The sequence below is a fragment of the Amycolatopsis sp. 195334CR genome (assembly GCF_017309385.1).
Classification (GTDB): Bacteria; Actinomycetota; Actinomycetes; order Mycobacteriales; family Pseudonocardiaceae; genus Amycolatopsis.
Map to the genome: position 1 here is coordinate 225,444 of NZ_JAFJMJ010000003.1, position 227,505 is coordinate 452,948.

General features: G+C 71.3%; 214 protein-coding genes, 1 pseudogene and 1 riboswitch (2 of these 216 running past the window's edge). Of the genes and pseudogenes, 67 read left to right on the forward strand and 148 right to left on the reverse strand.

The features are described from left to right. The 6 genes in view from JYK18_RS38120 to JYK18_RS38145 are tightly spaced (at most 3 nt apart) and all read left to right on the forward strand, a layout consistent with a single transcriptional unit that may run on beyond the window. Nucleotides 1-2,451, forward strand: the 3' portion of a protein-coding gene (locus JYK18_RS38120) for a P-loop NTPase fold protein (protein WP_206808654.1). The gene continues 600 nt to the left of window position 1, outside the view; the window shows 2,451 of its 3,051 coding nt (coding positions 601-3,051); the start codon falls outside the window, past its left edge; the stop codon is at nt 2,449-2,451. Further along, nucleotides 2,451-4,541 (forward strand): hypothetical protein, encoded by a 2,091-nt coding sequence (locus JYK18_RS38125; RefSeq protein WP_206808655.1) that lies wholly within the window; start codon nt 2,451-2,453, stop codon nt 4,539-4,541. Before JYK18_RS38120 ends, JYK18_RS38125 begins: the two co-directional genes overlap by 1 nt. Further along, entirely contained in the window at nt 4,538-5,716 is a 1,179-nt protein-coding gene (locus JYK18_RS38130) for a zinc ribbon domain-containing protein (RefSeq protein ID WP_307796250.1), read from the forward strand. Before JYK18_RS38125 ends, JYK18_RS38130 begins: the two co-directional genes overlap by 4 nt. Continuing rightward, the gene (locus JYK18_RS38135) at nt 5,713-8,112 is read left to right on the forward strand and encodes a GTPase-associated protein 1-related protein (RefSeq protein ID WP_206808656.1); all 2,400 of its coding nucleotides are present in this window, start codon (nt 5,713-5,715) and stop codon (nt 8,110-8,112) included. The genes JYK18_RS38130 and JYK18_RS38135 overlap by 4 nt, the downstream gene beginning before the upstream one ends. Before the next feature lie 3 nt (nt 8,113-8,115). Beyond that, nucleotides 8,116-9,741: a hypothetical protein gene (locus tag JYK18_RS38140; RefSeq protein WP_206808657.1), complete on the forward strand. Its 1,626-nt coding sequence runs from the start codon at nt 8,116-8,118 to the stop codon at nt 9,739-9,741. Then, on the forward strand, nt 9,738-9,890 hold the full coding sequence (locus JYK18_RS38145; protein ID WP_206808658.1) for a hypothetical protein: 153 nt from the start codon (nt 9,738-9,740) through the stop codon (nt 9,888-9,890). The genes JYK18_RS38140 and JYK18_RS38145 overlap by 4 nt, the downstream gene beginning before the upstream one ends. Here the strand turns inward: JYK18_RS38145 and JYK18_RS38150 are convergent. Together JYK18_RS38150 and JYK18_RS38155 are read right to left on the reverse strand one after the other, a co-directional pair. Continuing rightward, nucleotides 9,887-10,552 (reverse strand): response regulator transcription factor, encoded by a 666-nt coding sequence (locus JYK18_RS38150; RefSeq protein ID WP_307796251.1) that lies wholly within the window; start codon nt 10,550-10,552, stop codon nt 9,887-9,889. The genes JYK18_RS38145 and JYK18_RS38150 overlap by 4 nt on opposite strands. Then, a complete protein-coding gene (locus JYK18_RS38155) occupies nt 10,534-11,763 on the reverse strand; it encodes a sensor histidine kinase (RefSeq protein WP_206808659.1) in 1,230 nt (409 codons plus the stop codon). The genes JYK18_RS38150 and JYK18_RS38155 overlap by 19 nt, the downstream gene beginning before the upstream one ends. A gap of 164 nt (nt 11,764-11,927) precedes the next feature. On the opposite strand from JYK18_RS38155, the gene JYK18_RS38160 reads away from it, so the two are divergent. Next, nucleotides 11,928-13,877 carry an AarF/ABC1/UbiB kinase family protein gene (locus JYK18_RS38160; RefSeq protein WP_206808661.1) on the forward strand — a complete coding sequence of 650 codons (1,950 nt, stop codon included), beginning with the start codon at nt 11,928-11,930 and terminating at the stop codon, nt 13,875-13,877. Here JYK18_RS38160 and JYK18_RS38165 read toward each other — a convergent pair. Next, nucleotides 13,870-14,754, reverse strand: a complete 885-nt coding sequence (locus JYK18_RS38165; protein ID WP_242583935.1) for a LysR family transcriptional regulator — start codon at nt 14,752-14,754, stop codon at nt 13,870-13,872. The genes JYK18_RS38160 and JYK18_RS38165 overlap by 8 nt on opposite strands. Before the next feature lie 76 nt (nt 14,755-14,830). Here JYK18_RS38165 and JYK18_RS38170 point away from each other — a divergent pair, with 76 nt between their 5' ends. After that, on the forward strand, nt 14,831-15,547 hold the full coding sequence (locus JYK18_RS38170; protein ID WP_307796252.1) for a hypothetical protein: 717 nt from the start codon (nt 14,831-14,833) through the stop codon (nt 15,545-15,547). A gap of 92 nt (nt 15,548-15,639) precedes the next feature. Here JYK18_RS38170 and JYK18_RS38175 read toward each other — a convergent pair whose 3' ends face one another. From JYK18_RS38175 to JYK18_RS38205, 7 genes are read right to left on the reverse strand one after another with little or no spacing between them, the layout of a single operon-like run. Further along, nucleotides 15,640-16,047, reverse strand: coding sequence for a metal-sulfur cluster assembly factor (locus JYK18_RS38175; protein WP_206808665.1), 408 nt, complete (start codon nt 16,045-16,047; stop codon nt 15,640-15,642). After that, nucleotides 16,044-16,490, reverse strand: a complete 447-nt coding sequence (sufU, locus tag JYK18_RS38180) for a Fe-S cluster assembly sulfur transfer protein SufU (RefSeq protein WP_206808667.1) — start codon at nt 16,488-16,490, stop codon at nt 16,044-16,046. The genes JYK18_RS38175 and sufU overlap by 4 nt, the downstream gene beginning before the upstream one ends. After that, nucleotides 16,490-17,776, reverse strand: coding sequence for a cysteine desulfurase (locus tag JYK18_RS38185; protein ID WP_206808668.1), 1,287 nt, complete (start codon nt 17,774-17,776; stop codon nt 16,490-16,492). Before JYK18_RS38185 ends, sufU begins: the two co-directional genes overlap by 1 nt. 49 nt (nt 17,777-17,825) lie before the next feature. Continuing rightward, nucleotides 17,826-18,596, reverse strand: coding sequence for a Fe-S cluster assembly ATPase SufC (sufC, locus tag JYK18_RS38190; protein ID WP_206808669.1), 771 nt, complete (start codon nt 18,594-18,596; stop codon nt 17,826-17,828). Between the two features lie 40 nt (nt 18,597-18,636). Continuing rightward, on the reverse strand, nt 18,637-19,809 hold the full coding sequence (sufD, locus tag JYK18_RS38195; RefSeq protein ID WP_206808670.1) for a Fe-S cluster assembly protein SufD: 1,173 nt from the start codon (nt 19,807-19,809) through the stop codon (nt 18,637-18,639). Nucleotide 19,810: 1 nt separating this feature from the next. After that, nucleotides 19,811-21,259, reverse strand: a complete 1,449-nt coding sequence (sufB, locus tag JYK18_RS38200) for a Fe-S cluster assembly protein SufB (RefSeq protein ID WP_206808671.1) — start codon at nt 21,257-21,259, stop codon at nt 19,811-19,813. Further along, complete coding sequence (locus tag JYK18_RS38205) at nt 21,256-22,014, reverse strand: metalloregulator ArsR/SmtB family transcription factor (RefSeq protein WP_206808672.1); 759 nt, start codon at nt 22,012-22,014, stop codon at nt 21,256-21,258. Before JYK18_RS38205 ends, sufB begins: the two co-directional genes overlap by 4 nt. Before the next feature lie 95 nt (nt 22,015-22,109). Here JYK18_RS38205 and mptB point away from each other — a divergent pair, with 95 nt between their 5' ends. The 5 genes from mptB to JYK18_RS38230 all read left to right on the forward strand — a co-directional run bounded on the left by mptB (nt 22,110) and on the right by JYK18_RS38230 (nt 27,538). Further along, complete coding sequence (gene mptB, locus JYK18_RS38210) at nt 22,110-23,750, forward strand: polyprenol phosphomannose-dependent alpha 1,6 mannosyltransferase MptB (RefSeq protein WP_206808673.1); 1,641 nt, start codon at nt 22,110-22,112, stop codon at nt 23,748-23,750. A 24-nt stretch (nt 23,751-23,774) separates the two neighbouring features. Continuing rightward, a complete protein-coding gene (locus tag JYK18_RS38215) occupies nt 23,775-24,710 on the forward strand; it encodes an ABC transporter ATP-binding protein (protein WP_206808674.1) in 936 nt (311 codons plus the stop codon). Continuing rightward, nucleotides 24,707-25,528 carry an ABC transporter permease gene (locus JYK18_RS38220; RefSeq protein ID WP_206808675.1) on the forward strand — a complete coding sequence of 274 codons (822 nt, stop codon included), beginning with the start codon at nt 24,707-24,709 and terminating at the stop codon, nt 25,526-25,528. Before JYK18_RS38215 ends, JYK18_RS38220 begins: the two co-directional genes overlap by 4 nt. A gap of 51 nt (nt 25,529-25,579) precedes the next feature. Then, the gene (locus JYK18_RS38225) at nt 25,580-26,551 is read left to right on the forward strand and encodes a heme A synthase (RefSeq protein WP_206808677.1); all 972 of its coding nucleotides are present in this window, start codon (nt 25,580-25,582) and stop codon (nt 26,549-26,551) included. 63 nt (nt 26,552-26,614) lie between these two features. Continuing rightward, on the forward strand, nt 26,615-27,538 hold the full coding sequence (locus JYK18_RS38230) for an acyl-CoA desaturase (protein WP_206808678.1): 924 nt from the start codon (nt 26,615-26,617) through the stop codon (nt 27,536-27,538). Here JYK18_RS38230 and JYK18_RS38235 read toward each other — a convergent pair. After that, on the reverse strand, nt 27,535-27,846 hold the full coding sequence (locus JYK18_RS38235; protein WP_206808679.1) for a hypothetical protein: 312 nt from the start codon (nt 27,844-27,846) through the stop codon (nt 27,535-27,537). The two genes, JYK18_RS38230 and JYK18_RS38235, sit on opposite strands and share 4 nt — an antisense overlap. 96 nt (nt 27,847-27,942) lie before the next feature. Here JYK18_RS38235 and JYK18_RS38240 point away from each other — a divergent pair, with 96 nt between their 5' ends. Beyond that, nucleotides 27,943-28,917, forward strand: a complete 975-nt coding sequence (locus JYK18_RS38240; protein WP_206808680.1) for a quinone oxidoreductase — start codon at nt 27,943-27,945, stop codon at nt 28,915-28,917. Between the two features lie 66 nt (nt 28,918-28,983). On the opposite strand, the gene JYK18_RS38245 is transcribed toward JYK18_RS38240, so the two are convergent. Genes JYK18_RS38245 through JYK18_RS47240 form a run of 3 tightly spaced genes read right to left on the reverse strand, consistent with a single transcriptional unit; the run spans nt 28,984 to nt 32,211 of the window. Further along, nucleotides 28,984-29,592: an FKBP-type peptidyl-prolyl cis-trans isomerase gene (locus tag JYK18_RS38245; RefSeq protein WP_206808681.1), complete on the reverse strand. Its 609-nt coding sequence runs from the start codon at nt 29,590-29,592 to the stop codon at nt 28,984-28,986. 10 nt (nt 29,593-29,602) lie between these two features. After that, nucleotides 29,603-31,819, reverse strand: a complete 2,217-nt coding sequence (locus JYK18_RS38250) for an ATP-binding domain-containing protein (protein WP_242583936.1) — start codon at nt 31,817-31,819, stop codon at nt 29,603-29,605. Between the two features lie 56 nt (nt 31,820-31,875). Then, nucleotides 31,876-32,211, reverse strand: coding sequence for a helix-turn-helix domain-containing protein (locus tag JYK18_RS47240; RefSeq protein WP_307796253.1), 336 nt, complete (start codon nt 32,209-32,211; stop codon nt 31,876-31,878). An 82-nt stretch (nt 32,212-32,293) separates the two neighbouring features. On the opposite strand from JYK18_RS47240, the gene JYK18_RS38260 reads away from it, so the two are divergent. Continuing rightward, on the forward strand, nt 32,294-32,959 hold the full coding sequence (locus tag JYK18_RS38260; protein WP_206808683.1) for an NADPH-dependent F420 reductase: 666 nt from the start codon (nt 32,294-32,296) through the stop codon (nt 32,957-32,959). Here the strand turns inward: JYK18_RS38260 and JYK18_RS38265 are convergent. Beyond that, nucleotides 32,884-33,855: a heme o synthase gene (locus tag JYK18_RS38265; RefSeq protein WP_206808685.1), complete on the reverse strand. Its 972-nt coding sequence runs from the start codon at nt 33,853-33,855 to the stop codon at nt 32,884-32,886. The genes JYK18_RS38260 and JYK18_RS38265 overlap by 76 nt on opposite strands. 321 nt (nt 33,856-34,176) lie before the next feature. Between JYK18_RS38265 and tkt the strand changes: the two genes are divergently transcribed. The 7 genes from tkt to JYK18_RS38300 all read left to right on the forward strand — a co-directional run bounded on the left by tkt (nt 34,177) and on the right by JYK18_RS38300 (nt 43,909). Continuing rightward, the gene (gene tkt / locus JYK18_RS38270; RefSeq protein WP_206808687.1) at nt 34,177-36,282 is read left to right on the forward strand and encodes a transketolase; all 2,106 of its coding nucleotides are present in this window, start codon (nt 34,177-34,179) and stop codon (nt 36,280-36,282) included. 22 nt (nt 36,283-36,304) lie between these two features. After that, a complete protein-coding gene (tal, locus tag JYK18_RS38275) occupies nt 36,305-37,420 on the forward strand; it encodes a transaldolase (protein WP_206808688.1) in 1,116 nt (371 codons plus the stop codon). An 8-nt stretch (nt 37,421-37,428) separates the two neighbouring features. Beyond that, nucleotides 37,429-39,045 (forward strand): glucose-6-phosphate isomerase, encoded by a 1,617-nt coding sequence (locus JYK18_RS38280; protein ID WP_206808689.1) that lies wholly within the window; start codon nt 37,429-37,431, stop codon nt 39,043-39,045. Beyond that, a complete protein-coding gene (zwf, locus tag JYK18_RS38285; protein ID WP_206808690.1) occupies nt 39,042-40,565 on the forward strand; it encodes a glucose-6-phosphate dehydrogenase in 1,524 nt (507 codons plus the stop codon). Before JYK18_RS38280 ends, zwf begins: the two co-directional genes overlap by 4 nt. Then, nucleotides 40,562-41,716 carry a glucose-6-phosphate dehydrogenase assembly protein OpcA gene (gene opcA / locus JYK18_RS38290; RefSeq protein ID WP_206808691.1) on the forward strand — a complete coding sequence of 385 codons (1,155 nt, stop codon included), beginning with the start codon at nt 40,562-40,564 and terminating at the stop codon, nt 41,714-41,716. The genes zwf and opcA overlap by 4 nt, the downstream gene beginning before the upstream one ends. After that, nucleotides 41,713-42,492, forward strand: a complete 780-nt coding sequence (gene pgl, locus JYK18_RS38295; protein ID WP_206808692.1) for a 6-phosphogluconolactonase — start codon at nt 41,713-41,715, stop codon at nt 42,490-42,492. Before opcA ends, pgl begins: the two co-directional genes overlap by 4 nt. 223 nt (nt 42,493-42,715) lie before the next feature. After that, complete coding sequence (locus JYK18_RS38300) at nt 42,716-43,909, forward strand: sensor histidine kinase (protein ID WP_206808693.1); 1,194 nt, start codon at nt 42,716-42,718, stop codon at nt 43,907-43,909. A 78-nt stretch (nt 43,910-43,987) separates the two neighbouring features. On the opposite strand, the gene JYK18_RS38305 is transcribed toward JYK18_RS38300, so the two are convergent. The 6 genes from JYK18_RS38305 to JYK18_RS38330 form a co-directional block, all read right to left on the reverse strand. Further along, the gene (locus JYK18_RS38305) at nt 43,988-44,332 is read right to left on the reverse strand and encodes an RNA polymerase-binding protein RbpA (protein WP_113691219.1); all 345 of its coding nucleotides are present in this window, start codon (nt 44,330-44,332) and stop codon (nt 43,988-43,990) included. A 103-nt stretch (nt 44,333-44,435) separates the two neighbouring features. Continuing rightward, nucleotides 44,436-44,666: a preprotein translocase subunit SecG gene (gene secG, locus JYK18_RS38310; RefSeq protein WP_206808694.1), complete on the reverse strand. Its 231-nt coding sequence runs from the start codon at nt 44,664-44,666 to the stop codon at nt 44,436-44,438. Nucleotides 44,667-44,749: 83 nt separating this feature from the next. Next, nucleotides 44,750-45,535, reverse strand: a complete 786-nt coding sequence (gene tpiA, locus JYK18_RS38315; RefSeq protein ID WP_206808696.1) for a triose-phosphate isomerase — start codon at nt 45,533-45,535, stop codon at nt 44,750-44,752. A gap of 5 nt (nt 45,536-45,540) precedes the next feature. Next, on the reverse strand, nt 45,541-46,746 hold the full coding sequence (gene pgk, locus JYK18_RS38320; RefSeq protein ID WP_307796342.1) for a phosphoglycerate kinase: 1,206 nt from the start codon (nt 46,744-46,746) through the stop codon (nt 45,541-45,543). Between the two features lie 10 nt (nt 46,747-46,756). Then, a complete protein-coding gene (gap, locus tag JYK18_RS38325) occupies nt 46,757-47,761 on the reverse strand; it encodes a type I glyceraldehyde-3-phosphate dehydrogenase (RefSeq protein WP_206808704.1) in 1,005 nt (334 codons plus the stop codon). Nucleotides 47,762-47,911: 150 nt separating this feature from the next. Then, nucleotides 47,912-49,087 carry a winged helix DNA-binding domain-containing protein gene (locus JYK18_RS38330; RefSeq protein WP_374195095.1) on the reverse strand — a complete coding sequence of 392 codons (1,176 nt, stop codon included), beginning with the start codon at nt 49,085-49,087 and terminating at the stop codon, nt 47,912-47,914. Nucleotides 49,088-49,445: 358 nt separating this feature from the next. Here JYK18_RS38330 and JYK18_RS38335 point away from each other — a divergent pair, with 358 nt between their 5' ends. After that, entirely contained in the window at nt 49,446-50,090 is a 645-nt protein-coding gene (locus JYK18_RS38335; RefSeq protein WP_206808705.1) for a LysE family translocator, read from the forward strand. A 1-nt stretch (nt 50,091) separates the two neighbouring features. Here the strand turns inward: JYK18_RS38335 and JYK18_RS48165 are convergent, their stop codons facing one another. From JYK18_RS48165 to JYK18_RS38365, 6 genes are all read right to left on the reverse strand, one after another. Continuing rightward, the gene (locus JYK18_RS48165) at nt 50,092-50,682 is read right to left on the reverse strand and encodes an N-acetyltransferase (protein ID WP_206808706.1); all 591 of its coding nucleotides are present in this window, start codon (nt 50,680-50,682) and stop codon (nt 50,092-50,094) included. Next, nucleotides 50,679-52,187 (reverse strand): APC family permease, encoded by a 1,509-nt coding sequence (locus JYK18_RS38345; protein ID WP_206808707.1) that lies wholly within the window; start codon nt 52,185-52,187, stop codon nt 50,679-50,681. Before JYK18_RS38345 ends, JYK18_RS48165 begins: the two co-directional genes overlap by 4 nt. A 34-nt stretch (nt 52,188-52,221) precedes the next feature. Next, nucleotides 52,222-52,851 carry a GPP34 family phosphoprotein gene (locus tag JYK18_RS38350; protein WP_206808708.1) on the reverse strand — a complete coding sequence of 210 codons (630 nt, stop codon included), beginning with the start codon at nt 52,849-52,851 and terminating at the stop codon, nt 52,222-52,224. Nucleotides 52,852-53,049: 198 nt separating this feature from the next. Next, entirely contained in the window at nt 53,050-57,495 is a 4,446-nt protein-coding gene (locus JYK18_RS38355) for a hypothetical protein (RefSeq protein ID WP_206808710.1), read from the reverse strand. A gap of 15 nt (nt 57,496-57,510) precedes the next feature. Then, complete coding sequence (locus JYK18_RS38360) at nt 57,511-58,254, reverse strand: hypothetical protein (RefSeq protein ID WP_206809938.1); 744 nt, start codon at nt 58,252-58,254, stop codon at nt 57,511-57,513. 50 nt (nt 58,255-58,304) lie between these two features. Continuing rightward, entirely contained in the window at nt 58,305-59,759 is a 1,455-nt protein-coding gene (locus JYK18_RS38365) for a hypothetical protein (protein WP_206809940.1), read from the reverse strand. Between the two features lie 80 nt (nt 59,760-59,839). Between JYK18_RS38365 and JYK18_RS38370 the strand changes: the two genes are divergently transcribed. Then, nucleotides 59,840-60,277 (forward strand): PPOX class F420-dependent oxidoreductase, encoded by a 438-nt coding sequence (locus JYK18_RS38370; RefSeq protein WP_206808711.1) that lies wholly within the window; start codon nt 59,840-59,842, stop codon nt 60,275-60,277. Nucleotides 60,278-60,871: 594 nt separating this feature from the next. Next, the gene (locus JYK18_RS38375; RefSeq protein WP_242583939.1) at nt 60,872-62,875 is read left to right on the forward strand and encodes a PQQ-dependent sugar dehydrogenase; all 2,004 of its coding nucleotides are present in this window, start codon (nt 60,872-60,874) and stop codon (nt 62,873-62,875) included. Between the two features lie 55 nt (nt 62,876-62,930). On the opposite strand, the gene whiA is transcribed toward JYK18_RS38375, so the two are convergent. The 4 genes from whiA to uvrC are packed head-to-tail and all read right to left on the reverse strand — an operon-like array spanning nt 62,931 to nt 67,792. Further along, nucleotides 62,931-63,917 carry a DNA-binding protein WhiA gene (gene whiA / locus JYK18_RS38380; RefSeq protein ID WP_153031426.1) on the reverse strand — a complete coding sequence of 329 codons (987 nt, stop codon included), beginning with the start codon at nt 63,915-63,917 and terminating at the stop codon, nt 62,931-62,933. After that, nucleotides 63,908-64,894 carry a uridine diphosphate-N-acetylglucosamine-binding protein YvcK gene (gene yvcK, locus JYK18_RS38385; protein WP_206808712.1) on the reverse strand — a complete coding sequence of 329 codons (987 nt, stop codon included), beginning with the start codon at nt 64,892-64,894 and terminating at the stop codon, nt 63,908-63,910. The genes whiA and yvcK overlap by 10 nt, the downstream gene beginning before the upstream one ends. 10 nt (nt 64,895-64,904) lie before the next feature. Further along, nucleotides 64,905-65,762 carry an RNase adapter RapZ gene (gene rapZ, locus JYK18_RS38390; RefSeq protein ID WP_113691204.1) on the reverse strand — a complete coding sequence of 286 codons (858 nt, stop codon included), beginning with the start codon at nt 65,760-65,762 and terminating at the stop codon, nt 64,905-64,907. A gap of 35 nt (nt 65,763-65,797) precedes the next feature. Further along, nucleotides 65,798-67,792 (reverse strand): excinuclease ABC subunit UvrC, encoded by a 1,995-nt coding sequence (gene uvrC, locus JYK18_RS38395; protein WP_206808713.1) that lies wholly within the window; start codon nt 67,790-67,792, stop codon nt 65,798-65,800. Nucleotides 67,793-68,041: 249 nt separating this feature from the next. On the opposite strand from uvrC, the gene JYK18_RS38400 reads away from it, so the two are divergent. Next, nucleotides 68,042-68,746 carry a DUF1986 domain-containing protein gene (locus tag JYK18_RS38400; protein WP_206808714.1) on the forward strand — a complete coding sequence of 235 codons (705 nt, stop codon included), beginning with the start codon at nt 68,042-68,044 and terminating at the stop codon, nt 68,744-68,746. Nucleotides 68,747-68,859: 113 nt separating this feature from the next. Then, nucleotides 68,860-69,639, forward strand: a complete 780-nt coding sequence (locus JYK18_RS38405; protein WP_206808715.1) for an exodeoxyribonuclease III — start codon at nt 68,860-68,862, stop codon at nt 69,637-69,639. A 226-nt stretch (nt 69,640-69,865) separates the two neighbouring features. Here the strand turns inward: JYK18_RS38405 and JYK18_RS38410 are convergent, their stop codons facing one another. From JYK18_RS38410 to JYK18_RS38460, 12 genes are all read right to left on the reverse strand, one after another. Further along, a complete protein-coding gene (locus JYK18_RS38410) occupies nt 69,866-70,321 on the reverse strand; it encodes a PH domain-containing protein (protein WP_206809945.1) in 456 nt (151 codons plus the stop codon). A gap of 11 nt (nt 70,322-70,332) precedes the next feature. Further along, nucleotides 70,333-70,839 carry a 6,7-dimethyl-8-ribityllumazine synthase gene (gene ribH / locus JYK18_RS38415; protein WP_206808716.1) on the reverse strand — a complete coding sequence of 169 codons (507 nt, stop codon included), beginning with the start codon at nt 70,837-70,839 and terminating at the stop codon, nt 70,333-70,335. Next, nucleotides 70,836-72,158 (reverse strand): bifunctional 3,4-dihydroxy-2-butanone-4-phosphate synthase/GTP cyclohydrolase II, encoded by a 1,323-nt coding sequence (locus JYK18_RS38420; RefSeq protein WP_206808717.1) that lies wholly within the window; start codon nt 72,156-72,158, stop codon nt 70,836-70,838. Before JYK18_RS38420 ends, ribH begins: the two co-directional genes overlap by 4 nt. After that, a complete protein-coding gene (locus JYK18_RS38425; RefSeq protein WP_206808719.1) occupies nt 72,155-72,805 on the reverse strand; it encodes a riboflavin synthase in 651 nt (216 codons plus the stop codon). The genes JYK18_RS38420 and JYK18_RS38425 overlap by 4 nt, the downstream gene beginning before the upstream one ends. 24 nt (nt 72,806-72,829) lie before the next feature. Continuing rightward, nucleotides 72,830-73,501, reverse strand: a complete 672-nt coding sequence (rpe, locus tag JYK18_RS38430; protein WP_206809947.1) for a ribulose-phosphate 3-epimerase — start codon at nt 73,499-73,501, stop codon at nt 72,830-72,832. Between the two features lie 94 nt (nt 73,502-73,595). After that, nucleotides 73,596-74,579: a zinc-binding dehydrogenase gene (locus JYK18_RS38435; protein WP_206808720.1), complete on the reverse strand. Its 984-nt coding sequence runs from the start codon at nt 74,577-74,579 to the stop codon at nt 73,596-73,598. Between the two features lie 64 nt (nt 74,580-74,643). Beyond that, nucleotides 74,644-75,147 carry a flavoprotein gene (locus tag JYK18_RS38440; protein ID WP_206808721.1) on the reverse strand — a complete coding sequence of 168 codons (504 nt, stop codon included), beginning with the start codon at nt 75,145-75,147 and terminating at the stop codon, nt 74,644-74,646. Then, nucleotides 75,147-76,463 (reverse strand): RsmB/NOP family class I SAM-dependent RNA methyltransferase, encoded by a 1,317-nt coding sequence (locus JYK18_RS38445; protein ID WP_307796343.1) that lies wholly within the window; start codon nt 76,461-76,463, stop codon nt 75,147-75,149. The genes JYK18_RS38440 and JYK18_RS38445 overlap by 1 nt, the downstream gene beginning before the upstream one ends. Next, nucleotides 76,355-76,924, reverse strand: a complete 570-nt coding sequence (locus tag JYK18_RS47250; protein WP_242583942.1) for a hypothetical protein — start codon at nt 76,922-76,924, stop codon at nt 76,355-76,357. The genes JYK18_RS38445 and JYK18_RS47250 overlap by 109 nt, the downstream gene beginning before the upstream one ends. Before the next feature lie 81 nt (nt 76,925-77,005). Continuing rightward, complete coding sequence (fmt, locus tag JYK18_RS38450; RefSeq protein ID WP_206808723.1) at nt 77,006-77,938, reverse strand: methionyl-tRNA formyltransferase; 933 nt, start codon at nt 77,936-77,938, stop codon at nt 77,006-77,008. A gap of 102 nt (nt 77,939-78,040) precedes the next feature. Next, nucleotides 78,041-79,849 carry a gamma-glutamyltransferase gene (gene ggt / locus JYK18_RS38455; protein ID WP_206808724.1) on the reverse strand — a complete coding sequence of 603 codons (1,809 nt, stop codon included), beginning with the start codon at nt 79,847-79,849 and terminating at the stop codon, nt 78,041-78,043. A 48-nt stretch (nt 79,850-79,897) separates the two neighbouring features. Beyond that, entirely contained in the window at nt 79,898-80,818 is a 921-nt protein-coding gene (locus JYK18_RS38460) for a threonine/serine dehydratase (RefSeq protein WP_206808725.1), read from the reverse strand. A 25-nt stretch (nt 80,819-80,843) separates the two neighbouring features. On the opposite strand from JYK18_RS38460, the gene JYK18_RS38465 reads away from it, so the two are divergent. Further along, nucleotides 80,844-81,506 carry a GntR family transcriptional regulator gene (locus tag JYK18_RS38465; protein ID WP_206808727.1) on the forward strand — a complete coding sequence of 221 codons (663 nt, stop codon included), beginning with the start codon at nt 80,844-80,846 and terminating at the stop codon, nt 81,504-81,506. Here JYK18_RS38465 and JYK18_RS38470 read toward each other — a convergent pair. From JYK18_RS38470 to pyrR, 13 genes are all read right to left on the reverse strand, one after another. Then, nucleotides 81,503-83,629, reverse strand: coding sequence for a primosomal protein N' (locus JYK18_RS38470; RefSeq protein ID WP_206808729.1), 2,127 nt, complete (start codon nt 83,627-83,629; stop codon nt 81,503-81,505). The genes JYK18_RS38465 and JYK18_RS38470 overlap by 4 nt on opposite strands. 70 nt (nt 83,630-83,699) lie before the next feature. Beyond that, on the reverse strand, nt 83,700-84,902 hold the full coding sequence (gene metK / locus JYK18_RS38475; RefSeq protein WP_307796254.1) for a methionine adenosyltransferase: 1,203 nt from the start codon (nt 84,900-84,902) through the stop codon (nt 83,700-83,702). A 63-nt stretch (nt 84,903-84,965) separates the two neighbouring features. Then, nucleotides 84,966-86,210, reverse strand: a complete 1,245-nt coding sequence (gene coaBC / locus JYK18_RS38480; RefSeq protein ID WP_206808732.1) for a bifunctional phosphopantothenoylcysteine decarboxylase/phosphopantothenate--cysteine ligase CoaBC — start codon at nt 86,208-86,210, stop codon at nt 84,966-84,968. Further along, entirely contained in the window at nt 86,207-86,479 is a 273-nt protein-coding gene (rpoZ, locus tag JYK18_RS38485) for a DNA-directed RNA polymerase subunit omega (RefSeq protein WP_113691188.1), read from the reverse strand. Before rpoZ ends, coaBC begins: the two co-directional genes overlap by 4 nt. Nucleotides 86,480-86,512: 33 nt before the next feature. Then, entirely contained in the window at nt 86,513-87,070 is a 558-nt protein-coding gene (gmk, locus tag JYK18_RS38490; protein WP_307796255.1) for a guanylate kinase, read from the reverse strand. 41 nt (nt 87,071-87,111) lie between these two features. Continuing rightward, on the reverse strand, nt 87,112-87,429 hold the full coding sequence (gene mihF, locus JYK18_RS38495) for an integration host factor, actinobacterial type (protein WP_113691187.1): 318 nt from the start codon (nt 87,427-87,429) through the stop codon (nt 87,112-87,114). A gap of 181 nt (nt 87,430-87,610) precedes the next feature. After that, on the reverse strand, nt 87,611-88,438 hold the full coding sequence (gene pyrF, locus JYK18_RS38500; RefSeq protein WP_206808734.1) for an orotidine-5'-phosphate decarboxylase: 828 nt from the start codon (nt 88,436-88,438) through the stop codon (nt 87,611-87,613). Beyond that, nucleotides 88,435-91,749: a carbamoyl-phosphate synthase large subunit gene (gene carB / locus JYK18_RS38505; protein WP_206808735.1), complete on the reverse strand. Its 3,315-nt coding sequence runs from the start codon at nt 91,747-91,749 to the stop codon at nt 88,435-88,437. The genes pyrF and carB overlap by 4 nt, the downstream gene beginning before the upstream one ends. Further along, nucleotides 91,749-92,873, reverse strand: a complete 1,125-nt coding sequence (gene carA / locus JYK18_RS38510; RefSeq protein WP_206808736.1) for a glutamine-hydrolyzing carbamoyl-phosphate synthase small subunit — start codon at nt 92,871-92,873, stop codon at nt 91,749-91,751. Before carA ends, carB begins: the two co-directional genes overlap by 1 nt. Continuing rightward, complete coding sequence (locus JYK18_RS38515) at nt 92,870-93,388, reverse strand: transporter (protein ID WP_206808737.1); 519 nt, start codon at nt 93,386-93,388, stop codon at nt 92,870-92,872. The genes carA and JYK18_RS38515 overlap by 4 nt, the downstream gene beginning before the upstream one ends. Further along, nucleotides 93,388-94,689, reverse strand: coding sequence for a dihydroorotase (locus JYK18_RS38520; protein WP_206808738.1), 1,302 nt, complete (start codon nt 94,687-94,689; stop codon nt 93,388-93,390). Before JYK18_RS38520 ends, JYK18_RS38515 begins: the two co-directional genes overlap by 1 nt. Then, a complete protein-coding gene (locus JYK18_RS38525) occupies nt 94,686-95,639 on the reverse strand; it encodes an aspartate carbamoyltransferase catalytic subunit (RefSeq protein ID WP_206808741.1) in 954 nt (317 codons plus the stop codon). Before JYK18_RS38525 ends, JYK18_RS38520 begins: the two co-directional genes overlap by 4 nt. Continuing rightward, a complete protein-coding gene (gene pyrR / locus JYK18_RS38530) occupies nt 95,636-96,253 on the reverse strand; it encodes a bifunctional pyr operon transcriptional regulator/uracil phosphoribosyltransferase PyrR (RefSeq protein ID WP_206808743.1) in 618 nt (205 codons plus the stop codon). The genes JYK18_RS38525 and pyrR overlap by 4 nt, the downstream gene beginning before the upstream one ends. Before the next feature lie 258 nt (nt 96,254-96,511). Between pyrR and JYK18_RS38535 the strand changes: the two genes are divergently transcribed. Then, nucleotides 96,512-97,000, forward strand: coding sequence for a transcriptional regulator (locus JYK18_RS38535; protein WP_003096372.1), 489 nt, complete (start codon nt 96,512-96,514; stop codon nt 96,998-97,000). Nucleotides 97,001-97,115: 115 nt separating this feature from the next. Here the strand turns inward: JYK18_RS38535 and nusB are convergent, their stop codons facing one another. From nusB to JYK18_RS38550, 3 genes are read right to left on the reverse strand one after another with little or no spacing between them, the layout of a single operon-like run. Then, nucleotides 97,116-97,568: a transcription antitermination factor NusB gene (nusB, locus tag JYK18_RS38540; RefSeq protein ID WP_206808745.1), complete on the reverse strand. Its 453-nt coding sequence runs from the start codon at nt 97,566-97,568 to the stop codon at nt 97,116-97,118. Then, the gene (gene efp, locus JYK18_RS38545; protein WP_206808746.1) at nt 97,565-98,128 is read right to left on the reverse strand and encodes an elongation factor P; all 564 of its coding nucleotides are present in this window, start codon (nt 98,126-98,128) and stop codon (nt 97,565-97,567) included. Before efp ends, nusB begins: the two co-directional genes overlap by 4 nt. Before the next feature lie 41 nt (nt 98,129-98,169). Further along, complete coding sequence (locus tag JYK18_RS38550; protein WP_206808747.1) at nt 98,170-99,267, reverse strand: Xaa-Pro peptidase family protein; 1,098 nt, start codon at nt 99,265-99,267, stop codon at nt 98,170-98,172. Between the two features lie 27 nt (nt 99,268-99,294). Between JYK18_RS38550 and JYK18_RS38555 the strand changes: the two genes are divergently transcribed. Next, entirely contained in the window at nt 99,295-99,735 is a 441-nt protein-coding gene (locus JYK18_RS38555; protein WP_206808748.1) for a B-4DMT family transporter, read from the forward strand. Here JYK18_RS38555 and JYK18_RS38560 read toward each other — a convergent pair. The 10 genes from JYK18_RS38560 to JYK18_RS38605 all read right to left on the reverse strand — a co-directional run bounded on the left by JYK18_RS38560 (nt 99,708) and on the right by JYK18_RS38605 (nt 107,833). After that, complete coding sequence (locus JYK18_RS38560; RefSeq protein WP_206808749.1) at nt 99,708-101,219, reverse strand: beta-xylosidase; 1,512 nt, start codon at nt 101,217-101,219, stop codon at nt 99,708-99,710. The genes JYK18_RS38555 and JYK18_RS38560 overlap by 28 nt on opposite strands. Nucleotides 101,220-101,324: 105 nt before the next feature. Continuing rightward, nucleotides 101,325-102,239, reverse strand: coding sequence for a GNAT family N-acetyltransferase (locus tag JYK18_RS38565; protein WP_206808750.1), 915 nt, complete (start codon nt 102,237-102,239; stop codon nt 101,325-101,327). A gap of 31 nt (nt 102,240-102,270) precedes the next feature. Continuing rightward, nucleotides 102,271-102,702 carry a type II 3-dehydroquinate dehydratase gene (gene aroQ, locus JYK18_RS38570; protein WP_206808751.1) on the reverse strand — a complete coding sequence of 144 codons (432 nt, stop codon included), beginning with the start codon at nt 102,700-102,702 and terminating at the stop codon, nt 102,271-102,273. Beyond that, the gene (aroB, locus tag JYK18_RS38575; protein ID WP_206808752.1) at nt 102,699-103,805 is read right to left on the reverse strand and encodes a 3-dehydroquinate synthase; all 1,107 of its coding nucleotides are present in this window, start codon (nt 103,803-103,805) and stop codon (nt 102,699-102,701) included. Before aroB ends, aroQ begins: the two co-directional genes overlap by 4 nt. Beyond that, nucleotides 103,805-104,350, reverse strand: coding sequence for a shikimate kinase (locus tag JYK18_RS38580; RefSeq protein WP_206808754.1), 546 nt, complete (start codon nt 104,348-104,350; stop codon nt 103,805-103,807). Before JYK18_RS38580 ends, aroB begins: the two co-directional genes overlap by 1 nt. Beyond that, the gene (aroC, locus tag JYK18_RS38585; RefSeq protein WP_206808756.1) at nt 104,347-105,534 is read right to left on the reverse strand and encodes a chorismate synthase; all 1,188 of its coding nucleotides are present in this window, start codon (nt 105,532-105,534) and stop codon (nt 104,347-104,349) included. Before aroC ends, JYK18_RS38580 begins: the two co-directional genes overlap by 4 nt. 66 nt (nt 105,535-105,600) lie before the next feature. Beyond that, the gene (locus JYK18_RS38590) at nt 105,601-106,134 is read right to left on the reverse strand and encodes a prepilin peptidase (RefSeq protein WP_307796256.1); all 534 of its coding nucleotides are present in this window, start codon (nt 106,132-106,134) and stop codon (nt 105,601-105,603) included. Between the two features lie 189 nt (nt 106,135-106,323). Then, nucleotides 106,324-106,950: an anti-sigma factor gene (locus tag JYK18_RS38595; RefSeq protein ID WP_206808758.1), complete on the reverse strand. Its 627-nt coding sequence runs from the start codon at nt 106,948-106,950 to the stop codon at nt 106,324-106,326. Continuing rightward, complete coding sequence (locus tag JYK18_RS38600) at nt 106,947-107,459, reverse strand: sigma-70 family RNA polymerase sigma factor (protein WP_206808759.1); 513 nt, start codon at nt 107,457-107,459, stop codon at nt 106,947-106,949. Before JYK18_RS38600 ends, JYK18_RS38595 begins: the two co-directional genes overlap by 4 nt. Then, entirely contained in the window at nt 107,456-107,833 is a 378-nt protein-coding gene (locus JYK18_RS38605) for a hypothetical protein (protein ID WP_206808760.1), read from the reverse strand. Before JYK18_RS38605 ends, JYK18_RS38600 begins: the two co-directional genes overlap by 4 nt. A 120-nt stretch (nt 107,834-107,953) precedes the next feature. Here JYK18_RS38605 and JYK18_RS38610 point away from each other — a divergent pair, with 120 nt between their 5' ends. Then, nucleotides 107,954-108,370, forward strand: a complete 417-nt coding sequence (locus JYK18_RS38610; RefSeq protein ID WP_206808761.1) for a ubiquinol-cytochrome c reductase iron-sulfur subunit — start codon at nt 107,954-107,956, stop codon at nt 108,368-108,370. 52 nt (nt 108,371-108,422) lie between these two features. On the opposite strand, the gene JYK18_RS38615 is transcribed toward JYK18_RS38610, so the two are convergent. Both JYK18_RS38615 and JYK18_RS38620 read right to left on the reverse strand, forming a co-directional pair. Continuing rightward, on the reverse strand, nt 108,423-108,878 hold the full coding sequence (locus JYK18_RS38615; protein WP_206808762.1) for a PTS glucose transporter subunit IIA: 456 nt from the start codon (nt 108,876-108,878) through the stop codon (nt 108,423-108,425). After that, the gene (locus JYK18_RS38620) at nt 108,875-109,111 is read right to left on the reverse strand and encodes a glucose PTS transporter subunit EIIB (RefSeq protein WP_153031387.1); all 237 of its coding nucleotides are present in this window, start codon (nt 109,109-109,111) and stop codon (nt 108,875-108,877) included. Before JYK18_RS38620 ends, JYK18_RS38615 begins: the two co-directional genes overlap by 4 nt. A gap of 226 nt (nt 109,112-109,337) precedes the next feature. Between JYK18_RS38620 and JYK18_RS38625 the strand changes: the two genes are divergently transcribed. The 9 genes from JYK18_RS38625 to JYK18_RS38665 all read left to right on the forward strand — a co-directional run bounded on the left by JYK18_RS38625 (nt 109,338) and on the right by JYK18_RS38665 (nt 120,666). Further along, the gene (locus JYK18_RS38625) at nt 109,338-110,123 is read left to right on the forward strand and encodes a GntR family transcriptional regulator (protein ID WP_206808763.1); all 786 of its coding nucleotides are present in this window, start codon (nt 109,338-109,340) and stop codon (nt 110,121-110,123) included. Next, nucleotides 110,120-111,349 (forward strand): PTS transporter subunit EIIC, encoded by a 1,230-nt coding sequence (locus JYK18_RS38630; RefSeq protein WP_206808764.1) that lies wholly within the window; start codon nt 110,120-110,122, stop codon nt 111,347-111,349. Before JYK18_RS38625 ends, JYK18_RS38630 begins: the two co-directional genes overlap by 4 nt. Nucleotides 111,350-111,391: 42 nt before the next feature. Next, entirely contained in the window at nt 111,392-111,658 is a 267-nt protein-coding gene (locus JYK18_RS38635) for an HPr family phosphocarrier protein (RefSeq protein WP_206808765.1), read from the forward strand. 359 nt (nt 111,659-112,017) lie between these two features. Then, nucleotides 112,018-113,226 carry a DUF222 domain-containing protein gene (locus JYK18_RS38640; RefSeq protein ID WP_206808766.1) on the forward strand — a complete coding sequence of 403 codons (1,209 nt, stop codon included), beginning with the start codon at nt 112,018-112,020 and terminating at the stop codon, nt 113,224-113,226. A gap of 851 nt (nt 113,227-114,077) precedes the next feature. Continuing rightward, nucleotides 114,078-115,322: a cytochrome P450 gene (locus JYK18_RS38645; RefSeq protein ID WP_206808767.1), complete on the forward strand. Its 1,245-nt coding sequence runs from the start codon at nt 114,078-114,080 to the stop codon at nt 115,320-115,322. Between the two features lie 20 nt (nt 115,323-115,342). After that, nucleotides 115,343-116,821: an FAD/NAD(P)-binding protein gene (locus tag JYK18_RS38650; RefSeq protein ID WP_307796344.1), complete on the forward strand. Its 1,479-nt coding sequence runs from the start codon at nt 115,343-115,345 to the stop codon at nt 116,819-116,821. Continuing rightward, on the forward strand, nt 116,818-118,527 hold the full coding sequence (locus JYK18_RS38655) for a non-ribosomal peptide synthetase (RefSeq protein ID WP_242583954.1): 1,710 nt from the start codon (nt 116,818-116,820) through the stop codon (nt 118,525-118,527). The genes JYK18_RS38650 and JYK18_RS38655 overlap by 4 nt, the downstream gene beginning before the upstream one ends. Beyond that, the gene (locus tag JYK18_RS38660; RefSeq protein WP_206808773.1) at nt 118,527-119,312 is read left to right on the forward strand and encodes a thioesterase II family protein; all 786 of its coding nucleotides are present in this window, start codon (nt 118,527-118,529) and stop codon (nt 119,310-119,312) included. Before JYK18_RS38655 ends, JYK18_RS38660 begins: the two co-directional genes overlap by 1 nt. A 13-nt stretch (nt 119,313-119,325) precedes the next feature. After that, a complete protein-coding gene (locus JYK18_RS38665) occupies nt 119,326-120,666 on the forward strand; it encodes a cytochrome P450 (protein ID WP_206808775.1) in 1,341 nt (446 codons plus the stop codon). A 1-nt stretch (nt 120,667) separates the two neighbouring features. On the opposite strand, the gene JYK18_RS38670 is transcribed toward JYK18_RS38665, so the two are convergent. Further along, the gene (locus JYK18_RS38670) at nt 120,668-121,465 is read right to left on the reverse strand and encodes an SAM-dependent methyltransferase (RefSeq protein ID WP_206808777.1); all 798 of its coding nucleotides are present in this window, start codon (nt 121,463-121,465) and stop codon (nt 120,668-120,670) included. Nucleotides 121,466-121,577: 112 nt separating this feature from the next. Here JYK18_RS38670 and JYK18_RS38675 point away from each other — a divergent pair, with 112 nt between their 5' ends. Next, entirely contained in the window at nt 121,578-122,393 is an 816-nt protein-coding gene (locus JYK18_RS38675) for a serine hydrolase (protein WP_206808778.1), read from the forward strand. Here JYK18_RS38675 and JYK18_RS38680 read toward each other — a convergent pair. From JYK18_RS38680 to JYK18_RS38725, 10 genes are all read right to left on the reverse strand, one after another. Then, nucleotides 122,390-123,334, reverse strand: coding sequence for a D-2-hydroxyacid dehydrogenase family protein (locus JYK18_RS38680; RefSeq protein WP_206808779.1), 945 nt, complete (start codon nt 123,332-123,334; stop codon nt 122,390-122,392). The genes JYK18_RS38675 and JYK18_RS38680 overlap by 4 nt on opposite strands. 21 nt (nt 123,335-123,355) lie before the next feature. Continuing rightward, nucleotides 123,356-124,573, reverse strand: a complete 1,218-nt coding sequence (locus JYK18_RS38685) for an endonuclease/exonuclease/phosphatase family protein (protein ID WP_206808780.1) — start codon at nt 124,571-124,573, stop codon at nt 123,356-123,358. 76 nt (nt 124,574-124,649) lie between these two features. Beyond that, nucleotides 124,650-125,951 carry a GrpB family protein gene (locus JYK18_RS38690; RefSeq protein ID WP_206808781.1) on the reverse strand — a complete coding sequence of 434 codons (1,302 nt, stop codon included), beginning with the start codon at nt 125,949-125,951 and terminating at the stop codon, nt 124,650-124,652. Between the two features lie 41 nt (nt 125,952-125,992). Continuing rightward, nucleotides 125,993-126,853, reverse strand: a complete 861-nt coding sequence (locus JYK18_RS38695; RefSeq protein WP_206808782.1) for a shikimate dehydrogenase — start codon at nt 126,851-126,853, stop codon at nt 125,993-125,995. Then, a complete protein-coding gene (mltG, locus tag JYK18_RS38700; protein ID WP_307796257.1) occupies nt 126,843-128,684 on the reverse strand; it encodes an endolytic transglycosylase MltG in 1,842 nt (613 codons plus the stop codon). The genes JYK18_RS38695 and mltG overlap by 11 nt, the downstream gene beginning before the upstream one ends. Continuing rightward, nucleotides 128,681-129,172, reverse strand: coding sequence for a Holliday junction resolvase RuvX (gene ruvX / locus JYK18_RS38705; RefSeq protein WP_206808783.1), 492 nt, complete (start codon nt 129,170-129,172; stop codon nt 128,681-128,683). Before ruvX ends, mltG begins: the two co-directional genes overlap by 4 nt. Next, nucleotides 129,169-131,826: an alanine--tRNA ligase gene (gene alaS, locus JYK18_RS38710; protein ID WP_206808784.1), complete on the reverse strand. Its 2,658-nt coding sequence runs from the start codon at nt 131,824-131,826 to the stop codon at nt 129,169-129,171. Before alaS ends, ruvX begins: the two co-directional genes overlap by 4 nt. A 115-nt stretch (nt 131,827-131,941) precedes the next feature. Beyond that, on the reverse strand, nt 131,942-132,229 hold the full coding sequence (locus tag JYK18_RS38715; protein ID WP_206808786.1) for a hypothetical protein: 288 nt from the start codon (nt 132,227-132,229) through the stop codon (nt 131,942-131,944). Beyond that, nucleotides 132,226-132,624, reverse strand: coding sequence for a DUF948 domain-containing protein (locus JYK18_RS38720; RefSeq protein ID WP_206808788.1), 399 nt, complete (start codon nt 132,622-132,624; stop codon nt 132,226-132,228). Before JYK18_RS38720 ends, JYK18_RS38715 begins: the two co-directional genes overlap by 4 nt. A 44-nt stretch (nt 132,625-132,668) precedes the next feature. Further along, on the reverse strand, nt 132,669-133,532 hold the full coding sequence (locus tag JYK18_RS38725; protein ID WP_206808790.1) for a helix-turn-helix transcriptional regulator: 864 nt from the start codon (nt 133,530-133,532) through the stop codon (nt 132,669-132,671). Between the two features lie 95 nt (nt 133,533-133,627). On the opposite strand from JYK18_RS38725, the gene JYK18_RS38730 reads away from it, so the two are divergent. Together JYK18_RS38730 and JYK18_RS38735 are read left to right on the forward strand one after the other, a co-directional pair. After that, the gene (locus tag JYK18_RS38730; RefSeq protein ID WP_206808792.1) at nt 133,628-134,464 is read left to right on the forward strand and encodes a phosphoribosylaminoimidazolesuccinocarboxamide synthase; all 837 of its coding nucleotides are present in this window, start codon (nt 133,628-133,630) and stop codon (nt 134,462-134,464) included. Nucleotides 134,465-134,505: 41 nt separating this feature from the next. After that, entirely contained in the window at nt 134,506-136,572 is a 2,067-nt protein-coding gene (locus JYK18_RS38735; RefSeq protein WP_206808793.1) for a phosphocholine-specific phospholipase C, read from the forward strand. A gap of 36 nt (nt 136,573-136,608) precedes the next feature. On the opposite strand, the gene JYK18_RS38740 is transcribed toward JYK18_RS38735, so the two are convergent. Continuing rightward, nucleotides 136,609-137,979, reverse strand: a complete 1,371-nt coding sequence (locus JYK18_RS38740; RefSeq protein ID WP_206808794.1) for a replication-associated recombination protein A — start codon at nt 137,977-137,979, stop codon at nt 136,609-136,611. 91 nt (nt 137,980-138,070) lie between these two features. Between JYK18_RS38740 and JYK18_RS38745 the strand changes: the two genes are divergently transcribed. After that, nucleotides 138,071-138,832: a metallophosphoesterase gene (locus JYK18_RS38745; protein ID WP_206808795.1), complete on the forward strand. Its 762-nt coding sequence runs from the start codon at nt 138,071-138,073 to the stop codon at nt 138,830-138,832. Here the strand turns inward: JYK18_RS38745 and JYK18_RS38750 are convergent. Continuing rightward, on the reverse strand, nt 138,757-139,890 hold the full coding sequence (locus JYK18_RS38750) for an FAD-dependent oxidoreductase (protein ID WP_206808796.1): 1,134 nt from the start codon (nt 139,888-139,890) through the stop codon (nt 138,757-138,759). The genes JYK18_RS38745 and JYK18_RS38750 overlap by 76 nt on opposite strands. A 51-nt stretch (nt 139,891-139,941) precedes the next feature. Here JYK18_RS38750 and JYK18_RS38755 point away from each other — a divergent pair, with 51 nt between their 5' ends. Then, complete coding sequence (locus JYK18_RS38755) at nt 139,942-140,517, forward strand: TetR family transcriptional regulator (RefSeq protein WP_307796258.1); 576 nt, start codon at nt 139,942-139,944, stop codon at nt 140,515-140,517. On the opposite strand, the gene JYK18_RS38760 is transcribed toward JYK18_RS38755, so the two are convergent. The 5 genes from JYK18_RS38760 to JYK18_RS38780 form a co-directional block, all read right to left on the reverse strand. Continuing rightward, nucleotides 140,471-141,313 (reverse strand): SGNH/GDSL hydrolase family protein, encoded by an 843-nt coding sequence (locus JYK18_RS38760; protein WP_374195097.1) that lies wholly within the window; start codon nt 141,311-141,313, stop codon nt 140,471-140,473. The genes JYK18_RS38755 and JYK18_RS38760 overlap by 47 nt on opposite strands. A gap of 86 nt (nt 141,314-141,399) precedes the next feature. Then, entirely contained in the window at nt 141,400-142,641 is a 1,242-nt protein-coding gene (locus tag JYK18_RS38765; protein ID WP_374195098.1) for a phosphotransferase, read from the reverse strand. A 34-nt stretch (nt 142,642-142,675) separates the two neighbouring features. Further along, nucleotides 142,676-143,617, reverse strand: a complete 942-nt coding sequence (locus JYK18_RS38770) for a DUF389 domain-containing protein (RefSeq protein WP_206808797.1) — start codon at nt 143,615-143,617, stop codon at nt 142,676-142,678. Between the two features lie 4 nt (nt 143,618-143,621). Beyond that, entirely contained in the window at nt 143,622-145,391 is a 1,770-nt protein-coding gene (gene aspS / locus JYK18_RS38775; protein ID WP_206808798.1) for an aspartate--tRNA ligase, read from the reverse strand. A gap of 105 nt (nt 145,392-145,496) precedes the next feature. Then, the gene (locus tag JYK18_RS38780; protein ID WP_206808799.1) at nt 145,497-146,987 is read right to left on the reverse strand and encodes an Rv2578c family radical SAM protein; all 1,491 of its coding nucleotides are present in this window, start codon (nt 146,985-146,987) and stop codon (nt 145,497-145,499) included. Between the two features lie 97 nt (nt 146,988-147,084). Here JYK18_RS38780 and JYK18_RS38785 point away from each other — a divergent pair, with 97 nt between their 5' ends. Beyond that, the gene (locus tag JYK18_RS38785; RefSeq protein WP_206808800.1) at nt 147,085-147,813 is read left to right on the forward strand and encodes a bifunctional 2-polyprenyl-6-hydroxyphenol methylase/3-demethylubiquinol 3-O-methyltransferase UbiG; all 729 of its coding nucleotides are present in this window, start codon (nt 147,085-147,087) and stop codon (nt 147,811-147,813) included. Nucleotides 147,814-147,816: 3 nt separating this feature from the next. On the opposite strand, the gene JYK18_RS38790 is transcribed toward JYK18_RS38785, so the two are convergent. From JYK18_RS38790 to JYK18_RS48355, 15 genes are all read right to left on the reverse strand, one after another. Next, complete coding sequence (locus tag JYK18_RS38790; RefSeq protein ID WP_206808801.1) at nt 147,817-148,713, reverse strand: GNAT family N-acetyltransferase; 897 nt, start codon at nt 148,711-148,713, stop codon at nt 147,817-147,819. Nucleotides 148,714-148,745: 32 nt separating this feature from the next. Continuing rightward, a complete protein-coding gene (locus JYK18_RS38795; RefSeq protein ID WP_206808802.1) occupies nt 148,746-149,396 on the reverse strand; it encodes an NIPSNAP family protein in 651 nt (216 codons plus the stop codon). Nucleotides 149,397-149,447: 51 nt separating this feature from the next. Beyond that, a complete protein-coding gene (locus tag JYK18_RS38800; protein WP_242583955.1) occupies nt 149,448-150,404 on the reverse strand; it encodes a dihydrodipicolinate synthase family protein in 957 nt (318 codons plus the stop codon). Between the two features lie 6 nt (nt 150,405-150,410). Next, nucleotides 150,411-151,172 (reverse strand): amidohydrolase family protein, encoded by a 762-nt coding sequence (locus JYK18_RS38805; protein WP_206808803.1) that lies wholly within the window; start codon nt 151,170-151,172, stop codon nt 150,411-150,413. Continuing rightward, the gene (locus JYK18_RS38810) at nt 151,169-152,038 is read right to left on the reverse strand and encodes an amidohydrolase family protein (RefSeq protein ID WP_206808804.1); all 870 of its coding nucleotides are present in this window, start codon (nt 152,036-152,038) and stop codon (nt 151,169-151,171) included. The genes JYK18_RS38805 and JYK18_RS38810 overlap by 4 nt, the downstream gene beginning before the upstream one ends. Beyond that, nucleotides 152,035-153,150 (reverse strand): mandelate racemase/muconate lactonizing enzyme family protein, encoded by a 1,116-nt coding sequence (locus tag JYK18_RS38815; RefSeq protein ID WP_206808807.1) that lies wholly within the window; start codon nt 153,148-153,150, stop codon nt 152,035-152,037. Before JYK18_RS38815 ends, JYK18_RS38810 begins: the two co-directional genes overlap by 4 nt. Beyond that, complete coding sequence (locus tag JYK18_RS38820; RefSeq protein ID WP_206808809.1) at nt 153,147-153,911, reverse strand: amidohydrolase family protein; 765 nt, start codon at nt 153,909-153,911, stop codon at nt 153,147-153,149. Before JYK18_RS38820 ends, JYK18_RS38815 begins: the two co-directional genes overlap by 4 nt. After that, nucleotides 153,908-154,639 carry a creatininase family protein gene (locus JYK18_RS38825; protein ID WP_206808810.1) on the reverse strand — a complete coding sequence of 244 codons (732 nt, stop codon included), beginning with the start codon at nt 154,637-154,639 and terminating at the stop codon, nt 153,908-153,910. The genes JYK18_RS38820 and JYK18_RS38825 overlap by 4 nt, the downstream gene beginning before the upstream one ends. Further along, nucleotides 154,636-155,640, reverse strand: a complete 1,005-nt coding sequence (locus JYK18_RS38830) for a Gfo/Idh/MocA family protein (RefSeq protein ID WP_206808811.1) — start codon at nt 155,638-155,640, stop codon at nt 154,636-154,638. The genes JYK18_RS38825 and JYK18_RS38830 overlap by 4 nt, the downstream gene beginning before the upstream one ends. After that, nucleotides 155,637-157,217 (reverse strand): ABC transporter ATP-binding protein, encoded by a 1,581-nt coding sequence (locus JYK18_RS38835; protein ID WP_206808812.1) that lies wholly within the window; start codon nt 157,215-157,217, stop codon nt 155,637-155,639. The genes JYK18_RS38830 and JYK18_RS38835 overlap by 4 nt, the downstream gene beginning before the upstream one ends. Continuing rightward, nucleotides 157,214-158,056 (reverse strand): ABC transporter permease, encoded by an 843-nt coding sequence (locus JYK18_RS38840; RefSeq protein WP_206808813.1) that lies wholly within the window; start codon nt 158,054-158,056, stop codon nt 157,214-157,216. The genes JYK18_RS38835 and JYK18_RS38840 overlap by 4 nt, the downstream gene beginning before the upstream one ends. After that, the gene (locus JYK18_RS38845; RefSeq protein WP_206808814.1) at nt 158,053-159,015 is read right to left on the reverse strand and encodes an ABC transporter permease; all 963 of its coding nucleotides are present in this window, start codon (nt 159,013-159,015) and stop codon (nt 158,053-158,055) included. Before JYK18_RS38845 ends, JYK18_RS38840 begins: the two co-directional genes overlap by 4 nt. Nucleotides 159,016-159,029: 14 nt before the next feature. Continuing rightward, nucleotides 159,030-160,604 carry an ABC transporter substrate-binding protein gene (locus tag JYK18_RS38850; RefSeq protein WP_206808815.1) on the reverse strand — a complete coding sequence of 525 codons (1,575 nt, stop codon included), beginning with the start codon at nt 160,602-160,604 and terminating at the stop codon, nt 159,030-159,032. 134 nt (nt 160,605-160,738) lie between these two features. Next, nucleotides 160,739-161,527 (reverse strand): IclR family transcriptional regulator, encoded by a 789-nt coding sequence (locus tag JYK18_RS48170; protein WP_206808816.1) that lies wholly within the window; start codon nt 161,525-161,527, stop codon nt 160,739-160,741. A gap of 238 nt (nt 161,528-161,765) precedes the next feature. Further along, nucleotides 161,766-162,083 (reverse strand): hypothetical protein, encoded by a 318-nt coding sequence (locus tag JYK18_RS48355; RefSeq protein ID WP_206810087.1) that lies wholly within the window; start codon nt 162,081-162,083, stop codon nt 161,766-161,768. Between the two features lie 84 nt (nt 162,084-162,167). Between JYK18_RS48355 and JYK18_RS38865 the strand changes: the two genes are divergently transcribed. Continuing rightward, a complete protein-coding gene (locus JYK18_RS38865; RefSeq protein ID WP_206810088.1) occupies nt 162,168-163,259 on the forward strand; it encodes a YibE/F family protein in 1,092 nt (363 codons plus the stop codon). Here the strand turns inward: JYK18_RS38865 and JYK18_RS38870 are convergent. Both JYK18_RS38870 and JYK18_RS38875 read right to left on the reverse strand, forming a co-directional pair. After that, complete coding sequence (locus JYK18_RS38870; RefSeq protein WP_374195117.1) at nt 163,246-163,860, reverse strand: hypothetical protein; 615 nt, start codon at nt 163,858-163,860, stop codon at nt 163,246-163,248. The genes JYK18_RS38865 and JYK18_RS38870 overlap by 14 nt on opposite strands. 52 nt (nt 163,861-163,912) lie before the next feature. After that, nucleotides 163,913-164,560 carry an MBL fold metallo-hydrolase gene (locus JYK18_RS38875; RefSeq protein WP_206808819.1) on the reverse strand — a complete coding sequence of 216 codons (648 nt, stop codon included), beginning with the start codon at nt 164,558-164,560 and terminating at the stop codon, nt 163,913-163,915. Nucleotides 164,561-164,721: 161 nt separating this feature from the next. Here JYK18_RS38875 and JYK18_RS38880 point away from each other — a divergent pair, with 161 nt between their 5' ends. Further along, a complete protein-coding gene (locus JYK18_RS38880; RefSeq protein ID WP_206808821.1) occupies nt 164,722-165,594 on the forward strand; it encodes a peptidylprolyl isomerase in 873 nt (290 codons plus the stop codon). Between the two features lie 544 nt (nt 165,595-166,138). On the opposite strand, the gene JYK18_RS38885 is transcribed toward JYK18_RS38880, so the two are convergent. The 14 genes from JYK18_RS38885 to JYK18_RS38950 form a co-directional block, all read right to left on the reverse strand. Beyond that, nucleotides 166,139-166,918, reverse strand: coding sequence for an enoyl-CoA hydratase-related protein (locus JYK18_RS38885; protein WP_206808824.1), 780 nt, complete (start codon nt 166,916-166,918; stop codon nt 166,139-166,141). Nucleotides 166,919-166,948: 30 nt separating this feature from the next. Next, nucleotides 166,949-169,252: a bifunctional (p)ppGpp synthetase/guanosine-3',5'-bis(diphosphate) 3'-pyrophosphohydrolase gene (locus JYK18_RS38890; protein WP_307796345.1), complete on the reverse strand. Its 2,304-nt coding sequence runs from the start codon at nt 169,250-169,252 to the stop codon at nt 166,949-166,951. 138 nt (nt 169,253-169,390) lie between these two features. Further along, nucleotides 169,391-169,909: an adenine phosphoribosyltransferase gene (locus tag JYK18_RS38895; protein WP_206808827.1), complete on the reverse strand. Its 519-nt coding sequence runs from the start codon at nt 169,907-169,909 to the stop codon at nt 169,391-169,393. 74 nt (nt 169,910-169,983) lie between these two features. Next, nucleotides 169,984-171,231, reverse strand: a complete 1,248-nt coding sequence (gene secF, locus JYK18_RS38900) for a protein translocase subunit SecF (RefSeq protein WP_206808829.1) — start codon at nt 171,229-171,231, stop codon at nt 169,984-169,986. A 1-nt stretch (nt 171,232) separates the two neighbouring features. Further along, nucleotides 171,233-172,954, reverse strand: coding sequence for a protein translocase subunit SecD (secD, locus tag JYK18_RS38905; RefSeq protein WP_206808831.1), 1,722 nt, complete (start codon nt 172,952-172,954; stop codon nt 171,233-171,235). Nucleotides 172,955-173,131: 177 nt separating this feature from the next. Next, entirely contained in the window at nt 173,132-173,560 is a 429-nt protein-coding gene (gene yajC / locus JYK18_RS38910) for a preprotein translocase subunit YajC (protein WP_206808832.1), read from the reverse strand. Nucleotides 173,561-173,693: 133 nt separating this feature from the next. Then, nucleotides 173,694-174,767 (reverse strand): Holliday junction branch migration DNA helicase RuvB, encoded by a 1,074-nt coding sequence (gene ruvB / locus JYK18_RS38915; protein ID WP_206808833.1) that lies wholly within the window; start codon nt 174,765-174,767, stop codon nt 173,694-173,696. Nucleotides 174,768-174,791: 24 nt separating this feature from the next. After that, the gene (gene ruvA / locus JYK18_RS38920) at nt 174,792-175,391 is read right to left on the reverse strand and encodes a Holliday junction branch migration protein RuvA (RefSeq protein WP_206808834.1); all 600 of its coding nucleotides are present in this window, start codon (nt 175,389-175,391) and stop codon (nt 174,792-174,794) included. Beyond that, on the reverse strand, nt 175,388-175,966 hold the full coding sequence (ruvC, locus tag JYK18_RS38925; protein ID WP_206808835.1) for a crossover junction endodeoxyribonuclease RuvC: 579 nt from the start codon (nt 175,964-175,966) through the stop codon (nt 175,388-175,390). The genes ruvA and ruvC overlap by 4 nt, the downstream gene beginning before the upstream one ends. Before the next feature lie 79 nt (nt 175,967-176,045). Further along, nucleotides 176,046-176,567, reverse strand: coding sequence for a DUF4262 domain-containing protein (locus tag JYK18_RS38930; RefSeq protein WP_206808836.1), 522 nt, complete (start codon nt 176,565-176,567; stop codon nt 176,046-176,048). A gap of 47 nt (nt 176,568-176,614) precedes the next feature. Further along, nucleotides 176,615-177,364 carry a YebC/PmpR family DNA-binding transcriptional regulator gene (locus tag JYK18_RS38935; RefSeq protein WP_153031332.1) on the reverse strand — a complete coding sequence of 250 codons (750 nt, stop codon included), beginning with the start codon at nt 177,362-177,364 and terminating at the stop codon, nt 176,615-176,617. A 36-nt stretch (nt 177,365-177,400) separates the two neighbouring features. Continuing rightward, a complete protein-coding gene (gene pdxT, locus JYK18_RS38940; protein ID WP_206808837.1) occupies nt 177,401-178,024 on the reverse strand; it encodes a pyridoxal 5'-phosphate synthase glutaminase subunit PdxT in 624 nt (207 codons plus the stop codon). A gap of 76 nt (nt 178,025-178,100) precedes the next feature. Continuing rightward, nucleotides 178,101-178,421 carry an AzlD domain-containing protein gene (locus tag JYK18_RS38945; RefSeq protein WP_206809956.1) on the reverse strand — a complete coding sequence of 107 codons (321 nt, stop codon included), beginning with the start codon at nt 178,419-178,421 and terminating at the stop codon, nt 178,101-178,103. A 2-nt stretch (nt 178,422-178,423) separates the two neighbouring features. Continuing rightward, nucleotides 178,424-179,125: an AzlC family ABC transporter permease gene (locus JYK18_RS38950; protein ID WP_206808838.1), complete on the reverse strand. Its 702-nt coding sequence runs from the start codon at nt 179,123-179,125 to the stop codon at nt 178,424-178,426. 71 nt (nt 179,126-179,196) lie between these two features. Here JYK18_RS38950 and JYK18_RS38955 point away from each other — a divergent pair, with 71 nt between their 5' ends. After that, complete coding sequence (locus JYK18_RS38955; RefSeq protein WP_206808840.1) at nt 179,197-179,754, forward strand: helix-turn-helix domain-containing protein; 558 nt, start codon at nt 179,197-179,199, stop codon at nt 179,752-179,754. Between the two features lie 3 nt (nt 179,755-179,757). Here JYK18_RS38955 and JYK18_RS38960 read toward each other — a convergent pair whose 3' ends face one another. Then, nucleotides 179,758-180,174 carry a hypothetical protein gene (locus JYK18_RS38960; protein WP_206808842.1) on the reverse strand — a complete coding sequence of 139 codons (417 nt, stop codon included), beginning with the start codon at nt 180,172-180,174 and terminating at the stop codon, nt 179,758-179,760. Between the two features lie 58 nt (nt 180,175-180,232). On the opposite strand from JYK18_RS38960, the gene JYK18_RS38965 reads away from it, so the two are divergent. Continuing rightward, nucleotides 180,233-181,354 (forward strand): sensor histidine kinase, encoded by a 1,122-nt coding sequence (locus JYK18_RS38965; RefSeq protein ID WP_206808843.1) that lies wholly within the window; start codon nt 180,233-180,235, stop codon nt 181,352-181,354. Then, the gene (locus JYK18_RS38970; protein ID WP_206808844.1) at nt 181,351-182,016 is read left to right on the forward strand and encodes a response regulator transcription factor; all 666 of its coding nucleotides are present in this window, start codon (nt 181,351-181,353) and stop codon (nt 182,014-182,016) included. Before JYK18_RS38965 ends, JYK18_RS38970 begins: the two co-directional genes overlap by 4 nt. Here the strand turns inward: JYK18_RS38970 and JYK18_RS47255 are convergent. Both JYK18_RS47255 and pdxS read right to left on the reverse strand, forming a co-directional pair. Next, nucleotides 182,006-182,824 (reverse strand): CPBP family intramembrane glutamic endopeptidase, encoded by an 819-nt coding sequence (locus JYK18_RS47255; RefSeq protein ID WP_242583961.1) that lies wholly within the window; start codon nt 182,822-182,824, stop codon nt 182,006-182,008. The two genes, JYK18_RS38970 and JYK18_RS47255, sit on opposite strands and share 11 nt — an antisense overlap. Nucleotides 182,825-182,990: 166 nt before the next feature. Continuing rightward, nucleotides 182,991-183,902, reverse strand: a complete 912-nt coding sequence (pdxS, locus tag JYK18_RS38985; RefSeq protein ID WP_206808845.1) for a pyridoxal 5'-phosphate synthase lyase subunit PdxS — start codon at nt 183,900-183,902, stop codon at nt 182,991-182,993. 255 nt (nt 183,903-184,157) lie between these two features. On the opposite strand from pdxS, the gene JYK18_RS38990 reads away from it, so the two are divergent. Next, a complete protein-coding gene (locus tag JYK18_RS38990; protein WP_206808846.1) occupies nt 184,158-186,269 on the forward strand; it encodes an elongation factor G-like protein EF-G2 in 2,112 nt (703 codons plus the stop codon). 187 nt (nt 186,270-186,456) lie between these two features. Here JYK18_RS38990 and JYK18_RS38995 read toward each other — a convergent pair whose 3' ends face one another. The 5 genes and pseudogenes from JYK18_RS38995 to JYK18_RS39015 all read right to left on the reverse strand — a co-directional run bounded on the left by JYK18_RS38995 (nt 186,457) and on the right by JYK18_RS39015 (nt 190,584). Then, a complete protein-coding gene (locus JYK18_RS38995; protein WP_206808847.1) occupies nt 186,457-186,960 on the reverse strand; it encodes an NUDIX hydrolase in 504 nt (167 codons plus the stop codon). Then, nucleotides 186,957-188,099: a glycosyltransferase family 4 protein gene (locus JYK18_RS39000; RefSeq protein ID WP_206808848.1), complete on the reverse strand. Its 1,143-nt coding sequence runs from the start codon at nt 188,097-188,099 to the stop codon at nt 186,957-186,959. The genes JYK18_RS38995 and JYK18_RS39000 overlap by 4 nt, the downstream gene beginning before the upstream one ends. Continuing rightward, a complete protein-coding gene (locus JYK18_RS39005) occupies nt 188,096-189,010 on the reverse strand; it encodes a phosphatidylinositol mannoside acyltransferase (protein ID WP_206808849.1) in 915 nt (304 codons plus the stop codon). Before JYK18_RS39005 ends, JYK18_RS39000 begins: the two co-directional genes overlap by 4 nt. 341 nt (nt 189,011-189,351) lie before the next feature. Next, nucleotides 189,352-189,960 (reverse strand): annotated as a pseudogene (gene pgsA / locus JYK18_RS39010) (phosphatidylinositol phosphate synthase); the annotation flags it as partial. A 48-nt stretch (nt 189,961-190,008) separates the two neighbouring features. Next, on the reverse strand, nt 190,009-190,584 hold the full coding sequence (locus JYK18_RS39015) for a MarR family winged helix-turn-helix transcriptional regulator (protein WP_206808850.1): 576 nt from the start codon (nt 190,582-190,584) through the stop codon (nt 190,009-190,011). An 88-nt stretch (nt 190,585-190,672) separates the two neighbouring features. Between JYK18_RS39015 and JYK18_RS39020 the strand changes: the two genes are divergently transcribed. Then, nucleotides 190,673-191,221 (forward strand): YceI family protein, encoded by a 549-nt coding sequence (locus tag JYK18_RS39020; protein WP_206808852.1) that lies wholly within the window; start codon nt 190,673-190,675, stop codon nt 191,219-191,221. A gap of 64 nt (nt 191,222-191,285) precedes the next feature. Here JYK18_RS39020 and JYK18_RS39025 read toward each other — a convergent pair whose 3' ends face one another. Then, a complete protein-coding gene (locus JYK18_RS39025; protein WP_206808853.1) occupies nt 191,286-192,263 on the reverse strand; it encodes a GlxA family transcriptional regulator in 978 nt (325 codons plus the stop codon). Nucleotides 192,264-192,362: 99 nt separating this feature from the next. Here JYK18_RS39025 and JYK18_RS39030 point away from each other — a divergent pair, with 99 nt between their 5' ends. Both JYK18_RS39030 and JYK18_RS39035 read left to right on the forward strand, forming a co-directional pair. After that, a complete protein-coding gene (locus tag JYK18_RS39030) occupies nt 192,363-193,169 on the forward strand; it encodes a dienelactone hydrolase family protein (RefSeq protein ID WP_206808854.1) in 807 nt (268 codons plus the stop codon). Nucleotides 193,170-193,782: 613 nt separating this feature from the next. Next, complete coding sequence (locus JYK18_RS39035; protein WP_277992424.1) at nt 193,783-194,811, forward strand: IS30 family transposase; 1,029 nt, start codon at nt 193,783-193,785, stop codon at nt 194,809-194,811. A gap of 23 nt (nt 194,812-194,834) precedes the next feature. On the opposite strand, the gene JYK18_RS39040 is transcribed toward JYK18_RS39035, so the two are convergent. The 4 genes from JYK18_RS39040 to JYK18_RS39055 form a co-directional block, all read right to left on the reverse strand. Next, nucleotides 194,835-195,380 carry an HIT domain-containing protein gene (locus JYK18_RS39040; RefSeq protein ID WP_206808856.1) on the reverse strand — a complete coding sequence of 182 codons (546 nt, stop codon included), beginning with the start codon at nt 195,378-195,380 and terminating at the stop codon, nt 194,835-194,837. After that, a complete protein-coding gene (gene thrS / locus JYK18_RS39045; protein ID WP_374195119.1) occupies nt 195,377-197,395 on the reverse strand; it encodes a threonine--tRNA ligase in 2,019 nt (672 codons plus the stop codon). Before thrS ends, JYK18_RS39040 begins: the two co-directional genes overlap by 4 nt. A 600-nt stretch (nt 197,396-197,995) precedes the next feature. Further along, complete coding sequence (locus JYK18_RS39050) at nt 197,996-198,610, reverse strand: malonic semialdehyde reductase (RefSeq protein ID WP_206808858.1); 615 nt, start codon at nt 198,608-198,610, stop codon at nt 197,996-197,998. Nucleotides 198,611-198,709: 99 nt separating this feature from the next. Further along, nucleotides 198,710-200,278: a sugar transferase gene (locus tag JYK18_RS39055; RefSeq protein WP_206808860.1), complete on the reverse strand. Its 1,569-nt coding sequence runs from the start codon at nt 200,276-200,278 to the stop codon at nt 198,710-198,712. A 411-nt stretch (nt 200,279-200,689) separates the two neighbouring features. On the opposite strand from JYK18_RS39055, the gene JYK18_RS48175 reads away from it, so the two are divergent. Continuing rightward, nucleotides 200,690-201,856 (forward strand): cytochrome P450, encoded by a 1,167-nt coding sequence (locus JYK18_RS48175; RefSeq protein ID WP_206808862.1) that lies wholly within the window; start codon nt 200,690-200,692, stop codon nt 201,854-201,856. Here JYK18_RS48175 and JYK18_RS39065 read toward each other — a convergent pair. The 3 genes from JYK18_RS39065 to JYK18_RS48180 form a co-directional block, all read right to left on the reverse strand. After that, on the reverse strand, nt 201,853-202,302 hold the full coding sequence (locus JYK18_RS39065; RefSeq protein WP_206808864.1) for a winged helix-turn-helix domain-containing protein: 450 nt from the start codon (nt 202,300-202,302) through the stop codon (nt 201,853-201,855). The genes JYK18_RS48175 and JYK18_RS39065 overlap by 4 nt on opposite strands. 60 nt (nt 202,303-202,362) lie before the next feature. Beyond that, entirely contained in the window at nt 202,363-202,677 is a 315-nt protein-coding gene (locus JYK18_RS39070; RefSeq protein WP_206808865.1) for a multidrug efflux SMR transporter, read from the reverse strand. Nucleotides 202,678-202,687: 10 nt separating this feature from the next. Beyond that, nucleotides 202,688-202,754: riboswitch (guanidine-III (ykkC-III) riboswitch) on the reverse strand. A 1-nt stretch (nt 202,755) separates the two neighbouring features. Then, a complete protein-coding gene (locus tag JYK18_RS48180; RefSeq protein ID WP_206808866.1) occupies nt 202,756-203,652 on the reverse strand; it encodes an AraC family transcriptional regulator in 897 nt (298 codons plus the stop codon). Nucleotides 203,653-203,738: 86 nt separating this feature from the next. On the opposite strand from JYK18_RS48180, the gene JYK18_RS39080 reads away from it, so the two are divergent. Continuing rightward, entirely contained in the window at nt 203,739-204,611 is an 873-nt protein-coding gene (locus JYK18_RS39080; protein WP_206808867.1) for an NADP-dependent oxidoreductase, read from the forward strand. Here JYK18_RS39080 and JYK18_RS39085 read toward each other — a convergent pair. Beyond that, nucleotides 204,604-205,203 carry a TetR/AcrR family transcriptional regulator gene (locus tag JYK18_RS39085; protein ID WP_206808868.1) on the reverse strand — a complete coding sequence of 200 codons (600 nt, stop codon included), beginning with the start codon at nt 205,201-205,203 and terminating at the stop codon, nt 204,604-204,606. The two genes, JYK18_RS39080 and JYK18_RS39085, sit on opposite strands and share 8 nt — an antisense overlap. 87 nt (nt 205,204-205,290) lie before the next feature. Between JYK18_RS39085 and JYK18_RS39090 the strand changes: the two genes are divergently transcribed. From JYK18_RS39090 to JYK18_RS39105, 4 genes are all read left to right on the forward strand, one after another. After that, nucleotides 205,291-206,169, forward strand: coding sequence for an alpha/beta fold hydrolase (locus JYK18_RS39090; protein WP_206808869.1), 879 nt, complete (start codon nt 205,291-205,293; stop codon nt 206,167-206,169). A gap of 9 nt (nt 206,170-206,178) precedes the next feature. Continuing rightward, nucleotides 206,179-207,972 (forward strand): fibronectin type III domain-containing protein, encoded by a 1,794-nt coding sequence (locus tag JYK18_RS48185; protein ID WP_206808870.1) that lies wholly within the window; start codon nt 206,179-206,181, stop codon nt 207,970-207,972. 24 nt (nt 207,973-207,996) lie between these two features. Next, nucleotides 207,997-209,460 (forward strand): amidase, encoded by a 1,464-nt coding sequence (locus tag JYK18_RS39100; protein ID WP_206808871.1) that lies wholly within the window; start codon nt 207,997-207,999, stop codon nt 209,458-209,460. A 113-nt stretch (nt 209,461-209,573) separates the two neighbouring features. Then, nucleotides 209,574-210,500, forward strand: coding sequence for a glutamate ABC transporter substrate-binding protein (locus tag JYK18_RS39105; protein ID WP_206808872.1), 927 nt, complete (start codon nt 209,574-209,576; stop codon nt 210,498-210,500). On the opposite strand, the gene JYK18_RS39110 is transcribed toward JYK18_RS39105, so the two are convergent. The 7 genes from JYK18_RS39110 to JYK18_RS39140 all read right to left on the reverse strand — a co-directional run bounded on the left by JYK18_RS39110 (nt 210,497) and on the right by JYK18_RS39140 (nt 217,265). Then, the gene (locus tag JYK18_RS39110) at nt 210,497-211,321 is read right to left on the reverse strand and encodes a class I SAM-dependent methyltransferase (protein ID WP_307796260.1); all 825 of its coding nucleotides are present in this window, start codon (nt 211,319-211,321) and stop codon (nt 210,497-210,499) included. The genes JYK18_RS39105 and JYK18_RS39110 overlap by 4 nt on opposite strands. A gap of 10 nt (nt 211,322-211,331) precedes the next feature. Further along, entirely contained in the window at nt 211,332-212,084 is a 753-nt protein-coding gene (locus tag JYK18_RS39115; RefSeq protein WP_206808878.1) for an NAD(P)-dependent oxidoreductase, read from the reverse strand. 39 nt (nt 212,085-212,123) lie between these two features. Beyond that, a complete protein-coding gene (locus JYK18_RS39120; RefSeq protein WP_242583965.1) occupies nt 212,124-212,693 on the reverse strand; it encodes a TetR/AcrR family transcriptional regulator in 570 nt (189 codons plus the stop codon). After that, the gene (locus tag JYK18_RS39125; protein WP_206808880.1) at nt 212,690-214,753 is read right to left on the reverse strand and encodes an iron ABC transporter permease; all 2,064 of its coding nucleotides are present in this window, start codon (nt 214,751-214,753) and stop codon (nt 212,690-212,692) included. Before JYK18_RS39125 ends, JYK18_RS39120 begins: the two co-directional genes overlap by 4 nt. Before the next feature lie 12 nt (nt 214,754-214,765). Continuing rightward, complete coding sequence (locus JYK18_RS39130) at nt 214,766-215,746, reverse strand: iron-siderophore ABC transporter substrate-binding protein (RefSeq protein ID WP_206808882.1); 981 nt, start codon at nt 215,744-215,746, stop codon at nt 214,766-214,768. 36 nt (nt 215,747-215,782) lie between these two features. Further along, on the reverse strand, nt 215,783-216,619 hold the full coding sequence (locus JYK18_RS39135; protein ID WP_206808884.1) for an ABC transporter ATP-binding protein: 837 nt from the start codon (nt 216,617-216,619) through the stop codon (nt 215,783-215,785). Nucleotides 216,620-216,698: 79 nt separating this feature from the next. After that, a complete protein-coding gene (locus tag JYK18_RS39140; protein ID WP_206808886.1) occupies nt 216,699-217,265 on the reverse strand; it encodes an NADPH-dependent FMN reductase in 567 nt (188 codons plus the stop codon). A 46-nt stretch (nt 217,266-217,311) separates the two neighbouring features. Here JYK18_RS39140 and JYK18_RS39145 point away from each other — a divergent pair, with 46 nt between their 5' ends. Together JYK18_RS39145 and JYK18_RS39150 are read left to right on the forward strand one after the other, a co-directional pair. After that, nucleotides 217,312-217,917 carry a TetR/AcrR family transcriptional regulator gene (locus JYK18_RS39145; RefSeq protein ID WP_206808888.1) on the forward strand — a complete coding sequence of 202 codons (606 nt, stop codon included), beginning with the start codon at nt 217,312-217,314 and terminating at the stop codon, nt 217,915-217,917. Between the two features lie 43 nt (nt 217,918-217,960). Continuing rightward, nucleotides 217,961-218,752: an aminoglycoside N(3)-acetyltransferase gene (locus JYK18_RS39150; RefSeq protein WP_206808890.1), complete on the forward strand. Its 792-nt coding sequence runs from the start codon at nt 217,961-217,963 to the stop codon at nt 218,750-218,752. Between the two features lie 10 nt (nt 218,753-218,762). On the opposite strand, the gene JYK18_RS39155 is transcribed toward JYK18_RS39150, so the two are convergent. Then, nucleotides 218,763-219,965 carry a cellulose-binding protein gene (locus JYK18_RS39155; RefSeq protein ID WP_206808891.1) on the reverse strand — a complete coding sequence of 401 codons (1,203 nt, stop codon included), beginning with the start codon at nt 219,963-219,965 and terminating at the stop codon, nt 218,763-218,765. A gap of 239 nt (nt 219,966-220,204) precedes the next feature. On the opposite strand from JYK18_RS39155, the gene JYK18_RS39160 reads away from it, so the two are divergent. Both JYK18_RS39160 and JYK18_RS39165 read left to right on the forward strand, forming a co-directional pair. Next, nucleotides 220,205-220,486 carry a hypothetical protein gene (locus tag JYK18_RS39160; RefSeq protein ID WP_206808892.1) on the forward strand — a complete coding sequence of 94 codons (282 nt, stop codon included), beginning with the start codon at nt 220,205-220,207 and terminating at the stop codon, nt 220,484-220,486. A gap of 400 nt (nt 220,487-220,886) precedes the next feature. After that, nucleotides 220,887-221,531, forward strand: a complete 645-nt coding sequence (locus JYK18_RS39165) for a class I SAM-dependent methyltransferase (protein WP_206808893.1) — start codon at nt 220,887-220,889, stop codon at nt 221,529-221,531. 149 nt (nt 221,532-221,680) lie between these two features. Here the strand turns inward: JYK18_RS39165 and JYK18_RS39170 are convergent, their stop codons facing one another. The 3 genes from JYK18_RS39170 to pdxA are packed head-to-tail and all read right to left on the reverse strand — an operon-like array spanning nt 221,681 to nt 225,198. Next, the gene (locus JYK18_RS39170; RefSeq protein ID WP_277992425.1) at nt 221,681-222,352 is read right to left on the reverse strand and encodes an SDR family NAD(P)-dependent oxidoreductase; all 672 of its coding nucleotides are present in this window, start codon (nt 222,350-222,352) and stop codon (nt 221,681-221,683) included. Beyond that, the gene (locus JYK18_RS39175) at nt 222,336-223,103 is read right to left on the reverse strand and encodes a DeoR/GlpR family DNA-binding transcription regulator (protein WP_206808895.1); all 768 of its coding nucleotides are present in this window, start codon (nt 223,101-223,103) and stop codon (nt 222,336-222,338) included. The genes JYK18_RS39170 and JYK18_RS39175 overlap by 17 nt, the downstream gene beginning before the upstream one ends. A 13-nt stretch (nt 223,104-223,116) precedes the next feature. Beyond that, the gene (gene pdxA / locus JYK18_RS39180) at nt 223,117-225,198 is read right to left on the reverse strand and encodes a 4-hydroxythreonine-4-phosphate dehydrogenase PdxA (protein WP_206808896.1); all 2,082 of its coding nucleotides are present in this window, start codon (nt 225,196-225,198) and stop codon (nt 223,117-223,119) included. A gap of 147 nt (nt 225,199-225,345) precedes the next feature. Here pdxA and JYK18_RS39185 point away from each other — a divergent pair, with 147 nt between their 5' ends. Next, on the forward strand, nt 225,346-226,917 hold the full coding sequence (locus JYK18_RS39185) for an ABC transporter substrate-binding protein (protein ID WP_206808897.1): 1,572 nt from the start codon (nt 225,346-225,348) through the stop codon (nt 226,915-226,917). Between the two features lies 1 nt (nt 226,918). After that, nucleotides 226,919-227,505, forward strand: partial view of an ABC transporter permease gene (locus JYK18_RS48190; protein ID WP_206808898.1) — the 5' portion only. The gene runs 349 nt beyond the window's last position; only the first 587 of its 936 coding nucleotides appear in the window; it begins with the start codon at nt 226,919-226,921; its stop codon lies beyond the right edge, outside the window.

Genomic DNA, 227,505 nt, shown 5'->3' on the forward strand with positions numbered 1-227,505 from the left:
CGGGACGACGCCGAACTCGTCCTGCTGACCGGCCGGGCCGGACTGGGCAAAACCGCGCTGGCGGTGCACTGGGCCCGCCACAACGCCGCGCGGTTCACCGGTGGTGTGTGCTACCTCGATCTGGCCGCCTTGCCGGAGGACCCCGAAGCCGCGGTGCACGAGGCACACGGCCGCATCCTGCGGAGCCTCGGCGTTTCACCGGCGGACATCCCCGATGCACCGGAAGCCAGGTCGAAGGCCTACGGCGCCCGGCTCACCGGACCGATCCTGTTGCTGTTGGACAACCCCCGCACGGCGACGGAGGTCCTCCGCCTCCGCACCTACGGAACGGGTTCGTTCACGGTGACCGTCGCGAACGAGTCACCGAAGCGGCTCGCCAAGACCAACGTGCCCCAGATCGCGCTGAACGTGCTGCCGCGCACCGAAGCGGCCGCCCTGGTGAAGTCCATTGTGGACGTTTCGGATGCGGACGCCGACGAACTGGCCTGGGCCGGTGACTACTTCCCCGGCAGCATCCGGTTGCTCGCCGCCGGGGTCGGGGCGATGACCACCGGCACGGTGAGCGAACGGCTCGCCGCGCTGGCCGACGAAAGCCGTCCGCTCGAAGCGGCGGACGACCCGCCGGAGACGGTGGTCGCCCGGTGCGTGCTCCGCTTCCGCAAGCTGTCGGCCGACCAGCGGCGCCGCCTCACCCTCCTGTCGCTGGCCGGGGACCGCACGATCGTGGCCGCCGGATTGGCCGCGCTGGCCGAGATCTCCACCGCCGAGGCCGGGCGGGCGCTGGCCGAACTGCACCAGCGCGGGCTGCTCGAACGGCCGGGCGACGCCGCCGAGTACCGGCTGCCCGCCGCGCTGGCCGACTACGCCGGGGCCAGGCTGCGCGCGGGCGAACCGGCCGCCACCCGGACCGCGGCCGCCCGGCGGCTCGCCGAAAGCAGCGTCCGCCGCGAGGAGTTCGTCAGCTGGCTCAACGACTCCCCCGCCGTGCACGACGACCTCAAGCGCGACGCGCTCGCCGACGTGCTCGCCGTCCGGCTCAAGCGGATGTCGCTCAGCGAACCGAAACCGTCGTTCCTGGTGCACCTGGAAGGCCCGTGGGGCTCCGGGAAGACCACCCTGCTCGGCCTGCTCAGCCCGAAGCTGGCCGACGAGTTCCTGGTGGTCGAGTTCGACGCCTGGCGGCACAACCGGGTCGACCCGCCGTGGTGGGCGCTGCTGACCGCGTTGCGCCAGCGGGTGGCGCGGGACCTGTCCGGCTGGGGCCGGACCCGGCTGCGCCTGGTCGAGACCATTCGCCGGGTCCGCCGGACCGGCGGGGTGCCGTTCCTGGTCTCCGGCCTGCTGGTGGCCGTCGTGGTGGCCGCGGCGATCCTGTGGCTGAGCCCGTTGTGGAAGACGCCGAAGGACGTCGGCGACACCGCGCGGGCGGCCACCGCGATCTTCGCCGCGATCACCGCGATCTGGGTGGCGGGGCTGGTGGCGAGCCGCTTCCTGCTGTGGAACTCGGCCCGGGGCGCGCGGCGGCTGGAGCAGATCCACACGAACCCGATGCAGGAAGTGGCCGAGCAGTTCGCCTGGCTGGTTTCGCGGTCGAAGCGCCGGGTGGTGTTCTTCGTCGACGACCTGGACCGCTGTTCGGAGGACTACGTCGTCGACCTGCTGGACGCGGTGCAGACCCTGGTCCGCGACGCGCCGGGCAAACCGCGCAAGGGCCAGCGCTCGGCCTACTTCCTGGTGGCCGCGCACGGGAACTGGCTGCGCCGGGCCTACGAGGTGCGGTACGAGAAACTGGCGCCGGCGGCCGAGGAACCGACGCGGCCGCTGGGATATCTGTTCCTGGACAAGCTCTTCCAGTTGTCCGTGCCGATGCCCGCGATCGGCACCGACGCGATGAGCGCCTACTTCAACCGGATCCTCAACATCCGCGAACCGGCCCCCGCCGCGGCCGCGGCCGAAGAGGCCGAGCTGGTGGCCAGCCAGGTCGAGCGCAGCTCGCACGTGCTGGACGCGATGCGGGCGTGGGAGGGCGCCAGCCCGCCGGTTCGCGAGTACACCGCGCCCGCCACGGCGAAGAAGCTCGCCGAGTCCGAGTCCGCCGATCTGAGCGAGCACGCGCTGCAGAAGTTCGCCGGGCTGCTGCACCGGAATCCACGCGGGATGAAGCGGTTCGTGAACACCTACAGCGTGCTCCGCGCGACGCGCACGCTCGAAGGGGTCGTGGTGGACAGCGACGCGCTGGCCCTGTGGACCGTGCTGCGCGTGCGCTGGCCGGTACTGGCCGACTACCTGGAGCGGTACCCCGATTCGGTCGGCAAGTCCGACTACGACGAGGAGCTGCTCGCCCTGCTCACCGACCCCGAACTCGGGGAAGTGCTCGAGCACGCCCCGGTCACGCTCACCGCCGAACTCATCCGCACCTGCTGTGGTGCCCAGAGCCGGGAAGGCAGCTGATGGAGCCGCTCGACCCGATCGCCTACGAGGACCACGTGGTCAAACCCCATCGCACCGGTGCCGTCCCGGCCGCGGAGGACGAGCTCTTCGCGCGGTACGCGTTGTCCGGCGAGATGACCGACGACGAACTGGTCGCCCGCACCGAGGAAGTACGCGCGCTGTGGCGCCGGACCTCGGCCGCGGTCACCTGTCCCCGTCCGCTCAAACGGGTCTACGACCACTTCCTGGCCGAGGACGCCGAACTGCGCGCGACCTACGGCGCGATGCTGGAGTCCGCGCAGTGGTGGCGTTCGCGGGAAACCACGGCCGCGCCGGACGAACTGGCCACGTTCCTGAAGGACGCGTACGAGCCGCTGAGCGCGTTGACCCCGCGCCTGCTTTCCTTGCTGCACAGTGCCTTCCCTGGAGTCCCACCCCACGAAGTCGAGCGCGCGGTGCAACTGGCCGGGTTGTCGGTCCGGGAAGCACACGAAGTCCCGGTGCCGTCGTGGGTCACCGCCGCGCTGGCTGCCGGGTTGCCGCTGCGGTGGATCGCCGAGCGCATCGCGTCCGCCGAGGTCCTGCTCGCGGCGCTGGACCAGCGGGCGACGGAGGAAGCGCCGCCGCCGGAAACCGCCGTGGTGGCCCCAAAACGAGCGGGAACCCCGCCGCGCGAACTCGAAGCGGCGACGAAGGGGCTGTGCGCCCTGCTCCGGTGGGAACCGGGCGAAGGGCACACGAGTTCCACCCGGTACCGCGTGGGCCGGCACGAGGACGAACCGCCCGGGCCCACCACGGGCGTGGTGGTCACCGAAACCGCCGGGACCGAGTTCCTCGACGCCGACGCGCCGGTCGGCCCGTGCGTGCACTACGCCGTGTTCGCCCGTTCCTCGGCGGAGGACGAGTGGTCGGCACCGGCACGCACGTCGATCCCGGTGTTCCCGTCGGTCGAGCTTCGAGAAACCCGCCGCGACGGGGACCGCCTCGAACTCGTCTGGCAGGTCCGGCCGGAGACCACCGAGGTGCGGATCCGGCGCACCCCCGGTGACGTGGTGGTGCACCGGGCCGTGCGCCGGGAGGACCACGGCCGGGTGTCCTATCAGGACAATGCCGCCGGGGACGCGGCCTACCAGGTGCAGCCGGTCTACGAACTCGCCGACGGCAGCCGCCACACCGGGGAACCCCTGCACTTCAAGGCCGACGTGTTGTCCACAACGGACGAACCGGTCACCGTCGAGCTGGAGCCCGCGGCACCGGGCTTCGGTCCCAGGGTGACCGCGCGGTGGGACCGGCGGGCGACCGGTGCGGTCCGGGTCCGCTTCGCCCCGGCACCGCCGGACTGGCACCCCGGCGACCGGATCTCCGCCACCGCACTGGAAACCTACGGCGAGGAGCTGCGCGGGCGGCCGGAACCGGACGGCGACCGCGTCCGGTTGACCGGGGAGGTCGCGCCGGGCTGGCAGTGGTACCTGCCGGTGGCCGTGACCGGTGCCGAAGCCACCGTCGGGGTGGCGGCCCGGCTGGGCACCGCGCTACCGGTCAGCGAGCCGGTGGCGCAACGGCGTGGCGCGGAGATCGTGCTCTCCTGGATCTGGCCGCCGGGACTGGCCGGGGCCCGGGTGAGCTGGACGGACCGGGACGGCGAACCGCAGTCGGTGGACATCTCCGCGTACGCCTACGAAGCGAACGGCTGCCGCATCCAGGCCGGGACCGACCCGATCCGCGTCGAGATCCGCGGCACGGCGACCTCGTCCGACGGGGTCGCGCTGTCGGCACCGGAAATCGTCGAGGCACCCGGATACGCCGCCAGGGTGGACTACACCGTGCAGCGGAGCCGCTGGCGCCGCCGGGAGGCGACGATCACCTTCGCCGCGATCGACGCGGTGCGCGACGGCGAGGTCGTGGTGATCGCCGCCGCCGGACCGCTGCCACCCGAACACCCCGCCGAAGGCGTCGAGGTGGCCCGGCACCGGCTCGCGCTGGAAGCGTCCGGGAGCGAGCAGTTCGCCGTCGAACTCCCCGCCGATCACCGCTGGGTGGTGTGCTTCGCGGCCGACCCCGGCGCGGTCGAGTTGGGCACGGCCTCGGCACGGGCGGAGGTGCGCCGGTGAGAAAGCTCGTCTGCCCATACTGCTACGAAGAAGTCTCCCTGTCGGGACTGCACTTCCAGTGCCACGGCCGCGGTTCGGCCGCGGGCAACGGCTGCCGCAAGCGGGTGGACGAGAACCGGCGCCAGCTCACCGGTTACGCGCTGGAGTCCTGGCCCACCTTCCCGGCGAACGGCCGCGCCAAGGCCGGGGTCTGCCCCGAATGCGGTGCGGTGTCCCGGATCCGCGCCTGCCCGAACTGCCACACCACGCTGCCCACCACCTTCGGCGAGGACCCGCGCAGCCCGCTCGTCGGGCTGATCGGCGGCAAGGGCGCGGGCAAGACGGTGTTCCTCACCGTGCTCATGCACGAACTGCAGCACGCGATCCGCCGCCGGTTCGGCGCCGACACCCGGCTCATCGGCGACCAGCACGCCGGCGAGGCGTCCACCAAGCGCTGGTTCGAGACCTACGAACGCGCGCTCTTCGTGGACAAGGTGCTGCCGGAGACGACCAGGTCGGCGATCGACGGCGTGCGCGCGCCGATCGTCTTCGAATGGCGCACCTCCCGCCGCCGCCTCGGCCGCCGGAGCAGGCCGCTGAGCAGCACGCTGTCCTTCTACGACGCCGCCGGCGAGGACATGACCACGCAGGACAGCGTGTACACCCAGCACTACCTGCGGTGGACCAGCGCGCTGATCGTGGTGCTCGACCCGTGGCAGCTGCCCGGCGCGCGCGGGCGGATCACCGTGCCGGACAACGCGATCCGGGAGAACGAACCCCCGCAGGAGGTGCTCAACCGGGTCACCGAGGCGTTGCGGCAGCGGACGAACTCCGGGCTGATCCCGGTGCCGATGGCGGTGGTGTTCGCCAAGATGGACTCCTTCTTCGACTCGCTCGGCCCGGCGCACCCGCTGATGCGCCCGCCCGCGGCGGGCCCGGCCTACGACGAGCGGGCGGGTGCCGCCACCCACGAGCACGTCCTGGAACTGCTCGGCGATCTGGGCGCGGACGCCATCGACGCGCACCTCCGGCTCAACTACAAGACGTACCGGTACTTCGCGGTGTCCGCGCTGGGCGCCACCCCGGACTACGCCAGCAACTCGGTGAACGCGCGCGGCATCCAGCCGCACCGGGTGGACGAGCCGCTGCTGTGGCTGCTCAGCCGGTCCGGGATCGTCGCCAGGACGCGGAAGTGAGCGCCCGCCGGGCCGCCTTCGGCTCGCTGTACTACACCGACTGCCTGCCGGGCCAGGGCCTGCGCGGGGTGGCCGGGTTCCAGTTCCAGGCCACCTCCCCCGAGGTCGGCCACGACGAGATGTCGCTCGTGCAGCGGTCGGCGCTGTACGAGCCGCCGCCGGAGTGGATCCGGCGGCGGCGCCCGGTCGAGCTGTACCCGCCATCGCTGGCGCACGTCTTCGACGACCGGTTCGTCACCGCGCGCGGCATCTACCTCGGCACCGAGGCCAACGGCATGCGCGAGGGCAACCAGTTCACCCACGCGATCACCACCGGCGACCCCGAGGCGTACGGCCAGCTCCGCCCGGCGCAGCTGTGGGGCGCGCCGTGGTGGGCGGAGCACCCGGCCCCGACCACCCGGTGCGACGGGGTCGGGGCCGAACCGCAGCCGGGGCCGTGGACCGCGCACGCCGTGCGGTCCTGGGTGGCCGGCCGGCCGGGCGCCGCGGCCTTCCTGATCGCCGTGGTGTCGGCGTTGTCCGCGCTGAGGTCCGGCAGCCCGCAGCGGATCGTGTTCGTCGCCGACGACCCGGAGCCGGTGTTCTGCTGGCTCATCGCCGGGACCCTGCTGCTGCCGCAACGGGTGGCGCTGCGGGTCAGCTTCCGCGCGTTCGTCAGCAACCTGCAGTACAGCAGGCACGACGTGCTGGCGGTGCACCCGGACTGGGCCGGTTCGGTGCGGGAGTCCGGGTTCTGCGTGTTCGACCTGCGCGACGGCACGCACACCGTGGCCAGGACGGCACCGGTCGCGGAGTTCTGGGTGCCGCGCTTCCTCGACGCCGACCCGCTGGACGTGATCGACGCGGTCGAACTGGCCGACCAGTTCGGCGGGGCGGCAGATCCGGGCGAGGAACTGGCCGCGCAGGACCGGCTGGCCGCGAGCACGCTGCGGCTGCGCGAACCGGTACGGGCCGCCGACGCCGCGGCGCTGGCGAACTGGCTGAAACGGCAGCCGCCGGAGGTGATCGCCGAGGTGGGCCAGCCGCTGGCCACGCAGATCCTCGCCACCTCGCCAGGCCTGGAAGCGCGGTACGACCTGTACGAAGCGCTCTACGAACGCAGCGACGCCCGGCTCCGCGAACAACTCCGGCTCGGCGTGCTGGCCGCCGAACTGCTCGCCGCGAGCACCCACCACACCTGGGAGGACTCGCAGCGCCACCTGCGCGGCCTGCGTGGCCTGCCGTCCGGCGAGCTCACCGGGGACGCCGCCCGGCGGGAGGTGGCCGCGGCTCTGGAACGGGCAGAACCCGCCCAGTGCGACGGCCTGCTCCAGATCGCCACCCGCCACGGCGTGCCGGTCGCGGTGGACCGGCGGCAGCGCGCGTTCTGCCGCTGGTGGGCCGACCACCCGGACCTGGACATCCACCCGGCGCGGTGGAACTGCGCGCCCGCGCTGGTCCTGCTGCTTCGCGAGGAACTGCGGCGGCGGCTCGACGACCCCGGCGAACGCGGCACCACGCTGACCGCGCTCCGGACGCGGTGGTGGCGGGTGCTCTGGACCTCGATCCACGAACCGGCCCAGCCGCTGGACCGCGAACTCGCCGGTGCCGCCGCGGCCACCGAAGACCCCGGGCTCCGGCGCGACGTGCTCACGCACGTGGCCCGCAAGGCGACCGAGCACGACGACCTCGCCGCGTGGACCGCGCTCACCTCGCAGACCCGGCTGGGGCTGACCGAAGCGGCGGTGTTCCTCGGCGGCCTGCCCGCCGGGCACCGGATCTCCGACGGACTCGCCGAGCGGATGCTCGACCTGGCCGCCCGCGGCAACCGGGGCCTGCCGACCGCGGCCAAGCTCGACCTGCTGAACCGGCTCGCCGCGCTCGGCCACGAACCGCGACGGCACCCGTTCGGCGGGTGGCACCACGAAGACCGCCTGCTCAGCGCGTGGCTCGCGCACCTGCGCTCGCCCCGGCGCCCCGGGCCGGAGCCGTACGAACTGGACCAGCTCAGCGAAGCCGTGCTGGTGGCCAGGGAGGACGAGGTGATCCCGGTGCTGATGGGGGCGCGCGGCCCGTACGCCGCCCGCGCGCTGCGCGGCGCCGGGAACGCCGTGCACCGGCTGCTGCTCACCTGGCTGCCGCGCCTGCTCAAGCGCGAGGCGGGCGCCGACTCCCTCGCCGTGCTCGCGCTGGACCTCCAGTGGTCGGGCGTGCTGCCCGACGCCGAGAACGAGGCGCTGCTGTCCATCCTCGCCGACTGGACCCGGCTGCTGGACCGGCCGGGGCGCCAGCGCATCACCACGCTCGTCGGCGAACTCGACGAGGAGAACCTGCACGTGTGGCAGAGCTGGATCAAGCGGTACGGCGTCCGGTCCCGGCGCGCGCGGTCGCGGGCCGCCAAGCACCCGCGGGAGTGAGTCGTGGAACGCGTGGGCATCGTGGTGCTCGCCATCGTGGCGGGCGCGGGTGTGCTGATCGGGTACTACCTGCTCGCCGAACTCGCCGTCGGCTACTTCGTCTGGCCCGCCTTCGTCCTGCTGCTGCCCGCGGCGGGCGCGGCGGGCGCGCTCACCGCCGCGGGCACCGCGGTGCTCACCGTGAGCGGGCCGCGCCGGCACCGGCCCGTGACGGTGACCCCGGCGATGGTGTCCGAAGAGGACTTCCCGCTGCTCGTCCCGCGCCACCGGGCCGGGCGCCGGGACCACGCCTGGCCCGCCTACCTGCCCGGGCAGGCGCAGGTCGACCTGTGGGCGGTGGCGGGCAGGCTGGGCGGGCTCAGCCGGGGCGGCTGGTACCCGGTCCGCCAGTGCGCCCGGCTAGTCCGGGAACTGCACGAACGGGTGCAGTGGACGCTGTTGGTGGTGGGCTGGCCGGTGGCGGCCGTGGTGCTCGGCGTCGCGTTCGCCTGGTCGGCCGGAGTGGTGCTCGGCGGGACCGCGCTGCTGGTGGTCGTCCTGCTCCTGCTCGGCTCGCTGGAGGCACTGCGGCTGGCCGTCGTGGGCGGGGCACGCGGACTCGACGCGCTGGTGCGGTCCCGGCTCGGCGGTCCGTCCGGGTGCCCGGAGTGCTACCGGGCGGTGCCCCTGCCGTGGTTCCGCTGCTCCGGCCGGGACTGCGACCGCACGCACCACGACCTCCGGCCCGGCGCGCTCGGCGCGTGGTGGCGGCGGTGCGGGTGCGGGCGGTTGCTGCCGACCACGGTCTTCCGCGCGGCCCGGCGGCTGACCGCCTACTGCCCGGTCTGCTCGGCGGATCTGCGCGAGCGCGCGGCCACCATCCCGGAGGTGCGCCTGCCGGTGATCGGCGCGGTGTCGGCGGGCAAGACGCGGCTGACCTTCGCGGCCCTGCTCGAACTCGGCGACGTCGAATTCGACGACGAGGCCAGCAGGCGGGTGTTCGACGAGGGCGCGCGGATCATCCGCGAGCGCGAGGAGACCTCGAAGACCGCCGCCGGGCACTTCCCCGCCGCGGTCACCGTCCGCCTGCCGGTGCGCCGTCGGTTCGGGCGGGTCGGCGAGCACGCCTACCTGCACCTGTTCGACGCCGCCGGGGAGTTCTACCAGGACTGGGACGAGAACGCCGCACTGTCCTTCCTGGACAACGCCACCGGGCTGGTGCTCGTGCTCGACCCGTTCACCGTGCCCGCGGTGCTGGCCGAGACGGCCGGGCAGGAGGTGCTGGGCCGCGCGCACCCGGCCACCAGGGACGCCGAGGCCACCTACCAGCTCACCGTGCAGCGGCTCCGCCTGTTCCGGGTGCCGATCGACCGGCTGCCGCTGGCCGTCGCGGTGGTGAAGGCCGATCTGCTCACCGAGGTCGCCGCCGCGGCCGAACTGACCCCCGACGGCCCGGCGATCCGCGCCTGGCTGGCCGGCGCGGGCCTGGACAACCTGGTGCTCGCAGCCGACCGGGATTTCGGGGCGGTGGGCTACTTCCTGGTGTCCTCTTTGGAGGGATGGACGCCGGGGCACCCGCTGTCGGCGGCCGCCCCGCTGCGCTGGCTGATCGGCAGGCGCGGCCTCACCACCGACCTGGAGGCGCGATGACCGACGAAGAACCCGAGCGGCCCGCGTTCTCCGTCCGGGTGAACCGCCTCCTGCTCACCGGCGGCGCGGTCGCCTTCGCCGCCGGGGTGGTGTGGGCCGCCGTGCTCGTCGGCCCCTGGCTCTGGCGCGCGGCATTCGCCTGGTATTAGGCGGGTTTGATGAACCCGGATTCGTAGGCCTTGATCACCGCCTGGGTGCGGTCCCGCGCGCCGAGCTTCGCCAGCAGGTTGCCCACGTGGGTCTTCACCGTCTGCACACCGAGGAAGAGCTCCCCGGCGATTTCCACATTGGACAGTCCTTTGGCGACCAGGCGGAGCACCTCCGACTCGCGTTCGGTCAGGCCCGCGGCGGCCAGGCCGTCCTGGTGGCCACCGGTGTCGCCGTGCGTGGCGGCCAGGCGGCGGATGGCGGCCGGGAAGAGCAGCGAGTCGCCCGCGGAGACCGTGCGCACCGCGGCGACGATCTCCTCCGGCCGGGCACGCTTGAGCAGGAACCCGCTGGCCCCGGCACGCAGCGCGTCGTAGACGTAGTCGTCGTTCTCGAAGGTGGTCACCACCACCACCTTCGGCGGGTTGTCCATGGTGGACATCAGGTGCTCGGTGGCGCGGATCCCGTCCACCGCGGGCATGCGCACGTCCATCAGCACCACGTCGGGCCGCAGCCGGGCGACCAGGCCGGGCACCTCGGCGCCGTCCCCGGCCTCCCCCACCACGCTCAGCTCCGGCTCGGACTCGATGATCGCCCGCAGCCCGGCCCGGATCAGCTGCTCGTCGTCGACCAGCAGCACCCCGATCACTTCCCGGCTCCCCACGGCAACCGCACCACGACCTCCCAGTGTTCTCCGTTGCGCCCCGCGCTGAACTCCCCGCGCAGGACCTCGACCCGCTCCGCCATGCCGCGGACCCCGCGCCCGCCGGTGCGCCGGGACGCCACCGGCGCCCCGGCGGGATTGCGCACCAGCAGCTCCAGCCGGTCCCCGCCGATCGCCACGCGCAGCGCGACCGGGACCTTACCCGCGTGCCGCAGCGCGTTGGTCAGGCATTCCTGCAGGATCCGGTACGCCTCGCGGGAGACCACCGCGGGCACCTCGGTCACCTCGCCGCTGATCTCGGCCTCCACCGGCACCCCGGCCAGCCGGGTCGCCGCCAGCAGGCCGGGCAGTTCGGTCAGGCCCGCCTGCGGTGCCTTGCCGGACTTCTCCTCGCGCAGCAGGCCCAGCACGTGGTCCAGGTCCTCCAGCGCCGACCGCGCGGAATCCTCGATGGCCTCCAGCGCGCGCTCGGTGAAGTCCGGGTCCCGCCGCAGCGTGCGCCGGGCGGCCCCGGCCTGGATGGTCACCACGCTCAGCGCGTGCCCCACCGAATCGTGCAGTTCCCTGGCCAGCCGGTTGCGCTCGGCGAGCTGTTCGGTGCGCTTCTCCAGCTGGGCGATCCGGTCGGCGGCGGAGATGCCGAGCAGGATCGCCGCGGCGCGGGCGAGCAGGCCGCCCACCGCCCAGATCGCGTAGACCAGCCCGATCACCAGCGCCAGGAACAGCACCGGTACCCAGGCGCCGGCCCAGCCGCGCGGCACCGGGATGCCCTCCTCGGTGGCGATCGCGATCCGCCCGGTGAACGGTCCCGAGAGCGACAGGACGAAGAACACCGGCAGCGCCAGGCTCAGGAAGCTCAGGATGCCGCCGGCCAGCACGTGCGCCACGAACATGGCGCTCGACCGCAGGCGCACCGGCCAGTTCTCCGCGCGGCCGAAGGTGACGCCCGGCGCCGGGTCGTCCAGCAGTTCGCGGACGGCCGTGCCCTCCAGCACCCGCACGGCGGGGATGAACGAGCTGGCCACCATGGCCAGGATCGCGGCCAGCCCGCCCACCGCCGAGGCGGTCCCGATGTCAGCGGCGAACGGCGCCACCGACGGGATCGCGATCGAGGCGAAGATCAGGTAGGGCACGATCAGGGCGCCGCCGAGGATCAGGTAGGCCCAGCGGCGGTACGTCGACCGGTTCACCACCGGGTTCAGCAGGCGCACCTGGTGATCGTAGGCGGCCCCGTAGGGGGCCGGGTTCCCTCTTCGGAGGGAGGCGCCACCCGCGCTGGCGGGACACCTCGGTACCACCGGATTGCCTCTCCGGCGGGAGGCCCCACCCGCGCCGGCGGGACCCGCGCAGTGCGGCGGGCCGGTCTACTGCACGAGTGTCCTCTTTGCTCTTCGGTGTGCTCAGCCTGCCGTTCTACGTCGTGTTCCTCTGGCCGTTGGTGGCCGCGTCGCGCCGGGTGCTCGGCGTGCGCATCGGCGCGGTCCGCGCGCTCACCGGCGCCCTGCTCGGCTGGACCGTCGTCACCGGCGTGTTCAGCCTCCTGCCCCCGGTCGACCCGGCCAGCCCGGCCGCCTTCGTCGGCCTGCTCGTGCCGATCGCCGGCGCCGCGTTCGTCACCACGCTGATCTTCCTGTTCGTCGCGGAACTCGCCCTGCCCAGCGGCGGCGGGCTCGGCCTGCTCGGCCGGTGGCGCGCCGCCCGCGCCAAGGGCGCGCGAGGCCGCCGGTACTCGCAGATCACCCGCATCGCGGTGAAGCACGGCCTCGGCCCGTACCTGACCGGGCGCCGCGACCCGGACGGCAGCCGCGAGGCCGCGCTGGCCCGGTCCCTGCGGATGGCGCTGGAGGACGCCGGGGTCACCTTCGTCAAGCTCGGGCAGCTCATGTCCACCCGGCCCGATCTGCTGTCCCAGCCCTTCATCGACGAGCTGAGCCGCCTGCAGGACAGCGTGGCGCACGCTCCGGCCGAGCTGATCGAGCAGGTCCTGCGCGACGAGCTGGGCGCCCCGCCCACCGAGGTGTTCGCCGAGTTCGACCCCGAGCCGATCGCCGCCGCGTCGATCGCGCAGGTCTACCGCGCGAAGCTGCACTCCGGCGAGCGCGTGGTGGTCAAGGTGCAGCGCCCCGACGTCCGCCGCGTGGTCGAGCGCGACCTCGACATCGTGCACCGGGTCGCCGCCTCGCTGGAGCAGCGCACGAAGTGGGCGCGCTCCCTGGGCGTCGCCGAACTCGCCGAAGGGTTCGCCTCGGCACTCGTCGAGGAGCTCGATTTCCGCGTGGAGGCAAGGAATCTGGCCTCGGTGACGGCCGCCCGGCCGGATGACGCCGTCGCGTTGCCGACCGTCCACGAAGGACTGTCCACCGAGCGCGTGCTGGTGATGAGCAGGCTCGACGGCGTCCCGCTCGGCTCGGCCGCGGTGTCCGCCGAGCGACGGCCCGCGCTGGCGCGTTCGCTGCTGGACTGCCTGCTGCACCAGGTGATGCTGCACGGGGTGTTCCACGCGGACCCGCACCCCGGCAACGTGCTGGTGCTCGGTGACGGGCGGCTCGGCCTGCTCGACTTCGGCTCGGTCGGACGACTCGACGCCGGACTGCGCGGCGGCCTGCAGAACCTGCTCGCGGCGGTCGACCGCGGCGACCCGGCCGCGCTGCGCGACGGCCTGCTGGAGATCGTCGACCGCCCGGACGACATCGACGAGCGGCGCCTCGAACGCGCGCTGGGTGCGTTGGTGGCCAAGCACTTCAGCCACCGGCAGGCCGCCGACCTCGACCTGTTCACCGACCTGTTCAAGGTGATCACCGGCTTCCGGCTGTCGGTGCCGCCGCCGATCGCCGCGGTGTTCCGCGCGCTGGCCACCATGGAGGGCACGCTGGGCCTGCTCTCGCCGGGGTTCGACGTGATGACCGAGTCCCGCGCGTTCGCCATGGCCAAGGTGGGCGAGAAGCTGCGCCCCGATTCACTGCGGCAGGCCGCCACCGACGAGCTGATGTCGCTGCTGCCGGTGGTGCGGCGGCTGCCGCGGCGGCTGGACCGGATCGGCACCGCGCTGGAGCAGGGCAGGCTGTCGGTCGGCGTGCGGTTGCTCGCCGACGAGCGCGATCGCGACGTGATCACCGGCTGGCTGCACGAAATCCTGCTCGCCGCGACCGGCGCCGCCACCGGGCTGATGGCGGTGCTGCTCCTCGGCAGTTCGGCCGGGCCGCGAGTGCTGCCCGACGTCACGCTCAACCAGATGTTCGGCTACAACCTGCTGGTGGTGAGCCTGCTGGTCGGCCTGCGGCTGCTGTTCGTGGTGTTCCGCGGGCAGCGGCGGCGGCTCAGGTGAGCGCCTTGAACAACCCGGCGGCCGGGCCGTCCAGGCCACCGGCGTGCACCACCTCCACGCAGTGCACCAGCCGCGGCTCGGCGATCGGCACGCCGATCACGCCGGGCGCGGCTTCGGCGACCGGGCGGGGCAGCACGGCCAGCCCGTGCCCACCGGCGACGAGCGCCGCGAGCGTGGCGACGTCCGTGCCGTCGTAGGCCAGCGCCGGGCGGAAGCCGCCGAACTCGGCGTTCGCGCGCAACTGGGCCAGCGGCAGCCCGGCCTCCGGCGCGTCGATCCACCGCGCGTCGGCGAGGTCGGGCAGGCGCACCGAAGTCCGTCCGGCCAGCGGGTGGTCGGCCGGGACCGCGGCGACCAGCTCGTCGTCACCGGCCGCGCGGACCACGCCGGTCAGCGGGGCGACCTCGGGCAGGCGCAGCGGATCGCTCGGAGCGGCGATGCCGTCGACCAGGCCGAGCGTGAGCGCGCCGGTGGACACCTCGTCGAGCACCGCCTGGCGGCTGAGCACGCGGAGGGTGAGCTCGGTGCGCGGGTGCTGGCGGCGCAGTTCGGCGAGTGCGGCGGGCAGGCGCGGCTTCACCGCCAGCGGGGACGCGCCGACGGCGACCGCCGCGTTCGGGGTCGCGGCCATCCGGGTGATGTCGGCACGAGCGGCGTCGAGGCGGATGAGCAGCGGGCCGGCGTGTTCGAGCAGCCGGGCGCCCGCCTCCGACGGCGCGACCGGGCGGCGGAACAGCAGCACGGTGCCCAGGTCGGCCTCCAGGCTGGCGATGTGCTGGGAGACCGCGGACTGGGTGTAGCCGAGTTCACGGGCCGCGGCGCTGAAGGAGCCGCGGCGCACCACCGTGACGAAGGTACGGAGCAGGTGCGGATCCATAACAATCATTATCGCTAATGCGGCCAGCACGTTTCATCGTTGGACCTGAACTCGCCCGCGGACCACGATGGAGCCCGTGACCACTCCACTCGCCCGCATCGCCCTGGTCGGCGACCGCTCCCCGCACGTCCGCTCGCACACGCGCATTCCCGGCCTGCTGGAAAAGCTCGCCGAACGCGACGGCCTGGTACTCGACGCCTACTGGATCCCGACCGAGGAGGCCGCGGCGGTCGACGGATTCGACGCGGTCTGGCTGCTGCCGGGCAGCCCGTACGCCAGCGAGGCGGGCGCGCTGGCCGCGGTGACGACGGCGCGGACGCGCGGCATCCCGTTCCTCGGCACCTGCGCCGGTTTCCACCACGCCTTGCTGGAGTTCGCGCGCGAGGTGTGCGACCTGGACTCGGCTTCGCACGCGGAGACCGACCCGTCCGGGTCGTCCCCGGTGGTCGTCCCCCTCGCCTGCTCACTGGCCGGGCACGAGGGCGCGATCATCGTCGAACCCGACTCGCTCGCGGGCCGGATCCTGGGGGCGGCGCGCACGGTCGAGCGGTACCACTGCTCGTACGGGTGCAACCCGGAGTACCTGGACCTGCTGAGCTCGCACGGCCTGCGCTTCACCGGCGCCGACGAGGCCGGGGACCCGCGGGTGGTGGAACTGCCGGGGCACCCGTTCTTCCTGGCGACCCTGTTCCAGCCGGAACTGGCGCGGGAGGACCTCTCCCCGCACCCGATCGTCCGGGCACTGGCCTTCGCCGCCGTGCACCACCTGAACGCCCGGAGCGCGGCAGTATAGTTCGTTATACGCGCACCAATGCTATGAGTGGGGCATTACTTGCGTTGAATGCAAGTAATGCCCCACTCATAGCATTGGGCTCGCCCGAGGGGCTACATCGTGAAGCCGAGTGCGCGCAGCTGGTCCCGGCCGTCTTCGGTGATCTTCTCCGGGCCCCACGGCGGCATCCAGACCCAGTTGATCCGGAAGTCCGACACCAGCCCGGCACCGCCGGTGAGCACCGAGGCGGTCTGGTCCTCGATCACGTCGGTCAGCGGGCAGGCCGCCGAGGTCAGCGTCATGTCGATGGTGGCGGTGTTGTCCGGCTCCACGTGGATGCCGTACACCAGCCCGAGGTCGACCACGTTGATGCCCAGTTCGGGGTCGACCACGTCGCGCATGGCCTCCTCCAGGTCCTCGACCTTGGCCAGGTCGGCGGCCGGCGCCTGCTGCTCCGGCAGGTCGGCGGCGGTGCGCCCCTCGCGGTGGGCGGGAACCCCGGAAACCTCGGTCTCGCTCATTTCGCCTCTCCGTTCGCAGTCCGCGCGACGGCGTCCTTGAACGCCATCCAGCCCAGCAGCGCGCACTTCACGCGCGCCGGGTACTTCGCCACCCCGGCGAAGGCGATGCCGTCCTCGAGCACGTCCTCGTCCGGCTCCACCTGGCCACGCCCCTGCATCAGCTCGACGAAGGCGTCCAGCGTGGTCATCGCCTCCTCCACGGTATGCCCGACGACCAGATCGTTCAGCACGGAGGTCGAGGCCTGGCTGATCGAGCAGCCCTGCCCCTCGTAGGAGATGTCCGCGACGGTCGTGCCGTCGAGCTTGACCCGCAGCGTCACCTCGTCACCGCAGGTGGGGTTCACCTGGAACGACTCGGCGTCGAACGGCTCCCGCAGGCCGCGGCCGTGCGGGTTCTTGTAGTGGTCCAGGATGATTTCCTGGTACATGCTCTGCAGTTGCATCAAGCCACCCCGAAGAAGCGCTGCGCCTCGCGCACGCCGCGCACCAGTGCGTCCACTTCGGACGGCTCGTTGTACAGGTAGAACGACGCGCGCACGGTGGCGGGCACGCCCATCCGCCGGTGCAGCGGCCACGCGCAGTGGTGGCCGACGCGCACCGCGACGCCCAGGCTGTCCAGCACCTGACCGGCGTCGTGCGGGTGCACCCCGTCGATCACGAAGGACACCGCCCCGCCGCGGTCGGCCAGGTCCGTCGGCCCGATGATCCGGACCCCGGCGATCTCGCCGAGCCCGGCCAGCGCCGCCTCGGTGAGCCGGTGCTCGTGCGCGGCGATCGCGTCCATCCCGGCCGCGGACAGGTAGTCCACCGCGGCACCGAGGCCGACCGCCTGCGAGGTCATCGGCGAACCGGCCTCGAACCGCTGCGGCGGCGGCGCGAAGGTGGAGCCCTCCATCCGGACCAGCTCGATCATCGAGCCGCCGGTGATGAACGGCGGCATCGCCTCGAGCAGTTCCCGGCGGCCGTAGAGCACGCCGATCCCGGACGGGCCGAGCATCTTGTGCCCGGAGAAGGTGGCGAAGTCCACGCCGAGCGCGGTCAGGTCGACCGGCGCGTGCGGCACCGACTGGCAGGCGTCGAGCAGGGTCAGCGCGCCGACCCGCTTCGCCGCCGCGACCAGTTCCGCCACCGGGTTGACTGTGCCCAGCACGTTCGACTGGTGGGTGAAGGCGACCAGCTTGGTGCGCTCGGTGATCAGCGAGTCCAGTTCGGACAGGTCGAGCCTGCCCTCGTCGGTCACGCCGAACCAGCGCAGCTTCGCCCCGGTCCGCTGGGCCAGCTGCTGCCACGGCACCAGGTTCGCGTGGTGCTCCATCTCGGTGATGACGATCTCGTCGCCCTCGCCGATGGCGAACCGCGCGGCCTCGGGGCCGGAGGTCGCCGCGTTGCTCATCGCGTAGGCGACCAGGTTGAAGCCCTCGGTGGCGTTCTTGGTGAACACCAGCTCACCCGGGGTGGCGCCGACGAACTCCGCGATGCGCGCGCGGGCGTTCTCGTAGGCGTCGGTCGCCTCCTCGGCGAGCTGGTGCGCACCGCGGTGCACCGCGGCGTTGGCCGTCTCGAGGAACCGGCGCTCGGCGTCGAGCACCTGCGCCGGTCGCTGGGCGGTGGCCCCGGAATCCAAGTACACCAAGGGTTTCCCGTCCCGGACGGTGCGGGACAGGATGGGGAAGTCGGCGCGCAGGGCGGCGACGTCCAAGGGCACAGAGTCGGCGGCGGTGGTGGTCAAGCCGGCTCCTCTCGATCGTGTGGTGGATTCCGGGGCGGCGCTGGGCGACCTAGACCTTGGCGGTCTCGGCCTTGCCCGCGTACTTCACGTAGCCGTTGGCCTCGAGTTCATCGGCCAGTTCAACGCCGCCGGACTCGACGATCTTCCCGCCGGCGAACACGTGCACGAAATCCGGCGTGATGTGCTTGAGGATCCGGGTGTAGTGGGTGATCAGCATGACGCCGACCTCGTTGTTCGCCTTGTAGTCGTTGACGCCCTCGGAGACCACGCGCAGTGCGTCCACGTCGAGGCCGGAGTCGGTCTCGTCGAGCACGGCGAACTTCGGCTTGAGCAGCGCCAGCTGCAGGATCTCGTGGCGCTTCTTCTCGCCGCCGGAGAAGCCCTCGTTCACGCTGCGCTCGGCGAACTCGGCGGAGATGTCCAGCTTGCCCATCTCCTCCTTGACCTCCTTGACCCAGTGGCGCAGCTTGGGGGCCTCGCCACGGACCGCGGTGGCCGCGGTGCGCAGGAAGTTCGACATGGAGACGCCGGGCACCTCGACCGGGTACTGCATGGCGAGGAACAGCCCGGCGCGGGCGCGCTCGTCCACGCTCATCTCGAGCACGTCCTCGCCGTCGAGCAGCACCTGGCCCGAGGTGACCTCGTACTTCGGGTGGCCGGCGATGGCGTAGGACAGGGTCGACTTGCCGGAGCCGTTGGGACCCATGATCGCGTGCGTCTCACCCGAGCGGATGGTCAGGTTGACGCCCTTGAGGATCTCCTTGGCGCCCTCGTCGGTGGTGACCGAGGCGTGCAGGTCCTTGATTTCCAGAGTGGCCATGAATCTTTCTTTTCCTAAGTCCGGGAGGGTTCAGGCGCCGTCAGGCGCCGACGGCTTGCAGTTCGGCCTCGATCGCGGCTTCGAGCCGCTCGCGCACCTCGGGCACGGTGATCTTCGCCAGGATCTCGTGGAAGAACCCGCGCACCACCAGCCGGCGCGCCTGCTCCTCGGCGATACCGCGCGACTGCAGGTAGAACAGCTGCTCGTCGTCGAACCGCCCGGTGGCGCTGGCGTGGCCCGCGCCCTCGATCTCGCCGGTCTCGATCTCCAGGTTCGGCACCGAGTCGGCGCGCGCGCCCTCGGTGAGCACCAGGTTCCGGTTGAGCTCGTAGGTGTCGGTGGCCTCGGCGGCCGCGCGGATCAGCACGTCGCCGATCCACACCGCGTGCGCGCCGTCGCCCTGCAGCGCACCCTTGTACATCACGTTCGACTTGCAGTGCGGCACCGCGTGGTCGACGAACAGCCGGTGCTCCTGGTGCTGGCCGGCGTCGGCGAAGTACACGCCGAGCAGTTCGACCTCGCCACCCGGCTCGGCGAACGTCGCGGTCGGCGACACGCGCACCAGGTCGCCGCCGAGGGTGACCACGGTGTGCTTGAGCACCGCGTCCCGGCCCAGCTTGAGGTGCTGCTCGGAGACGTGCACCGCGTCGTCGGCCCAGTCCTGCACGGAGACCACGGTGATCTTCGCCGAGTCGCCGATGACGAACTCGACGTTGTCGGCGTAGGTGCCCGAACCGGCGTGGTCGAGGATGAGCACGGCCTCGGCGAACGCCTCGGCGCGCACCTGCAGGTGGCCGAAGGCGGTCTTGCCCTCGCCGGGGCCGACCAGGCGCACCACGCTCGGCGCCGACGCCTGGGTCTCCTTCGGCACGGTCACCACGGTGGCCGTCTCGAAGGCGGAGTAGGCCTGCGCGGCGATCCGGTCGCTCGGCACGCCCGCGGCGCCGAGGCGCTCGTCGTCCCGGCCGACCGTCTCCAGCTTCAGCTCGGGGGCCAGGTCGGCCTCCACGGTGATCCGGCCGTCGGCGACGGCGCTGCCGTCGTGCAGGCCGCGCAGGCGCTTCATCGGCGTGAAGCGCCAGTTCTCCTCACGGCCACCGGGGACCTCGAAGGCCTCGACGTCGTAGGAGGCGAACCGCTCCGCGCGGGAGGCGGCCGGAATGACCGACTCCCGTGCGGCGGCCGAAACGTTGTTCTCTGTCGTAGCCGTCATATCAGCCGACGGACCCTTCCATCTGCAGCTCGATCAGGCGGTTCAGCTCGAGCGCGTACTCCATCGGGAGCTCGCGCGCGATGGGCTCGACGAACCCGCGGACCACCATCGCCATGGCCTCTTCCTCGGTCAGCCCGCGCGACATCAGGTAGAACAGCTGGTCCGCGCTGACCTTGGAGACGGTGGCCTCGTGGCCCATGGACACCTCGTCGTTGCGGATGTCCACGTACGGGTAGGTGTCCGACCGCGAGATGGTGTCCACCAGCAGCGCGTCGCAGACCACGCTGGAGCGCGAGTGGTGCGCCCGCTTGGCCACCTTGACCAGGCCGCGGTAGGAGGTGCGGCCACCGCCGCGCGCCACCGACTTCGACACCACGGTCGAGGAGGTGTGCGGCGCCAGGTGCTCCATCTTCGCGCCGGCGTCCTGGTGCTGGCCCTCACCGGCGAAGGCGACCGAGAGCACCTCGCCCTTGGCGTGCTCGCCCATCAGGAAGACCGACGGGTACTTCATGGTGACCTTGGAGCCGATGTTGCCGTCGACCCACTCCATGGTCGCGCCCTCTTCGGCCTTGGCCCGCTTGGTGACCAGGTTGTAGACGTTGTTCGACCAGTTCTGGATCGTGGTGTAGCGGCAGCGGCCGCCCTTCTTCACGATGATCTCCACGACCGCCGAGTGCAGCGAGTCGGACTGGTAGATCGGCGCCGTGCAGCCCTCGACGTAGTGCACGTAGGCACCCTCGTCGACGATGATCAGCGTGCGCTCGAACTGGCCCATGTTCTCGGTGTTGATCCGGAAGTAGGCCTGCAGCGGGATGTCCACGTGCACGCCCGGCGGCACGTAGATGAACGAGCCGCCCGACCAGACCGCGGTGTTCAGCGCGGAGAACTTGTTGTCCCCGGCCGGGATGACCGAGCCGAAGTACTCCTGGAACAGCTCCGGGTGCTCGCGCAGGCCGGAGTCGGTGTCCAGGAACAGCACGCCCTGCTTCTCCAGGTCCTCGCGGATGGAGTGGTAGACGACCTCGGACTCGTACTGCGCGGCCACGCCCGCGACCAGCCGCTGCTTCTCCGCCTCGGGGATGCCCAGCTTGTCGTAGGTGTTCTTGATGTCCTCGGGCAGCTCTTCCCAGCTGGTGGCCTGCTTCTCGCTGGAGCGCACGAAGTACTTGATGTTGTCGAAGTCGATGCCCGAGAGGTCGGCGCCCCAGTTCGGCATCGGCTTGAGGTCGAACAGCTTGAGCGCCTTCAGGCGCGCGTCACGCATCCACTCCGGCTCGGACTTCTTCGCCGAGATGTCGAGCACGACATCCTCGCTGAGGCCGCGCCTGGCGCTGGCCCCGGCGGCATCGGAGTCCGCCCAGCCGTACGCGTAGTTGCCCAGGGAGTCGATGGTCTCTTCCTGGGACAGGGGCGCAGTGGTGGGAGTGCGCTGCTCGGCAGCGGCAGTCATACGGGATTCCCTCCGTCCGGAGATGGTGCTTCCATACCGCGCGGATTCTCCGCGGGTACGTGGGTGGTGCAGGCGGTGTCCCCGCGCGCGATGGTCGCGAGGCGCTGCACGTGGGTGCCCAGCAGCTTCGCGAAGGCCTCGGTCTCGGCTTCGCAGAGCTGCGGGAACTCGGCGGCCACGTGGGCCACCGGGCAGTGGTGCTGGCACAGCTGCTCACCCGTGCGGACCTGCCGGGTCGAGGCAGCGTAACCCTCCCTGGTCAGGGCGGTGGCGAGGGCCTCCGCCCGGGAGGACGGCCCGGCGGAGCTGGTCACCGCGTCGCGGTGGGGCTCCACCAGAGCCGCGACGCGGCTCTCGGCGAACGCGCGGACGGCGTCCGGGCCCGCGTGCTCCGCGAGGAACCGGACGGCCGAGACCGCAAGGTCGTCGTAGGCGTGCCCGAAGCGGGCCCGGCCGCTGTCAGTGAGGCGGAACGCCCTGGCCGGGCGCCCCCTCCCCCGCGGCCCGCGCCGGGGCGCGTCGAGCGCCTCGGCTTCCCCGCAGTCGAGCAGGGTGTCGAGGTGACGCCGCACCGCGGTGGGACTGATGCCGACCTTCTCGGCGACCACCGCGGCCGTGATCGGCCCCTCCTCCAGCAGCAGGCGAGCCACCTCGTGCCGGGTCCGGCCGTCGGCGTTGGCCTGGACGGGCACGCCGGCGGAGGCGGGGCGGCTGTCGCCGTCCCGCCGCTGCTGAGCGGCACCCGTCTTTTTCACAACACAAGTGTGTCGTATATGCGGGCAAGGGGCAAAGGAGGGTCAATTCCGGGTGACCGACATCACGGTGACATCGCAGTCGATACCCTGCCGGAGTGGAGACCAGGTCGCCCGTCGAACCCGCCGCACCCCAGCCGCTGGACGTCACCGAGGAGCGCGCGCTCAAGATCATCCGCCGGTTCGGCACCACCGGGTCGCTGTTCCTCGCCATCGGCTCGCTCGGGGCGGGCGCCGCGCCGGTGATCAACCCGGTGCTGGAGATCCCGGTGCTGCGGGTCTTCGCCCGGATCTCCACGGTCTCGCTGGCCATCGCCGCCACCGGCATCCTGATGGTGGTCATCGCCTGGCTGATGCTCGGCCGGTTCGCCCGCCCGGCCAACGCCCGGCTGGCCACGCCGAAGCAGCTGCACCGCGCGCTGATCACCTGGGTGACCCCGCTGCTGTTCATCCCGCCGCTGTTCTCCCGCGACGTCTACAGCTACCTGGCGCAGAGCGAGATCGTGCGCCGCGGGATGGACCCGTACTCGCTCGGGCCGGCCGAGGCGCTGGGCATCGGCGACCCGCTGACCTCGGGCGTGTCCAACATGTGGCGCGAGACGCCCGCCCCGTACGGGCCGCTCTACCTGCGGTTCGGCAGCTGGCTGGCGGAGCTTTCGGGCAACAACATCGTCACCGGGGTGATGCTGCACCGCGGGCTGGCCGTGGTCGGCGTGGTGCTGATCGTCTGGGCGCTGCCGAGGCTGGCCTCGCGGTTCGGCGTGCAGCCCGCCACCGCGCTCTGGCTGGGCGCGCTGAACCCGCTGCTGATCTTCCACCTGGTCGCCGGGGCGCACAACGACGCGCTGGCGCTCGGGCTGATGGCCGCCGGGCTGGAGCTGGGCCTGCGGAAGCTGCCGATGCGGGTCAAGGGCGACACCCCGCCGCCGCTGGCCCCCGGCGAACTGCGCTTCATCGCGCTCGGCGTGGCGGTGATCACCCTCGGCGTGCTGACCAAGGTGAGCGCGATCCTGGCGCTGCCGTTCTTCACCGTGATGGTGGCGCGGCGCTGGCACGGCGGGATCCGGGACCTGTTCCGCGCGGCCGCGCCGATGGCCGCGGTGTTCGCCGTGGTCTTCGTCGGGGTCACCCTGGTCACCGGGCTCGGCTTCGGCTGGATCGGCACGCTGGACACCCCCGGCCTGGTGCGCGCGTGGATCTCGCCGACCGCGGAACTGGGCAACCTCGGCGGGCTGCTCGGCATTTCACTCGATCTGGGGAACCACACCAACGCGCTGGTGCCGATCCTGGGCAACCTCGGCTACGTGGCCGCCGGGGTGGTCACGGTGAAGTTCATCTGGGACAGCCTGAAGTGGCGGTACCGGCCGATCATCGGGCTGGGCGTCTCGCTCGGCGCGGTGATGGTGCTGCACGTGGCGCTGCAGCCGTGGTACCTGCTCTGGGCGGCGATCCCGCTGGCCGCGGCGGCGGGCACCTCGCGGTTCCGGGTGGCCGCCACGTGGTCGAGCGTGGTGCTCTCGCTGGTGGTCTTCCCCACCGGCGGCAGCTTCGGCGGGCGGACCTTCGTGCCGTTCCAGGCCTACACCGCGGCGATCGTGGTGGTGGTGCTGGCGCTGCTGCTGGTGCGCCGGATGTGCCCGCTGATCTTCACCAGGCCGGACGCCGCGGCCATCTCCGGCGCGCTGTCCGAAGCGCACCTCGACGACGAGGTCTACCCCGGCCCGCGGCAGCCCGCGTGAACCGCCGCTCTACCCTCTAACGTTGTGAGTGCACCCGCCGTGGAGATAACCGGGCTGGTGAAGCGCTTCGGATCCACCAAGAAGGTCACCGCCGTCGATGGCCTCGACCTGCGGATGCCGCAGGGCACGCTGCTGGCCCTGCTGGGCCCGAACGGGGCGGGCAAGACGACCACGGTCGAGGTGTGCGAAGGCTTCCAGCGGCCCGATTCCGGGACCGTCCGGGTGCTCGGGCTGGATCCCGCCGGCCAGGGCGCCCGCCTGCGGCCCCGCATCGGCGTGATGCCGCAGGGCGGTGGCGCCTACCCCGGCGTGCGCGCGGACGAGATGCTCGGCCTGGTGGCCTCCTGCGCGGCCCGGCCGCTGGACCCGGCGTGGCTGCTGGAGGTGCTCGGCCTCGATGGCGTGCGGCGGACCCCGTTCAAACGGCTCTCCGGCGGGCAGCAGCAGCGGTTGTCGCTGGCCTGCGCCCTGGTCGGGCGGCCCGAACTGGTGTTCCTCGACGAGCCGACCGCGGGCATGGACCCGCAGGCGCGGCGCCTGGTCTGGGACCTGCTCGCCGCGTTGCGCGCCGACGGCGTCAGCGTGCTGTTGACCACACATCTGATGGAAGAAGCCGAAACGCTCGCCGATCACGTAGTCATCGTCGACGGTGGCAAGGTGATCGCCGAGGGCGCGCCGAGCGAGCTGACCGCCGAGGCCGGGGAAGCCGCGCAACTGCGGTTCCGCGCGCGAGCCGGCCTCGACACGAAGCTGCTCTCGGCGGCGCTGCCCGAGGGGTACCTGGTGCGGGAGTCCGCGCCGGGCAGCTACCGGGTGGAGGGCGTGGTGGACCCGCAGGTGGTCTCCGCGGTCACCGCCTGGTGCGCCCAGCAGGGCGTGCTCGCCGAGGAACTGCACGTGGGCCGCCGCGACCTCGAAGAAGTGTTCCTCGAGCTGACCGGACGGGAGCTGCGCGGATGACCGCCGTCAAGCCAGGCAGGGAAGAGACCGTGAGCCCTCGTTTCGCACCGGGCACCTTCGCGCCCGCGCCGGGCCGCGGCTCGCTGGTCCGCATGCTGCGCACGCACGCGCGCGTGGAGACCGCGCTGACCCTGCGCCACGGCGAGCAGATCCTGCTCACGCTGCTCATCCCGCTGGCGCTGCTGATCGGGTTGAGCCTGCTGGACCTCCTGCCCTCGGGCGAACTGGGCCCGGTCGAAGCGGTGGACTGGGTGACCCCGCGCATCCTGGCGCTGGCGGTGATGTCCTCGGCGTTCACCGGGCAGGCCATCGCGCTCGGCTTCGACCGGCGCTACGGCGTGCTCAAGCGGTTGTCCGCGACCGCGCTGCCGCGCTGGCTGCTGGTGGCCGGGCGGCTGCTGGCCGCGCTGGTGGTGGTCGCCATCCAGGCCGTGGTGCTGGGGGTGGTGGCCGCGCTGCTGGGCTGGTCGCCGTCGCCGGCCGGACTGCTGGCCGGTGTGGTGTTCCTGGTCTTCGGCACCTTCGCCTTCGGCGCGCTGGGCGTGCTGCTGGGCGGTTCGCTGCGGGCCGAGGCGGTGCTGGCGCTGGCGAACGTGGTGTGGTTCGTGCTGCTGCTGGCCGGCGGCATCCTGCTGGTGCCCGCCGCGATGCCGGGTGCGCTCGGCGACGTGGTCGGCCTGCTGCCCTCGGGCGCGCTGGCCGAGGGCCTGCGGGCGGCGCTGCTCGACGGCCGCTTCAGCTGGGGGCCGGTGGCCGTGCTCGCCGCCTGGGCGGCCGCGGCCGGGGCGCTCGCCGCGCGTACCACCCGGCTCAACTGATCCGCAAGACCTCTCAGCAAGCACGCGGAACCGGCCCCCTACCATCGGTTCGTGCCCCTGAAGTCGCTCGTCGCCCGCCTCCCCTATCCCTCTCCCGTGGTGCAGCGCGTGCTCGCCATCGCCGCGGTGATCACCCAGGGCGGGATCGGGGTGACCGGCTCCATCGTGCGCGTCACCGGTTCCGGGCTCGGCTGCCCGACCTGGCCGCAGTGCTTCCCGGGCAGCATGTTCCCGGTCGAGCACCCGGAGCTGAGCGCGCTGACCCAGTGGATCGAGTTCGGCAACCGCCTGCTCACCGGGCTGGTGATCGTGGTGGCCGGGCTGTGCGTGCTGGCGGCGTGGCGGATCCAGATCGACCAGCCGAGCCGGCGCCGCCTGGTCGCGCTGGCGTGGACCATGCCGCTCGGGGTGGTCGCGCAGGCGGTGATCGGCGGCATGACCGTGCTGACCGGGCTGCTGTGGTGGACCGTGGCCATCCACTTCCTCGCCTCCACCCCGCTGGTGTGGCTGGCGTTCATGCTGCTGCGCGCGTTCGGCGAGGGGGACGAGCGGCCGCGCTGGCTGATCCAGCCGGTGGGCCGCAAGCTGATGGTCGCGCTGGTGGTGCTGCTCGGCGCGGTGCTGGTGGCCGGGACCACGGTGACCGGTGCCGGTCCGCACGGCGGCGACCCGGACACCCCGCGCTTCGACGCGCCGATCGAGACCCTCGCCCAGGTCCACGGTGGACTGCTCGTCCTCTTCCTGGTCGTGCTGGCGGTGCTGGGGCTGCACTTCTCCCGCGTCGGCGCGCCGGCCGCGCTGTGGCGGCGCTACGCGGTGCTGGCGGTGGTCTCGCTGGCGCAGGGCGGGCTGGGCAGCCTGCAGTACGCGCTCGGCATCCCGGAGGTGCTGGTCTCGTTCCACGTACTGGGGTCCGCGCTGGTCATCGTGGCCACCGCGTCGCTGTGGTGCGCCACCCGCGACCGCGGTCCGGTACCGGCGAGGACGACCGAACCGGCGCCGGTACTCGCGACCGCCGACTGACCGACACCACCTCGTAACGAGGGCGCGGGCCGCAGGCCAAAATGTCCGAATAGGCTCTTGCCCATGAAGTCACCTTCGGCGGCCAAGCCGATCATCTCCCACCAGCGCTCGACCACCGAGATGATCGTGCTCAAGGCGTTCCTGCTGATTCCGTTCGCCGCGCTGGTGGTGGCCGTGCCGGTCGCCTGGGGCTGGGGGCTCAACTGGGTGGACGTCGGCCTGGCGGTGGCGTTCTACGTGATCGGCACGCTCGGGGTGACCGTGGGCTACCACCGGTACTTCACCCACGGCGCGTTCAAGGCGGCGCGGCCGCTGCGGATCGCGCTGGCGGTCGCGGGCGGGATGGCCGTGCAGGGTTCGGTGATCTTCTGGGTGGCCAGCCACCGGCGGCACCACGCCTTCGCCGACCGCGAGGGCGACCCGCACTCCCCCTGGTTGTTCGGCACCTCGCCGATGGCGCTGGCGAAGGGGTTCTGGCACGCGCACATGGGGTGGATGTTCCAGCGCGAGGTGACCAGCTACGAGCGGTTCGCCCCGGACCTGCTCGCCGACGGCGACCTGCGCGTGGTGAACCGGTACTTCTGGCTGTGGACGACGTTGAGCCTGGCCGCGCCCGCGCTGCTCGGCGGGCTGATCACCTGGTCGTTCTGGGGCGCGGTGACCGCGTTCTTCTGGGCCGGGCTGGTGCGGATCGCGTTCCTGCACCACGTGACCTGGTCGGTGAACTCGATCTGCCACATGGTCGGTGACCGGCCGTTCGCCAGCAGGGACAAGGCGGCGAACTTCTGGCCGCTGGCGATCCTGTCCATGGGTGAGTCGTGGCACAACTCGCACCACGCCGACCCGACCTGCGCCCGGCACGGGGTGCTGCGCGGTCAGGTGGACGTGTCGGCGCGGGTGATCTGGCTGTTCGAAAAGCTCGGCTGGGCCCGCGACGTGCGCTGGCCGAAGCCGGAGCGCATCGCCGCGAAGCTCAAAGCTTCCTAACGGGGACTTGCCATCCGGCGCCGGTACTTGGCGCCGATCTTCGTCGCGCCGACGGTCTCGTTGTCCCAGGTGGACGCTTCGAGGCCGTCGACCGCTTCGACCAGCTTCTCACCGGTTTCCACGCTGGTGACGATCACGTCGCCGATGGCACCGTCCTTGCCGACGAGCATCACCCTGGCGCCGGCGCGTCCGATGTTCTCCACCACGGCCCTGCCCGCTTCACCGTGCTTGGCCACGAACTCACGGGCCGCGGCCAGCTGGCGGCCGGTCGGTTCGGCGGGTTGCGTCTTCTCGTTCTCCTCAGCCACGCGCCGAGCCTATCGGCCCGGTGGCCGGGACGCGGAACATCGTGGCCCCGGCCATAGTTGCGTCTGAGGAAGAGCGCACATCGAGGAGGACGACGCATGCCGACGCCAGCAGTACGGATCCAGCAGACCGGTGGCCCGGAGGTTCTGGAGTTCACCGAGGTCGAGGTCGGCGATCCAGGGCAGGGTGAGCTGCTCGTCGAGGTGGCGGCGGCCGGGATCAACTACATCGACACCTACCAGCGCGGCGGCCTCTACCCGGTCCAGCTGCCGCTGGTGCTCGGGCTCGAGGGTGCCGGGCGGGTCGCGGCGGTGGGCTCCGGCGTGACGGAGTTCGCCGTGGGCGACCGCGTGGCTTGGCAGGGCGTGCCCGGCGGTTACGCGGGCCGGGCGCTGGTGCCCGCTTCGGCCGCGGTGCGGGTGCCGGACAATGTCGACGACGACGTCGCCGCCGCGACACTGCTGCAGGGCATCACCGCGCACTACCTGGTCACCTCTACCTACCCGGTGCAGGAGGGTGACGCGGTGCTGGTGCACGCCGCCGCGGGCGGGGTCGGGCTGCTGCTCACCCAGCTGGCCAAGGCGAAGGGCGCCCGGGTGCTCGCCACCGTGTCGACCGAGGAGAAGGAGCAGCTGGCGCGCGAGGCCGGTGCCGACGAGGTGATCCGGTACGACCAGGTGGACTTCGCCGAGGCGACCAGGAAGCTGACCGACGGCGAGGGCGTGGCCGCGGTGTACGACGGGGTCGGCAAGTCCACTGTGGACGGCAGCATGGCCAGCGTCCGGCGGCGCGGCATGCTGGTGCTGTTCGGCAACGCCAGCGGCGCGGTGCCGCCGGTGGACCCGCTGCGCCTGAACGCCGCGGGCTCGATCTTCATGACGCGGCCCAAGTCGACCGACTACACCGCCACCCGCGAGGAACTGGACTGGCGCGCGGGCGAGCTGTTCGGCGCGGTGGCGGAGGGTTCGCTGAAGGTCCGGATCGGCGGCACCTACCCGCTGGCCGACGCGCGCCGGGCGCACGAGGACCTGGAAGGCCGCCGGACCACCGGCAAGCTCCTGCTCCACCCCTGACCGAAGCCCGCCGATGCCACGAAGGTGGCTTCCGCCCGGAAGCCACCTTCGTGTCGCGAGGGCGGTTCAGCTGGTGGCGGGCGTGACCTTCACCGCGTCCACCACGAAGACCAGGGTCTCCTTCTGCAGCGGGTGGCCCAGCTGCTTGCCGTAGGCCAGGTCCGGCGGCACCACGATGACGCGGCGCCCGCCCTGGAAGATGCCCTCCAGGCCCTGCTCCCAGCCCGGGATGACCTGCTGCGCGCCCAGCGTCAGCGGCAGCGTCTTGCCCTTCTCGTACGAGTTGTCCGCGACCTGCTTGTTGCTCCAGGTCACCAGCAGGTAGTTCGCCTCCAGCTGGCTGCCCTTGGCCGCCTCGGCACCCTGGCCGGGCTCGAGGTCCTTGGTCAGCAGCTTCGTCGGCGCGGCGCAGCCGTCGGGCAGCGTGATCTCCGGCTGCTGGCCCGCCTCGCCCTTGACCTCGATCTGGTCCACCGTGCACTCCGGCCCGGCCGGCTGCTCGGGCAGCGCCGTCACCGAGCCCGGCCCCGGCACGCCGGTGTTCGGCCCGGCGGGCGCGATCGACGGCTGGGCGTTCGAGCCAGGGGGCTGGGTGGAGTCCTTCTCCGATGGCGTGCACGCACCGAGGGCCAGTGCGGCGGCGACCACGACCACGATCTTGGCAGAGTTCCGCATAACGGGCAGCCTAGCTCCCGGCCGGGAACGGCTCCGACCCGGCGTGGAGCACCCCCAGCCGCCGCGTGGCGCGGGTCAGCGCCACGTACAGGTCGTTCCAGCCGCGCGGCGACTCGGCCACGATCTCCTCCGGCGCGAGCAGCACCACCGAGTCGAATTCGAGCCCCTTGGCCAGTTCCACGGTCAGCACCGACAGGCGCTCGTCCTCGGGGACCACCTCGGCCACTTCGGCCAGCCGCGCCACCGGGCACAGCACGGCCACCGTGCCGCCGTCCACTTCGGACAGTTCCGCCGCCGCGACCGCCGCCGGGTCCGCCGAGGCCAGCGAGGCCTGCCACGGCTCGACCCCGGTCGACCGCACCGAGGTGGGCACGGTCAGCTCCGGATCGACGCGCGCCAGCGCCCGCGCGGCCAGGCCCATGATCTCGGCGGGCGTGCGGTAGTTGACCGTCAGCTCCGCCAGCCGCCACCGGTCGTCCACGTACGGGCCGAGCACCTCGCCCCAGGCCGACGCGCCGCCCTCGGCCCCGGTCTGCGCCACGTCACCGACCACCGTCATCGACCGGCTCGGGATCCGCCGCATGATGGTCCGCCAGTCCATCGCGGACAGTTCCTGCGCCTCGTCCACGATCACGTGCCCGAAGGTCCAGGTGCGGTCCTGCGCGGCCCGCTGGGCGGCGGTCAGCTCGCTGCGCGCCTGCTGCCGTTCGGCGAACAGCTCGGCGTCGAGCACGTCGCTCACCCGCAGCAGTTCGGGATCGATGATCTCCTCGTCCTGCTCCAGGATGTCCAGCACGCCCTCGGCGTAGGCGCGCTGCTCGCGCTCCTCGCGGGCGCGGGCGGCGCGTTCCTCGGTGTCGTCCCAGCCGAGGAGTTCGGCGAGTTCGTCGAGCAGGGGCACGTCGGCCGGGGTGAAGTCCGCGCCGCGGTCGCGCCGGAGCGACGCGCGCTCGTCCTCGCCGAGGTGCTTCGACGCCGCCGAGGTCAGGCGCTCCGGCTCGGCGAAGAGGTCGTCGAGCACCTCCTCCGGGGTGAGCACCGGCCACAGCTCGTCCATCGCCCGGCGCACGTCCTTGTCCTCGGCGAGTTCCGCGCGGATGTCGCCGACGTCGCGCGCGTCGAGCAGGTTGTCCCCGAGGCGCCGCGCGGCCTGCCGCGTGAGCGCGTCCAGCAGCTCCGAGACGAAGATCCGCCGCGCCTGGTTGTGCGGACGGCGCGACCGCCGCGCCTTCGCCCGCGCGTCGGTGCAGGTGCGCCGGTCCAGCCGCAGCACCTCGCGCTCGACCTCGACCTCCAGCACCGGCGACGGCACCCGCTGGCGGTCCTTCACCGCGTTCGCCAGCACCTCGGCCATCACCCGGCGCCCCTTGACCTCGGCCGCCGCGCGCTCGTCGGTGCCTTCGGCGGAGATGCCCGGGTACAGCTGCCCGACCGTGGCCAGCAGCACCCCGGTCTCCCCCAGCGACGGCAGCACCTGGCCGATGTAGCGCAGGAAGGTGCTGTTCGGCCCGATCACCAGCACACCGCGCTTGGTCAGCTGCTGGCGGAAGGTGTAGAGCAGGTACGCCGCGCGGTGCAGGGCCACCGCGGTCTTGCCGGTGCCCGGCCCGCCCTGGACCACCAGCACGCCGTTCATCGGGGCCCGGATGATCCGGTCCTGCTCGGCCTGGATGGTGGCGACGATGTCGCTCATCTCACCGGTGCGCCGCTGGGCCAGCGCGGCCAGCAGCGCCGCCTCCCCGGCCAGCCCGAGGTCGTGGTCGCCGCCGCTCGCCTCACCGAGGTCGAGGATCTCGTCGTCCACCCCGGTGACCCGGCGCGACAGGCTGCGGATGTGCCGCCGCCGTCGCACGCCCTCCGGCGAGGCAGCGGTGGCCAGGTAGAACGGCCGCGCCACCGGGGCCCGCCAGTCGATCAGCAGCGGGCGGTAGTCGTCGTCGGTGTCGAACAGGCCGAGCCTGCCGATGTAGGCCGTCTCCTGGTCGTGGAAGTCGAGCCTGCCGAAGCACAGCCCCTGCTCCACCGAACCGAGCTGCGCCAGCCGTTCGGTGTAGGTCGCGGTGGCCACGTCGCGTTCGGTGCGGGCCTGCGGGGTGCCACCGGTGAGGCGGAGGGTTTCGTCGAGCCGTCGCTGGGTGAGGTCGCGTTCGGCGTCGAGCATCTCGTAGAGCTTGGTGACGTAGGCCTGCTCGTGCTCGAGATCGGAGTCCCCAGGGGACACGGACAAGGGTGACTCACTTTCGTACGAGGGGGATTCCGATCGATTCTACGCGGGCGGCCCGGTCAATCCGGCCGCGCCGCCATCACCTCGTCGCCGTGCGCGAAGGCCCACTCCCCCAGCGCCCCGATCGGTTCGAGCAGGGTTTCGCCCAGCGGGGTGAGCGCGTACTCCACGCGCGGTGGCGCCTCGGCGTAGGCGCGCCGCGTGACCAGCCCGTTGGCCTCCAGCCGCCGCAGGGTCTCGGTGAGCACCTTCGGCCGGATTCCGCCGATCCGCTCACGCAGTTCGCCCGGTCGGCGCGGGCCGTGGCGCAGTGCCCACAGCACCACCGAGTTCCACGTGTTGGCGAGCAGGTCGAAGGCGAGGCGGGCACGGCAGTCGGCGAGGAAGTCGGGCACGGAACCTCCTGGGGGCACGGGCACCGGATGGTGCCTATCGGAATCCCTACCGTCGATCTTCCAACACCAGGTGGAGGTACGGATGCGGATCGGGATCCTCGGGGCGGGCAACATGGCGGACGCGCTGGGTACGCAATGGACGCGGGCCGGGCACCGGGTGCGGACCAGCGGGCGCGCCCCGGCGGGCGCCTTCGCCGAAGCGGCGGCCTTCGGCGAGGTGGTGCTGCTGGCCGTGCGGCACGAAGGCGTGGAGGACACGCTGCGCGCGGCGGGCGGCTCGCTGGCGGGCAAGGTGGTGGTCGACTGCACGAACCCGATCGTGGAAGGTGAACTGGTCACCGGGACCACGTCGGCGGCTCAGCGGGTCGCGGAGCTCAGCGGCGGCCGGGTGGTGAAGGCGTTCAACCTGTGCCACGAGGACGTGTGGCGGATGACACCCCCGGTGTTCGGCGGCTCGCCGCTGGTGGTGCCGCTCTGCGGGGACGATCCCGCCGCACTGGCCACAGTGGAGTCACTCGTGCGCGACCTCGGCTGCGTGCCCGCCGCGGGCGGTGGCCTGGCACGGGCCGGTCTCCTGGAGGCGACCGCCGCGCTGGTGATCGGCCTGTGGCGCGGCGGCGCGGACGCCCGTGGCATCCTGCCGCCGCTGGCCTACGCGCAGGGCGATCCGGCTCAGAAGGGCAGGCCCAGCGCGGGCAGCCCGATCGCCGAATCCACCGCCAGCGCGCAGAAGACGATCATCAGGTAGGTGTTCGAGCGGTGGAACAGGGCCATCGGCTTGGTCTCCACCCCGCGGTTCACCGCGGCGCGCAGCCGGTGCGCGTAGAAGAGGAACCACGCACCGGCGAGCGCGGCGAACGAGGCGTAGAGCCAGCTGGTGGCCGGGGCCAGCAGCAGGGTCCAGCCGACCATCACCCACGAGTAGATGACGATCTGCTTGGCCACGTGCTGCGGGGTGGCCACCACCGGCAGCATCGGCACGCCCGCGCGCTCGTAGTCCTCGCGGTACTTCATCGCCAGCGCCCAGGTGTGCGGCGGCGTCCAGAAGAAGATCACGCCGAACATCACGAACGCGGGCCACTCGACCGTGCCGGAGACCGCGGCCCAGCCGATCACCACCGGCATGCAGCCGGCCGCGCCGCCCCAGACCACGTTCTGCGGCGTCCGCCGCTTGAGGCCGAGGGTGTAGACGAAGATGTAGAACAGGATCGTCGCGATGGCGAGGATCGCCGAGAGCAGGTTCACCGTGAAGAACAACACAGCGAACGAGGCGACCCCGAGCACCAGCCCGAAGATCAGCGCGTTGCGCCGCGGCACCGAGTCCTTGACCAGGGGGCGCCGCTTGGTGCGGTTCATCACCTTGTCGATGTCGGCGTCGATCACGCAGTTCAGCGCGTTCGCGCTGCCCGCGGCCATCGTCCCGCCGAGCAGGGTGGCCAGCACCAGCCAGGGGTTCGGGATCTCACGGCCGGCCAGGAACATCGCCGGGATGGTGGTGACCAGCAACAGCTCGATCACACGGGGTTTGGCGAGCGCGGCGTAGGCACCGATGACCCGGCGGGGGCTACGCCGGCCACCTGGCTCCTCGGGTGCGTCCACGGCGCTGGTTTCACCGCGTCCGTGCGCGGCGTGCACCAACGACATTTCGCTCCCTGCTGCTTCACAGTCGGTCCGGGTGGGACGCGGGGCTTCGAACTGGATCTTGCGGTGGGCCCGAAACCTCGCCGGGCCTGCGCCCTGACCGATCGTAATCGGCCTCGTGTCCGGATCAACCGAGGGGGTCTTGACACGGTTGGGGTCCACGGCTCCGGGTACGCCTACGACTAGGCTGGCCCGCGTGGGCGTGGCGCGCCCGTGCGAGGGGTGGCGAACAGGAATATCGTGCACCCCGGATCGATCAAGCGCGCCAGCCGGCAAGCACCGTGCCAAGCAAGCGAATCACCGAAGACGGGGAGTTCGAGTTCAGTGTCCGAAACCGCCCTCAGCAGCGAGAACAACCCTCTCATCCGGCGGAACTACCCCGCCGACTGGACCGAGCTGGACACCCGCGCGGTGGACACCGCCCGGGTGCTCGCGGCCGACGCCGTGGAGAACTGCGGCAGCGGGCACCCCGGCACGGCGATGAGCCTGGCCCCGGCCGCCTACTCGCTGTTCCAGCGGGTCATGCGGCACGACCCGGCCGACCCGGAGTGGCCGGCCCGTGACCGGTTCATCCTCTCCGCCGGGCACTCCAGCCTGACCCTCTACATCCAGCTGTACCTGGCCGGGTTCGGCCTGGAGCTGGAGGACCTCAAGCAGCTGCGCCGCTGGGGTTCGAAGACCCCCGGTCACCCGGAGTACCGCCACACCGCCGGGGTGGAGACCACCACCGGCCCGCTGGGCCAGGGCCTGGCCAACGCGGTCGGCATGGCGATGGCGGCCCGCCGCGAGCGCGGCCTGCTCGACCCCGAGCCCGCCTACGGCGAAAGCATCTTTGACCACCAGATCTACGTGATCGCCTCCGACGGGGACATCGAGGAGGGCGTCACCTCCGAGGCCTCCTCCATCGCCGGGCGCCAGGAGCTGGGCAACCTCACCGTCATCTACGACGACAACAAGATCTCCATCGAGGACGACACGAACATCGCGCTGTCCGAGGACACCGCGAAGCGCTACGAGGCCTACGGCTGGCACGTCCAGGTCGTCGACGGCGGTGAGGACGTGGTCGCGTTCGAGGCCGCGCTCGAGGCCGCCAGGGCCGAGACCACCCGCCCGTCGTTCATCCTGCTGCGCACGGTGATCGGCTTCCCGGCGCCGAACAAGATGAACACCGGCAAGGCGCACGGCGCCGCACTGGGCGCCGACGAGGTCGCCGCGGTGAAGAAGATCCTCGGTTTCGACGAGACCAAGGACTTCGAGGTCGCCGACGAGGTGATCGAGCACACCCGCAAGGCCGCCGTGCGCGGCAAGGCGGCGCGGGCCGAGTGGCAGACCAAGTTCGACGCGTGGGCCGAGGCCAACCCCGAGCGCGCCAAGCTGGCGGCCCGGCTGAGCCGGCGCGAGCTGCCGGCCGGCTGGTCGGAGAAGCTGCCGTCGTGGGAGCCCGACGCCAAGGGCGTGGCCACCCGCAAGGCCTCCGGCGAGGTGCTGAACTCGCTCGCCGAGGCGCTGCCGGAGCTGTGGGGCGGTTCGGCCGACCTGGCCGAGAGCAACAACACCACGATGAAGGGCGCCGACTCGTTCGGTCCCGAGTCCGCCGCCACCGGCATGTGGAAGACCAGCCCGTACGGCCGCACGCTGCACTTCGGCGTCCGCGAGCACGCGATGGGCTCGATCCTCAACGGCATCGCGCTGCACGGCGGCACCCGGCCCTACGGCGCCACCTTCCTGATCTTCTCCGACTACATGCGCCCGCCGGTGCGGCTGGCCGCGCTGATGAAGGCGCCGGTCATCTACGTGTGGACGCACGACTCGATCGGGCTCGGCGAGGACGGCCCGACGCACCAGCCGATCGAGCAGCTGTCCGCGCTGCGCGCCATCCCGGGGCTGAACGTGGTCCGCCCGGCCGACGCCAACGAGACCGCCGCCGCGTGGAAGGCCGTGCTGGAGGACAACGAGCACCCGTCGGGCCTGGCGCTGACCCGCCAGAACGTGCCGGTGCTCGAGGGCACCAGCACCGAGGGCGTGGCCCGCGGTGGCTACGTGCTCGCCGAGGCTTCCGGCGCCACCCCGGACGTTGTGCTCATCGCCACCGGTTCCGAGGTGCAGCTGGCCGTCGAGGCCAGGAAGAAGCTGGAGGCCGACGGCGTTTCCACCCGTGTGGTGTCCATGCCGTGCGTCGAGTGGTTCGAGGCGCAGAACCAGGCCTACCGCGAGTCGGTGATCCCGTCCGGGGTGAAGGCACGCGTGGCCGTGGAGGCCGGGATCGCCCAGCCGTGGCACAAGTTCGTCGGGGACGCCGGCGAGATCGTCTCCATCGAGCACTTCGGCGCCTCCGCGGACTTCGCCACCCTGTTCCGCGAGTTCGGCATCACCGCCGAGGCCGTGGTCGACGCCGCCCGCCGGTCGCTGGACACCGCCAAGAACTCCTGAATCCACCGAAGGGGATGAAGTCATGAGCAGCACCGATCGGCTGGCCCAGCTGTCCGAGGCCGGGGTCTCGATCTGGCTCGACGACCTGTCCAGGGAGCGGCTCGACACCGGCAACCTGGCCGGGCTGATCCGCGACAAGCACGTCGTGGGCGTCACCACCAACCCGACGATTTTCGCCAACGCGCTGTCGAAGGGTGAGGCGTACGACAAGCAGGTCGGCGAGCTGGCCGCCCGCGGCGCCGACCTCGACGCCACCGTGCGCGAGCTGACCACCACCGACGTGCGCAACGCCGCGGACCTGTTCCGCGACGTCTACACCGCCACGAACGGGGTGGACGGCCGGGTGTCCATCGAGGTGGACCCGCGGCTGGCCAAGGACGCCGACGCCACCGTGGCCGAGGCGCAGGACCTGTGGAAGACGGTCGACCGGCCCAACCTGCTGGTCAAGATCCCGGCCACCGAGGAGGGCCTGCCGGCGATCACCCGCACGCTCGCCGAGGGCGTCAGCGTCAACGTCACGCTGATCTTCTCCGAGGAGCGCTACCGCGCGGTGATCGAGGCCTACTTCGCCGGTCTGGAGCAGGCCAAGGCGAACGGCCACGACCTCAAGGGCATCCACTCGGTCGCCTCGTTCTTCGTGTCCCGCGTGGACGCCGAGATCGACAAGCGGCTCGACGCCATCGGCACCGACGAGGCCAAGGCCCTGCGCGGTGAGGCGGCCATCGCCAACGCGCGGATCGCTTACGCCGCCTACGAAGAGCTGTTCGCCTCGGACCGCTGGAAGGCGCTGGCCGCCGACGGCGCGAACGTGCAGCGCCCGCTGTGGGCCTCCACCGGGGTGAAGGACCCGTCCTATTCGGACACCCGCTACGTGGACCAGCTGGTGGTCGCGAACACGGTGAACACCATGCCGGAGAAGACCCTCGAGGCGGCGGCCGACCACGCCGAGATCGACGGCGACAAGGTCTCCGGCACCGAGACCGCCGCCCGCGCGCTGTTCGCCAAGCTGGAGGCCGTCGGCATCGACATCACCGACGTGTTCCTGGTGCTGGAGAACGAAGGCGTGGAGAAGTTCGAGAAGTCCTGGAGCGAGCTGCTCGAAACGGTCACCGGGCAGCTGGCGAAGGCGAAGGGCTGAGCGAAGGCATGGCAGCGGAAGAGACGGGCGCGGGGGTCACGATCGTCGACCCCGCGCTGGAACAACAGGCGAAACCGCTCGCGGACAGCCTGATCGCCGAGAAGGCCGCCTCGCGGCTGGCTTCGCAGGACCCCACGCTGTGGGGTGCCGAGGCCGAGCCCGAGGCGTCCATCCGGTTGTCCTGGACCACCCTGCACAAGTCCTCGCGGCCGCTGATCGGCGAGATCGAGGCGCTGCGCGCGGAACTGCGCTCGGAGGGCGTGGACCGGGTGGTGCTGGCCGGGATGGGCGGTTCCTCGCTGGCGCCGGAGGTGATCACCGGGACCGAGGGCGTCGCGCTCACCGTGCTCGACACCACCGACCCCGGTCAGGTCGCCGACGCGCTGGCCGGGGACCTCGACCGGACCGTGCTGGTGGTCTCGTCGAAGTCCGGCGGCACGGTGGAGACCGACAGCCACCGCCGGATCTTCGCGAAGGCGTTCTCCGCCAACGGGATCGACGCCAAGCGGCGGATCGTCGTGGTCACCGACCCCGGCTCGCCGCTGGCGGAACTGTCCGAACGGGAGGGTTACCGCAAGGTCTTCCTGGCCGATCCGAACGTGGGTGGCCGGTACTCCGCGCTGACCGCGTTCGGGCTCGTCCCGGCCGGGCTGGCCGGTGCCGACGTGGCGCGCCTGCTGGACCAGGCCGCCGGCGTGGCCGACCGGCTGGCCGCCGACGACGAGGCGAACCCGGCCATCCGCCTGGCGGCGGCGCTGGGCGCGCGGCACGGGCAGAACGCGGAGAAGGTGGTCTTCGCCGACACCGGTTCCGGGATCAAGGGGTTCGGTGACTGGGCCGAGCAGCTGATCGCCGAGTCCACCGGCAAGCAGGGCACCGGCCTGCTGCCGGTGGTGGTCGAATCGCCGGAGGCGGCGGGCTTCGCCGACGCCGGTGCCGACGCCACCCCGGTGGCCGTCGGGCATTCGGTCTCGCCCGCCCAGCTCTCGGTGACCGGCCCGCTCGGGGCGCAGTTCCTGCTCTGGGAGTTCGCCACCGCGCTGGCCGGGCGGCTGCTCGGGATCAACCCGTTCGACCAGCCCGACGTGGAGGCGGCGAAGAAGGCGGCGCGCGCGCTGCTGGACCAGCCCGCTTCCGCGACCGGCAGCGCCAAGCCGTCGTTCACCGACGGCGCGATCGAAGGCTACGGCCTGGACGCGGCGAACCTGAGCGAGGCGCTGAAGTCCTTTGTGGACTCGGCCACCGAGGCGCCGTCGGCCTACCTGGCGGTGCAGGCCTACCTGGACCGCCTCGACGACGCGTCGACCGCGGTGCTGCGCCAGCAGCTGGCCAAGCGGACCGGGGTGCAGACCACCTTCGGCTGGGGCCCGCGGTTCCTGCACTCGACCGGGCAGTACCACAAGGGCGGCCACCCGAACGGCTTCTTCCTGCAGCTCACCGGGGCCGCCGAGCAGGACCTCGAGGTGCCGGACCGGCCGTACACGCTGGCCGGGCTGCAACTGGCGCAGGCGCTCGGGGACGGGCAGGTGCTCGCCGAGCACGGCCGCCCGGTGCTGCGCCTGCACTTCACCGACCGGGCCGCCGGGCTGGCACAGCTGGTGGCCGCGCTGGAGGCGCTGGCGTGAGCTGGACCAACCCGCTGCGGGACCCCCGCGACAAGCGGCTGCCGAGGATCGCCGGGCCGTCCAGCCTGGTGATCTTCGGCGTCACCGGGGACCTGTCCCGCAAGAAGCTGATGCCCGCGATCTACGACCTGGCCCACCGCGGCCTGCTGCCCGCCGGGTTCTCGCTGGTCGGGTTCGCCCGGCGGGACTGGGAGCACCAGGACTTCGGTGAGCTGGTGCACGATTCGGTGGCCGAGCACTCCCGCACCCCGTTCCGCGAGTCGGTGTGGAACCGGCTCGCCGAGGGCATCCGGTTCGTGCAGGGCACCTTCGACGACGACGACGCGTTCGACCGGCTCGCGCGGACCGTGCGCGACCTGGACGCCGAGCGCGGCACCGGCGGCAACACCGCGTTCTACCTGTCGATCCCGCCGAGCGCGTTCCCGGTGGTGACCAAGCAGCTGGCCCGGTCCGGGCTGGCCGACACCGACGAGAGCACCTGGCGCCGGGTGGTGATCGAGAAGCCGTTCGGGCACGACCTGCGCAGCGCGCGGGAGCTGAACGCGATCGTCAACGACGTCTTCCCCGAGGAGTCGGTCTTCCGCATCGACCACTACCTCGGCAAGGAGACGGTGCAGAACATCCTGGCGCTGCGCTTCGCGAACCAGCTGTTCGAGCCGATCTGGAACGCCAACTACGTCGACCACGTGCAGATCACCATGGCCGAGGACATCGGCCTCGGCGGGCGCGCGGGCTACTACGACGGGATCGGCGCGGCCCGCGACGTCATCCAGAACCACCTGCTCCAGCTGCTCGCGTTCACCGCGATGGAGGAGCCGGTCTCGTTCGAGCCGAAGGCGCTGCGCGCGGAGAAGGTCAAGGTGCTCGGCGCGACCAAGCCGCTGCTGCCGTTCGAGGCGACCACCGCGCGCGGGCAGTACACCGGCGGCTGGCAGGGCGGCAAGAAGGTGCCCGGCCTGCTGCAGGAGGGCGGGTTCTCGAAGGACTCGACCACCGAGACCTACGCCGCGGTGACGCTGGAGGTGCAGAACCGCCGCTGGGCGGGGGTGCCGTTCTACCTGCGCACCGGCAAGCGGCTGGGCCGCCGGGTGACCGAGATCGCGGTGGTGTTCAAGCGGGCGCCGCACCTGCCGTTCGACTCCACCGCCACCGAGGAGCTGGGGCAGAACGCGCTGGTCATCCGGGTGCAACCGGACGAGGGCGTGACGCTGCGGTTCGGCTCGAAGGTGCCGGGGACCACGATGGAGGTCCGCGACGTCACGATGGACTTCGGCTACGGGCACGCGTTCACCGAGTCCTCGCCGGAGGCCTACGAGCGGCTCATCCTGGACGTGCTGCTCGGCGAGCCGTCGCTGTTCCCGGTGAACGAGGAGGTCGAGCTGTCGTGGGAGATCCTCGACCCGATCCTGGCGCACTGGGCCAAGCACGGCAGGCCGGAGGAGTACCCGCCGGGCTCGTGGGGTCCGTCCTCGGCGGACGAGATGCTGGCCGCTAGTGGTCGCAACTGGAGGCGCCCGTGATCATCGATCTGCCGTCCACCACCACCTCGCAGCTGAACAAGAAGCTGGTCGAACTGCGGGAGCGCGGCGGGGCCGTGGCGCTGGGCCGGGTGCTGACGCTGGTGATCGCCGCGGACGACGACGAGCACCTCGAAGACGCGATCGACGCGGCCAACGAGGCCAGCCGGGAGCACCCGTCGCGGGTGATCGTGGTGGCCAAGGGCGCGAAGACGGCGTCGCCGCGCATCGACGGCCAGATCCGCGTCGGCGGGGACGCCGGGGCGAGCGAGGTCATCGTGCTGCGGTTGTACGGCGCGCTGGCGTCGAACAGCCAGAGCGCGGTCGTGCCGCTGCTGCTGCCCGACGCGCCGATCGTCACCTGGTGGCCGGGGACCGGGCCGCGCAACCCGGCCGCGGACCAGCTCGGTGAGCTGGCGCAGCGCCGGATCACCGATTCGGCGGCGGAGAAGAACCCGATCCGCGCGCTCGGCACGCGCGGCAAGGCCTACACCGACGGTGACACCGACCTGGCCTGGACGCGGCTGACGAACTGGCGGGCCCAGCTGGTCAGCGCGCTGGACCTGCCGCCGTACGAGAAGGTGCTCTCGGCCACGGTCACCGGTGAGGCCGACTCGCCGTCGACCGAGCTGCTCGCGGGGTGGCTGGCGGAGTACCTGAAGGCGCCGGTCAAGCGGGTGAAGTCGAGCAGTGCGCAGGGCATTCTGTCGGTCACGCTGGAGCGGCGCTCCGGGGCGATCGAGCTGTCGCGCCCGGACGGCAGGGTGGGCACGCTGACCCAGCCCGGCCAGCCGGCCCGGCGGATCGCCCTGCAGCGGCGGGACAACAAGGACTGCCTGATCGAGGAGTTGCGCCGGCTCGACCCGGACGAGATCTACGAGGCCGCCCTGCACGGCCTCGGCAAGATCGCGGCGACCGCGCGCAAGTCCCCGGCCAAGGCCGAGACGACCCCGCGCAAGGCCACCACCTCGAAGACGCCCACCACGGCCGACGCGAAGACCTCGGCGAAGGCGCCCACCACGGCCGACGCGAAAGCCCCGGCGAAGGGTTCCACCGCGGCCGAAGCGAAGGCGCCCAGCGCGGCGGGCGAGGCGAAGGCCCCGGCCAAGGGGTCCACCGCGAAGGCGAAAGCACCGGCGAAAGCGAAGTCATGAGCACCTCCGAGGTAGTCGTCTACTCCGATCCGCAGTTGCTCGCGGCGGCCTGCGCGGCCCGGCTGGTCACCCGGCTGGTCGACGTGCAGGCCGCGCGCGGCTCCGCCTCGCTGGTGCTGACCGGCGGCGGCACCGGCATCGCGATCCTGCGGGAGCTGCGCAACTCCCCCGCCAGGGACGCGATCGACTGGTCGAAGCTCGACCTCTACTGGGGCGACGAGCGCTTCCTGCCCGCGGACGACGACGAGCGCAACGAGAAGCAGGCCCGCGAAGCCCTGCTCGACCACGTGCCGCTCGACCCGGCGCGGGTCCACGCGATGGCCCCGTCCGACGGCCGGTTCGGCGACGACCCGGACGCCGCGGCGGCCGACTACGCGCGGATCCTCGCCGGCAACGCGCGGCCGGAGGACCACGGCGACGTGCCGACCTTCGACGTGACCCTGCTCGGCCTCGGCGGCGAGGGCCACACCGCGTCGATCTTCCCCGAGACCCCGGCGGTCTACGAGACCGAGCGCTCGGTGATCGCGGTGCGGAATTCACCGAAACCGCCGCCGACGCGGATCTCGCTGACGCTCCCGGCGATCCGGCGCTCGGCGGAGGTCTGGCTGGTGACCACCGGCGCGGCGAAGGCCGACGCGGTGGCGCTCGCGCTGGCGGGCGCCGGCGAGGTCCAGTTGCCGGTGGCGGGCGCGCGCGGACAGCGGCGCACGCTGTGGCTGCTCGACCGCACGGCGGCGGCGAAAACCACGAACGTGTTCCGGCCGCGGATCGCCTGATCGATCAAGCCCCGCTTTTGTCCGATTATCGGACAGTCCTGGTCATCCCCCGGACGGGTGATCTCCGATCGCCCAACCGGACAGGCATACGGCTGAATGGCCGGAAACTTACCGCCAACCGGCAAAACAACGTTAGCGTCCGCTAATTTGTCCGATGTGCCGCGTCCCGATCGGGTGGTGGACCCCTCTCCTCAGTAAGTCCACAAGACGAGAGGTCCATGCGATGACCACAGAGGGACTCTCCATACCGGGAATGTCGGTCGGCCGCCCGAGGGCGGACACGACCGGGCACATCCGTGACGGCAGCATCGCGGACTGGTTCCGGAAACGGGCCGTGCGCGCACTGTCCATCGACGTCCTGGCGATCGCGCTCGCCGTGCTGGACGTCTGGCTCGTCTTTCCCGAAGAAGCCATGACCTACTCCATCTGGCTCTCGGCGCTCTCGTGCGTCGCGCTGGTGGCGCGGCGGTGGCTGCCGTTCGGCGTGGTGCTGGCGACCTTCCCCGGCTACCTGGCCGGCTGGGCGCAGCTGGCGGCGATGATCGCGCTGGGCATGCTGGCCACCCGCCGCGGGTTGAACTGGCAGACCATGGCCGGCTTCGGCATGGTCTGGGCCAGCCGGTTCATCCTGTGGCCGCTGGACGAGTTCGCCGCGCTGAGCTGGCAGGAGCACGTGCTCGACGGCATCTACGGCGTGGTCGTCGCCGGCATGCCGGTCGCGCTGGGCCTGCTGATCCGGGCCAGGAGCGAACTGTCCGACAAGCTGGCCGAGCTGGCCGCCAGCCGCGACCGCGAGCAGCAGCTGCACGCCCAGGCCGTCCGGGCGCAGGAACGCGCGCGCCTGGCCAGGGAGATGCACGACGTGGTCTCCCACGACATCACGCTGATCGCGATGCAGGCGAACGTGCTGTCCATCTCCGCGCCGGGTACCGAGGCGCACCAGGCCGCGGAGAACATCCGGCAGCTGAGCAAGCGCACCCTGGAGGAACTGCGCACCCTGGTCGGCGTCCTGCGCTCCGGGGTGGACGAGGACGGGCCACAGCCCGGAATCGACGAGTTGCACCAGCTCATCCGGACCTCGGACGTGCCGGTGCAGCTGACCGTGGAGCGCATTCCCGAGACCGTGCCGCGCCAGGTGTCCGCGGCGGCCTACCGGACCGTCCAGGAGTGCCTGACCAACGTGCACAAGCACGCGCCCGGCGCGAAGGCGACGGTGTGCGTGCGCGGCGAAGAGGACGCGCTCGGCGTGGAGGTACTCAACGAGCAGCCCTGCGAACCGGCACGCGGCCTGCCCTCGGGCGGGCACGGCCTGACCGGCCTCGCCGAACGGGCACGGCTGCTCGGCGGCACGTTCGAAACGGCCCCCACCGACGACGGCGGCTTCCGGGTCCGGGCGGTCTACCCGCTCCCGGGTTAGCCCCCGAACGCCATGAATGGGGCGTTGCTCGCGGTGACCACGAGCAACGCCCCATTCAGCGCAATGGAGTTGGGCCGATCAGATGATCTCGCGCCGCTTGCGCAGCCGGTCGAGCGCCTCGGCGAGAATGGCTTCGCCATCCGCGTCGCTGCGGCGCTCCTTCACGTAGGCGAGATGCGTCTTGTACGGCTCCGTCCGCGGTGCGGCGGGCGGGTTCTGCTCGTCCTGCCCACCCGGCAGCCCGCATCGCGGGCAGTCCCACTCCTCGGGAATCTCCGCTTCCAAGGCGAAGGACGGGCGAGCCTCATGCCCGTTGGCGCACCAGTACGAGATCCGGCGCCGCGGCGCCGACTCCCCCCGCTCGGACTCGCCGGACGGGCCCGCCCCGACCCTGGTACCCCGAATCGCGTTTCCGCCAACCATGAACTCTCACACCCCGGTCTTGTTCCCCGGCGCACCCGCACGGTACGCCGTGCCACTCTGCTTGGCCGGGCGCGCACCCGGCCGGGTCCACGGCTCGTGCCGCTCAGATCTTCAGCAGCAGGCCCAGCCCGACGATGCTGATCAGCCAGATCGCACCGAGGCCCAGCGTGATCCGGTCGAGGTTCTTCTCGGCCACGCTCGATCCCGCCAGGCTGGACTGCATGCCGCCACCGAACAGGGAGGAAAGCCCGCCTCCGCGTCCCCTGTGCAGGAGGACGGCGACGACCAGCAGCACGCTGGAAGCGATCAACACCACTTGCAGGAACAGTTTCATCTCATCCTCTGTGTTCGGTGAAAACGCGCGATCAGCGCGGGCCGACGAGCACCGTGACCCACATTACCCGGTGACCGGCCGGATCAGGGCAGCGGCCCGCCCGCGGCCAGTGCGCAGAGCTTGGTGAACTCGTCGGCGTCCAGGCTCGCCCCGCCGACCAGCGCCCCGTCGATGTTGTCGCACTTGACCAGGTCGCCGATGTTGCCCGACTTGACCGAACCGCCGTAGAGCACGCGGACCTCGTCGGCGATCTCGGTGCCGTACTTCTCGGCCAGGGTGGCCCGCAGCGCGGCGCAGACCTCCTCCGCGTCGGCCGGGGTGGCGACGCGGCCGGTACCGATGGCCCAGACCGGCTCGTAGGCGACCACCACGTTCTTCACCTGCTCGGCCTTGAGCCCCTTGAGGCCCGCGACCAGCTGGTTCGTGGTGTGCTCGATCTGCCCGCCTGCTTCGCGGACCTCGAGCTGCTCACCGACGCACAGGATCGGCGAGACCCCGTGCTTGAGCGCGGCACGCACCTTCTTGTTGACGAGTTCGTCGTCCTCGTTGTGGTACTCCCGGCGCTCGGAGTGCCCGATGGTCACGTAGGTGCACCCGAGCTTGGCGAGCATCGGGCCCGAGACGTCCCCGGTGTAGGCACCGGAGTCGTGCGGCGACAGGTCCTGCGCCCCGTAGGTGAGCAGGAGCTTGTCGCCGTCGGTGAGCGTCTGCACGCTGCGGATGTCGGTGAACGGCGGCAGCACCGTCACGTCCACCTTGGCGTAGTACTTCTCCGGCAGCGAGAAGGCGATCTTCTGCACCAGCGCGATGGCCTCGAGGTGGTTGAGGTTCATCTTCCAGTTGCCTGCGATGAGAACTTTGCGAGCCACTGTGCCTACTCCCCCAGGACCGAGACGCCGGGCAGATCCTTGCCCTCGAGGTATTCCAGCGACGCGCCGCCGCCGGTGGAGATGTGCGAGAAACCGTCCTCGGGCAGGCCGAGCTGGCGCACCGCGGCCGCGGAGTCACCGCCGCCGACCACGCTGAACGCGTCGCTCGCGGCGATCGCCTCGGCGACCGCCTTCGTGCCGCCCGCGAACGCCTCGAACTCGAACACGCCCATCGGGCCGTTCCAGAACACCGTCGCCGCGTCGGCCAGCTTGCCGGCGAACAGCTCGCGGGTCTTCGGGCCGATGTCGAGCCCCTGCCGGTCGGCCGGGATCGCGGTGGCGTCGACCACCTCGTACGGCGCGTCGGCGGCGAACTCGGTGGCGGCCAGCACGTCGACCGGTAGCACCAGTTCGACACCGCGCTTCTCGGCCTCGGTGAGGAAGCCGCTGACCTGGTCGAGCTGGTCGGCCTGCAGCAGCGAGCCGCCCACCTCGTAGCCCTGCGCCTTGAGGAAGGTGTAGGCCATGCCGCCGCCGATGAGCAGGCGGTCGACCTTGGTCAGCAGGTTGGCGATCACGCCGAGCTTGTCCGAGACCTTGGCGCCGCCGAGCACCACGGCGTAGGGCCGGGCGGGCTCCTCGGTGAGCTTGCGCAGCACGTCGAGCTCGGCCAGCACGAGGCCGCCGGTGTGGGCCGGGAGCACGCCCGCGATGTCGAACACGGAGGCCTGCTTGCGGTGCACCACGCCGAACCCGTCGGAGACGAACGCGCCGTTCTCGCCGGTCAGTTCGGCCAGCTCGCGCGCCAGGTCGGCACGCTCCTCCTCGACCTTGCTGGTCTCGCGCGGGTCGAACCGCACGTTCTCCAGCAGGGCCACCTGGCCGTCGGCCAGCGCGCCGGCGACCGACTTCGCGCTGTCGCCGACCACGTCACCGGCCAGCGCGACCTCCGCGCCGAGCAGTTCGCCCAGCCGCGCCGCGACCGGCGCGAGGGAGAACTTGGCGTCCGGCTCGCCCTTGGGGCGGCCGAGGTGCGCCGCCACGATCACGCGCGCGCCGGCCCCGGCCAGCCGCTTGATCGTCGGCAGCGCGGCCCGGACCCGCCCGTCGTCGGTGATCCGGTCGCCGTCGAGGGGGACGTTGAGGTCGGCGCGCACCAGCACGCGCCGACCCGCCACACCCTCGCTGATCAGGTCATCGAGAGTCTTCACGGCCATGGTTTCAGGAGAGCTTGCCGCCGACGAGCTTGACCAGGTCCACCAGGCGGCTGGAGTAGCCCCACTCGTTGTCGTACCAGCCGTACACCTTGACCTGGTTGCCGATGACCTTGGTGATCGGCGCGTCGTAGATGCAGGAGGCCGGGTCGTTGACGATGTCGCTGGAGACGATCGGGTCCTCGCTGTAGCGCAGGATGCCGTTCAGCGGGCCGTCCGCGGCGGCCTTGTAGGCGGCGTTGATCTCGTCGAGGGTGGCCGTCTTGGCCAGGTCCACGGTGAGGTCGGTGATCGAGCCGGTGGGCACGGGCACGCGCAGCGAGTAGCCGTCCAGCTTGCCGTTCAGCTCGGGCAGCACCAGGCCGATGGCCTTGGCCGCGCCGGTCGAGGTCGGCACCACGTTCACCGCGGCGGCACGGGCGCGGCGGGCGTCCTTGTGCGGGCCGTCCTGCAGGTTCTGGTCCTGGGTGTAGGCGTGGATGGTGGTCATCAGGCCCTGCTCGATGCCGAAGGCGTCGTGCAGCACCTTGGCCAGCGGCGCCAGGCAGTTGGTGGTGCAGGAGGCGTTGGAGATGATCGTCTGCGAGCCGTCGTAGAGGTGGTCGTTCACGCCGAGCACCACGGTCAGGTCCTCGCCCTTGGCCGGGGCCGAGATGATGACCTTCTTCGCGCCACCGGCGACGTGCGCCTTGGCCGCGTCGGCGTTGGTGAAGAAGCCGGTGGACTCGACGACCACGTCCACGCCGAGGTCGCCCCACGGCAGGTTGGCCGGGTCGCGCTCGGCGAGCGCCTTGATGGTCTTGCCGCCGACGACGATGCCCTCGTCGCTGACGCTGATCTCCTCCGGGTACCGCCCGAGGATGCTGTCGTACTTCAGCAGCTGGGCCATGGTGGCGACATCGCCGAGGTCGTTGAACGCGACCACCTCGATGTCGTGGCCGCCGGCCTGCACGGCCCGGAAGAAGTTGCGGCCGATCCGGCCGAAGCCGTTGACACCTACGCGAACCGTCACTGCTGCCACTCCTCTGAGGTTCGGCCGGGCCCGGCCCGGCCAGACTGGGGACTCGGGGCCACCCTAGCGTGCTGGCCTGGGCGTTCCCGCATGCCCCAGCGAGACTTCCACTACACCCGGCCGGTGGTCAAGAATCGATCAAGACATCGATCAAGATGATCCGCTCAGCGCGCGTTCCAGCGGGGTCCGGAAGCGCGGCACGACGCGCGTGGAGCCGAGCCACTCCCCCAGTCGTGCCGCCGCCTCACCGATCCGGGCGGTGGCTTCGGCGCCGACGTCATCCAGACAGCGGAACGCGACCTCACCATCCGGGCGCTGGCCCCAGCCACCGACGACGCGCCCGTCGCACCAGATCGACGGGCCCGCGTTGCCGTTGCGGTCGAACAGCGCGTCGCGGTGCGGACCGAGGAACCAGTCGCGGGCGGCCCAGCCCATCGGCGTCGGGTCGAGCGCGGGCAGCAGCGCGATCCACGGTTCGGGCTCCGGTTCGGGTTCGAGGTCGCCGGGCAGGACCAGCCCGGTGCCGCCGCCTTCGAGGTCCACCTCGACCGGGTCGAGCGCGGTCAGCGCCTTCTTCGCCTGCGCGGCGGTCCAGCCGGTCCACCAGCGCAGGTCCGCGAGCGGCGCCGGGCCGTAGGCGTGCAGCCAGCGTCGCGCCAGTTCGACACGGGCCCGGTCGGCGTCGATAGCGGGCAGGCCGCCGGGCAGCCAGTCCGCCATCGGGGACCAGCGGTACTGCGTGGACAACCACGTGCCGCGCGGGCGGCCGCGCACGATCCGCCCCTCGGCGGCGAGCAGGAACAGGACGCGGCTGGTGACGTTGCCGATCGCCTCGTACGGCTTGCCCGGCGCCATGCGCAGCTGCTGGCGCAGGCCCGGGACGTCGTCGGCGAGTTCCTGGCCGAGCGCCGTGCCGCGTTTCAGCAGCGCTTCGACGGTCTCCTCCTCGACCGCGGCCAGCCACTCGGCGGCCCGGGGCACGCCCTCGGGGTGGCCGTTCTCGGTGAGGTGTTTAACCAGGAGGACATGCTGCTTCCTGGCGATCTCGTCGGAGCACGCCGCTTGTACAACGGGCGCGACCTCCCTCGGCACGACGAACATCGTGCGGCGCATGCCGAGCAGGCGGACGAGCGTGCGGTCGTCGTAGAGCGCGCGCTCGGTCTCCGGTGCGGTGGCACGGGCGACCACGGAGAGGTGCACGGTGGCCGGATCGGTGGCGTGCAGGGCTACCACCGCCTCGGCCGCCTCCTCGGGAGTGGTGGCCGGGTTGGCGAGCCGATGCCGGTTGGCCAAGCGGGCCCGGCGCTGCGCGGTGGTCATCCCCATGGCGGCTTTCCTACCACCGGTCGTGGCGATCCGGGCGCTCGCAGCGGTCTTCACCCGGGATCGCGTCCGGTCGCACTGGCACGACACCAACAAGGCCCCGGTCACACCGGCACGACCACCGACAAGAGCTCGGTCACACCGGCACGACCACCGCCAAGGACTCGGTCACACCGGCACGACCACCGCCAAGGACTCGGTCACACCGGCACGACCACCGCCAAGGACTCGGTCACACCGGCACGACCACCGCCAAGGACTCGGTCACGCTGGCACGACCACCGGCAAGGGCTCGGTCGCACTGGCACGACCGCCGAACAAATCGGGTGCTCGTGCCGGTCGCCGCCGGTTAACCTCCGGCATGGTTTCCGCCAGCCACTTCGCCGCCTTCGCGGCGCTCACCTTCCTGATGGTCATCGTGCCGGGTCCCAGCGTGCTGTTCACCATCAGCCGCGCGCTCACGGCCGGGCGCCGCGACGCGCTGCTCACCGTCCTCGGCAACGCCACCGGGGTGTACCTGCAGGTCATCGGCGTGGCGTTCGGGCTGGGCGCGCTCGTGGAGAGCTCGGCGGCGGTGTTCACCGCGATCAAGTTCGCCGGTGCCGCCTACCTGGTCTACCTGGGCGTGCAGGCCTTCCGGCACCGCAAGTCGCTGGCCGAGGCCTTCGACGGCGCGGTGCCCGCCACCCGCGCGCCGGTGTGGCGCCTGCTCCGCGACGGCCTGGTGGTCGGCTTCGCGAACCCGAAGTCGATCGTGTTCCTCGCCGCCGTGCTGCCGCAGTTCGTCGACGCCGGCGCGGGCTCGGCGCAGGCCCAGATGCTCGTCCTGGGCATCCTCCTGCCGGTGACCGCGCTGCTGTGCGACTCGGCGTGGGCCTTCGTCGCCGGGACCGCGCGCTCCTGGTTCGCCGGTTCACCGCGGCGCCTCGCCATGATCGGCGGCACCGGCGGGCTGGTGATGATCGGTCTCGGCACCAGCCTCGCCGTCACCGGCCGCAAGGACTGACTCAGGCGGGCTCGCGCCACATCGGGTGGAACGGCGGGCCGTCCGGCAGATAGAACGGGGCCCGGCGCGCGTAACCCTCCCGCTCGTACAACGCGGCCGCCCGCAGGCTGCTCGCCTCCAGGTAGGCCGGGGTCCCCGCGGCGTCCAGCCGCGCGTGGTGGTGCCGCAGCAACGCGGTGCCGAGGCCCCGCCCCTGCGCGTCCGGGTGCACCGCCAGGAACGCCAGGTGGTGGTGCGGCTCGTGCGGGTGGTGGGCCTCGAAGGCGTCGTCCAACGCGCTGAACCGGTCGGTGTACGGCCCGCACGCCGCCAGCAGCCGCGCGTCGTAGTCCGGCGGCGGTGGCAGCTCCACGCCCTCCTCCTGCGGCAGCCACACCGCGGCGGCGCGGTCGCCGATCCGGTCGACGTGGCCGTGCGCGAGCACGTGCTCGACCAGGATGCGGAAGTTCGCGGCCAGCGTCGCCCGGCGCGGGGCCGGGTCGGGGACCAGCCAGCGCGACACGTCCAACGGCTCGAACGCGGTGGCGATCAGGCCCGCGAGCTCACCCGCCTCGGACGCGCGGGCGCGGCGGATTTCGGCGAGGCCGGTCACAGGCGGGTCCCCCGGTACTCCTCGCCGGAAGCCGAGCCGGTCAGCGAGGCCGGGCTCTTCGCACCCAGCCCGATCGCGGCGTACACCAGCGGCCGCCGGATGCGCAGCACCAGCGCCCACAGCACGCCCGCGAGCCCGGCCAGGCCGTAGATCGTCGGCACCAGCCACGGCAGCGGCGACTCCGGCGGCGTGCCCAGCAGCGTGCCGAAGTTGGCCAGCACCAGCACGAGCACCACCAGCACGGCGATCGAGGCCAGCGCGGGCGCGATCAGCCGCCGCCACAGGTTCTCCCCCGACGGCTGCCGCGCGAAGAACAGGCCCACGGCGAACGAGGTGGCCACGATCAGCACCAGGATGCCGAGCCCGCCGGAGGTGCCGCCCCAGTAGAACAGGTGCACCAGCGGATCCCAGTCCGCCAGCGCGAACAGCCCGATCACCACCAGCCCGACCGCGCTCTGGATGACCGAACCGGCCACCGGCGAACCGGTGCGCGGCGAGGTGCGCCCCAGCACCGCGGGCAGCACGCGCTCCCGGCCGAGCGCGAACATGTACCGGGCGATGGTGTTGTGGAAGGAGATCATCGCGGCCAGGATGCTGGTCACGAACAGCACCCGGCCCGCGGTGGCCAGCCCGTTCCCGAGCTGGGAGTTCGCCAGCGTGAACAGCAGTTCCGAGCTCTGCGACCGCGACTCCCCGACGATGTTCTCCGGCCCGGTCGCCACGCTCATCGCCCACGAGGCGAACGCGTAGAGCCCGCCGATCGCGGCCAGCGAGACGTAGGTCGCCACGGCGATCGTGCGCCGCGGGTTGCGGACCTCCTCGCTGAACACCACCGAGGATTCGAACCCGGTGAAACCGAGCACGGCCAGCGCCAGGATCGCCCCCGCGCCGGGGCCGAACAGCTCGGCCGGGGCCAGCGTGTCGAAGGTGACCTCACCGCCGGCCGGGTTCGCCAGGTTGGACACGCTGTAGACCATGATCACCGCCACCTCGGCGAGCAGCAGCACGGCCAGCACCTTGCCGTTGATGTCCACGTGCTGCAGCCCGAGCACGGCCACCACCAGCCAGGACACCAGCGCGAACACCCACCACGCCAGCTCCACGCCGAACCACTCGGAGACCAGCGGCGCCGCCGCCGCGCCCGCCGCGCCGTACAGCCCGACCTGCAGCAGGTTGTAGGACAGCAGCGCGATCCAGGACGCCCCCACGCCGAACGGCTTGCCCAGCCCGCGGCTGACGAACCCGTAGAACGCGCCGGCGATCGCCACGTGCCGCGCCATCGCCACGTAGCCGACCGAGAACAGCGCCAGCACCACCGCGACGAAGACGAACGCCACCGGGATGCCGATCAGGCCGGTGGTGGCGTAGCCGGTGGTGACCACGCCGGCCACCACGGTCAGCGGGGTGGCGGCGCTGATCACGAAGAACACCACGGCCGAAGCGCCGAGCCGGTCCGAGGCCAGTGCCTGGGAAACGGGACTGGGTCTGGCTGGTCGATCGTTCATCGCAGCAACTCCCTGTGGCGGTGGGGACCTTGACCTACATGCGGTGGTGGAGCACGGCGTCGCCGACGGCCGTCTCGGTTTCCAGCACGAGCACCCGCAGCGGCGCGGGCAGCTCGATGATCAGCCGCTCCAGGTACTGCCGGGCCTCCGGCGAAGCGGTGTAGAAGACGTAGCGGTCCAGCCCGGTGGCGATGACCAGCCCGGCCAGCACGATGTCGCCGGGTTCGACCGGGTCGAGCCGCGCGACCGGCCCGGCCAGGCGGGCGGCGGGCCAGGCAGCGGCGTTGATGTCGACCGGCTCGTAGGTGTCCGGCCGCCACGGGAACCGCGACTTGAGCACGCGCAGCTGGCCGCTGCCGAGCAGCCGCCGCGCGACCGATTCGTAGGCGTCGCGGCCGAGGTAGCGCAGCCAGTCCCGGACCACCCGGGTCTCCGGTTCGGCGACCATGTCCCGCAGCGCCGGGCCGAGCACCTCGCAGCGCGGCAGGCGCGGGTCGAGCACGCGCACGCGCCCGTGCTCGACGGTGATCCGCCCGGCCAGCAGCAGTTCCGCCAGCACCGCGCCGGCGAGCCCGAACCCGGCGGCGCGCTCGTTCAGCCGCCGTTTCCCGGTGCGATCGTCGTGCGCGAGGAAAAACAGATCATCGGCGAGCGGAGCGGTCACCGTTTTCGCTCCGTGGCGGCGTCCATTCCCGCTGCGGCCGGAATCACTGCTGGTGTTCTCCCCGTATCAGGCGTTGGCCGCTCTGGCCGCGAAACCGTGCCGGACGGTAGCGCCGCTGCCGGTAAACCGGCAAGGGCACGCCCTGATCTTGACCCGTTTGCCTGAAGACCTGGGGAGGGTCAGCGCAATTCCGGCGGTTCAGCCGCCGCGGACGAACATGCGGGCCGCGGAAAGCCGCGCTGTGCCATCCGGCTCACCGAGTTCGTCCACTTCGCGGCGGATGGTCGCGTCCACCGAAAGGTACTTGCGGCCCGCCCGGAGGTCCGCGTCATTGCGCAACCGCACGATGAGCGGGAATTCGCTGAGCGCGCCGGCGTCGAACAGCCCGGTGGTGTAGATCAACTGCACGCCGAGCGCGTCGGCCACCGCGCGCTGCAGTTCCAGCAGATATCCGGCCGAGGCCCGGCCGATCGGATTGTCCAGGAACAGCACGCCGGAATGGCGGCTGCGCAGCCTGCCGCGGTTGTTCGCCCGCAGCGCGGCCAGCGTGCAGTAGAGGATGATGGCCGCGGTCAGCTGCTGCCCGCCGGAGAACACGTCCCTGATCTCGGAGACCCGCTGGCGTTCGGTCCGCAGCACCGAATCCGGTTTGAGCATGTCCACCCGGAAGCCCTTGGGCACCGCGGCCTGCACCGAGCGCAGCAGCAGGGACATGCCGTCGCGCTTGACGTCGCGGCCGTCGCTGGTCTTGCCGACGGCGGCCTCGTCGACCACCTCGCCGAGGCGTTCGGCGAGCACGTTGTCCTCGAGTTCGGTGAACCGGATGCGCAGAAACTCCTGCCCGGACCAGTCACCGAGGCCGTCGGGCAGCCGCGAAACGCGCTGGGCCGAGCGCAGCGTGCGCAACGCGCCGTCGACCATGCCCTGCAGGCGCGAAACGATGCCGGAGCGGTGGCGGTCGATCTGCGCGAGGTCGTCGGTGAGCGTGCGCAGGCGGGGGCGCAGCGCTTCGGCCCATTCCGCGGCGTGCGCGGGCAGGCTGTCCCGTTTGACGGAAATGACCTGCTGCCGGACCGGCGTGCTGAGCTTCTCGAACCGTTTCTCGGTGGCGTACTGCGCCAGCGCGTCAGCTTGTTCCCGGACGCGTTTCTCGGCGTGCTCGACCGCTTCCTTCGCGCCGGTCCAGGTCGAATTGAGCGAGTTGTACCTGGCGCGCGCCGACTCGAGGTCGCCGTCGTAAATCCGGCCGGGGTCGCCGTCCGGAACGAGGTTCGCCATCGATTCGGCGAGCAGGCCGAAACCGGCCGAGGAATTCTTCGCGGATTCGAAAGTTTCGGCGGCGTCGGCGCGCTGCCGGGTGAGGTCCTCCCATTTGCGCGCGGCGGCGGAAACCTCCACCCCGGCCGCGTCGATCAGTTCCCGGCCGTGGTCGACGTCGCGCGGGCGGTCGTGGGAATCGGCCGACCCGCTCTGGCGCGGCAATTGCTCGAGTTCGGCCTTGCGGGTGGCGACCAGCGCGATCACCTCGGCGCGCTCCTCCTCCAGCGCGGCGACCGCGCGCCCGGCCCTGGCCTGCGCGGCGGACCGGGCCGAAGCGTCGGAACCGTCCGGGGTTTCGAGCAGTTCGGTGGCCCGGGCCCGGACCGGGGCGTCCAGTGCCTCGATCGCCGCGTGGGCATTCGCCTCGGCGCTTTCCGCCTGCTCCAGTTCAGCACGCAGGTCGCTGCCGACCTCGACCTTGGCGTAGGCCTCGGCGGCGGAGGCGAAGGTGCGGCGCAGCGCGTCCACCGGCTCGGCCGGGGTTTCGTCCGCCTCGCTCACCGAACCGGCACCGGGCACCTCGGCGAGTTCGGACCGCGCCCCGGACGCGGTGCGCCGGTGCCCGTCGGCGGTGCGTTGTTCCTCACCGGCCTGCTCGCGCAGTTTCGCCGCTTTGGCGCCGGATTCCTTCGCCTGCGACTCGGCCCGTTCGACGATCTCGCGCGCGTGCTCGGCTTCTTCGGTCCACTGTGGAATCTTGGCCGCGCGGGCGGCCAATGCGTCGAGACGCCGCGCACGGTCCTCGGCGGTGGACAACGCGGCACGCAGGTCGGGCACGCGCTCGCGCAGCGAAACCCGCTTGGCGGTGAGCCGTTCCAGCTCGGTGTTCGCCGCCGTCAGCGCCTTCTCCGCGTTGTCGCGGGCGGTGATCGCGGACTGGGCGCGCTCGGCGAGGTTCGCCAGCGCCCCGGGCGGGTAGTCCTCGCGCCAGGTGGTCAGTTTCCACGACAGGGCGCCGTCGGCGGCCAGCGATTCGTCCAAAGCGGACAGTCGACGGAGGCGCGTCGCGTGCCGTTCGGCGACGGCGCGGCGTTCGGCGTCAGCGGCGTCCTCGTCGTACATCGCCGGGTTGGGCGGTACCAGGAAGTCGACGCCCTCCGGCGGGTCAGCGTTCTTTTCGGCCGCGGTGTTGACGGCGGCCGTGGTGCCGACCGCGATCATCGCGCTCGGCAGCAGCTTGAGGCCGGTGAGCACCTCCCGAGCCCGATCCACCTGCGACGGCTCGTTGAGCAGCACCCCGGAAACCAGTTGCGGCGCACGGGAAAGCACCACCGCGCGCTTCTTCGCATCCAGTTTGGACAGATAACGCCAGCCCGACCACGCGGTGATCCCAGCCGATTCGAGCGCGTCGAGCGCCGCCTGCACCTCTTCCGGCGGCGGCAGCAGCCCGCCCGAGCCCAGTGCGGCGAGAATGCGCTCGTCGGCGGATTCGGCCATGCGCAAGGAAGTCTGCTCGCGTTCCGCGGTCGCACGCGCCTCGCGCAGACGGTCGGTCAGCGACGGGACGTCGGTCTCCAGCTGGACGTCGTCGGTGCCGAGCAGTTCGACGAACCGGGGTTCCGCGGCGAGGCTGTCGGTCCGGCGGTTGGCGCGGTCCAGTTCCTCAGCGGCGCGCTCGTGCCGGTCACGCGCGGAACCGGCGGCCTGGTGCGCCTCGTTCGCGATCGCTTGCGCCGCACCGAGTTCCTCGGAGACGGTCTCCAGTTCGGCCTCGCGGTTGGCCAGTTCCGAAGCCGCGGACTCGGCGGTCGCGCGCGCCAGCCGCGCGCTTTCGGCGATCTCGGCGGCATCGGTCAGCAGCCCCTCGCGGACCGCTTCGGCGCCCTCCGCCCGCACTTCGGCGATGCGCCCGGCGAGGCCGTCGGCTTCGGCGCGTCGCGTCGCCGCGGTCGAGGTGGCTTCGTCGCGATCGGACTGCGCGCGTTCGGCCTCGGCCAGCAACGCCTGCGCCGCCTTGTCGGCCGCGTCCGCCTGCTGCTGCGCGTCCTTGGCCAGCGCGAGCAGACCACGCGCGAACGCCGTCGCGGCGGCGTTCTTCGCCTCCAGCGCGGGCTGCGCCTTCTGCTCGCGGGTACCGACCAGCTCACGGATGTCGCGTGCCTTGCGCGTGGCGTTGAGGTGCGCGAGCACCGTGGTGGTCTCGCGCCAGGCCTCGGCCTCGACCTTCGCCTCGGTGTACGACTCGTCGAGCCGCTTGCGTGCTTCGGTGGCCTCCTCCAGCAGCATTCCGGCGACCACGCGGCGCAGTTCGGTGACCCCGGCGGTCAGCCTGCGGTGATCGCCCTCGGCCAGCTTCTCCGCGGTCTTGAGTTCCTCGACGTGTGCTTCGAGCACCTCGAGGCGGTCGCTTTCCACCTTCTCGCGCGCGGCGATCATCCCGGCCAGTTCGGCCAGCTCGGCGCGGGCCGTCCCGGCGAGCTTGCGCGAGGCGGCGGCCAGCGATTCCTCGTCCGACAGCGGCCCGAGCAGTTCAAGCGCCCCGGCGACGAAATCCCGTTCGGCCATCAGGTCGCCGCGCTGCGACAGGTTCTCCGAGTAGGTGGCCAGCACCTCGGCGAGTTCCTTCGGCTCGTCCTCCGACAGCACCGCGCGCAGCAGGAACTCGGCGAACGCCTCGTCGGTGCCGAAGGCGAACGCGTCGGCCGCCTCGCCTTCACCGGCGTTCATCGCGCGCTGGTAGCGGAACAGTTCGGTGTCCAGGCCGAGCTGGTCGAGCCTGCCGGTCCAGTCCACGTGCCGCCGCGTCCAGTACAGCTCCAGCTCGGGCGTGCCGGCGTGCGCCTTGGCCAGCCGTTCGTGGTACCCGGACAGGGTGAGCAGGCGGCCGTCCTCGGTCAGCGGCAGCGAGTCCAGGCCGAGCGAGGTGGTCGGGCGGAAGCAGTACCAGGAGTCGATCAGGTTCGCCGGATCGGAGGACACCACGTGCCCGCGCCACTCCGAGGCCTTCCCGGTGATCACGCGCTCGCCGGTCTCGGTGTGCTGCCACTCCAGCACCACGTGCGCGACGTCCTTGCCGGCCACGAACTTCTCCAGCACCCGGGTGCTGGTGGTGCCGACCACCTGCCGCCGTCCCGGCAGCATCACCGAGAAGATCAGCTTGATCAGCACCGACTTGCCGCCGCCGTTCTCCAGGAACAGCACGCTCGCCGGCGAGGGCCGGCGCACCGGGCCGGTCTCGCCGGAGTGGATGCCCGCGGCGAACAACGCGTCCTGGCGCGGGGTGGTCACCGGCGCGCCGACGCCGCTGAAGTCCAGCACCACGTCCTGGTAGCGGGCACCGGCCGGGCCGACCGAATGCAGGCGCACGCGTGAAAGCTCATACATAGGTTGCTGTTCCCGTTACTGGAGGGTGTCCGAGATGGTCGCGCGCAGGCTGCCGCCGCCGTCGGCGACCTCGAGCACGCCGAGCGCCAGCAGCTCCTCGAAGGCCAGGTCGGCGGCCAGTTCGCGGACCTGGATCTGGTAGCGCGGGGTGGTCCGGTAGGTGCCGCCCTGCTCGGTGCTGACCTGCACCAGGAAGCCCTGGTCGGCGAGGAAGCGCAGGGCGCGGGCGACCATGCCGCGGGTGGTGTCGGGGGCGAGCCTGCCGTCCTTGGTCGCCGCGGCCGCCGGGCGGCGGGCGTAGGCGCGCCACGCCTGTTCCAGCTCGGGGGCGTCGGCCAGCGGGTCGTTGTTCGCCTCGGCGGCGGCCGCGCGGTCGTCGAGGATGCGGCAGGCCTCGCGGACCATGCCGTCGACCTGCTCGACGCTGACCCGGCCGATGTAGGTGTCGTTGGCCAGGTCGTCCGGGCGGGGGTAGCCGAGCGCGGCGACGGCCAGGTGGATCAGCCCGTGCAGCACCTTCTCGGTGTCGCGGCGCTCGCGGATCTTGCTCTGCCGCGCGTAGCTGTCCATCTTGATCTCGAACACCGACTCGTCGGTGGCCGCGAGCACCGCACCGGCGGCGGTGCTCACCTCCAGCACCATCAGCCCGAGCCCGGCCGCCACCGCGTGGGTCAGCTGCTTGAACGCGCTGTCCTCGCCGTAGCGCCGGACCAGGTCGCCGTAGACCACGTCGCGGGCGGGCAGTTGCTTCGGCCGCATGCCGAACGAGATCAGCCTGGCCGCCGCTTCGGCGTCGTTGGTCAGTGCGCTCACGCGGCCCCCTCCGTGTTGTCTTCCCCCGGCTCGACCTGCGCGGTCATCAGCAGCAGGTCCGATCCGCCGAACTCCGGGTCGTCGAGTTCGGTGCCGTCGTCGACGGCCAGCAGCACCCGCCGCTCCCCCTGGCGGATGGCCGCGCCGACCTCAGGACCATAGGCGTGCACCGCGCGGAGCGCGACCAGGCGGGGCAGGGACGGGTCCAGCCGGCGCGCCTCCTCGATCAGCCCGGACAGCCGCCGCGGCACCTCCGGCAGGGTGAGCAGCTCGTCGGCCTGGCGCCACTGCTCGTCGGAGTAGCGGTCGGTGTCCTCGGCGGGCAGCAGCTCGGGCTCGGGCACCTCGCCGACCAGCTGGTCGCGTTCGGGTGCCGGGCGCAGCAGCAGCGAGACCAGCGCGGACAGCGACGGCACCACCGGCACGGTCACCCCGATCCCGGCGTGGAAGTAGCGTCGCATGGGTTCGACCGCGTCGGCCAGCGGCAGTCCCAGGGTGGGCACCAGGAGCTGGCCGAACAGGTCGATCGCGGCGCGCTGCGGCGGGCCGGAGAACTGCTGGCGGTCCTGTTCGGCCCGGAAGATGGCGCCGGCCGCCTGCAGGCGCGACTGCAGCTGGGTGTGCCGCCGGATGCACTCGCCGACGATGTCGACCAGCTCGGCCGCGCGGCGCTTGTGCACCGGGTCCTCGGCCTCATCGCGGGCGGCGGTGATGTTCTTCAGGATCGCGTTCTCCGCGCGGAACCGGGACTCGATGTGGGTGAGCGCGGAGTCCAGCAGGTCCGGGATCTCCAGTTCCCAGTCGACCGCGCGCACGTCGCGCCGGGTGGCGTCCAGCTTCGCGCGCAGCGTCTCGCCGTACTGGACGGTGCGGTAGCGGGCCTGCTCGGCGGCGAGCTTGGCGTCGGTCAGCCTGCCGCGGCTGATCAGGTTCTCCAGTTTGACCTCGGCCGCGATCTGGGCGGACTCGACGTCGGTGTCGAGCGCGCCGACCAGGACGTTGATCGCCTCGTCGGTGGCGCGCAGGTAAACCTCGCCGTCCGGTGCGGCCAGTTCGACCAGGAGCTTGAAGTCGAAGGCGCGGCGCTGGTAGGCGCCGTCCGAGCCGACCGAGCCGTAGACCCGGCGGAAGCCGCGGTCGGTGGTGCCGACGTTGATCAGGTTGTCCAGCACCCAGCGCGCCACCCTGGTGTGCTCGGCGGCGGGCCGGTGCGGGGCCTGCGAGGCGATGAACGGGAGCAGGCGCTCGACCACCTGGTGGTGGTCCGCGCCGGTGTCGAAGTCCATCGCGATGGTGACCTGGTCGATGGTGTGCAGCGCGATCTCGGCCATCTGGTAGACGGTGGCGTCGGCCCAGTCGAGTTTGGCCTTGCGCGCGTCCAGGTCGTGCAGCGGCGCGGTGCAGGCGAGCGCCTTCAGCCGGCGGGTCAGCCCCTCGTCGCCCGCGGTGATCAGCTCTTCGGTGTGCACAGCGAGCCAGGTTAGCCTTTCGCGATGGGCGCGCCAGCGGGCGCATCGGTAGCGTCTGCCCCATGCGCGAGATGAGTAGGGACGAGTGGTGGGCCTTCGCCGGCGAGGGGACGCGGACGGGCAAGCTGGCGGTGGTGCGGGCGAACGGCGCGCCGCACGTCACGCCGGTGTGGTTCGTGCTGAACGAGGGGCCCGGTTACGACGAGCTGATCTTCAACACCGGGCGGGATTCGCTCAAGGGCAAGGCGTTCCGCCGGGATCCCCGGCTGTCGCTGTGCGTGGACGACCAGCGGCCGCCGTACTCGTACCTGCAGTTCACCGCTGAGGCCACGCTGCACGAGGACCTCGACGAAATGCTGGAGTGGGCCACGCGGATCGGGACGCGGTACATGGGCGCCGAGCAGGGCGCGGCTTTCGGCAAGCGGAACGCGGTACCCGGCGAGTACCTCGTTCGAGCGAAGATCACCAAGGTACTGGCGCACGCGGACGTCGCGGACTGACGGCGGCCACGCACCACTTGGACACGCGGCCCGCGCTCGTCAGGAGCGCGGCCCGCGCTCGTTAGCCGCACGATCCGCGCTCGTCAGAAACGCGGACCGCACTCGTCAGCCACACAGTCCCCGCTCGTCAGGAACGCGGACCGCACCCGCTAGCCGGGCGGCCGCACACCAGCCACCCTTCCTTGGCGCGATCCGCGCTGGTCAATCGCCGTGACCGCACCGCCTCGCGGCCACCGCTCGCCCCTCCCCAACGGCAGTAGCCGAAGCCGACCGATGGCGGAGCATCTCCCGAGCGCCTCCCCGGCCAATTCTCCAGCCGCCACCGCCGACCTGCCGCCCGATCGCACCCGTCCGGCCGCTTGCCTTCACCCGATCGAGCGAGCCTGCTTCGCGCTGTGTAAGCGCTTACAGCAACCGTTGACAGCAAACCGTCTTCCGGTGTGGGATCTCCACGAACCATCGGACAGGAAAGTTTCCTAACCAATTAGCGCCGCCGCAGCTCCGCCCCTCTCCCGACAACGACGTTAGGAGGCTCCAGTGAGATTACGGGCATCTCGGGTTCCCCCGGCCCCGCGCGTGCTCCTGGCCTGCGGCTTGGCCATCACGATCACCCTCACGACCACCACGACCCCGGCGAACGCCGCCCCGGCCGACTACGAGGCCGAGAACGCGCTCGTCTCGAACGGCGTGGTCGAAAGCAACCACGCCGGCTACTCCGGCAGCGGCTTCGTCAACTACGACAACGCGCCCGGCGGTTACGTCGAGTGGACCGTGCCCTCCGGCGCCGCCGGTCCGACCGACCTGACCTTCCGCTTCGCCAACGGCACCGCGGCGAACCGCAAGATGGACATCACCGTCGACGGCACCCTGGTCGTCGACGACCACGCCTTCCCCGGCACCGGCGCGTGGACCACCTGGCAGACCACCACCATCAAGGCCACCCTGAGCGCCGGCTCGAAGGTTCGCGCGACCGCGGTGACCGCCGACGGCGGCCCCAACGTGGACAAGCTGACCGTCGCCGCGACCGACGCCGAAGCGCCCCAGGCCCCGCCGAACCTGCGTTCAACCGGTAAGACACACAACAGCGTCTCGCTCGCCTGGGACGCCGCGACCGACAACATCGGCGTCACCGGTTACGACATCTACCAGCACGGACAGCTCATGAAGAGCGTCGCCGCGGTCGCCACGACGGTCGACGGGCTCACCGCCGACACCACCTACGACTGGACCGTCTTCGCCAAGGACGCCGCGGGCAACATCTCCCCCGCCAGCAACGCCGTCGCAGTGAAGACCGATCCCGCACCCCCGGACGCCCAGGCGCCGACCGTGCCGGGCACGCTGAGTTCACCCGGCAAGACCGCGACCACCGTCGACCTCGCCTGGGGCGCCTCCACCGACAACGTGAAGGTCACCGGGTACGACATCTTCCGCGACGGCACCCAGTCCGGTTCCGCCGACGGCGCGGCCACCACGGCGACGGTCGGCGGGCTGACCACCGGCCAGTCCTACAAGTTCCGCGTCCGCGCCAGGGACGCCGCCGGGAACGTGTCCGGCTTCGGCAACGAGATCACCGTGACCCCGGCCGCCGGCGGTCCGGCCGGCGTGCCCGACCCCGGCACGGTCACCCAGATCGGCGGTGGCACCGACATCGCCTGGGGACTCGGCTTCCTGCCCGACGGCTCCGCGATCATCACCGAACGCGAGACCTTCAACGTCTACCGGCTCACCGAGTCCGGCACCCGCACGCCGCTGGGCAAGGTGCCCGGTGCAATGGGCACGACCGGCGAAGGCGGCGCACTCGGTGTGGAGGTCTCCCCCACCTTCGCCACCGACGGGTTCATCTTCATCTACCACACCGCGAGCGGCGGAAATCAGCTCGTGCGCGCGAAGCTGACCGGCAACCAGCTGTCCGGCTGGACCACGCTGCTCGGCGGCGTGCCGAAGAGCAAGTACCACAACGGCGGACGACTGCGGTTCAGCCCGGACGGCAAGTACCTGTTCATCTCCACCGGTGACGCGCAGAACGGCAGCAACGCGCAGAACCTGAACAACAACGCGGGCAAGATCCTGCGCCTCCACCCCGACGGCACCATCCCGGCGGACAACCCGTTCCCCGGCAAGGCGATTTGGAGCTACGGCCACCGCAACGTCCAGGGCCTCGACTTCGATTCGAAGGGCAGGCTGTGGTCCTCGGAGTTCGGCAACTCCAGTCAGGACGAGGTCAACCTGATCACCAAGGGCGGCAACTACGGCTGGCCCGGCTGCGAAGGCACCTCGGGCAGCTGCTCCGGCACCATCGCGCCGAAGAAGACCTGGTCCACCTCGTCGGCGTCGCCGAGCGGGCTGACCATCATCAACGACCACGTGTTCGTGGCCACCACCGTGGGCCAGCGCGTCTACCGGCTGCGGATCGACGCGAACGCGAACCTCGTCGAGCAGAAGGCGTACTTCCAGGGCACGTACAACCGGTTGCGCACGGTCGAGGTCGATCGCGACGGTGACATCTGGCTGACCACGACCACCGACAAGGACGGCGTGGCGGGCAACGACCGCGTGCTCCACATAGACATCCGGTACGCGAACGGGCGCACCGGATAACCGGTGGCGGCTGGGGTGGTTGAGCGGCGGCGGGCCACCCCAGTCGCTTCCCGGGTCAGGCTTCTTCTTCGAGCATCTCCGCGGTGACCGCCGACTCGGTGTCCGGCACGCCGGTCTCGCGGGCCTTCTTGTCGGCCATCGCGAGCAGGCGCCGGATCCGGCCGGCCACCGCGTCCTTGGTCATCACCGGGTCGGAGAGCTGGCCCAGTTCCTCCAGCGAGGCCTGCCGGTTGGACAGCCGGAGCTTGCCCGCGGCGAGCAGGTGGTCCGGCGCCGAGTCGCCGAGGATGTCCAGCGCGCGCTCCACCCGCGCCGCGGCCGCGACGGCGGCGCGCGCCGAGCGCCGCAGGTTCGCGTCGTCGAAGTTCGCCAGCCGGTTCGCCGTGGCCCGCACCTCGCGGCGCATCCGGCGCTCTTCCCACTGCAGCACGCTCGAATGCGCGCCGAGGCGGGTCAGCAGCGCGCCGATCGCGTCGCCGTCGCGCACCACCACGCGGTCCGCGCCGCGCACCTCGCGCGACTTCGCCTGGATGCCCAGCCGCCGGGCCGCGCCGACCAGTGCCAGCGCCGCCTCCGGTCCGGGGCAGGTGACCTCCAAAGAGGACGAACGACCCGGTTCGGTCAGCGAGCCGTGCGCCAGGAAAGCCCCGCGCCAGGCGGCTTCGGCGTCGGCCACCCCGCCGGACACCACCGCCGCGGGCAGTCCGCGCACCGGCCGCCCGCGCTGGTCGATCAGCCCGGTCTGCCTGGCCAGCCCCTCGCCGTCCTTGACCACGCGCACCACGTACCGGGTGCCCTTGCGCAGGCCGCTGGAGGAGATCACGTGCACATCGGACTGGTGCCCGTACAGGTCGTGGATCTCCCGGCGCAGCCGCCGCGCCACCGACCCGGTGTCCAGCTCGGCCTCGACCACCACCCGGCCGCCGACGATGTGCAGGCCGCCGGCGAACCGCAGCAGGGAAGCCACCTCCGACCGCCGCGGCCCGATCTTGGTGATCTCCAGCCGGCTCAGCTCGTCCTTGACCGATGCGGTCATCGCCATCGCCCCTGCCCCTCCTGCTCTGCCTGTTCGCTCCGGCCCGCCGGGCCGAGAGCCTCTCGCACGCACTTCGCCAGCGCATCCGGATCGTGCCTGCCCGCCACGTCCGGGTCGGCGATGGAGACCAGATGCGCTGTCGCTCCCAGCTCCGCGGCGGCCTGGCGCAACCGGACCGGGGTCGGTACCCAGTCGCGGTCCGCGACCACCACGTCCACCTTCAGCCGGGGAGCGTGCTCGAAGAGTACGTGCAGATGCCGTTCGGGTGAGAAGCCAGCCGTCTCACCCGGTTGCGGGATGAGGTTCAGGATCACCACCTTGGTCGCCTTCGTGCGCACCAGCGCGTCGTGCAGTCCCGGCACCAGCAGGTGCGGCAGCACGCTGGTGAACCACGATCCGGGGCCGAGGAACACCGCGTCCGCGCCGAGCACCGCGTCCACCGCTTCGGCGCACGCCGCCGGTGGTTCACCGGGACGACCGGGGTTGCGCAGGGTGATCCGCTTGACCTGACCGGGTGTGCTCGCCACCGCGACCTGACCGCGGATGCGGCTGACCGCGCCGTTCTCCAGCCCGGTCACCTCCGCCTCGATCTCCAGCGGTTCCGGGCACATCGGCAGCACCCGGCCGGACGCGCCGACCAGCCGGACCGCCTCGTCGAGCGCGGCCACCGGATCCCCGAGCACCTCGAACAACCCGGCCAGCAGCAGGTTGCCCACCGCGTGCCCGTTGAGCGCGCCGTGGCCGCCGAACCGGTGCTGGAACACCTCCGCCCACAGCGTGCCGCCGTCCTCGGTGGCGGTCAGCGCGGCCAGCGCCTGCCGCAGGTCACCGGGCGGCAGCAGGCCCAGTTCGCGGCGCAGCCGTCCCGACGACCCCCCGTCGTCGGCGACGGTCACCACCGCGGTGACGTCCTCGGTGATCCGCCGCAACGCGGTGAGGGTGGCGTGCAGGCCGTGCCCGCCACCGAGCGCGACAGCGCGCAAAATCCGCTCCTTACTCGCGGCCGAGGTCGCGGTGCACGACCTTGACCGCCATACCGTCCTCATTGGACAGACGTCGCGCCAGTTCCTCGGACAGGGCGACGCTGCGGTGCTTGCCACCGGTGCAGCCGACGGCGAGGGTCAGGTACCGCTTGCCCTCGCGCTTGTAGCCGGCGCCGACCAGGCGCAGCAGCTGATGGTAGCGGTCGAGGAACTCCTCGGCGCCCTCCTGGCTGAGCACGTAGTTGCGCACCTCGCCGTCGAGCCCGGTGTGCTCGCGCAGTTCCGGGATCCAGAACGGGTTCGGCAGGAAGCGCACGTCCATCACCAGGTCGGCGTCCATCGGCAGGCCGTACTTGTAGCCGAAGGACAGCACGGTGACCCTGGTCTGCGTGCTGGCCTCGGAGCCGAACGCGTCCTCGATCTTCGCGCGCAGCTCGTGCACCGACAGCGCCGAGGTCTCCAGCACCAGGTCGGCCTCCTCGCGCAACGGCGCCAGCAGCGCGCGCTCGGCGGTGATGCCGTCGGCGAGCCTGCCGTCGCCCTGCATCGGGTGCCCGCGCCGGACCGCCTCGAACCGGCGCACCAGCACCGCGTCGGTGGCCTCCAGGAACAGCACCCTCGGCTTGTAGCCGCGGGCGTCGAGGTCCTTGATCACCGAGGCGAGGTCGTCGGTGAACGCGCGCGAGCGCACGTCCATCACCACCGCGACCTTGGTGATCGCGCCCCTGGCCTGTGCCCCCAGTTCGACCATGGTGGCGATCAGCTCCGGTGGCAGGTTGTCCACCACGAACCAGCCGAGGTCCTCCAGGCACTTGGCCGCGGTGCTGCGGCCGGCCCCGGACAGCCCGCTGACCACCGCCACCTCCATCCCGGAGGTGTGCTCCCTGTTCTCCTGCTCCCCGCTCACGTGCCCGTTTCCCCTTCTGTGGTGGTGGCCGTGGTGGTGGCGCCCTCCCCGGCCAGTGCGGCGTGCACCGCCTGCGCGGTGCGCCTGCCGACACCGGGCACTCCCGAGATCTCGTCCACCGTGGCCTGCTTGAGTTTCTTCACCGAACCGAAGTGCTTGATCAGCGCCGTGCGCCGTGCCTGCCCGAGACCGGGTACACCATCCAAAGCGGACACCTGCAGCCGCTTCGACCGCTTCTCGCGGTGGTACCTGATCGCGAACCGGTGCGCTTCGTCACGCACGCGTTGCAGAAGGTACAGCGCGTCCGAGGTGCGCGGCAGGATGACCGGGTCCGGATCGGCGGGCAGCCACACCTCCTCGAGGCGTTTGGCCAGTCCGACCACCGCGACGTCGGTGATGCCGAGCTCGGCGAGCACGTCCGCGGCGGCGGTGGCCTGCGGTCCCGCCCCGTCGACCACCAGCAGGTTCGGCGGGTAGGCGAACTTCCGCGGCCGGCCGGTCTCGGGGTCGATGCCGGGCGCCGGGCCCTCCGGCCCGGTCGGGGCGTCGGCATCGGCGCTCTCGCTGGTTTCCTTCAGATACCGGGCGAACCGCCGTCGCACCACCTCGGCGATCGAGGCGACGTCACCCTCTTCGGCGGCCTCGCGGAGGGCGAACCGGCGGTACTCGGACTTGCGCGGCACGCCGTCCTCGAAGACCACCAGCGACGCGACCACGTCGGTCCCGGCGATGTGGCTGATGTCCACGCATTCGATGCGCAGCGGCGCCGAGTCCAGCGCGAGGTGCTCCTGCAGTTCGGCGAGCGCGGCCGAGCGTGCGGTCAGGTCGCCCGCGCGGCGCAGCTTGTGCTGGGCGAAGGCCTCCGAAGCGTTGCGGGTGACGGTTTCGGCGAGCGCGCGCTTGTCACCCCGCTGGGGGACCCGCAGCCGCACCTTGGCCCCGCGCAGGCCGGACAGCCACTCCTCCACCGCTTCGGCCTCGGCGGGCAGTTCGGGCACCAGCACCTCGCGCGGCACCGGCGAGCCGGTGCCGTCCTCACCGGGGTCGAGTTCGGCCTGTTCGCCGTAGAACTGGGCGATGAACTGCTCGACCAGCGCGGGGACGTCCATCTCCTCGGCCTTGTCGACCACCCAGCCGCGCTGTCCGCGCACCCGGCCGCCACGCACGTGGAACACCTGGACCGCGGCCTCGAGTTCGTCGTGCGCGAAGGCCACGACGTCGGCGTCGGTGCCGTCGCCGAGCACCACCGCCTGCTTCTCCATCGCGCGCCGCAGGGCGCCGAGGTCGTCGCGCAGGCGAGCCGCCCGTTCGAACTCCAGTTCCTCGGAGGCCTGCGCCATCTCGCGCTCCAGGCGGCGCATCATCAGGTCGGTGCGCCCGGCGAGGAAGTCGCAGAAGTCCTCGACGATGCCGCGGTGCTCGTCGGCGGACACGCGGCCGACGCAAGGCGCCGAGCACTTGCCGATGTAACCGAGCAGGCACGGCCTGCCGATCTGGGTGTGCCGCCGGAACACCCCGGCCGAGCAGGTGCGCGCCGGGAACACCCGGAGCAGCAGGTCGAGCGTCTCGCGGATGGCCCACGCGTGCGCGTACGGGCCGAAGTAGCGGACGCCGCGCTTGCGCGCGCCGCGGTAGACGTGCAGCCGGGGGTACTCCTCGTGCAGGGTCACCGCGAGGACCGGGTAGGTCTTGTCGTCGCGGTAGCGCACGTTGAACCGCGGGTCGAACTCCTTGATCCAGTTGTACTCCAGCTGGAGTGCCTCGACCTCGGTGCCGACCACGGTCCACTCCACGCTCGCCGCGGTGGTGACCATCTGGCGGGTGCGCGGGTGCAGCCCGGACAGGTCGGCGAAGTACGAGTTCAACCGGCTGCGCAGGCTCTTCGCCTTGCCGACGTAGACGACCCGGCGGGTGGAATCGCGGAACTTGTACACGCCGGGGGCGTCGGGAATGCTCCCCGGCGAAGGGCGGTAGGTCGACGGGTCAGCCACGACGACAAGCCTATGGCGCCGCCCCGACAGTCTCGCGCACCCCCGGCTCTCACCCGCCGGGTGGAACTCCGGAAGAACCGGATCCGGTGACGTTATGACGCGCGGTAGGAAAATTACCTCCTTCCGTAGGGAACCCGCCACCATCCGACGATCGTCGGTACCTGCGGTGTGACGCGGTTGATTACTTTCCGCTGCAACGCCGAAATCCTCGGTGGTCCTGAAGCCCGGTTTCCTGAAAGGACCTCGACTGTGAGCCGAGTCCGTACCCTTGGCGCCGCCTGTGCCGCCTCCGCCACGCTCGCCATGACGCTGTTCGCCGGCGGTGTCGCCAGTGCCAACGGCGTGCAGCCGTTCATCGTCGGCGGCGAGGACGCCCCGGCCGTGCCGTGGGGTGCCCAGATCTACGTCGGCGGGAACTTCAACTGCTCGGGCAGCATCATCGCCGCCGAGTGGGTGCTCACCGCGGAACACTGCCTCGGCGACTCGATGAGCGTGAAGGTCGGCAGCAACGACCTCGGTTCCGGCACCGAGTCGGCGGTGGACCAGCAGGAGGTCTCGCCGGAGGGCGACATCGCGCTGCTGCACCTGAGCACGCCGATCGAGGCCGAGTTCATCACCCTCGGCGACGCGGACCCGGCCGTCGGCTCGACCAACGACATCTACGGCTGGGGTCGCACCACCCCGACCGGCCCGGCCTCGCCGGTGCTCAAGACCGCGCAGGTCAAGGTGACCGGTCAGTCCACCGACGCCTACGGCGGCCCGGCCATCCAGAGCGAGGGCGTCAACGGCTCGGCGTGGAAGGGCGACTCGGGCGGCCCCCAGATCGCCGACGGCAAGCAGGTCGGTGTCGCGTCCACCGTGCAGAACCAGGACGGCAGCAACACCACCGGCACCAACAACTACGCGAGCGTGGCCAGCAGCCGCTCCTGGATCAGCCAGACCGCCGGCGTCTGAGTTCGACCGGTTCGACCAGTTCGACCGGCCCTGATCCGCGGCCGCTTCCGCCGGGCACCGACCCGGCGGGGGCGGCCGTTCCCATGTCCGGGGGCGGTCTGGACAATGGGCGCATGCGCATCGCCACCTGGAACGTGAACTCCGTCGGCGCCCGCCTGCCGCGGCTGCTGAGCTGGCTCGAGTCGAACCAGCCCGACGTGCTGTGCCTCCAGGAACTCAAATGCGACAGCGACGCGTTCCCGCACGCGGAGGTCCGTGAGCTCGGGTACGAGACCGCGGCCTACGGCATCGGGCGGTGGAACGGGGTGGCCATCCTTTCGCGCGTCGGGCTGGAGGACGTGCAGCGGGGGCTCGTCGACCAGCCCGGTTACGAGGACGCGGTCGAGCCGCGTGCGATCGGCGCGACCTGCGGCGGGGTGCGGGTGTGGTCGGTGTACGTGCCGAACGGGCGCGTGCCGGGGCACGCGCACTACGACTACAAGTTGAACTGGTTGAACGCGCTGCGCGAAACGATCGAGGCGGAGAAGAAGCTCGACCTGCCGTTCGCGGTGCTCGGTGACTTCAACATCGCCCCCGCCGACGTCGACGTGTGGGACATCACCGCCTACGCCGACTCGACGCACGTGACCGCGCCGGAGCGCGAGGCGCTGGAGAAGGTGCTCGCCGCCGGACTGACCGACGTGCTGCCGCGGCCGCTGAAGTACGACCACCCGTTCACATATTGGGACTACCGGCAGCTGGCCTTCCCGAAGAACCGCGGGATGCGCATCGACCTGGTCCTCGCCGACGCCCGCTTCGCCGACGCGATCACCGACTCGTACGTCGACCGCGAAGAACGCAAGGGCAAGGGCGGCTCGGACCACGCGCCGGTCGTGGTCGACCTGGCGGTCTGAGCCACCGGGTCGAACCAGGTCGACCTGGTTCGACCCGGTTCGGCTCGTTTCGGCTCGGTTCGACCCGCTTCAGCCCGGCCCGCGCGCCGGGGCTCCACCCGGCGCGCGTTGAACTCGCACGCCCCACGCCAGCCTGCTCCAGCCGGGCCGCCCCGCGTTCAGCCAGCGCGACCGGGGCCCAACCAGGGCGAGCCGGTTCAACCAGCTCGACCTGGCCCGGTAAGCCTCAGTCCTGGCGTTCCTCGTGGTACTGGCGGTGCAGCTTCCGCAGCGCCCGTACCGCCGCCACCGCGCGCTCCCGGTCGACGGCCTGCACGGCCAGCACCGAGTGGTACTCGTCCTCCGGCAGTTCGAGCCGCGCGAACGACGCGCCATCGGGGAAGCTCACCGACAGCACCTCCCCCCACGAGAACCGCCGCGTGCCCCACACGTTGCGCACGCTGATGCCCTCGGCATCGGCTGTCGCCTTCGGGACGGCGAACAGCATGGTCAGCCCGGCCAGCAGCACCCCGATGCCGATCATCGCCACCTGGTCGGCGGTCTGGAAGATCACCCCGGTGTCCGACTGGCGCAACAGCACCGCCACGGTGGTGAACACGCCGATCAGCAGCAGCGCCAGCGCCGCGCACATCCACACCGCCCGGCGCGGGCGGACGGACACGGCGGCTTGCTCGGTGGTCATGGTCGTCCCGGTCACACGAATCCTCGTTCGGTCCACGGCTGCCGCAGTCCCCGCAGCACGTGCGCGGTGTCCAGCGCCGCCACGGTCGCCTCGGCGCCCTTGTCCTCGGCCGAACCGGGCAGCCCGGCCCGGTCCAGTGCCTGTTGCTCGGTGTCGCAGGTGAGCACCCCGTTGCCGACCGGCGTGCTCTCGTCCAGCGCCACCCTGGTCAGCCCCGCGGTCACCGCGTCGCACACGTACTCGAAGTGCGGGGTCCCCCCGCGGATCACCACGCCGAGCGCGACCACCGCGTCGTGCGTGCGCGCCAGCGCCTGCGCGACCACCGGCAGTTCCACCGCGCCGGACACCCGGACCACGGTGGGCTCCTCCTCCAGCTTCGCCTCGCGGGCGGTGGCCAGCGCGCGGTCGAGCAGGCTGCCGGTGATCTCCTCGTGCCACCGGGTGGCCACGATCGCCAGCCGCAGGTTCGCGCACTCGCTCAGGTCGAGCCCGCTCGACGGCCGTCCTTCTCCGCTCACCGGCCGCTACCGCCGTTCACCACGTCGTCCGCGTCGACCGCGCCGACCCCGTCGAAGTGCTCCAGCTGCGACAGGTCGTGCCCCATCCGGTCGCGCTTGGTCTTGAGGTACCGCAGGTTCTCCGGGTTGGGCGAGATCGGCAGCGGCATCCGCCCGGTCACGCGCAGCCCGTAGCCCTCCAGGCCGACGCGTTTGGCCGGGTTGTTCGTCAGCAACCGCATCGACTTCACGCCGAGGTCGCACAGGATCTGCGCGCCCGTGCCGTAGTCACGCGCGTCGGCGGGCACGCCGAGCGCGAGGTTCGCGTCGACCGTGTCGGCCCCGGCGTCCTGCAGCTGGTACGCCTGCAGCTTGTGCAGCAGGCCGATCCCCCGGCCCTCGTGTCCGCGCACGTAGAGCACGATGCCGCGCCCCTCCTGCGCGACCGCGGCCAGCGCGGCGTCGAGCTGCGGGCCGCAGTCGCACCGGAGCGACCCGAACACGTCGCCGGTCAGGCACTCGGAGTGCACGCGGACCAGGATGTCCTCGCCGTCGCCGATCTCGCCGTAGACGAACGCGACGTGCTCGATGCCGTCGAGCAGGCTGTCGTAGCCGACCGCGCGGAAGGTGCCCGCGGCCAGCGGGATGCGCGCCTCGGCGACCCGCTCCACCTGCTTCTCCGTGCGACGGCGGTAGGCGATCAGGTCGGCGATGGTGATCAGCTGCAGGTCGTGGTCGGCGGCGAAGATCTCCAGCTCGTCGCGCCGGGCCATGTCGCCCTCGTCCTTCTGCGAGACGATCTCGCAGAGCACACCGGCCGGCGACAGCCCGGCCAGTCGCGCCAGGTCGACCGAGGCCTCGGTGTGCCCGGGCCGCCGCAGCACCCCGCCCTCCTTCGCGCGCAACGGCACCACGTGGCCGGGGCGGCGGAAGTCACCGGGAGTGGTCTTCGGGTCGGCCAGCAGCCGGATGGTCTGGCAGCGGTCGGCGGCCGAGATACCGGTGCTGATGCCCTCGGCGGCGTCCACCGTCACGGTGTACGCGGTGCCCCGCTGGTCCTGGTTGGTGTGGTACATCGGCGGCAGGTCCAGGCGCTGGCAGTCCTGTTCGGTCAGCGCGACGCAGACGTAGCCCGAGGTGTAGCGGACCATGAAGGCCAGCAGCTCCGGGGTGGCCTTCTCGGCGGCGAAGATGAGGTCGCCCTCGTTTTCGCGGTCCTCGTCGTCCACCACGACCACCGGCTTGCCCGCCCGGATGTCGGCGATGGCCCGGTCGATCGCGGCGACCTGGCCGCCGGGGGTGGTCCCGCTCACCGGCGCCCACTCGTCGATGTCACTCATCCGCGCTGCTCCTTGGTGCCGCCGTCAGTACCGCCATTGTCCACCGTGTACCCGCCGGCGGCGGGCAGATGTGGTGCAGCCAGCTTCTCCACGTACTTGGCCAGCACGTCGACCTCGAGATTGACCGATTCGCCCGGTTCCCGCCTGCCGAGAGTGGTCAGCTCCAGCGTGGTCGGGATGAGCGCGATGGAGAACTCCTCGGCGGAGATGGCGGCCACCGTCAGCGACACCCCGTCCACCGCGATGGACCCCTTCTCCACCACGTACCTGGCCAGTTCCGGCGGCAGCGCGAAGTGGGTCAGCCCGTCGGGGTCGCGGGAGAGGAACACGCCGGTCCCGTCCACGTGCCCCTGCATGATGTGCCCGCCGAGGCGGTCGCCCAGCGCGGTCGCGCGCTCCAGGTTGACCCGGTCGCCGGTGGCCACCTTGGCCAGGCTGGAGCGGCGCAGCGTCTCGTGCACCACGTCCACGGTGAAGGTGTCGCCGCTGACCTCGACCACGGTCAGGCACACGCCGTTGACCGCGATCGAATCGCCGTGCTTGGCGTCCGAGGTGACCAGCGGCCCCCGCACCGCGAGGCGGGCGGCGTCGGTGAGTTCCTCAACCGCGGTGATCTCGCCGAGTTCCTCGACGATGCCGGTGAACACTGCAACGGCCTCCTGTGTAGTAGGTCAGCGCCCGGAGGCCTGGACGGCTTGCCGGCGCAACGCGGCGACGGCCTTGCCGGGGTCCTCGGCGCCGTAGACCGCGGAGCCCGCGACGAAGCAGTCGACCCCCGCCTCCGCGGCCTGTTCGATGGTGTCGGCGTTGATCCCGCCGTCGATCTCGACCAGCAGCTTGAGGTGACCGGTGTCGACCAGGCGGCGCGCGGTGCGCACCTTCTCCAGCACGTCGGCGATGAACGACTGGCCGCCGAAGCCCGGTTCCACCGACATCACCAGCAGCGTGTCGTAGTGCTTGAGCGTGTCGAGGTGGTCCTCCAGCGGGGTGCCGGGCTTGATCGACAGGCCCGCCTTGGAGCCGGCCGCCCGGAGGTCCTTCGCCAGCTTCACCGGATCGTGGGCCGCCTCGACGTGCACGGTCACGTTGTGCGCGCCCGCCTCGGCGTACCCGATCGCCCAGCGGTCGGGGTCCTCGATCATCAGGTGGCAGTCCAGCGGCAGGTCGGTGTGCTTGAGCAGCGACTGCACCACCGGCAGGCCCAGCGTCAGGTTCGGCACGAAGTGCGCGTCCATCACGTCGACGTGCACCCAGTCGGCGCGGTTCTCGCCGTCGCCGGCGACGGCTTCGATCTCCGCGCCGAGCCGGGCGAAGTCTGCGGACAGGATGCTGGGTGCGATCAAGGGTCGTGGTGCCACGACCCGCAGTCTAGGAGGTCGGCCCCCGGCGTCCGTCTCGCATGCTGCGATGCTCACGTCACGGCTGGGACACGCCCGGTCACGGGCGGAGCACGACCTTGCCCACGGTGCGGCGGGACACCAGATCGGTGTGCGCCCGCGCGACCTCGGCCAGCGGGATCGGCTCGTTGACCAGCGGCACGATCCGCCCGGCGGCCACCTCGGCCAGTGCCTGGTCCTCCAGCGCGCGCATCGCGCCCGGCACGCGCAGCATCCGCTGGCCGATCGGCACCGAGACGGTCAGGCCGCGGCCGTAGAAGTCCATTGCGGACAATTCCGGCGCCCGGCCGGCCGACCAGCCGAACATGACCATCCGGCCGCCGACGCCGAGCAGCTTGAGGGCGACCTCGCCCTGGCTGCCGCCGACGCCGTCCAGCGCGACGGTCAGTTCGCGGTCGCCGAGGGCCTCCTTGACGCGGTCGGCCCAGTCGTCCTCCGAGTAGTCGAAGACCAGGTCAGCGCCGAGTTCACGGACGATCGCCAGCTTCTCCGGTCCGCGCGCGAGGCCGATCACGAGCGCGCCCGCGTTGTGCGCGTACTGCACGGCGAAGCTGCCGATGCCCCCGGCCGCCGCGGTGACCAGCACGGCGTCGTCCGAGGTGATCTTCGCCTCGTTCAGCACGGCCATCGCGGTCCGGCCGGTGCCGATGGTGGCGACGGCGCCCTCGTCGGTGACGCCGTCCGGGATCTCCTGCAACGCGGTCACCGGCGCGACGGCCAGTTCCGCGTAGCCGCCGCTGGCCGGGCCCAGGTGCGCCACCACGCGCTTGCCCAGCCATCTCGAGTCGGCGTCCTCGCCGAGTTCGTCGACCACACCGGCCACTTCGCGGCCCGGGGTCATCGGGAGTTCGGGCAGCGGCATCGGCCCGCCGCCGATGCCCTGGCGGATCGTGGTGTCGAGCAGGTGCACCCCGGCCGCGCGGACGCGGATCCGCACCTGCCCGTGCCGCGGTTTCGGGTCCTCGACCTCCTCGTACCGGAGGTTCTCGGCCGGGCCGAACTCGTACTGGCGGATGGCGCGCATGGGTGGCTCCAAGATCGTTTCGACGGGTCTCGAGACGACCGTAGAAGCTCAAGTTAACTTGAGGTCAACCGTCCAGTTCGTCGAGCACCGGGGTCCACGCACCGCCGTGGTCCAACCGGTTCAACCGCACCCCGGCACCGCCGAGCGCGGCCAGGTGCCCCGCCCACGCCGGGTGCTGGAACCGCGCGTCGCGCACCTGGTAGCCGACCGCGATGGTCACGCCCGGTTCACCCAGCGCGTCACCGAGCACGGTCAGCGCCTGGTTGTCGGCCAGCCCGAGCGCGAGCTTCGCCACCGAGTTGGCCGACGCGGGCGCGAACAGGAAGTGCGCCGGATCCGGGTGCGGCCGCGGCTCACCGGGTAGTCGCGAGGTCGACCGCACGGCGAGGTCGGTGAGCTCCTGCAGGCGCTCCAGTTCGCCCGCCGCGTTCAACCAGCGCGACGCGGTCGGGGTGAGCGTGATGGCCAGCCGCCAGCCCCTGGCGGCAGCGGGTTCGGCGAGCTCGGTGCGGAAACGGGTGTCGAGCCCGCCACACGAACTGGCGACGAGCCCGAGCACTCGATCCATCAGGTCGTCTCCGGACGACGCAGGACCGCGCAGAACATCGCGTCGGTGCCGTGGCGGTGCGGCCACAGCTGCACGTACGGCCCGTCGCCGAGCTGCGGCACACCGGGGAAGAACTCGCGCGCGTCGAGCGTCTCGGCCTTGGCCCGCCGGGCGGTCTCGCCCACCACGCCCTCGGTCTCGGCGAGGTGCGGCGAGCAGACCACGTAGGTGACGATGCCGCCGGGCCGGACCAGCTCCAGCGCGGCGGTGAGCAGCTCGCCCTGCAGCTTGGTCAGCTCCGCCACGTCCGACGGCTGGCGCCGCCAGCGCGACTCGGGACGGCGGCGCAGCGAGCCGAGACCGCTGCACGGCGCGTCGACCAGCACGCGGTCGTAGCCCGCTTCCAGCTCCAGCTCACGCCCGTCGCCGACGTGCACGGTCACCGGCAGGCCCTCGGTGGACTTGCGGACCAGGTTCGCCCGGTGCGGCGCCTTCTCCACCGCGTCCACGGTGGCGCCGGACAACGACGCGAGCGCGCCGAGCAGCGCGGCCTTGCCGCCAGGGCCGGCGCACAGGTCGAGCCAGCGCTCGTCCCGGCCGTCGACCGGGACCTTGGTCACCGCGACCGCGCACAGCTGGCTGCCCTCGTCCTGGACGGCGGCCAGTTTTTCCTTCACCGGCTCGGCGTCGGCGGGGTCACCGGCACCGGCGGCCAGCCGCACGCCGTAGGGCGAGTAGGGCGCCGGGTCGCCGCCGGTGATCGCGGCGAGTTCGTCCGCGGAGATCTCACCGGGTCGTGCGACGAGGTGGACCTCGGGACGCGCGTCATCCGCGGCGAGCGCCGCCTCCAGCTCGGGCCCCTTGTCCCCCAGCGCTTCGGCGAAGGAGCGGGCGACCCAGCGCGGGTGCGCGGTGCGCAGCGCGAAGTTGCCGATCGGGTCCTCGTCGGGCGACGGCGCGAGCTCGTCGAGCCAGGCCGCTTCGTCCTTGGCCGAGACGGCGCGCAGGACGGCGTTGACGAAACCCGCGGTGTGCGACCCCGCGTCGGCGCGCACGAGGTCCACAGTGGACGTCACGGCGGCGTGCTCGGGGATGCGGGTGCGAAGCAGCTGGTAGGCACCCAGCCGGAGACCGTCCAGCACGGCACCATCCACTTTGGACAGCGGTCGATCGATGCAGGCGGCGATCACGGCGTCGAGCAGGCCCTGCGCGCGGGAGGCGCCGTAGGTTAGCTCGGTGGCCAGGGCGGCGTCGCGGCCCTTGATCCGGCGCTCGCGGAGGAGGTCGGGGAGGACGAGGTTGGCGTAGGCGTCGCGCTCGCGGACCGCGCGCAACACGTCGAGCGCCACCCGGCGAGCCGGATCCTCCGGCGGTGGCCGCCTGGGCCCATCCTTGCGCGGCGCCGGACGGCCTCGCTGGGGCCTGGAGGGGCGCCTTTCTCCACGATCGCCGCGGTCGCCACGCTCTCCGCGACCACCACCCGCACCGTGGCCACCACGCTCTCCGTGGCCACCTCGCTCGCCTTGACCACCACGCTCGTTGCGGCCCCCGTACCCGCCGCGGTCGCCCCCGTCGGTACGGTCACCGCGTCCGCCGCGGTCGCCCGAAGGCCTGCGGTCCCCGTAGCCTTCCCTGCCGCCGCGGCCGCCCCGGTCGCGCTGGCCCCCGCGGTCACGGTCGTCCCGGCCGCCCCGGTCGCTTCGGGCGTCCCGGCCACCTCGATCACCCCGGTCACCTCGATCACCGCGGGCACCCTGGTCGCCTCGATCGTCCCGGCCACCCCGGTCACTGCGGGCACCTCGATCACCCCGGTCACCTCGGTCGCGCCGATCGCCGTGGTCGCGCCTGTCGCCCCGGTCGCCCGGGCCTTCCTGGCTGGTCATGTCAGGCGCTCTCCCTGCTCGATCCTCGTGCCGCGCGCCCAATCGGTGGCAGCCATCCGTTTTTTGCCCTGCGCCTGCACCTGGCCGAGCACCACCGGCTTGGTGGCGGTCCCGGCGAGCACCCGCTTGCGCTCCACCCGCAGTTCCCCCGGCTCGAGCGCGGGCTCGTCGCCGTCCGAAATGGACACCGGGCCCAGCTTGAACCGCTCCCCGCGGAACTCCGCCCACGCCCCGGGATCCGGGGTGACCGCGCGGATCAGCCGGTCCACCGCCAGCGCCGGATCGGTGAACGATACCCGCGCGTCGTCGACCGCGATCTTCGGTGCGTAGCTGACGCCTTCGGCGACCTGCTCCACCGCGGTCAGCTTGCCGTCCTCAATGCCGTCCATTGTGGACAGCAGCAGCCGGGCACCGGACTCGGCGAGCCTGCCGAGCAGTTCCCCGGCGGTGTCGGAGGCGGCGATCTTCTCGGTCACCACGCCGAAAACCGGCCCGGCGTCGAGTTCCTTGACGATGCGGAAGGTCGACGCGCCGGTGATCTCGTCCCCGGCCCGGACGGCCGCCTGCACCGGTGCGGCACCACGCCAGGCGGGCAGCAGCGAGAAGTGCAGGTTCACCCAGCCGTGCACCGGGATGTCGAGCGCGGACTGCGGTAGCAACGCACCGTAGGCGACCACCGGGCAGGCGTCCGGCGCCAGTTCGGTCAGCCGCGCCAGGAAATCCGGGTCGCCCGCGCGCGCCGGGGTGAGCACCTCGATGCCGTGCTCGTCGGCGAGCGCGCCGACCGGCGAGCGCAGCACCTTGCGACCGCGGCCGGCCTGGGCGTCGGGCCGGGTCACCACGGCGACGACCTCGTGGCGGCCGGAGTCGAGCAGGGCGCGCAGCGCGGGCACGGCCGGTTCCGGGGTACCGGCGAAGACCAGCCTCATCGGACCCCCTCGGGGGCTCCGGCGGGTGGCGGGGGAAAGTCAGCGAGAGCGAACATCACCGGCGAGTCTAGCCACCGGCGATGTCCGCCCCGATCTCGCCGGTCAGGGGTGCGGAACGGGCAGCACCACCCTGGCCGAGCCACCACCGCGCCGCACCGTTTCGGCGGCGGCGAGCCAGCGGCCGTCCGGCAGCCGTTCCACCGCGGTCGCCGCGCCGATCTCCGTGGGCGCGGAAGCGAACTCCTGGCCGCGCGCCTTCAGTTCCGCGGTCTCCGGCTGGTTCAGGAACGCCGGCTCCACCTGGGCGTTGTCCGAGTTCCGCTGCGAGGCGCGTGGTTCGGCGATGGCCTCCACGAGCGACAGGTCGCGGTCCAGCCGCCCGGTCAGCACCTGCAGCACGGTGGTGATGATCGACGCGCCACCCGGTGAACCGGCGGCGAGGAACGGCTTGCCGTCCTTGAGCACGATCGTCGGTGCCATCGAGGACCGCGGGCGCTTGCCGGCGCCGGGCAGGTTCGGGTCCGGCACGCCGGGGGTCACCGGGACCATGGAGAAGTCGGTCAGCTCGTTGTTCAGCAGGAAGCCCCGGCCGGGCACGACCATGCCGCTGCCGCCTTCCTGCTCGATGGTCAGCGTGTAGGCGACCATGTTGCCCCATTTGTCCGCCGCGGTGAGGTGCGTGGTGTTCTCGCCCTCGTACGGCGTCGGCGCCGGGACGGGGCCTGCCGCGCACGGCTGCGGGTTCCGCGGGTCACCGGGCGCGACCGGGCTGACCAGCGCCTGCGCCGGGTCGATCAGGCAGGCGCGGCTGTCCGCGAACTCCTGGCCGATCAGCTCGTCGGCGGGCACGTCGACGAAGTCGGGGTCGCCGATCCAGCGGTTGCGGTCGGCGAAGGACAGCCGGGTCGACTCGAGGAACCGGTGCAGGTAGTCGGCCTTGTCCAGGTCCGCGAGGTCGGTGCCTTCGAGGATGTTGAGCGCCTCGCCGACGGTCAGCCCGCCGGACGAAGGCGCCGGCATGCCGTAGACGTCCAGCCCGCGGTACTCGGTGTGCGTCGGCTCGCGGTCGACCGTGCGGTACTTCTCCAGGTCGGACTTGGTCAGCCTGCCCGGGCGCACGTTGAGCCCGGCGGCCGGATCGACCGGCGGTTGCTGGACGGTGCGCACCACGTCCTCGCCGATGCGGCCGCGGTAGAGCGACGCGGTGCCGGTGCGGGCGAGTTCGCCGTAGGTCTTGGCGAGGTCCGGGTTGGCGAACTTGCTGCCGACCACCGGCGGCGCGCCGCCGGGCAGGTAGAGGTCGCGCGTGTCCGGGAACGCCTTGAACCGGGCGGCGTTGTTGGCGATCTGGTCGTGGAAGGTCTTGTCCACCGTGAATCCGCGCCTGGCCAGGTCCTCGGCCGGCTTCATCGCCCTGGCCAGCGGCAGCGTGCCCCATTTGCGCAGCGCGTCGCGCCAGGTGGCCGGGGTGCCGGGCGCGCCGACGGACAGCCCGCTGGTCACCGCCTCGGCGAACGGGATGGCCTTGCCGTTCTCGACGAAGAGGTTCTCGTCCGCGGTGGCGGGGGCGGTCTCGCGGCCGTCGATCGTGTGCACCTTGCCGGTGCGGGCCTCGTAGAAGACGAAGAACCCGCCGCCGCCGATCCCCGCGGAAAACGGGTCGGTGACGCCGAGCGCTGCGGCCGTGGCGACCGCGGCGTCCACCGCGTTGCCGCCGCGGCGGAGCACGTCGATGCCGATCTGGCTGGCGTCGGCGTCGATGCTGGACACCGCGCCGAGGTAGCCGACCTGCTCCGGGACCTTGCCCGGCGGCGCACCGGGCGCGGCCGACGCGGGTGCACCGGCGGTGAGCAGTGCCGTCGCGCACGACACGGCGAGAACTCTGCGGAGGGTTCTGCGCTGAACAGGCATGCGCGTCATCCTGCCCCAGCGCACCGCGAAAATCACCAGTCTCGGACGTCAGGCGGTATCGCCGGGGTAATTGCGGCCGGTGATGATCGTGCCGAGGCGGTCGCCGGGGATGTCGTGCTCGAGCAACGCCGCGATCCCGGCGACGGCGGACGGTTCAACCAGGTGACCCGTGGTTTCGCGGAGCAGGCTCATCGCGCGTTCGATGGACGCCTCCTCGACGGCCAGCATGTCGTCGACGTACTCGACGGTCCATTCGACCGCGGCCGGGACGGGCACGCGGACCGCGATCCCGTCGGCGATGGTCCGCACGCTCTCGGTGGAGACGGGGGTGCGGTCGCGCCAGCTGTACAGCATCGCGGGTGCGCCGGCCGCGCAGACGCCGATGATCCGGGTCCGCGGGGCGTGCGCTTTGAGGTAGCAGCCGATGCCCCCGATCAGCGCGCCGTTGCCGACGGGGACCAGCAGCGTATCGAGTTCGAGTGGCGCCAGTTCGACACCGATCGTGCCCGCCCCTTCCGCGATGGCCGGCGCCTCGCCGTCCTCCACGAAGAGCCGCCCGTCGCCCTCGGCGTACTCGCGGGCCGCGTCCTTGGCCACGTCGAAGTCGGCGCCGACCTGCTTGACCTCCGCGCCGAACGCTCGCATGCGCGCGATCTTGCCCGCGTTGGCGTTCTCCGCGGTGAACACGGTGACCGGGATCCGCCGCGCGGCAGCGGCGTACGCGATGCCCTGCCCGAAGTTGCCTGCCGAAGCGCAGACGATCTCCTTGCCCGCTTCGAGCCCGCGGACGAAGTAGCTCGCGCCGCGTCCCTTGAACGAGCCCAGCGGGTTGAGCGTCTCGGCCTTGAGCACCAACTCGCGGCCGAGCCGCTGGTCGAGCACGGGGTCGTGGAACTGCGGGGTGTTCCGGAAGACCGGTTCAATCAGTTGACCAGCTTCGGCGATGTTCGCCGCGGAGAGCGCCACCATGGTGCCTATCGTATACGATGAACAGGTGCCCGCAACGCCCATCGCCCGCGCCGAGCCCCTGCGCGACGCCGTGTACGCCCGGATCGTCGAGCTGTTCTGGTCGGGCGCCTACCCACCCGGCACCGCCGTGACCGAGGCAGCGCTGTCGCGCGAGTTGGACGTCTCCCGCACCCCGGTCCGCGAGGCCCTGCTCCGGCTCGAGGCCGAGGGCGTCCTGCGGTCGGCGCTGGCCAGGGGCTTCACCGTCCGACCGCTCGACCGGCGCGAGGCCACCGAGCTGTACCCGATCCTGGGCGCGCTGGAGAGCCTCGCCGTGCGGTCCGCGCGCACTCCCCCCGCGTCGCGCGTGCGCGACCTGGAACGCCTCCTCGCCGAGCTCGAGGACTGCACCGACCCGATCCGGCGCTGGCGGCTCGACTCCGATTGGCACGCCGGGCTGGTGGCCGCCGCGGGGAACCTCCAGCTCCAGGAGATGGTCGGCCGCGTGCGCACCAACCTGTCGCGATACGAGCTGACCTACATGCGCGAGATGGCCGACCGCACCGAGCCCGACCGCCAGCACCTCGAGATCCTCGTCGAGTTCGCCTCGGGTGACACCGAGCGTGCGGCGCAACTGCTCACCGCGCACTGGGACGCGGGCATGCACGCCGTGCTCGACTGGCTCGACCGGGACGCCGGCCCTGCCTAGATCAACTCCAGCGGATCGAGCTGCACCCGCAGCGCCTCCGCCTCCTTGCGCGCGCTGCGCACGGCCAGCCCGCTCGCCAGCGCCGCAGCGAGCGCGCGGCCTTCTTCGCGCGGCACCCGGAGCAGCATGCGCTCGCGTTCCGAACGGCCTTCCTCGTCGATCTCGCCGAGCGGTACCGGTCCGAGCAGTTCGACACTCTCCGGCAACCGCATCTCGTCGAGGTAGGCGGCGACGGTCTCCGGACTGCCCTCGACGCTGGCCATCCGCACCACTGGCGGGAAGCCCAGCTCGCGACGTTCACCCAGTTCGACACTCGCGTGCCAAGCCGGGTCCCAGCGCACCAGCGCCTGCACCGGCGTCAGCCCCGCCTCGGCGCCGACGATCACCCGGCCGCCCTCGGGACCCGGTCGCACCAGCGCAGCGGCAGCCATCCAGCGGCGCAGCGTTTCCTCCGCCGCGCGCAGGTCCTGCCTGCCGAGCAGGGCCCAGCCGTCGAGCAGCAGGGCTGCGCCGTAACCGCCCTCGGCGACCGGTTCCGCGCCCGGTGTCGCGATCACGAGCGCGGGCCGCGCGGGTACCTCGGCCAGCACTTCGGTCGCGCCGGAAGTGCGCACGGCAACCCCCGGGAACGCGCGTCCCATCTCCTCGGCGGTCCGCTTGGCCCCGATCACCACCGCTCGCAGTCGCGCCGAGCCGCAGGCCGGGCAGCGGAAGCCCGCCTCCGGCACGCCGCACCACCGGCAGTGCGGCGCGCGCGGGCCGTCCTGGTCGCGTCCACCTGGCAGAACCAACGGCCCCGCGCAGCGGCGGCACCGCGCGGGGGTACGGCACTGCCCGCAAGCCAGTGCCGGCACGTAACCGCGTCGAGGTACCTGGACGAGCACCGGCGCGCCGGCGGCCAGGCCCTGGCGCGCCGCTTCGAAGGCGACGGACGGCAAGCGCGCGGCCTTCGCGGCCTCGTCCCGCGCGACGTCGAAGTCCTCCCCCACGGGCGTGACCCGCGGCGCCCGCGCGCGCAACTCCTCCCGGCTGGCCACGATCGGATGCGCCCAGTTCGTCTCCACGAGCAACTGCGCCTCGGCCGTCCGGTTGAACCCGGCGACCAGGAGCGACGCGTTGCTCGCGTGCGCCCGCACCATCAGCACGTCGCGGACCTGGGGGTAGGGCATGTGCGGGTCGGCATGGAGGTCGTCCCCGTCGTCCCAGACCACGAACAGGCCCGGGTTGTCCACCGGGGCGAACATGGTGGCCCGCGTGCCGACCACCACCCGGACCGCCCCGCGCGACACCGCCAGCCAGCGCCGGTACCGCTCGGCGGGCCCGCTCTCGGCGGTCAGCGCGACCACCGCGTCCTCGCCGACCAGCTCCGCGCACGCCCGGTGCAGGCGCTTCAGGTCGCGTTGATCCGGCACGACCAGCACCGCGCCGCGGCCCGCGGCCGCCACGGTGGCCGCCGCCTCGGCGAGCCGGCGCGGCCAGTCCTCCCCCGGCAACGCCTGCCACACCGCGTGCGCCCGGCGGCCCGCGGCCAGCGCTTCGAGGAACGGCGCCCCCGACGGATAGCGGGTCCAACCGGTTGAACCGGGTGCCTCGGGCACCGGCGCGACCTCGCGCGGCGGCTCGCCTTCGGCTTTCGCGTGGCGTGGCGGGATGGCCAGCCGCAGCACGTCGATCAGCGTGCCGCCGTACCGCTGCGCGACCGCGCGGCCCAGCGCCGCCAGCTCAGGCCCGAGCACCGGTTCACTGGAGGTGACCCGGTCGAGGAAGCTCAACTTGCCCACGTGCTCGGTGGTGTCCGCGCGTTCGACCAGGAAGCCGTCGACCAGCTGCCCGGCGAACCGGACGCGCACGCGGCACCCCGGCACCGCGGTCTCGTGGAACTTCTCCGGCACCTGGTAGTCGAACGTCCGGTCCAGGTGCGCCAGCGGGACGTCCACGATCACCCGCGCGACCGGCTCGCTCGGCGCCGGCTTCTGCGCGCCCCGGCGCTGCGCGGCCGCTGCCTTCGCGGCGGCCGCCTTCGACTTGGGCGTGGCGCGCTTCGGCGCCGCCGCGCCGGGTCCCTCGGGCTTCCGGGCGGCGGGCGGCTCGGGGAGGTCCCACAGCGGGGTCGCGCCGTTCACGTGCTGATCTCTACCAGAAGAAGCCCCCGGCCCCGATGGGGGCCGAGGGCTTCAGCGGAACGGGTGGTGCTCAGGCGCCGGCGATCGAACGCAGGTCGGCGGCGCGCTGCGTGCTCTCCCACGGCAGCCCCAGCTCGGGGCGGCCGAAGTGCCCGTACGCCGCGGTCGGTGCGTAGATCGGGCGCAGCAGGTCCAGGTCGCGGATGATCGCGGCCGGGCGCAGGTCGAACACCTCGCGGATGGCGGCCTGGATCTTCGACGGGTCCACCGTCTCGGTGCCGAAGGTCTCCACGAACAGGCCGACCGGCGACGCCTTGCCGATTGCGTACGCCACCTGCACCTCGACCCGCGAAGCCAGCCCGGCGGCCACCACGTTCTTGGCCACCCACCGCATCGCGTACGCCGCCGAGCGGTCCACCTTCGACGGGTCCTTGCCGGAGAACGCGCCGCCACCGTGACGGGCCATGCCGCCGTAGGTGTCAACGATGATCTTGCGGCCGGTCAGCCCGGCGTCACCCATCGGGCCGCCGATGACGAACCGCCCGGTCGGGTTGACCAGCAGCCGCACGTCGGAGGCGTCGAGCTCCAGCTCGGCCAGCTCCGGCGCGACCACGTGCTCCTTGACGTCGACCCCGAGCATCTTGTCCAGGTCGATGCCGTCGGCGTGCTGGGTCGACACGACCACGGTGTCCAGGCGCACCGGCTGGTCACCGGCGTACTCGATGGTCACCTGGGTCTTGCCGTCCGGGCGCAGGTACGGCAGCACGCCGTTGTTGCGGACCCCGGTCAGCCGCTGCGACAGGCGGTGCGCCAGCGCGATCGGCAACGGCATCAGCTCGGGCGTGTCCGAGCACGCGTAACCGAACATCAGGCCCTGGTCGCCCGCGCCCTGGCGGTCGATCTCGTCGAGCGCGTTCTCCAGGCGCGACTCGTACGCGGTGTCGACGCCCTGGGCGATGTCCGGCGACTGCGCGCCGATCGCGACGTTCACCCCGCACGAGTTGCCGTCGAAGCCCTTGGCCGACGAGTCGTACCCGATCCGCAGGATCACGTCGCGGACGATGGTCGGGATGTCCGCGTAGGCCTCGGTGGTCACCTCGCCCGCCACGTGCACCTGGCCGGTGGTGATCAGGGTCTCCACGGCTACCCGGCTGCGCGGGTCCTTGCTCAGCAGGGCGTCCAGGATCGAGTCGCTGATCGCATCGCAGATCTTGTCCGGATGCCCCTCGGTCACCGACTCGGAAGTGAACAGCCTGCGGTTCGACGCACTCACGATCTCGTCACTTCCCTTTCTTAGGGTCCCCTGGTCACCCATCAGAGTACTGGGCGGCGGCGGTCAAACACCTTGAGTCTTGCGCAAGCTCGCGACGGCGTCCCACACCGCGGCGGCCAGTTGCGCCTTCGCGCCGAACGGGATAGGGACCTCGGTTCCGTCGGCCCCCAGCAACCAGCCCGAATTGTCCTCGACCTCGAAGGCCTTGCCGTCGCCGACGGCGTTGACCACCAGCAGGTCGGCGCCCTTGCGCTTAAGCTTGGCCCGGGCGTGGTGCAGTACGTCACCGCCGGCGTCCCCGGTTTCGGCGGCGAAACCGACCACCACCTGACCGGGATGCCGGTCTTCGACCAATCCGGCCAGAATGTCCGGATTGCGCACCAATTCGACCGTGGGCGCGCCACCGTCGTCGCTTTTCTTGATTTTGTGCTCCGCGCGCGACGCCGGCCGGAAATCGGCCACCGCGGCGGCCATCACCACGACGTCGGCGCTCGTGGCTTCCGCGCGCACGGTCTCGGCGAGCTGCTCGGCGGTGGACACGTGCCGGACCGTCGCGCCCGCGGGATCGGGCAGGTCGACGGTGTGCGCGGCGACCAGGGTGACGTCGGCGCCCCGCTGGGCGGCCACCCGCGCCAGCGCGTAGCCCTGCTTGCCGGATGAGCGGTTGCCCAGGTAGCGGACCGGGTCGAGCGGCTCACGCGTGCCACCGGCGGAGACCACCACGCGCACGCCCTCCAGGTCGCGCGGCAGCGCGTCCGGGGCGGCGAGCAGCAGTTTCGCCAGGTCGACGATCTCGCGGGGGTCGGCCAGCCTGCCCTTGCCGCTGTCCACCCCGGTCAACCGGCCCGAATCCGGCTCGGTGACCACCAAGCCACGCGAGCGCAGCAGCGCCACGTTGTCCTGGGTGGCCGGGTGGTGCCACATCTCGGTGTGCATGGCCGGGAAGAACGCCACCGGGCAGCGCGCCATCAGCAGCGTGCCGGTGAGCAGGTCGTCGGCACGCCCATGGGCGGCCCGGGCCAGCAGGTCGGCGGTGGCGGGTACGACCAGCACCAGATCCGCCTCGTGGCCGATCCGCACGTGCTGCACGCTGGGCACGTCGCTGAACACCCCGGTGTGCACGGGGTGACCGGACAACGCCTCGAACGTGGCCGCACCGACGAAGTTCAGCGCGGCTTCGGTGGGCACCACGCGCACGTCGTGCCCGGACTCGGTCAGCCCGCGCAGCACCTCGCAGGCCTTGTAGGCGGCGATGCCGCCGCCCACCCCGAGCACCACCCTGGGCTTGCGCCCCGGGGACTGGCTCATTCGCCCTCGGTGTGCTCGAGCAGCCCGGCGTGGATCTCGCGCAGCGCGATCGACAGCGGCTTCTCCCGGGGACCCGGCTCGACGAGCGGGCCGACGTACTCCAGCAGGCCCTCGCCGAGCTGCGCGTAGTAGTCGTTGATCTGGCGGGCGCGCTTGGCCGAGTAGATCACCAGCGCGTACTTCGAGCTGACCTTTTCGAGCAGGTCGTCGATGGGCGGGTTGGTGATGCCTTCGAGTTCCTCGTGCTGTGCACCCAGGGTGATGGTCACGCGCAGTACTCCTGAACGGTTGTGGAAAACAAGCTAGCTCGTCATCAAGCTTAACAACTCCGCCGCGGCGGTCTTCACGTCGGCGTTCACCACGGTCGCGTCGAACTCGCCGGACGCGGCCAGTTCACGCTCCGCTTCCGCCAGCCGGGCCTTGACCGCGTCGTCCGCTTCGGTGCCGCGGCCGGTCAGCCTGCCCACCAGCACCCCCCAGGACGGCGGGACCAGCATGACCAGCCTGGCTTCCGGCATCGCCACGCGGACCTGGCGGGCGCCCTGGAGTTCGATCTCCAGTATCGCCTGCTTGCCCTCGGCCAGCGCCTTCTCCACCGGGGCGCGCGGGGTGCCGTAGCAGTTGCCGGTGAACTCGGCGTGCTCCAGCAGTTCGCCCTTGGCCACCATGGCGTCGAAGGCGGGCCGGTCGATGAAGTGGTAGTGCTCGCCGTCCACCTCGCCCGGTCGCGGGCGGCGGGTGGTCACCGAGACGCTGAAGAAGATCTCCGGGTCCAGCCTGCGCAGCTCGGTGACGACACTGGACTTGCCGACCCCGGACGGCCCGGATACGACGGTGAGCCGGTGCCGGTTCCCCGCCACCGGCCCACCCTCAGCTGTGGTGCCGCCGTGTTCCGCGCCGCTCACTCGCCGCTGAACTCGGCGAGCAGCGCCTTGCGCTGCCGGTCGCCGAGTCCACGCAGGCGACGGCTAGGAGCGATTTCGAGCCGCTCCATCGTCTGCTGCGCGCGGACCTTGCCAACGCCGGGTAGGGCCTCCAGCAGAGCGGAAACCTTCATCTTGCCGAGAACCTCGTCCTCGTCCGCCTGCTTGAGCACGTCGACCAGCGTGGTGCCACCCCGCTTGAGCCGCTCCTTGAGCTCGGCGCGAGCGCGACGGGCAGCAGCGGCCTTCTTCAGCGCCTCAGCACGCTGTTCCTCGGTCAGCTGGGGAAGTGCCACGATTTCCTCCGGTATTACTCAATAATTCGGCCGTCCTCGGGACGGTACCCACCTGCCATACCTGCCACAATGCGGGGGTGGGCCTCCACCTGGGAACGCGGGTGGTGGTATCGGCGTGCCGCACGCCTGTTCGGACCACTTCCCCGCACCCGTCGAACAACGTGCGGCAAGCACGGAAGGTTCAGTCCCGCAACGAATCCCGCACCCGGAACACGGCCTCACGCAGGGCCGACGGGGCCGGTCCGTGACGCAGGATGTCGCGTGAGGAAGCCGCCAGCACGGCCGGTGAACCCGCCCCGAAAAGAGCACGTAAATCCGCCGCGGTGGCGCCCTGCGCACCGAAACCCGGCGCCAGGATTGGGCCGTTCAGCCTATTCAGGTCCAGTTCCCCGCGGCCGATGGTGGCGCCGGCGACCACGCCGATGTCGCCCAGTGGCGCGGTCCCCGTGTTGCGCTCGGCCACCGCGTCGACGATTTCCTGGGCCACCGTGCGGCCGGACGGGGTCACCGTGCCCTGCAGCCCGGCGCTCTCCGGGTTGGACGTGCGCGCGAGCACGAAAACCCCGCGCCCGCTGGTTTCGGCGGCCGTCAGCGCGGCTTCCAGCGAGCCGAAACCGAGGTAGGGCGAGACGGTGATGGCGTCGGCCGCCAGCGGCGCCCCGTCGGCCAGGTAGGCCGCGGTGTAGGCGGCCATGGTCGACCCGACGTCCCCGCGCTTGACGTCGAGCAGGACCAGCGCACCGGCCTCGCGGGCCAGTGCGACGACCCGCTCCAGCACCGCGATGCCCTTCGAGCCGTAGGTCTCGAAGAACGCCGACTGCGGCTTGATGATCGCCACGTGCTCGGCGATCGCCTCGGTGGCGCTCAGCGCGAACCGCTCCAGCCCGTTCGCGTCCTCCGGCAGCTCCCACGCCCGCAGCAGGCCGGGGTGGGGGTCCACCCCGGCGCACAGCGAGCCACGGGCGGCGATCGCCTTCGCCAGCCGGGCCCCGAACCGCTCCATGATCATTTCGACGCCCTGAGCGCCGCCTGGAGCTCCTGGAGGGAGCGCACCCCGATATCACCCCGGATGAGCGCCTCGATGCCGTGCACGGCCGCGGCAGCGCCCTGAATCGTGGTGATGCAAGGAATGTCGCGCGAAACCGCGGCGGTCCGGATCTCGTAGCCGTCCACGCGCGGGCCGCTGTTGCCGTACGGGGTGTTGATCACCATGTCCACCCCGCCGCCGAGGATCACCTCGACCACGTTCGGCTCGCCTTCGGTGCTGCCCTCGAAGTGCTTGCGCAGCACCGAGCACTGGATCCCGTTGCGGCGCAGCACTTCCGCGGTCCCGGAGGTGGCCAGGATCTCGAAGCCGAGGTCGGCCAGGCGCTTGACCGGGAAGACCAGCGAGCGCTTGTCGCGGTTGGCCACCGAGACGAACACGCGGCCCGAGGTGGGCAGCGAACCGTAGGCACCGCTCTGCGACTTGGCGAAGGCCTTGCCGAACGAGACGTCCACGCCCATCACCTCGCCGGTGGACTTCATTTCCGGGCCCAGCAAGGAATCCACGCCGTGGCCTTCCGGCGTGCGGAAGCGGTGGAAGGGCAGCACGGCTTCCTTGACCGACACCGGGGAGTCTGCGGGCAGGTCGCCCCCGTCGCCCTCGGCCGGGAGCACCCCGGAGGCGCGCAGTTCCTTGATGGTGGAGCCGGTCATGATCAGCGAAGCCGCCTTCGCCAGCGGCACGGCGGTCGCCTTGGACACGAACGGCACCGTGCGCGAGGCCCGCGGGTTCGCCTCCAGCACGTAGAGCACGTCGTCCTTGAGCGCGTACTGCACGTTCAGCAGGCCGCGCACGCCGACGCCGCGCGCGATCGCCTCGGTGGAGCGCCGGACGGTGTCCAGGTCGGTGCGGCCCAGGGTGATCGGCGGCAGCGCGCACGAGGAGTCGCCGGAGTGGATCCCGGCCTCCTCGATGTGCTCCATCACGCCGCCCAGGTACAGGTCCTCCCCGTCGAACAGGGCGTCCACGTCGATCTCGATGGAGTCGTCGAGGAAGCGGTCCACCAGCACCGGGTGCTCCGGGGTGACCTCGGTGGCGCGCTGGATGTAGCCCGCCAGCGACTGCTCGTCGTAGACGATCTCCATGCCCCGCCCGCCGAGCACGTACGACGGGCGCACCAGCACCGGGTAGCCGATCTCGTCGGCGATCCGCTTGGCGCCCTCGAACGAGGTCGCCGTGCCGTAGCGCGGCGCCGGAAGCCCGGCGGCGCGCAGCACCTCGCCGAAGGCACCGCGGTCCTCGGCCAGGTGGATGGCCTCGGGCGAGGTGCCGACCACCGGCACGCCCGCCGCGGCGAGGCGGCGCGCGAGCGCGAGCGGGGTCTGGCCGCCCAGCTGCACGATCACCCCGGCCACGGTGCCCGACTCGCGTTCGGCGTGGACCACCTCGAGAACGTCCTCAAAGGACAGTGGCTCGAAGTAGAGCCGGTCGGAGGTGTCGTAGTCGGTGGACACGGTTTCCGGGTTGCAGTTGACCATCACCGCTTCGAAACCGGCCTCGCGCAGGGCGAGCGCGGCGTGCACGCACGAGTAGTCGAACTCGATGCCCTGCCCGATCCGGTTCGGCCCGGAGCCGAGGATGAGCACCTTCTGCTTGTCCCGCTGCGGCGAGACCTCCGACTCCGCGGCGGGATCGGTCTCGTAAGCCGAGTAGTGGTAAGGGGTTTTGGCGGCGAACTCGGCCGCGCAGGTGTCCACCGTCTTGAACACCGGGCGCACGCCGAGGCGGTGCCGCAGCGCGCGCACGCCGTCCTCGCCGGCCAGTTCCGGGCGCAGCGCGGCGATCTGGCGGTCGGACAGGCCGGTGCGCTTGCCGCGGCGCAGCAGTTCGCCGTCGAGCACCGGGGCGGTGGCGATCTCCTGGCCCACCTCGCCGATCAGCGCGATCTGGTCGATGAACCACGGGTCGATGCCGCTGGCCTCGTGCACCTGCTCGACGGTGGCGCCCAGCCGCAGCGCCCGCTCGACCGCGTACAGGCGGCCGTCGTGCGGGTTGCGCAGGGAGTCCAGAGTGGACTCCAGGGTGGCGCCGTCGGGGTCGGGCACGGTCCAGAAGCCCGACGCCTTGGTGTCGATCGAGCGCAGCGCCTTGCCCAGCGCCTCCGGGAAGCTGCGGCCCATCGACATGGCCTCGCCGACGCTCTTCATCGTGGTGGTCAGCGTCGGGTCCGCGCCGGGGAACTTCTCGAAGGCGAACCGCGGCACCTTCACCACCACGTAGTCGAGCGTGGGCTCGAACGAGGCCGGGGTCTCGCCGGTGATGTCGTTGCGGATCTCGTCGAGGGTGTAGCCGATGGCCAGCTTGGCGGCGATCTTGGCGATCGGGAAGCCGGTCGCCTTGGAGGCCAGCGCGCTCGACCGCGACACCCGCGGGTTCATCTCGATGACCACCATGCGGCCGTCGCGCGGGTTGATCGCGAACTGGATGTTGCAGCCGCCGGTGTCCACCCCGACCGCGCGCAGCACGTCGATGCCGACGTCGCGCATGTGCTGGTACTCGCGGTCGGTCAGGGTCATCGCCGGCGCGACGGTGACCGAGTCGCCGGTGTGCACGCCCATCGCGTCCACGTTCTCGATCGAGCAGATGACCACCACGTTGTCGTGCCGGTCGCGCATCAGCTCGAGCTCGTACTCCTTCCAGCCGAGCACGCTCTCCTCGATGAGCACCTCGGTGACCGGGCTCTCCTCCAGCCCGACCGAGGCCAGCCGCTCGAGGTCCTCGCTGGTGTGCGCCATGCCCGAGCCGAGCCCGCCCATGGTGAACGACGGCCGGATGACCACCGGGAGGCCGAGCTTCTCGACGGTCTCGCGGACCTCCTCCATCGAGTGGCACACCGCGCTGCGCGGCACCTCGGCGCCGACCTGGCGGACGATGTCCTTGAACTTCTGGCGGTCCTCGCCGCGCTGGATGGCATCGATGTCGGCGCCGATCAGTTCGACGCCGTACTTCTCCAGCACGCCGCGCTCGTGCAGGGCGACCGCGCAGTTCAGCGCGGTCTGCCCGCCGAGGGTGGCCAGCAGCGCCTGGGGGCGCTCGGTGGCGATGACCTTCTCGACGAAGTCGGGGGTGACCGGCTCGATGTAGGTCGAGTCGGCGAACTCCGGGTCGGTCATGATCGTGGCCGGGTTCGAGTTCACCAGGCTGACCCGCAGGCCCTCCTCGCGCAGCACGCGGCAGGCCTGGGTGCCGGAGTAGTCGAACTCGGCGGCCTGCCCGATCACGATCGGGCCGGAACCGATGACGAGCACGTGCTCGATGTCTGTGCGTTTCGGCATTACTTGGCTGTCTCCATCAGGCTGACGAACTCGTCGAAGAGGGGGGCCGCGTCGTGCGGGCCGGCGGCGGCTTCGGGGTGGTACTGCACGGAGAACGCGGGGACGTCCTCGGCGCGCACGCCCTCCACCGTGTCGTCGTTCGGGCAGTAGTGGCTGATCGTCGCGGCGCCGAAGGGCGAGTCGAACCGCTGACCGGGCTCGCCCTCCAGGGCGAAGCCGTGGTTCTGCGCGGTGATGGCGACCCGGCCGGTGGCCACGTCGATCACCGGGATGTTGATGCCGCGGTGCCCGTAGCGCATCTTGTAGGTGCCCAGCCCCAGCGCGCGGCCGAGGATCTGGTTGCCGAAGCAGATGCCGAACAGCGGGACACGGCGTTCGAGCACCGCGCGGGTCAGCGCGGTGGCGTGCTCGGTGGTCGCCGGGTCGCCGGGGCCGTTGGACAGGAAGACGCCGTCGGGCTCGATCTCCAGCAGCTGGTCGAGCGAGCTGGACGAGGGCAGCACGTGCACCTCGATGCCGCGCGCGGTCATCTGGCGCGGCGTGTTCGACTTGATCCCGAGGTCCAGCGCGGCGACGCGGAACCGCCGCTCGCCGACGGCGGGGACCACGTACGGCTCGGCCGTGGTGACCTCGCCGGCCAGGTCGGCGCCCTTCATCGGCGGGCTGGCCAGCACCTCGCCGACCATCTCGTCGTCCGCGCGCAACGCGTCCCCGGAGAACACGCCCGACCGCATCGCGCCCTGCTCGCGCAGGTGGCGGGTGAGGGTGCGGGTGTCCACCCCGGAGATGCCGACCACGCCCTGCTCGGCGAGCGCGTCGTCGAGGGTGCGCGTGGCGCGCCAGTTGGACGGGGTGCGGGCGGGGTCGCGGACCACGTAGCCCGAGACCCAGATGCGCGCGGACTCGTCGTCCTCGTCGTTCCACCCGGTGTTGCCGATCTGCGGTGCGGTCTGCACGACGATCTGGCGGTGGTACGAGGGATCGGTCAGCGTTTCCTGGTACCCGGTCATCCCGGTGCAGAACACGGCCTCCCCGAGGGTGCGCCCCTCGGCCCCGTATGCGGTGCCCCGGAAGACGCGGCCGTCCTCCAGTACCAGCGCGGCGGGTGTCCGGCTACTCGTCATGATTGGGCACTTCCCTTGATCTCCGTACCGTTCTTGCCAAGTTCTTCGAGCCAGCGGGGGTAGACCTCGAGGTCGTCCCCGCGGAACCCGGTGTCCAGTTCCTCGCTGTCGCTGCCGGGGCGCCAGGTGAGCACCAGCAGGCTGTCGGTGCCCATCACCTTCCCGGCCATGCCCTTGTCCGTGCGGATCCCGGTGATCGAATCGCGCGGGATCCAGAATCCGGGCGCGCGGCCGCGGTCGACTTCGACGCCCGTGTCGTACAGGCGCAACGTCGCGTACCCGCGCAGCCCGGCGCCGCGGGTGACGACGCGCTCCTGCCACCGGCCGGCGATCGTGGTGCTCACGTACAACCCGTCGGCGGTCAGCAGTGGTTCACCTGGTTCGACCGGCACCTCCGGGAACGGCGCGATCCGGGCGCTCTGGGACCGCGCCTTGCGGCGCCAGCCCAGCCACATGCCGTAGACGCACAGCGCGAAGAAAGCCGCGACCAGCAGGGTCAGCAGAAAACGCTCCATCAGGCCAGTTTCCCTTCTCGCACGGTGAACCGCCCGCGCAGCAGGGTCGCGGTGACCGCGCCGGGCAGCCGCATCCCCTCGTACGGGGTGTTCGACGCGATGCTCGCCAGCTCGGCGCCGCGCACGGTCCACTCGGCGTCGGGGTCGACCAGGGTGAGGTTGGCCGGCTCGCCCACCTCGATCGGGCGGCCGTGGTCGGGCAGCCCGGCGATCTCGGCGGGCCGCTCGCTCATCACCCTGGCCACCCCGCGCCAGTCGAGCAGGCCGGGGCGGACCATGGTCTCGGTCACGATGGACAGCGCGGTCTGCAGGCCGAGCATGCCCGGCTTGGCCGCCGCCCATTCGCAGTCCTTGTCCTGCACGGCGTGCGGCGCGTGGTCGGTGGCGACGCAGTCGATCACCCCGTCGGCCAGCGCGCGGCGCAACCGCTCGGCGTCCGCGCCGGTGCGCAGCGGCGGGTTCACCTTGTTGACCGGGTCGTACCCGGTCAACCGCTCGTCGGTCAGCAGCAGGTGGTGCGGGGTGACCTCGGCGCTGACCCGGGTGCCGCGTTCCTTCGCCCAGGCCAGCACGTCGGCGGTGCCCGCGGTCGACACGTGGCAGATGTGCAGCCGGGCCCCGGCGTGCAGGGCGAGCAGGCAGTCCCGCGCCACGATGGACTCCTCGGCGGAGGCGGGCCAACCCGCGTAACCGAGACGGGCGGCCTGCTCACCTTCGTGTGCCTGCGCGCCGACGGTGAGTCGCGGCTCCTCGGCGTGCTGCGCGATCACCGCGTCCAGCGCGATCGAGTACTCCAGCGCGCGGCGCATCAGCAGCGGGTCGTGCACGCACTTGCCGTCGTCCGAGAAGACCCGCACCCCGGCGGCGGAGGCGGCCATCGTGCCCAGCTCGGCGAGCTTCTCGCCGCCGAGGCCGACGGTGACCGCGCCGACCGGGTGCACGTCGACCAGCCCGGCCGCCTGGCCGAGGCGCCACACGTGCTCGACCACGACCGCGTTGTCGGCGACCGGGTCGGTGTTGGCCATGGCGAAGACCGCGGTGTACCCGCCGAGCGCGGCGGCGGCCGACCCGGTGGCGATGGTCTCGGTGTCCTCGCGGCCGGGTTCGCGCAGGTGGGTGTGCAGGTCGACGAAGCCAGGCAGAAGCACCTGACCAGCGGCTTCGACCACCTCGGCGCCCTCGGTCGCACTGGTTGAACCCGGTGCCCCGATCGCGGTGATCTCACCGTCGGCGAGCAGCACGTCGACCGGATCGCCTTCGCCGTAGAGCCGGACACCCTTCAGCAGGATCTCGGTGGTCATGCGGCGACTCCTTCTTCCTCACCCGCGAGCAGGTGGTACAGCACAGCCATGCGGACGTGGACCCCGTTGCGCACCTGCTCGGTGATCGCCGAGGCCGGCGAGTCGGCGACCGCCGAGGCGATCTCCATGCCGCGCAGCATCGGCCCCGGGTGCAGGACGACCGCGTGGTCCGACAGCAGCGCGAGGCGCTTCTCGTTCAACCCGTAGGCGATCGAGTACTCGCGCGCCGACGGGAAGAAACTCTGCCCCGGGCCCCCGCCTGTCATGCGTTCCGCCTGCACCCGCAGCATCATCACCGCGTCGGCCGCCGGCAGTTCCGCGTCCAACTGGTGCGACACCGTCACCGGCCAGCTTTCCACGCCGACCGGCAGCAGGGTCGGTGGTGCGACGAGCACCACCTCCGCCCCGAGCGCGGCGAGCAGGTGCACGTTGGACCGGGCGACCCGGCTGTGCACGACGTCACCCACGATGGCGACGCGGCGGCCGTCCAGCGAGCCGAGCCGGTCCCGCAGGGTGGCCGCGTCGAGCAGCGCCTGCGTCGGGTGCTCGTGCGTGCCGTCGCCCGCGTTGACCACCTTCGTGCCGGTCTCCCCCAGCCAGCCGGCCAGCCGGTGCGCGGCGCCGGAGGCGGGGTGGCGGATGATCACGCAGTCGGCCCCGGCCGCGGACAGGGTCAGCGCGGTGTCCCGCAGCGACTCCCCCTTGCCCACCGAGGAGCCGCCCGCCGAGACGTTCACCACGTCGGCGCTCATCCACTTGCCGGCGATCTCGAAGGAGACGCGGGTGCGGGTGGAGTTCTCGTAGAACAGCGTGATCACGGTGCGGCCGCGCAGCGTCGGCAGCTTGCGCACCTCGCGCCCGAGCAGGGTGCGCTTGAGCTCGTCGGCGGTGTCCAGGATGGACGTCGCCAGCTCCGGATCCAGCCCGTCGGTGGCGAGCAGATGCTTCACGATTTCCCTTCCTCGGCGGGCGCATCCGGTGCGCCCGGTTCGCCGCGCAGCAGCACCGCGTCGCGCCCGTCCACTTCGGACAACAGCACGGCGACCTCCTCGGCGCGCGACGTGGGCACGTTCTTGCCCACGTAGTCGGCGCGGATCGGCAGCTCGCGGTGGCCGCGGTCGACCAGTACCGCCAGCTGGACCGCGCGGGGGCGGCCGTGGTCGCGCAGGGCGTCGAGCGCGGCGCGGATGGTGCGGCCGGAGAACAGCACGTCGTCGACGAGCACCACCACCCGGTTGTCGATCCCGGTGGCCGGGAGCTGGGTCTGCTCCAGCGGGCGGGTCGGGCGGCGGCGGAGGTCGTCGCGGTAGAGGGTTACGTCGAGTGCGCCGATCGGCACGTCGACCCCGGAGAACTCGGTCACCCTGGCGGCGAGCCGGGCCGCGAGCGGTGTGCCCCGGGTGGGTATGCCCAGCAACACGGGCGGGGCCGAGTGGCCCGCACCGAGTGCGGTCTTCTCGATGACCTGATGGGCCATTCGAGCGATGGTGCGTGCGACGTCTCCGGCCGACAGGAGCTCGCGCTCACCGGCCGGATCCGTCACACCGCGCGGACGCGATGTCACGGTGGACCTCCTTCCCCGCCTCACTGGACGGGTCGTTAAAGGACGTCGATTCCCCAGGTAATCAGCGGAAATCGAGCACAGGGTAACAGGATCGACCACTCAGCCTTACGGGTGGTGTGCCCTGTTCGGACCACCCCCGCGCAATGATCTGCTTGACCTGGTGACGACAACGCGTAACCATTACTCTGAGTATTCGACTCAAGAAGTGCCCCTCCGGTCGTTCGGCCGGGCGGGGACGACGAAACGGAGAACCACCAGATGGGCGATTACGCCAAGGCGCTCGGGGCCAAGCTCCGCGGGATCCGCCAGCAGCAGGGTCTGTCCCTGCACGGGGTCGAGCAGAAGTCCGGCGGACGCTGGAAGGCGGTCGTCGTGGGTTCGTACGAGCGCGGCGACCGGGCCGTGACCGTGCAGAAGCTCGCCGAGCTGGCGGACTTCTACGGGGTACCGGTGGTCGAGCTGCTGCCCGAGGGCCGCGTTCCGTCTGGGGCGGAGCCGGCCACGAAGATCGTGATCAACCTGGAGCGGCTCCAGCAGCTGCCCGCGGAGAAGGTCGGGCCGCTGGCGCGGTACGCCGCCACCATTCAGAGCCAGCGCGGGGACTACAACGGCAAGGTGCTCTCCATCCGCACCGAGGACCTGCGCTCGCTCGCGATCATCTACGACATGACGCCCGGGGAGCTGACGGAGCAGTTGATCGACTGGGGAGTGCTGCCCCCGGAAGCACGGCCGTCCAAAGAGGACTGAGCCGTGCGGTCCGGCACGGCCGCACCGAGAACAGGCCGAAGGGGCCTTCGGCGACGAACCAGGGTTCGCCGGAGGCCCCTTCGGTGTGTCTGTGTTACTTCAGGCGTTATGTCCGTTACAGCACCGCGCGCAACCGGTCGGCGATCGTGCCGATCCGGCCGAGCACGCCGTTGACGAAGCGCGGCGAGTCGTCCGTGGACAGCTCCTTAGCGATGCCGACGGCCTCGTCGATCGCCACCGGGTCCGGCACGTCGGCGGCCCACAGCAGCTCGTAGACCCCCACCCGCAGTACCGCCAGGTCGACCGGCGGCATCCGGTCCAGCGACCAGCCCTGCGCGTGCTCGGCGAGCAGCTCGTCGATCTGCTCGCGCCGCGTGGTGACCCCCTCGACCAGCGAGACCGTGTAGTCGCTGATCGGATCCACCTCGGTCGAACCCACGCGACCGGCGAGCAGCGTCACCGCGTCGGAGTCCCGCTGGGCAGCCTCGTACAACATCTCGACGGCGCGTTTGCGCGAAGCCCGGCGGCCGATGGGGCCACCGCGCTTGGGCGAACCGGCTGAACTCAACTCGAAACCCGGCCGAGGTAGCGACCGTCGCGGGTGTCGACCTTGACCTTCTCACCCGTGGTCAGGAACAGCGGCACCTGGATCTCGGCGCCGGTCTCCAGCGTGGCCGGCTTGGTGCCGCCGGTGGAGCGGTCGCCCTGCAGGCCCGGGTCGGTGTGCTGGACCACCAGCTCGACCGAGGTGGGCAGCTCGACGTAGAGCGGGGTGTTCTCGTGGATGGCGACCTGGACCTCGGTGTTCTCCAGCAGGTAGTTCGCCCCGTCGCCGACGATCTCGCGCGCCACGTTGATCTGGTCGTAGGTGTCGCCGTCCATGAAGACGAAGTCGCTGCCGTCGTTGTACAGGTACGTCATCGTGCGGCGGTCCACCGTCGCGGTGTCGACCTTGGTGCCGGCGTTGAACGTCTTGTCCACGACCTTGCCGCTCAGGACGTGCTTGAGCGTGGTGCGCACGAAGGCGCCGCCCTTGCCCGGCTTGACGTGCTGGAAGTTCACGACCGACCACAGCTGTCCGTCGAGGTTGAGGACCAAGCCGTTCTTCAGGTCGTTGGTGGTGGCCACGGGTCTGGGATCTCCTGTGTCTGCTCGAAGCGGGCCGCGGTTTAGACGACCACGAGTTCCTTGGTGCTCAGGGTGAGGACCTCCCCCGTACCGTCACGGACGATCAGCGTGTCCTCGATGCGCACGCCACCGCGGCCGGCGAGGTACACGCCAGGCTCGACGGTGACCGCCATACCGGCGGACAGTGTACCGACCCCCGTGGTGGCCAGGCTGGGTGCCTCGTGCACCTGGAGGCCGACGCCGTGGCCGAGACCGTGCGAGAAGTGCTCGCCGTGCCCGGCCTGTTCGATCACCTCGCGGGCGGCCTTGTCCACCGCGGAGACCTCGGCGCCGGGCAGCACCGCGGCCAGCCCGGCGGCCTGCGCGCGGTGGACCAGCTCGTACAGCTCGCGCTGCCAGCTCGCCGGTTCACCCAGCACGACCGTCCGGGTCATGTCGGAGTGGTAGCCGTCGATGATCGCGCCGAAGTCCAGCTTGACGAAGTCGCCCTTGGCCAGCTGCCGGTCGGTCGGCCGGTGGTGCGGGATGGCCGAGTTCGGCCCCGCGGCGACGATCGATTCGAAGGAGGCGCCCGCCGACCCGTGGTCGAGCATGCGGTTCTCCAGCGCGCGGGCCACCTCGCGCTCGGTGCGGCCGACGCTGAGGTCGCCGTGCTCGATCAGGCCGCTCAGCGCGCGGTCGGCCGCGGCGCAGGCCATGCGCAGCGCCTCGATCTCGGCCTGGTCCTTGACCAGTCGCAGCCGCTCGACCAGGTTCGGCGAGCGGTGCAGCTCGATCCCCTCGGCGATCTTCTTGGTCGACTCGTACTGCTCCACGCTCACGTGCTGGCTCTCGAACCCGGTGCGGCCGTAGTCGCGCTGGTGCGACGCGGCGTGCCGGGCGAGCGCGGCGGCACTGGCGCGGTCGAGCACCCGCTGCAGGTCGGGGACCTGGACCTCGGACTGGGTGGTGTACCGGCCGTCCGTGCAGAACAGCGTGCGGTCCTCGGACTCGGCGTGCACGAGCAGCGCCGCGTTCGACCCGGTGAACCCGGTGAGGTAGCGGATGTTGAGCAGGTCGGTGACCAGGAGCGCGTCGAGCCCGGTCTCCCGGATCAGGGACCGGAGCGAGGCGCGGCGGGCGGCGTGGGTTTCAGGCACCGGGTCAGTTTATGACACAGTGTTCGGATGGCAGGCTGGGTTACGCGCGCACTGGTCCTCGCGGTGCTGCACGCGGTCGCGGCGGTGCTGCGGGCGAAGGCCGCGGTGTTCCGGCCGACCGATCTGGACACGCTGACCGTGGGCATCATCGCGCTGCTGGTCGGCGCCTCGGCGCTGTGGGCCGCGCTCGACGCGTGGCGAGGCATGCCCGACCGTGGCCGCACCTGGTTCATCGCCGCGCTGGTCGCGGGCCCGGTGTCGGGTGTGCTCGACGTGGCGGGCCGCGCGATGTTCGTCGACCGGACCGGCCTCGAGGCCCTCCCGGACGCGCTGACCGGCGGCGCCGCGTTCACCGCGTTGCTCATCCTCGTGCCCGCGTGGCTGGGCCTGTTCGCCGGCGAGCGGATCGGCCGTCGCGCTGGTGAGACCGCCGAGCCCGATCAGCCCAAGGCCAAGCCCGCCGGATAGGTGTTCCACCGCTCGTCGGTGATCGGCGTGATGGGCGAGGCGTTCAACTCGGCCACGCCGGGCGGGCGGACCGCCCACAGCTTGCCGTCGTCGAGCAGCAGGCCGGTGCCGCCGGTCGGGGCCTGCACGGCGGCCACGCCGGTGGTCAGGTTCGCGGCCACCGGGACCCGGTCCAGCCCGGGAACGCGGCGGTCGAGCAGCCGGACGGCGAGCAGGTCGGCTACCGTGCGGCGGTCAACCCGGACGACACTGCCGCCCGCGACCAGGTCCATCGTACGCACCGGCGAGGGCATCGCGAAACCGTCGAGCACGGTGAGCATGCGGTTCACGTCGCCGCAGCCGTCGATGCCGTGCAGGTCGATGCCGAAGTGCTTGAGGTGCGTGGGGGCGCCCGCCTCACCGATCATCGTCGCGCGCACCACGTCCAGCGGCACCCGGCCGCAGGGGTCCTCCACCGAGATGGGGGCGTGCCCGTCGGGCTGGCGCAACAGGCCGGGGCCCTCCTTCCACGGTCCTGGGATCAGCACCGGCGGGTAGGGCCGCAGGCTGAAGTTCCGGTCGAGGAAGGTGATCGTGGTGCCGTCCTGCGTCTCGTGGGCGACACCGAAGGATTCGAGGGCCTCGATCCACATCAGGTCCGCGCTGAAGGCGTCGACCAGGGAACGCGTGCGCGGCACCTGCGTGCTCGGCGCGGGTTCGAAGCCGCGCTCCCCCAGCGCCTCCACGGCGGTGGTGAACGCCGGGTCCTTCGAACGCACGATGAACTGGCCCGCGCCGTTCCAGCCGGCCGCGCGGCCGGTCGTGTCGGTGAACATGAGGTAGAACCAGCCGTCGAGGAAGACCACGGCGGGCTGGCCGGCGCCGTAGGTGTTCTCGCGCGCTGTGTCGCGGGCGGGGTTGAGGATCGGGTTGCCGCCGTTGGCCCTGGTCCAGTTGAGCCCGTCGGGGCTGGTGGCCATGCCGATGGAGTTGCCGAGCGCGTGGTCGCCCGCGGCGCCGGTGTAGTAGAGGTAGTAGACCCCGTCGACCTTGACCACCGAGGGGTCGCACGTGTGCACCCCGTCGAACGCGCCGGGGTTGCCGGACAGCACGGACTGCGCGGGCCCGCCGCCCGTCCCGGTGAACGGCCCGGCGATGCCCGCCGATTCCGCGTGCAGGATGTCGTCGCCCGGCGGGCGCGCGGCGGGGTACTGGCTGCACCACCACATCCGGGTGCGGTCCCCGTCCTGCATGACGGCGGGACCGTAGTTGTAGGGCGCCCCGATGCCACCGGCCGCGACCACCCCCGCCGACTGCCGACCCGCGTCCACCGAGGGCGACGCACCCGGCGGGATGACCGGCGGCGGCACGGGACTGCCGGGCGGCGGTGCCTCCCCGCCGACCACCGCTCCGGTACCGGCGCCCTCGGCCTGCGGCTGCGCCCGGCTCGGCGTGCACCCCGCGACCAGGGCGGCACCCAGCAGCCAGGTGAGCGTGCCTCGCACACGCGGGTACCTGCGGAACGTCAATCCTGCTCCCGAGCCGGTGGACACGATCGTGTCGACGGGCACGCGACACGGAAGTAACTACGACTCAGTGTACGGAGAGGTTCACCCGTTCGAGTGCGGACCTGGTGGAGTGGCGACGAGTTCCACTTCGAAGCCGTGAGCGTTTTCCAAGTACGCCGCGTAGTGCTGGTCACCACCCGCATGCGGATACCGGTCCGCGAACAGCGGTTTCCAGCCGTGCGCACCGGATTCCTCGAGCAACCGGTCGACCTGTCGGCGCGTGGAGACGTGCAACGCCAGGTGGTTCAGCCCCGGGTCACAGCGCCGGTGCTCCCGCGCGGTCAACGCGGGCGACTGCTCCACGACGAGGTAGGTCGCGCCGAGCTTCCAGCTCACGCCGTCCGGCCACCGTTGGAACTCGCGCCAGCCCAGTTCGCCCAGCAGCCAGCCGAAGCCGGCCTCCGCTTCGGCGAGGTCGGGCACCCAGAGTTCGATGTGGTGGACCTTGCCGTGCGTGCCCGGCAGCTTCACGTAGACGTGGTGTTCGGCGCCGTAAGCGGTCCTGCTGCCGATGTCCAGGAAGCCGAGGCGTTGCGCCAGTTTGACACTGGACACATTGGACTCCCGGATCAGCGCCCAGACGGCGGGCACCCCGAGTTCGCCGAGCCCGTAGTCCAGCAACCGCGCGGCGGCCTCGGTCGCCAGCCCGCTGCCGCCGTGCCGCGGTTCGATGAAGTAGCCGATTTCGGTGACGTCCCCCGGCAGTTCCCACGACGGCCGCAGGTGCGCGAGGCCGATCACCTCGCCGTCCCGTTCGAGCACCCAGTGCCCGAGCTCCGGCGGTCCGGCGTAAGACAGCCGACGTTCGACCATTTCGCGGCACTGCACGGGGTCGGACAGGTCCGCCTCGAAGAACCGGCTCATCGCCGGGTCCGCGAAGATCCGCAGCACCGCGTCGGTGTCGTCGCGGTTCAACCCGCGCAACGTGAGCCGCTCGGTGGTCAGCATCGGAACCATCGCATCCCCCCAGATGTCGTCCGCGGTGGAGTCAGCCCGCTTGCTCCGCGAGCCATCGTATGGCGAGCGCGTAACCGGGAACGCCGAAGCCCGCCATGACCCCGGTGGCGATGTCGGAGAGCACGCTGTGGTGGCGGAACTCCTCGCGGCGGTGCACGTTCGAGATGTGCAACTCGATCAACGGCGCCGTCAGCTGCGCGGCGGCATCGCGCACCGCGATCGAGTAGTGGGTCCAGGCCCCGGCGTTCAACACGACGGCCGCCCCGGCGTCCGCCGCCTCGTGCAGCCAGCCGACCATCTCGCCCTCGTGGTCGGTCTGGCGCACCTCGACCTCCACGCCCAGCGAACCGCCGGTCTCTTCACAGAGCCGCACCAGGTCGTCGTGGGTGGACGCGCCGTACACGCCGGGCTCCCGCTTGCCGAGCCGCCCGAGGTTCGGCCCGTTGAACACGAAGACCTTCACAGCAGCACGCTCCCGCCCCCGTTTTTGTCGGCGGCCACCGCCGAGTACGCCGCGGCGAGCAGCGACGGGTCGGGGCCCTCCAGCCGTCCGGGCTTCGCAAGTCCATCCAGCACGACGAACCGCAGCACACCGGACCGCGTCTTCTTGTCGGTGCGCATGCCTTCGAGCAACTGGGGCAGCGCGTCGGCGTCATAGGTCGTGGGCAACCCGAGCAACCGGAGCACCGCCGCGTGCCGGTCGGCCGTCGCGTCGTCCAGCCGCCCCGCGAGTCGCGCCAGTTCAGCCGCGAACACCAGGCCGACGCTCACCGCCGCACCGTGCCGCCAGCGGTACCGCTCGCGCCGCTCGATCGCGTGGCCGAGGGTGTGCCCGTAGTTCAGGATCTCGCGCAGGTCCGACTCGCGGAGGTCAGCGGACACGACATCCGCCTTCACCTGGATCGCACGCCGGACCAGCTCGCCGAGCACGTCGCCCTGCGTGTCCAGTGCCGCCGCCGGGCTCTGCTCGATCAGCTCGAGGATCCGTGGGTCGGCGATGAAACCGGCCTTGACCACCTCGGCCATCCCGGCGACCAGCTCGTTGGGCGGCAGCGTCTCCAGCGTCGCCAGGTCGACCAGCACGGCGGACGGCTCGTGGAACACCCCGACCAGATTCTTGCCGGCCTCGGTGTTGATCCCGGTCTTGCCGCCGACCGCCGCGTCCACCATGCCGAGCAGCGTGGTCGGCACGTTGACCAGGCGGACGCCCCGCATCCAGGTCGCCGCGACGAACCCGGCCAGGTCGGTCACCGCGCCCCCGCCGAGGCCGACCACCACGCCCCGCCGGTCCAGCCCGATGCGGCCGAGGACCTCCCAGCAGAACCCCGCCACCGAAAGCGCCTTGCCGTCTTCGGCGTCCGGGATCTCCACGCGGTGCGCGTCGAGCCCGGCCTCGTTCAGCTCCTCGCGGATGGCCTCGGCCGTCGTGGTGAGCGTGGGCGGGTGGATCAGCGCGATCTTCGACGCGTCGCGGACGGTCTCGGTGAGTTCACCGAGCAGGCCGCGGCCGACCACCACGTCGTAGGGCGTACCGGCCTTGACCTGGATACGGACCGGTTCGGACATCATGCTCCTCGTTCGTGCTGGGCGGCTTCGACGCCGCCGGCCTCCCGCAGCCGCTCCTCGATCGCGGAGACCACGGCGGCGGGGATCAGTTCATCGGTGTCGATCTCGACGGTGGCGACCTCGCGGTAAACCGGCAGTCGCGCCTCGAGCAGCGCCTTGTAGGTCGCGCGGGGGTTCACCCCGGCGAGCAGCGGTCGCGCGGACGAAACCCCGGTGCGGCGCACGCCCTCGGCCATGCCGACGTTCAGGAAGACCACGGTGTGCCCCACCAGCCGGCCGCGGGTCCGCTCCGACAGGACGGCTCCGCCACCCACCGCCAGCACCCCGTCGTGTTCAGCCAGTGCGACCGCCACCGCATCCTCTTCCAGCGCACGGAAAGCGGGCTCGCCGTCGTCGGTGAAGATCTCCGAGATGGACTTGCCCGCGCGGTCGACGATGTCGTCGTCGGTGTCCCGGAAGGTGACCTCGAGTTGCTGCGCCAGCAACCGCCCCACGGTGCTCTTGCCCGAACCCGGCGGCCCGACGACCACCGCGCGCGGACTCACCAGCGCTCCTCGAGCGCCCGCAGGTAGCCCTCCGCGTTCCGCTTGCTCTCCGCCAGCGAGTCGCCGCCGAACTTCTCCAGTGCGGCGTCGGCGAGCACCAGCGCCACCACGGATTCCAGCACGACGCCCGCGCGCGGCACCGCGCACACGTCCGACCGCTGGTGAATGGCCACAGCGGGTTCACCGGTTGTGACGTCCACAGTGGACAAAGCCTTCGGCACCGTGGAGATCGGCTTCATCGCGACGCGCACGCGGAGCGGCTCACCGTTGGTGATCCCGCCTTCAAGGCCACCGGCGCGGTTCGACCGGCGCGTCACGCCCACAGGACCGGAGCCACGGTCGATTTCGTCGTGTGCCTGGCTCCCCCACCGCTTGGCAGTCGTGAAGCCGTCACCGACCTCCACGCCCTTCATCGCCTGGACGCCCATCAACGCACCGGCCAGCCGCGCGTCGAGCCGGCGGTCCCAGTGCACGTGGGAGCCGAGGCCCGGCGGCAGCCCGTACGCGATCACCTCGATCACACCACCGACCGTGTCACCGGCCTTCCGCACGGCGTCCACCTCGGCGACCATCGCCTCGGTGCCCTCCGCGCTGAACGCCCGCACCGGGCTCTCGTCGATCGCGGCCAGGTCACCCGGACCGGGCAGCGGCCCGTCCGGCGCCTCGGCGCCACCGATCGACACGACGTGGCTGACGATCTCGACGCCGAGCAACTGCCGCAGGTATGCCCGTGCGACCGTGCCGAGCGCCGTGCGCGAAGCGGTCTCCCGCGCGCTGGCCCGCTCCAGCACGGGACGCGCCTCGGGGAAGTCGTACTTCTGCATGCCGGGCAGGTCGGCGTGGCCGGGCCGCGGCCGGGTCAGCGGCTCGTTGCGGGCCAGGCCTTCGAGTTCGGCCGGGTCCACCGGGTCGGCCGACATAACCTTTTCCCACTTGGGCCACTCGGCGTTCTCGATCTGCACGGCGACCGGGCCGCCCTGCGTGAGCCCGTGCCGCACCCCGCCGAGAAACTCGATGCGGTCCTTCTCGAAACCCATCCTGGGGCTCCGGCCGAACCCGAGCCGCCGGCGAGCCAGCTGTTCGGTCACGTCGGCGGTGGTGACCTCGACTCCGGCCACCATGCCCTCGAGCACGGCGGCCAAGGCGGGCCCGTGCGATTCACCTGCGGTCATCCAGCGCAACACGCCACGATCCTGTCACGTCCGCGGCATGTCCGGGCGCACACCCTCCACGCCGTGCCGGACCGGTGTTCACTGGCTGGGAAACAACGTGACCAGCGAGGTGGCGATCAGCAGCCCAGGACCGTGCGGAACACCATCTTCCCAGGTCGGCGAGCCGCGAATGCGCGCGAACACGCCTAAGACGGCGCTCACCACCGCGGCGATGACTACCACCGCGACCATCGCTGCCCAACCAGTCGCACCGAGAACCAGCCCGAGCGAGCCAGCCAGCTTGACGTCACCGGCGCCGAGTGCGTGCGGAATCACCCGATGGGTCACCGCGTGCAACCCACCGAACACGAGTCCACCGAGCAGCGCTCCCCACAGCAACTCCGCTCCACCTTCGATCGCGGCGAAGGCGAGCGCGGCCGCGAAGATCGGGTAAGCGCGCAGGGTCAGGGCGTCCGGCAGCCGCCGCTCCCGCAGGTCGACGACGGTCAACGGAACAGCGAAGGCGACCACCGCCAGCGGCACGGGCAGCCACCACCACGGCCCACCGAACCAGGCGACCAGAGACCACAGCAGGCCCACCGATACGACGGCGCCCCAGCCGGGCTGTCGCACCGGCGGAACAGTACGACGCAGCGCCCATCGACCGGCGAGCCCAGCGATGCAACCGGCGAGAGCGAGAAGAGGAAAGTGAATCCAAGGCACACGGTCAGGTTCCGGCGAGTTCCGCCGGGCTGGCAAACGAGGACGGGTGCCTACGGAACAAGTCCACGGCAAACCGACGCAAACGGGCCGTGGGCGTGGTCAGGGCTCCCAGCGCAGCAGGGGTTTGCCCGCCGTCGTGCGGATCTCCAGCGCGGCGATATCGGCGCGGTGCCACGTCGTGGCGACCGAGATCTGCGCCGTGTCGTCGGGAATGGCCCGCCAGCTGGCGAGTTCGTCGACCTGGCCTTCGCGGTTGACCGCGACCAGCAGGTAGTCCCCGACCTTGCCGCCCTCGTAGCTGCACTTCATGTCGACCCGGGATCCGCCGGGCACTTCCTTGACCTGTGCGACGGCTTCGACCGGGAACTCGCCGAGCGCGACCATCGCGGTGCCCGGTTCTTCCTGCGCGGTCAGCGGGAAGGCCACCACGACGACCAGCGCGGCCGCCGCGGCGAGAGCACCGGCGGTCGTCCAGCGACGACGCAACCGGATCCGCCGCACGCGTCGCATCAGCGACGACCGCAGGCCGCGAGGTTCGTGCGCGACCGGGTCCAGCGCGTCGGCCGGCACCTGCGAGAGCAATCCTGGCAGCCCCGCCAGTTCACGCACGGCGCGGGCGCATTCGCGGCACACCTCCAGGTGCGCTTCGAACGCGTAACGGTCCTCCGGGGTGAGCGCGCCGAGCACGTAGGCCGCGTCGTAGGACGCGAAGGGGTCATCAGTCATCGCACGACCCCCTTCTCCTCCAGCGCCATCTTCAACGCCCTGAGCGCATAATGCGTCCTCGACTTCACGGTGCCTTCGGCGACCCCCAGCCGCCTGGCCGCGTCGGCGACCGAGTAGCCCTGGAAGAAGCAGAGCACGAGCACTTCGCGGTGCCGGTCGGACAACTGGCCGAGCGCCTCCGCCACCAGCCAGCCCTGCAACGCGCGTTCGGTGTCGTCGGGTACGGGCTGCTCCGGGGGTGCGTCGGTGGTGACTTCGGAACGGGTGGCCGCCGAGCGCCAGTCGTCGATCGCGATCCGGCGGGCCACGGTGAACAACCAGGCACGCGCCGAGCCCTGGGACTGGTCGAGCACCCGCGGGTGCTTCCAGGCCCGCAACAGTGTTTCCTGCACGACGTCCTCTGCACGGGCGGTGTTGCCGCCGGTCAGGCTCAGTGCGTAGGACCAGAGCGCCGCCGCGTGGTCGGAGTGCAGCGCGCGCATCAGTTCGTCTTCCGGCGCGTCCTTCACACCCGGGCGCCATCCCGGTCGCGCACCGCGATCGCCACGAGGCCGAACAGCAGGCAGGCGCCCTCGGCGATGGCCGCCCACACCTGCGACGAGCCCCAGTACAGCTCGTTCTTCATGCCGAACAGCCCGACGGTCACCGAGAGGAAGAACGCCGCCAGGGTCACCGCACCGAACCCGGCCGCGGCGAGCAGCGGCAGCCAGTGGTGCCAGAACAACACGGCGAGCGCCAGCACGACCCCGGCGACCACGTTGACCATGAACAGCGGGCCGATCACGTCGATATCGCGGTACCCCAGCTGCCAGAGGTCGAAGTGGATCCACGCGGAGCCCAGCAACCCCGCGACCACCACCAACCGTAACGCCCATGTGACCATGGCCGACTCCCTGCGCGCGTGTGGAAGGACACTACTTCCACCACACGGGCGCGGCACCCCGTTGGTTCAGTCGGCGGACCGATTTTGAACCGAATCGGTACCTACGTCGTGTCACAGGGCATGACTGCCGAACAACACACCCGCCGCACCGTACTGGTCACCGGAGCCGCCGTCGCCGGCGTGGCCGCTGGAACAGCCGCGCTCTCGGCCTGCGGAACGGACGATTCCCCGCCCGCCGCCGCGGGTGGCGGCTCGCTCGTGGCACTGGCCGACATCCCGGTCGGCGAAGCGAAAGCCGTCAAATCAGGTGACCAGGAAATCATCGTCGCGCGGCCGACCGACGCGACCGCGGTCGCGTTCAGCGCCGTGTGCACCCACCAGGGCTGCGCGGTCAAGGCCGAGGGCAAGGACCTCACCTGCCCGTGCCACGGCTCGGTGTTCGACGCCCTCACCGGCCAGGTTCGGCAGGGCCCTGCGGAGACCCCGCTCCCCGCGGTGGCGGTGAAGGTGGAGAACGGCCAGGTGCTCAGCGCCTGAGCCGAGCGGCCCCGGGAGTCCTGAGCCCAGCTCCCGGGGCCGTCCCGACCGTTCAGTCGTTCCAGGTGAACAGGGCGTCGCCCTCGGTGACCTCGGCGCCGGTGGTCACCGCTGAGAGCGCCTCCGCCGGTGCGTCCAGTGCGACCACCGGCACCACGGCCGAGTAGCCGGCGGCCACGACCGCCTCCGGGTCCCAGCTGATCAGCGGCTGGCCCGCGCGCACGGACTCGCCCTTGACCACGTGCAGGGTGAAGCCCTCGCCCTTCTGCTGCACCGTGTCGATGCCCAGGTGGACCAGCACCCCGCGACCGCCTTCGGTGGCCACGACGAACGCGTGCGGGTGCAGCGTCACAACCGTGCCATCGACCGGCGAGACCGCGTCCGCGCGACCGCCGGAGGGCTGCACCGCGATCCCCGGGCCCACCATCGCCTGCGCGAAGACCTGGTCGGGCACCTCGCTCATCGGCACCGTGCGCCCGGGCACCGGGCTCAGGATCTCCAAGCTCACATCAGGTCCTGGATGTCGCTGGCGATCGTGTCCGCCTCCGGGCCCACGATGACCTGCACCACCGAGCCCACCTTCACCACGCCCATCGCGCCGGCCTTCTTCAGCGCCGCCTCGTCGATGACCGAGCCGTCCTCCAGCTCGCAGCGAAGGCGGGTGATGCAGCCCTCGATCTCGATCACGTTGTCCGCGCCGCCGAGCGCCGCGAGGATCTTTTCCGGCCTGTCGTCCGCCACCGGTGACCTCCTGAAATCCGGGCCTGGCGCATTCGCGCCAGGCACAACTACGCCGATCGCCGGTACCGGTGCCGATCACGAGCACGAACTCGTAACGGCTGTTGACACCCGATCAGTCAGCGGAGCATTCTGCCCCATCAATGAATGGTCTAGACCGGAACGTACCAATCTTCGCGGCCCGGTGCGAGCACCAGGGTCACGAAGTCGGCGGAAGGAGGTGGAGGAGATGAGCGCGGCCGCGTTCCCCTCCCGGCCCGACCGCGTCGTGGACGGTCCGACTCCGAAACACGCTCAGCTGCGGGAGATCCTGCGGCACGCGGTCGAACGGGAGCTGCCACCCGGCTCTCCCATCCCCTCCGAGCGCGAGCTCGCGGAGCGCTACCAGGTTTCGCGGCTCACGGTCCGGTCGGCGATCGGCAAGCTGGTCGAGGAAGGGCTGCTGTCCAGGGTGCGCGGCAAGGGCACGTTCACCGCCAGCCGCCGGATGGAGTTGCAGCTCTACCTGATGTCGTTCACCGACGACATGCGCCGCCGGGGCCTCGAACCGACCACCGAGGTACTCGGCACCACCACCGAGGTCCCGCCCGCGGCGACCGCGAACGCGCTCGGTCTCCCCGAGGGCGCCGCTGCACTGCGGCTCAAGCGGCTACGCCGCGCCGACGGGATACCGCTGGCCGTGGAACGCGGCTGGTACCACCCCGTCAAGGTGGCGGGGTTGTTCGAACTGGACCTCACCCGGTCGCTGTACGCGCAGCTGGCCGAGCAAGACATCCGCCTCGACCACGCCTGGCAAACCGTCTGGGCCGAGTCGGCGGACAAGGAAACCGCACGGCTGCTCGGTATCCGTACCGGCAGTCCGCTGCTCGTCTTCCGCCGCGTCTCCAGCATGGCCGGAGCACCGGTGGAGGACATGACTTCCTGGTACCGGGGAGATCACTACCAGGTGACTATGCAGTTGGACCGGAGTTCCCCGGATTCCGGTAACCCCGCCAAACATGGAGGTACCCGATGAGCGCCACCACAACGGGGGCGAAGGGTAGGGGGCTGGCCGGTCTGCAGCGGTTCGGCCGCAGCCTGATGCTCCCGATCGCGACCCTGCCGGCCGCCGGCCTGTTGCTGCGGCTGGGCCAGGACGACCTGCTCGGCAAGGACGGTCTCGGCTGGGACAAGGTCGCCGCCGTGCTCAGCGCCGCCGGGGGTGGCCTGCTGGACTGGCTGCCGCTGCTGTTCGCCGTGGGCATCGCGGTCGGTTTCGCCCGCAAGGGTGACGGTTCCACCGGCGTCGCCGCAGTCGTCGGCTTCGTCGTGTTCAACAAGGTCGTCCAGGTGTTCGCCCCGATCAACGAGATGGAGGGCTTCAAGGAGGGCTGGTTCCTCGCACCGGTCAAGTGGCCCTACTCGGTGCTTTCGGGTGTGATCGTCGGCCTGGTCACCGCGGTGCTGTGGCAGCGGTTCCACCGCATCAAGCTGCCCACCTACCTGGCCTTCTTCGGTGGCCGCCGGTTCGTGCCGATCATCAACTCGCTGGCCCTGCTGGTGCTCGGCGTGATCTTCGGCCTGATCTTCCCGGTCATCGACGCCGGCATGCAGAACCTCGGCGAGGCGGTCACCAGCAGCGACGTGGTCGGTGGCGGCATCTACGGCCTGCTCAACCGCCTGCTCATCCCGATCGGCCTGCACCAGCTGATCAACGTGCCGGTGTGGTTCATCTTCGACGGTGGTGACCTGACCAAGTTCCTCGACGGCGACCCGACCGCGGGCGCGTTCATGACCGGCTTCTTCCCGATCTTCATGTTCGCCCTGCCCGCCGCCGCGCTGGCGATCTGGCAGACCGCGAAGCCGTCGCAGAAGAAGGTCGTCGGCGGTGTGATGGTGGCCGCGGCGTTCACCTCGTTCCTCACCGGTGTGACCGAGCCGATCGAGTTCGCGTTCATGTTCGTGGCCTGGCCGCTGTACCTGATCCACGCGGTCCTGACCGGTATCTCGCTGGCCCTGGTCAACGCGCTGGACATCCACCTCGGGTTCTCGTTCTCGGCGGGTGCCATCGACTTCGCGCTGAACTCGACGCACCCGGCGGCGAGCTCGAACGTCTGGCTGCTCATCCCGATCGGCCTGGTCTACGCCCTGATCTACTACTTCCTGTTCCGGTTCGTCATCATCAAGTGGAACCTGCGCACCCCCGGACGTGAGGAAGACGACTCGATCGAGGCCGATCTCGACGCCACGGCCGCGAAGTAAGCGCACCACGATAACCAAGCACCACAAGGAAAGGACGGCTCAATGCCGGAGCGACGTGTCAAGGTGGCGAGCAAGGTGGGCCTGCACGCCCGGCCGGCCGCGCTGGTCGCCAAGGCCGCGGCGGCCCAGCCGGTGGCGGTCAGCATCGCCAAGGACGGCGGCACGCCCGTCGCCGCGGGCAGCGTGCTCAGCCTCATGACGCTGGGCGCCGCCCATGGCGACGAAGTGATCATCACGGCCGAAGGAGACGGCGCGGAAGCCGCGATCGAAGCAGTGGCCGAGCTGATCGAGAGCGACCTGGACGCGTAGCGACAGAGCCGAAAAGCCGCCCCGGGGCAAGTCCTCTGGGGCGGCTTTTCCTATTCAGGGTCAACCCGGAAGACAGCATTCTCACCACTACCACGGCGCTCGACGGCAGTGGCCCGCCGCCGTGCCGCGGCCCTCACCATTCTGCGCGAACGGGCCGTTCACCCACTTATTTTTTCGCCGCTTCCAACCTCCAGCAACATCAACATCGAGCCCCTGACCAGGCATTTCGCCAGAATTTCTGGTCGACGACAGGCCTCCGGCGCGTCACCGTAACCGCCACCCCCGACAGTTCCGCAGCACTGACAGAGGCTCACGATCGTGTGCTTCGAAACGTCGGACATCGCGGTTACCGTCGAGCCATGGAAACCACAACCACGAAGCCCACCGAGCTTCACCGCATCGTCGTCGAACTGCAGCAGAACGAGAAGGAGGTAGCGCGGCTCCACGCACGGAGAATGAAGTTGGTCGCGGAGTTCTGCCGAAGATCCGAGGCGAGACGGGGCCTCCCCGAGCAGATCGCCATGGCCCTGTCGATGACCAAGCACCGGGCCGCCGCCACCATCACAGCTGCCGAAAAGCTGACCGCGCACATGCCCAAGACCTTCGCGTTGCTGGAGAAGGGCAGCATCCCCTTGACCGTGGCCGAGCGCGTTCGGGACGCGACCTCCTGGCTCCCCGACAGCAAGTTGGCCGAAGTCGACAGCCTGCTGGAGAACACCCTCGAGGGTCGCAACCCGACACAGGCCAGGAGGATCACGACCCGGACGGTCGCCAAAGTCGACCAGGAGGGCCATGCCGATCGAGCCAAGGGCAGCCGCAGAGGCCGCCAAGTGCGCCTCCGTCACGGTGATGCGGGGACTGCTTCTCTTGCGGTGACGTCCGCCCCGATCGAGCACGCCCTCGCCGCGTACGCCAACGTCGACCAGCTCGCCCGGCGGCTGAAGACCGCCGACGAGACGCGCACGCTGGACCAGCTCCGCGCCGACACGATGCTGGACCTGCTGATGGGCAAGCAGTTCGGTGGCGAGGTCCGGACCCACTGCTATCTCTACCTGGACGCGACCACGTACGCCGGGCTGAACAACAGGCCCGCAGAGTTGGCCGGGCACGGCCTCATCCCCGCGTGGCTCGCTAAGGAAATGTGCAGCGGGCGGAACACCGTGTTTCAGCGGATCATCACCGAACCGCAGAGCGGGCAGGTCACCGAACTGGGCGAGGCCAAGCACAGCAGCACGGGCAACGTCACCGAACTCGTCCGGGTACGCGACCGGGAGTGCCGTCGGCCCGGGTGCACCAAGCCGGCCAAACTGACCGAACTCGAGCTGTGCGAGCACCACGACGGCCGGACCGAGAGCGCGCACATCGGCACCTGCGCGGCCGACCACAAGCTCCCAGCCATTCGAGGCTGGCATCACACCCTCGAAGCGGACGGCTCGCTCACCGTCACCACGCCCAGCGGCGAGACTTACACCAGCAGGCCAGAGCCGCTGCACGAACCACGCTCCATTCAGGACGACTCCTCAGCAGGCACGGACCATCAAGGCCACACCTACTGCCGCTGCGCGTGACAGCGGACACGCCAGAGTCACATTGCTCACCTTGCACACCGCCGACGCCAATGCGCGCCAACAAAACGAAAACCGCCGTTGGCAAAAGTGTGCGCCAGATGCACAAATCCCGTTGAAGGCCGACGAGCAACGGTGTCGAAAATGGCGCAAACAACCGCGCGCGATACTCAATCTGACCGCCGCCTGAACGCTCAGCGGACAGGTTGAACGATTTCGACACCAGCACGCACCCGATTCGCGGCGTGACCCTGCGACAGATGGAGGCACCAGAAGCAGCCGATAGCACCAGGCACGCCAGTTCGCCGAACAACCTGCGTTCATTCGGTGGATGTACCCGCACAAGAGTCGGGCGGACACTGAGAGCGAGAGCTGGCAATGTTGCCATGCCCGCTGCACTAGTCCCGCCTCGCGGGCGACCCCAAAGGCCAGAAGGGAGACCAACCACGGCAAGGTAACAAACCCCGCATGCGCCCGACGCCACTCGGCTGCATGACGCCACCGCAGCCTTCGCACAGTGAGCCAACTGCACGAAAGTTCGGCGACCAATTGGCGCAAGACGCCAGGCGTCATGATGCGAAGGATGCCATTAATTCCTGAGCCTCCCACCAATACGGACGAACGGCTTATTCGCTTGTGCAACTTCAATCAGGTGTTGATAACACAGTTGGCACGGGACAAGTAACGCACTACAATCAAGCCCAGTCGGCGGACAACCACTTTATTCAGTTCCCGCCCTCACGCCACGCGAAATTCATTCTTCGCGGTCACCTGAGTACTTTCGGAGATTATTGTTGCGACTTCAGGGCCATCGCGAGCCCCAAGTGACGTCGTCTCCGCCGGAAGGAGCGTTCGTGTCCTCGTGCAAAGTGGCCGACGGTCAGCCACATCTGCCTCCGGCCCGCGACCGAAGGCAAGCGGCCTGTCCGAAGGAACTCAGTGTCTACAACCTCATCCTCCGCCCCACCGCGGCTCGGGAGCAATTGACCGCGCTGACCGAACGTGCAGCGGTGCACTGGGACCCCTACGTGTCCGCCTGGTTGATTTGCGGCACGGCCGAAGCTTCCTTGGTGCTTACGGATGAACGGTTCTCGTCAAAACGGCTCAACGTCAACGGTGACACAGTACCCTCGCCCGACACTACGGAATCCACTATGGACGCGATGGTGTCTCGGATGATGCTCCTGAAGGATGGGGCCGAACACCTGCGGTTGAAGAAGGTCGCCCGGGCCGTCCTCACTCCACAACGGATCCAGGCACTCGAACCATCGATGCGCGAACTCGCCGCCGAACTGCTGCCGCTCGACAAGCCGGGTGATCTCGACTTCGTGGAACACGTAGCGAAGGAGTTTCCGTTGCGGGTGCTCGGCGAACTGCTCGGCATCGACGAGTCCGACCTGGACATGGTGCTCGCCGGGTCGGACGCGATCACGGCCATTGTCAGCGGACTGGACCACACGATCGATCCAGAGATCCACCGCAGAGCGCGCACCTTGTACGAATACGCCTTTCGACTCGTCCGCGAACGCCGGGAAAATCCTGGCGACGATGGCATCAGCGCGCTCGTGCGCGCCGCCGACGACGAAGGCCTCGCCGACGCGGATATCGCCGCCAATCTGGTCATGCTGATCGCGTCAGGCCATCAGACCATGCCCGGTTTCCTCTCGATCTCCCTGCACAGCGCCCTGACCTCCGACGCATCTGCGTTGGAACTACCCGGCGCGCTGGCCAACGTCACACCGTCTCGTTTCGTCGGCAGGGTTGCGACGGCAGACATCGACGTGGGCGGATGCCGGATTCGCGCTGGTGACAAGGTGCTCGTTCTCCTCGCCGCGGCGAACTGGCACAGGGGCTCGGCCGACCGAGGGCAACGCCACCTGGCGTTCGGCTACGGCCGGCATCGCTGTGCGGGCGCCGCGATGGCCGAACTCGAAGGGGCTGTGATGTTCGAGCGAATGACCGAAGCCATGCGGGCAGGTGTCCGACTGGCCGACGCCGGTGTCGAGTGGAATAACGACGCGAACTTGCCTTCTCTCACCAAGTTACCCATCCGGCTCGGCAAGACATCCAAGGCTTCGACACCGCTGTCCGATCGGTGAGTGTTGTGCGCATTGGGATAGTGGGCGCTGGGGCCACGGGAACAAGCGTGCTGGACATACTGGTACGAGATCTTGGCCAAGTCGCTCCCCGAGCACAGGAGCACGAAGTCACGGTCTTCGACCCGACCATGCGGTTCGGACCGGGCCGGGCTTATCTTCCGGGAAGCGAGAAGGCCCTGCTCAACCTGCCGGCCCGGATGATGTCCGTGCGCCCCGGCGATCCCGGGCATTTTGTTGACTGGCTGGCTGAACGTGGCCGCGGGCCCGTGACCGGCGGGGAGTTCTTGAGTCGGAGCATCTACGCGCGCTACTTGGAAGACGTCGTCGCTGCTGCGGTGTCGACGGGGCGCCACAGCAACGTTCGGGTCAGGTTGGTGGGCGACCGTGCCTCCGCGATCAGCCGTGCAACCGACGCGTTCGCCGTACACACCGCAGCTGACGAGCATCACTGTTTCGACGCCATCTTCTTGTGCCCGGGCACCACTGAACCGGTCGACACCTATGGTCTTACCGGTAGGCCTGGCTTTGTCGTCGATCCATACCCGCTCCGCGAAACGGTGTCACGAATCGGAAGTGGACAGACGGTGGCCGTGCTGGGCACCGGCCTTACCGCCATCGATTTTGTCCTCGAACTGGCAGGTTCGGGCCATCAAGGACAGATACTGGCCGTCTCGCGCAGCGGATACCTGCCCAGTGTTCGTTACCCAGGGCCGGGGCCCAATCTGCTCGCGACGAGCGACGACACCGTCCTCACTCTCGCCAAGGAGCGCGGCTACCTGTCCTTACTGGACATCTACCGGGTGCTGCGAGCCGAGTTCCGCGAGCGCAACGTCCCGATGTCCGATCTGTGGCACGAACTGCGCAGCCACGAAGATCCAGCAGCCCGCTTTCTCCGCCATGTCGACGAGGCCCGCGGCGGCAGTCCATGGCACCTGGTGCTCATAGCCGTCGCGCGGTATCTCGTCGACAAGGCATGGCATCTCTTCGACGACGCCACCAAAGCAGCTCTCATCCACCAGTGGCACGGCGTCTGCGCTCGCTTGTGCGCCCCCATGCCTCAGGAGTCGGCTGTTGAACTGGCGAGACTGTTGCGCGCTGGTCAACTTCAGCTCGTCGGCGGGGTTGAAATGGTCACCGCCAACGAGCACGGGTTTCTGATTGACACGACGTCGAGCTGGCATGTGGCTGACTGCGTCGTCAACTCGGTTCGACCGCGTGTGCCAGTAGTTCCGCGCCGGGCGCGGCAGTTGATCGGGTCGATGGTTCGCGACGGGTTGGCCGTGCCCCACCCGTTCGGCGGGATACGCATCGACACCGACACCGGCCTGGTGCAGGACGCCACCGGATCCGCCGTCCCCGGTTTGTACGCCCTGGGCGAGCTGACGGTCGGCGAACGTTACGTGGAGACGACCATTCTCGGCGCCATCACCCGGCGCGCAGCACAAGCGGTGAAACACCTCATCGACCGTGATCCGGCCCTGAGACAGGAGCGACCATGAACTCGTGCGTCGGCGTAGCCGACCGGACCGTAGGCGACCTCATCGAACGGCGGGCCCGCGCGCAGGGTGACCGTCCGTGCGTGTCCGCGGTGGACGGTGACCTCAGCTATGCCCAGTTCGGGGCGTTGGTCGAGACGATCGCCGCTCAGTTGACCCGGCGGAACCTCGTTCGCGGAGAGCTTGTCGCGGTCGCGATACCGCGCTCGGCGCTGACCGTCGCGGCCGCACTCGCGGTGTGGCGTGCCGGCGGCGCGTTCCTGCTGATTGAACCGACGTTGCCGGAGTTGCGCCGCAGCGAACTGATTCGTGACGCGGGCGTTCGACTCGTGGTGTCTCCCCCAGAACGATCCGGGGTTCTCGGTGGCGCGGTGGAGATCACCGAGAACGGTGAATGGCGCTGCCCCGCCGAGGTCGTCGAGCCAGCGGAACTGGCCTACGTCGTCTACACCTCCGGGTCCACCGGCAAGCCCAAGGGAGTCCTCGGCCGTCATTCTTCGTTGCTGTCGGTGGTTCGCACGGGCGAGCGGCATTTCAAGGTGCGCGCGTACGACCGGGTGGCCATGCTCGCGCCGCAACATGTCGAAGCGGCGTTCTTCGAGATGTTCGCGACGCTGGCGCTCGGTGCGCACCTCTGCATTCCCACCGAACAGCAGCGAGTACCCGGTCCCGAGCTGGATCGATTCCTGCAGCAAGAGCGGGTGAGCGTGCTGGTCGCGACGCCGTCGCGGTTGCGCGAGATGAACCCCGACCTCTTCCCCGCGCTTCGGGTCGTGATCTGCGGGGGTGAGGACCTGCCCCCGGATGTCGCCCAGCGCTGGGCTTTCGGGCGCACGCTCGTCAACAGCTACGGCGTGTCGGAAGCGACGATCGCCAGCACCTACATCGAGATCGATCCGGATAAGGCCCGGCGGATCCCGATCGGCCGGACGTGCGACGGCAGTGAGATCGTCGTGCTGGACGACGAGTTGCGCCCGGTTCCCGACGGCACTCCCGGCGAACTGTTCATCGGCGGCGACGGCGTGGCGCTGGGCTACCTGGGACGACCGGAGCTGACCGCGGAGCGATTCGTCGACGTCGGTGGCCAGCGCATGTATCGCACCGGCGACCGTGGGGTGCGCGAGGCGGACGGCCTGCTCTACTTCCTCGGCCGCAACGACGACCAGGTGCAGATCGGTGGCTTCCGGGTTGAACTCGGCGAGGTCCGCGCCGTGCTGCGGGAGCACCCCGCGGTCCGCGACTGCGCGGTGCGCGAGGACGCCGGGAGGCTGGTGGCCCACGTCGTGGGCGACGCGAATCTCGATGTCGCGCTCATTCGACGCTGGTTGGCCGAGCGGCTTCCTTCGTACATGGTTCCGGCCTTATTCATCCCGGTCGACGACCTGCCGTTGACTTCGTGGGGCAAAGTCGATCCCACCGCGCTGACCCTGCCCACCCAGTTCAACGAGCGAAACGGCGACGGTGAAAGCCTCAGCGAAACGCAGGCCGCGCTCGGTGAGATCGCTGCCGACCTGCTCGGCCTGGAACGGTTCGACTCGGCTGACCTGCGTGCGGACCTCTTCCTGCTGGGGATGACGTCGTCGCTGATCACCCGCTTCGTGCGCCGGGTCGCCGTCGATCTTGGTACCGAGTTGAGCCCGGTGGACGTGTTCGAGCGTCCGACGGTGGCCGAACTGGCCGGAGTCGTCGACGGGAACGAGGCGGGCTGATGGCACCCGGTGCGGAAGGGCCGTGGTTCCCCCAGGTCGACCGAAGGCAGCGGCCAGCGGTCCGGCTGGTCTGCCTCGGTGCCGCCGGCACGGGAGCCTCCCAGTTCGGTGCGTGGTCAGAAGCGCTGCCCGAGTCGATCGAGGTCTGGCCGGTGCTGCTGCCTGGACGCGAGCGCCGGATTCGGGAGGAACCGCTGCGGCGGATCGACCTGATCGCCGACGAACTGCTCGCGGAGCTGGTTCGGCTGGTTGAACCAGGTGGACCGCCATGGGCCTTCCTCGGGCACAGCTTCGGGGCGCTGGTCGCCTACGAAACGGCGCGGAGGCTACTGGACTCCACGGACCTGGCCGTGGAGGGGCTTGTCGCGTGCTCGATGCCTGCGCCGCATGTGCAGGCCGATCGGCTGCCGGTAGCCACCGACGACGATGCCGCCCTGCTCGACTGGGTCAGGACGTCCGGTGGCGTGGACGACGTGCTGCTCGGCGACGCGCGCTTCGCCCGTTGGCTGGCCGCCGACCTGCGAGCGACATTGGACTGCCGCCGGTCGTACCGGTTGGACCGGCCGGTGAAGCTCGACTGCCCGGTGCTGGTCGCCTCCGGTGCGGATGATCCGGAGGTCGTTCCGGACGACCTCGACGAGTGGCGGTACTGCACAACGGCCACCTTCGAACGGATCACCGTCGGGCGGGGGCACTACTTCCTGCGAAGCCATCAGGACGCGCTGCTGGAGCTGGTCCACGACCGGCTCACGCGGTGGCGCTCCGCGCGATCCAGCAGTTCCTGAAGGGAGCCGTGCCATGACGCGAGAAGGATCCCGTCCCCCGGTCGCACCGGGTGGACGGCCTGTGGTCGGGCATGCGCTGCGGCTGTTCCGGCGGCCTCTCGAATTCGTCGATCGGCAGCGGGCCTGCGGCAACGTGGTGTCGTTCCGCCTCGGCCGCGAGCCCGCGTTCCTGGTGAACAGCCCCGCCACGGTGCGCGAACTGCTCGTCGAGCACAACCAGGTGACCAAGAACGGGGTGCTCTTCGAGAAGCTCAAAGTGCTCGGCGGGGACGGGATCGGCAGTTCCTGGGGCGAACCGCACCGGCAACGGCGTCGGATGCTCGCGCCGCTGTTCACCCAGGAGCGCGTCACGGGGTACGCGAGCACGATGCGCGCGGCGGCCGAGGAGCAGACGTCGAACTGGGTGGACGGCGCGCCGCTCGAACTGGGCCGCGAGTTGAACGAGATCGCCGCCGCGATCCTGGTCCGGTGCATGTTCTCGTCCGACGCGGGCAGCGAGACCGCTCGGGAGGCCGCTCGCTGGTTGCCGGTCGTGTTCCGTGGCGTGGGCAAGCGGGCCTACGCGCCAACCGGCCTGTTGTACGCGCTGCCCACGCGGTCCAACCGGTTGTACACGGAGGCGGGCAAGCGCGTGCACGCGCTGATCGACGAGGTCATCGCGGTCTACCGACGAGAGGGCACGGCAGGCCGGGACATGCTGTCGGCGCTGCTCAAGGCCCGCGACCCCGAGACCGGCGAGACGCTCACCGACCAGCAGGTGCACGACGAGGTCATGACCATGTTCTTCGTCGGCACCGAGGTCTCGTCGGCGGCGCTGGGCTGGCTGTTCCTCCAGTTGGACCGGCACCCGAACATCGCCGACCAGGTGTACCGCGAACTCGACGACGTGCTCGGCGACCGGCCCGTCGAGTTCGACGACCTGCCGAAACTCGAGTACGTCGCGCGGGTGGTCCACGAGACGCTGCGCCTGTACCCACCGGGCTGGTTGTTTCCGCGCATCCCGACGGTCGACATCGAGGTGGGCGGCTACGCGATCCCGGCCGGCGCGAACGTGTTCTACAGCCCGTACGTGCTGCATCGCGATCCCCGGCTGTTCCCCGACCCGGACCGCTTCGACCCCGACCGGTGGTTGCCCGAGCGGACCGGGCGCGTGCCGCGCGGGGCGTTCATCCCGTACGGCGAGGGCGTGCGGGTGTGCATGGGCGGCTCGTTCGCGGCGGCGGAGATGCTGATCGTGCTCGCGGTGGTCCTCCGGCACTGGCGGCTGCCGCTGCGGCCGGGCGCGCGCGTTCGACCCGTCGCGTCGACCACGCTGCACCCCGACCACTTGCCGGTGGTGGCGCGCCGGCGCTGACTCAGCGTTTGCGCGCCACGACGGCGTAGTGGCCGGAGCGCTCGGGATCGGCGGCGGGCGGGCCGCCCAGTTCCGGGCGCCACTTCGCGGTGAGCACGACGCCCGGCACCACCGGCTCCAGGGCGCCCAGCAATCCGGTTATCTGCTCGGCGGACCGCAGCGTGATCGGCGCCGCGGTTTCGGCGAAATACTCCACCGCGGCCGCCATTTCCTCCTCCATGTTCCGCGAGGTGAAATGGGTCATCGCGAGCAGACTTCCTGGGGCCACCGCATCCGCATATCTCGCAATCAGGCCTGCCGGATTACCGGAATCCGGAATGTACTGGACGACGCCGAGCAGAAAGAGCGCGATCGGGCGGCCGAAATCGAGCAGTGCGCGGGTCTCCGGGTGCGACACGACCGCCTCGGCGTCGCGGAGGTCGGCGCGCAGGACGGTCGCGTGCGGGTTGTCCGCCAGCAGGACCTCGCTGTGCGCCACCGCGATCGGGTCGTGGTCCACGTAGACCACGCGGCTCTCCCGGTTCGACTCCTGGGCGATTTCGTGCACGTTTCCCGAGGCCGGGATGCCGGAGCCGAGGTCGAGGAACTGGTGCACGCCGGACTCGACGCAGAAGCGGACCGCGCGCCGGAGGAAATGCCGGTTGAGCCTGGCCATCTCGCGAAACGGTCCCACCTTGGCGATGCGTTCGGCCAGCGCGCGGTCCTCCGGGAAGTTCAGGGAACCGCCGAGCATGTAGTCGTAAACGCGCGCCAAGGCCGGTTTCGTGACGTCGACGCCGGCTGCCGTCCAATCCACCATTCGCGCACCTCTCGCCAATCCGGAAGTGAATCTCCAAATACCGGAAGCAGATTCTAAAATGACGCGGAGGGCACTCAGTAGGCCATTCGGCCGCTGATTGTAGGGTGGGCCCATGGAGAGCTTGCGGTTGATCGACCAGTGGCCGGTGGAGAACGCGGCAGCGGCGGTGGTGCGCGCCGACGGCACCGTGGCCGGCCGCCACGGCGACGCGGGCCGGGAGTTCCCGCTGGCCTCGGTCACCAAGCCGCTCACCGCCTACGCGGCGCTGATCGCCATCGAAGAGGGCGTCGTCGAGCTGGACACCCCGGCCGGTCCAACCGGCGCGACCGTCCGGCACCTGCTCGCCCACACCTCCGGCCTGGCCTTCGACTCACCCAAGACCCAGGCCGAGCCGGGGAACCGCAGGATCTACTCGAACACCGGGTTCGAGCAGCTCACCGAGGTGCTGACCGAGCACTCCGGCATCCCGTTCGCCTCCTACCTGGACCAGGCGCTGTTCGAGCCGTTGGGCATGGCGAACACCCGGCTCGACGGCTCCCCCGCCGCGGGCGCCGTGTCCACCGTGGACGACATGGTCCGGTTCGCCGCCGAGGTGCAGCAGCCCAAACTGCTCGACGCGTCGACCGTGGCGGAGGCGACGTCCGTGGTGTTCCCCGGGCTGACCGGCGTGCTGCCGGGCTACGGCAACCAGAAGCCGAACGACTGGGGCCTCGGCTTCGAGATCCGCGACCACAAGAGCCCGCACTGGACGGGTTCGGCCAGCTCACCGCGCACGTTCGGCCACTTCGGGCAGTCCGGCACGTTCCTCTGGTTCGACCCGGACGCCGGGGCGGCGTGTGTCGCGCTGGCTGACCGCGCCTTCGGCCCGTGGGCGATCGAGGCGTGGCCGCCGTTCACCGACGCCGTGCTCGCGGAACTGGGCGGCTAGGGCTCCATCACCCGGATCGGGCTGCCCGCCTGGTAGGCGGCGATGTCCTCGACGGCGTCGCCGTAGAAGATCTCGTAGACCTCGCGGGTGACGTAGCCGATGTGCGGGGTGAGCACGGCGTTGTCCAGTTCGCGGATGGGGTGGTCCGCGGCCAGCGGTTCCTCGTCGTAGACGTCGATCGCGGCCGCGCGGATCGTCTTGGCGCGGAGGGCGTCGAGCAGCGCGGTTTCGTCGATGATCGGGCCGCGCGAGGTGTTGACCAGCAGCGCGGTCGGCTTCATCAGCGCGAACTCGTCCGCGCCGACCAGGCCGCGCGACCGGTCGCTGAGCACCAGGTGCACCGACAGCACGTCCGACTGGCGGAACAGGTCCTCCTTGTTCACCGCGGTGACACCGTGCTCGGCGGCCCGCGCCTGGGTTAGGTTCTGGCTCCAGGCGATGGTCTCCATGCCGAACGCCTGTCCGATCCGCGCGACACGGGCGCCGAGCCTGCCCAGGCCGAGCAGGCCAAGCGTCTTGCCGTGCAGGCCGGTGCCGACGGTGCGCTGCCAGCCGCCGTCGCGCACGGACTGGAACTCGGTCGGCAGGTTCCGCGAGGCGGCGAGGATCAGCGCCCACGTGTGCTCGGCGGTCGGGTGCGCGATGTAGCCCGTGGACGACACCACCACGCCGAGGCGGTTCGCCGCGGCCACGTCGATCGCCGCGTTCCGGCGACCGGTGCTCACCAGGAGCTTCAGGTCGGGCAAGCGGGACAGCAGCGCCTCGTCGAAGCGGGTGCGCTCGCGCATCGCCACGACCGCCTCCACCCCGGCGAGCCGCCGAACCAGTTCGTCCTGGTCGCCGATGTGCTCGGTGAACACCTCGACCTCGGCCCCGAGTGAGTCCCAGTCGGCGAAGCTGAGCGCGACGTTCTGGTAGTCGTCCAGGATGGCGATCTTCATGGCGGCCAGGCTAACTCCCGCTCAGAACCACCGGGGCACCAGCACGTCGACCCGGACCAGGCGGTGGTCGGAGGCGTCGTTCAGCCTGGCCAGCGGCGAGTCCGGCAGCGGCCAGAAGACCTCGGCCCGCCACGGGACCAGCCCGTGCGACGGCAAGACGTAGTCGACGCGGAGATTGCCGGGCGTGTTGTCCGCGAAGTCGCCGGTGTCCAGGAACGCCGGACCGCGGTGCGTGGTGTTCGCGCCGCCCTGGTCACGCGCGGCCTGTGCGCCGCCGAGGCTGCCGGGGTGCGGGTCGATCACGCGCGGTGCGCGCAGGAGGCGCTCGATGCCGCCGTCGATGCCGTCGCCGTCGTGCTGGTCGGCGTTGTTGTCACCGGCCACGACGAAGCGGTCGCGCGGGCCGAGCCCACCCCGGCCGCCGCGGTCGTCGTAGATGTACCCGGCTTTGCCCGGGGTGACGTAGTCGGCCCAGAACCGGACCTCGTCGTGGTTCTTCGTGCCGTTGCGGTCCTCCGGTCCGTCGAAGACCGGCGGCGTCGGGTGCGACACGAGGAAGTGCACGTCCGACCCGGCGACGCGAATCGGCAGGTCCCAGTGCGATTTCGAGGACAGGCGCAGGACGTTCAGGATCTCCGGGGAGTACCAGTCGCCCTTCGCCGGGGTGGCCGGGTCGTCGGGCAGCAGCGCGTCGGGCATGTCGACCCAGCGGAACCGCTGGAACGTCCGCGCGGCGGCGATGTCGATCGGGTACTTCGACAGCACGAGCATGCCGTACTGGCCTTCGAAGGTGCCGAACCCGTGGGCGTCGTTGCCGCCCTCGACCTTGCCGTTCCGGTCCAGGTCGAACCCGGTGGGCACACCCGTGTTGGCCGGCGCGGTGAAGGCGTACGGGTAGTCGATCGGCGCGGCACCGTTCTGGCCGACGCCCAGGTAGTTCTTCCGGAACAGGTCGGCCGCCGCGTTGCCGGGGACGTAGTCGAACTCGTTGACCAGCAGCACGTCGGGGCGGTTGCGCTGGATGACCTCGGCGGCCTCGCGGGCCTGCGCGTTGTCCGGGGTGGACAGGTCGGCCACGAGCTGGCCGGCCTGCGCGCGGTTCAGCGACGCGTTGAACGTGGCGAACCGGACGCTCTTCGACGCGCTGGCCTCCGCTGCCGGGGTGGCCGCCGGAGTGGTCGCGGCGACCAACGCGGCCACCGCGAGCACGGACGTCAGGAACCACCTGGATCGCTGCATGTGTTCTACCTCCCGGGTCGGCGTCACCCTAGGCGAACACGACCGGGTGAAACAGAACCCGGGAGGTGAACACTCGCTACGCCTCCGGCGTGAACGCGCGGAAGTAGAGGAACCGCGGCGCGGTGGTCAGGGACACGAACGCGCGGGGCGACACCTCGCGGCACTCCGGCAGCGGCATCGGCTCGTCGATCACGTCCACGGTGAACCCGGCTTCGCGCAGCGCGCCGAACGTCTGGCTCAGCGGACGCCGGTAGAACCGCACGTCGACCTCGCGGTCGCCGAGTTCGAACTGGTCGGTCACCTGCTCGCGGCGGAAGTAGTCCGGCCGGTCGAACCAGTGCCAGTCCTCGGGGTGGTGCACCGACATGACCAGCGCGCCGCCCGGGCGCAGGACGCGCCGGAACTCGGCGAGCACCGGGCCCCAGTCCTCCAGGTAGTGCAGCACCAACGACGCGGTCACCAGGTCGAACGCGTCGTCCGCGAAGGCGAGCGGTTCAGCCAGGTCGCCCTGCTCGAACCGGGCGCGGTCGCCGTACTCGCGTTTCGCCACGTCGACCATCGCCGGGCTGCCGTCGAGGCCGACCACGTCGGCACCTCGCTCGGCGAGTGCGGCGGTGAGGTGCCCGGCCGCGCAGCCGACGTCGAGCACGGTGCGCCCGGCGAGCTCACCGGCCAGGCGCAGGATCGCGGGCCGGTCGTACAACTCCTGGTACGGGTTGTGCCGGGAGTGCTCGGCGTAGTCGGCGGCGAAGCCGTCGTACTGGTCGTGCTCGGTGGACGCGACCGCGGCGCGGCGCGACACCGGCTCACCGAGCGCGCGGCCCATGATCTCGTCGACCACGTCGTTCTTGGCATCGGCGTAGTTCTGGATGTACTTCCACTTCCGCGCGGCGAGCTGGCGTTTTGTCGCGGCGTAGAGCTCGCGGTCGTCCTGGTTGGACCGCAGGCGGTCGCGGAAGGTCCGGTACCGCTCGATCTCCTTCGTGTCGGGTGAATAGACGTGCAGGTTGATGTTCGTGTCCGGTCCTTTGAACGCCCGGTGCCGCTCCCAGTCGGGTTCGCGGATCGTCAGCACGTAGCCGGCGGCTTCCAGCTGCGGCACGTAGGCGCCTTCGTCGTCGGAGTCAGGCACGATCAGCATGATGTCGATGATCGGCTTGGCGCACAGGCCGGGCACCGAGGTCGAGCCGACGTGTTCCATCAGCACGACCGTGTCCCCCAGGACCTGTCGGATGCGGGCGGCCTCGCGCTCGTACAACGCGGGCCACGCGGGGTCGTAGTCGACGAGCGTGACGGTGGAGTTGAGCACCGGCGGCTTGTCGACCCAGGCGGTTTCCACGTCGGAATCGGAATACTTCTCGCGATCCGGTTTCGGCATGACTGGCTTGGTCCTTCCTCAAGGCAGTCCGCCAACGTAACTCAGCCCAGGGGCAGCGGCAAGATCTTTCCGGTGGCCTCGCGCAGCGCGTCCCGCATCGCTTCCCGGGGCGCGGTGCGGCCGGTGATGTGCTCGAACTGCCGGAACGCCTGGTGCAGCAGCATGTCCAACCCGGTGGCCAGGCGGCCGCCCCGCGCGGCCACCGCTTCGGCGAGCGGGGTGGGCCACGGGTGGTAGATGACGTCCAACAGGCACGACGCGGTGGCCAGCTCGGCCAGGTGCGGTTCGATCGCGGCCGGCGGCACGGTGTTGACCAGCACGCCGGCCTTCGCGACGGCGTCGCCGAAGTCGGTGTCCGACCAGCGCGACACGTCCACCGCCACGCCCGCGCGTTCGGCTGCCGCGACCGTCTCCCCCGCCCTGACCGGGTCCCGGACGATCAGCCGCACCGAGCGCACGCCGAGTTCAGCCAGTGCGACCACGGTCGCCGCCGCGGTGCCGCCCGCGCCGAGCACCACCCCGGTGTCGCCGCTCGCGGGCTGGTAACCGCCCGCGGCGAGCAGGGCGCCGGTCACGCCGTCGACGTCGGTGCAGTCGGCGAACCAGCGGCCGTCGCGGCGGACGAGCGTGTTGATCGCGCCGACCGCGCGGCCGCGTTCGGTCACTTCGTCGGCGAGTGCGATCGCGGCGCGCTTGCCGGGCATGGTCACCGAGAACCCGGCCCACTCCGGGCCGAGGTCCCGGATGAACGCGGGCAGGCCCTCGCCGTCCATCTCGATCCGGTCGTAGCGCCAGTTCGACATGCCCAGCGCCGCGTAGCCCGCGCCGTGCAGCACGGGCGACAGCGAGTGCGCGACGGGCTTGCCGAGGATCCCGGACCGGTGGGGCGACTCAGTAGGCACCGCGTTCCTTGGCGAGCGTCCGGTTCTGGTTGTGTTCTTCCAGCGTCTCGGCGAAGCAGGACAGCCCGTTCTTCTCGCACTTGACGAAGAAGAGCATCGGCCCCTCGGCCGGTTTCGCCGCCGCGTCGATCGCTTCCTTGCTCGCCGACGAGATCGGCCCCGGGGTCAGGCCCTTGTTCTGGTACGTGTTGTACGCACCGGCCTTCGCCCGGTCCTCCGGGGTGGTGGTCACGATCGGCCGGTCCAGCACGTAGTTGATGGTGGAGTCCATCTCCAGGCGCATGTCGTCGTCGAGCCGGTTGTAGATCACCCGCGCGATCTTGGTGAAGTCCTGCTGCACGCCTTCGCGCTCCACGATCGAGGCGATCACCAGCAGCTCGTAGGGCGTCTTCCCGGTGCCGTCGGCCGCCTTCGGCAGGCCGGCCGCCTGGAGGCGCGAGGTCGACACCTTCAGCACCTCGGTGAGCAGTTGGGTGGCGTCCCAGCCGGGCTTCACGTCGTACACGCCGGGCTGGATCAGCCCTTCGATGCGTCGCTTGGGTTCGACCTTGCCCGCGCCTTCGAGCGCCCAGTCGGGCACGCCGAGCGCGGCCAGGTCGGCGGTCTCGGAGACCTTGCGCAGCTCCTCGACCGGGACGCAGGTGCTCGCGCCGTTGACCGTCGCACACGAGGACTTCGACAGCAGCGAGATCACGCCGTCGGTGGTCTTGCCGTCGGGCTGGACGATGTCGTCGAGCTGGGTGCCGCCGCGGATCTGCAGCACGCCCTTGCGCGAGCCGGGGTCGACCAGCTTGCCCACCGCGCTGGTGCCCGACATCTTGGTCTTCATCTGGTAGTAGCCGGGCTGGATGCTGCGGACCTTGTTCTCGTCCTCGGCCGCCTTGGTGAACGCCTTCTGGCTGGCGACCACGCCGGCCTGCGTCATCTTCGTGGCGATCGCGTTGGTGGAGTCGCCCGCGGCGACCTCGACCAGCACGTCGGACTCGCCGGTGCCCTCGAAGTCGTCGTAACCGAACCCGAGCAGTTCCTGCGCGCCGAACCAGGCGGCGCCGCCGACCACGACGATCACCAGGATCGCGGCGACCCAGCCGAACGCGCGCTTGCTGCGCTTCTTGCGGCGGGGGCGCGGCTCGTCCGGCGGCTCCTCGCCGATGCGCTCCGGCGCCGCGCGGTCCTCGTCGTCGTACTCGGCGTACTCGTCTTCGTCGTAGTAGTCGTCGTCGTAGAACTCGTCGTCGGCGAAGCTCTCGTAGTCGTCGTCACGGTCACGGCTGCGGTCACGCTCGTCGAACTCGGGCACCGGTTCAGGGTCCGGTTCGCGGCCGTATCGCGCCACCTGACCGGCGTCGATCACCTCGGTCGGGCGATCGTCGGGCGGCGGCTGCGGCGGTGCCGGGGGCGGAGTGGGGCGACGGCGCGCCGGGGGCGGCGGTGCCGGGCTCTCGGCGCGGGGACGTCGCACCGGTTGAACCGGCGGGCGCGCGGGGGCGCGGCGCGGCGGCTGCGGTTCCACCGGCGCGGGTTCCGCAGGCGCGGGGACGCCGAGCTCCGGCGTGGCGAGCGAGTCCTCGTCGACGTAGCGGTGGCGGCGCCGCGGGGGCGCGGGGTCGGGCCGTGAAGGCGGTTCGTCGGCGCGCAGGCGCCGTCGGCCGCCGCCGCCCTCGCGGGGTGGCGGCATGCGGAGTTCACCTTCGCGGCGGACCGGCTCGTCGTCCTCACGCAACCGGCGACGCCCGGCAGCACGCGGCCGAGCGGGCTCAGGAGGCACGTCGGTCTCCCGCCGCCGTCGTCTGCCGCCGCCCTCGGGTACCCCGGGAGACTCGCTCCTCACGACTCACCCTTCCGCGCGCGGAACGCCGCACGCCCGTCCAGCCAGCCTTGGAGAATCTCGACGGCGGCCGCCTGGTCGACCACCGCGCGCTGCTTGCGTCCCTTCACACCGCGCTGCGAGAGCATGCGCGACGCGGTCACCGTGGTGAGCCGCTCGTCGGCGAAGCGCACCGGGACCGGGGCCACCCGCTCCGCGAGCAGTTCACCGTATTCGACCGCGATGACGGCGGCGGAGCCGTGCCGGTCCGCGAGCGTCCGGGGAAGTCCCACGATCACCTCGACCACCTCGTGCTCGACGACCAGGCCCGCCAGCTGCTCAACGTCACCATTGTCTGCCGCATCACGCTTTAGGGTAACGAGTGGCGAGGCAAGAAGGGGCGCCGGATCACTGAGCGCAACGCCGACCCGGACCGAGCCGACATCCACCGCAAGCCGACGGCCGGCCCCGGGATCCTGCTCCCCGGGCCGGTCCGCCTTCCGCTGGGTCACCCGCCGGCTACCGCGGCGCGCAGCGCCTCGATCGCCTGGGGCACGCCGGCCGGGTTCGACCCGCCGCCCTGCGCCATGTCCGGCTTGCCGCCGCCACGCCCGCCGATCGCCTCGGCGAACGAGGGCACCAGCTTGCCCGCCGCGAAGCCCTTGTCCCGCGCACCCGCGGTGGTGGCCACGACGAAGCTGACCTTCTCCCCCGCCGGTGAGAACAGCGCGACCACGCCGGGCCTGCTGCCGAGCCTGCCGCGGATCTCGGTGGCCAGCGCGCGCAGCCCGTTGCCGTCGATCCCGTCGACCTGCTCGGCCACCACGCTGACCCCGCCGAGGTCGACCGCCTTGTCCGCGAGGTCACCGGCGGAGCCCAGCACCTCGCGGGTCTTGAGCTGCTCGATCTCCTTCTCCGCGGACCGCAGTCGCGACAGCAGGTCCTCGATGCGCGACGGCAGCTGCTCGGTCGGCACCTTCAGCGAGCCGGCGAGCTGCGAGACCAGCAGTTGCTCCTTGCGGACGTACCGCAGCGCATCCGTGCCGACCAGCGCCTCGACGCGGTGCACGCCCGAGCCGATCGACGCGTCGGACACCAGCTTGACCAGGCCGAGCTGGCCGATGCGGTCGACGTGCGTGCCACCGCACAGCTCGCGCGAGTAGTCGCCCATGTCGACCACGCGCACGTCGTTGCCGTACTTCTCGCCGAACAGCGCGACCGCGCCCAGTTCGAGCGCCTTGTCCTTGGTGGTGACGTAGCTCTGCACCTCGACGTCGGTCTGGAGGTAGTCGTTGACCTCCTCCTCGACCTCGGTCAGCACGTCGGCCGAGACCGGGCCCGCGGTGGTGAAGTCGAACCGCATGCGCCCGGGCGAGTTGAGCGAACCGGCCTGCGCCGCGCGCTTGCCGTACGCCCCGCGCACCGCGGCGTGCACCAGGTGCGTGGCCGAGTGCGAGCGCTCGATCATCGACCGGCGCGCGGCGTCGACCGAGCCGGTCAGCTCGGTGTCGAGCCCGAGTTCGCCCTCGACGACCTCGACGCGGTGCACGAACAGCCCCTGCACGACCTTCTGGACGTCGTACACCTTCAACTCGACGCCGTTGCCGATCAGCACGCCCGTGTCGGCGACCTGACCACCGCTTTCGGCGTAGAACGGGGTGCGGTCCAGCATGACCTCGGCCTTGCGGCCGGCGCCGACGCTGCGCACCGGCACCCCATCGGCGAGCAGGCCGATCACCCTGGCGGTCGCCTGCAGGTCGGAGTAACCGAGGAACTGCGTCTCGCCGTGCTGTTCGAGCACCTCGCGGTAGACCGACAGGTCGCCGTGCCCGCTCTTGCGGGAGGCCGCGTCCGCCTTCGCGCGCTGGCGCTGTTCCTCCATCAGCGTGCGGAAGCCGTCCTCGTCCACGGTCAGGCCCTGCTCGGCGGCCATCTCGAGGGTGAGGTCGATCGGGAAGCCGTAGGTGTCGTGCAGCTGGAACGCCTTGTCGCCGGCCAGGATGCCGCCGCCGGCCGACTTGGTCTCCTCGGCGGCGAGATCGAAGATCCGCGAGCCCGAGGTGAGCGTGGAGAGGAAGGCCTCTTCTTCGGTTTTGACCACGTCGGAGATACGGTCGAAATCGGCGACCAGTTCAGGGTAGGACGGGCCCATCGCGTCACGGACCACGCCGGCGAACTCCGGCAGCACCGGTTCGTGCACGCCGAGCAGGCGCATCGAGCGCACGATGCGGCGGAGCAGGCGGCGCAGCACATAACCGCGGCCGTCGTTGCCGGGGGTGACCCCGTCGCCGATCAGCATCACGCCGGAGCGGGCGTGGTCGGCGATCACCCGGAAGCGCACGTCGTCGGTGTGGTCGGCGCCGTAGCGGCGGCCGGAGAACTCCTCGGCGCGGGCGATCACCGGGCGCACCAGGTCGGTCTCGTAGACGTTCTCCACACCCTGCAGCAGGTAGGCGACGCGCTCGACGCCCATGCCGGTGTCGATGTTCTTCTTCGGCAGCTCGCCGATCGGCGGGTGGCCGTACTTCGGGCTCTGCTCCCCGCGCACGTCCTGCATGAACACGAGGTTCCAGATCTCGAGGTAGCGGTCCTCGTCGACGACCGGGCCGCCCTCGCGGCCGAACTGCGCGCCGCGGTCGTAGTAGATCTCCGAGCACGGGCCACCGGGACCGGGCACGCCCATGTCCCAGTAGTTGTCCCGGCCGTCACGCGACTGGATGCGCTCGGACGGCACGCCGGCGACCTTCTGCCACAGGCCCGCCGCCTCCGAGTCGTTCTCGTAGACGGTCACCCAGATGCGTTCCGGGTCGAAGCCGAAGCCGCCCTCGTCCTGGGACTTGGTGATCAGCTCCCAGGCGTTGGCGATTGCGCCTTCCTTGAAGTAGTCGCCGAAGGAGAAGTTCCCGGCCATCTGGAAGAACGTGTTGTGCCGGGTGGTCTTGCCGACCTCGTCGATGTCCCCGGTGCGCACGCACTTCTGGATGCTGGTGGCGCGCGGGTACGGCGGCGGCACCTCACCGAGGAAGTAGGGCTTGAACTGCACCATGCCGGCGTTGACGAAGAGCAGGTTCGGGTCGTCCAGGATCAGCGAGGCGCTGGGCACCCTGGTGTGCCCCTTGCCTTCGAAGTGGGCGAGGAAGCGCTTGTTGATCTCGTGTGTTTCCACTGGTCTTTCCTTGCGCTGGGGCTCGGCCGCGGGCAGGCGGCCACGCGCCGAGCCGGGATCAGGGGCTGGCTGCGGCGGCGGAGGGTCCGGCGCGGCGTCGGCGGACGCGGCCCGGTCAGCCCTCCGCCCGGCGAGCTCGCCGCACCGCGGCGTGCCTGCCCTGCGGGCGCGACGGAAGACCGGTGCGGTCCTCGACCATGTCGTTCAGCTCCTGCTCGCGCTCGTTCATTCCCGCGCGGACCTCCGCGCCGAACGAGCCGACGGCGCCGGCGAGTTCGCGCATGGCGTCACCGAGGTTCGCCGCGACACCGGCCGGGGTGGCCTGCCGCGCGGTTTCGGTCGCCTTGCGCGAGAGGGCGACGCCGGCGACCACTCCGACTCCGAGCCAGAACAGCCGCTTCATGACTTCTTGCTCCTCTTCCGGCCGCGGACCGGCTTCCCGTTCGCCTTGGCCCGGCGCGCCTTGACGGCCTTGCTGATGCCGTAGGACAGCGCCGCGGTCTTGACCAGCGGCCCGCCGAGCGTCGCGGTGAACACCGACGACAGCGCCGAGACGTTGCCGCTGACCGCCTGCGCGTTGGCGGTGATCCCGTCCACCCGCTCGAGCTGGGTGTTGACGTGGGTGATGGTCTGGTTGGCCCCGGTGAGCAGCGGATCGGTGTTCTCGTGCGCCTTGCGGATGGCGATGGTCGCCTCGTCCAGCGTGCGGCCGAGCTTGAGCAACGGGATCGCCAGCAGCACCACCAGCACAACGAAGGCGCCTGCGGCGATGAGCGCGGCGATCTGCCCTGCCGACACGGGGTCCTCCCTGGAGATTCGGGGCGAGCTGATTGCCGGTCAGGCTACCGTGCGTGGCTGTCCTCCACCGTACTGGCCCGGTGCTGTCCCAGCCGCCGCAGGAACTGCGTGCTTTCGCGCACGCCGAGGGCCCGCTCGCGCAACGCGGTGAACCGCTCGACGGCGTCGCGCAGCGCGGCGGGGCGGTCGCAGAAGACGTCCCGGTCGTGCCCGCTGGTGATCATCACCGCGGGCGCGGGGCGCGGGAAGAAGTGCAGGGTGAGGGTGCGCCCGAGGAAAGGGTGCGCGCCCGCGCCGGTGGGCAGCACGTGGATCTCGACGTTCGGCGCGGTCTCGTTCAACCAGCACAACCGCGCCAGTTGCGCGGCCATCACCGCCTCACCGCCGATCCCGGCGCGCAGCGCCGCTTCGCCGAGCACGCAGCGCAACCGCAGGCGCGGCCGGTCGGTGCGTTCGAGGCACTCGCGCCGGGAGAGGTGGAGTTCAACCAGTTTGACCGGCTCACCCGGGAGCAGGGCCTCGGCGTACGCGCGCACCTGCAGCACGGGCGGGATCAGCTCACCGGAGTAGTGGGCGGTCTCGCGGGCCTGCGCTTCGAGGGCGAGCACGCGGCGCAGGTTCGCCGGAACGGGTATCGCGCCGTAGGTGCCGCGCGGCTTGCGGCTGCGGGACGCCCGCGCGAACCGGATCATCTCCTCGCGCTGACCGGCCCCGGCGCCGTAGCGGACGAGGAGCTTCTCGAGTTCCGCCGGTTTCGCGCCGGACCGCCCGAGTTCGAGGTCGCCGATCTTGGACGGGGTGCAGCCGAGCAGTTCGGCCGCCTCGCCGCGGGTGACGCCCGCCTGCTCGCGCATCCGGCGCAGCACGGCCGCGACCTGCACCCGTTCGGTGGGGATGGGCTGGGACACCGCGTCACGGTAGCACAAGTGGCCTATGCCACTACTCCGTGTGCTAGAACGCTGTGAAGCCGCTGGAGAACGACCACGCACCGACGGGATGACGCATGAAGCACGTGCACGCAGGCAAGGTCCGCGATCTGTACGAGTGGGAAGGCGACATCCTGCTCGTGGCGTCCGACCGCGTCTCCGTCTACGACGTGTCGCTGCCGACGCCGGTGCCGGACAAGGGCAAGCTGCTCACCCAGCTGTCGGTCTGGTGGTTCGAGCACCTGCGCGAGGTGGTGCCCAACCACCTGATCTCGGCCACCGACGTGCCCGCCGAATTCGCCGGGCGCGCGATCCGCTGCAAGCCGCTGAAGATGATCCAGGTCGAATGCATCGCGCGCGGGCACCTGACCGGGCTCGGCCTGCGGGAGTACCAGCGCGACGGCGCGGTGTCCGGCATCCGCCTGCCCGAGGGCCTGGTCGAGGGTGACAAGCTGCCGGAGCCGATCTTCACGCCGACCACGAAGATCTCCGACACCGGGCACGACGAGTTCATGACCTTCGACGAGGTGGTGAACGAGATCGGGCAGGACACCGCGGACCGCCTGCGCGACCTGACCCTGGAGATCTACCGCAAGGGCGCCGAGCACGCCGCGGGCAAGGGCGTGATCATCGCGGACACCAAGCTGGAGTTCGGCTTCGACGCCGACGGCACGCTGACCCTCGGCGACGAGGTGCTCACCTCCGACTCATCGCGGTTCTGGCCGGCCGATGAGTGGGAGCCGGGACGGCCGCAGCGCTCGTTCGACAAGCAGTTCGTGCGCGACTGGTCGATGACGACCGGCTGGGACCAGACCCCGCCGGGCCCGGAGATCCCCGCCGACGTGGTCGCCGCGACGAAGGCCAAGTACGCCGAGGTCTACGAGCGGATCACCGGCAACACCTGGACAAGCTGAAGTTCTTGTTCCGTTCACCGGGTTAGGCAAGGGTTCGGGCCATGCCTGAACTGTCACGCCGCCGGGTGCTGGCCACCACCGGGGCCGCCGTCGCCGGCTCGCTGCTGCCACCCTCACTGCACGCCGCCATGGCCGCGCCGATGCGCCGGGGCCGCGGCCTCGCCGACGTCGAGCACGTCATCGTGCTCATGCAGGAGAACCGCTCGTTCGACCACTACTACGGGACGCTGCGGGGTGTGCGCGGGTTCGGCGACGCGCACCCGCTCCCGCTGCCCGGCGGTGGCGACGTGTTCAACCAGCCGAACCCGGCCGGTGGTGTGGTGCTGCCGTTCTCGCTGCGCGAGGGCGCGGCGAGGGCGGGGCGCGACCCGGACGACATCCAGTACCTCGGCGACCTCGACCACAGCTGGGGCGGCAGCGGCAAGGCGTGGGCCAAGGGCTGGAACAACGCGTGGATCGCGGCGAAGGGCCCGGCCACGATGACCTACTACGACCGCGCGGACATCGCGCTGCAGTACGAACTGGCCGACACGTTCACCATCTGCGACGCGTACCACTGCTCGATCTTCGGTTCCACCAACCCGAACCGGAACTTCCTGATGACCGGCACCACCGGGTTCGAACCGAACGGGTCGCGGGCGGTGACCAACGCGGCCTACTCGTACGACCACCCCGGTTACTCCTGGACGACCTATCCGGAGCGGTTGCAGGCCGCCGGCGTGTCGTGGCGGATCTACCAGGAGTGGGACAACTTCACCGACAACGCGGTCGAGTACTTCGTGCCGTTCAAGAAGATCGGGCACAAAATCCTCGCCGGGGTGCCGGGTGGGTACCGCACGACCGAGGAGTTCTACTTCGCGCTGTTCGACAAGTCGCCGGAGGAACGGAAGGCGCTGCTCGCGAAGTTCGACGAAGGGGTCGCGGGGTTGACCGCGGCCGAGCGCGAGCTGTTCGACCGGGCGCTGTTCCGCGGGGAGCCGGAGTCGCTGGCCGGGCGGCTGCGCGCGGACATCGCGGCGGGCACGCTGCCGAAGGTCAGCTGGCTGGTCCCGTCGGCGGCGGACTCGGAGCACCCGGGCGCGTCGACCCCGGTGGGCAGCGCGAACCTGATCTACGACGTGCTCGACGCGATCGCCGCCGATCAGGAGACGTGGTCGAAGACCGTGTTGCTGCTGAACTTCGACGAGAACGACGGCTACTTCGACCACGTGCCGCCGCCGGTGCCGCCGGCCACCGCGCCGGACGACGCCGATCACGCGGGCGGGCAGCCGCTCGGGTTCGGCCCGCGGGTGCCGATGACCGTGGTGTCGCCGTGGACGATCGGCGGTTACGTGGATTCGACCGTGTACGACCACACCTCGGTGATCCGGCTGCTGGAGAAGTGGACCGGGGTCGCCGAACCGAACATCTCGGCGTGGCGGCGGACCGTCGCGGGCGACCTGACCGGGGCGTTCGACTTCGACCGCGCGGGACAGCCGCCGTCGGTGGCCAAGCCGGGGCCGGTTCCCGAGCCGATCTCGCGCTGGCACCCGACTCCCCCGGCCGAGCAGGCCCTGCCGACGCCCGAGCCGGGCCGACGCCGCGCGCGGGCGCTGCCGTACCAGGCGTCGGTGTCCGGCGGGCTGACCCCGGGCGGCGAGCTCGCGATCTCGCTGCACAACGGGGGCGCCGCCGCCGCGCACTTCGCGATCTACGCGTACACGGGCGAATTGGTTGAACCGGCGCACCGCGATGTGACCGGCACGCTCACCGAGACCCTCCCGAACAAGGGCGACGAGTACCGCGTGCTCGTGCAGGGTCCGAACCGCGGTTGGTGGGAGCTGCGCGGCAGCCGCTCGGGGGCGGCGGCCGGGGTGAACGTGAGCACGCGGTTCCTGCCGCACCGGAACGGGCTGGAGCTGACCCTCCAGAACTCCGGCGCGGCCGCGGTGTCGCTGCGCTTGGACGGCGGCCGTGTCGTGCGGGTTGAACCGGGCAAGTCCGCGCAGGTCCCGGTGCGCACCGAGGCCGGCTGGTACGACATCCGCGTCACCGCGGACGGCGACCCCGCCTTCCTCCGCGCGTTGACCGGGCACGTGGAGAACGGGCAGCCCAGCTTCACGCCGTAAAGCCACGCGGTATAGGTCGTTATACGGGTGCCGGGGCTACTGCCCGCGAATGGTCCGGCGCAGCTTCGGCACCCGTTCGGCCAGCGTGCGCTCGGCGCCGCGCTGGGTCGGGTGGTAGTAGTCCGTGCCGACCAGCACGTCCGGCGGGTACTGCTGGCTGAGCACGCCCTCCGGCACGTTGTGCGGGTACCGGTACCCCTGCGCGTGGCCGAGTTTCTCCGCGCCCGCGTAGTGACCGTCGCGCAGGTGCGGCGGCACCGTGCCGAGCTTGCCCGCCCGCACATCGGCCAGCGCGGCGTCGATGCCGGTGATCACCGCGTTCGACTTCGGCGCGGTGGCCAGGTGCACCGTCGCCTGCGCGAGCGCGAGCCTGCCCTCGGGCATGCCGATGAACTGCACGGCGTGCGCGGCGGCGATGGCCGACTGCAGCGCGGTCGGGTCCGCCATGCCGATGTCCTCGCTGGCGTGCACCACCAGCCGCCTGGCCAGGAAGCGCGGGTCCTCCCCCGCCTCGATCATCCTGGCCAGGTAGTGCAGCGCGGCGTCCACGTCCGAGCCCCGGATGGACTTGATGAACGCGCTGATCACGTCGTAGTGCTGGTCGCCGTCGCGGTCGTAGCGCACCGCCGCCTTGTCGACCGTGGATTCGACGGTGGCCAGGTCGATCACGCCGTGCTCGGTGGCACCGGCCGCGTCAGCCGCGGCTTCGAGGGCCGTCAGCGCACGCCGCGCGTCCCCGGAGGCGAGCCGGACCAGGTGCTCGCGGGCATCGTCGGCGAGTTCGAGCGCACCGCCGAGGCCGCGTTCGTCGGTCAGCGCGCGGTCGATGAGGTCGCTCACGTCGTCGTCGGTAAGCGGTCGAAGCTGCAGGACCAACGAGCGCGACAGCAGCGGGGAGACCACCGAGAAAGACGGGTTCTCCGTGGTCGCGGCGACCAGCAGCACCGTGCGGTCCTCGACCGCGCCGAGCAGGGCGTCCTGCTGGGTCTTCGAGAAGCGGTGCACCTCGTCGATGAACAGCACGGTGTTCTCGGCGTTGTAGTTGCGGCGGCGCCGGGCCTCCTCGATGACCCCGCGCACCTCCTTGACCCCGGCGGACAGCGCCGACAGCGCGACGAACCGGCGGCCCGTCGCGGTGGACACCAGGTTGGCCAGCGTGGTCTTGCCCGTGCCCGGCGGGCCGTAGAGCAGCACCGACGCGGGCGCGGCGCCCTCGACCAGCCGTCGCAGCGGCGCGCCTTCGCCGAGGAGGTGCTGCTGGCCGACCACCTCGCCGAGCGAGCGCGGCCGCATCCGCACCGCCAGCGGGGAGCCGGGCGGAACCGGCCGCTCGGCTGCCGGTTTCGCGGGCTCCGGCGGTGGAGCCGCCACGTCCGGGTTCACCGTGAAGAGTTCGTCCTGCGCCACGGCGTTGACGTTAGCCGCTGGGTACGACAGCGACTCCGCTGCCCGCGAACACCCCTGCCCGCGGCAGCGCGGTACGAGCAGACTCGGGCGCATGGTCGAACGGGTCGCGGTGCTGTCCGACATCCACGGCGTGTTGCCCGCGTTGGACGCGGTGCTGGCCGAACCGGACGTGGCTGGCGCGGACCGGATCGTGCTGACCGGGGACATCGCGGCCGGACCGCAGCCGGTCGAGGTGTTGGACCGGCTCGTCGCGCTCGGCGACCGGGCGGTGTGGGTCAACGGCAACGCCGACCGGGAACTGGTGCAGCTGGCTCGCGACGGCGACACGAACATCCCGGATCCCATCGCGCCGTGGGCGGCAGGGCAGCTGCGGTCGAACCAGGTCGACCTGCTGGCGAGCCTGCCCGCGACGGCCCGGTTGGAGGTCGACGGGCTGGGGCCGGTGCTGTTCTGCCACGCCACCCCGCGCGACGACGAGGAGGTCGTGCTCGTGGACAGCTCGCTCGAACGGTGGGCCGAGGTGCTCGACGGCGTGACCGAGCCGACCGTGGTGTGCGGGCACACGCACATGCCGTTCAGCAGGCTCGTCGACCGGCGGCTGGTGGTGAACGCGGGCAGCATTGGCATGCCGTACGGATCGCCGGGTGCGCACTGGGCGTTGCTCGGCGGCGCCGAGGGGCCGGCCGTGCAGCACCGCCGCACGCTGTTCGACGCCGGGGCCGCCGCGGACTCGATCGCGGCGACGTCGAGCTACGACGACATCGAGGAGTGGGTGCGCTACTTCGTGCGGACTCCGCCGTCGGACGCGGAGGGGCTCGCGGTGTTCGCCCCGCGCGACGGACGCGGCTCGTGACGGCCGAGGAGCCCGGCGGCGCCGAAGGTCAGGTCGCGTAGGCGCGACAGGCCCGGCCGGAGCGTGAAGCCGCCGAGCAGCCGCGCCGCGGTCGCGACGCGCTGAGCAGGGCGTCTGCGCTCGCGGTCGTACTGGTTCAACGCACGTGCGAGGTCGTCGCTGCCGGCGAGGTGTCGTCCCAGCGCGACGCCGTCGACGAGGGCCTGACAGGCACCCTGGCCGAGGTCGGCGGTCATGAGGTGGGCCGCGTCGCCGATCAGCACGGCGTTGCCGGAGACGAAGGCCGGCAGCCGCGGCGCGAGGTAGCGGATCGGGTAGTGCAGGATTTCCGCACCCGCGCTGCGCTCGATCAGCGACGGGACCGGGTCGCACCAGTCGCCGAACAGTTCACGCAGTTGAACCATCGGGTCCTCGCCGAGGCCGCCGTGCGGGACCCGGATCGGGGCGTACCAGTTGGTCAGGCCGCCCTCGGCCGGGGTGATGCCGAACTTGCGACCCCTGCCGAAGATCTCCTGACTGTCCTCCCCGTCGGACGGCACCATGCCGATCCACGCCGAGTAGCCCGAGTAACGCGGCCGGTGCGCGGCGCCGAAGCACGCCTCGCGCACGGCGCTGCCGATGCCGTCCGCGCCGACGACCACGTCGTACTCCGCGCACAGGTCACGGACGTCGGCCGGTTCAACTGGTTGACCCGTGCGCACGAGATCCGCGGGCAGGGCGTCCCGGAGCAGGCGGATCAACGCGGCGCGCGAGAGCAGCACCGGCAGGTCGCCGGTGCGCCGCTCCAGGCGGCCGACGTCGAGCCGGGCGAGCGTCCGGCCGTCCGACCGGCGGAAGCGCATCTCCCGCTGTGCGACGCCGGTGCGCCGCACCCGCTCCCCCAGTCGGATCGTGTCCAACGCGCGCAACGCGTCGGGCCACATGCCGAGCGCCGTGCCCCGGCCCTCGATCCGCGCGCGGCGCTCGAACACCGTGACGTCCAGGTTCTGCTGGTTCAACGCGAGCGCGCAGGCCAGCCCGCCGATCCCGCCGCCGACCACCGCGATTCTCGCTGTCATGCGCCCACGGTACTACAGGTGTAGTCACAGATGTAGTACTAGGCTGTCGGGGTGCCTTCCTCCAGAGAACGGTCGCGCCGGGACGACGTGGTGGCAGCGGCGACCACGGTGCTCGGTAGCCAGGGCGCGCGCGGACTGACCCACCGCGCCGTCGACGCGGAAGCCGGGCTGCCCGCCGGGACGACGTCGAACCACTTCCGCACGCGCGGCGCGTTGCTCGCCGGGGTGCTGGCCGGACTGGCCGAGCGCGACTTCACCGTGGCCACCGAACTCGCGGAGGTCGGCCTCGTCGAGGGCGCCGCGCGGTTCGCCCGTCACATGGCCGGGCCGGATCGGGTCGCGACGCTCGCGCGGTACGCCCTGTTCCTCGAAGCGGCGTGGGATCCGCAGCTGCGGGTTCAGCTCGATGTGACGGGCGCGCGGGCGGCGGCGCCGCTGCGGGCGTTGCTCGTCGCGTCCGGTTCAGCCGACCCGGACCTGCACGCGAAGATCCTGCTCGACCACATCGAGGGCATGGTGTTGCACGAGCTGACCCGGCCTTCGGGCGACTTCCGGCCGGAGGAATCGCTCGGGCTGCTGGTCAGCGCGATGGGGCTGGACGGTCCTCCCAGTACGACCGCCACATGATCCGCGCCGCGTAGGGCAGCAGGTCGCGGCCGCGCCGCCAGAGCCACGGGATGCCCTTCAGCACCAGCCAGCCGACGTGCTGCACGGCCCCCGCGGTCGCGCCACCGGAACACTCCAGGCTGACCGGCACGCGGATCTCGACCCCCGCGTCGGTGAGCAGGCCGGCGAACCCCTGCGCCAGCATGCGGTGCCCCAGCTCCGACGGGTGCAGCCGGTCCACGCTCCAGGCGTCCAGCTCGTAGGCGCCCGGCAGGGTCATCAGGTCGAGGCACGGCACACCCCGGGCGGCGACCACGCCGTCGATCACCGCGTTCAGCTCGTCGATACGGGACCGCAGCGCCCGGTACAGCGAGCCGGGCAGGCGGAAGACGCGGCCGTGGTCGTGGAAGCGCACCGGGATGACCACCGAACCGGCGGCCGACAGCTCGGTGACCACGTGGTCGAGGTCGTCGGCGATGGCCTCGGCGTCGAAATCGGAGCGCAGGGTGTCGTTCATACCGACGATCACCAGCACCACCTCGGGGCGGTGCGCCAGCGCGACCGGCAACTGCTCGGTACGCACGCACCGCATCCGCGCGCCGGTGAACGAGGCGTTCAGGTAGCCGTCCGGCTCGATGCCCAGCGCGTCGGCGACCAGCGGGCCGACTCCGCGCCACTGCCCGCCGGGCAACGGGTCACCGAGGCCGACCGCGGTCGAATCGCCCAGCACCGCCAGTCGGGAGACGCGGCGCGGCGCCGGTGCGGAAAAGTCGGGAACCTCGGATGCCAGGGTGAATTCTTCACGCAGCACGGTCACACCGCAGACCTTCCGGCACCCAGGCTCACCCGTGGTGAGAACCGGGTAACGGCGTGAGGACGCCTCGGGAAATCCTCGGTGCGGTGCTACCGGAACGCCGGGTACAGCGCCAGGCTCAGGCCCGGGCCGTGCCGCTCGTCCAACGCGGTGGACACCTCGAGCGCGTGCGCCGCGACGTCGTCGAGCCCGGCGCGCTCCGCGTGCTTGCCCAGATCGCTCCACCAGCTGACCAGCGCCGCGGCCCGGCTCGTCGGCACGGCACCGCGGTCCGGGGTCAGCTCGGGCAGCAGCTCCCAGGTCGCCAGCCAGACGCGCAGCAGCTGGCTCTCCAGCAGGTGCTCGGAGAGGATGTCGTCGTCGGCGAGCGCGGGCCACACCCCGGCGACCTCGGCCCGCCAGGCGGCGACCATCGCCTCGCTCATGCCCGCAGGCAGCGCCAGGGCGTACGGGCACGACGCGAACGGCACGCGCAGGTACGCCGCGTCGACGAGCGCACTGCGCACGCAGCCGCGTTCGAAGTCGAGGAAGCTCACCCCGCCGCTGGTCGCGAGGTTGTTGTCCGGGCACAGGTCGACCGGGCTGAACGCGCGGTACCGCGGCGACGCCGCCAGTTCGGCGATCTGCTCGGCGTGCAGGCGCACCGTGTCCGGAGTCTCCACGCCGAGGAGTTCGGACAGCAGCGCGGGCAGTTGCGCGCAGGCGAGCACCGGCGTGGTGTCCTCGCCGAAGGTCCGGCCGCCGAGACGGCGCAGCAGCGCGTTGAAGTCGGCTTCGCGGCCGGCCGTGTTGGCGTGCAGCCTGCCCAGCGACCGCGCCCACGACAGCAGGGCGCGCTCGGCGGCCCTGGCGTCCGAACCGCGCAGGCGGTCCTGCAGCGTCGGCGCGCGGCCGAGGTCGTCGAGCACGAGCACCCGGTGACCGCCGTCGTGCGCGACCAGTTCGGGGCACATGCGCTCGTCCTGGGCCAGCGCGGTGAACAGCTGGTAGCTGACCGCCTCCTGGGCGAACGGGTCCGGGCGGCCCTCCGGGGCCTCGCCCGGGTAGTGCTTGATCACCAGCGTGCGCGGCAACGCGAACGGCGAAGCGGCGACCCGCACCCTGACCACCGTGGCGGGGCCGGTGCCCCGCAGGTCCTCGGCGTCGACCAGTGGGATCGCGCTGCCGAACCGGTGCGCCAGAACCGCTTCGCCCGCCTTGATCGCGGCTTGGAGCGCTTCGTCAGCCTCAGTGACCTTCATGGCTTCGCCGGCGGCAACCCTGGTGCCCGCCGAGACCACCGCCCCGTTGCCCGATTTGTTCGTGGAATCCTTCGAAGTGTCCACAGTCATTGTCCCCGACCCTACTCGTGAGCGTGCGTGCCCGTCACCCGCGTGAGAGTGGACGTTCCGTGGAGGCCTTGCGTTGTCCCCTGCGGCGCAGCATCAGCACAACGGCCGCGGCCACGACGATCCCCACCAGGTTTATCACGAGCTGGACGACGGAACCGATACAGCGGCCCCACTCGTTAAGTACGGCCGCGACAACCGCGTAGCCGGCCGCCGGAACCGTGGTCACCGAGATGAACACCCCGACCAGCGCGGCCGACTTCGCCGAGGTCAGCGAGAGCATCCCGGCCGCGCCGGCGAGCAGCGCGACGATCAGCGAGTACGGGCCCACCTGGTAGATGAAGTCCACTTCGTGGTCACCGAGCAGGGCCGCGCGGTCGAACAGGCCGGTCGCCTCCCCGAGCACCGTGCCGCCCAGGGTGATCAGCATCGCGACCGGGAAGCCGACCGCGAGCGCCGCCGCCGCGCGGCGCACCAGGTCCCACCGGCGCAACACCAGGCCGACGGCGATCGCGGCGAGCGGGCCGAACTCCGGGCCCACCACCATCGCGCCGACGATGGTCACCGAGGAGTCGGTCACCACCCCGACCGCGGCGAGCAGGCAGGCGATGGTCAGGAAGCTGATGAAGGTGGCGTTGGGCCGCGACTCCTCCCCCGTGCGGGCGAGGAGCTCCTGCCACACCACCGCGTCGGCGCCCTCGCCGGGCGCTTCCTCCTCGGCGCGGTCGGCGGCGTCGGACAGCGCGGTGTCGATCACCTCGAGCGTGATGCCGCCGGAGTGGTCGAGGTCGAGCACGCACAACGCGTCGATGATCTCGTCCGCCGACTCGCGGGCGATGTCGGCCTCCACCACATCGCCCGCGGGATCGATCGCGGCGTCCTTGATCAGCACGAGGTGCGTGGCCCCGCGGTGATCCGACAGCACCTCGAGCACGCGGTCCGTCTTGTCCGGTGGCGAAACCGCTCTCAGGTGCAGCACCGGCTCACGCCTTGGCGGGGGCCGGCTTCGCGTCCACGCCGGCTTCCTTGCGCTGCTCGGCGGTGATCGGCGCGGGCGCGGCGGTCAGCGGGTCGTACCCGCCGCCCGTCTTCGGGAAGGCGATCACGTCGCGCAGCGAGTCCGCGCCGGCCAGCAGCATGGTGATGCGGTCCCAGCCGAAGGCGATGCCGCCGTGCGGCGGCGGGCCGAACTGGAAGGCGTCGAGCAGGAAGCCGAACTTCTCCTGGGCCTCCTCACCGGACAGGCCCATCAGCTCGAACACGCGCTTCTGCACGTCGGCGCGGTGGATACGGATGGAGCCGCCGCCGATCTCGTTGCCGTTGCAGACGATGTCGTAGGCGTAGGCCAGCGCGTTGCCCGGGTCCTGCTCGAACTTGTCGATCCACTCCGGCGTCGGCGAGGTGAACGCGTGGTGCAGGGCGTTCCAGCTGCCGCTGCCGACCGCGACGTCGTCGGACTCGTCGGCCGAGACGAACATCGGGAAGTCGACCACCCAGACCAGCGACCAGGCGTTCTCGTCGATCAGGCCGAGCCGGTGGCCGATCTCCACGCGCGCGGCGCCGAGCAGCGCACGGGCGTCGGTCGCCTTGCCCGCGGCGAAGAACACGCAGTCACCGGGCTTCGCGCCGACGGCCGCGGCGAGCCCTTCGCGCTCGGACTCGGACAGGTTCTTGGCGACCGGGCCGCCGAGCGTGCCGTCCTCGTTGAACAGCACGTAGGCGAGGCCGCGGTGGCCGCGCTGCTTGGCGAACTCCTGCCAGCCGTCGAGCGTGCGGCGCGGCTGGCTCGCGCCACCGGCCATCACCACGGCACCGACGTACGGCGCCTGGAACACCCGGAACGGGGTGTCGGCGAAGTACTCGGTCATCTCGGTCAGTTCGAGGTCGAAGCGCAGGTCGGGCTTGTCCGAGCCGTACTTCGCCATGGCCTCGGCGTAGCTGAGGCGGCGGAACGGTCGCGGCAGTTCGACGTCGATCAGCTTCCACAGCGCGGTGACGATGTCCTCGCCGAGCGCGATCACGTCGTCCTGCTCGACGAAGCTCATCTCGATGTCGAGCTGGGTGAACTCGGGCTGGCGGTCGGCGCGGAAGTCCTCGTCCCGGTAGCAGCGGGCGATCTGGTAGTACCGCTCCAGCCCGCCGACCATGAGCAGCTGCTTGAACAGCTGCGGCGACTGCGGCAGCGCGTACCAGGAGCCGGGCTTGAGCCGCGCCGGGATGACGAAGTCGCGCGCGCCCTCGGGGGTCGACCGGGTCATGGTCGGGGTCTCGACCTCGACGAAGTCCTGCGCGTGGAGCACCTCGCGGGCCGCGCGGTTGACCTCGCTGCGCAGGCGCATGGCCTTCGCCGGGCCGCTGCGGCGCAGGTCGAGGTAGCGGTGCTTGAGGCGCACCTCCTCGCCGACGTCGACCCGGTCGTCGATCGGGAACGGCAGCACGGCCGATTCGGACAGCACCTCGAGCTCGGTCACCAGGACCTCGATGGCGCCTGTCGGGATCTCGGGGTTCTCGTTGCCCTCGGGACGCGCGGAGACCTCGCCGGTGACGCGCAGGCAGAACTCCGAGCGCAGGCTGTGCGCGCGCTCGGCCATCTCGCCCTCGCGGAAGACGACCTGGGCGACACCGCTGGCGTCGCGGAGGTCGATGAAGATCACGCCACCGTGATCGCGCCGACGGGCCACCCAGCCGGTGAGGACTACGGTCTGGCCGGCGTGCTCGGCACGCAGGGTGCCGGCGTTGTGGGTGCGAAGCACTGCGGTTGCTCTCCTCGGACGTGGGTCGTCTTGCCGTTCGGCAGGGTTTTCCCCGGCAGTAGAGGCTAACGAACCACCGGCGGCGCGGCTGAGGCAGGTCAGCCGCTACAGCGGGAAGAGCGACTCCTGCACGGGTGCCGCCGATTCGCGGCGCTGCACGGGGAGCGCGCCGGCCGGTTCAACCGGTGCGACCTCGCTGGTCCGGAAGACGTTCGAATCGAGGCCGTGGCGTCGCATGAGCCGGGCGAACCGGGCGGACAGCTGCTTGCGGTAGACCGGTTTGGCGTAGCTGCCGCGGCCGTACAGCTCGCGGTACAACGGCACGAGCGCCGGGTGCTCCACGGCCAGCCAGCGGGCGAACCATTCCCGCGCGCCGGGCCGCAGGTGCAGGGCGATCGCGGTCACGCTGGTTGCACCCGCCGCGGCGATCGCGGCGAGCAGGCTGTCGAGCGCCTCGTCCGAATCGGTCAGGCCGGGCAGGATCGGCGCCACCAGCACGCCGCAGGGCAGCCCGGCATCGCGGATCCGGCGCACCAGCTCCAGCCGCGCCTGCGGGCTCGGTGTGCCGGGTTCGAGGCGCTGCTGCAGTTCGCGGTCCAGCAGCGCGATCGACACGCTCAGCCCGACCGGCACCTCGGTGCTGACCGAGGACAGCAGCGGCAGGTCCCTGGTCAGCACGGTGCCCTTGGTCAGGATGGAGAACGGCGTGCCCGAGTCGGCCAGCGCGGAGATGATGCCCGGCATCAGCCGGTACCGGCCTTCGGCGCGCTGGTAGGGATCGGTGTTCGTGCCCATCGCGACGTGCTCGCGCGTCCAGCTCGGCTTGCGCAGCTGGGCGGCCAGCACCTCGGGCGCGTTGACCTTGACCACCACCTGGCTGTCGAAATCCTTGCCGGCGTCGAAATCCAGGTAGGTGTGCGACTTGCGGGCGAAGCAGTTGTGGCTCACCACGCCGTTCGCGATGAAGTCGCCGGTGCCGGTGGTCAGGTCGTACATCGGGATCTCGCGCCCGAGGTCCTCCACCCGCACGACCCCCAGCCGCGCGGGCAGTTCCGTGGTGTACAGGCTGATGCCGACCAGTTGCTCGCCCACCGCGAGGTGCGGTCGCGCGGCCGGCCCCGGGCGGTCGGCGACCACGTGCCGCCAGCCGCGTTCGGTCAGGAACCGGTGGTCACCGCTGGCGATCAGCTCGGCGCCGTTCTCCAGCACCACGCGGTACGCGCGCTTGACCGTCACCCAGTGCGCGAGCACGCGCGTGGGTGCGCCGCGGCGGTGCCCCTGGTGCGACCGGGTGCCGAACACCTCGTCGCCGACCTCGATCTCCTCGAGCGGTTTGAGGTCGCCGTCGGCCATCAGCACTTCGGTGTCGCCGGCCAGGCAGTAGGTGCACGCGTGGGAGCACCCGCGGTACGGGTTGACCGTCCAGCTGAACGGCACCGCGGACGAGCCGGGCACCTTGTTCAGCACCGAGCGCGCGTGCACCTCGTGGAACGTCACACCGGCGAACTCGGGTGAAGTCACCGAGCGCACCAACCCGGCCAGCCCGGGAATCGCCTGTTCACCCTCGCCACCGATCCGCTGCCTGTCCCACCGCACACCGAGAGTCGAACACACGTTCGAACTCCTGTCAAACGTCGTGCCCAGCGGGAAAAGCCGATCGCCACGAAGCGCCCGGTTGCCTAGGTTGAACCGCGTGCCGGACCCGATCTTCGCCCACCCCCGCCTCGCGCCGATCTACGACGCCTTCGACGGGGAGCGCGACGACCTGACCACCTACCTCGACATCGCCGACGAGTTAGGCGCGTCGCACGTACTCGACCTCGGCTGCGGCACCGGATCGCTGGCGGTCCTGCTGGTTGAACGCGGGTTCGCGGTCACCGGGGTCGATCCGGCCGAAGCCTCACTCGAAGTCGCGCGCGCCAAGGATCCCGACGGCAAGGTCACCTGGCTCCACGGCGACGCCGGCGCGTTGCCCGCGCTCGACGCCGACCTGGCGGTGATGACCGCGAACGTGGCGCAGGTCTTCCTCACCGACGACGACTGGGCACGGACGTTGCGCGGCATCCACGCCGCGCTCCGCCCGGGCGGTCACCTCGCGTTCGAAACCAGGAGGCCCGCACGGAAGGCATGGCAGGACTGGGCCGCCGATCCGGCGCACGTCGTGCTCGACGTCGCCGGAGTGGGACCCGTGGAGCAATGGCGGGAGGTCACCTCGGTGGACCTTCCGCTCGTCTCCTTCCGCCACACCTACCGCTTCCACGCGGACGGCACGGTGCTCACCTCCGACTCGACCCTCCGGTTCCGCGACCGCGACGAGGTGGAATCCACCTTGGCCGCCAACGGTTTCCGCGTGCTGGAGGTACGAGACGCGCCCGACCGCCCCGGCCGCGAGTTCGTCTTCTTCGCCGAACGCACGACCTGAGCGTCAGAGGAGTTCGAAGCGCCAGTCGTTGCACTGCATCCAGTGCCCCGGCGGGTGTTCGAACTCGCACGGCGCGACGAAGGTGAAGCCCGCTTTCCGGCACAGCGCGTTGGATGGCGCGTTGTGCACCGACGGATAGGCGTGCACCTCGGCGAACCGCGCTTCTTCTCGCGCGCTCGCCAGTGCCAGCCGTACCGCCCGCACCGCGACGCCCTTGCCCCGGAACTCCGGAAACACTCCCCAGCCGGTTTCGTACACCTCCTTTCCCAGCCAGGTTCGCTTCCAGTAGCCCACGGTGCCCGCCAGTTCGCCGTCGAACCGGATCCGGAACATGCGGTCCACCGAATCGGGACGCGCGGTGTCCAGATAGCGCCGCTGCCGATCGAGCAGCTTCTCCTCCGTTTCCGGACCGCCCGTGTGCGCGGTCATTTCCGGCGTGTTGGCCCGCCGGAGCAGCCACAGATCATCGGCCGTCCACGGCTCGATACGCACTTTCGGCTCCGGGCGCAGCAAATCGCGCAACAGCGCCAGCTCCCGTCGCCATGGTCCAGCGGCCTCGCCCTCCTCCCACAGTTCGGCCAGTTCGGACTCCGGTCCGCCCACCCGCGCGAGTGCGCGCGCGGCGATTTCCCGGTACTGCTCGCTCAGTGGTGGCACCGGAAGTTCCGGTCCGCCACGCATGTCCACGGCTGCTCCACCCGGCTGCCCGGCAGCGACCAACGCTGCCGCCGCGACCGCTCGTTGCCCGGTGCCCGAGTCCAGCCATCCGGTCGAATCCGCCGCGCTCGCCACCGCTCGACGGATCACCTCCGGCCGGAACTCCTCGTCCACTTCGTCCAGCTCGGCGGCGAATGTGCGCGCCGCGTCGCTGTCGAAGGGCCCGGTGTCCCAGGTACCCATGCCAGGCAGACTCGCACGCGGCACCGACAGTTTCAGCGCAGTGCCGAGCCGGCGGTCGGGTGCAGCACCAGCGTCCGGGGTTCCGCGGCCAGCGTGTCGCCGAAATCGACCCGTTCCCGCCAGGCCTGTTTCCTGGCCGATTCCTCGTCGGCGAAGCGGGAGATCCAGGCGAAGACCGACTCCCCCTCGCGCACCGGCAGCCGTGGGAAGTTGTTCTCCACGGCCAGGGTTTCGAGCTGCGCGAGCGGCGGCTGGTCCAACTGGCGCGACACGGATTCCGCGAAGAAAGAGCCGAAGCCGGGCGAGACCACCGCGCAGATCGTGGCGGTGTAGACCCCGGTCGACGCGGTGGCGACCGGCGCGAATCCGGCGTCCGGTCCGGCCGGTCGCAGCAGCAGGACGTTGTCGGAGTCGAGCATGGTCGCGTTCGCGGCCGGGCCGTGCTCGGCCCAGACCGGGCCGCCATAGAAGGCCGCCAGCGAGGCGGCCCGCGTCGGCAGGTCCGCGAATCCCCGCAGCCAGACGAAGCGGTCCGGATCGTCCGCGTCGCGGAACTGGCCGAGCACCCGCATCCCGCACGCCTCCTGGCCGGTGACGAACTCGCGGTCGAACAGTTCGACCAGTTCGTCACGGCGACCGGGGCGCAGCGTGTACTGCCGCAGTTCGAGCACAGGAAGGTTCATGGCGCGCAGGTTAGAAGCGGGTCACTGACACCCGCTGTCAGTGACCCGCGCTCAACCGAGCGGCGGCAGCAGGTCGGCGAACTCGGCCAGGAACCGGTCGACCATCCGGATCTCCTCCGCGTCCAGCACGTGCCCCGGTTCGCGGCAGTGCGCGCTGGCGAACAGCCCCCGGCGCACCGAGATCAGCTTCTCCGCGGCCACGATCAGCTCGGTGTCGAGCATCCAGTAGGAGATGTAGGGCAGCAGCCGCCGGTACAGCTCCATGCCGCCGGCCTCGTCGCCCTCGCTGAACCGTCGCCACAGTTCGACGTAGACCTCGGTGAACGAGCACCCCGGCTGCGTGCCCACCGCACCCCGGCGGAACGCGTCCGGCAGCTGGACCCCCGCGTAGCCCTCGACGGCGGGCAGCGGCGGGTCGGCGGCGGCGAGTTCCGCGATCAGCGCGCCCGGTGGGCTCGACTCGACCTTCACCAGCGCCAGGTTCGGGTGCTCACGAGCGATTTCCGACAGCGTGGCGCCGTCGAGGCTGGTGCCGGTCTCGGTGGGCGCGTACTGCAGCACCACCGGCGTCGGCGCGACCGCGGCGAGCACGGCCCGCACGTGCGACACGATCGACCGGCGCGACGGGGCCAGGAAGTGGGGCGGCAGCAGGTTGATCAGGTCGGCCCCGGCGGCGACCGCGGCGACCGCGCGCCGCACCGCCAGCCGCGTGGCGTGGTCCTGCACGGCGATGATCGCCGACACCTCGGGCCGGGTGGCGGTCTCCTCCAGCAGGATCCCGGTGAGCAGCTCGCGCTCCCACTCCCCCAGCTTGTGGAACTCCGAGGCGAACCCGGGGAACATCACGCTGCCCACCCCGGTCCCCAGCACGTACCGCACCACGCGCCGGAACCCCGGCACGTCCAGGTCGCCGTTGTCGGCGAACGGCACCTCCAGCACCGGCGACACCCCGCGCACCGGCGGCCGCAGCAAGTCGTCCTCCTCGGCCCGCACCTCCGCGATGGTCATCCGCGCTCACCCTCTCCCCGTCGACCCGGACCCGCCCAGCAAACCGCTCACCGTCCCGGAGAGCACGGCGGCGCGCTCCGGTTCCGCGATCGTCCAGTCCCGCACCCGGCGCAGCTCCGCGGCGGGCACGGTGTACGGCGCGTCGGTGCTGAACACCACGCGCGAGGTGCCGATCTCCGGGTCCCGTGCGAACTCGCTGAGCACGGTGTCCCACGGCGCGTAGGCCGTGTCGGAGTACAGGTTCGGCGCCTGCCGCAGGGCGGGTGCCGCGTCGATCCAGAAGTCGGTCGCACCACTTCGACCCATCAGGAAGGCCACGCCGGGATGGCGCAGGGCCAGGAGCGCGAGCGGCAGCGGTACCGCGCTCGGCGGGGTGCCCGTCCGCACGTAGGCGAACCAGCCGCGGTCCGCGGCGAATTCGAGCAGCGGGTCCACGAGTCCGTCGAGCAGGTCGAACCCCTGCAACACGGAGTCGACCGCCAGCGCGACCGCGCCCTGCTCCGCCGCACGGGCCAGCTCGTCCAGTGCCGCGCGACCGCGCCACGGGTTCGCCACCGCGTACGCGAGCAACCGGCCGCCGGAGGCCTCGGCCGCCGCGGCGGTCAGCTCGTTGCCCTCGCGGTTGTCGACCGCGATGCACCGCTCGCCCGGTGAGATCAGCGCCTTGTCGATACCGAGCCGGTCCATCGTGGCCAGCAGTTCCTCGGGCGCCAGCTCGACCTCGCGACCGTCGCCGATGCGCACGTGCGCGTCCACGACCGCGCTCATCGGTCCAGCCCCAGCGCGCCCAGTGCGTCGGCGTGGATGATCTCCTCGACCTTCTCCAGCGGTACGCGCGGCAACGCCGTTCCGTCCAGGATGTCGTTCACGCGGCGGATGCCCGCCATCGCCTCGGCTGTGCCCGCGATCGGGAAGTCGCTCCCCAGCAGCAACTTCCCCAGGCAGCCCCACTCGTGCGCGGCGAGCAGCGACTGGTAGCAGACCCACGGGCGCAGGTAGATCGACGACACGTCGGCGTACACGTGTGGGTGCTTGCGGATGGTCACCACCGTGTCGGTGCCCCACGGGTGGCCCATGTGCGCCAGCACCATCCGCAGCTCCGGGAACCGCAGCGCGACCTCGTCGAAGGCCAGCGGGTGCGTGTAGCGCAGCGGGGCGTGCCGCATCGGCGAGGCGCCGGCGTGGAACAGGATGGGCAGCTGCTCCTTCTCGCAGTAGGCGTAGAAGGCCAGCGCCCGCTCGCCCAGCGGGTCGAAGTCCTGGTAGTTCGGGCCGAGCTTGACCCCGCGCAGGCCCAGCTCGCGGCAGCGTTCGGTCTCGTCGAAGACGTGGTCCCACAGCGGGTTCACCGAGAGGAAGCCGATCCGCCGGGCGGGGTCGGCGGCGGCGAACTCGGCGGTGGCGTCGTTCGTGCGCTCCGGTGCGTACGGCAGGCCGGTCATCGGCTCGGGGTCGTCCACGGCGATGTTGAACACGATGGTCACGTCGGCGGCGGCCATCTCGCGGTCGTAGTCGGCCCAGGAGTTGGTCGTGCTCACGTCGCGGTCGGTGCGCCAGTTCGAGTACACGCGGCGCTCGTCCGGCGGCACGGGCTCGCGGTGCGTCGGCGTGTGCGAGTGCACGTCGACGATCACCGGAACCGCCGCCGCAGGTCGTCGCGGGGCACCACGCCGAGGCCGTGGCCGTCGGTGAGCCGCACCCGTTTGCCGTTGCTGTCCAGCGGGTCTTCCAGGATGTCCTCGGCGTAGTAGTGCGCGCCGATGATGTCCGAGGGCAGGAGCTCGCTGAGCGCGGGCAGCGCGCACGCCACGTGCAGCTGGGCCGCCGCGCCGATGCCGAGTTCGCCGTTGGAGCCGATCAGCGTGTCCAAGCCGAAGGTCTCCGCGACGCGACCCTGGACCACGGCCTTCGCCGGGCCGCCCGACTTGCCGAGGTAAATGCCGATCACGTCGGCCGCAGACGCGCGGATCACCCTGGCCAGGTCGTCCGCGCCGAACACGGACTCGTCGGCGACCACCGGCAGGCCCAGCGATCGCACCGCCGCCATGCCCTCCAGGTCCGACGGTTTCACCGGCTGCTCGACGAACGCGGGCCCGAAGGTGCTCAGCCGCCGGACCGCTTCACGGGCCTCGGCGCGGCTCCAGCCGCCGTTCGCGTCGACCCCGATGAACGCGCCGAGCCCGGCCAGCTCGCGCACGCGGGCCACCCTGGTCAGGTCGCCGTCGATGCCGAGGCCCACCTTGACCTTGAACGAGGTGAACCCGGCCGACACGGCCGCGTGGTACGCCTTCTCCAGCACCTCGCCGTCGCCCGAGAGCGACAGCTTGATCGGCACCTCGTCGCGGTACGGCCCGCCGAGCGCGGTGGCCAGCGGCATGCCGAGGGTGCGGGCGTAGGCGTCCCACAGCGCGGTCGACACCCCCGCCTTGGTGAACGGGTTCGCCGCGAGCACCCGGTCCATGATCGCTTCGAGCGCGCCGGGCGGGGCCAGCTTGCGGCCGAGCAGTGCGGTGGTCAGCACGTTGCGCACGAAGTGCTCGGCGCTGGCCGCGTCCTCCCCGCTCCACAACGGCGTCGCGCTGACCTCGCCGTAGCCCTCCACGCCCTCGGTGGTGACCACGCGGATCAGCAGGAAGTCCGAGCGGTCGTGGCTGCCCTTCGCGCCGTGCACCACCAGCGCGGGATGGGCGGGCAGGCTGACCGGCAGCGTGTGCACCGCCGCGATCCTCGCGGTGAGCACGCTCATCCGAGCCACCCGCCGAGCAGCCGCCGGGGATTGGTCACCAGCATCTCCTCCCGCTGCTTCGCGGTGACGCCCCAGCCGTCGATCTCGGCGATCCTGGCCACCGCGTAGTCCTGGCTCGCCCGGTCGGACAGCCCGGCGTCGGTGCCGAAGAGCACCTTGCCCGCCGGCGCGTGGGCGAGGATGTGACGGGCCGCGTACGGCGGCGTCCCGCACAGGCAAAGGTAGAGGTTCGGGGTCACGATGGTGGCGGCGAGCGCCTCGCGCCAGCAATCGTGCAGGCCACCGTGCCCGAGCACCACCGGGATGCCGGGGTGGCGGCGGGCCAGCGCGGCGATCTGGCCGGGCATCGAGTACGGCGGGGAGCCGTCGTGCGAGAGCAGGATGCCGCCCGCCGACTCGACCTCCTCGCAGATCTCGTCGAGCGCGGTTTCGTGCATGCTGAAGCCCTGCAGCCAGGGGTGCAGCTTCAGGCCGCCGAAGCCCAGTTCGGTGAAGCAGCGGCGCACCTCGTCGGCGGCGCCGGCGTGACGCGGGTTGACCGTGCCGAACGCGATCATCCGCTCCGGGTCGGCCGCGGTGAACCGGGCCAGCTCGTCGTTCGCCTCCGGGGTGGCGTTGAACAGGCCGTCGTGGGCGAGCACGACGGCGGCCTCGATGCCGGAGCCGTTGAGGAAGTCGAGGAACTCGCCGGGGCCGAATTCGGCGCCGCCGAGCCAGGTCGCCGCGTGCCAGGCGGGCGGATGGGTGTGGAAGTCGATCACGGCAGTTCCGCCAGCGCGATCAGCCGGTCGGCCAGCGCGGCCACGATCTCGTCCAGCCACTTGGCCCCGTTGTCGGCGTTGGCCAGTTCCGGGCGGTCGGTGTAGCCGTCGATGCGCAGCCAGTCGCCCTGGTTGTGCACGTCGACGCCGGGCAGCGAGGGTGTCTCGGGCAGTGCGGTGCGTTCGACCGGGCGCCGCGCCAGGTCCGGGTCGACGGCCAGCACGAGCGAGGTCTCGAACTCGCCGGCGTGCCCCGGAACCGGGAGCGCGGACCGGCCGGCCACCAGGTTCCAGTAGTGCACGGTCGACACCGACAGCCCGTAGCGCGCGGACGCGGCGGCGGCCGCGGCGTGGCAGACACCCTGGTTGCCGCCGTGCCCGTTGACCACGACCAGGCGGCGCCCGCCGCAGGTGGCCACCGAGCGGGCGAGATCGGTCAGCACCGCGACGGCGACCTCGGTGCTCAGCGACAGCGTGCCGCCGAAGGGCAGGTGGTGGTCGGAAGCGCCGAACGGCAGGCAGGGGGCGAGCACCAGGTCGCGCGGGGACGACCGGTCCGCCTCCTCGACCGCGCGCCGGGCGATGGTGGCGGCCATCAGCGCGTCGGTGCCGGTGGCCAGGTGCGGGCCGTGCTGCTCGGTCGCGCCGAACGGCAGCACCACGAGTGCTTCGGGCAGCACCGCGCCGAGTTCGGCGCGGGTGCGGTCGTCCCAGTTGAACACGGTCATGCCAGGCTCCAAGCCGCGAGCACGGCGACCCGCTCGCTGATCTCCAGTGCGGCCAGCCCGTCGGCCAGGCCGGGGGACGGGACGGCCCGCGCGCCGGTGACCAGCTCGGTGAACCGGTCCAGCTGCAGGTCGAAGCACCGGGTGGTGCGGTCGTCGTCGAAGGCCACGCGTTCCACCCCGGCGGCGGTGGTCAGCCGCAGGTCGAAGGTGAAGCCGTCGAGTTCGGCGTGCCCGCGGTCGCCGATGAAGCTGATCTCGCAGCGCGGCTGCGCGTCGGTCAGCCAGCCGAACTCGGCGAGCACGGTGACGCCGCCGGGATAGGTCAGGCGCGCCCCGCAGAGGTTCGCGGCGGGCAGGTCCGGGCGGGTGGACACCGCCCAGGAGTCCTCCAGGCGCTCGGGCGGACCGCCGAAGAGCGTGGCGAACCAGTCGAACACGTGCGCTCCCTCGTGGACCACGGGCATTCCGTGGGCCAGTGTGGCCTCGATCCGCCGCGCGTGCTCGGGCAAGGCCGGATCACGCCGTTCGTCGTAGATGTGCGCCCGGACCAGGATGCCGTCGCCGAGCCGGCCGCCGTCGATCCATTCGCGCAGCACCGCCAGTGCGGGGTCGTGCCGGTAGGTCAACCCCACCTGGACGCGTTTGCGCTGGCCGGCCGGCAGTTTCGCGAGTGGCGCGGCGGCCGACGACGACACCGCGATCGGCTTCTCGGCGAGCACGAACCGTCCGGTCGCGGCCACGCGACCGACCAGGCCGGGGGTGACCCAGGGCGGTGTCGCCAGCACGACCGCGTCGATCACCGGGTCGGCCAGCACGTCGGCGAGGGTTTCGAAGGCCGGTGCCGCGGTGTGCTCGGCGGCCAGCGCCCGGCGGGCGGGGTCCGGGTCGACCACGGCCGCCAGCCGGAGGCCCGGGTGGCGCAGCAACGCGGGCAGGTGGGCGCCGAGGCCGATCTCGCCGAGTCCAACCAGTGCGACCGACGGAACGTTCCGCGTGTTCATCGGGACACCTCCCCGGTGGCGAGCTCGGGGACCGCGTCGATCAGCGCGCGCGTGTACTCGTGCTTCGGGTCGCCGAACAGCTCCGCCCTGCTGCCCGTCTCGACGATGCGCCCGTGCCGCATCACCGCGAGCCTCGGCGCGACCTGCCGCACCACGGCGAGGTCGTGCGAGACGAACAGGTAGGTCAGGCCGAGTTCGCGTTGCAGGTCGCGGAGCAGGCTCAGGATCTGTGCCCGGATCACCACGTCGACCGCGGAGACCGCCTCGTCGAGCACCACGAACGACGGTTCCAGCGCGATCGCGCGGGCGATGTTGACCCGCTGGCACTGCCCGCCCGAGAGCTCACGCGGGTAGCGCCCGGCGAACGCGGCGGGCAGGCCGACGAGGTCGAGCAGCTCGGCCACCCGGCGATCGCAGTCCGCCTTCGACGCGCGCCGGTGCACCGCGAGCGGCAGCCCGACGATCTGCGCGACTGTCTTGCGGCGGTTCAGCGAACCGACCGGGTCCTGCGGCACGAGTTGCATGTCGCGGCGGCGCCGCCGCAGCTCGCCGCGCGAAAGCGAACCGAGCGCGACGCCCTCGTGCCGCACCTCGCCCGACGCCGGCCGGTCGAGCCCGAGCAACAGCCTCGTCAGTGTGGACTTGCCCGCGCCCGACTCCCCCACCAGCCCGAAGGTCTCCCCCCGGTGCACGGTCAGCGACACGTCGTCGACCGCGGGGGCGCCGGAACCGAAGCGCTGGACCAGGCGATCGGCCTCGACCAGGGGCGGTTCCGGCTTCGGTTCAGCCAGTTCGACCGGCGTCCGCAGAGTGACCACCGACCGCAGGAGGTCGCGGGTGTACTGGTGCGCCGGTTCAGCCAGCACGACCGGCAGCGCGCCCGACTCGACCACCCGGCCCTCGCGCATGACCTGGATGCGCGCGCAGAACTCCGAGGCGACCGCGAGGTCGTGCGTGATGAACAGGACGGCCATGCCGCGGCGCGTGGCCAGGTCGTCGAGCAGGGTCAGAATCCGGGCCTGGGTGGTGACGTCGAGCGCGGTGGTCGGCTCGTCGGCGATGAGCACCTCGGGTTCGCACGAGATCGCCATCGCGATCATCACCCGCTGCCGCATGCCGCCGGAGAATTCGTGCGGGTACTGGCGCACGCGCCGGGCGCCGTCGTCGATGCCGACCTCGCCGAGCAGGTCGATGGCGGCCACCCGCGCCTGGGCGGCGGTGACGTCGCGGTGCGCGCGGATCGCCTCGGCGATCTGGTCGCCGATCGTGCGCACCGGGTTCAAGCAGGACAACGGATCCTGGTAGATCATCGCGATGCCCCGGCCGCGGACCCGGTCCAGTTCGGGGTCGGTCGCGGTGACCAGGTCGCGCCCGTTGAACACGACCCGGCCGCCGGTGATCTCGGTCGGCGGCGGGTTCAACCGCAGCATCGACAGCGACGCGATCGTCTTCCCGCTCCCGGACTCGCCGACCAGCGCGAGCCGCTCCCCGGCGGCCAGTTCCAAGCTGAGGCCGTGCACCAGTGGCGGACCGTCCGGCAGGCCGATCGCCAGGTCCTCGACGGTGAGCACGCTCATCGCTCACCCCCGCCCGCCCGCAGCACCCGCTGCAACTGGTCGCCGAGCGCGTTGAGCGCGCCGATCGCCACGATGAGCACCAGCGCGGGCAGCAGCGGGTACCAGATCGACTCGAACAGCTTGTCGTACCCGGACTTCAGCAGCGTGCCCCACGACGCGTCCGGCGGCTGCACGCCGAGGCCGACGAAGCTCAGGGTGGCCTCCAGCATCAGCGCCGTGGCGAGGTTCAGCGACGCCTGCGCGAGCAGCGCGGGCCCCGCGTTCGGCAGCACCTCGGCGAACAGGGTGCGCGACCGCGGCACGCCGACCGCGTCGAGGCCGCGCACGTACTCCGACTCGAGTTCGGCGAGCACGGCCGAGCGCGCGATCCGCGCGGTCAGCGGGCTCATCAGCAACCCGGTCACGATGATCATGGACGGCGTCGCCGAGCCGAAGGCGGCGACGAAGACCAGCGCGAACAACACGATCGGGATGGCCAGCGCGGCCTCGGCCACGCGCATCAGGATCTCGTCCAACCAGTTCGACCCGGCCGCCGCGAGCAGGCCCCACGCCACCCCGATCACCATCGCCACCAGCGTCGCCCCGGCGGCGAAACCCAGCGACAGCTGTCCGGCGTGCGCGACTCGCGACAGCAGATCGCGCCCGAGTTCGTCGGTGCCGAACAGGTGCGGCCAGCCCGGCGCGGCGAAGCGGTTGCGCGCGTTGATCGCCGCCGGGTCCGGCAGCACCCACGGGGCGAGCAGCGACAGCAGCACGAACGCACCGAGTACAGCCAGCGCGACAACCGCGGCGGGCCGCGCGAGCAGGCGGCGCACCGGGGGCTTCGCGGGCGCGGTCACCGTCGCACCCGCCCGACGCGCAGGCGCGGATCGAGCACGCCATACAGCAGGTCGACCGCGAGGTTGACCACCACGAAGGCCGCGGCCAGCAGCAGCACCGTGCCCTGGATGACCGCGTAGTCCCGTTTGAACACCGAGTCCACGATCAGCGAGCCGAGGCCCGGCCAGCCGAACACGTACTCGACCACCACCGCGCCCGAGAGCACGCCCCCGACGGTCACGCCGAGCGAGGTCAGCGCGGGCAGCATCGCGTTGGGCAGCACGTGCCGCAGCACCACCGCCCGGCGGCCGATGCCCTTGCCGGTGGCGGTGCGCACGTGCGCCGTGCTCTCCACTTCGGACAGCGCGGCGCGCAGGTGCCGGATCAGCGGGGCGGACAGGCAGATCCCCAGGGTCAGCGCGGGCAGCACGAGCGTGCGCAGGTTGCCCGCCGGGTCCTCGGTCAGCGGCACGTACCCCTGCTGCGGCAGTACTCCCAGTTTGACGCTGAAGATCGCCAGCAGCACGATGCCGAACACGAACGGCGGCGCCGCCATGCCCGCCACGGTGTACGCGCCGACCAGCCTGCCGGGCCAGCGGCTGCGCACCACGGTCGGCAGCACCGCGAGCACGACGGCCAGTAGCACGGCCAGCACCAGCCCCGCCGCCGACAGCTCCAGCGTCGGCCCCAGCCGCTGGCCGATGAGCACCGTGACGTCGAACTGGCTGAAGTACGACCGGCCCAGCTCGCCGCCGAAGATGCCGGTGATCCACACCCAGTACTGGACCGGGATCGGGTCGTTCAGGCCGAGTTCCTCGCGCAGCGCGGCGAGCGCGGCCGGGTCGATGTTCTGCGCCGCGCCGACGCGCGCCACCGTCGGATCACCCGGGAGCAGCCGCAGCACCACGAAGATCAGCACCGAGACCCCGAGCAGCATCAGCGCGCTGACCGCGAGCCGCCGCAGCAGATAACCGGCCATGCCCGGCCCCCGTTCTAGGCCGCGAACCCGGCTTCCTCCAGGTGCAGCGTCCCCTCGGCCTGCACCCACAGCCCGCGGAGCTCGGGCTGCGCCACCGACAGGAAGGCCGTCGAGCCGATGAAGATCACCGGGTTCTCGCGGTTCAGCACGCGCTGCGCGGTTTTGAACGCCGCGTCGCGCTCGGGGCCCTCGCCCGCCGACTCGATGGTGGCGATGGCGTCGTTGTACTCGGCGGGCGCCGCCCAGTTGCACTCGCAGGTGCCCTTGGTGCCCTCGAACCAGGCCAGCGGGTAGCTGTCCGGCGGCGGGGTGAACGACAGGTAGTTGGCGGCGAGCAGGTTCGGGTAGCTCTTGCCCTTCGGGTAGAACTTCGCCGACCAGGTGCTCACCTCGTTGGTCTGGATTTCCAGGGTGATGCCGATCTTCGCCAGGTCCTGCTGCAGGATCTGGCCGATCGTGGTCCATTCCTGGTAGTTGCCCGCGACCGCCCAGAAGGTCAGCGTCGCGCCCTCGGTGATGCCGGCCTCGGCGAACAGGCGCTTGGCACGTTCGAGGTCGAACCCGTGCGACGGCACCGTCGGGTCGTAGAACCGGTTCTTCGGGTTCACCGGGGCGTTCCTCGGTGTCGGCACGCCGTATCCGGCGTACGCGGCGGCCATCATCTCGGTGCGGTTCGCCGCGTACGACAGGGCTTCGCGCGCCTTGGGGTTGTTGAACGGCGCCGCGCTGGTGTCGAGTTCCCAGACCACGAACCCGGCGGGCTCGGCGGCGGTGAGCAGTTGCCTGCCGTCGGTGGCCAGCCCGGCCGCGCTGTCCGGGGCGACGCTCCACAGCACGTGGACCTGGCCCGCCCGCAGCGCCGCGTTCGCCGCGGTCGCGTCGGCGTACCGCACGATCCGGATCGCGTCGAGGTTCGGGCGCGGGCCCCAGTAGCCGTCGTGTCGCACCAGTTCGACCGTCTGGTCCGGGACGAACGACTTGAGCTTGTACGGCCCGGTGCCGTTGGCCGAGCGGTCGATGTTGGCCAGGTCGTCCACGTCGGTCATCCGCACGTCGATCACGTCGACCGGCAGCTCCGGGTTCGGCGAGTCGAGCGTGAGCACGAGCGTGGTGTCGTCCACCGCGGTCACCGCGTCGATCATGTCGATCTTCGCGGCGACCTGGGCAGGAACCGCGGGGTCGAGCACGCGGTCGAAGTTCTTCTTGGCCTCGGCGGCGGTGAACGCCTTGCCGTTGTGGTACTTCACGCCCGGGCGCAGTTTGAAGGTCCACGTCCGGTAGTCCGGGGTGAACTGCCACGACTCGGCCAGGTCGGGTTTCGCGGTGTTTTCCGGGGTCCAGGTGGTCAGCCCGCTCCACAGCAGCGTCTGGAGCTGGGTCTGCGCGCCGCTGGCGATGGTGTTCGGGTCGAGCTGGGAGACCCCGGCGATCTGGCCGTAGACCAGCGTGCCGCCCGGCGCGATCGGGCCCTTGCCGCTGTCGGCGGTGGGCTGCGGCTGGTCGGGCGCGCCTTCGCCCGCGTTGGAACAGGCCGAAGTCAGCAGGAGCAGCGCCAGCGCGGCGGCCCCCCAATTCTGCGCACGCCCCACGCCCGCCTCCAGTGTCCCTCGCCCCTGCCCACCGTTGGTCCCGCGAGGAAACCTCTGAAATTCGCTATTTCGAAGATAGCTTCCCCGATTCGAAGATGCTAAGTCTCCGGTCATCCCCGGCGCAAGGACCTGACCTAGAACCCGAGTTTCGCGGAAACCTCTTTCGCTTGCCGCACAACGAGTTCGATCGCGACGTCGAGTTTGGCGCCGATCAGGTCCCTGGCGAATCCGGTCACGCCGAGCGAACCGGCGATTCGGCCATCCGAGTGGAACACCGGGGCGGCGATGCACGCGATGTCCGGTTCCTCCTCCTCGTCCTCCACCGCGAACCCGGCCTGGCGCACCGTGGCCAGTTGCGCCAGGAAGACCCGGGCGGACGGTTTCTTCGCCTTCGGGCCGCGCCCGGCGACCAGGTGTGACAGCAACGGGTCAAGCTGCTCGTCTGGCAGGTAGGCGGCGATGGCGCGGCCGAGCGCGGTGAGGTTGAACGGCGCGACCTTGCCGGGATAGGTGTCGAACTGGATGAACCCCGGGGTCGCGGCCTTGGCCACGTAGACCACCGACGCACCGTCGAGCACGCCGACGTGCGCGGGCATGCCCAGCTCGTCGGCCAGGTCGCGCAGTTCGGGCTGGGCGACCTCGGCCAGGTCGTCCTGCTTGATCAACGGGGCGGCGAGGTCGTAGAGGCGGAGCGTGACCCGCCAGAAGTGGCTGCGCCCGACCACCCGGCGCGCGGCGTACCCGCGCTGTTCGAGGGTGTAGACGATGGCCGCGCAGGTGGCCAGCGGGATGCCGGTCGCCCTGGCGAGCGCGGTGAGGGTGAGGCCGTCTTCGGCGGCGACCAGTGTCTCCAGCACGGTCAGCGTGCGGCTGACCGCGGGCGAGGCGGGCCGCGGTTCGGGTGACTTCTCCTCCGCCGCCACGACCTCCCCTTCTTCGGCCTTTCGGGCCTATTTTCGGAATACGGATAATACCAGCGCGCGGGGGCCGTGCCTGCCGGCGTTACGCCGGTTGGGGCAGGATGTCGCCGTGCCCCGCGATTCGCCCCGCCGCCGGTTCGACGGTGACGACACCCCGACCGGCCCGATCCGCCGGATCACGAGCGACGACCTGGCCGGCTCAGCCACCTCTGACGGCCCGGCGCGCCCGACCCGGCGCGGTTCACTCGGTCGAACCGGTCAGTCCGAGCGGCGCGGTCAGACTGAGCGCACTGTGGCCCGGCGCCCACCGCACGACGCGGGGTCGCGGGGCGAGACCCGGCAAGCGCGGCGCGAACGCCTCGAAGCCGCCGAGCGGGAGCGAAGCCGAGACCAGGAACGAGGCCGAGGAGCCGACCGAGAACGAGAGGCCGAGCGGAGCGCCCCGCCGGCACGGCGGCGACGTGTCGAACCAGGTGAACCGGCCGAACGAGACGAGCCAGCGAAGGCACGAGCGGAAGAGCCGGTCGTACCGGTTGGACACGGACACGGCCATGGGCACGGACCCGCCACCCCCGCCTCCGCGCGGGTCAAGAAGCTGCTGATCATCCTGCTCGCCCCGCTCGCGCTGGCCACCGTCGTCGGCGTGGCGCTGCTCTACCCGTGGGGCCAGCCCGACCCGCAACCCGCCATCCTGGTCGGCACGCCGGTGCACGGCGACGTCACCGCCACCGCGACCGGGCCCTGCCTGTCCCCCGGTGATGTCCAAGTGGGTGCACCGGTCGAGGGCGCGCAGCAGTGCCTCACCGTGGACGTGGTGCTCAGCGACGGCGTCGCCGCCGGGCAGACCCTCCGCAAGATCGTGCCGCTCGAACCGAGCACGCCGCGGTTCGCCGCCGGGGACGCGGTGGTGCTGTCGTTCGCCGGGGACGACGCGCGCAACCCCGACTCGTACCAGCTCGTCGACTTCCAGCGCGGATTGCCGCTGGCCGCGCTGGCGGCGCTGTTCGCGATCGCGGTCGTCGTGCTCGGACGGTGGAGCGGGCTCGCCGCGCTCGGTGCGCTCGTGCTCAGCTTCGGGGTGCTGGTGCTGTTCGTACTGCCCGCCATCCTGGCCGGGGAGAACCCGCTGATGGTGGCGATCTGCGGCGCCGGGCTGATCATGTTCATCGCGTTGTACCTGACGCACGGGCTCTCCGCGAGAACCTCGGTCGCCGTGCTCGGCACGCTGGTCAGCCTCGCGCTGATCGGCGGCATCTCGGCAATGTTCTCCGCCGCGGCTTCACTGACCGGCCTCGACGACGACACGTCCTCCTTGATCGCCGCGCTCGGGCACGGCATCGACGCGCGCGGGCTGCTGCTCGCCGGCGTGGTGATCGGCGCGCTCGGTGTGCTCGACGACGTCACGGTCACCCAGACGAGCGCGGTCTGGGAGCTGCGGCGTGCGAACCCCGGGCTCGGGTGGCGCGAGTTGTACGCGGCGGGCGTGCGGATCGGCCGCGACCACGTGGGGTCGGCGGTCAACACGCTGGTCATGGCCTACGCGGGCGCGGCGCTGCCGGTGCTGCTGGTGTCGTCGCTGTCCGGGGTCGGGCTCGGGTCGATCCTCGGGTCGCAGGACATCGCGCAGGAGATCGTGCGGACGCTCGCGGGCAGCATCGGCATCGTGGCCGCCGTGCCGGTGACCACCGTGCTGGCCGCGTTGATCGCGAGCCGCGAACCCGTCAGTCCAGGCTAGCGACGAAGCGGCTGACCGCCTCCATGGTGAACCGTTGCGCCAGCTTGCCCGACGGCGCCGCGGAGGCGAGGCGGTAGAGCGGCCGGTCCGGTGCGGCGTCGCCGCGCGCCTCGGCCCGCAGCTGCGCGACGAGCAACTGGGAGAACACCATGCCGTTGGCCTCGAAGTTGTTGGCCAGCGCGTCGGCGAGCTTGCGCAGCGCGAGGATCTCCAGCTCGCGGCCACCGGTCCCGGCGTAGACGGCCAGATCGATCTTCACCGTCTTGCGCCGGTTGCCCGCGTTGACCAGCAGGCCGACCGAGCGCGTGCCCCGCACGTCGGTGACCAGCAGGTCGAGCCGCTCGGCCTGGGTCAGGTCGATCTCGCGGACCCGCCAGGTGCGCACGTACAACTTGTTCGACTCGAGCCACACGCGGCGCCGCAGGTTGAACGCGACGAGGTAGAGCAGCGGCAGCGCGACCACCGCGGCGGCCACCAGGCCGGCGACCTGCCCGCCGATCAGGCCCCCGATGCCGCCGAACGCCGCGGCGAAGATCGCCACCCCGACCAGGCCCGAGCAACCGCGGCGCCGCCGCAGCTTCGGGTCCTCGGAGGTGAGCATGATCCGGCCGACCGGCTTGGGCCGCGCCGGTTCCGGCTCGATCTGCTCCGGCTCAGCCATGCGTCACCTTCAGGGCGGTCAGGAACGGGTTGGCCTGGCGTTCCCTGCCGATCGTGCTGGTGCCGCCGTGGCCGGGCAGCACCACCGTCCGGTCGTCCAGGGTGAGCAGCCGGTCGGCCAGGGACTGCTCGAGCTGCGACACGCTGCCTCCCGGCAGGTCGGTCCGTCCGATGGAACCGGCGAACAGAGTGTCCCCGGTGAACGCCAGCTCGCCGAGGCGGAAGATCGCCGAACCCGGAGTATGCCCTGGGGTGTGCGCCACGGTGATCGTCAGCCCCGCGATCTCCAGGTCCCCGTCGGTGAGGTCGACGAGTTCAACCGGTTCGACCGGGCGGACCGCGTCGCCGAGGGCGGCGAGCAGTTGCGGGCTCGCGCCGGAGGCCGGGTCGGTGAGCAGGCCGCGGTCCTCCGGGCGGAGGTGCACCGGGAGGCCGAACGCGGCGGCGTCGGCCACGTGGTCGAAGTGACCGTGCGTGGCCAGTACGGCGACCGGGGTCAGCCGGTGCTCGTCGAGCGCGGCGGCGACCTTCGGCGCGGCTTCCTGCCCGGGGTCGATGATCACGCACTCGGTCCCCGCGTCGCGGGCGACCAGGTAACAGTTGGCGGCGAAGGCCCCGCTGGGGAACCCGACGACGAGCAAGAACCGCACCTCCGAGCGCGCGAAACGACCCACTCCACCCGTCCGGATGAACCGGCCGCGCCAGCCTAGCGGCCCCTCTACAGGGTTCTCACAGGCTGTGCCAATAGACTGCCGCCACGCAGGACACCGACGTGTGACACCGATTGGAAGCGGGAGGGCAGGTGGCGACCAACCAGCAACGCCGCGAAGCCGCCAAGCGCAAGCTCGAGCGGCAGCTGACTCGACGGGCGGAGCGGGCGAAACGACGCAGGATCATCGGCGTCGGCGTGACGATCGTCGTGGTGGGGCTAGTCGCCGGGCTGGTCGTGTTCCTGGTGACCCGGGACCGCGAGGACGTCGCGTCGCCGGAGGCCTCGGACACCCCGCCGACCCCGGCCCCGATCCAGATCCCGACCGAGCGGGCGCCGGAGCCGAAGCGACCGCAGGCGCTGGCGGACCCGGTCTCCTGCGAGTACCCGGCCGAGGAGGGCAAGCCGTCGGCCAAGCCGGTGAACGCGCCCGCCGCCGGGCAGGTGCCGTCGAACGGCACGGTCAACGTGATGATGAAGTCCACCGCGGGCGACATCCCGCTCACGCTGAACAAGGCGCTCGCGCCGTGCACCGTGAACAGCTTCGTCAGCCTGATCAACCAGGGCTACTACGTCGACACCGAATGCCACCGGCTCGGCACCGAGGGCCTGCAGATGCTGCAGTGCGGTGACCCGCAGGCGACCGGCATGGGCGGCCCGGGCTACACCTTCGACGACGAGGTGTTCCCCGAGCTGAGCTACGGCCGCGGCATCCTGGCCATGGCGAACGCGGGCAAGGACCCGGCCACCGGCAAGGGCACCAACGGGAGTCAGTTCTTCATGGTCTACGGCGACGCGCAGTTGCCGCCGAACTACACCGTGTTCGGCACGATCGGCGACCCGGGCTTGGAGGTGCTGGACAAGGTGGCGCGCGACGGCATCGACCCCGAGTCGGCCGCGACCAGCCAGGACGGCACGGGCAAGCCGAAGACCCCGGTCAAGTTCACCGCCACGACGGTCGGCTGACGCACCGGTCGAACCAGCTGAACGGGGCGCTACCCAGGTGGGGTGGCGCCCCGTTTCGCGTGCTCAGGGCTTCATCGCGCGGCGGGGCCGCGTATCACGTGCGGCGGCGTCGCGCATCGCGTGCGGCGGGGCCGCACGTCGGCGGCCGGGATGCGGAGCGCGGGCGCACGGGCCGCGCGTCGCGGCAGCGGGCCGGGTGACGCATGGGCGGGGGTTGCGTGGTGCGACAGCGGGATTGAGTTGTGTCGCGTGGGTTGAACCGCGGTGGCCGCCTCGCGCGCGATCGCGGCGGGGGCTAGATAGCGCAGTCGCGAGTTGATTCGACATCGCGCGGGCTGGGTCGCGGTCGCGCGGGTTGAACCGTGGTCGCCTGGGTGAACCGCGGTCGCGTTGGGTCGTGGTCGCGCGAGTTGAACCGTGGTCGCGGCGAGGGTGGGCCGCGGCGGGGGTTTCGTGCGCGCGGCTCAGGCAGCGGGGCGGCACCGTGCCGTGAAAGTGGCGTTGGCGGCGGAATGTGCCGTGAAAGCCACATTCACCGCACCGCTCAGCGGGCGGTGAAGTTCGGCGGGCGCCGCGCGAGGAAGGCGGCGACGCCTTCCTGATAGTCCTCGCCGTGCAGGGCGTCCAGGCGGATGCGGTCGATTTCCGCGTCCGACTCCGACTGGCCGGTGAGGATCTTTTCGATGATCCGGTTCATCCCCCGGATCGAGGTCTGCGAGCGCGAGCACAGCGTCCTGGTGAACTCGGTGACCGCGTCCTCCAGGGCCGCCTCCTCGTACACCTCGTTCAGCAGGCCGATCTCCCGCGCCCGCGCCGCGTCGATCAGGGAGCCGCTGAGCAGGAAGTACCTCGCGTGCGCCGGGCCGATCAGGTCGACCAGCTGCCGGGTGGACTGGAAGTCGTAGACGATGCCGAGTTTCGCCGGGGTGATGCCGAACCGTGAACCCGCGGCGGCGAAGCGGAAGTCACACGCCACCGAGATCTGGCACCCGCCGCCGATGCAGTTGCCGCGGATCAGCGCGACGGTCGGCTTCCGCAACCCCGCCAGGGCGCCGACCGCGGTTTCGATCGCCTTGTCGTACGTGGCCGCGGCCTCGGCGGTCGACCGCAGCGCACCGAACTCGCTGATGTCCGCACCCGCCGAGAAGTCCGCGCCGGCCCCGCTCAGCACCAGCACCTTCACCGCCGGGTCGCGGTCGACCCGCGCGACCGCGTCGGCGATCCCCGACCACATGCCGTGCGTGATCGCGTTCTTCTTCTCCGGCCTGGCGAAGGTCAGCCGCGCGACCTCGTCGTGCACGCTGAACTGGAGCCCGTCAGTCATGAACCGCACCTTACGCAGCGCGCGAGCGCGTCAGGAGGCCGACGTGACCCGGTACACGTCGTAGACGCCCTCCACGCTGCGCACCACCTTCAGCACGTGCCCCAGGTGCTTCGGGTCGCCCATCTCGAACGAGAACCGGCTCACCGCCACCCGGTCGCGCGAGGTGGTCACCGAGGCCGACAGGATGTTGACCTTCTCGTCGGCGAGCACCTTGGTGATGTCGGAGAGCAACCGGTGCCGGTCCAGCGCCTCGACCTGGATGGCGACCAGGAACACCGACGACTCCGACGGCGCCCACTCCACCTCGACCAGCCGCTCCGGCTGCGCCCGCAGGTCCTCCGCGTTGGTGCAGTCCGTCCGGTGCACGCTCACGCCACCACCACGCGTGACGAACCCGAGGATCTCGTCGCCCGGCACCGGCGTGCAGCAGCGTGCCAGCTTCGCCCAGATGTCGCTCGCGCCCTTGACGATCACGCCGACGTCGTTCGACCCGCGGCGGCGCGTCACGGTGGACGGCGTCGCCCGCTCGGCGAGCTCCTCCTCCGCCTCCTCGACCCCGCCGATCAGCGCGACCAGCCGCGACACCACGTGCTTGGCGCTGGTGTGCCCCTCGCCGACCGCGGCGTAGAGCGAGCTGATGTCGCCGTGGCGCAACTCGGTGGCCAGCGCGCCCATGGAGTCCGCCGAGACCAGCCGCTGCAACGGCAGCCCGACCTTGCGGACCTCCTTGGTGATCGCCTCCTTGCCCGCGTCGATCGCCTCGTCGCGGCGCTCCTTGGCGAACCACTGCCGGATCTTCGCCCGCGCCTTCGGCGAACCGGCGAAGCTCAGCCAGTCGCGGCTCGGCCCGGCGCCCTCGGCCTTCGAGGTGAAGATCTCGACGACCTCACCGTTCTCCAGCTTGCGCTCCAGCGCGACCAGCCTGCCGTTGACCCGCGCGCCGATGCAGCGGTGCCCGACCTCGGTGTGCACCGCGTAGGCGAAGTCCACCGGCGTCGAATCCACCGGCAGCGTGATCACGTCGCCCTTGGGCGTGAACACGAAGATCTCGCGCGCGGCCAGCTCGTAGCGCAGCGATTCGAGGAACTCGCCCGGGTCGGCGGCCTCCCGCTGCCAGTCGAGCAGCTGGCGCATCCACGCCATCTCGTCGACGTCGACCGCGTTGCCGCTGTGCGTGCCCTTGGTCTCCTTGTACCGCCAGTGCGCGGCGATGCCGTACTCGGCGGTCCGGTGCATCTCGTAGGTGCGGATCTGCACCTCGAGCGGTTTGCCGTCCGGCCCGATCACCGTGGTGTGCAGCGACTGGTACACGCCGAACCGCGGCTGCGCGATGTAGTCCTTGAACCGGCCGGGCATCGGCTGCCACAGCGCGTGCACCACGCCCATCGCGGCGTAGCAGTCGCGCACGTCCTCCACCAGGATCCGCACGCCGACCAGGTCGTGGATGTCGTCCAGGTCGCGGCCGCGGACGATCATCTTCTGGTGGATCGAGTAGTAGTGCTTCGGGCGGCCCTCGACCTTGGCGGTGATCCGCGACGCGTCCAGGTTCGTGGTCAGGTCGCCGATGACCCAGCGCAGGTAGGTGTCGCGCGAGGGCGCGCGATCGGCCACCAGGCGCACGATCTCGTCGTACTTCTTCGGCTGCAGGATGGCGAAGGCGAGGTCCTCCAGCTCCCACTTCACCGTGGCCATGCCCAGCCGGTGCGCCAGCGGGGCGAGCACCTCGAGGGTTTCCTTCGCCTTGCGGGCCTGCTTCTCCGGCGGCAGGAAGCGCATCGTGCGCATGTTGTGCAGCCGGTCGGCCAGCTTGATCACCAGCACGCGCGGGTCGCGGGCCATCGCGATGACCATCTTGCGGATGGTCTCCGCCTCGGCCGCGGTGCCCAGTTTGACCTTGTCCAGCTTGGTCACACCGTCGACCAGTTGGGCCACCTTGTCACCGAAGTCGGCAGAGAGCTGCTCCACCGGGTAGCCGGTGTCCTCGACCGTGTCGTGCAGCAGGCCGGCCACCAGCGTGGTGGTGTCCATGCCCAGCTCGGCCAGGATGGTGGCCACGGCCAGCGGGTGGGTGATGTACGGGTCGCCCGACTTGCGGCGCTGGTTGCGGTGCAGCTCCTCGGCCACGTCGTAGGCGCGCTGCAGCAGGGCCAGGTCGGCGCTCGGGTGCATCTCGCGGTGGACCGCGGCCAGCGGTTCGAGCACCTGCTTGACCGAGGCAGCCCGCTGGGCGGTGATGCGCCGGGCCAGGCGGGCGCGGACGCGGCGGGTGGCCGAGGGCGCCCGGCTGCTGCCGTTGCCGTTGCCGTTCGCCGGGGGGACGGGCGGGACCGGCACCGGACGGGACTTGCCGCCGTCCTTGGCAGGCGCCGCGGACTCGAGCTCTTGGCTCACCCGCACCTCCCGTCGTATCAGGTCATCCTCGTGCGTTCAGCGTAACGCGCGGAGGGGCGGCGGCGTTCCGTTGCCCCGCGGTCAGCAGGTGTGAAGAGTGTGCACCAGCCGCCCGGCCAGTGCGGCGCGACCGCCCAACCCGGCCAGCTCGGTCACCACGGAGACCCCGGTGACCACCGCGCCGACCTGCTCCAGCAGGCCGCACGCCGCCGCGACGGTGCCGCCGGTGGCGAGCACGTCGTCGATCACCGCGACGTGTTGACCTGGTTGGACCACGCCCGCCGGCAGCTCGAGGGTGGCCGTGCCGTACTCCAGCTCGTAGTCCGCGGTGGCCGCGACCTGCGGCAGTTTGCCCGGTTTGCGCACCATGACCACGCCCAGCCCGCTGATCTGGCCGAGCGCGGCGGCCAGCAGGAAGCCGCGCGCCTCCACCGCCGCCAGCAGCTCCACGTCCTGGTCGAGCGTGCCGGCCAGCGCGCTGGTCACCGTGGCGAACCCGTCCGCCGAGGCGAACAGCGGCGCGAAGTCCCGGAACAGGATCCCCGGCTTCGGGAAGTCCGGGACCTCGGCGATCAGCCCGAGCGCCTTGTCCAACTCCATGCTCTGCCCCTTTTACCGAAGCAGGGCACCACCCGCGGTGACCGCGGACGGTGCCCTGCTGCTGTCGAGATGCCTCAGCGCTTGCGCTTGCCCGACGGCTGCTGCTTGCCGGACGGGCGGCCACGCCGCGGCGTGGCCTTCTGGTGCCGCGCGGGCACGCTGGCCGCGGCCGCGTACGCGCGCTCCTTGCGCAGCTCGGCGTTGAGCTGGTCGTCGTCGCTCGCGTCGAACTCGTCGTCGTCCGGCGCGGCCTCGCGCTCGGCGGCCTTGCGGGCCAGGTTCTCCCGCCGGGCCTTGACCCGCTGCGCCTGCTGCTTGAACTTCGGGTCGCGCATCTTGAAGTCGACCAGCAGCGGGGTGGCCAGCGCGACCGAGGACAGCACGCCGGCCAGCATGCCGGTCAGCTGCACCAGCGCCAGGTCCTGCAGCGTGCCGGAGCCGAGCAGGATGTAGCCGATGATCAGCAGGCCGAGCACCGGCAGCAGGGCGATCACCGCGGTGTTGATCGAGCGCATCAGCGTCTGGTTCAGCGCCAGGTTGGCCGCCTCGCCGTAGGTGCGCCTGGTCAGCCCCAGCAGGCCGCGGGTGTTCTCCTTGACCTTGTCGAACACCACCACGGTGTCGTACAGGGAGAACCCGAGAATGGTCAGCAGGCCGATCACCGTGGCCGGGGTGACCTCGAAGCCGACCAGCGAGTAGATGCCCGCGGTCACCACGATGTCGTGGATCAGCGAGATCAGCGCCGCGACCGCCATCCAGCGTTCGAAGTAGATCGCCAGGAAGATGGTCACCAGCACCAGGAAGACCGCGAGCGCGATGAGCGCCTTCTCCGAGATCTCCCCGCCCCACGACGCGCTGACCGCGCTGTCGCTGATGGTCTGCTGGCTGGGCTGGCCGTTCGCGCCGAGCGGCTGGAAGGCGTTGAACAGCGCCTCCTTCACCTTGGCGACCTGACCGGCGTCCAGCGTGTCGGACCGGATCTGCACGGTCTGCGCCGCGCCGGTGCCGACCTTCTGCGCTTCGGCGGCCGGCTCACCGGCGGCCTCGGCGAAGACCTCCTTGGCGCGGTCCTCGTTCACCTCGCCGGTGGCCCCGGCGGCGGGCATCTGGATCTGGGTGCCGCCCTCGAAGTCGATGCCGAGGTTGAACCCCTTGATCCCGATGGAGCCCACGCAGACCAGCATCAGCAGGCCGAAGAACACGTACCAGTACTTGCGCGCGCCGACGATGTCGAACGCACCGGTGCCGACGTAGAGCCGGTGGAACACCGAGCCCTTCTTCTGCTTGGCGCCGGTGGTGGTGCCCTGGTCCTCGACGCCCACGTCAGGCCTCCTTCACGGTCGCGCCGGCGACCTTGGCTGTGCGGCGTTGTGAGCCGACTCGCTGCACCCCGCCGAGCCCGGAGATCTTCGGGCTCGACAGCGCCTTGGACTTCGACACCAGCGCCACCAGCGGGTGCGTCACCAGGAACACGACCACCAGGTCGAGCACGGTGGACATGCCCAGGGTGAAGGCGAACCCGCGCACCTCGCCGACGGCCAGCAGGTAGAGCACCGCGGCGGCGAGGAACATGACCGCGTCCGAGGCGAGGATCGTGCGCCGGCCGCGGACCCAGCCGCGCGGCACCGCCGAGCGGAACGAGCGGCCCTCGCGCATCTCGTCCTTCAACCGTTCGAAGAACACCACGAAGGAGTCCGCGGTGACACCGATGGCGATGATGAACCCGGCCACGCCCGCCAGGTCGAGGGTGAACCCGATCCACCGGCCGAGCAGGACCAGTACGCCGTAGACGATCACCGCGGACAACGCCAGCGACAGGATCGTCAGCACGCCGAGCAGGCGGTAGTAGAACAAGCAGTAGATGAACACCAGCGCCAGCCCGATGCCACCGGCGATCAGCCCGGCCTGCAGCGAGGCCAGCCCCAGCGTCGCGGACACCGTGGTGGCGTCGGAGGAGGCGAACGACAGCGGCAGCGAGCCGTACTTCAGCACGTCGGCCAGGTTCTTGGCCTCGGACTGGGTGAAGCCACCGGTGATCTGGGTGCGGCCGTCGAGGATCGGCACGGTGATGTTCGGCGCCGAGACCACCTGGGTGTCCAGCACGAACGCGGCCTGCTTGTTCACGTTGGCCGAGGTGAAGTCGCCCCAGACCTTGGTGCCGTCGGCCTTGAAGGTCAGGTCGACCACGTAGCCGCCGCGCTGGCTGTCGTACCCGGAGGCGGCGGTGTCGATCATCGTGCCGGGCAGGAACTCGGGCTCCAGCACGAACTTCTGGCTGCCGTCCTTGAGGCAGGCGACCAGCGGCAGGGTCGGGTCGTCGTTGCCGCGCAGCGGGTCGTTGGGCAGGCACTGGAACTGGGCCAGCGTCTCCTGCTGCAGCTGCTGCGCCGCGGCGGCCGCGGCCTGGTCGGCCGGGTTGGCGGGGACCAGCGCGGGGTTCTGCCGCACCGCCTTGGCGGCCTGGATCGCGGCGGCCTCGGCCTCCGGCGAACCGGGCGTGGGCGGCGCGGGCGGCTCCCCGCGAGGGCCGCGCCGGGCGCGGAACCGCCGGCGGGCGGCGCCGGGCTGACCGGCGGACGGGGTGCCGCTCGGCTGCTGGCCCTCGGCGGGCGGCTGCGAAGCCGGCGGCTGGGTCCCGGGCGGCGGCTGCTGCGGGGCCGGGGTGGCGGCCTGCACGTTGGCCACCTTGCGGAAGCCCAGCTTGGCCGTCTGACCCAGGTTCTTGGCCTGGTCGCCCTGCTCGCCCGGCACGGTGATGACGACGTTGTTGCCGTCGAGCACCACCTCGGTGCCGCTGACCCCGATCCCGTTGACGCGGGTCTCGATGATCGTCTTCGCCTGGTTGAGCGCTTCCTGCGACGGCTCGGCGCCGTCCAGCGTCCGGGCGGTCAGGGTCACCCGCGTGCCGCCCTGGAGATCGATGCCCAGCTTGGGGGTCGGCTTCCCGTCGCCGGTGAAGAACACCAGCGAGTACAGGCCGATGACGATCAGGACGAAGAACGCGAGATAGCGTCCCGGGCGGATCTGCCCGGCCGGTGGTGCCACGGTGCGTCGGTCTCCTCGAACTGGGGCCTTCCCGAATGGAACAGGGCCTGCCTGGCTGGAAAGTTGTCCGGGTAAGCCCGCGCGGACGCGGGCATACGCAGCACCGAGACACTACTCGGTGCTGCGTGAGCCCTGCGTTACCCCCTCATCGGCGCGTAGGCGCCGGGTCGCAGGGTGCTACTTCTTCCCGTGCTCGAGCGGCGGGGCGATCTGCGGCCCGGCCTTCTCGGCTTCCTTCTTCTCGTCCTCATCCGACTTCGCGGACTCTTCGATCCCGGTGGTCGACTCGATGATGGTGGCATCGGTCGCCGAGTCGGCGTCGTCGTCGGTGTCGTCTTCGACAACCGGCTCGACCTTCTCCCGGACGGCCTGGCGCAGCCAGGTGGTCACCACGCCGGGCGCGATCTCGAGATCGATCGTGGTGTCGCCGCTGGTGTCCGAGACCGTCGCGTAGAGACCGGAAGTGGTCATCACGCGGTCGCCCTCGGCCAGGTTGTTCTGCAGCTCCTGCTGACGCGCGACCGCTTGCTTCTGCTTGCGGCTCCCCAGGAACAGGGGGATCGCCACGACCAGCATGAGCAGCAGCGGCAGGAAAAGGCCTTCCATGACTCTCCATTCAGCGGGTGCGACAGCGGCGGACCGCCTGCCGATACGCCCGATTTGTTCTGGGTCTGCTTGTTCGAGTGTGCCAGGTACCACCCGCGGTGCCGTCAGCGGGTTTTCGCGCTCGACCCGCCGGCTACCCGAACAGACCAGGGTTTCCCTGGTCGAACCGTCCGGAATCCCAAGGCACCTCGGTCGGTGGCCGTAACCCGAGGTGTTCCCACGCCGCCGGGGTAGCGACCCGGCCACGGGGGGTTCGGGCGAGCATACCCGCGCGGACCAGGTAGGGCTCGCACACCTCTTCCACCGTGGTCGACTCCTCACCGACCGCCACCGCCAGCGTGGCCACCCCGACCGGGCCGCCGTGGAAGGACTTGACCAGCGCGGTCAGCACCGCGCGGTCGAGCCGGTCGAGCCCGAGTTCGTCCACGTCGTAGACCTCGAGCGCGGCACGGGCCACGTCCAGCGTGACGCGGCCGTCCGAGCGGACCTCGGCGTAGTCGCGGACCCGGCGGAGCAGCCGGTTCGCGATTCGAGGCGTGCCACGGGACCGGCCGGCGATCTCGGCCTCGCCGTCGGCGTCCAGCGTGATGCCGAGAATGGTGGCCGACCGCCGCAGCACCTGCGCGAGCTCGTCGGCGCTGTAGAACTCCATGTGCCCGGTGAAGCCGAAGCGGTCGCGCAGCGGCCCGGTCAGCGCGCCGGACCGGGTGGTGGCCCCGACCAGGGTGAACGGCGCGATCTCCAGCGGGATGCTGGTCGCGCCCGGCCCCTTGCCGACCACCACGTCCACCCGGAAGTCCTCCATCGCCAGGTAGAGCATCTCCTCCGCGGGCCGGGCGATGCGGTGGATCTCGTCGATGAACAGCACGTCGCCCTCGGTGAGGTTGGACAGCATCGCGGCCAGATCGCCGGCCCGCTCCAGCGCGGGACCCGAGGTGATCCGGATGGCGGCGTCCAGTTCGGCCGCGATGATCATCGACATGCTGGTCTTGCCGAGCCCGGGCGGGCCGGACAGCAGCACGTGGTCGGGCGGGACACCGCGTCGCCGGGCGCTCTCCAGCACCAGTTCCAGCTGCTCGCGCACCCGCGGCTGGCCGACGAAATCGGCCAGTTTCCGGGGCCGCAGCGTGGTTTCCACGTCCCGGTCGCCGTTCTGGGCGAAGGCCGAGAGGGTGTCGGCCTCGGCGAAATCCGGTTGGTCGGTCACCGGGTCATCGTGCACGGTGCCCGCCTACCGCTTGCGGCCCAGGGTGGTCAGCGCCGAGCGCAGCACCTGCGAAGTAGTCGCCCCGTCCTCACCGGCTTCGCCGAGCACCCGGTTCACCGCCTGCTCGGCCTGTTTCGCCGCGAACCCGAGGCCCACCAGCGCCTCGACCACCTCGGCGCGCACCGCGCCACCGGCCACCGGGACCGCGTCGGCGGTACTCGGTACCGCGACCACCTTGTCCCGCAGTTCCAGGCTGAGCCGTTCGGCGCCCTTCTTGCCGATGCCGGGCACCTGGGTGAGCACGTTGATGTCGCCGTCGGCGAGCGCGGAGCGCAGCTTGTCCGGGTCGAGCACGGCGAGCGCGGCGAGCGCCAGGCGCGGCCCGATGCCGGACACCGTCTGCAGCAGGACGAAGAGTTCGCGCGCGTCGACGTCGGCGAAGCCGAACAGGGTCAGCGAGTCCTCACGGACCACGAGCGACGTGTGCAGCCGGATCCGTTCGCCGCGGCGCAGCGTGGCCAGCGTGCTCGGGGTGGCCTGCACGGCGAACCCGACGCCGCCCACCTCGACCACCGCGTGGTCCAGTCCGACGGAGAGCACTTCCCCGTGCACCGAAGAGATCATCGTCCCGCCCTCGCATTCTTCTTCGCCGCCTCGGCCAGCCGGGCGCGGTGGGTCTTCGCCAGTTCGGCCGCCCTGGCCTCGGCCGCGGCGAGCCTGGCCCGCATCGGCTCCCGCCACAGGTGGCAGATGGCCAGCGCGAGCGCGTCCGCCGCGTCCGCGGGCTTGGGCGCCTGCGCCAGCCCGAGCAGTTTGGTCACCATGCCGGTGACCTGGGCCTTGTCCGCCCGTCCCGAGCCGGTGACCGCGGCCTTGACCTCGCTCGGGGTGTGGAAGTGGACCGGCAGCCCGCGCCGCGCGGCGCCGAGCGCCACCACTCCCCCGGCCTGCGCGGTGCCCATCGCGGTGCGCACGTTGTGCTGGCTGAACACGCGCTCGATGGCGACCGCCTCGGGCCGGTAGGTGTCGAACCAGGTCTCCACCGCGTCCGCCACCGCGAGCAGCCTGCTGGCCAGGTCCGCTTCGGGCGGGGTGCGCACCACGTCGACCGCGACGCAGCTGACCGTGCGGCCGGCACCCCCGTCCACCACGCCGAGACCGCAGCGGGTCAGTCCGGGGTCCACACCGAGCACGCGCACAGGTTCCACTCCTCGCCGAACAACCGTTCGAGGAGCAGGCTACCGGCGCGGGGTCCCCGAGCCGCCGGGGACGCGCCGGTCAGGGTCCGTCGACCCCGGGAGTCCAGCTCTCCGGGTCACCGCTTTCGGTGAGCACGTGCTGCCAGAGCATGAACCCCTCCGGCGCGTCGGCCTGCCACGGCCACTTCCCGTCCGGGGTGGGCACGATGATCTGCACGGCCGGGAAGTCGCCCTCGGGGTAGATCAGGAACGCGCTGCCGAAGTACTCGGGGTAGTGCCCGAGCGCCACCTTCTCGAAGGTGACCGGGATGCCGTCGAAGAAATCGTGGTACAGCTTGCCGAACTCGAACTGTTCCCCGGCGGCCGCGCGGTCGACGTAGGCGTCGAGCAGCACGGGGCCGACGTGCTCGGGCAGTCCGATGACCACCGCCTCGGGCACCTCGTGCATCGCCCACGCGCAGACGGTGAAGCAGTAGCCGGCACCCTCGTCGTCGGCGGGAACCTGGATCACCGCGTTGCCGCGGCGTTCGCCCTCGGCGACGATCCAGTCCTGCAGAGCCTGTTCTTCGGGAGCGAGGGCCTCGGTCGTCACGGCGGACATTCTGCCGCATGACCGAGGCCCCGCCCAAGGACCATCCGCGAAAGGAACTAGCCGACTTCGGCGAGGACCTCGTCGGAGACGTCGAAGTTGGCCCACACGTTCTGCACGTCGTCGCAGTCTTCGAGGGCGTCGATCAGCCGGAAGACCTTGCGCGCGCCATCGGCTTCGAGCGGCACGTTGACCGACGGCACGAAGCTCGCTTCCGCCGACTCGTAGTCGAAACCGGCTTCCTGCAACGCTTTCCGCACCGAGACCAGGTCGGTCGCCTCGGAGACGATCTCGAAGCTCTCGCCGAGGTCGTTGACCTCCTCGGCACCGGCGTCGAGCACCGCCATCAGCACGTCGTCCTCACCCGCGTCGGCCTTGGGCAGCAGCACCACGCCCTTGCGGTTGAACAGGTACGCCACCGAACCCGGGTCGGCCAGCGAGCCGTTGTTCCGGGTCAGCGCCGTGCGCACCTCGCTGGCGGCGCGGTTCTTGTTGTCGGTGAGGCACTCGATGAGCACGGCGACCCCGTTGGGCCCGTAACCCTCGTACATGATCGTCTGCCAGTCGGCGCCGCCCGCTTCCTCACCGGCGCCGCGCTTGCGCGCGCGCTCGATGTTGTCCTGCGGGACCGAGTTCTTCTTCGCCTTCTGGATCGCGTCGAACAGCGTCGGATTGCCGTCCGGGTCGCCCCCGCCGGTCCGCGCGGCGACCTCGATGTTCTTGATCAGCCTCGCGAACAGCTTGCCACGCTTCGCGTCGAGGGCGGCCTTCTTGTGCTTGGTGGTGGCCCACTTGGAGTGGCCGCTCATCTTTCCTCCATCCGATCCGGCGGCGTGCCGCCGTTCTTATGCCTGCCCACGCACGATTCGCACGAACAGCCGGTGCACGCGCTCGTCACCCGTGAGTTCCGGGTGGAAGGCCGTGGCGAGCACCATCCCCTGCCTGACCGCGACGATCCTAGCGGCCGCGTCCGCCCGGCCGGGATCTTCCGGCACCCTGGCCAGCACTTCGACGTCCTGACCTGCCTTCTCCACCCACGGCGCGCGGATGAACACCGCGTGCAGTGCGGGCCCGTCGACCCCGGTGAACTCGAGGTCCTCCTCGAAGGAGTCGACCTGCCTGCCGAAGGCGTTGCGGCGCACCACGATGTCCAGCGCGTCGAGCTGGTGCTGGTCGGGGCGGCCGTCGAGGGCCTGGCGGGCGAGCAGGATCATCCCGGCGCACGAGCCGAACGCGGGCAGGCCCGCGCGCAGGCGCTCGCGCAACGGCTCGAGCAGCTCGAAGGTCTCCAGCAGCCTGGACATCGTGGTGGACTCGCCACCGGGCAGCACCAAACCGTCCACTTCGGACAGTTCGGTGGCGCGGCGCACCGGCACCGCGGTGGCACCGGCCCGCTCGGTCATCGCCAGGTGCTCGGCCACGTCGCCCTGCAGGGCGAGCACGCCGACCACCGGCCGCGCCTTCGACACGTCAAGTCCTCCCGACTGGAATTCCGCTGGTCAAGCCTAGGGCCTCGACCGGACGGCGGCAGCCGGGGGTGACCTGTCAGGGCACGCCGAGCAGGCGCAGCCCGGCCGCGGTGGCGGCCGCGGCGAGCACCACGACCACGAACGGGGCCTTCCGCCACGCCAGCACCCCGCCCACCAGCACTCCGGCTGGCCGGGCGTAGCCGGCGAACTCGGCACCCTCGATCAGGGCGGAGGTGGCCACCAGTGCGGCCAGCAGGACCACCGCGGCGGTGGCCATCAGCTTCTCGGCCCGGGCGTTCAGCTCCACCTTCGCCCGCAGCGCCGGACCGGCGAACCGGAAGGCGAAGGTGCCCGCGCCCAGCACGACGGCGCAGACGATCAGCAGCACCGGCGAGATGATCACGCGGCCACCTTCTTGTCGTTGTCCTGACCCGAGCGCACCAGCAGCACCAGCGGCACACCGAGCAGAGCCAGCAGCACCGGCAGCCCGGCAGGCAGGAACGGGGCCGCGGCCACCGCCAGCACCGCTCCGGTCAGCGCCGCGGCACGCACACCCCGGTCCTTCAGCGACGGCAGCACCAGCGCGAGCAGCACCGCCGGGAACGCGGCGTCCAGGCCGAACACGCCGGTGTCGGTGATCGCGGTACCGGCGAAGGCGCCGATCACCACGCTCACGTTCCACACCACGAACAGGCTGATCCCGCAGGCCCAGTAGGCCGCCCGGCGGCGGTGCCGGTCGTCCTGGGCGAGCGCGAACGCGACCGTCTCGTCGATCATCAGGTGGCTTCCGGCCAGGCGGCGCACCCAGCTCTTGCCGAACACGTCCCCGACCGCGAAGCCGAACGGCACGTGCCGCGCGTTCACCAGCAGCGCGGCCACCACCGCCGCGATCGGGTTACCACCCGAGGCGACCAGGCCGATGAACAGGAACTGCGACGCCCCCGCGAACACGACCACCGAAAGCAGCATCGGCACCCAGAGCTCGAAGCCGGAGCTCACCGCGATGGCTCCGTACGAGATGCCGACGATGCCGTCGGCGAGGCAGACCAGCGCGATGTCGCGCATCAGTTCCCGGCCCAGGGTTCGCTGTATCGAACGCATCACCGCTTAAGATGAACAGAACCACCGACTGTTCGTCAAGCCGAACAGAACGACTGACGGAGCGAACACAGATGGCTACCGAAGGCGCCCCACTCGCCGTGATTGCCGCGTCACTGAAACGTGAGCGCGAGCGCGCCGGGCTGACCCTGACCGAGCTCGCCCGGCTCGCCGGCATCGCCAAGTCCACGCTGTCGCAGCTGGAGTCGGCCACCGGCAACCCGAGCGTGGAAACGCTCTGGGCCCTGGGCAAGGCGCTCGACGTGCCGTTCTCGCGGCTGGTCGAACCGCCGGTGCCGTGGGTCCACGTGCTCCGCGCCGGCGAGGGCATCACGGTGGCCTCCGAGGAGGCCGACTACCTGGCCACCCTGCTCGCGTCGTGCCCGCCGCACGCGCGCCGCGACATCTACCTGATCCGCGCCGAACCGGGCAGCGTGCGCCGCTCGGACGCACACCGCGCCGGGATCATCGAGCACGTGGTGGTGTGCCACGGCCGCGCGCTGGTCGGCATGGCCGACGACCCGATCGAGGTGGGCCCGGGTGACTACGTCGCCTACCCCGGCGACGAGGCCCACGTGTTCGAGGCGTTGGACCCGGGCACCACCGTCGTCATGCTCTCCGAGCACACGTGAGGCTCAGAGCCAGTCGGCCTCGATGCCGCGGGCGCGCAGCGCCTCCAGTGCCGCGTCGTCGCCCGTGTAGAACAGGGTCATCGACTTGAGGTTCGGGAAGTGCCGCACGTCGGCGAACTCGACGACGTCGAACAGGCCGTCCTCGCCGTCCCAGTTCGGCGCGATCTCGAGGTAGATCTCGTTGCCGCCGTCCATGTCGAGCTCGGTGATCTTCTCCGCGAGTTCGGCCGGGACCGCGAGCGCCTCGAAGTAGGCCAGCGCCTCGGGGATCGCCTCGACGCTGCCGCTGTCGTAGGTGAACCCCTGCTCGGCGGCGTACTCGCTCAGGTCGAACCTCGGCAGGAGGTCCTGGTTGTACATCAGCTCCTGGACCACGGCGAGCTTGAAGTTGCGGTCGGAGAACGGGATCGGCTGGCTCATGCCACGAACCCTATAAGCAGCTGCTCGACTGAGTACGCGGATCGCTAGGCTCGCGTCCATGTCAGGCCCCAAGAGCCGCTGGGCCGGAGTCGGCGCCGAGTGGCGGGACCGCTGGCTCGCCGTGGTGCTCACCGCCGCGGCGTTCGTACCCGGGCTCGCCGTGCTCGGAGCCCAGTTCGGCGACCTTCCCCGGCGTGGGGGTGACGTCCTCGCGGTGTTGCTGGTGGTCGGCCAGACGTTGCCGCTGGCGGTGCGCACCCGGTGGCCCGCCGCGGCGTTCGCGGTCATCGGCATCTGCTTCGCCGCGCACGAGGTGCTGGCGTACCCCACGACCATCGGCAGCCTCGCGCTGTACTTCGCGCTGTATTCGGCCGGGGCGCACGAGAAGCGGTTCCGCCGGGTGCTGGCGGCGGTCGCCTCTGCCGGGTACGTGGTGTTCGCGGTCTTGCTGGCACTACGCGGCTCCCCCGCCGGGCTGCATGATTACGCCGTCTACTTCGGCGTGCTGGTCGCGTTCTGGCTGCTGGGCGCGATGGTGCGGCAGCGACGGCACCAGGAGGCCGAGCGGCGCCGGCTCGTCGCCGAAGCCGCGGTGGCCGGTGAGCGCGCGCGGATCGCCCGCGAACTGCACGACGTGGTGACCCACCACGTGACGGCCATGGTGGTCCAGGCCGACGCCGCCCAGTACCTGGCACCCGAACGCGTTCCCGAAGCGCTCACCGCGATCACCGGCTCGGGCCGCGACGCCCTCACCGAACTCCGGTTCCTGCTGGGCGTGCTCGAAGCGACCGGCGCGCGCACGCCGGGCCTGGCCGCGCTGCGCGACCTCGTCGACCGGCCCGGCCGGGTCGTCGACCTGGTCGAGGAGGGCGTACGCCCGGAACTGCCCGCGGAAACCGAGCTGACCGCCTACCGCATCGTGCAGGAAGCGCTGACCAACGCCGCGAAGTACGCCGCCGGTTCCCCCGCGGCGGTGCGCGTCTCCTACGGCGCGGACTTCCTCGAAATCGAGGTGACCACCGAAGGCACGGCGACCGAACCCGGCGCGCTCGGTTCCGGCGGCCGCGGCCTGCGCGGCCTGGGTGACCGGGTACAAGCGCTCGGCGGGCGGTTCACCGCGGGACCGTCAACGGACGGTTTCCGGGTCAGCGCCACGATTCCGGCGAGGAGTGCCGCATGACCGACCGGCCGATCCGGGTCCTGCTCTGCGAGGACCAGGAACTCGTCCGCGCGGGTTACGCGACCGTGCTCGGTGCCCAGCCGGATCTCGAGGTGGCCGGCGAGGCCGCCAACGGCCACGAAGCGCTCACCCAGGTCGAGCGGCTGCAACCCGACGTCGTCGTGATGGACATCGAAATGCCGCTGCTGAACGGGATCGAGGCGACCCGCCGCATCGCCGGCCCCGAAGCCGCGAGCCCGGCGAAGGTCCTGGTCGTCACGACCTTCAACGTCGACCGGTACGTCTACGACGCGTTGCGGGCGGGCGCGAGCGGGTTCCTGCTCAAGGACGCGCCGCTGACCGAACTGATCGAGGGCGTGCGCACGGTTGCCCGCGGCGACTCGCTGCTCGCCCCCGCGGTGACCCGGACCCTGATCGGCCGCTACGCCGACCGGATCCGCCCGGCCGGGACTCCCGCCCCACTGGAAGGCCTCGCGAGGCGGGAACTGGAGGTGCTGCGGCTGATCGCCACCGGCCTGTCGAACGCGGAGATCGCGGCCGAACTGGTGCTCAGCGTGGAGACGGTGAAGACCTACGTCTCGCGGATCCTGACCAAACTGGACCTGCGTGATCGGGTGCAGGCCGTGGTGCTGGCGTACCGGTCCGGGCTGGTCACCGCCTGACGAGCTTCGCCCGGCGGACCAGCCACACCGCCGGTACCAGGCAGCACAGCAACGCGAAGAGGCTCGCTTCCGGGCCGAACGTGCCACCGGTCAGCACCTCCGGTCCGGAAAGGACGGTGCGCAGCAGGCCGGGTTCGCTGTCCGCGCCGGACACCGCGGTACCGAACACGCCGGACTCGGTGAAGTTCCAGGCGAAGTGCAGGCCGATCGGCAGCCACAGCGACCGCGTCGCGGTGTAGGCGATGGCCAGCAGCGCGCCGCCTTCGACCGCGATGGCCAGGGTGCCCCAGAGCGTGGCGTTGCCGTTGAGCAGGTGCGTCAGGCCGAAGATCAGCGACGAGACGGCGATCGCGATGACGCTGCCGATCCGTTGCTCCAGGAAGCGGTGCACCACGCCGCGGAAAAGCAGTTCCTCGGTGACGGCGACCGAAGCCATCGAGCCGGCCACGCCGAGGCACGCCCAGAACGAGCCACTGGCGACGTCGGCGTCGGTGAAGAGGAACGCGAGCAGCATCGTCGCGAGGAACGTCGCGACGCCGATGAGCACGCCGCGCCCGAGCCCCCGCCACCGCCCGGCGGCGGGCAGTTCCGTGACCTCCGTCCGATCCTCGACGCGCCGGGAAAGCCACGTGTAGCCGGCGATCGCCCCGACGGCGGCGCCGAGCCCGACGAGCAGGCGCAGCACCGGCACGCCCGACACGAGCGCGTCCAGCCCGCGGGCGGCGATCATCAGCACGGCGGTGCCGACGAGCAGAACCGGCACCCGGAACCGGTGCAGCGGTGTTTTCCGCTCAATGGGGGTGGTCATCAGAGGTCCTCTCGCCGTTTTCCCTTGGAGTACGGCGAGATTACGAACGGACCGAGCCGCGCCACATCACTCCGTGACGGACAGCCGCGGTAGCTCTCAAGAGGGACACGACGACCCGGGCTCACGCCGCCACGTACCGGCGGCGTGAGCCCGGGGTCGCCTCCGCTTACCAGCCGCGCTCGGCCAGGCGGTGCGGCTCCGGCACGTCGTCGACGTTGATGCCGACCATCGCCTCGCCGAGGCCGCGCGACACCTTCGCCAACATGTCCGGGTCGTCGTGGAAGGTGGTGGCCTTCACGATCGCCTCGGCCCGGCGCGCCGGGTTGCCCGACTTGAAGATGCCGGAGCCGACAAAAACGCCCTCGGCGCCGAGCTGCATCATCATCGCCGCGTCGGCCGGGGTGGCGATCCCGCCCGCGGTGAACAGCACCACCGGCAGCTTGCCCTTCGCCGCGACCTCCTTGACCAGCTCGTAGGGCGCCTGCAGTTCCTTGGCCGCGACGAACAGCTCGTCCTCGGGCAGCGACGACAGCCGCCGCAGCTCACCGCGGATCTTGCGCATGTGCGTGGTCGCGTTGGACACGTCGCCGGTGCCCGCCTCGCCCTTGGAGCGGATCATCGCCGCGCCCTCGTTGATCCGGCGCAGCGCCTCGCCCAGGTTCGTCGCCCCGCACACGAACGGCACGGTGAACGCCCACTTGTCGATGTGGTTGGCGTAGTCGGCCGGGGTGAGCACCTCGGACTCGTCGATGTAGTCGACCCCGAGCGACTGCAGCACCTGTGCCTCGACGAAGTGGCCGATCCTGGCCTTGGCCATCACCGGGATGGAGACCGCTTCGACGATGCCGTCGATCAGGTCGGGGTCGCTCATCCTGGCCACGCCGCCCTGCGCGCGGATGTCGGCGGGGACGCGTTCGAGCGCCATCACCGCGACCGCGCCGGCGTCCTCGGCGATCTTGGCCTGCTCGGCGGTGACCACGTCCATGATCACGCCGCCCTTGAGCATCTCGGCCATGCCGCGCTTGACGCGGGCGGTGCCGGTTTCGGGCGAGGGGGAACTGGTGGCGACGTCAGACACGGCAGGGCCTTTCACGAGAACTTTCCAGGGGAATCCGCCTTCGAAGATACGACCGACGTGGCCCCTCTTCACAGGCCAGTGAGTGGCTATCTCAGCAGTCCACTTGGGCCGAATGGCCTGGTGATCGAGCAGGCCACTCGGGCGGCCCCGCGCCACCCGGGTGCTTGTTGGGGTTGCGGGTTGTGGTCACTGTCCGTCCGGGTGTGTGATCGAGGCCACACATCCCGAGCCGAAGCCGACGCAAGGAGGCCACTGATGGCCGAAAAGCACTCGAAGAACGGCGAAACCGGGGCCGCGGTCGCTGTGGACGACCCGGCCAACGTGCGCAACGTGGTGCTCGTCGGGCCATCGGGCTCGGGCAAGACCACGCTGACCGAGGCGCTGCTGGCCGCCTCCGGCACGGTGTCGCGGGCCGGTTCGGTGGTGGAGGGCACCACGGTGTGCGATCACGACCCCGCCGCGGTGCGGCAGCAGCGCTCGGTCGGGCTGTCGGTGGCCCCGCTGCTGCACGACGGGATCAAGATCAACCTGATCGATACCCCGGGGTACGCGGACTTCGTCGGCGAGCTGCGCGCGGGGCTGCGTGCCGCGGACGCCGCGCTCTTCGTGGTCTGCGCGGCCGAGGGCGTGGACGCCGCGACCGCCGCGGTGTGGTCCGAATGCGCCGCGGTCGGCATGCCGCGCGCGGTGGTGATCGCCCGGCTGGACCACCAGCGCGCCGACGCCGACGCCGAGATCGCCGCCTGCCAGGCCGCCTTCGGCAGCGGGGTGCTGCCGCTGTACCTGCCCGCGGGCGACGGCCTGATCGGGTTGATCACCCAGCGGTACTTCGACTACTCCGGCGGTTTCCCGGCGAAGGTCACCGACCCGGACCCGGCCGACGTCGACCGGCTCACCGATGCCCGCAACGAGCTCATCGAGGGCATCATCGCGGAGAGCGAGGACGAGGGCCTGATGGACCGGTACCTGTCCGGGGAGGAGATCGCCGAGGCCACGCTGATCGCCGACCTGGAGGCCGCGGTCGCCAAGGGCACGTTCTACCCGGTCATCCCGGTGTGCGCGCAGACCGGGCTCGGCCTCGGCGAGCTGCTCGACGGCATGGCGCGCGCGTTCCCGTCGCCCCTGGAGCACCCGCTGCCCGAGGTCACCTCACCCGACGGCATCCCGCGGCCCCGGCTCAGCGCCGACCCGGCGGGCCCGCTCGCGGCCGAGGTGGTGCGCACCGCGGTGGACTCCTACGTCGGCCGGGTCTCGCTGGTCCGGGTGTTCTCCGGGACGCTGCGGCCGGAGCGGCCGGTGCACGTCTCGGGGCACGGGCTCGCCGAACGCGGTCACGAGGACCACGACGCCGACGAGCGCGTCGCGCACCTCTACTCCCCGCTCGGCTCGAACCTGCGTGAGGTGCCGTACTGCGTGGCCGGGGATCTGTGCGCGCTGACCAAGGTCGGCTCGGCCGAGACCGGCGACACCGTGTCGTACCCGGACGACCCGCTGCTGATGAAACCGTGGCCGATGCCCGAGCCGCTGCTCCCGGTCGCCGTGGTGGCGAAGAAGCGCAGTGACGAGGACACCCTGGCGCGGAACCTGTCCCGGCTGGTCGCCGGTGACCCGACGCTGCGGCTGGAGCGCAACGCCGAAACCGCGCAGCTGGTGCTGTGGTGCATGGGCGAGGCGCACGCCGACGTGGTGTTGTCGCGGTTGCGCTCCGGTGGGGCCGAGATCGACACCGAGCCGGTGCGGATCAGCCTGCGCGAGACCTTCGCCGGGAAGGCGACCGGGCACGGCAGGCACGTCAAGCAGTCCGGCGGGCACGGGCAGTACGCCGTGTGCGACATCGAGGTGGAGCCGATGCCGCGCGGGGGCGGGTTCCAGTTCGTCGACCGGGTGGTCGGCGGGGCGGTGCCGCACCAGTTCATCCCGAGTGTGGAGAAGGGAGTCCGCGCGCAGCTCGGCCGCGGTCTGGTCGAGGGGCACCCGGTGGTCGACATCAAGGTGACCCTGGTCGACGGCAAGGCGCACAGCGTGGATTCGTCGGACGCCGCGTTCCAGACGGCGGGGGCGCTGGCGCTGAAGGACGCGGCGGCGAAGGCGCGGATCTCGCTGCTCGAACCGCTCGACGAGGTGGCAGTGCACCTGCCGGACGAACACCTGGGCACGGTGCTCGGCGACCTGTCGTCACGGCGGGGCCGGGTGCTCGGCACGGAGGCCGCGGACGGCGGCCGGACCGTCATCCGCGCCGAGGTCCCGGCCACCGAACTCCTGCGCTACGCGATCGACCTGCGGGCGCTGACCTCGGGCACCGCCACCTTCACCCGGCGGCACGCCCGATTCGACCCGATGCCGGAAGGAGCAATGAAGAGCGGCTGACTGGCCGCTCGGGCCGGAGCGCTACCGGCGCGCGCCCAGGGCTGCGGTCGACCCCAGACGACACCGCCGCCCTCCGGCACGCACGTCGAGCCCGGACGACACCGAAAGGCTCCAAGCTGCAAGTCGGGTCCAGGCGACACCGAAGGGCCCCATGCCTGCCAGTCGAGCCCGGGCGACACCGGAGTGCTCAGGCCTCCAGATCAGGTTCGGCGATCTCGAAGTACTCCGGCTGCGGCGCGGTTCCGGCGAGCTTGAAGTACCGGACCTTGCGCCGCCGCCGGAGGGCGAGGGTGTCGCGCACGGCATCGTTGTGCACCCGCCGCGCGATCACCACGCGGTGCCCGGCGTCGTCGAGTTCGCCCGCCAGTCCAACCGGCAGCACCGACCGGTCCACTTCGGCCAGCAGCCGGGTCAGCTCGTTCTCCTCGGCCTCGCGTTCCGACCGCGGCGCGGCCTCGGCGCGTTCGGCGGCTTCGCGCAGGCGTTCCGCGCGTTCACCGGACTGGTCACCGGCCGCGGCCACCGCCCGCGCCACCACCGCCCGCCGCGCCAGCGCCGCGTCCAGCGCGGCCCACCCGGCGTCGGTGCGCACGTGCAGCCGGTCCAACCGGTTGGCCGTGGCGACCAGGAACAACCCGACCAGCACGATGGCCACCGCCGCCACCGACAGCAACACGATCAACGTGGTCACGACGCGGGCTCCACATCCGGGCTGACGCGACGCGGGTCCGCCGCGATCGCCGCCTCGTACACCCGCAGCACCTGGGTCGTCACCACGGACCAGTCGTAGATCACCACGCGCTCCCCCGCCGCCGCGGCCAGCGACGCCCGCTGGGCCGGGTCACCGAGCAGTTCGCGCAGGGCCGCCGTCCACGACGCCGGGTCACCGGTGGTGGCGAGCATGCCCGCGCGACCGTCGTCGAGCACGCGGCGGAACGAGTCGAGGTCGCTGGCCAGCACGCACGTCCCAGCCGCCATCGCCTCGGTCAGGATCATGCCGAAGCTCTCGCCGCCGGTGTTGGGCGCGCAGTACACGTCCACGCTGCGCAACGCGCGCGCCTTGGTCTCGTCGTCGACCTGGCCGAGCAGTTCCAGGTGCGGCGCCAGCTCCGGACCGGCTTCGCGCAGCAGCGCCTTCTCGTCACCACGCCCGGCCACCAGCACACGCAGCTCGGGGAAGTCCGGCAGCAACGCGCGCAGCGCTTCGAGCAGCACCCCCATGCCCTTGCGCGGTTCGCTGTACCGGCCGACGAAGCCGACCGTGCCGCCGCTGCGCGGGTACCCGTCGAGCGGGCTCGCCGCGGCGAAGAAACCGGCGTCCACCCCGTTCGGGATCTCCACCGCGTCCCCGCCGGAGTGCTCGACCTGCACCCGGCGGGCCAGCGCCGAGACCGCGATGCGCGCGGTGATCTTCTCCAGCAGCGGCCGCAGCACCGGCTGGAACGCCGCGAGCGTGCGCGAGCGCGGCGTGGCCGTGTGGAAGGTCGCCACGATCGGGCCGTCAGCGATCTTCAACGCCAGCAGCGACAGGCTCGGCACCGCGGGTTCGTGCAGGTGCAGCACGTCGAAGTCGTTGTCGCGCAACCAGCGCCGGACCCGCGCGTAGGACACCGGGCCGAACTGCAGGCGCGCCACCGAGCCGTTGTACGGGATGCCGAGCGCCTTGCCCGCCGGGTGCACGAAGGCGGGAACGTCCGCGTCCTCGTCGGCGGGGGCGAGCACGGAAACCTCGTGACCGCGTTCGAGCAACGCCTCGGCCAGGTCGACCACGTGCCCCTGGACCCCACCGGGCACGTCGAAGGAATACGGGCAGACGATGCCGACCCTCATGCCTGCGCCTCGACCTCTTCCGGCAGGCCGCCCGGGAAGTCGGCGGTCCAGAACGGCTGCAGCATGTGCCAGTCGGTCGGGTGGGCGGCGATGTCGCCGGCGAAGATGTCGGCCAGTGCCTGGGTGGCGGCGGGCACCTCGGCCCGCGCGGTCACGCGGATCCGCGGGTGCATCCGGATCTGCCAGCCGCCCTCGGTGAACCAGCAGCCGACCGGGATCAGCGCGGCGCCGGTGGTCGCGGCGAGGCGGGCCGGGCCGGGCGGCATCCTGGTCTGCTCGCCGAAGAAGGTCACGTCGATGCCGGAGCCGGTCAGGTCGCGGTCGCCGACCAGGCAGATGGCCTTGTTCTCGCGCAGGCGCTTGAGCAGCACGCGGAAGGCGGCGCTGTCGCCGGTCAGCGGCACGACCTCGAAGCCGAGCGACTCGCGGAAGGCGACGAACCGGCGGAAGACCGACTCCGGTTCAAGCCGTTCGACCACGGTGGTGAAGCCACCGAGGTAGCCGGTCAGCCAGACGCCGGCCGCGTCCCAGTTGCCGGTGTGCGGCAGGGCGAACACCACGCCGTTGCCCTCGGCGAGCGCGGCGTCGAGGTTCTCCACGCCGGTGATCGCCGCGGCCACCTTCGCGCGGACCTGCTCGTGGTCCATCGCCGGCAGGCGGAAGCTCTCCTGCCAGTAGCGCGCGTACGACCGCATCGCGCGCTTGGTCAGCTCGTCCAGCTCGGCGGCGTCGGCCTGGGGCACCACGCGGGCGAGGTTGCGGCGCAGCTGCTGGACGCTGGGGCCGCCGCGCCAGGTGGCGAGGTCGGCGCCGAGGGAGAAGATCGCGTTCGCGGCCGGTTCGGACAGCATGCGCGCCAGGCGCCAGCCCGCCGCGTAGGCGAGGTCCGTGGTCCGGCCGGCGAGGCTCACGCGTCCTCCCGGGCCGGTTTGGCCGGTTCCGCTGGTTCAACCGTCGCCGCCCTGGCCGAGGCCGCTGATTCGACCGCCGCGTTGGCCGGGCCCGCCGGTTCAACCGGTTCGACCGCCGCCTTGGCCGAGCCAGCCGGTTCGACCGGTTCGACCGCCGCGTTGGCTGAGGCCGCTCGTTCCGCCGGTTCAACCGCCGCGTTCGCCGAGGCCGCAGGTTCAACTGATTCGACCGCCGCGTTCGCCGAGCCCGCTGGCTCCGCCGGTTCGACCGCCGCCTTGGCTGAGGCTGCGCGTTCCGCCGGTTCCGTGTTGGCTGGTCCAACTGGTTCAACCGGCGCGGCGTTGGCCGCGGCTCGGGCGGCCCGAGCCACCGCGCCCAGCCGCTGCAACAGCGTGATCAGCGAAAGCACGGCGAGCAACCACAGCGACACCTCGACCGCGTGCGGCACGCCCAGGCCCATCAGCCCGGTGCCGACCAGCGCGATGATGAGCCGCTCGGCGCGTTCGATCAGGCCGCCGTCGGCTTCCAGGCCCGAAGCGTCGGCCCGCGCCTTCACGTACGAGATGACCTGCGCCAGCACCAGGCAGACCAGCGCGGCCGCGGCGGCGCGGTTGTTGTGCGCGCTGGTGAAGCACCACCACGCGATGGCGGCGAACAGCGCACCGTCGACCAGCCGGTCGCAGGTGGCGTCGAGCACCGCGCCGAACGGGGTGCCGTGGCCGCGGGCCCTGGCCATCGCGCCGTCGAGCAGGTCGAGCATGGCGAAGCCCCACACGGTGAACGTGCCGGTGAGCAGCCAGCCGTTCGGGAAGAAGACCAGCGCGCACGCCATCGCGCCCAGGGTGCCCGCCACGGTCATCACGTTCGGGGTCAGCCCGGCGCGGACCAGCACCGCGCCGATGGGATCGGTGACGCGGGAAACCGAGGCACGCGCGAAGATGTTGAGCATGAGTGTGGTGGCCGGACCTAGCTCCGAAGGTGTGGGGTCCCCCGCAGCCTATCCAGAGACACCTGAGGCCCCGGCCTTCGGCTCGCCGGAAAGCACCGGCGGCTCCTCGGCACAGGCCTCGGCGACGCACGGATCTTCGGCCAGTTCCCTCGCCTTGGCCGCGGCGCAGGGGGCGGCCAGCTTGCCGACGATGGCATCGCTGATTTCCCCGAGCGCCCGCACCTGATCCGGGGTCAACGGGTCGAACAGGCTCTGTCGCACCGCTTCGACGTGCCCGGGCGCGGCCGCCTCGAGCGCGGCGAACCCGGCGGGCGTGAGCGTGGCCCACGCGCCGCGCTTGTCGGTGGCGCACGAGTAGCGCCTGACCCAGCCGTTGGCCTCCAGCCGCGACACCGCGTGCGACAGGCGGCTGCGCGACGAACGGGAAACGTCAGCTAGATCACTCATGCGCAGCGTGCGCTCGGGCGCCTCGGACAGCGCGACGAGCACCTCGTAGTACGTGTGCGGCATGCCGCTCTCCTGCTGGAGCTGCGTTTCCACGTGTCCACGGAGCATCGAGACGGCGGCCGAGAACGAGCGCCAGACCCGCTGCTCCTCATCGGTGAGCCACCTCGGTTCGGTCATACCGCCCATGATACCTGGTTGAACGCTCAACCAAAATTCGCTACGGTGTGGTTGAGGGTTCAACTACCACTGCTTCAGAGGAGTTTCCATGAGCGCACCCACCACCGAGATCCCCGGCTACGTGACCGGGACCTGGAACATCGACGCGGCGCACTCCGCGGTGACCTACAGCGTCAAGCACCTCGGCCTGGCCAAGTCGCGTGGCACCTTCCAGCAGTTCGGTGGCCAGATCGTGACCGGGGAGAACATCCTCGACTCCACCGTGACCGCCGAGATCGAGGTCGCCTCGATCAGCACCGGGGTCGGCCCGCGCGACGAGCACCTCAAGACCGAGGAGTACTTCGACGCGGCGAACCACCCGAAGATCATCTTCCGCTCCACCGGCATCCGCCAGGACGACGACGAGTTCCTCATCGACGGCGAGCTGACCTGGCGGGGCGCGACCGTGCCGGTCACCCTGGAGGCCGAGTTCAACGGCATCGGCCCGAACCCGGCGAACAACAACGCCACCACCATCGGCGTCTCCGCCGAGGCCACCGTCGCCCGCCGCGACTTCGGCATCGGCCCGGAGGGCAACGCCTTCCTCGGCGAGAAGGTGAAGATCACCCTCGAGATCGAGGCCGCGCTGCAGGACTGAGCGGTGGCCGCCACCGCGTTGTGAGGGTGACCGTTCACCAGGACGGTCACCCTCACCGCCGCTTTTATGGGACGGCGGCAGCACGCCGGAAGGCTGCGCGGTAGTCGCGCGGGCGTTGTCCCGTGTGCTTGGCGAAGAGGGCGGCGAAGGTTCCGGCGTCCCGATAGCCGACTGCCGTGGCGATGCTGGCGACGGTGCGGTCCGTCGTTTCGAGAAGGTGACGGGCGCGACGGACGCGCGACGACTGCAGGTGGCTGAGCGGGGTCTGGCCGGTCTCGTCGGCGAAGCGCCGCAGCAACGTCCGCGTGCTGACCTTGAACGTGTCGGCTAGCGCGCCGAGGTCGTATGGGGCGGCGAGGTTCTGGTCGAGCTGGCGCATGACGCGGCGGGAGAACTCGTTGCCGGGCTGCGGAAGAAGCCGCGCGTCGACGTAGGGAGTTTGCGACGACCGCGCGTCGTCGACGAGTGCCATCCGCGCGGTCGTCCTGGCGACACCGGCGCCGCTGTGTTCGCGGATCAGTTCCAGCGCGAAGTCGTACATGGCGCTGAAGGCCGCGGTCGTCGTCACCCCGGTGTCGGTGACGACGAGGTGCTCGGGCCGGACCTCAGCGCCGGGACACCGATGAGCCAATTCCTCCGCGAAGAGCCATGACGTCGTGACCCGGCGTCCCTGGAGAAGCCCGGCCTCGGCGAGCAGGAACGCACCGACACAGATCGAAACGACGGCGTTTCCCGCGGCAGCGTGCGAGCGGATCGCCGCGACTTCCGGGGCGAGGGATGCGAGCTTCGCGTCCACGTCGAGGCCCGGCACGAGCTCGAACCCCGGCACGACAAGCACATCGACCTCGCGCAGTGCGGAGACGGCCAACGCCACACCACCCGACGCAGTGACGCGACGACGAGGCGAAACGACCGACACCTCGTACCCGGCGCGGCCCGGGCCGGCCACGTGCGTGGCCATCGTCAGGAGGTCGGGGACGCCGAACACCTCGGACGCGAAGCAGCCCGGATAGGCCAGGATGCCAACCCGCAGCACGCTCACGCCGGCCTCCTCACCGCCTGCACCTCAATGGCGAGATTACCCCGATACATGGCGATCTGGCCTATCGCCTTGGATGGCGTATCCGGCCACGCTGTCCGCATGAACGACGCGATCAGAGACTTTGCCCGCCGGGAAGTGGACGTGGACGGGGTGGTGAAGACGGTCTATGTCGCGGGTTCCGGAACGGCCGTGGTGTTGATGCCGGAGATGCCGGGCATCAGCCCGGACGTCCTTCGGTTTGCGCGGTGGGTACGGGATGCGGGCTTCACCGTCTACGTGCCTTCACTGTTCGGGGTCGACGACGCCTATCCCACGGCTGAGGACGGTGCGGAAGTTGTGCGTCGCGCGTGCGTCAGTGCCGAGTTCCGCGCGTTCGCTGGCGGCGGCACGAGTCCCGTCACGGCGTGGCTGCGTGGGCTCGCGCGGCAAGCTCATGCCGATTGCGGAGGTCCGGGAGTCGGGGTGATCGGCATGTGTTTCACCGGCAACTTCGCTCTCACCATGGCGCTCGAGCCAGCCGTGGTCGCGCCCGTGGTGAACCACCCGTCGTTGCCGCTGGACGACCCGGCCGGCTTGGAAATCAGCGACGAGGACGCGCGGGCGGTCCGGGAGCGTGTCGTGCGGGATGGACTGAAGGTTCTCGCGTACCGCTTCGACGACGACCGCTGGTGCACCGGGCAACGCTTCGCCGCCTACCGCGCGCTTCTCGGCGACGCCTTCGACGGGCGCGTGCTTCCGGGCAGTTCCGCGAACACGAACCCGCCGCCGTTCTTCCGCGAGATGGTCGGTTCGCCGCACAGCGTCGTCACCGCCCACTTCGTCGACGAGGACGGACACCCGACGCGGAAGGCCAGGGACGAAATCCTCGCGTTCCTGACCGACCGTCTCAACGGGACCCACGACTGATCGGTGTTTGCTTCCCGATGCGCGGGCGGCTGAGGTGCCGCCGCGATCACGGGTTCGTCTCGACGGTTGTTTGGTCGGTCCGGTGCGGGGGTGCATGTATCCGGTGGTGGGGCAGCCGGTGGAGCTGCTGAGCGACCGCGTTTTGGCGGGTGCGGGCCCTGCTGACCGGGATCGGCTGTCTTTCGGTTGAGGTGGTGCCGGGTCAGCTGGCGTGGGCCGCAGTCGGCAGGAGTGGGCTGCGGTCGCTGGCGTGGGCCGCAGTCGGCAGGCGTGGGGCGCAGTCGGCAGGAGTGGGCCGCGGTCGCTGGCGTGGGCCGCGGTCGGCAGGCGTGGGCCGCGGTGGCTGGGGTGGGCGCTGGCTGGGGTGGGGCTCGGTCGGCAGGCGTGGGGCGGGGCGGCTGGCGTGGGCCGCGGTCGGCTGAGGCGGGGCTGCGATCGGCTGGGTGGCGCCGCGGTCGGCTGGGGTGGGGGCTCGGTCGGCTGGATTGAGGTGGGGACGGTTGGAAGCCAGGTGTGCTGCCACGAATGTGGCTTTCGAGGCATCGGCGGGGCTCGAAAGCCAGGTTGTCTCAATCGGTTGTTGCAAGTGGCGGCAGCTGATAGGAGATCTCTCATGCCAGGACCCCGGTTGACGTGCGAGGAACGAGTGATGATCCAGAACGGTCTGGATCAAGGACTTACCCAGGACGCGATCGCGAAAGTCCTGGGTAAGTCACCCTCGACGATTTCCCGTGAGGTACGCCGCGGCGGTGGACCGCGGTGTTCCAGGCCCGGCACCACGATCACTGGCCGGCCTCGCCGCTACCGGGCCGACCGAGCCCAGCGTCTGGCCATCGAACGCGGCCGGCGCCCGAAACCCCACCTGCTGGCAGGTGAGCTGGCGGCGGTGGTGACCGGTCTGCTGGAAGCGGACTGGTCACCCCAGCAGATCTCGCAGATGCTGCCGACGTTGTTCCCCGATGATGAGGCTATGCGGGTGAGTCACGAGACGATCTATCAGTCGTTGTTCGTCCAAGGCCGTGGTGAGCTGCGGCGGGAACTGGCCGCTCACCTGCGCAGCGGCCGCACCGGCCGCCGATCCCGCGCGGCCACCGGGGCGCGCCGCGCGGGCCGTATCGCCGGCATGGTCCCGATCAGCCAGCGTCCCGCCACCGCCACCGACCGGGCCGTTCCCGGGCACTGGGAAGGCGACCTGCTCCTGGGCGGTACCGGCAAGGGCGCGGTGATCACCCTGGTCGAGCGGACCTCGAGGTTCGTGCTGCTGGCACCACTACCGGACAGTCACAAAGCCCTCGACGTCCGCACACTGCTCACCGGCATGATCACCGCCCTGCCCGACACGCTCACCCAATCGCTGACCTGGGACCAGGGCAACGAGATGGCCCAGCACGCCCAGTTCACCCTCGACACCGGCCTGCAGGTCTACTTCTGCGACCCACACAGCCCCTGGCAACGCGGCAGCAACGAAAACACCAACGGCCTGCTCCGCCAGTACTGGCCCAAAGGCTCAGACCTACGCCACCTCACCCAAACCCACTGCGACACCATCGCCCAGCGCCTGAACACCCGCCCACGCAAAACCCTCAACTGGCACACTCCAGCACAAACACTCGACAAAGCCCTACTTGCAACAACCAGTTGAGACCGCCCCACATTCGTGGAGGGTCAGCTGGTGTGCCAGGCGGTGGCGAGCAGGTCCCGCGTCTGGTTCAGCAGTTGTGGCAGCACCTTCGTGTGGCCGATCACCGGCATGAAGTTCGCATCGCCGCCCCAGCGGGGGACCAGGTGCTGGTGCAGGTGCGCGGCGATCCCCGCGCCCGCGATGACGCCCTGGTTCATGCCCAGGTTGAACCCGTGCGCATCCGACACCTTCCGCACCACGCCCATCGCGTGCTGCGTGAAGCGCGCCAGCTCCACCGTCTCCTCATCGGTGAGATCGGTGTAGTCGGCCACGTGCCGGTAAGGCACCACCATCAGGTGCCCCGGGTTGTACGGGTACAGGTTCAGCACCGCGTACACCGTCTCGCCCCGGGCCAGGATCAGGGCCTCGGCATCATCCAGGTCGACCAGGCGGCAGAACGGGCAGCCCGTGGGCTGGTCCCCCTCCGGCTTGTTCTCGCCCTGGATGTAGGCCAGCCGGTGCGGGGTCCACAGCCGCTGCAGGGCGTCGGGCACGCCGACGCCGTCCTGCGCCTCGAATTCCGGCTTCACGCGAGAACCGCTCCGAAGCTCTCCGACGAGGGCGAGGTGTTCTCCCGGCGGCCGATCCAGGCGCTGATCGCCTCCACCGCGGTGTCCACCGGGACCCCGTTGACCTGGGTGCCGTCGCGGAAGCGGAACGACACCGAACCGGACTCCACGTCCTTGCCGCCCGCCAGCAGCATGAACGGCACCTTCTGCATGGTGTGCGTGCGGATCTTCTTCTGCATCCGGTCGTCGCCGAGGTCCAGCTCGACCCGGATCCCCTTGGTGCGCAACGCCTTCTCCACCCCGCGCAGGTGCTCGGTGTGCTCGTCGGCGATCGGGATGCCGACCACCTGCACCGGCGACAGCCACGCCGGGAACGCGCCGGCGTAGTGCTCGGTGAGCACGCCGAAGAACCTCTCGATCGAGCCGAACAGCGCCCGGTGGATCATCACCGGCCGCTTCCGCTCCCCACCGGCCGCGGTGTACTCCAGCTCGAACAGCTCGGGCAGGTTGAAGTCCAGCTGGATGGTCGACATCTGCCAGGTGCGGCCGAGCGCGTCCTTGGCCTGCACCGAGATCTTCGGCCCGTAGAACGCCGCGCCACCGGGGTCCGGCACCAGGTCGAGGCCGGAGTCGGCGGCCGCCTCCCGCAGCACCTCGGTGGCCCGCTCCCACACCTCGTCCGAGCCGACGTACTTCTCGTCGTTCCGGGTGGACAGTTCGAGGTAGAAGTCGTCCAGCCCGTAGTCCCGCAGCAGGCCGAGCACGAAGCCCAGCAGGGACTTCAGCTCCTCCCCAACCTGTTCCTCGGTGCAGAAGATGTGCGCGTCGTCCTGCGTCATGCCGCGCACGCGGGTGAGGCCGTGCACCACGCCCGACTTCTCGTACCGGTACACCGAGCCGAACTCGAACATGCGCAGCGGCAGCTCGCGGTAGGACCTCCCGCGCGAGCGGAAAATCAGGTCGTGGAACGGGCAGTTCATCGGCTTGAGGTAGTAGTCCTGCCCCGGCCGCCGGACCGTGCCGTCCTCGTTGTACTCCGCGTCCAGGTGCATCGGCGGGTACATGCCGTCCTTATACCAGCCGAGGTGCCCGGAGATCTCGAACAGCGAGGCCTTGGTGATGTGCGGCGAGTTGACGAAGTCGTAGCCCGCTTCGACGTGCCGCTGCCGCGAGTAGTTCTCCAGCTCCTGCCGGATGATCCCGCCCTTGGGGTGGAACACCGCCAGGCCCGAGCCGATCTCGTCGGGGAAGGAGAACAGGTCCAGCTCGGCGCCGAGCTTGCGGTGGTCGCGCCGCTCCGCCTCGGCCAGCATCTCCAGGTAGTGCTCCTGGGCCTCCGCCGACTCCCACGCGGTGCCGTAGATCCGCTGCAGCTGCGGGTTCTTCTCGTTGCCGCGCCAGTACGCCGCCGCGACGCGGGTCAGCTTGAAGGCCGGGATGTGCTTGGTGGTCGGGATGTGCGGGCCGCGGCACAGGTCGCCCCACACCCGTTCCTTGGTGCGCGGGTCGAGGTTGTCGTAGACGGTCAGCTCGCCGCCGCCGACCTCCATCACCTCGGAAGTGTCCACATCGGACTTGATGTCCACCAGCTCGAGCTTGAACGGCTCGGCCGCCAGCTCCGCCTTGGCCGCCTCGACCGATTCCAGTACGCGGCGGGAGAACTGCTGCGACCCCTTGATGATCTGCTTCATCCGCTTTTCCAGCGCCTGCAGGTCTTCCGGGGTGAACGGGGTGTCGACGGCGAAGTCGTAGTAAAAGCCGTCCTTGACCGGCGGGCCGATGCCCAACTTCGCCTCGGGGAACTGCTGCTGCACCGCCTGGGCGAGCACGTGCGCGCACGAGTGGCGGATCACCGAGCGGCCGTCCTCGGTGTTCGCCGCCACCGGCTCGACCTCGGTGTCGGATTCGGGCACCCAGGCCAGATCCCGGAGCTTGCCCTCGGCGTCGCGCACCACCACGATGGCGTCCGGGCCCTTGCCCGGGAGGCCGGCTTCGCGGACCGCCGCACTCGCCGTAGTGCCCGCGGTGACCACCACGCGTTCGGACGGGGTGGCCGCGGTTGGCGAGAACTCTGACACGGTGGGCTCCTCAGCTGGGTGTTCCGATGACTCCCGTGATGCTAGCCGTCGTGGTCGGGGCTGCTCACACGTGTCGCGGGCCAACGGCGCTCGTCCGTGGAAAAACGGTGGGAACGGGCCGTGGGCGTGGTTCGGAACGGGACTGCGGAACCGTTGGCCAGTCGGCGGGTGCGGTCGCCAGTGAGCAGTCGCCAGTCGCGGTCAGCGGGGGTGGCGGGGAGTAGTTCGGTCGGTGCGAGGGCTGAGGTCGAGTCGCCCAGCGACTGCGCTGTCGCTGGGCTGGGGGCGGCCAGCGGGAAGTGCCCGGTCGGGGCGGCCAGTTGTGACGGCTGGGGCCGAGGTCGACAGCAGCGACGTCCCCGGATCGAGGTGGCAGGCCGCGACGGCCGGGACTGAGGTGACCAGCAGCGAGCCCCGGATCGAGGCGGCAGGCCGCGACAGCTGGGGCGGAGGTCGACAGCAGCGATGTCCCAGGAAGCGGCGGGCCGGGTATACGGCCATCCAGGACGGCAGCGCCGTCGCGAGGGCGGCCTGGTGGCGGGGCAGCCTAGAGGCAGGTCAGAGGGTGTCGACGACCTGGTCGAAGCCGAGGCGGGGCAGGCGGTCGTACCAGGGGCTCTCCCCCGGCTTGCCGACGTTCACCACGACCAGCGACTTCCACGGCCGGTCGTGGAAGAACTCCTTGTCCACGCCCTGGGCGTCGAAGCCGGTCAGGGGGCCGGCGGCCAGGCCCGCCGCGCGCACGCCGATGATGAAGTAGCCCACCTGCAGCAGAGCGTTCGACTTGGCCGTCTCGAAGCGGACGTCCTCTTCGGCGAAGTAGTCCTTGGCGCCCGGGTTGTGCGGGAACAACCGCGGGAGGTTCTGGTGGAACTCGGTGTCGGCGGCCAGGATGACGGTCAGCGGCGCGCTCTCGGTCTTGGCCCGGTTGCCCTCGGCCAGCAGCGGGACCAGGCGCTCCCGCGCCTCCTCGCTGCGCAGCACCAGCGCGCGCAGCGGCTGGATGTTCATCGACGTCGGCGCCCACTTGACCAGGTCGTAGATGGCCTTGACCTGGTCGTCGCCGACCGGCTCCGCGCTGAACGTGTTGGCCGTCCTCGCCTCGCGGAACAGCAGGTCGGCGACCTCGCCGTCCAGTGCGAGACCATCGGGGCGGATGTCGGTGGAGGTCATGGTTCGATCCTTCCTGGTGAGTTCCTGACTACCTCCCGCCAACGTAGTTGAGCGCTTGACTATTTCGGTTTCAACTAGATTCAGGTCACACCCGGAACCTCAGTAAGCCCCGTCACCCATCAGCACCGCGCGCACCGTCTTCCACAGAATCACCAGATCGAGTGCCAGCGACCAGTCCTCCACGTAGCGCAGGTCGAGCCGGATGCTCTCCGCCCAGCTCAGATCGCTGCGACCGCTGACCTGCCACAGCCCGGTCAGCCCCGGCTTGACCAGCAGGCGGCGGCGCGCGTCGGCGGCGTAGGCCTTCGTCTCCTCCGGCAGCGGCGGGCGCGGGCCGACCAGCGACATCCGCCCGGTCAGCACGTTGAACAGCTGGGGCAGCTCGTCGAGCGAGTACCGGCGCAGCAGGCCGCCCACCCGGGTGACCCGCGGGTCGCGGCGCATCTTGAACAGCGGACCGGCGCCTTCGTTGTCCTGGAGCAGCTGCTGGCGCACGGCGTCGGCGTTGACCACCATGGTGCGGAACTTGAGCATGGTGAACGGGTGCCCGTTGCGGCCGACGCGGCGCTGGCGGTAGATCACCGGCCCGCGGCTGCCCAGCTTGATCGCCACCGCGATGCCCAGCAGCAGCGGCGAGATCATCAGCAGCAACAGGGCCGACGCGACCCGGTCGACGATCTCCTTGACCAGGCGGCGGCCACCGGTGAAGGTCGGCGCGGTCACCCGCAGCAGGGGCATGCCGAGCACCCCGGAGACATTCAGCCGCGGCCCGGCCACCTCCATCAGCACCGGCGCGACCACCATCTCGGCGGCGGTGCCTTCGAGGTCCCAGGCGACCTGCTGCAGCCGCCGCGGGCTCCAGTACTGGTCCGCGGTGACCGCGACCACGCGGTACCCACCGCGGCGGACGTGGTCGGCGAGTTCGTCGAGCCTGCCGACCACCGGCACCCCGTCGAGGTCACCGCTCCCGGGATCGCCCTCACCGGTGAAGGTGCACACCGCTTCGACGCGCCAGCCGACGTGGGATTCGGCGCGGGTGCGCGCGATCAGGTCGCGCACGGTTTCCGGACTGCCCGCGGCGAGCACCGGCAGCAGGCAGCCGCCACGGCGGCGCGTGCGGTGGAGCCAGCGGCGGAGCACGTAACGTTGCGGGAACGAGACCAGTGCGACGGCGGGAATGACGGCGAACACCCACGGCTGCACGGCGAGCGCGCCGAAGAGCAGACCGCCGAGTGCGACCATCACCGCCGCGGCGAACAGGCCCCGCCCGAGTCTTCGGAACTCCTCGGCGCCCTCACCGAGCACTCTCGGGTTCCACGCCCGGCTGGCCGGAAGCGCGCACACGACGGCGAGCACGGTGCCGAGCGCGAGCCACTGCGTGGCCGGCCACTCGGCCCCGAAACCGTGCAGCACGAAGGCTCCCGCGGCGACCACGGCGGTGGTGGCGACCAGGTCACCGAGCACCACCATGCTGCGGTAACCGGATTCCCAGTCCGGCGAAGGCCGGTGCGACGCGCGGGAAGCGGGCGCGGGCGGGCGCGGATCGGCGGGCGCGCTGGGCGCGGCGCGCTGCGGTTGACGGGAAATCGCGGGAAGACCGATGTGGGGCCGCGCATCGTTGACCGGCAACGAATTGACCGGCAATGACCGCCGCACCGACTCTTCCATCGGACCTCCCACACTCGACAAGTGGCGCAGTTCGGGACAGCGAGCCACCCGCAATTGTGATAACTGTGGGTGACCATGGGTGGTATACGCTCAGTAGGGGCGCGAGCGATACACGCGGTGGTATCGGTCACTCTGAATGCAGCGTTACAAGGTCACAGCGGCGATTCAACTCACTGAGACGGCTGACTGAGCCGCGAGAAAATAACAAAAAGATGACGAAGGGTGATCATTGGTCTCGGGGAAACCCCTACGCTAAGTAGTCGGAAAATTCTCACCTCACCCGAGCGGCCGGTGCCGTTAGGCCGCGAGTGGCAAGGGTCGCCCGGTAACGCCCCGCACACCGTCCTTTCGGGACGGTGCGGTGCCGCGCTCGCCTAAACTGGGGGATTCCCGGGCTCTGGGGAGGGACGCGTGGCCGCATCACCGGAAGAAGCGCTGGCCGGACTCGATCTCTACGCCGAAGACCAGGCCGAGCACCTGCTGGCCGCCGCGACGCTGGCCAGGACGCGGTGCCCGGTCCCGCATTCGGCCGCCGACGGCGGATATCACGTGCTCACGCGGTATGAGGACGTGCGGGCCGTGTGCGCCGACCCGGAATCGTTCAGTTCCCGCGCGCCGAGCATTCGCGGAGTGCCCGTTCGGGTGATCCCGGTCGACACCGACCCACCGGACCACCGTTATTACCGGCGAATTCTCAACCCCTATTTCTCCCACGCCTTCCTCCAGCGCTACCAAGGCCAGTTGCGCCGATTGGCCGACGAAACCGTCGGCTCCTTCGCGGAACGCGGTTCGTGTGACGTGGTGCAGGATTTCGCCATCCCGTTCAGCGCCGGTTCACTGGCGCGCGTGGTGTTCGCCACCGACAACGAGGACCTGGTCTCGCGCGGGATCGCGGCGGCCAAGGAGGTCGCGGTGACGAGCAGCCCCGAAGCCTTCCAGGCGCTGGCTGCCCTTTCGGCCGAGGCGCTCGCCGAAGCGGCGGCCGAGGAGCGCGACGGCGTGTTGCGCGCGCTCGCCACCGAGACCATCGACGGCAGGCCGTTGACCATGGAGGAGAAGCTGGGCATGGTGACCACGCTGTTCCTCGGCGGGCTGGACACCACGCGCGGCGTCATCGCGAACATCGCCTACCACCTGGCCACCCGCGACGACGTCGAGGCGCTCCTGCGGCGTCCCGGAGGCTGGCAGCGCGAACTCGAGGAGTTCCTCCGCTACGAGACCACCGTCGCGTTCATGGCGCGCACCGCCGTGCGGGACACCGAAATCGGCGGGATGCCGATCCCGGCCGGCGGCCGCGTCGCGGTGTTCTTCGCCGCCGCCAACCGTGATCCCGCGCGGTTCGAGAACCCCGACGAGCTGGTGTTCGACCGGCCGTCCATTCCGCACCTGTCGTTCGGCTTCGGCATCCACCACTGCCTCGGCCTGCACTTCGCCCGGCTGCAGCTGAAGACCGCCTTCGCCGCGCTGCTCGCCCGCGGCACGAACTTCCGGCTCAGCCCTGGCGCGGAGATCCCGCGTCAGCCGGGGGTTTCGCTGAACAGCCCGTACCGGCTGGACCTGGAGTTCCATCCGCGTTAGACGATGGCCACGCGCGGAGTGCCGTCGAACCGGTAGCCCACCCCGCGCACGGTGCTGATCGGGGCGGGTTCGGGGGCGAACTTGGCGCGCAGCTTGCGGATGTGCACGTCGACCGTGCGCACCCCGTCACGCCGCGAGCCCCACACCTCGGTCAGCAGGGTCGCCCGATCGTGCACCACGTCGGGATGCGTGCCGAGGTAGAGCAGCAGGTCGAACTCCAGCCTGGTCAGGCTCAGCGGTCTGCCGCCGACCAGCACCCGCCGCGCGCTCGCGTCGATCCGCACCGCCGGTCCGGCCGACGGCACGACGGAGGGCACGACGCGGCCGGCCGCCTCCACCCCCAGTGCGTCCTCGACGGACTCCAGCAGGCGGGCGGCGATCTCGGCCGCGTTGTCCTCGTCGGTGCGCAGGCGGATCGACAGGGTCAGCTCGACGACGGCGGTCATGGCGCCATCTTCGGGCCGAGCCCGGCGATCCGGCCAGCCCGTCCACGCTGCGGAACGTGCTCAGTGGACCAGCTTGAGCCCGATCACGCCGCCGACGATCATTGCCAGGAAGAGGACCTTCAGCACGGACAACGGTTCCTGCCCGGTGACCATCGCGTAGACCACGGTGAGCACCGCGCCGATGCCCACCCAGACGGCGTAGGAGGTGCCGACGGGCAGTTCACGCATCGCGTAGGCGAGCCCGGCCATGCTCGCGGCGAGCGCGGCGAAGAACACCGCGGCCGGGCCGAAGCGGGTGAGTCCCTCGGACTTGCCGAGTGCGGTGGCCCACACGGCTTCCAGCACACCCGAGAGAACGAGGATGATCCACGACATGACGGCCTCCAGCGGGCCGTCTTGTCGCACACCGGGTACGGCACCCCTCGTCCGGAAGCCCCATCACCGGGCTCCCCCTCAAGATCTCACATCCCGTGCGCCGGCGGCAAACCGGCGGTACCGGCCGGGCGCGAGCTCGTACTGCCGCTTGAACGCGGTGGCGAAGGCGAACTCCGAGCGGTAGCCCACTTTCTCCGCGACCACCGCCAGCGGCACGTCCGACTCGCGCAGCAGGCGCGCCGCCGTGGTCATCCGCCACCAGGTCAGGTAGCGCCCCGGCGAGCGGCCGGTCAACTCGGTGAACCGCCGGGCGAACGGCGCGCGGGACAACCCGCCGCGCTCGGCCAGCGAAGCGACCGTCCACGGCCGGGCGGGTTCGGTGTGGATGGCCTCCAGCGCCCGGCTGACCACCGGATCACGCAGCGCCGCGCCCCAGCCGGGCCGCCGCTCGGCGAACCAGGTGCGCAGCGCGTAGAGCAGCACCAGATCCAGCAGCGCCGGGACCACCCCGTCGGTACCGAGGCCGGGCCGCAGGAGCTCGGCCGCCAGCAGGTCCACTGTGGACCGCAACTCGGGGCCACCGCTCAGGTGCACCACCTCCGGCAGGTCGCGCAGCAGCGGGTGACCACCGGCGGGCGCGAGTTCGTAGGCACCGCACAGGGTCATCGTGTCCCCGTGGACGGGCGGGGGTTCGGCGAGATCCGGATCGCAGACCTCGGTGGCCGGCGGGGTGTCCGCGTGGTCGGCGAGCACGTGCGTACCGCCGTGCGGCAGCAACACCACATCGCCGGTGCCCAGGCGCACCGGCACCCCGTCCGACGGGATCAGCACGCACTCGCCCCGCAGCACCACGCGGAAGCCGACCGCACCGGGCACCGGCGGGAACCGCTGCGCCCACGGCGCGTCCCAGCCCACCAGTGCCGAGCGCGGCCGTCCCGCGCGCACCACGGCGAGCACGTCGCTGAGGATGTCCACGGGTGGCACTCTAGCGAGACGATCGCGTATGAATGCGGGTCAGCTAACCATGGTCCGTCTCGATGAGGCTTTCTACGGTCGACGTCATGAGAGCCGCACGCATCCACGAACACGGCGACCCGGACGTCATCCGCATCGACGAGATCCCGCGACCGGCACCAGGACCGGGCCAGGTGCTCGTCGAGGTCGCCGCGACCTCGTTCAACCCGACCGAAGTGGCGTTGCGCTCCGGCGTCCTGCGTGAACTGGTTCCGGTGACGTTGCCGTTGACGCTGGGCTGGGACGTCGCGGGCACCGTCGTCGAACTCGGCGCGGGGGTGGACGCGCACGCGATCGGCGACCGGGTGATCGGCTGGATCGACGGCGCCGCCGCGGAATTCGCCGTGGCCGACGCCGATGCGCTCGTCGCCGCGCCCCGCAGCATCGCCTTGGCTGATGCGGCTGCCTTGCCACTCGCGGGATTGACCGCGTGGCAAGCGATCGAGCAGGCCGGGATCACCGCGGGCGAGCGCGTCCTGGTCAACGGCGCGGGTGGCGGGATCGGCGGATTCACCGTTCAGCTGGCCAGGAAGGCCGGAGCGCGGGTGATCGCCACGGCCGGTCCGCGCAGCGCGGCCAAGGTTCGCGAGCTGGGCGCCGAGCAGCTCATCGACTACACCGCCACCACGCTGGACGAAGCGCTCGACGGCCCGGTCGACCTCGTGCTGCACCTGGTCGGGTTGCCCGACGCGGCCGGGATCGCGCGACTGGGCGGGCGCATCGTGTCGGTGACCAACAAGATCGGTCACCATGTGTTGGTGCGCAACGATTCCCGCGATCTGGCCGCGCTCGTGGCACTGGTGGACGACGGCTCGCTGGCCCTCGACATCACCGAGCGCCACGCACTCGCCGACCTTCCCGAGATCCACCGCCGGAGCGAGCGGGGCGACCTTCGCGGGAAGGTGCTCGTGCTCACGTGAGCAGGCCGTGCGCGACCAGGTCGGTGGCCGTGGTGAGCAACGCGCGCAACTCGTCTTCGTTGCGGCGCAAGGCATCCGGGCGCCAGCCGAGGCTGATCACGCCGTTCCACGCCGACCAGAGCACGGTGGCCACCGCCGCCGGGTCGACCTCGCGGAACACCCCGGCCTCGACGCCCTTCCGCAGCACGGTGACCAGGCGCTGGTTCTGCTCGTCGACCGACTTCGCCAGCCGGTCGGCGAGTTCCTGCCCCGCCGCGTACTGCCCGGGTTCGGGCGGGAACGCCAGCATCCGGAAGTAGCCGGGGTAGGCGAGGTAGAAGGCCAGGTACTCGTCGGCGGCGGCGTAGATCTGCTCGATCGGCGGCCGGCCGGGCCGGTAGGCCTGGTCCATGTGACCGCGGTCGGCGCGCAGCGCGCGTTCCACCACCGCCGCGTGCAGTCCGGCCTTGGACCCGAAGTGGTTGTAGATGGAGCCGGGGGCGACCCCGGCGCGCTCGGCGATCTCCTCGACCGTCACCTCCGCGCGGTCGCGGAAGACCTCCTCGGCGGCGCGGAGCAACGCGCTGATGGTGCGCTCTTTGCGGGGGTCCATGAGCCCTCTCTTGCAACCGTTGCACGAACGCTGCTAGCTTAGCCGCCAGGATCTTGCAACGGTTGCAAGAAGTCGTCAGGAGCAGCGATGGAACGCTGGCGCGATCCCCGGCTCGGGGAACCGCACGAGGTGACCCTGCCGTCCGGGACCCTGCGCTACCACGACGCCGGCCGCGGTCCGGTGCTCGCCTTCGTGCACGGTTACCTGGTCAACGCCAACCTCTGGCGCAAGCTGGTACCGCTGCTGTCGAGCCGGTTCCGCTGCATCACGCCGGACTGGCCGCTGGGCTCGCACCTGACCCCGTTGCGCCGCGACGCCGACCTCTCCCCGCCCGGGATGGCGGGCCTGATCGGCGACCTGCTCGACGCACTGGACCTGCGCGAGGTCACCTTGGTGGGCAACGACTCCGGCGGCGCGTACAGCCAGCTCGCGGCCACCCTCCGTCCACAAAGGATTGCGCGGCTGGTGCTGAACTCGTGCGAGACCCCGTGGTGCACCTGGCCGCCGGCGCACGGCGCCTTCGGGGTGCTCAAGGCCGCCGCCCGCCACCCCGGCACGCACCGGGCGCTGTACCAGCCGTTGCGCCTGCGGGCCACGTGGCGGCTGCCGAACACCTACGGCTGGCTGGCCAGGTTCCCCATCGACACCACCGTGATGCGCGGGTACGTCGGCCCCACGCTGTCCACGCCGGAGATCCGGTTCGACGGGCGCAAGGCCATCGGCGCGGTGGACATCGGCTTCGTGAAGAGCGCTGCCGAAAAGCTGCGCGGTTCCGGCCTGCCGATCCTGTGCGCGTGGGCCGCCGGCGACCGCGTGTTCCCGGCCGGGCGCGGGCGCGCCTACGCGGACCTGCTCGGCGCGGACTTCCGCACGATCGCCGATTCCTACACCTACACCGCCGAGGACCAGCCCGCGCGCACGGCGGAGGTGCTGCGGGACTGGTTCGACGACCAGCACCTCCCCTAGGCTTGGCCCGTGGGCAGGAAACTCGCGTGGTGGCGCGGGCGATCGCCGCTCGTGATCACCGTGGTGGCGGTGACGACCGCGGTCGGCCTCGCGGTGTCCGGGGCGGCCAAGCCCGACGGCGGGATCGACTTCTTCCAGTCCGGGCACTGGGTGTTCAACTCGGTGCTGGGCACCGTCTTCCACATCGACGGCGCCAGCCGGAACATCGACGCGCGGCTCGGGCTCCCGGCCGATCCGGGCAGTCAGGTGGTCCAGGGCGAGACCGGCGGGTACGTGGTCGGTGGCAACCGGATCATCGAGTTCGGCAAGTCCGACCTGTCCGTGGGCAAGGTGACCGCACCGGCGGCCCGGGAGCGGCCGGTGGCGCTGGAGGTCGCGGGCGGGCCTTACCTGGTGTACCGCGAAGCCGGGCAGATCGTCCGACTGGGTGATGAGCACACCACGATCGCGGCGGGCGGCGGTCTCGGCGATCCGGTGACCACCAGCGCGGGTTCGGTGTGGGTCCACCACCTGGGCACCAACGCGCTCTGCGAACTGACCCGAGACGCCGACCGGCTCGAATGCCCGGCGAACGCACCCAGCGGGCACACCGGCGGCCTGACCGTCGTCGCCGACCGCCCGATGTTCGTGGACACCTCCACCGACACCGTGCACACGATCGACGGCAAGAACCTCGGCCCCGGCACCGCGCTCGGCGTCGACGCGCCGCCGAACGCGCGCCTCGCCTCGACCGACGTCGGCGGCCGGATCGCCGTGCTCGACGGGCCGGGCAAACGCATGCACCTGGTCGACACCACGCCCGCGAAGGCCGCGCCGGTCACCGTCGACCTGCCCGAGGGCGACTACAGCGCGGTCGCGTCGTCGGGGCAGGCGGTGGTCCTGCTCGACCGCGCCAAGAACGCCGTGCTCACCTACGACCGCGACGGCAAGCAGCACAAGAGCACGCCGGTCCCGCCCGGTGAACCCCGGCTGTCGAGGGGCGAGGACTCGCGGGTGTACGTCGACAGCGCGGACGGCGGTCACGTGCTGGTGGTCGACAACGACGGGGCGGTCAACCCGGTGCAGGTGACCGGCACCGAGCGGCCAGCCCCGTCCGCTCCCCCGCCGGTCGCGCCGGCGCCACAGCCACCGCCGGCCGCGCCTCCCGCGCAGGAGCAGCAACAGCAGGCACCTCCGCCCGCGCAGCCCAAGCCACCGCCGAAGACGAACCCCCCGCCCCCGGCGAATCCGGCCAGCCCGCCGGGTGCGCCGCCCGGGGTCAAGGCCACCGCCGGGAACGCGGCGATCACGGTCAACTGGGGTGCCGCGTCCCCGAACGGCGGCGCGGTGTCGAACTACCACGTCTCGTGGACCTCCAGCGCGGGCAGCGGCGAGAAGACCGTCGGCGGTGGCGTCCGGTCGACCGCGCTCAGCGGCCTGACCAACGGGACCACCTACGTGATCACGGTGACCGCGCAGAACTCCGCCGGACGCGGTCCCGGCGCCAGTTCCGCCGGGGTGACGCCGAAATCACCGAGGTCGATCACCGTGTCGCGCGGCGAGCAGGAGTCGTACGGTTCCGGGTGCTCGGAGCCGGACTGCGCGAAGATGCACGTCGTCGCGACGGGCTTCGACCCCAACACCGAGTACGACTTCAACCCGTTCTCCACCGCCGAGGGCTACAGCAACCCCGGTTCCGGGCAGACCACCGATTCGGACGGATCGGTCACCTTCGAGGCGTTCCACTTCGACACCGTCGGCGAATCGGTCTGGGTGATCGCGGACGGTGTCGAATCCAACCGCTTCACCTGGCCCCCGGGATAGGCCACATCAGGCAAGATCTGCGCCATGGATGAGTACCCGGAGTACGACGCGGTCGGGTTGGCGGAACTGGTGCGCGACGGCCAGGCGAGCCCGGCGGACCTGCTGGCGGCGGCGCGCGCCCGGCTGGCGGCGGTCAACCCGCGGCTCAACGCGGTCGTGCGCGAGGTGGACCCGCCGGACGCGCCCGCGGCCGGGCCGTTCGCCGGGGTGCCGTTCCTGCTCAAGGACCTGCACCAGGACCTGGCCGGGCAGCCGACCAGCGGCGGGTCCCGGTCGATGGCCTCGATCCCGGCGAAGGAGACCACCACGGTGGTCCAGCGCTGGCTCGACGCCGGGCTGGTGGTCTTCGGCAAGACGAACACCCCCGAGTTCGGCGCCAAGGGCATCACCGAGCCGGACCTGTTCGGGCCCGCGCGCAACCCGTGGAACCCCGGGCACACGCCGGGCGGGTCCTCCGGGGGCGCGGCGGCGGCCGTCGCGGCGGGCATCGTGCCGTGTGCGGGGGCCAGCGACGGTGGCGGCTCCATCCGCATCCCGGCGTCGGCCTGCGGGTTGTTCGGGCTCAAGCCGTCGCGCGGGCTCATCCCGGCCGGTCCGGCGCGGGCCGAAGGACTCGGCGGCACCGCCACCGACGGCGTGATCTCGCGTTCGGTGCGGGACACCGCCGCCATGCTCGACGTGCTGGCCGGCCCGACCTCGCTCTCGCCGTTCCTCGCCGCCGGTCCGGCGACGCCGTTCGCGGACGAGGTCGGCCGTGAACCGGGCCGGTTGCGCGTCGCGTTGTGCACCGCCAGCTCGATCAACCCGGATCCGCACCCCGAAGCGGTGGCCGCCGCCCGCGCGGCCGGGGACCTGCTCGAAGAACTGGGCCACGAGGTGGTCGAACTGGAGTCGCAGCCGTTCGACGACGCCGCTCTGGCCAAGGACTTCCTGACCAGCTGGTTCGTCAGCTGCGCGCACGCGATGGCCGAGTGCAAGGCGGCCAGCGGCGCCGGGGACGCGGCCTTCGAACTCGACACCCGCACGATGGCCGCGCTGGGCCGGGCGACCAACCCGGTCGACCTGGTGCGTGCCATCGAACGACGGCACGAGCACACCCGGCGGCTCGCCGAGTTCCACGAGTCGTACGACTTCCTGCTCACCCCGTCCACCGCGACCCCGCCGCCGCGGATCGGCGCCTTCGACACGCCGGAGCCGGTGCGCAAGCTGCAACGCGGCCTGCTCACCGCCGGGGCCGCGGGCCTGCTGCGGTTCACCCCGATCGTCGACCGGCTGATCCACGAGAACCTGAGCTGGGTGCCGTACACGCAGCTGGCGAACCTGACCGGCAGGCCGGCGATGAGCGTGCCGCTGCACTGGACCGCCGACGGCCTGCCGATCGGGGCCCAGTTCGTCGGACGGCTCGGCGCCGACGGCGCGCTGCTGCGGCTGGCCGGGCAGCTGGAAAAGGCGCGGCCGTGGGTTGAACGACGTCCTACTCCGGTTTAGCTAGAGAATTCTCTAGTCTTCCGCACTCGGCGACGATCGGCCCTTGTGGCGAATCGGGCGCCAACAATACTGGCGACCACCGGTATTGGCGAGTCGGAAACGGAGCGCGGGAGATGGCGGGCATTTTCGAAGTGCGCCGGCGGCGGCTGGCCACCGTGCTCGCCGCGATGGCGGCCGCGGTGACCGCTTGCGATCGCCCGGACACCGCAGGTCAAGCCGCTCCCCCACACCCGTTGACGTTGCTGGACCGGGCTCCGGTGGCCACTGACGCCGAGGTGGCCGCGTCGCCGACCGCGGCCACCATTCGCCGGCGCGGACAATTGATCGTCGGCGGCCAGCTCGATCTCCCGCTGCTTTCCGAGCGCAATTCGATCACCGGCGAAACCGAGGGTTTCGACGCCACACTGGGAAAGTTGCTGGCGAAATACCTGCTCGGCGAATCGACGGTGAAAATCGTGACCGCGACGCCGGAAACCAAGGAAACCCTGCTGCAGGTCGGCACCGTGGACGCGGTCATCCGGATCTACACGATCACCCCGGAACGGGCGCAGAAGGTCGCCTTCGCCGGGCCGTACCTGCGCTCGGGACAGGCCATCGCCACGCTGGACCAGGAGCGGTCGATCGCCAAGCCCGCCGATCTCAACCACCGCCCGGTGGTCGCCGTGGCGGGCACCACCAGCGTGGACGCGCTGCGGGAGGTCGCGCCGAAGGCCAAGCTGGAAACCTTCGGCAGCACCAACGAATGCGTGCAGGCGCTGGAATCCGGGCGGGCCGTGGCCTACGTGCACGACCTGACCGCGCTGGCCGGGGCGGCCCGGCTCAACGACCGGATCCAGATCGTCGGCGAGCCGTTCACCAGCGAGCCCTACGGCATCGGCCTGCCGCGCGGGGACGCCGCGTTCAAGGAGTTCGTCAACGGCTGGCTGGACAAGATCGTCCGCTCCGGGCTGTGGGCCGAGCTGTGGCAGTCCACGCTCGGCACGGTGGTCACCGGTCCGCCGCCGGAACCACCGCAGCTCGGTTCGGTGCCGGGTTCCTAGGCGCCCCAGAGGTCCACGGCGATGTCACCGGTCTGCTCGCTGAACAGGCCGCTCGGGCTGGTGCGGTGCAACAACTCCCGCAGATCGGCCTCGAAGGCCAGGCGGCCGTCACCGAACAGGTGCGGGGTCGAACTGGACAGCGAGTACACCGCGGCGACCAGGTCCTCGGTCACCCGGGTGACCACGCGGCCCGGCACTTCGACGCGCGCCGGACCGGTGAACCCCGCGGCGCGGTAGATCTCCGACTCACCGTCGAGCGTGCCGTCCGGCAGCTGCCCCTGACCCGCGCGCCGCACCGGGCCGAGGTATTCGCGCACCAGCTCGGTGATCTCGGTGTGCGGCGGACGCGGGTACGGGAGCGGATCCGGCGAGGTGGTGCCGTGGCTGGTCCTGGCGTGGACGTGCGCGCAGGTACCACCGGGGTTGAGCATGCCGCGCACCGCCGCGGCCACCTTCGGCCGGTCCATCCAGTGGAAGGACTGGGCGAAGGTGACCAGGTCGAACCGGCCGAGCCCGGCGGGCAACTCCTCCGCGCGCAGGTGCACCCACTTCGCGTCGCGCACCCCGGCCGCATCCGCGCGGCGACCGGCTTCGGCGAGCATCTCCCGGTCCGCGTCGACGCCGACCACCTCACGGAAGTGCCGGGCCAGCACCAGGGTCAGCGAACCGGGGCCGCACCCGACGTCGAGCAGGCGGCCGGAACCGTCCAGCCCCAGCGCGGTGGCGATCGCCTCGGCGAGGGCGGCCGGGTAGGCCAAGCGCCCGCGCGCGTAGTACGCGGCACTCCCGGAATACAGCGACGGATCCCATTCCCAGCCCACCACCCCGAGACTACGGCTTGACCGGCTCCCGGATGACCTCGACCAGGCTGGCGAAGCTGTCCGCACCGTGGCCCGCGTCGATCGCGCGCCGGGTCAGCGTGCGCACGGTGGTGGCGAGCGTGTCGTCGAGGCCGAGTTCCCTGGTGGTGTCGACGAGGTGGTCCATCAGCGGCGCGTCGAGTTCCAGCCATTCGCCGTCGCCGGGGTACCGCCGCCGGTCGAGCTGACCGGCGTAGTCGGTGACGACCTCGCTGACCGTTCCGGCGAGCCAGCCGGTGAGCATCGGGGCCACCTCGGCCGCGCGCACCCCGGCGGTGCCCAGCAGCGCGGCGGTCTGCACGAAGCCGGCGAGCGTGGCCCAGGCGAGGTTGAGCAGCGCGAGGTCGTAGAGCGCGGCGGTACCGGGATCGGGACCGAGGTACACGGTCTTGCCGAAGACCGCGAGCCGTTCGCGGTGCCGCTCGAAGACCTCCTCCGATCCACTGTAGACAATCACCGTCGCGGGATCGCCCACGTGCTCGGGATGTGCCATCAGCGCGCCGTCGAGGTACCGGCCGCGCCTGGCCAGTCCACGCGCTTGCGCGCTGGTGCCCGAGGTCAGGTTGACCACGTCCAGACCGGTGGGCTGACCGGCGAGCGCGGCTTCGGCGGCGGCGTAGTCGTCGGCGCACAGCAGCACCAGGTCGTGCGCTCCGGCGGGGGCGGTGGCGAGCGCGTCCCGCAGCGCCTGTGCGCGCGGGCCGTCGCCGATCACGATGTCCATGCCCGCGAACCTACACTATGTAACCTACAAAATGTAGGTTCACTGCGGCAGCACGCCGAGCACCACCGCGACCGCGGTGGAAACGGCCTTGGCGCGGGAGATCCGCCCGGCCAGCGCCGCCGCGGCCAGTCCGTCGAGCGCACTGTGGATCGCGATCAGCGCGGCCCGGTCGCGGCGGCGGGAAAGCTCGGCGTGCGGCCGGAACGCGCGCTCGAACTCGTCGAGGTAGACCGCCTGCGACTCGTCGCGGAAGGCACGGGTCTCTTCCGTGGCGGCCAGCGCCGCGCCCACTTCGGCGCACCCGGCGCCCTCCGCGAGCACGGCGTCGACGTACGCGGTGGCCAGACCGCGCGCGACCTCCTCCAGCGAGGCACCGGCCACCGCGGCACGCATCCGCTCGATCAGCCGCTGGTCGAAATCGCGGTACATCGCCATCAGCAGCCCTTCGCGGGTGCCGAAGTGCTCGTAGACCACCGGCCGCGTCACCCCCGCCGCCTCGGCGAGGGTGACCAGGGTCAGCGCGGCCGTGCCCCGCGCCCCGCTGAGTTCGAAGGCGCGGTCGAGCAGGAACCGGCGGCGGTCCGCCTTGGCCATCCGGGTCGCGGTCATCCCCGCAGGGTAGTGGCGGCCCGCGACCGCTGGAGCAGCCAGACGAAGTACGGCACGCCGATCAGCGCGGTCATCAGCCCGGCGGGCAGCTGGGCCGGCGCGATCACCGTGCGGCCCACCGTGTCCGCGAGTCCGACCAGCAACGCGCCGAGCAACGCCGCCACCGGCAGCACCCTCGCGTGCCGCCGTCCGACGATCGCGCGGGCCGCGTGCGGGGCGACCAGGCCGACGAAGGCGATCACGCCGATCCCGGCGACCGCGCTGCCGGTCAGCAGCACCGCGCCGACGAGCAGCAGCAACCGCGACCGCGGCACCGGTACGCCCAGCACGCGCGGGGTCTCGTCGTCCAGCGAGATCAGGTCCAGCTCTCCGCGCGCACGGACCAGCAACGGGACGACCAGCAGGATCGCCAGCGCCATCGGCACCAGGTGCGCGAACGAACGCCCGTAGGTCGACCCGCCGAGCCAGGTCAGCGCCTTCGCCTCGTTCCACGGATCGGACAGCGTGATCAGCAGGGTCACCAGCGCCTGGGTCGCGGCCTGCATGCCGAACCCGATCAGCACCAGCCGTTCGCTGGCCAGCCCGCCCCTGGCGGCGAGCGCGAACACCACCGCCATGGCCACGGCCGCGCCGATGCCGGCGAACCCGGCCTGTGTCCAGAAGCCGACGCCCGACACCAGGGTGATCACGGTGACCGCGCCGAGCCCGGCGCCGCCGGACACGCCGATGACGCCCGGTTCCGCCAGCGGGTTGCGTGCCACCGCTTGGACCACCGCGCCCGCCAGCGCGAGCGAGGCACCGGCGAGGAAGGAGGCGGCCACCCGCGGCGCCCGGTTTTCCATCACCCCGCTGACCAGCGGGCCGGCCTGCCCGGTCACCCAGTTGACCACGTCGCCGAGCAGCAGTTTGGTATCGCCCAGCAGGATCGAGCCGACCAGCGCGGCGAACGCCACGACGACCAGCACCCCGAGGATCACGCGGTAGCGCAGGCCGGACACCCCGACCCGCGCGTGCGCCGAAGGTGGTTCGGCCGCCGTGGTGGCGACCCGGATGTTGCGCGCCAGCACCATCAGGAACACCGCGCCGAGCACCGTGGTCACCACGCCGGTGGGCACTTCGAGGGCGCCCTGCGAGCCGATCAGCGCGCGCATCAGCACGTCCGCGCCGAGCAGCAGGGCCACGCCCATCGCCGCGGACACCGGGAGCAGTGCCGCGTGCCGGTGCAGTCCGGGCACCACGTTCGACAGCAACCGGACCAGCGCGGGCGCGGCGAGCCCGACGAAGCCGATCGGCCCGGCGATGGTCACCGCGGTGGCCGCCAGCAGCACGGCCAGCGCGATGGTGGCGAACCGGATCCGTCCCACGTGGACACCGAGCGTCCGCGCGTGGTCGTCACCGAGGTACATCAGATCCAACCGGCGCGACAGCAGGAGCAGCAGGAGCAGTGCCGCGCCGACGACCGGCCCGAGCGTGCGGACGCCGTCGAGCCCGTTCTGCCCGAGCGAACCCGCACCCCAGGCGAACAGGCCGCGGGTCTCCTCCGAGAACAACAGCAGGAGCACGCGGGTCGCCGAGATCATCGCGAGCGCGATCGCGGTACCGGCCAGCACCAGCCGGACGATCCCCTGCCCGCCGGTCCCCGCCAGTGTGAGCACCAGCAGCGCCGCGCCCAGCCCGCCCGCGAACGCCACCCCGGCCGCGCCCAGCAGCGGGAGCGAGAGGCCCACCGCCGCCACCGCGACGATGGCCAGGTGCGCCCCGGCGTCCACGGCGAGCGTGTCCGGTGACGCGATCACGTTGCGCGCCACCGATTGCAGCGCCGCGCCCGAAACCCCGAGCGCGACGCCGACCACGAGTGCCGCGGCCAGTCGCGGCAGCCTCGATTCGAGCACAACAGCCGCGGTGTCCTCGGATTCGGCGCCGAAGACCAGCCGCAGCACGTCCCACGGATCCAGGTTCGCCGTGCCCTGCGTGAGGTGCACCGCCGAGCCCAGCGCGACGAGCACGCCGAGGCCGACCACGAGCAGGGCGAGCCTGGACCGCCCGAGCGTCTTTTCCACCGTGTGCGCGGGTTACGACTTCAGCGCGTTGACCGCGGCGTCGACGTACTGCTCCATCGACTTCGGCCCGCCGAACATCCACAGCGAACTCGGCAGCTTGCGCACCTTGCCGCTGACCACGAACGGCAGCTTCTGCCAGATCGCGTTGCCGGCCAGCTCGTCGGCGTAGGCGTCACCGAAGGTGTCGTTGGCCATGTACCAGAAGTGCACGTCGGGGAGCTGGGTCAGCCCTTCCACATCGGCCTGCGCGAGCCCGTAGACCGCGTCGCCCGGCATCGTCCACGGGTTGGTCAGGCCGAGCCGCTCGAACACCGCGGGCACCAGCGCGCCCTTCGCGAACGGCCGGATGCTGACCGTGCCGGAGGTGACGTAGGAGTCGGAGAAGGCGACCGGCTGCCCGGCCGCGCCCGCCTGCTCGACGGCCGCCTTGCCCTCGGCGATCTTGTTGTCGAACTCGGTCCGCAGCTGCGCGGCCTTGGCCTCGGTCCCGGTCGCCTTCGCGAGCAGGTCCACGTTGGCGAACATCGCGCCGATCGGGTCCTTGACGTCCCCGCCGGCCAGCACCACCACCGGGATCTTCGCCTCGATCTGCTCCAGCGCGCCCTCGGTGAGGCTGTCGGTGACCACCACGAGGTCGAGGTCCAGCGAGCCGAGCGTGTCGATGCTGGGCTCACCGCGGGTGCCGATGTCCTTCGGGGTGCCGTCGAGCGGAGCCGCGCTCACCCACTGGCCGTAGCCCTGGATGTCGGACACCGCGGTCGGCATGACCCCGAGCGAAACCAGGTGCTCCACCGCGTTCCACTCGGTGGCCGCGACCCGCTTGGCCGGCGCGTCGAGGCGGACCTCCTTGCCGCGGGAGTCGACCACGGTGACCGGGGCCCCGGCCGCGGCCGTTTCCCCGGTGGTGTTCTGGGGATCCTCGGTGGTGCCGCAGCCACCGGCGAACACCATGGCGGCCGCCGACAGCGCGAGGAACGCACGGAACTTGCGCATTTGTCTCCTACTCGATGGTTCGACCGGGCAAGCCGGTCAGGCCGGGGCGGCGGGCACGCCCGCGCCGTTGAACCGGCCGATGGCCCGGGTGCGGATCCGTCCGTCCGGGTCGGTTTCGACCTCCACCCGGATGCCGTAGGCCCGGGTGAGGTTCGTTTCGGTGAGCACCTCGCCGGGGCTGCCCTCGGCGGTGACGCGGCCGTCCTCGATCAGCAGCAGGCGGTCGGCGATGGCGGCGGCCTGGTCGAGGTCGTGCAGCACCACCCCGACGCCGACGCCGTGCTCGTCGGCGAGGTCGCGGACCATGTCCAGGATCTCCACCTGGTACCGCAGGTCGAGGAAGGTGGTCGGCTCGTCGAGCAGCAGCAGCGAGGTGTCCTGGGCGAGGCAGCTGGCCAGCCAGACGCGCTGGCCCTGACCGCCGGACAGCGCCTGGACCGGGCGGCCGGCGATGGCGGCCAGCCCGGTCAGCCGGAGGGCGCGCTCCACCGCGGCCGGGCCGCCGGGATCGCGGCCGCCCCAGCGGGTGCGGTGCGGGTGCCTGCCGAATTCGACCAGCTCCCGCACCGACAGCCCGCCGGGTGTGGTGCGGTGCTGCGAGAGCAGCGTGATGCGGCGCGCGAGTTCCCTGGTGGACAGCGCGCGCAGTTCGGCGCCGTCGTCGAAGGTGACCCCGCCCGCGGCCGGGTCGTGCAACCGGGCCAGCGCGCGCAGCAAGGTGGACTTGCCGCTGCCGTTGGGCCCGATCAGCGCGGTGACCATCCCGGCGCCCACGGTGACGGAAGCGGCGCGCACCACGACTTCCCGCCCGTAGGCGACGTCGATCTCGTGCGCGGAGACGCCGGTGGCGGCGCGGGGCGGGGTGTCGGACACGAGCCACACATTAAAGAGAGGCTTACCTAACTCGCAAGACCGAGTGTCGACCAGCACACTCGGTGTCCTCTGTGGAGGGTCAGGCGGCCGGTGCGCGCAGCGGGGCCAGCGCGGTGCTCCACTCGACGACCTCGTCGAGCAGGGTGCCCAGCGTCTTCGCCTGGACCTCGGTCGGCTCGAACCGGGTGAAGCCCTCGAAGTCGTGGAACAACGACAGCGAAACACTGGTGCGCACGTCAGCCATTTTCAGCTCACCCACCACGAGTCGAAGGTGTTCCACCGCGCGGGCGCCGCCGACCGCGCCGTAGGAGACGAAGCCGACCGCCTTGTTGTTCCACTCCGCGAACAGGTAGTCGAGCGCGTTCTTGAGCACGCCCGAGGTGGAGTGGTTGTACTCCGGGGTGACGATGACGAACCCGTCGAAGGCGGCGATCCGCTCGGCCCACGCCTTCGTGTGCTCGTGCTGGTACTGGCCCAGCATCGCGGAAACCGGTTCGTCGTAGTGCGGGAGCGGGTGGTCGGCCAGGTCGATCAGGTCGAAGGTGACGTCGGTGCGGGCCTTGGCGTGCTCGAGCACCCAGTGCGCGACCTGTTCGCCGTTCCGGCCGGGACGGGTGCTGCCGAGGATGATGCCGATCTTGGTCATAAGCGGACTATACCCCGCTTAGCTGGCGGCCGGTAAGGTCGTCCCAATGGACGGACCGACGCTGGCGGTGGGCAAACCGCGCGGGGAACGCGCCGACGCCGCGCGGAACCGGATCCTCCTGCTCGACACCGCCCGTGAGCTGATGGCCGAGCAGGGCGCCGACAAGGTGACGATGGACGGCCTCGCGGCCAGGGCGGGGCTCGGCAAGGGCACGGTGTTCCGCCGCTTCGGCAGCCGGGCCGGGATCTTCCAGGCACTGCTGGACGACGAGGAACGCGCGCTGCAGCAGGAAATCCTGTCCGGGAAGCCACCGCTCGGCCCCGGTGCCCCGCCACTGGAGCGCCTGGTCGCGTACGGGCGGGCACGGGTGGAATTCCTGTTCGAGCACCGGGAAATCGCGCGTGCTTCGCTCGACGGCGGTCAGCCGATCCCGGCGGGCAACGAGCTTCCGGTGTCTCGCCTGCACATCCGGATGCTGCTGGGGCTGCTCAAGCCCGCGGTGGCCGATCTCGACGTGCTCGCCGTGCAGCTCGCCGCGGCCTTGGACGGGCCGTTGCTGCTGATGCTCCCGGTGACCGGCGCGGACGTCACGCGAACCCGGGACCAGCTGGCGCGCGGCTGGACGGAGCTGGTCGAACGCGTCTGCGGCTGAAACCCGGTGGCCGGGCGGTCCGGGCCGGGCCTAGGGTGCGCGCATGACCTTCCCGGCCGGTCCACTGTGCACCCGAGACTCGCTGACCGCCGACCTGCGCGCGGCGGGCGTCACCGCGGGGCAGACGCTGCTGGTGCACACTTCGCTGCGCTCGCTGGGCTGGGTGGCCGGTGGCGCGGTGGCCGTGGTCGAAGCGCTGCGCGAGGTGCTCGGCCCGGACGGCACCCTCGTGGTGCCGGCGATGACCGGGGAGAACTCGGATCCGGCGCACTGGTCGGCTCCCCCGGTGCCGCCGGAGTGGTGGGAACCGATCCGGCGGACCATGCCCGCCTATGATCCCGCGGTGACGCCGTCGCGAATGATGGGCGCGGTCGCGGAGGTCGTCCGGACCTGGCCGGGGGCGCGTCGCAGCGCGCACCCGCAGACCTCGTTCGCCGCGCTCGGACCGCGCGCCGCCGAGATCACCGACGACCACGCCCTCGATTGCCGCCTCGGCGAGAAGAGCCCGCTCGCACGACTCGAAGCCGTGGAGGCGCAGGTGCTGCTCCTCGGGGCGGATTTCGCCAACTGCTCGTGCTTCCACTTGGCCGAGTACCGGATTCCCGGGCCGTCGGAGGAGGTCGCGTTCGCGGCGCTGACCCCGGCGGGCCGGGAATGGGTGACGCTGACCGAACGGCGCATCGACAGCGACGACTTCGGCTCGCTCGGCGCCGATTTCGAACGGGACCGGCCGGTGCGGCAGGGCACGGTCGGCGCGGCGCGCACCCGCTTGTTTCTCTTGGCGGACGGGGTCTCCTACGCCGAGCGGTGGTTGCGGGAGCACCGCTCGGCGTAGGAGTGGGCGGTCAGGACAGCGTCGGGGTCTGCCAGTCCCGCCATTCCCCCAGATTTCCTGGCTTCTTGCCGGAAATCCGGATCACGCCGGGAGTGTTCCCGGTACCCAGCAAGAACTTCTGGATGTGCTGCTGCAGTGGTGCCTGCCATTCGGAACGGGTGGCGCAGTGGTTGCCGTTCTGGATGTCGGACCAGTAGGTGAGGTTGGCCCCGGCGCCGAGTGCTTTGTAGACCTCCGCGCCGCCGAGCGCGGCCACGCTGCCGGATTTCGCGGCCAGCCAGTCGATGTGCGGGTTCTCCATGACGAACAGCCCGCGCGGCGCGACCATGCCGACGAGGTGGTGGGTGTCCACCGGAAGGCCGGCCGGGTTCCCGGTGTAGGACCCGAACGCGTCTCCGAGCCAGGGTTGTTCACCGTAGGCGCTGCTCAACGGCTGCGCGCCGCTTTCCCCCGGGATACCACGGAAAATCGGCGCGCCCGCGCTGCCGGACTCGATCGGCATGGTGAGCGCGATGCGCTGGTCGAAGGCGCCGGTGACCAAAGCGCCCTTGCCGTAGCGCGAACACCCGGTCACGCCCATCGCGCCGGCTTTGAGCACACTGCCACCGGACTGCTCGACGACGTCGATGATCCGGCTGACGCCCCAGGCCCAGGCGAGCAGGAGGCCGGTGCTGCTGGTCGAACCGTAGAGGTTGTAGAAGGCGCCTTGCTTGTTGTTGCGCGGGGTGCCCTCCTTAACGACGGCGAGCGGATCGTAACTGATCACCGCGGCGCCGGCGGCTTTGATCGCGGCCGTGTCGGCGCCGAAGCCGCCAACCACCACGACGGCGGGGAAGGGGCCGGTACCGCCGGGGAGTTCGACCTTGGCGGAGAAGCTGGCGCTCTTGCCGTTCTCGGTGACGTTCACCGAGATGTTCGTGCTGCTGACGGAACCGCTGACACCGGCGGGTTTGCGCGGTTTCTCGCCGTACACGTACCGCTCGGCGAGCTTTTTGATCTCCGCGCGGTGGCACCGCCACTCGGCCTTGGTGGCGATGCGCCCGCCGTTGATCTTCTTGAACGGGTCGGGCAGCTTCGCCGAGGCGGGCACGGAGCCGGGCAGCGACACCGCGCAGTCCGCCCCTTCGTCCTCCACCGGCGAGGCCGCCAGCGCCTGCGCGCCCGGCAGCACCAAGGCCGCCACCACCACACCCATCACCGTGAACCGGCGCATGACCGGTCCCCTCCTTCCGGTTTCGTGGTGGCGGTTGGTTGTCGAAAGTTTCGAACTGACCTTCGAAACAAAACTGTAAATCCAGCACGCACCGACCGTCAAGAACTACGGTCGTCCAGTGGCGTCCCGTGCGAGAATCACCACCATGCCCACCCCTCGAAAGGCCGATGGCGCGTAGATCGCCCGCCCAGGTACGCGCGGCTTCGCTCCGCCGAAGCCGCCCCGGCGAACAAATCGCGATGCTCAGCGGCCTCTCACCACGAGGCCGGGCGAGCCTCGCCCAACTCGAACGCACCCGGCTCTGGCCGGGCGCCGCCGCTGAGGCGCTGCACGCGTGGCACCTGTTCATCCGCGATCCGATGCACCGCCTCTGGAACCCGGACCACGGCTGCGGAATCCGCGAATGCTGCCCGGATCCGGAGGAACTGCGTCACCTACTGGAGCTCGTCGCCCATGCCCTCCCCCGGCAGGACGCCCGCTTTTTCAGACAGCAACTCGCCGCCCTAAACGACGAGTGGTGACCACGAGCGCGCCACCACCGACGAAGGTCTGCGACGGTGCCCGCCTCGCGGAGATCGGCCAGCCGACGCTGAAACTCCTCGGCCAGGTAGGGCCTGGCCGCTGGTTGCCCTGCGGGTCGGTGCGTGCGTAGAAGCCCGTTCTGGCGACGCCGGCTTCTCGTGCGAGAGTCTTGAGGTCGCAACCGCCGCGGGCTGGAAGCTGCCCCAGCAGTAGGCGGTCCATCGCAGCAGGATGCCGGCCTCGTTGCGGCGGCGCTGTTCGGTGGTCAGCGGCATGATGTGCTCTCCTGCATTGCGGTCTGCGGAAACGTGGCGGAGTTCTGGGCCAGTTGGCGGCCGATGATCGGTCTCTCCGCGTCGGCCGTCCACGAGGTCGTGATCATGGAATATCGTGCCGGTCATGACCACGGATGACTGGTTGGCCGACACCCGAACCTCTTATGACACGGTCGCGGTCAGCTATGCCGACCAAGTGCGCGGCGCCCTCGCCGGACACCAGTACCTGCGCGCGGCTCTGGCGTTGTTCGCCGACAGCGTGCGGCTCGCTGGCGGCGGGCCGGTCGCGGACGTCGGCTGCGGCCCCGGTGAAGTCACCGCCCACCTGCATGAGCTCGGTGTCGACGCCTTCGGTGTCGACCTCTCCCCTGGGATGATCGACGTGGCCCGGCGCGACCACCCCGGCCTGCGGTTCGAGGTGGGCTCGATGACGGACCTGGACCTCCCCGTCGCTTCGGTGGCCGGCCTGCTCGCCTGGCAGTCGTTGATCCACATCCCCGACGACGAGGTGCCGCCTGTGTTCGGGCACTTCCACCGAGCATTGCGTCCCGGCGGACCGCTGCAGCTCCTGTTTCACGTCGGCGACGAGTCGCGGTTGATGACGGAGGGCTATGGCGGTCACCCGATGAAGGTCCATGTCCACCGCCGTCAGCCTGACCAGATGGCATCCTGGCTGCGCGATGCCGGATTCGTGGTCGAGGCCCAGATGCTGCTCGACCCGGATGCGAAAGCTCAGCAAGCGATTCTTTTCGCACGCAGTAAGGCCTAACTTCTGCGTATGTCGGGCTCGCCAGTCGGAACCGGAGGACGTGCGGGTGTGCTCCCAGCGGGGCAGCTGGAGCACACCCAGACGCGGGCGGCGACGCTGCCTGGGGTCTTCGCCGTAGTCACACTAAAAAACCCGGGTGGCGCCCACCCCTACAACGACGCCCCACCGCAAACAACCACCGTCTGCCCCGTGATCGAACCCCCTGAAGGCCCCAGCAGAAACGCCGTAAGCGCCCCCACCTCCCCCGGCGTAACCAACCGACCCAACGGCGGCACCCGCACCGGCGTCGAACTGCGTCCTGGGTCCCGGAGCATCGGGGTGTCCGTCGGCCCCGGGGCCACCACGTTCACCGTCACGCCCCTCGGTGCCAGTTCCGCGGCCCACGACCGCGCCAACGCCGACAAGGCCGCCTTCGTTGCCGCGTATTGGCTTTTGCCCGGCACCCCGACCATCGTCCGGCTTCCGATCAGCACCACCCGGCCGCCCTCGGCCAGCCGTCCCGAGAGCTCGTCGACCAGCACCTCGGCCGCCGACACGTGCACCGCCCACATCTGCAGACCGTCCTCAGTGGACAGCGAACCCAGCGGCGCCGAACGCTGCAACCCAGCCGCGTGCACGACGGCGTCCACCTCCGGCACCGATCCCAAGGCACCACGGAAATCCCCAGCCAGATCCGCCCGGATCCACTCCGCCCGCGCATCCGGCTCCGACCGGCACAACGCCGTCACCCGCCACCCGTCGTCCAGCAACCGGCCGGCCACCGCCGCGCCGATCCCCGAACTCGCCCCCGTGACGACGGCGTGCTTACGAGGCGACGACAACGTCGACGCCCTTGGCCCGGAACGGTTCCAGGTCCGCCTCCGTAGCCGCCGCGTCGGTCACCAGCGTCCACCGCCGCGGCATCGGCGCCCACGCGTGGAACGGACGACGCCCCAGCTTCGCCGCGTGCACCAGCAGGTACACGTGATCCCCGCGACGCGCCATCAGTTCCTTCAGCCGCGTCTGCCGGATGTCCGCCTCGCAGATCCCGTCCTCCGCGGTCACCCCGTCCGCCCCGAGGAACACCCGGTCGAAAGTCCGCCGCTCCAACGCCGTCTCCGCCAACGGCCCGATGAACCCGAGGCTCTGCGGCCGCAACACCCCGCCCAGGCACTCGACCGTCACCGAATCCGCCGAAGCCAGTTCCTGCAACGCCGTCATCCCGGTGGTCACCACGGTCAGCGCCGGCGCCCCGCGCAGCTCGTGGGCCAGCGCCCCGGTCGTGGTGCCCGCGTCGAGCAGGACCGTCTCCCCCGCGCCGATCTGGCGCGCCGCCCACCGCGCGATGGACCGCTTCGCCTCGAACTCCTCACCCACCCGCTGGCGCAGGCTGGCCTCCGGGTGCGCGACGATCGCCATCGCCCCGCCGTAGGTACGGGCGAGCGCGCCGGACTGCTCCAGCTGCGCGAGGTCGCGCCGGATGGTCGAGGCGGTCACGCCGAAGTGCGCGGACAGCTCGTCCACGTTGGCCAGTCCGGTCGTGGTGGCCAGCCGGACGATGGCCTCCCGGCGGAGTTCGGATTCGCGGGGCACTCGCTCGTCCCTTTCAGCTGACGGAGACCGGCGCCAGTTCGGCGGCCTGGCGCAACGCCTCGATCATGCTACCGACCTCCGCGGTCCCGGTCCCGGCGATGTCGAACGCCGTGCCGTGGTCCACCGAGGTCCGGATCACCGGCAGGCCGACGGTGATGTTCACCCCGGCCTCGATGCCGAGCACCTTGACCGGCCCGTGCCCCTGGTCGTGGTACATCGCCACGATCAGGTCGTAGTCCCCGCGCCCGGCCAGGAAGAACGCGGTGTCCGCGGGCAGCGGCCCGCGCGCGTCGATCCCGTCGGCCCGCAGCTTCTCCAGCGCCGGCTCGATCTTCTCGGCTTCCTCGCCCGCGCCGAACAGGCCGTTCTCGCCCGCGTGCGGGTTGATCGCGCACACCCCGATGACCGGCGCGGCCACCCCGGACCCGCGCATCGCCTCGTACCCGCGCCGGACGGTCCGCTCGACCAGGCCGGGCTCGATCCGCGCGATGGCGTCGATCAGCCCGATGTGCGTGGTCACGTGGATGACCTTGACCTTGGGCGTGGACAGCATCATCGACACCTCCTCGGTGCCGGTCAGCGCGGCCAGCAGTTCGGTGTGCCCCGGGTACAGGTGCCCGGCCGCGTGCAGCGCCTCCTTGTTCAGCGGCGCCGTGCAGATCGCCTGCACCGCACCGGCCACCGCCAGCTCGGAGGCGACCCGCACGTACTGGTAGGCCGCCTCCCCCGCGACCGGGCTGAGCTTGCCCCACGGCAGGTCGGCGGGCAGCAGTCCGAGATCCACCACGTCGATGCGACCGCGTTCGAAACGGGCCTCGGCGGGCGAATCGACGGGCACTACCTCGACGGCCAGGCCGAGCAGCGCCGCGGCTTCCCGCAGCCGCCGCGCGTCTCCGATCACCACCGGGCGGCAGCGCTCGTACACCACCGGGTCGGCGAGCGCGCCGACGATGACCTCCGGGCCGATACCGGCTCCGTCCCCCATGGTGACGGCGATGACGGGCAGGGTCGAACTCACAGGGCCTCCTGGTGCTGGGGTCTGGCGGAGATGGCGGGTGATCGCGAGCAGGCTGTCCTGGCCGCCGTGGCTGCCGGGCCGCGTCACGACCTCGATGCCGGTGTCGGTGCGCGAGTGCACCGCGCCGGGGTGGACCTGCCCGAGCAGGTCGAGCCGGGTCACGCCGAGCGCTTCGAGCACGCGGCGCGCGGTTTCGCCGCCGGTGAGCGCGAGCCGGACCCCGGGCGGCAGCTTCTGGACGGTGGTTGCGAGATGCGCGGTGAGCGCGCGGGCGCGTGCGGGATCGACCGGCCCCGGGCGCACGGTCAGCACCGCGCGGCCCCCGGTCAGGTCGACCGTGACGTCGTCGAGCGTCTCCGGGTCCACTTCGACGACCGGAACGCCGTCGGCGGCGAGGAGTTCCACCTGCCGCCGCGCGCTCGGTTCCGCCGAGCCGACCACAACCAGCACCGGCGCCGGACCGGGATCGCGCACCGAACCCGACGCCGGAGGAACCTGCCTGCCGAAAGCCGCCGCGAGACCGGCCGAACCGACCGCGGCCACTCCCGGGAACGGCCGCGCGGCCGCGGCCAGCAGGTCCAGATCCGCGTCCGTTTCCGCGTCGCACACGGCGATCTCCCCGGCGCGCGCGATCTGGGCGAGGAACTCCGGCAGCGCGGCCGAACGCACCGCGTGCAGGTCCACAAAGGACATCGGAAGGTCGCCGAGCGCTTCGGCGACGGTGTCCGGCCGGTGCTCACCAGGCCCGGGCGGGGCACCCGCGAAGACCACCCGGCCGCGGACGGTCGTGCGGCCCGCGACCGGCAGCGCGGGCGTGCACACCACGAGCCCGTCGCGCACATCGCGGATCCCGCGCACCATCGCGGCGACGTTCCCGCGCAGCAGCGAGTCGATCTTGAGGAAGAGGGGCGCGGAACCACCGGCCACCGCACGCACCGCGGCGCGCGCGACCTCCGGTGAGGCCTGGCGGAGGTCGAGGTCCACTACACCCGATTCCTGCGCGAAACGCGCAAGATGTACCGAGGAGGACCGCAGCGCCAGGGCAGCTTCGGCAGCGCCACTGAGATCGTCTGCCATGGCCAGAAGCACGGGAACCACACCTCCTCACGTATCGTCTTGCGCGAATCACGCTATCGGTATTGCGCATATCGCGCAACCATGCCAGTGTGTCGTCGCAACAGGTCCTCCACGGGCGACGGCGCCCGCGGGTTACGGAGGTTCCAGATGCAGACAGTGCTGTCGCACAGCGCGCTCTCCCGCAGAACCCTGCTCAAGGTTTTCGGCGGTGCCGTGGCGGCGGGTGCGCTCGGCGGGTGCGCCGGCCCCACCGGCGGCCCGCCACCGGGCGCGGTCACCCTCGGGCTCAACCGCTCGCTCGTCTCCCTCGACAACAAGCTCAACCAGTTCGACGCCGCGATCACCGTGCAGCGCGCGGTGCGCCAGGCGCTGACCAGGATCGGCCCCGAGCTCGCCCCGATCCCGGTGCTGGCCGACCGCTTCGAGCTGACCGCGCCGACGCAGTGGACGGTCCGGCTGCGCGAGGGCATCCGCTACTCCGACGGCACCGGCGTTCAGGTGGCCGATGTGGACACCGCGCTGAAGATGTACCGGCAGGTCAACGGTTCCTTCCTGGCCGCGTTCTTCCCCGAGTGGCCGGAGGTGGTCCAGCTCGACGAGCGCACCTTCACCCTGGAGACCGAACGCCCGCTGCCGGTGCTCGACTACCTGATGGCGAACATCCTGCTCACCCCGGCCGCGGCGAACGTGCCCGAGGAACTGCAGACCGGGGTCGGCACCGGCCCGTACGTGGTCACCGCGTCGAACCGCGGCACCGGCGACTACACCTTGCGGCGCAACGAGAACTACTGGGGCCCGCGACCGCGCGTGGAGCAGGTGCGGGTCCGGTTCGTGCCCGAGGAATCGAGCCGGGTGGTCTCGCTGCGCTCCGGCGAACTCGACCTGATCGACACGATCACCCCCGACTCCGCCGAGCAGCTGCGCGGGCTGAAGGACATCCGCATCGACCAGGTGCGGGGCACCCGGATCAACCAGCTCTTCTACAACTTCCGCAAACCGCCGGACCACCCGCTGGCCAAACCGGCGGTGCGCCAGGCGCTGTCCCTCGCGGTGAACGGCGACCGGCTGGCCGGCGACATCCTGTCCGGCTCGGTCCGCCCGGCCACCGGCCCGGTCGCCGAGACGCTCAACGGCGCCGTCGCCTGCGGTACCTACGCCTACGATCCCCGGCGCGCCAAGCAAATGCTCGAAGCCGAGGGCATCCACGACGGCGACCTGCGGGTCACGCTGATCTGGGAAACCGGCGAGTTCGCCGGGGACACCAGCGTGATGGAGGCCGTGGTGCAGATGCTCGGCGAGATCGGCGTCCCGGTCACGCTGCGGCAGTTCGAGCCGGGTGGCGACATCTCCAGCTGGCGGCAGGGCCGGGCCGGGGACTGGGACATCCTCGGCAACGGGTACGCCTCCCCGGTCGGCGCGGCTTTGCCCATCCTGCAAGGGATGTACGGCGGCACGCCGGAACGCGAGCAGACCCGCGACACCTACCAGGGCTACGTCAACCCCGAGGTGATCGCGCTGCTGGAGCAGGCCTACGCCGAGGTCGACGCGCGGAAGCGGCAGGAGGTCACCGCCCGCGTCCAGCAGGTGATCTGGGATTCGTGGCCGAGCATGTGGGCGTTCGTGCCGAACTCGCTGCTGGCCTACCGGACCCGGGTGGCCGACGTGGCGCTGGAGGCGACGAACTCCTACGAGCTCGCGCGCATCGGGCTGGAGGCGTGAGGTGACCTCCTACCTCCTCAAGCGCCTCGGCCAGAGCGCGCTCGTCGTGCTGCTGACCGTGTCCACCGTCTTCGTGCTGATCCGGATGGCGCCGGGCGATCCGGCGACCGCCTTCGCCGCGCCGAACGCCACCGCCGAGGACCTCGCGCGGATCCGGACCCAGCTGGGGCTCGACGGTTCGATCGCGTCGCAGTACCTGACCTTCCTCGGCCAGTTGTTCACCGGCGACCTGGGCACGTCGTACTCGTTCCGGGCGCCCGCGTTCGACGTGGTGCTCGACCGCGTGCCGTACACCATCACGCTGGCGCTCGCGGCGATCGGGCTGACCGCCGTGGTCGCGCTGCCGCTGGGCATCTGGATGGCCCGCCGCGCCGACACCCCGCGGGAGACCGGCGCGAACATCGCGGGCGTCGCCGCGCAGTCCATGCCGGAGTTCTGGAGCGGCGTCATGCTGCTCACCGTTTTCTCCGTGCTCATCCCGATCCTGCCCTCGTCCGGGTTCACCACCTGGGGCGGGCTGGTGCTGCCCGCGGTCACCGTGGCGCTGCTCCAGGTCGCGCTGATCTCCCGGCTGGTCCGCCGCGAGAT

Excerpts from the sequence above, each read along its gene's own strand:
- JYK18_RS38125 (WP_206808655.1), top strand. The coding sequence starts at position 2,451 with ATGGAGCCGCTCGACCCGATCGCCTACGAGGACCACGTGGTCAAACCC.
- JYK18_RS38145 (WP_206808658.1), top strand. The coding sequence starts at position 9,738 with ATGACCGACGAAGAACCCGAGCGGCCCGCGTTCTCCGTCCGGGTGAAC.
- JYK18_RS38165 (WP_242583935.1), bottom strand. The coding sequence starts at position 14,754 with ATGGATCCGCACCTGCTCCGTACCTTCGTCACGGTGGTGCGCCGCGGC.
- JYK18_RS38175 (WP_206808665.1), bottom strand. The coding sequence starts at position 16,047 with ATGAGCGAGACCGAGGTTTCCGGGGTTCCCGCCCACCGCGAGGGGCGC.
- sufU (WP_206808667.1), bottom strand. The coding sequence starts at position 16,490 with ATGCAACTGCAGAGCATGTACCAGGAAATCATCCTGGACCACTACAAG.
- sufC (WP_206808669.1), bottom strand. The coding sequence starts at position 18,596 with ATGGCCACTCTGGAAATCAAGGACCTGCACGCCTCGGTCACCACCGAC.
- sufD (WP_206808670.1), bottom strand. The coding sequence starts at position 19,809 with ATGACGGCTACGACAGAGAACAACGTTTCGGCCGCCGCACGGGAGTCG.
- sufB (WP_206808671.1), bottom strand. The coding sequence starts at position 21,259 with ATGACTGCCGCTGCCGAGCAGCGCACTCCCACCACTGCGCCCCTGTCC.
- JYK18_RS38220 (WP_206808675.1), top strand. The coding sequence starts at position 24,707 with ATGACCGCCGTCAAGCCAGGCAGGGAAGAGACCGTGAGCCCTCGTTTC.
- JYK18_RS38230 (WP_206808678.1), top strand. The coding sequence starts at position 26,615 with ATGAAGTCACCTTCGGCGGCCAAGCCGATCATCTCCCACCAGCGCTCG.
- JYK18_RS38240 (WP_206808680.1), top strand. The coding sequence starts at position 27,943 with ATGCCGACGCCAGCAGTACGGATCCAGCAGACCGGTGGCCCGGAGGTT.
- JYK18_RS38245 (WP_206808681.1), bottom strand. The coding sequence starts at position 29,592 with ATGCGGAACTCTGCCAAGATCGTGGTCGTGGTCGCCGCCGCACTGGCC.
- JYK18_RS38260 (WP_206808683.1), top strand. The coding sequence starts at position 32,294 with ATGCGGATCGGGATCCTCGGGGCGGGCAACATGGCGGACGCGCTGGGT.
- JYK18_RS38265 (WP_206808685.1), bottom strand. The coding sequence starts at position 33,855 with ATGTCGTTGGTGCACGCCGCGCACGGACGCGGTGAAACCAGCGCCGTG.
- tal (WP_206808688.1), top strand. The coding sequence starts at position 36,305 with ATGAGCAGCACCGATCGGCTGGCCCAGCTGTCCGAGGCCGGGGTCTCG.
- JYK18_RS38280 (WP_206808689.1), top strand. The coding sequence starts at position 37,429 with ATGGCAGCGGAAGAGACGGGCGCGGGGGTCACGATCGTCGACCCCGCG.
- pgl (WP_206808692.1), top strand. The coding sequence starts at position 41,713 with ATGAGCACCTCCGAGGTAGTCGTCTACTCCGATCCGCAGTTGCTCGCG.
- JYK18_RS38300 (WP_206808693.1), top strand. The coding sequence starts at position 42,716 with ATGACCACAGAGGGACTCTCCATACCGGGAATGTCGGTCGGCCGCCCG.
- JYK18_RS38305 (WP_113691219.1), bottom strand. The coding sequence starts at position 44,332 with ATGGTTGGCGGAAACGCGATTCGGGGTACCAGGGTCGGGGCGGGCCCG.
- secG (WP_206808694.1), bottom strand. The coding sequence starts at position 44,666 with ATGAAACTGTTCCTGCAAGTGGTGTTGATCGCTTCCAGCGTGCTGCTG.
- JYK18_RS38330 (WP_374195095.1), bottom strand. The coding sequence starts at position 49,087 with ATGGGGATGACCACCGCGCAGCGCCGGGCCCGCTTGGCCAACCGGCAT.
- JYK18_RS38335 (WP_206808705.1), top strand. The coding sequence starts at position 49,446 with ATGGTTTCCGCCAGCCACTTCGCCGCCTTCGCGGCGCTCACCTTCCTG.
- JYK18_RS38345 (WP_206808707.1), bottom strand. The coding sequence starts at position 52,187 with ATGAACGATCGACCAGCCAGACCCAGTCCCGTTTCCCAGGCACTGGCC.
- JYK18_RS38355 (WP_206808710.1), bottom strand. The coding sequence starts at position 57,495 with ATGTATGAGCTTTCACGCGTGCGCCTGCATTCGGTCGGCCCGGCCGGT.
- JYK18_RS38360 (WP_206809938.1), bottom strand. The coding sequence starts at position 58,254 with ATGCGGCCGAAGCAACTGCCCGCCCGCGACGTGGTCTACGGCGACCTG.
- JYK18_RS38370 (WP_206808711.1), top strand. The coding sequence starts at position 59,840 with ATGCGCGAGATGAGTAGGGACGAGTGGTGGGCCTTCGCCGGCGAGGGG.
- whiA (WP_153031426.1), bottom strand. The coding sequence starts at position 63,917 with ATGGCGATGACCGCATCGGTCAAGGACGAGCTGAGCCGGCTGGAGATC.
- rapZ (WP_113691204.1), bottom strand. The coding sequence starts at position 65,762 with ATGGAGGTGGCGGTGGTCAGCGGGCTGTCCGGGGCCGGCCGCAGCACC.
- JYK18_RS38405 (WP_206808715.1), top strand. The coding sequence starts at position 68,860 with ATGCGCATCGCCACCTGGAACGTGAACTCCGTCGGCGCCCGCCTGCCG.
- JYK18_RS38410 (WP_206809945.1), bottom strand. The coding sequence starts at position 70,321 with ATGACCACCGAGCAAGCCGCCGTGTCCGTCCGCCCGCGCCGGGCGGTG.
- JYK18_RS38420 (WP_206808717.1), bottom strand. The coding sequence starts at position 72,158 with ATGAGTGACATCGACGAGTGGGCGCCGGTGAGCGGGACCACCCCCGGC.
- JYK18_RS38435 (WP_206808720.1), bottom strand. The coding sequence starts at position 74,579 with ATGCGCGCCATCCGCCAGTACGAGTTCGGCCCGGCCGAGAACCTCCGG.
- JYK18_RS38440 (WP_206808721.1), bottom strand. The coding sequence starts at position 75,147 with ATGGATCGAGTGCTCGGGCTCGTCGCCAGTTCGTGTGGCGGGCTCGAC.
- fmt (WP_206808723.1), bottom strand. The coding sequence starts at position 77,938 with ATGAGGCTGGTCTTCGCCGGTACCCCGGAACCGGCCGTGCCCGCGCTG.
- ggt (WP_206808724.1), bottom strand. The coding sequence starts at position 79,849 with ATGCCTGTTCAGCGCAGAACCCTCCGCAGAGTTCTCGCCGTGTCGTGC.
- JYK18_RS38460 (WP_206808725.1), bottom strand. The coding sequence starts at position 80,818 with ATGGTGGCGCTCTCCGCGGCGAACATCGCCGAAGCTGGTCAACTGATT.
- coaBC (WP_206808732.1), bottom strand. The coding sequence starts at position 86,210 with ATGAGCCAGTCCCCGGGGCGCAAGCCCAGGGTGGTGCTCGGGGTGGGC.
- pyrF (WP_206808734.1), bottom strand. The coding sequence starts at position 88,438 with ATGATCATGGAGCGGTTCGGGGCCCGGCTGGCGAAGGCGATCGCCGCC.
- carB (WP_206808735.1), bottom strand. The coding sequence starts at position 91,749 with ATGCCGAAACGCACAGACATCGAGCACGTGCTCGTCATCGGTTCCGGC.
- carA (WP_206808736.1), bottom strand. The coding sequence starts at position 92,873 with ATGACGAGTAGCCGGACACCCGCCGCGCTGGTACTGGAGGACGGCCGC.
- JYK18_RS38515 (WP_206808737.1), bottom strand. The coding sequence starts at position 93,388 with ATGGAGCGTTTTCTGCTGACCCTGCTGGTCGCGGCTTTCTTCGCGCTG.
- JYK18_RS38520 (WP_206808738.1), bottom strand. The coding sequence starts at position 94,689 with ATGACCACCGAGATCCTGCTGAAGGGTGTCCGGCTCTACGGCGAAGGC.
- JYK18_RS38535 (WP_003096372.1), top strand. The coding sequence starts at position 96,512 with ATGGGCGATTACGCCAAGGCGCTCGGGGCCAAGCTCCGCGGGATCCGC.
- JYK18_RS38555 (WP_206808748.1), top strand. The coding sequence starts at position 99,295 with ATGGCAGGCTGGGTTACGCGCGCACTGGTCCTCGCGGTGCTGCACGCG.
- JYK18_RS38565 (WP_206808750.1), bottom strand. The coding sequence starts at position 102,239 with ATGGTTCCGATGCTGACCACCGAGCGGCTCACGTTGCGCGGGTTGAAC.
- aroB (WP_206808752.1), bottom strand. The coding sequence starts at position 103,805 with ATGTCCGAACCGGTCCGTATCCAGGTCAAGGCCGGTACGCCCTACGAC.
- JYK18_RS38595 (WP_206808758.1), bottom strand. The coding sequence starts at position 106,950 with ATGACTGATGACCCCTTCGCGTCCTACGACGCGGCCTACGTGCTCGGC.
- JYK18_RS38605 (WP_206808760.1), bottom strand. The coding sequence starts at position 107,833 with ATGGTCACATGGGCGTTACGGTTGGTGGTGGTCGCGGGGTTGCTGGGC.
- JYK18_RS38610 (WP_206808761.1), top strand. The coding sequence starts at position 107,954 with ATGACTGCCGAACAACACACCCGCCGCACCGTACTGGTCACCGGAGCC.
- JYK18_RS38625 (WP_206808763.1), top strand. The coding sequence starts at position 109,338 with ATGAGCGCGGCCGCGTTCCCCTCCCGGCCCGACCGCGTCGTGGACGGT.
- JYK18_RS38630 (WP_206808764.1), top strand. The coding sequence starts at position 110,120 with ATGAGCGCCACCACAACGGGGGCGAAGGGTAGGGGGCTGGCCGGTCTG.
- JYK18_RS38635 (WP_206808765.1), top strand. The coding sequence starts at position 111,392 with ATGCCGGAGCGACGTGTCAAGGTGGCGAGCAAGGTGGGCCTGCACGCC.
- JYK18_RS38640 (WP_206808766.1), top strand. The coding sequence starts at position 112,018 with ATGGAAACCACAACCACGAAGCCCACCGAGCTTCACCGCATCGTCGTC.
- JYK18_RS38655 (WP_242583954.1), top strand. The coding sequence starts at position 116,818 with ATGAACTCGTGCGTCGGCGTAGCCGACCGGACCGTAGGCGACCTCATC.
- JYK18_RS38660 (WP_206808773.1), top strand. The coding sequence starts at position 118,527 with ATGGCACCCGGTGCGGAAGGGCCGTGGTTCCCCCAGGTCGACCGAAGG.
- JYK18_RS38665 (WP_206808775.1), top strand. The coding sequence starts at position 119,326 with ATGACGCGAGAAGGATCCCGTCCCCCGGTCGCACCGGGTGGACGGCCT.
- JYK18_RS38670 (WP_206808777.1), bottom strand. The coding sequence starts at position 121,465 with ATGGTGGATTGGACGGCAGCCGGCGTCGACGTCACGAAACCGGCCTTG.
- JYK18_RS38675 (WP_206808778.1), top strand. The coding sequence starts at position 121,578 with ATGGAGAGCTTGCGGTTGATCGACCAGTGGCCGGTGGAGAACGCGGCA.
- JYK18_RS38680 (WP_206808779.1), bottom strand. The coding sequence starts at position 123,334 with ATGAAGATCGCCATCCTGGACGACTACCAGAACGTCGCGCTCAGCTTC.
- JYK18_RS38685 (WP_206808780.1), bottom strand. The coding sequence starts at position 124,573 with ATGCAGCGATCCAGGTGGTTCCTGACGTCCGTGCTCGCGGTGGCCGCG.
- JYK18_RS38690 (WP_206808781.1), bottom strand. The coding sequence starts at position 125,951 with ATGCCGAAACCGGATCGCGAGAAGTATTCCGATTCCGACGTGGAAACC.
- JYK18_RS38715 (WP_206808786.1), bottom strand. The coding sequence starts at position 132,229 with ATGAAGCGGCTGTTCTGGCTCGGAGTCGGAGTGGTCGCCGGCGTCGCC.
- JYK18_RS38730 (WP_206808792.1), top strand. The coding sequence starts at position 133,628 with ATGAAGCACGTGCACGCAGGCAAGGTCCGCGATCTGTACGAGTGGGAA.
- JYK18_RS38735 (WP_206808793.1), top strand. The coding sequence starts at position 134,506 with ATGCCTGAACTGTCACGCCGCCGGGTGCTGGCCACCACCGGGGCCGCC.
- JYK18_RS38745 (WP_206808795.1), top strand. The coding sequence starts at position 138,071 with ATGGTCGAACGGGTCGCGGTGCTGTCCGACATCCACGGCGTGTTGCCC.
- JYK18_RS38750 (WP_206808796.1), bottom strand. The coding sequence starts at position 139,890 with ATGACAGCGAGAATCGCGGTGGTCGGCGGCGGGATCGGCGGGCTGGCC.
- JYK18_RS38765 (WP_374195098.1), bottom strand. The coding sequence starts at position 142,641 with ATGACTGTGGACACTTCGAAGGATTCCACGAACAAATCGGGCAACGGG.
- JYK18_RS38790 (WP_206808801.1), bottom strand. The coding sequence starts at position 148,713 with ATGGGTACCTGGGACACCGGGCCCTTCGACAGCGACGCGGCGCGCACA.
- JYK18_RS38795 (WP_206808802.1), bottom strand. The coding sequence starts at position 149,396 with ATGAACCTTCCTGTGCTCGAACTGCGGCAGTACACGCTGCGCCCCGGT.
- JYK18_RS38800 (WP_242583955.1), bottom strand. The coding sequence starts at position 150,404 with ATGACCATCGCGGAGGTGCGGGCCGAGGAGGACGACTTGCTGCGGCCG.
- JYK18_RS38805 (WP_206808803.1), bottom strand. The coding sequence starts at position 151,172 with ATGAGCGCGGTCGTGGACGCGCACGTGCGCATCGGCGACGGTCGCGAG.
- JYK18_RS38815 (WP_206808807.1), bottom strand. The coding sequence starts at position 153,150 with ATGAGCGTGCTCACCGCGAGGATCGCGGCGGTGCACACGCTGCCGGTC.
- JYK18_RS38825 (WP_206808810.1), bottom strand. The coding sequence starts at position 154,639 with ATGACCGTGTTCAACTGGGACGACCGCACCCGCGCCGAACTCGGCGCG.
- JYK18_RS38830 (WP_206808811.1), bottom strand. The coding sequence starts at position 155,640 with ATGAACACGCGGAACGTTCCGTCGGTCGCACTGGTTGGACTCGGCGAG.
- JYK18_RS38835 (WP_206808812.1), bottom strand. The coding sequence starts at position 157,217 with ATGAGCGTGCTCACCGTCGAGGACCTGGCGATCGGCCTGCCGGACGGT.
- JYK18_RS38845 (WP_206808814.1), bottom strand. The coding sequence starts at position 159,015 with ATGGCCGGTTATCTGCTGCGGCGGCTCGCGGTCAGCGCGCTGATGCTG.
- JYK18_RS38870 (WP_374195117.1), bottom strand. The coding sequence starts at position 163,860 with ATGCTCACCTCCGAGGACCCGAAGCTGCGGCGGCGCCGCGGTTGCTCG.
- JYK18_RS38885 (WP_206808824.1), bottom strand. The coding sequence starts at position 166,918 with ATGACTGACGGGCTCCAGTTCAGCGTGCACGACGAGGTCGCGCGGCTG.
- JYK18_RS38895 (WP_206808827.1), bottom strand. The coding sequence starts at position 169,909 with ATGGAGTTGGACAAGGCGCTCGGGCTGATCGCCGAGGTCCCGGACTTC.
- yajC (WP_206808832.1), bottom strand. The coding sequence starts at position 173,560 with ATGGAAGGCCTTTTCCTGCCGCTGCTGCTCATGCTGGTCGTGGCGATC.
- ruvA (WP_206808834.1), bottom strand. The coding sequence starts at position 175,391 with ATGATCTCTTCGGTGCACGGGGAAGTGCTCTCCGTCGGACTGGACCAC.
- JYK18_RS38930 (WP_206808836.1), bottom strand. The coding sequence starts at position 176,567 with ATGTCCGCCGTGACGACCGAGGCCCTCGCTCCCGAAGAACAGGCTCTG.
- JYK18_RS38935 (WP_153031332.1), bottom strand. The coding sequence starts at position 177,364 with ATGAGCGGCCACTCCAAGTGGGCCACCACCAAGCACAAGAAGGCCGCC.
- JYK18_RS38950 (WP_206808838.1), bottom strand. The coding sequence starts at position 179,125 with ATGCGTTCGATACAGCGAACCCTGGGCCGGGAACTGATGCGCGACATC.
- JYK18_RS38955 (WP_206808840.1), top strand. The coding sequence starts at position 179,197 with ATGGCTACCGAAGGCGCCCCACTCGCCGTGATTGCCGCGTCACTGAAA.
- JYK18_RS38960 (WP_206808842.1), bottom strand. The coding sequence starts at position 180,174 with ATGAGCCAGCCGATCCCGTTCTCCGACCGCAACTTCAAGCTCGCCGTG.
- JYK18_RS38965 (WP_206808843.1), top strand. The coding sequence starts at position 180,233 with ATGTCAGGCCCCAAGAGCCGCTGGGCCGGAGTCGGCGCCGAGTGGCGG.
- JYK18_RS38970 (WP_206808844.1), top strand. The coding sequence starts at position 181,351 with ATGACCGACCGGCCGATCCGGGTCCTGCTCTGCGAGGACCAGGAACTC.
- JYK18_RS47255 (WP_242583961.1), bottom strand. The coding sequence starts at position 182,824 with ATGACCACCCCCATTGAGCGGAAAACACCGCTGCACCGGTTCCGGGTG.
- JYK18_RS38990 (WP_206808846.1), top strand. The coding sequence starts at position 184,158 with ATGGCCGAAAAGCACTCGAAGAACGGCGAAACCGGGGCCGCGGTCGCT.
- JYK18_RS39000 (WP_206808848.1), bottom strand. The coding sequence starts at position 188,099 with ATGAGGGTCGGCATCGTCTGCCCGTATTCCTTCGACGTGCCCGGTGGG.
- JYK18_RS39015 (WP_206808850.1), bottom strand. The coding sequence starts at position 190,584 with ATGACCGAACCGAGGTGGCTCACCGATGAGGAGCAGCGGGTCTGGCGC.
- JYK18_RS39020 (WP_206808852.1), top strand. The coding sequence starts at position 190,673 with ATGAGCGCACCCACCACCGAGATCCCCGGCTACGTGACCGGGACCTGG.
- JYK18_RS39030 (WP_206808854.1), top strand. The coding sequence starts at position 192,363 with ATGAACGACGCGATCAGAGACTTTGCCCGCCGGGAAGTGGACGTGGAC.
- JYK18_RS39035 (WP_277992424.1), top strand. The coding sequence starts at position 193,783 with ATGCCAGGACCCCGGTTGACGTGCGAGGAACGAGTGATGATCCAGAAC.
- JYK18_RS39050 (WP_206808858.1), bottom strand. The coding sequence starts at position 198,610 with ATGACCTCCACCGACATCCGCCCCGATGGTCTCGCACTGGACGGCGAG.
- JYK18_RS39055 (WP_206808860.1), bottom strand. The coding sequence starts at position 200,278 with ATGGAAGAGTCGGTGCGGCGGTCATTGCCGGTCAATTCGTTGCCGGTC.
- JYK18_RS39065 (WP_206808864.1), bottom strand. The coding sequence starts at position 202,302 with ATGACCGCCGTCGTCGAGCTGACCCTGTCGATCCGCCTGCGCACCGAC.
- JYK18_RS39070 (WP_206808865.1), bottom strand. The coding sequence starts at position 202,677 with ATGTCGTGGATCATCCTCGTTCTCTCGGGTGTGCTGGAAGCCGTGTGG.
- JYK18_RS39080 (WP_206808867.1), top strand. The coding sequence starts at position 203,739 with ATGAGAGCCGCACGCATCCACGAACACGGCGACCCGGACGTCATCCGC.
- JYK18_RS39085 (WP_206808868.1), bottom strand. The coding sequence starts at position 205,203 with ATGGACCCCCGCAAAGAGCGCACCATCAGCGCGTTGCTCCGCGCCGCC.
- JYK18_RS39090 (WP_206808869.1), top strand. The coding sequence starts at position 205,291 with ATGGAACGCTGGCGCGATCCCCGGCTCGGGGAACCGCACGAGGTGACC.
- JYK18_RS39100 (WP_206808871.1), top strand. The coding sequence starts at position 207,997 with ATGGATGAGTACCCGGAGTACGACGCGGTCGGGTTGGCGGAACTGGTG.
- JYK18_RS39105 (WP_206808872.1), top strand. The coding sequence starts at position 209,574 with ATGGCGGGCATTTTCGAAGTGCGCCGGCGGCGGCTGGCCACCGTGCTC.
- JYK18_RS39115 (WP_206808878.1), bottom strand. The coding sequence starts at position 212,084 with ATGGACATCGTGATCGGCGACGGCCCGCGCGCACAGGCGCTGCGGGAC.
- JYK18_RS39120 (WP_242583965.1), bottom strand. The coding sequence starts at position 212,693 with ATGACCGCGACCCGGATGGCCAAGGCGGACCGCCGCCGGTTCCTGCTC.
- JYK18_RS39130 (WP_206808882.1), bottom strand. The coding sequence starts at position 215,746 with ATGCGCAAGTTCCGTGCGTTCCTCGCGCTGTCGGCGGCCGCCATGGTG.
- JYK18_RS39140 (WP_206808886.1), bottom strand. The coding sequence starts at position 217,265 with ATGACCAAGATCGGCATCATCCTCGGCAGCACCCGTCCCGGCCGGAAC.
- JYK18_RS39145 (WP_206808888.1), top strand. The coding sequence starts at position 217,312 with ATGGACGGACCGACGCTGGCGGTGGGCAAACCGCGCGGGGAACGCGCC.
- JYK18_RS39150 (WP_206808890.1), top strand. The coding sequence starts at position 217,961 with ATGACCTTCCCGGCCGGTCCACTGTGCACCCGAGACTCGCTGACCGCC.
- JYK18_RS39155 (WP_206808891.1), bottom strand. The coding sequence starts at position 219,965 with ATGCGCCGGTTCACGGTGATGGGTGTGGTGGTGGCGGCCTTGGTGCTG.
- JYK18_RS39160 (WP_206808892.1), top strand. The coding sequence starts at position 220,205 with ATGCTCAGCGGCCTCTCACCACGAGGCCGGGCGAGCCTCGCCCAACTC.
- JYK18_RS39165 (WP_206808893.1), top strand. The coding sequence starts at position 220,887 with ATGACCACGGATGACTGGTTGGCCGACACCCGAACCTCTTATGACACG.
- pdxA (WP_206808896.1), bottom strand. The coding sequence starts at position 225,198 with ATGGCAGACGATCTCAGTGGCGCTGCCGAAGCTGCCCTGGCGCTGCGG.
- JYK18_RS39185 (WP_206808897.1), top strand. The coding sequence starts at position 225,346 with ATGCAGACAGTGCTGTCGCACAGCGCGCTCTCCCGCAGAACCCTGCTC.